Source organism: Pedobacter hartonius, assembly GCF_900107535.1.
In the GTDB taxonomy this organism is placed as follows: domain Bacteria; phylum Bacteroidota; class Bacteroidia; order Sphingobacteriales; family Sphingobacteriaceae; genus Pedobacter; species Pedobacter hartonius.
In genome coordinates this window covers 1-230,686 of the sequence record NZ_FNRA01000008.1, presented here as the reverse complement: position 1 = coordinate 230,686, position 230,686 = coordinate 1, and the positions used below count along the sequence as shown (strand labels likewise).

206 protein-coding genes are annotated in these 230,686 nt (G+C 41.7%); 155 read left to right on the top strand and 51 right to left on the bottom strand.

Annotated features, from left to right (window positions below; genetic code table 11):
- The first annotated feature begins 212 nt into the window (after positions 1–212).
- From BLW16_RS15225 to BLW16_RS15095, 27 genes are all read left to right on the top strand, one after another.
- The gene (locus BLW16_RS15225; protein ID WP_090558140.1) at positions 213–1,043 is read left to right on the top strand and encodes a MotA/TolQ/ExbB proton channel family protein; all 831 of its coding nucleotides are present in this window, start codon (positions 213–215) and stop codon (positions 1,041–1,043) included.
- Positions 1,044–1,127: 84 nt separating this feature from the next.
- On the top strand, positions 1,128–1,739 hold the full coding sequence (locus BLW16_RS15220) for an ExbD/TolR family protein (RefSeq protein ID WP_090558137.1): 612 nt from the start codon (positions 1,128–1,130) through the stop codon (positions 1,737–1,739).
- 11 nt (positions 1,740–1,750) lie between these two features.
- The gene (locus BLW16_RS15215) at positions 1,751–2,290 is read left to right on the top strand and encodes an ExbD/TolR family protein (RefSeq protein WP_090558134.1); all 540 of its coding nucleotides are present in this window, start codon (positions 1,751–1,753) and stop codon (positions 2,288–2,290) included.
- A 30-nt stretch (positions 2,291–2,320) separates the two neighbouring features.
- On the top strand, positions 2,321–3,142 hold the full coding sequence (locus BLW16_RS15210) for an energy transducer TonB (protein ID WP_090558132.1): 822 nt from the start codon (positions 2,321–2,323) through the stop codon (positions 3,140–3,142).
- 7 nt (positions 3,143–3,149) lie between these two features.
- Positions 3,150–3,374 (top strand): hypothetical protein, encoded by a 225-nt coding sequence (locus tag BLW16_RS15205; protein WP_090558130.1) that lies wholly within the window; start codon positions 3,150–3,152, stop codon positions 3,372–3,374.
- A gap of 1 nt (position 3,375) precedes the next feature.
- Positions 3,376–4,281, top strand: a complete 906-nt coding sequence (locus BLW16_RS15200; RefSeq protein WP_090558128.1) for a substrate-binding domain-containing protein — start codon at positions 3,376–3,378, stop codon at positions 4,279–4,281.
- A gap of 174 nt (positions 4,282–4,455) precedes the next feature.
- Positions 4,456–6,180 carry a tetratricopeptide repeat protein gene (locus tag BLW16_RS15195; protein ID WP_245735303.1) on the top strand — a complete coding sequence of 575 codons (1,725 nt, stop codon included), beginning with the start codon at positions 4,456–4,458 and terminating at the stop codon, positions 6,178–6,180.
- 82 nt (positions 6,181–6,262) lie between these two features.
- The gene (locus BLW16_RS15190; protein ID WP_090558127.1) at positions 6,263–6,634 is read left to right on the top strand and encodes an NADH-quinone oxidoreductase subunit A; all 372 of its coding nucleotides are present in this window, start codon (positions 6,263–6,265) and stop codon (positions 6,632–6,634) included.
- A gap of 107 nt (positions 6,635–6,741) precedes the next feature.
- Entirely contained in the window at positions 6,742–7,284 is a 543-nt protein-coding gene (locus BLW16_RS15185) for an NADH-quinone oxidoreductase subunit B (protein ID WP_090558125.1), read from the top strand.
- Positions 7,284–7,784: an NADH-quinone oxidoreductase subunit C gene (locus BLW16_RS15180; RefSeq protein ID WP_090558123.1), complete on the top strand. Its 501-nt coding sequence runs from the start codon at positions 7,284–7,286 to the stop codon at positions 7,782–7,784. Before BLW16_RS15185 ends, BLW16_RS15180 begins: the two co-directional genes overlap by 1 nt.
- Positions 7,785–7,790: 6 nt before the next feature.
- Entirely contained in the window at positions 7,791–9,005 is a 1,215-nt protein-coding gene (locus BLW16_RS15175) for an NADH-quinone oxidoreductase subunit D (RefSeq protein ID WP_090558121.1), read from the top strand.
- A complete protein-coding gene (locus BLW16_RS15170) occupies positions 8,998–9,510 on the top strand; it encodes an NADH-quinone oxidoreductase subunit NuoE family protein (RefSeq protein ID WP_090558119.1) in 513 nt (170 codons plus the stop codon). Before BLW16_RS15175 ends, BLW16_RS15170 begins: the two co-directional genes overlap by 8 nt.
- Positions 9,510–10,877 (top strand): NADH-quinone oxidoreductase subunit NuoF, encoded by a 1,368-nt coding sequence (gene nuoF / locus BLW16_RS15165; protein ID WP_090558117.1) that lies wholly within the window; start codon positions 9,510–9,512, stop codon positions 10,875–10,877. The genes BLW16_RS15170 and nuoF overlap by 1 nt, the downstream gene beginning before the upstream one ends.
- 16 nt (positions 10,878–10,893) lie before the next feature.
- Positions 10,894–11,898, top strand: a complete 1,005-nt coding sequence (locus BLW16_RS15160; RefSeq protein ID WP_090558115.1) for an NADH-quinone oxidoreductase subunit G — start codon at positions 10,894–10,896, stop codon at positions 11,896–11,898.
- On the top strand, positions 11,898–12,935 hold the full coding sequence (nuoH, locus tag BLW16_RS15155; protein ID WP_090558113.1) for an NADH-quinone oxidoreductase subunit NuoH: 1,038 nt from the start codon (positions 11,898–11,900) through the stop codon (positions 12,933–12,935). Before BLW16_RS15160 ends, nuoH begins: the two co-directional genes overlap by 1 nt.
- 33 nt (positions 12,936–12,968) lie before the next feature.
- On the top strand, positions 12,969–13,469 hold the full coding sequence (locus BLW16_RS15150) for a NuoI/complex I 23 kDa subunit family protein (RefSeq protein ID WP_090558111.1): 501 nt from the start codon (positions 12,969–12,971) through the stop codon (positions 13,467–13,469).
- A 73-nt stretch (positions 13,470–13,542) separates the two neighbouring features.
- Complete coding sequence (locus BLW16_RS15145) at positions 13,543–14,040, top strand: NADH-quinone oxidoreductase subunit J family protein (RefSeq protein WP_090558109.1); 498 nt, start codon at positions 13,543–13,545, stop codon at positions 14,038–14,040.
- Complete coding sequence (gene nuoK / locus BLW16_RS15140) at positions 14,040–14,369, top strand: NADH-quinone oxidoreductase subunit NuoK (protein WP_090558106.1); 330 nt, start codon at positions 14,040–14,042, stop codon at positions 14,367–14,369. The genes BLW16_RS15145 and nuoK overlap by 1 nt, the downstream gene beginning before the upstream one ends.
- A 21-nt stretch (positions 14,370–14,390) precedes the next feature.
- Complete coding sequence (gene nuoL / locus BLW16_RS15135) at positions 14,391–16,283, top strand: NADH-quinone oxidoreductase subunit L (RefSeq protein WP_090558104.1); 1,893 nt, start codon at positions 14,391–14,393, stop codon at positions 16,281–16,283.
- Between the two features lie 21 nt (positions 16,284–16,304).
- Positions 16,305–17,771: a complex I subunit 4 family protein gene (locus BLW16_RS15130; RefSeq protein WP_090558102.1), complete on the top strand. Its 1,467-nt coding sequence runs from the start codon at positions 16,305–16,307 to the stop codon at positions 17,769–17,771.
- 4 nt (positions 17,772–17,775) lie between these two features.
- Entirely contained in the window at positions 17,776–19,149 is a 1,374-nt protein-coding gene (locus BLW16_RS15125) for an NADH-quinone oxidoreductase subunit N (protein ID WP_090558100.1), read from the top strand.
- A 44-nt stretch (positions 19,150–19,193) separates the two neighbouring features.
- Positions 19,194–19,853 (top strand): DedA family protein, encoded by a 660-nt coding sequence (locus BLW16_RS15120; protein ID WP_090558098.1) that lies wholly within the window; start codon positions 19,194–19,196, stop codon positions 19,851–19,853.
- 3 nt (positions 19,854–19,856) lie between these two features.
- Positions 19,857–20,408: an inorganic diphosphatase gene (locus BLW16_RS15115; RefSeq protein WP_090558096.1), complete on the top strand. Its 552-nt coding sequence runs from the start codon at positions 19,857–19,859 to the stop codon at positions 20,406–20,408.
- Positions 20,408–21,733, top strand: a complete 1,326-nt coding sequence (locus tag BLW16_RS15110; protein WP_090558094.1) for a hemolysin family protein — start codon at positions 20,408–20,410, stop codon at positions 21,731–21,733. The genes BLW16_RS15115 and BLW16_RS15110 overlap by 1 nt, the downstream gene beginning before the upstream one ends.
- A 10-nt stretch (positions 21,734–21,743) precedes the next feature.
- The gene (locus BLW16_RS15105; protein WP_090558092.1) at positions 21,744–22,448 is read left to right on the top strand and encodes a 16S rRNA (uracil(1498)-N(3))-methyltransferase; all 705 of its coding nucleotides are present in this window, start codon (positions 21,744–21,746) and stop codon (positions 22,446–22,448) included.
- A complete protein-coding gene (locus tag BLW16_RS15100; RefSeq protein WP_090558090.1) occupies positions 22,445–23,104 on the top strand; it encodes a DUF4159 domain-containing protein in 660 nt (219 codons plus the stop codon). Before BLW16_RS15105 ends, BLW16_RS15100 begins: the two co-directional genes overlap by 4 nt.
- Before the next feature lie 3 nt (positions 23,105–23,107).
- Positions 23,108–23,611, top strand: a complete 504-nt coding sequence (locus BLW16_RS15095; protein WP_090558088.1) for an acyl-CoA carboxylase biotin carboxyl carrier protein subunit — start codon at positions 23,108–23,110, stop codon at positions 23,609–23,611.
- A 66-nt stretch (positions 23,612–23,677) separates the two neighbouring features.
- On the opposite strand, the gene BLW16_RS15090 is transcribed toward BLW16_RS15095, so the two are convergent.
- Positions 23,678–25,312 carry an SUMF1/EgtB/PvdO family nonheme iron enzyme gene (locus tag BLW16_RS15090; protein ID WP_090558086.1) on the bottom strand — a complete coding sequence of 545 codons (1,635 nt, stop codon included), beginning with the start codon at positions 25,310–25,312 and terminating at the stop codon, positions 23,678–23,680.
- 234 nt (positions 25,313–25,546) lie between these two features.
- Between BLW16_RS15090 and porV the strand changes: the two genes are divergently transcribed.
- The 3 genes from porV to BLW16_RS23025 are packed head-to-tail and all read left to right on the top strand — an operon-like array spanning position 25,547 to position 27,484.
- Complete coding sequence (gene porV / locus BLW16_RS15085; RefSeq protein WP_090558084.1) at positions 25,547–26,725, top strand: type IX secretion system outer membrane channel protein PorV; 1,179 nt, start codon at positions 25,547–25,549, stop codon at positions 26,723–26,725.
- A 14-nt stretch (positions 26,726–26,739) separates the two neighbouring features.
- Entirely contained in the window at positions 26,740–27,219 is a 480-nt protein-coding gene (ispF, locus tag BLW16_RS15080) for a 2-C-methyl-D-erythritol 2,4-cyclodiphosphate synthase (RefSeq protein ID WP_090558082.1), read from the top strand.
- Positions 27,220–27,262: 43 nt separating this feature from the next.
- Positions 27,263–27,484: a hypothetical protein gene (locus tag BLW16_RS23025; RefSeq protein ID WP_139298329.1), complete on the top strand. Its 222-nt coding sequence runs from the start codon at positions 27,263–27,265 to the stop codon at positions 27,482–27,484.
- 32 nt (positions 27,485–27,516) lie between these two features.
- On the opposite strand, the gene BLW16_RS15075 is transcribed toward BLW16_RS23025, so the two are convergent.
- The 7 genes from BLW16_RS15075 to BLW16_RS15050 all read right to left on the bottom strand — a co-directional run bounded on the left by BLW16_RS15075 (position 27,517) and on the right by BLW16_RS15050 (position 31,165).
- The gene (locus BLW16_RS15075) at positions 27,517–28,278 is read right to left on the bottom strand and encodes a pirin family protein (RefSeq protein ID WP_245735302.1); all 762 of its coding nucleotides are present in this window, start codon (positions 28,276–28,278) and stop codon (positions 27,517–27,519) included.
- 129 nt (positions 28,279–28,407) lie between these two features.
- A complete protein-coding gene (locus BLW16_RS15070; RefSeq protein WP_090558080.1) occupies positions 28,408–28,938 on the bottom strand; it encodes a YceI family protein in 531 nt (176 codons plus the stop codon).
- Between the two features lie 84 nt (positions 28,939–29,022).
- Complete coding sequence (locus BLW16_RS15065) at positions 29,023–29,610, bottom strand: Crp/Fnr family transcriptional regulator (protein ID WP_090558078.1); 588 nt, start codon at positions 29,608–29,610, stop codon at positions 29,023–29,025.
- A gap of 16 nt (positions 29,611–29,626) precedes the next feature.
- Positions 29,627–29,788 carry a FeoB-associated Cys-rich membrane protein gene (locus BLW16_RS15060; RefSeq protein WP_090558076.1) on the bottom strand — a complete coding sequence of 54 codons (162 nt, stop codon included), beginning with the start codon at positions 29,786–29,788 and terminating at the stop codon, positions 29,627–29,629.
- Positions 29,789–29,844: 56 nt separating this feature from the next.
- Entirely contained in the window at positions 29,845–30,003 is a 159-nt protein-coding gene (locus BLW16_RS23275) for a hypothetical protein (RefSeq protein WP_175470592.1), read from the bottom strand.
- Between the two features lie 136 nt (positions 30,004–30,139).
- On the bottom strand, positions 30,140–30,382 hold the full coding sequence (locus tag BLW16_RS23710; protein WP_245735301.1) for a hypothetical protein: 243 nt from the start codon (positions 30,380–30,382) through the stop codon (positions 30,140–30,142).
- A gap of 108 nt (positions 30,383–30,490) precedes the next feature.
- Positions 30,491–31,165 carry an NAD(P)H-binding protein gene (locus tag BLW16_RS15050; RefSeq protein WP_175470591.1) on the bottom strand — a complete coding sequence of 225 codons (675 nt, stop codon included), beginning with the start codon at positions 31,163–31,165 and terminating at the stop codon, positions 30,491–30,493.
- 264 nt (positions 31,166–31,429) lie between these two features.
- Here BLW16_RS15050 and typA point away from each other — a divergent pair, with 264 nt between their 5' ends.
- Complete coding sequence (typA, locus tag BLW16_RS15045) at positions 31,430–33,235, top strand: translational GTPase TypA (protein WP_090558072.1); 1,806 nt, start codon at positions 31,430–31,432, stop codon at positions 33,233–33,235.
- 405 nt (positions 33,236–33,640) lie between these two features.
- Here typA and BLW16_RS15040 read toward each other — a convergent pair whose 3' ends face one another.
- The 3 genes from BLW16_RS15040 to BLW16_RS15030 form a co-directional block, all read right to left on the bottom strand.
- Positions 33,641–34,204, bottom strand: coding sequence for a type 1 glutamine amidotransferase domain-containing protein (locus tag BLW16_RS15040; protein WP_090558070.1), 564 nt, complete (start codon positions 34,202–34,204; stop codon positions 33,641–33,643).
- 186 nt (positions 34,205–34,390) lie between these two features.
- Complete coding sequence (locus BLW16_RS15035; RefSeq protein WP_090558068.1) at positions 34,391–35,140, bottom strand: glycosyltransferase family 2 protein; 750 nt, start codon at positions 35,138–35,140, stop codon at positions 34,391–34,393.
- Positions 35,141–35,157: 17 nt separating this feature from the next.
- Positions 35,158–36,429 carry a glycosyltransferase gene (locus BLW16_RS15030; RefSeq protein WP_090558066.1) on the bottom strand — a complete coding sequence of 424 codons (1,272 nt, stop codon included), beginning with the start codon at positions 36,427–36,429 and terminating at the stop codon, positions 35,158–35,160.
- A gap of 214 nt (positions 36,430–36,643) precedes the next feature.
- Here BLW16_RS15030 and BLW16_RS15025 point away from each other — a divergent pair, with 214 nt between their 5' ends.
- On the top strand, positions 36,644–37,396 hold the full coding sequence (locus BLW16_RS15025; RefSeq protein WP_090558063.1) for a class I SAM-dependent methyltransferase: 753 nt from the start codon (positions 36,644–36,646) through the stop codon (positions 37,394–37,396).
- Here the strand turns inward: BLW16_RS15025 and BLW16_RS15020 are convergent, their stop codons facing one another.
- Genes BLW16_RS15020 through BLW16_RS15010 form a run of 3 tightly spaced genes read right to left on the bottom strand, consistent with a single transcriptional unit; the run spans position 37,397 to position 40,400 of the window.
- Entirely contained in the window at positions 37,397–38,296 is a 900-nt protein-coding gene (locus BLW16_RS15020; protein ID WP_090558061.1) for a glycosyltransferase, read from the bottom strand.
- A 3-nt stretch (positions 38,297–38,299) separates the two neighbouring features.
- Positions 38,300–39,064 carry a class I SAM-dependent methyltransferase gene (locus tag BLW16_RS15015; RefSeq protein ID WP_245735300.1) on the bottom strand — a complete coding sequence of 255 codons (765 nt, stop codon included), beginning with the start codon at positions 39,062–39,064 and terminating at the stop codon, positions 38,300–38,302.
- Complete coding sequence (locus tag BLW16_RS15010) at positions 39,051–40,400, bottom strand: flippase (protein ID WP_090558057.1); 1,350 nt, start codon at positions 40,398–40,400, stop codon at positions 39,051–39,053. The genes BLW16_RS15015 and BLW16_RS15010 overlap by 14 nt, the downstream gene beginning before the upstream one ends.
- A gap of 234 nt (positions 40,401–40,634) precedes the next feature.
- Here BLW16_RS15010 and BLW16_RS15005 point away from each other — a divergent pair, with 234 nt between their 5' ends.
- Complete coding sequence (locus tag BLW16_RS15005) at positions 40,635–43,289, top strand: TonB-dependent receptor (protein WP_090558055.1); 2,655 nt, start codon at positions 40,635–40,637, stop codon at positions 43,287–43,289.
- 97 nt (positions 43,290–43,386) lie between these two features.
- Here BLW16_RS15005 and BLW16_RS15000 read toward each other — a convergent pair whose 3' ends face one another.
- The 4 genes from BLW16_RS15000 to BLW16_RS14985 all read right to left on the bottom strand — a co-directional run bounded on the left by BLW16_RS15000 (position 43,387) and on the right by BLW16_RS14985 (position 47,405).
- The gene (locus BLW16_RS15000; RefSeq protein ID WP_139298328.1) at positions 43,387–44,502 is read right to left on the bottom strand and encodes a hypothetical protein; all 1,116 of its coding nucleotides are present in this window, start codon (positions 44,500–44,502) and stop codon (positions 43,387–43,389) included.
- 444 nt (positions 44,503–44,946) lie between these two features.
- The gene (locus BLW16_RS14995) at positions 44,947–45,636 is read right to left on the bottom strand and encodes a YjjG family noncanonical pyrimidine nucleotidase (protein ID WP_090558206.1); all 690 of its coding nucleotides are present in this window, start codon (positions 45,634–45,636) and stop codon (positions 44,947–44,949) included.
- Between the two features lie 16 nt (positions 45,637–45,652).
- Positions 45,653–46,297, bottom strand: a complete 645-nt coding sequence (upp, locus tag BLW16_RS14990; protein ID WP_090558051.1) for a uracil phosphoribosyltransferase — start codon at positions 46,295–46,297, stop codon at positions 45,653–45,655.
- Complete coding sequence (locus BLW16_RS14985; RefSeq protein ID WP_090558049.1) at positions 46,278–47,405, bottom strand: DUF7033 domain-containing protein; 1,128 nt, start codon at positions 47,403–47,405, stop codon at positions 46,278–46,280. Before BLW16_RS14985 ends, upp begins: the two co-directional genes overlap by 20 nt.
- Before the next feature lie 66 nt (positions 47,406–47,471).
- On the opposite strand from BLW16_RS14985, the gene uvrB reads away from it, so the two are divergent.
- From uvrB to BLW16_RS14905, 16 genes are all read left to right on the top strand, one after another.
- Complete coding sequence (gene uvrB, locus BLW16_RS14980) at positions 47,472–49,529, top strand: excinuclease ABC subunit UvrB (protein ID WP_090558047.1); 2,058 nt, start codon at positions 47,472–47,474, stop codon at positions 49,527–49,529.
- Positions 49,530–49,532: 3 nt separating this feature from the next.
- Positions 49,533–49,724 carry a YwbE family protein gene (locus BLW16_RS14975; protein WP_090558045.1) on the top strand — a complete coding sequence of 64 codons (192 nt, stop codon included), beginning with the start codon at positions 49,533–49,535 and terminating at the stop codon, positions 49,722–49,724.
- Positions 49,725–49,763: 39 nt separating this feature from the next.
- Positions 49,764–50,018: a DUF4834 family protein gene (locus tag BLW16_RS14970; protein WP_090558043.1), complete on the top strand. Its 255-nt coding sequence runs from the start codon at positions 49,764–49,766 to the stop codon at positions 50,016–50,018.
- An 87-nt stretch (positions 50,019–50,105) separates the two neighbouring features.
- Positions 50,106–52,571 (top strand): hypothetical protein, encoded by a 2,466-nt coding sequence (locus BLW16_RS14965; RefSeq protein WP_090558041.1) that lies wholly within the window; start codon positions 50,106–50,108, stop codon positions 52,569–52,571.
- A gap of 500 nt (positions 52,572–53,071) precedes the next feature.
- On the top strand, positions 53,072–53,923 hold the full coding sequence (locus BLW16_RS14960; RefSeq protein ID WP_090558039.1) for a UDP-2,3-diacylglucosamine diphosphatase: 852 nt from the start codon (positions 53,072–53,074) through the stop codon (positions 53,921–53,923).
- Between the two features lie 29 nt (positions 53,924–53,952).
- Positions 53,953–54,939 carry a glycosyltransferase family protein gene (locus BLW16_RS14955; RefSeq protein ID WP_090558037.1) on the top strand — a complete coding sequence of 329 codons (987 nt, stop codon included), beginning with the start codon at positions 53,953–53,955 and terminating at the stop codon, positions 54,937–54,939.
- A 30-nt stretch (positions 54,940–54,969) separates the two neighbouring features.
- Positions 54,970–55,950, top strand: coding sequence for a DUF6427 family protein (locus tag BLW16_RS14950; RefSeq protein WP_090558035.1), 981 nt, complete (start codon positions 54,970–54,972; stop codon positions 55,948–55,950).
- An 89-nt stretch (positions 55,951–56,039) separates the two neighbouring features.
- Positions 56,040–56,795, top strand: a complete 756-nt coding sequence (locus BLW16_RS14945; protein WP_090558033.1) for a type III pantothenate kinase — start codon at positions 56,040–56,042, stop codon at positions 56,793–56,795.
- A complete protein-coding gene (locus BLW16_RS14940; protein WP_090558030.1) occupies positions 56,779–58,116 on the top strand; it encodes a BamG family beta-barrel-assembly machinery protein in 1,338 nt (445 codons plus the stop codon). Before BLW16_RS14945 ends, BLW16_RS14940 begins: the two co-directional genes overlap by 17 nt.
- Positions 58,116–58,688: an LptA/OstA family protein gene (locus BLW16_RS14935; protein ID WP_090558028.1), complete on the top strand. Its 573-nt coding sequence runs from the start codon at positions 58,116–58,118 to the stop codon at positions 58,686–58,688. The genes BLW16_RS14940 and BLW16_RS14935 overlap by 1 nt, the downstream gene beginning before the upstream one ends.
- Before the next feature lie 127 nt (positions 58,689–58,815).
- Positions 58,816–60,912 (top strand): peptidylprolyl isomerase, encoded by a 2,097-nt coding sequence (locus BLW16_RS14930; RefSeq protein ID WP_090558026.1) that lies wholly within the window; start codon positions 58,816–58,818, stop codon positions 60,910–60,912.
- A gap of 62 nt (positions 60,913–60,974) precedes the next feature.
- Complete coding sequence (locus BLW16_RS14925; protein ID WP_090558023.1) at positions 60,975–61,490, top strand: DUF2480 family protein; 516 nt, start codon at positions 60,975–60,977, stop codon at positions 61,488–61,490.
- A 31-nt stretch (positions 61,491–61,521) separates the two neighbouring features.
- Positions 61,522–62,298, top strand: coding sequence for a DUF3108 domain-containing protein (locus BLW16_RS14920; protein WP_090558021.1), 777 nt, complete (start codon positions 61,522–61,524; stop codon positions 62,296–62,298).
- A 5-nt stretch (positions 62,299–62,303) separates the two neighbouring features.
- Positions 62,304–62,870: a DUF3109 family protein gene (locus BLW16_RS14915; protein ID WP_090558019.1), complete on the top strand. Its 567-nt coding sequence runs from the start codon at positions 62,304–62,306 to the stop codon at positions 62,868–62,870.
- A gap of 16 nt (positions 62,871–62,886) precedes the next feature.
- Complete coding sequence (gene rfbA / locus BLW16_RS14910) at positions 62,887–63,747, top strand: glucose-1-phosphate thymidylyltransferase RfbA (RefSeq protein ID WP_090558016.1); 861 nt, start codon at positions 62,887–62,889, stop codon at positions 63,745–63,747.
- A gap of 31 nt (positions 63,748–63,778) precedes the next feature.
- Entirely contained in the window at positions 63,779–64,651 is an 873-nt protein-coding gene (locus BLW16_RS14905; protein WP_090558014.1) for an ROK family protein, read from the top strand.
- Positions 64,652–64,709: 58 nt separating this feature from the next.
- Here BLW16_RS14905 and BLW16_RS14900 read toward each other — a convergent pair whose 3' ends face one another.
- On the bottom strand, positions 64,710–66,485 hold the full coding sequence (locus tag BLW16_RS14900) for an aminopeptidase P family protein (protein WP_090558012.1): 1,776 nt from the start codon (positions 66,483–66,485) through the stop codon (positions 64,710–64,712).
- A gap of 465 nt (positions 66,486–66,950) precedes the next feature.
- Here BLW16_RS14900 and BLW16_RS14895 point away from each other — a divergent pair, with 465 nt between their 5' ends.
- The 25 genes from BLW16_RS14895 to BLW16_RS14775 all read left to right on the top strand — a co-directional run bounded on the left by BLW16_RS14895 (position 66,951) and on the right by BLW16_RS14775 (position 97,521).
- Positions 66,951–67,490, top strand: a complete 540-nt coding sequence (locus tag BLW16_RS14895) for an RNA polymerase sigma-70 factor (protein ID WP_090558010.1) — start codon at positions 66,951–66,953, stop codon at positions 67,488–67,490.
- 210 nt (positions 67,491–67,700) lie between these two features.
- Complete coding sequence (locus BLW16_RS14890) at positions 67,701–68,564, top strand: helix-turn-helix domain-containing protein (RefSeq protein WP_090558008.1); 864 nt, start codon at positions 67,701–67,703, stop codon at positions 68,562–68,564.
- Positions 68,565–68,648: 84 nt separating this feature from the next.
- Complete coding sequence (locus tag BLW16_RS14885) at positions 68,649–69,887, top strand: MFS transporter (RefSeq protein ID WP_090558007.1); 1,239 nt, start codon at positions 68,649–68,651, stop codon at positions 69,885–69,887.
- Between the two features lie 4 nt (positions 69,888–69,891).
- Complete coding sequence (locus BLW16_RS14880) at positions 69,892–70,623, top strand: SDR family oxidoreductase (protein WP_090558005.1); 732 nt, start codon at positions 69,892–69,894, stop codon at positions 70,621–70,623.
- Positions 70,624–70,812: 189 nt separating this feature from the next.
- Positions 70,813–71,787, top strand: coding sequence for a FecR family protein (locus tag BLW16_RS14875; protein WP_090558003.1), 975 nt, complete (start codon positions 70,813–70,815; stop codon positions 71,785–71,787).
- A gap of 194 nt (positions 71,788–71,981) precedes the next feature.
- A complete protein-coding gene (locus tag BLW16_RS14870) occupies positions 71,982–75,590 on the top strand; it encodes a SusC/RagA family TonB-linked outer membrane protein (protein WP_090558203.1) in 3,609 nt (1,202 codons plus the stop codon).
- A 42-nt stretch (positions 75,591–75,632) separates the two neighbouring features.
- Positions 75,633–77,219, top strand: coding sequence for a SusD/RagB family nutrient-binding outer membrane lipoprotein (locus tag BLW16_RS14865; protein ID WP_245735298.1), 1,587 nt, complete (start codon positions 75,633–75,635; stop codon positions 77,217–77,219).
- A gap of 36 nt (positions 77,220–77,255) precedes the next feature.
- Positions 77,256–77,879, top strand: coding sequence for a hypothetical protein (locus tag BLW16_RS14860; protein WP_090557999.1), 624 nt, complete (start codon positions 77,256–77,258; stop codon positions 77,877–77,879).
- Between the two features lie 106 nt (positions 77,880–77,985).
- Positions 77,986–79,317, top strand: coding sequence for a M20/M25/M40 family metallo-hydrolase (locus BLW16_RS14855; RefSeq protein ID WP_090557996.1), 1,332 nt, complete (start codon positions 77,986–77,988; stop codon positions 79,315–79,317).
- A gap of 7 nt (positions 79,318–79,324) precedes the next feature.
- A complete protein-coding gene (locus BLW16_RS14850) occupies positions 79,325–80,644 on the top strand; it encodes a M20/M25/M40 family metallo-hydrolase (protein ID WP_090557993.1) in 1,320 nt (439 codons plus the stop codon).
- An 18-nt stretch (positions 80,645–80,662) separates the two neighbouring features.
- Positions 80,663–83,410 carry a M14 family metallopeptidase gene (locus BLW16_RS14845; protein WP_090558200.1) on the top strand — a complete coding sequence of 916 codons (2,748 nt, stop codon included), beginning with the start codon at positions 80,663–80,665 and terminating at the stop codon, positions 83,408–83,410.
- Positions 83,411–83,492: 82 nt separating this feature from the next.
- The gene (locus BLW16_RS14840; RefSeq protein WP_090558198.1) at positions 83,493–84,923 is read left to right on the top strand and encodes an amidohydrolase; all 1,431 of its coding nucleotides are present in this window, start codon (positions 83,493–83,495) and stop codon (positions 84,921–84,923) included.
- A 12-nt stretch (positions 84,924–84,935) separates the two neighbouring features.
- On the top strand, positions 84,936–86,375 hold the full coding sequence (locus BLW16_RS14835) for an amidohydrolase (RefSeq protein ID WP_090557991.1): 1,440 nt from the start codon (positions 84,936–84,938) through the stop codon (positions 86,373–86,375).
- 32 nt (positions 86,376–86,407) lie between these two features.
- Positions 86,408–89,269, top strand: coding sequence for a M14 family metallopeptidase (locus tag BLW16_RS14830; RefSeq protein WP_245735296.1), 2,862 nt, complete (start codon positions 86,408–86,410; stop codon positions 89,267–89,269).
- Between the two features lie 255 nt (positions 89,270–89,524).
- Positions 89,525–89,746, top strand: coding sequence for a hypothetical protein (locus BLW16_RS14825; protein WP_245735294.1), 222 nt, complete (start codon positions 89,525–89,527; stop codon positions 89,744–89,746).
- Between the two features lie 121 nt (positions 89,747–89,867).
- Positions 89,868–91,019 (top strand): XdhC family protein, encoded by a 1,152-nt coding sequence (locus BLW16_RS14820; RefSeq protein ID WP_090557986.1) that lies wholly within the window; start codon positions 89,868–89,870, stop codon positions 91,017–91,019.
- Complete coding sequence (locus BLW16_RS14815; protein ID WP_090557984.1) at positions 91,016–91,615, top strand: nucleotidyltransferase family protein; 600 nt, start codon at positions 91,016–91,018, stop codon at positions 91,613–91,615. The genes BLW16_RS14820 and BLW16_RS14815 overlap by 4 nt, the downstream gene beginning before the upstream one ends.
- 22 nt (positions 91,616–91,637) lie before the next feature.
- Positions 91,638–92,618 (top strand): GTP 3',8-cyclase MoaA, encoded by a 981-nt coding sequence (moaA, locus tag BLW16_RS14810; protein WP_090557981.1) that lies wholly within the window; start codon positions 91,638–91,640, stop codon positions 92,616–92,618.
- A gap of 15 nt (positions 92,619–92,633) precedes the next feature.
- Entirely contained in the window at positions 92,634–93,836 is a 1,203-nt protein-coding gene (locus tag BLW16_RS14805; RefSeq protein ID WP_090557979.1) for a molybdopterin molybdotransferase MoeA, read from the top strand.
- A gap of 52 nt (positions 93,837–93,888) precedes the next feature.
- Positions 93,889–94,122, top strand: a complete 234-nt coding sequence (locus tag BLW16_RS14800) for a MoaD/ThiS family protein (protein ID WP_175470590.1) — start codon at positions 93,889–93,891, stop codon at positions 94,120–94,122.
- Between the two features lies 1 nt (position 94,123).
- Positions 94,124–95,227 (top strand): HesA/MoeB/ThiF family protein, encoded by a 1,104-nt coding sequence (gene moeB / locus BLW16_RS14795; protein WP_090557975.1) that lies wholly within the window; start codon positions 94,124–94,126, stop codon positions 95,225–95,227.
- A 7-nt stretch (positions 95,228–95,234) separates the two neighbouring features.
- A complete protein-coding gene (locus BLW16_RS14790; RefSeq protein WP_090557973.1) occupies positions 95,235–95,678 on the top strand; it encodes a molybdenum cofactor biosynthesis protein MoaE in 444 nt (147 codons plus the stop codon).
- Positions 95,678–96,589: a bifunctional molybdenum cofactor biosynthesis protein MoaC/MoaB gene (gene moaCB / locus BLW16_RS14785; RefSeq protein WP_090557971.1), complete on the top strand. Its 912-nt coding sequence runs from the start codon at positions 95,678–95,680 to the stop codon at positions 96,587–96,589. Before BLW16_RS14790 ends, moaCB begins: the two co-directional genes overlap by 1 nt.
- Positions 96,590–96,708: 119 nt before the next feature.
- Complete coding sequence (gene parS / locus BLW16_RS14780; RefSeq protein WP_090557969.1) at positions 96,709–97,062, top strand: type II RES/Xre toxin-antitoxin system antitoxin; 354 nt, start codon at positions 96,709–96,711, stop codon at positions 97,060–97,062.
- Between the two features lie 3 nt (positions 97,063–97,065).
- The gene (locus BLW16_RS14775) at positions 97,066–97,521 is read left to right on the top strand and encodes an RES family NAD+ phosphorylase (protein ID WP_090557966.1); all 456 of its coding nucleotides are present in this window, start codon (positions 97,066–97,068) and stop codon (positions 97,519–97,521) included.
- Between the two features lie 68 nt (positions 97,522–97,589).
- On the opposite strand, the gene BLW16_RS14770 is transcribed toward BLW16_RS14775, so the two are convergent.
- Genes BLW16_RS14770 through BLW16_RS14755 form a run of 4 tightly spaced genes read right to left on the bottom strand, consistent with a single transcriptional unit; the run spans position 97,590 to position 102,142 of the window.
- Positions 97,590–98,810, bottom strand: a complete 1,221-nt coding sequence (locus tag BLW16_RS14770) for an ABC transporter permease (RefSeq protein WP_090557964.1) — start codon at positions 98,808–98,810, stop codon at positions 97,590–97,592.
- 12 nt (positions 98,811–98,822) lie between these two features.
- Complete coding sequence (locus tag BLW16_RS14765) at positions 98,823–99,569, bottom strand: ABC transporter ATP-binding protein (protein WP_090557962.1); 747 nt, start codon at positions 99,567–99,569, stop codon at positions 98,823–98,825.
- Complete coding sequence (locus BLW16_RS14760) at positions 99,566–100,804, bottom strand: efflux RND transporter periplasmic adaptor subunit (protein ID WP_090557960.1); 1,239 nt, start codon at positions 100,802–100,804, stop codon at positions 99,566–99,568. Before BLW16_RS14760 ends, BLW16_RS14765 begins: the two co-directional genes overlap by 4 nt.
- A gap of 3 nt (positions 100,805–100,807) precedes the next feature.
- Entirely contained in the window at positions 100,808–102,142 is a 1,335-nt protein-coding gene (locus tag BLW16_RS14755; RefSeq protein WP_090557957.1) for a TolC family protein, read from the bottom strand.
- 184 nt (positions 102,143–102,326) lie between these two features.
- Here BLW16_RS14755 and BLW16_RS14750 point away from each other — a divergent pair, with 184 nt between their 5' ends.
- The gene (locus BLW16_RS14750; RefSeq protein WP_090557955.1) at positions 102,327–103,418 is read left to right on the top strand and encodes a sensor histidine kinase; all 1,092 of its coding nucleotides are present in this window, start codon (positions 102,327–102,329) and stop codon (positions 103,416–103,418) included.
- Positions 103,393–104,136 carry a LytR/AlgR family response regulator transcription factor gene (locus BLW16_RS14745; RefSeq protein WP_090557953.1) on the top strand — a complete coding sequence of 248 codons (744 nt, stop codon included), beginning with the start codon at positions 103,393–103,395 and terminating at the stop codon, positions 104,134–104,136. Before BLW16_RS14750 ends, BLW16_RS14745 begins: the two co-directional genes overlap by 26 nt.
- Positions 104,137–104,219: 83 nt before the next feature.
- Here BLW16_RS14745 and BLW16_RS14740 read toward each other — a convergent pair whose 3' ends face one another.
- From BLW16_RS14740 to BLW16_RS14725, 4 genes are all read right to left on the bottom strand, one after another.
- Positions 104,220–105,401, bottom strand: coding sequence for a cytochrome c3 family protein (locus BLW16_RS14740; protein WP_175470589.1), 1,182 nt, complete (start codon positions 105,399–105,401; stop codon positions 104,220–104,222).
- A 7-nt stretch (positions 105,402–105,408) separates the two neighbouring features.
- Positions 105,409–107,154: a cellulase family glycosylhydrolase gene (locus BLW16_RS14735; RefSeq protein ID WP_245735293.1), complete on the bottom strand. Its 1,746-nt coding sequence runs from the start codon at positions 107,152–107,154 to the stop codon at positions 105,409–105,411.
- A gap of 108 nt (positions 107,155–107,262) precedes the next feature.
- Positions 107,263–108,810, bottom strand: a complete 1,548-nt coding sequence (locus BLW16_RS14730; protein WP_090558194.1) for a RagB/SusD family nutrient uptake outer membrane protein — start codon at positions 108,808–108,810, stop codon at positions 107,263–107,265.
- Between the two features lie 103 nt (positions 108,811–108,913).
- Positions 108,914–112,075: a SusC/RagA family TonB-linked outer membrane protein gene (locus tag BLW16_RS14725; RefSeq protein WP_090557946.1), complete on the bottom strand. Its 3,162-nt coding sequence runs from the start codon at positions 112,073–112,075 to the stop codon at positions 108,914–108,916.
- 607 nt (positions 112,076–112,682) lie between these two features.
- Between BLW16_RS14725 and BLW16_RS14720 the strand changes: the two genes are divergently transcribed.
- Complete coding sequence (locus BLW16_RS14720; protein ID WP_090557944.1) at positions 112,683–113,429, top strand: hypothetical protein; 747 nt, start codon at positions 112,683–112,685, stop codon at positions 113,427–113,429.
- Between the two features lie 34 nt (positions 113,430–113,463).
- Here the strand turns inward: BLW16_RS14720 and BLW16_RS14715 are convergent, their stop codons facing one another.
- Positions 113,464–114,339 carry an AraC family transcriptional regulator gene (locus tag BLW16_RS14715; RefSeq protein ID WP_090557942.1) on the bottom strand — a complete coding sequence of 292 codons (876 nt, stop codon included), beginning with the start codon at positions 114,337–114,339 and terminating at the stop codon, positions 113,464–113,466.
- A 145-nt stretch (positions 114,340–114,484) separates the two neighbouring features.
- Between BLW16_RS14715 and BLW16_RS14710 the strand changes: the two genes are divergently transcribed.
- Complete coding sequence (locus BLW16_RS14710; RefSeq protein ID WP_090557940.1) at positions 114,485–114,706, top strand: hypothetical protein; 222 nt, start codon at positions 114,485–114,487, stop codon at positions 114,704–114,706.
- On the opposite strand, the gene BLW16_RS14705 is transcribed toward BLW16_RS14710, so the two are convergent.
- Together BLW16_RS14705 and BLW16_RS14700 are read right to left on the bottom strand one after the other, a co-directional pair.
- Positions 114,707–114,934, bottom strand: a complete 228-nt coding sequence (locus BLW16_RS14705; protein ID WP_090557938.1) for a hypothetical protein — start codon at positions 114,932–114,934, stop codon at positions 114,707–114,709.
- A 47-nt stretch (positions 114,935–114,981) separates the two neighbouring features.
- Entirely contained in the window at positions 114,982–116,766 is a 1,785-nt protein-coding gene (locus BLW16_RS14700) for an ATP-binding protein (RefSeq protein ID WP_175470588.1), read from the bottom strand.
- Positions 116,767–117,180: 414 nt separating this feature from the next.
- Here BLW16_RS14700 and BLW16_RS14695 point away from each other — a divergent pair, with 414 nt between their 5' ends.
- Positions 117,181–118,737, top strand: a complete 1,557-nt coding sequence (locus BLW16_RS14695; protein WP_090557934.1) for a sensor histidine kinase — start codon at positions 117,181–117,183, stop codon at positions 118,735–118,737.
- 1 nt (position 118,738) lies between these two features.
- Here the strand turns inward: BLW16_RS14695 and BLW16_RS14690 are convergent, their stop codons facing one another.
- Positions 118,739–119,842, bottom strand: coding sequence for a GAF domain-containing protein (locus tag BLW16_RS14690; RefSeq protein ID WP_090557932.1), 1,104 nt, complete (start codon positions 119,840–119,842; stop codon positions 118,739–118,741).
- Positions 119,843–120,086: 244 nt separating this feature from the next.
- On the opposite strand from BLW16_RS14690, the gene BLW16_RS14685 reads away from it, so the two are divergent.
- The 30 genes from BLW16_RS14685 (at position 120,087) to BLW16_RS14540 (ending at position 154,220) form a co-directional block, all read left to right on the top strand.
- A complete protein-coding gene (locus tag BLW16_RS14685) occupies positions 120,087–120,755 on the top strand; it encodes a hypothetical protein (protein WP_090557930.1) in 669 nt (222 codons plus the stop codon).
- Positions 120,755–121,612 (top strand): dTDP-4-dehydrorhamnose reductase, encoded by an 858-nt coding sequence (gene rfbD / locus BLW16_RS14680; protein ID WP_090557927.1) that lies wholly within the window; start codon positions 120,755–120,757, stop codon positions 121,610–121,612. The genes BLW16_RS14685 and rfbD overlap by 1 nt, the downstream gene beginning before the upstream one ends.
- Positions 121,613–121,881: 269 nt before the next feature.
- Positions 121,882–122,601 carry an acylneuraminate cytidylyltransferase family protein gene (locus BLW16_RS14675; protein ID WP_090557924.1) on the top strand — a complete coding sequence of 240 codons (720 nt, stop codon included), beginning with the start codon at positions 121,882–121,884 and terminating at the stop codon, positions 122,599–122,601.
- A 168-nt stretch (positions 122,602–122,769) separates the two neighbouring features.
- On the top strand, positions 122,770–123,906 hold the full coding sequence (gene gmd / locus BLW16_RS14670; protein ID WP_090557922.1) for a GDP-mannose 4,6-dehydratase: 1,137 nt from the start codon (positions 122,770–122,772) through the stop codon (positions 123,904–123,906).
- 22 nt (positions 123,907–123,928) lie between these two features.
- Positions 123,929–126,523, top strand: coding sequence for an SLBB domain-containing protein (locus tag BLW16_RS14665; RefSeq protein ID WP_090557920.1), 2,595 nt, complete (start codon positions 123,929–123,931; stop codon positions 126,521–126,523).
- A 54-nt stretch (positions 126,524–126,577) separates the two neighbouring features.
- Positions 126,578–127,675: a Wzz/FepE/Etk N-terminal domain-containing protein gene (locus BLW16_RS14660; RefSeq protein WP_090557919.1), complete on the top strand. Its 1,098-nt coding sequence runs from the start codon at positions 126,578–126,580 to the stop codon at positions 127,673–127,675.
- A 6-nt stretch (positions 127,676–127,681) separates the two neighbouring features.
- Positions 127,682–128,869, top strand: a complete 1,188-nt coding sequence (locus tag BLW16_RS14655) for a UDP-N-acetylglucosamine 4,6-dehydratase (protein ID WP_090557917.1) — start codon at positions 127,682–127,684, stop codon at positions 128,867–128,869.
- Between the two features lie 3 nt (positions 128,870–128,872).
- Entirely contained in the window at positions 128,873–130,030 is a 1,158-nt protein-coding gene (locus tag BLW16_RS14650; RefSeq protein WP_090557915.1) for a LegC family aminotransferase, read from the top strand.
- Between the two features lie 4 nt (positions 130,031–130,034).
- Positions 130,035–130,673, top strand: a complete 639-nt coding sequence (locus BLW16_RS14645; protein ID WP_217631577.1) for an acetyltransferase — start codon at positions 130,035–130,037, stop codon at positions 130,671–130,673.
- Positions 130,673–131,695, top strand: a complete 1,023-nt coding sequence (neuB, locus tag BLW16_RS14640; protein ID WP_090557913.1) for an N-acetylneuraminate synthase — start codon at positions 130,673–130,675, stop codon at positions 131,693–131,695. The genes BLW16_RS14645 and neuB overlap by 1 nt, the downstream gene beginning before the upstream one ends.
- Positions 131,695–132,810: a UDP-N-acetylglucosamine 2-epimerase gene (neuC, locus tag BLW16_RS14635; RefSeq protein WP_090557910.1), complete on the top strand. Its 1,116-nt coding sequence runs from the start codon at positions 131,695–131,697 to the stop codon at positions 132,808–132,810. Before neuB ends, neuC begins: the two co-directional genes overlap by 1 nt.
- 6 nt (positions 132,811–132,816) lie before the next feature.
- Positions 132,817–133,869, top strand: a complete 1,053-nt coding sequence (locus BLW16_RS14630; RefSeq protein WP_090557907.1) for a nucleotidyltransferase family protein — start codon at positions 132,817–132,819, stop codon at positions 133,867–133,869.
- A 1-nt stretch (position 133,870) separates the two neighbouring features.
- Positions 133,871–134,887, top strand: a complete 1,017-nt coding sequence (locus BLW16_RS14625; RefSeq protein WP_090557905.1) for a Gfo/Idh/MocA family protein — start codon at positions 133,871–133,873, stop codon at positions 134,885–134,887.
- Positions 134,887–135,639: a cytidylyltransferase domain-containing protein gene (locus BLW16_RS14620; protein ID WP_090557903.1), complete on the top strand. Its 753-nt coding sequence runs from the start codon at positions 134,887–134,889 to the stop codon at positions 135,637–135,639. Before BLW16_RS14625 ends, BLW16_RS14620 begins: the two co-directional genes overlap by 1 nt.
- A gap of 10 nt (positions 135,640–135,649) precedes the next feature.
- Positions 135,650–136,948, top strand: coding sequence for a glutamate-1-semialdehyde 2,1-aminomutase (locus BLW16_RS14615; protein ID WP_090557901.1), 1,299 nt, complete (start codon positions 135,650–135,652; stop codon positions 136,946–136,948).
- Complete coding sequence (locus BLW16_RS14610; protein ID WP_090557899.1) at positions 136,948–137,685, top strand: SDR family oxidoreductase; 738 nt, start codon at positions 136,948–136,950, stop codon at positions 137,683–137,685. Before BLW16_RS14615 ends, BLW16_RS14610 begins: the two co-directional genes overlap by 1 nt.
- A complete protein-coding gene (locus BLW16_RS14605; protein WP_090557898.1) occupies positions 137,685–138,872 on the top strand; it encodes a hypothetical protein in 1,188 nt (395 codons plus the stop codon). The genes BLW16_RS14610 and BLW16_RS14605 overlap by 1 nt, the downstream gene beginning before the upstream one ends.
- Positions 138,873–138,934: 62 nt before the next feature.
- Positions 138,935–140,470: a lipopolysaccharide biosynthesis protein gene (locus BLW16_RS14600; RefSeq protein ID WP_090557897.1), complete on the top strand. Its 1,536-nt coding sequence runs from the start codon at positions 138,935–138,937 to the stop codon at positions 140,468–140,470.
- Between the two features lie 104 nt (positions 140,471–140,574).
- Positions 140,575–141,720 carry a glycosyltransferase family 4 protein gene (locus tag BLW16_RS14595; protein ID WP_175470586.1) on the top strand — a complete coding sequence of 382 codons (1,146 nt, stop codon included), beginning with the start codon at positions 140,575–140,577 and terminating at the stop codon, positions 141,718–141,720.
- 1 nt (position 141,721) lies between these two features.
- Positions 141,722–142,669: an NAD-dependent epimerase/dehydratase family protein gene (locus tag BLW16_RS14590; RefSeq protein WP_090557894.1), complete on the top strand. Its 948-nt coding sequence runs from the start codon at positions 141,722–141,724 to the stop codon at positions 142,667–142,669.
- A gap of 118 nt (positions 142,670–142,787) precedes the next feature.
- Positions 142,788–143,957: a hypothetical protein gene (locus tag BLW16_RS14585; protein ID WP_090557892.1), complete on the top strand. Its 1,170-nt coding sequence runs from the start codon at positions 142,788–142,790 to the stop codon at positions 143,955–143,957.
- 159 nt (positions 143,958–144,116) lie between these two features.
- On the top strand, positions 144,117–145,025 hold the full coding sequence (locus BLW16_RS14580) for a glycosyltransferase family 2 protein (RefSeq protein WP_090557890.1): 909 nt from the start codon (positions 144,117–144,119) through the stop codon (positions 145,023–145,025).
- A 1-nt stretch (position 145,026) separates the two neighbouring features.
- A complete protein-coding gene (locus tag BLW16_RS14575; protein ID WP_090557888.1) occupies positions 145,027–145,908 on the top strand; it encodes a glycosyltransferase family 2 protein in 882 nt (293 codons plus the stop codon).
- 45 nt (positions 145,909–145,953) lie between these two features.
- Positions 145,954–147,123 carry a glycosyltransferase gene (locus BLW16_RS14570; RefSeq protein ID WP_090557886.1) on the top strand — a complete coding sequence of 390 codons (1,170 nt, stop codon included), beginning with the start codon at positions 145,954–145,956 and terminating at the stop codon, positions 147,121–147,123.
- Positions 147,124–147,181: 58 nt separating this feature from the next.
- Positions 147,182–148,081: an NAD-dependent epimerase/dehydratase family protein gene (locus BLW16_RS14565; protein WP_090557884.1), complete on the top strand. Its 900-nt coding sequence runs from the start codon at positions 147,182–147,184 to the stop codon at positions 148,079–148,081.
- Positions 148,082–148,092: 11 nt separating this feature from the next.
- Positions 148,093–149,034, top strand: coding sequence for an NAD-dependent epimerase/dehydratase family protein (locus BLW16_RS14560; RefSeq protein WP_090557882.1), 942 nt, complete (start codon positions 148,093–148,095; stop codon positions 149,032–149,034).
- A gap of 95 nt (positions 149,035–149,129) precedes the next feature.
- Positions 149,130–150,095 (top strand): MraY family glycosyltransferase, encoded by a 966-nt coding sequence (locus BLW16_RS14555; RefSeq protein WP_090557880.1) that lies wholly within the window; start codon positions 149,130–149,132, stop codon positions 150,093–150,095.
- 46 nt (positions 150,096–150,141) lie between these two features.
- Positions 150,142–150,798, top strand: a complete 657-nt coding sequence (locus BLW16_RS14550; protein WP_090557878.1) for a hypothetical protein — start codon at positions 150,142–150,144, stop codon at positions 150,796–150,798.
- The gene (locus BLW16_RS14545) at positions 150,798–152,504 is read left to right on the top strand and encodes a capsule assembly Wzi family protein (protein ID WP_090557876.1); all 1,707 of its coding nucleotides are present in this window, start codon (positions 150,798–150,800) and stop codon (positions 152,502–152,504) included. Before BLW16_RS14550 ends, BLW16_RS14545 begins: the two co-directional genes overlap by 1 nt.
- Before the next feature lie 12 nt (positions 152,505–152,516).
- Positions 152,517–154,220: a capsule assembly Wzi family protein gene (locus tag BLW16_RS14540; RefSeq protein WP_090557874.1), complete on the top strand. Its 1,704-nt coding sequence runs from the start codon at positions 152,517–152,519 to the stop codon at positions 154,218–154,220.
- Here BLW16_RS14540 and BLW16_RS14535 read toward each other — a convergent pair.
- On the bottom strand, positions 154,210–154,554 hold the full coding sequence (locus BLW16_RS14535) for a helix-turn-helix domain-containing protein (protein ID WP_090557872.1): 345 nt from the start codon (positions 154,552–154,554) through the stop codon (positions 154,210–154,212). The genes BLW16_RS14540 and BLW16_RS14535 overlap by 11 nt on opposite strands.
- Positions 154,555–154,859: 305 nt before the next feature.
- On the opposite strand from BLW16_RS14535, the gene BLW16_RS14530 reads away from it, so the two are divergent.
- From BLW16_RS14530 to BLW16_RS14480, 11 genes are all read left to right on the top strand, one after another.
- Positions 154,860–155,951: a mannose-1-phosphate guanylyltransferase gene (locus tag BLW16_RS14530; protein WP_090557870.1), complete on the top strand. Its 1,092-nt coding sequence runs from the start codon at positions 154,860–154,862 to the stop codon at positions 155,949–155,951.
- Positions 155,952–156,003: 52 nt separating this feature from the next.
- Positions 156,004–157,140 carry a GDP-mannose 4,6-dehydratase gene (gmd, locus tag BLW16_RS14525; protein WP_090557868.1) on the top strand — a complete coding sequence of 379 codons (1,137 nt, stop codon included), beginning with the start codon at positions 156,004–156,006 and terminating at the stop codon, positions 157,138–157,140.
- Between the two features lie 253 nt (positions 157,141–157,393).
- Entirely contained in the window at positions 157,394–159,328 is a 1,935-nt protein-coding gene (locus BLW16_RS14520; RefSeq protein WP_090557866.1) for a polysaccharide biosynthesis protein, read from the top strand.
- Between the two features lie 17 nt (positions 159,329–159,345).
- Positions 159,346–160,788: a flippase gene (locus BLW16_RS14515; protein WP_090557864.1), complete on the top strand. Its 1,443-nt coding sequence runs from the start codon at positions 159,346–159,348 to the stop codon at positions 160,786–160,788.
- Entirely contained in the window at positions 160,785–161,690 is a 906-nt protein-coding gene (locus BLW16_RS14510) for a glycosyltransferase family 2 protein (protein WP_090557861.1), read from the top strand. The genes BLW16_RS14515 and BLW16_RS14510 overlap by 4 nt, the downstream gene beginning before the upstream one ends.
- 255 nt (positions 161,691–161,945) lie before the next feature.
- Entirely contained in the window at positions 161,946–163,676 is a 1,731-nt protein-coding gene (locus BLW16_RS14505; protein WP_217631576.1) for an HAD-IIIC family phosphatase, read from the top strand.
- A gap of 8 nt (positions 163,677–163,684) precedes the next feature.
- Complete coding sequence (locus tag BLW16_RS14500; RefSeq protein WP_090557859.1) at positions 163,685–163,927, top strand: acyl carrier protein; 243 nt, start codon at positions 163,685–163,687, stop codon at positions 163,925–163,927.
- On the top strand, positions 163,924–164,319 hold the full coding sequence (locus BLW16_RS14495; protein WP_090557857.1) for a MaoC/PaaZ C-terminal domain-containing protein: 396 nt from the start codon (positions 163,924–163,926) through the stop codon (positions 164,317–164,319). Before BLW16_RS14500 ends, BLW16_RS14495 begins: the two co-directional genes overlap by 4 nt.
- Complete coding sequence (locus tag BLW16_RS14490) at positions 164,316–165,038, top strand: SDR family NAD(P)-dependent oxidoreductase (protein WP_090557855.1); 723 nt, start codon at positions 164,316–164,318, stop codon at positions 165,036–165,038. Before BLW16_RS14495 ends, BLW16_RS14490 begins: the two co-directional genes overlap by 4 nt.
- On the top strand, positions 165,039–166,484 hold the full coding sequence (locus tag BLW16_RS14485) for an MBOAT family O-acyltransferase (protein WP_090557852.1): 1,446 nt from the start codon (positions 165,039–165,041) through the stop codon (positions 166,482–166,484).
- A 5-nt stretch (positions 166,485–166,489) separates the two neighbouring features.
- Positions 166,490–167,575, top strand: coding sequence for a hypothetical protein (locus BLW16_RS14480; protein WP_090557850.1), 1,086 nt, complete (start codon positions 166,490–166,492; stop codon positions 167,573–167,575).
- A gap of 121 nt (positions 167,576–167,696) precedes the next feature.
- On the opposite strand, the gene BLW16_RS14475 is transcribed toward BLW16_RS14480, so the two are convergent.
- From BLW16_RS14475 to BLW16_RS14460, 4 genes are read right to left on the bottom strand one after another with little or no spacing between them, the layout of a single operon-like run.
- Positions 167,697–168,785, bottom strand: a complete 1,089-nt coding sequence (locus BLW16_RS14475; RefSeq protein WP_090557848.1) for a hypothetical protein — start codon at positions 168,783–168,785, stop codon at positions 167,697–167,699.
- A complete protein-coding gene (locus tag BLW16_RS14470; RefSeq protein WP_175470585.1) occupies positions 168,785–171,124 on the bottom strand; it encodes an SLBB domain-containing protein in 2,340 nt (779 codons plus the stop codon). Before BLW16_RS14470 ends, BLW16_RS14475 begins: the two co-directional genes overlap by 1 nt.
- A 47-nt stretch (positions 171,125–171,171) precedes the next feature.
- Positions 171,172–172,818: a capsule assembly Wzi family protein gene (locus tag BLW16_RS14465; RefSeq protein ID WP_090557844.1), complete on the bottom strand. Its 1,647-nt coding sequence runs from the start codon at positions 172,816–172,818 to the stop codon at positions 171,172–171,174.
- Between the two features lie 3 nt (positions 172,819–172,821).
- Positions 172,822–174,057: a glycosyltransferase family 4 protein gene (locus BLW16_RS14460; protein WP_090557841.1), complete on the bottom strand. Its 1,236-nt coding sequence runs from the start codon at positions 174,055–174,057 to the stop codon at positions 172,822–172,824.
- A gap of 259 nt (positions 174,058–174,316) precedes the next feature.
- On the opposite strand from BLW16_RS14460, the gene BLW16_RS14455 reads away from it, so the two are divergent.
- Positions 174,317–175,288: an SDR family oxidoreductase gene (locus BLW16_RS14455; RefSeq protein ID WP_090557839.1), complete on the top strand. Its 972-nt coding sequence runs from the start codon at positions 174,317–174,319 to the stop codon at positions 175,286–175,288.
- Between the two features lie 10 nt (positions 175,289–175,298).
- Entirely contained in the window at positions 175,299–176,402 is a 1,104-nt protein-coding gene (locus BLW16_RS14450; RefSeq protein ID WP_090557837.1) for a glycosyltransferase, read from the top strand.
- 23 nt (positions 176,403–176,425) lie between these two features.
- On the opposite strand, the gene BLW16_RS14445 is transcribed toward BLW16_RS14450, so the two are convergent.
- The 4 genes from BLW16_RS14445 to BLW16_RS14430 all read right to left on the bottom strand — a co-directional run bounded on the left by BLW16_RS14445 (position 176,426) and on the right by BLW16_RS14430 (position 180,707).
- Positions 176,426–177,556, bottom strand: a complete 1,131-nt coding sequence (locus BLW16_RS14445) for a glycosyltransferase family 4 protein (RefSeq protein ID WP_139298327.1) — start codon at positions 177,554–177,556, stop codon at positions 176,426–176,428.
- Between the two features lie 133 nt (positions 177,557–177,689).
- The gene (locus tag BLW16_RS14440) at positions 177,690–178,385 is read right to left on the bottom strand and encodes an acyltransferase (protein ID WP_090557833.1); all 696 of its coding nucleotides are present in this window, start codon (positions 178,383–178,385) and stop codon (positions 177,690–177,692) included.
- Positions 178,375–179,718: a hypothetical protein gene (locus BLW16_RS14435; RefSeq protein ID WP_090557831.1), complete on the bottom strand. Its 1,344-nt coding sequence runs from the start codon at positions 179,716–179,718 to the stop codon at positions 178,375–178,377. Before BLW16_RS14435 ends, BLW16_RS14440 begins: the two co-directional genes overlap by 11 nt.
- 41 nt (positions 179,719–179,759) lie before the next feature.
- Positions 179,760–180,707: a glycosyltransferase family 2 protein gene (locus BLW16_RS14430; RefSeq protein WP_090557829.1), complete on the bottom strand. Its 948-nt coding sequence runs from the start codon at positions 180,705–180,707 to the stop codon at positions 179,760–179,762.
- A 188-nt stretch (positions 180,708–180,895) separates the two neighbouring features.
- Here BLW16_RS14430 and BLW16_RS14425 point away from each other — a divergent pair, with 188 nt between their 5' ends.
- The 4 genes from BLW16_RS14425 (at position 180,896) to BLW16_RS14410 (ending at position 185,063) form a co-directional block, all read left to right on the top strand.
- Entirely contained in the window at positions 180,896–181,624 is a 729-nt protein-coding gene (locus BLW16_RS14425; RefSeq protein WP_090557827.1) for a tyrosine-protein phosphatase, read from the top strand.
- Between the two features lie 439 nt (positions 181,625–182,063).
- Positions 182,064–182,732: a DUF6266 family protein gene (locus BLW16_RS14420; protein ID WP_090557825.1), complete on the top strand. Its 669-nt coding sequence runs from the start codon at positions 182,064–182,066 to the stop codon at positions 182,730–182,732.
- Between the two features lie 28 nt (positions 182,733–182,760).
- Complete coding sequence (locus BLW16_RS14415) at positions 182,761–183,414, top strand: DUF6266 family protein (protein ID WP_139298326.1); 654 nt, start codon at positions 182,761–182,763, stop codon at positions 183,412–183,414.
- 521 nt (positions 183,415–183,935) lie between these two features.
- Positions 183,936–185,063 carry an acyltransferase family protein gene (locus BLW16_RS14410; protein ID WP_090557821.1) on the top strand — a complete coding sequence of 376 codons (1,128 nt, stop codon included), beginning with the start codon at positions 183,936–183,938 and terminating at the stop codon, positions 185,061–185,063.
- 3 nt (positions 185,064–185,066) lie between these two features.
- On the opposite strand, the gene BLW16_RS24040 is transcribed toward BLW16_RS14410, so the two are convergent.
- Positions 185,067–186,101: an acyltransferase family protein gene (locus BLW16_RS24040; protein ID WP_090557819.1), complete on the bottom strand. Its 1,035-nt coding sequence runs from the start codon at positions 186,099–186,101 to the stop codon at positions 185,067–185,069.
- Between the two features lie 1,001 nt (positions 186,102–187,102).
- Between BLW16_RS24040 and BLW16_RS14400 the strand changes: the two genes are divergently transcribed.
- From BLW16_RS14400 to BLW16_RS14295, 22 genes are all read left to right on the top strand, one after another.
- Positions 187,103–187,906, top strand: a complete 804-nt coding sequence (locus tag BLW16_RS14400) for a polysaccharide biosynthesis/export family protein (RefSeq protein ID WP_090557817.1) — start codon at positions 187,103–187,105, stop codon at positions 187,904–187,906.
- Positions 187,907–187,922: 16 nt separating this feature from the next.
- Positions 187,923–190,265 (top strand): GumC family protein, encoded by a 2,343-nt coding sequence (locus tag BLW16_RS14395; RefSeq protein ID WP_090557815.1) that lies wholly within the window; start codon positions 187,923–187,925, stop codon positions 190,263–190,265.
- Positions 190,266–190,269: 4 nt separating this feature from the next.
- Complete coding sequence (locus tag BLW16_RS14390) at positions 190,270–191,550, top strand: lipopolysaccharide biosynthesis protein (protein WP_090557813.1); 1,281 nt, start codon at positions 190,270–190,272, stop codon at positions 191,548–191,550.
- 1 nt (position 191,551) lies between these two features.
- On the top strand, positions 191,552–192,148 hold the full coding sequence (locus tag BLW16_RS14385; RefSeq protein WP_090557811.1) for an acyltransferase: 597 nt from the start codon (positions 191,552–191,554) through the stop codon (positions 192,146–192,148).
- A gap of 145 nt (positions 192,149–192,293) precedes the next feature.
- The gene (locus BLW16_RS14380) at positions 192,294–193,220 is read left to right on the top strand and encodes a hypothetical protein (protein ID WP_090557809.1); all 927 of its coding nucleotides are present in this window, start codon (positions 192,294–192,296) and stop codon (positions 193,218–193,220) included.
- 44 nt (positions 193,221–193,264) lie between these two features.
- Positions 193,265–193,822, top strand: a complete 558-nt coding sequence (locus tag BLW16_RS14375; RefSeq protein ID WP_090557806.1) for an acyltransferase — start codon at positions 193,265–193,267, stop codon at positions 193,820–193,822.
- Between the two features lie 40 nt (positions 193,823–193,862).
- The gene (locus BLW16_RS14370) at positions 193,863–194,795 is read left to right on the top strand and encodes a hypothetical protein (protein ID WP_139298325.1); all 933 of its coding nucleotides are present in this window, start codon (positions 193,863–193,865) and stop codon (positions 194,793–194,795) included.
- Positions 194,796–194,803: 8 nt separating this feature from the next.
- Positions 194,804–195,373: an acyltransferase gene (locus BLW16_RS14365; protein ID WP_090557802.1), complete on the top strand. Its 570-nt coding sequence runs from the start codon at positions 194,804–194,806 to the stop codon at positions 195,371–195,373.
- Positions 195,370–196,515, top strand: coding sequence for a glycosyltransferase (locus BLW16_RS14360; protein ID WP_090557800.1), 1,146 nt, complete (start codon positions 195,370–195,372; stop codon positions 196,513–196,515). Before BLW16_RS14365 ends, BLW16_RS14360 begins: the two co-directional genes overlap by 4 nt.
- Entirely contained in the window at positions 196,512–197,507 is a 996-nt protein-coding gene (locus BLW16_RS14355; RefSeq protein WP_090557798.1) for a hypothetical protein, read from the top strand. Before BLW16_RS14360 ends, BLW16_RS14355 begins: the two co-directional genes overlap by 4 nt.
- Positions 197,508–197,557: 50 nt before the next feature.
- The gene (locus BLW16_RS14350; protein ID WP_139298324.1) at positions 197,558–198,580 is read left to right on the top strand and encodes a glycosyltransferase family 4 protein; all 1,023 of its coding nucleotides are present in this window, start codon (positions 197,558–197,560) and stop codon (positions 198,578–198,580) included.
- Positions 198,581–198,582: 2 nt separating this feature from the next.
- Positions 198,583–199,821 (top strand): glycosyltransferase family 4 protein, encoded by a 1,239-nt coding sequence (locus BLW16_RS14345; protein WP_090557793.1) that lies wholly within the window; start codon positions 198,583–198,585, stop codon positions 199,819–199,821.
- Positions 199,822–199,832: 11 nt separating this feature from the next.
- Positions 199,833–201,236 carry a hypothetical protein gene (locus BLW16_RS14340; protein WP_175470584.1) on the top strand — a complete coding sequence of 468 codons (1,404 nt, stop codon included), beginning with the start codon at positions 199,833–199,835 and terminating at the stop codon, positions 201,234–201,236.
- Positions 201,233–202,393 (top strand): glycosyltransferase, encoded by a 1,161-nt coding sequence (locus BLW16_RS14335; RefSeq protein WP_090557791.1) that lies wholly within the window; start codon positions 201,233–201,235, stop codon positions 202,391–202,393. Before BLW16_RS14340 ends, BLW16_RS14335 begins: the two co-directional genes overlap by 4 nt.
- Before the next feature lies 1 nt (position 202,394).
- Positions 202,395–203,543 carry an XrtY-associated glycosyltransferase XYAG1 gene (locus tag BLW16_RS14330; protein ID WP_090557789.1) on the top strand — a complete coding sequence of 383 codons (1,149 nt, stop codon included), beginning with the start codon at positions 202,395–202,397 and terminating at the stop codon, positions 203,541–203,543.
- 10 nt (positions 203,544–203,553) lie between these two features.
- On the top strand, positions 203,554–204,345 hold the full coding sequence (locus BLW16_RS14325; RefSeq protein ID WP_090557787.1) for a glycosyltransferase family 2 protein: 792 nt from the start codon (positions 203,554–203,556) through the stop codon (positions 204,343–204,345).
- 1 nt (position 204,346) lies between these two features.
- Positions 204,347–204,916 (top strand): WcaF family extracellular polysaccharide biosynthesis acetyltransferase, encoded by a 570-nt coding sequence (locus BLW16_RS14320; protein WP_090557784.1) that lies wholly within the window; start codon positions 204,347–204,349, stop codon positions 204,914–204,916.
- Positions 204,913–206,154 carry a WcaI family glycosyltransferase gene (locus BLW16_RS14315; protein ID WP_245735291.1) on the top strand — a complete coding sequence of 414 codons (1,242 nt, stop codon included), beginning with the start codon at positions 204,913–204,915 and terminating at the stop codon, positions 206,152–206,154. Before BLW16_RS14320 ends, BLW16_RS14315 begins: the two co-directional genes overlap by 4 nt.
- Before the next feature lie 17 nt (positions 206,155–206,171).
- Positions 206,172–207,623, top strand: coding sequence for a hypothetical protein (locus BLW16_RS14310; protein ID WP_090557779.1), 1,452 nt, complete (start codon positions 206,172–206,174; stop codon positions 207,621–207,623).
- A 67-nt stretch (positions 207,624–207,690) separates the two neighbouring features.
- On the top strand, positions 207,691–209,082 hold the full coding sequence (locus BLW16_RS14305; protein WP_090557776.1) for an undecaprenyl-phosphate glucose phosphotransferase: 1,392 nt from the start codon (positions 207,691–207,693) through the stop codon (positions 209,080–209,082).
- Positions 209,083–209,477: 395 nt separating this feature from the next.
- Positions 209,478–210,875 (top strand): undecaprenyl-phosphate glucose phosphotransferase, encoded by a 1,398-nt coding sequence (locus BLW16_RS14300; RefSeq protein ID WP_245735289.1) that lies wholly within the window; start codon positions 209,478–209,480, stop codon positions 210,873–210,875.
- Between the two features lie 182 nt (positions 210,876–211,057).
- The gene (locus tag BLW16_RS14295) at positions 211,058–211,966 is read left to right on the top strand and encodes a nucleotidyltransferase family protein (RefSeq protein ID WP_217631575.1); all 909 of its coding nucleotides are present in this window, start codon (positions 211,058–211,060) and stop codon (positions 211,964–211,966) included.
- A gap of 121 nt (positions 211,967–212,087) precedes the next feature.
- On the opposite strand, the gene BLW16_RS14290 is transcribed toward BLW16_RS14295, so the two are convergent.
- Positions 212,088–212,411 carry a hypothetical protein gene (locus BLW16_RS14290; RefSeq protein ID WP_139298323.1) on the bottom strand — a complete coding sequence of 108 codons (324 nt, stop codon included), beginning with the start codon at positions 212,409–212,411 and terminating at the stop codon, positions 212,088–212,090.
- 80 nt (positions 212,412–212,491) lie between these two features.
- Positions 212,492–213,088: a class I SAM-dependent methyltransferase gene (locus tag BLW16_RS14285; protein WP_090557771.1), complete on the bottom strand. Its 597-nt coding sequence runs from the start codon at positions 213,086–213,088 to the stop codon at positions 212,492–212,494.
- Positions 213,089–213,227: 139 nt separating this feature from the next.
- Here BLW16_RS14285 and BLW16_RS14280 point away from each other — a divergent pair, with 139 nt between their 5' ends.
- Complete coding sequence (locus tag BLW16_RS14280) at positions 213,228–214,454, top strand: PAS domain S-box protein (RefSeq protein ID WP_090557768.1); 1,227 nt, start codon at positions 213,228–213,230, stop codon at positions 214,452–214,454.
- Here BLW16_RS14280 and BLW16_RS14275 read toward each other — a convergent pair.
- Complete coding sequence (locus BLW16_RS14275) at positions 214,414–215,538, bottom strand: sensor histidine kinase (protein WP_090557766.1); 1,125 nt, start codon at positions 215,536–215,538, stop codon at positions 214,414–214,416. The two genes, BLW16_RS14280 and BLW16_RS14275, sit on opposite strands and share 41 nt — an antisense overlap.
- A 299-nt stretch (positions 215,539–215,837) precedes the next feature.
- On the opposite strand from BLW16_RS14275, the gene BLW16_RS14270 reads away from it, so the two are divergent.
- The 4 genes from BLW16_RS14270 to BLW16_RS14255 all read left to right on the top strand — a co-directional run bounded on the left by BLW16_RS14270 (position 215,838) and on the right by BLW16_RS14255 (position 221,395).
- Positions 215,838–217,346: a sensor histidine kinase gene (locus tag BLW16_RS14270; protein ID WP_090557763.1), complete on the top strand. Its 1,509-nt coding sequence runs from the start codon at positions 215,838–215,840 to the stop codon at positions 217,344–217,346.
- Entirely contained in the window at positions 217,346–217,735 is a 390-nt protein-coding gene (locus tag BLW16_RS14265; protein ID WP_090557761.1) for a response regulator, read from the top strand. Before BLW16_RS14270 ends, BLW16_RS14265 begins: the two co-directional genes overlap by 1 nt.
- Positions 217,736–217,826: 91 nt before the next feature.
- Positions 217,827–218,507: a LuxR C-terminal-related transcriptional regulator gene (locus BLW16_RS14260; RefSeq protein ID WP_090557758.1), complete on the top strand. Its 681-nt coding sequence runs from the start codon at positions 217,827–217,829 to the stop codon at positions 218,505–218,507.
- A 50-nt stretch (positions 218,508–218,557) separates the two neighbouring features.
- Positions 218,558–221,395 carry a hypothetical protein gene (locus tag BLW16_RS14255; protein ID WP_090557755.1) on the top strand — a complete coding sequence of 946 codons (2,838 nt, stop codon included), beginning with the start codon at positions 218,558–218,560 and terminating at the stop codon, positions 221,393–221,395.
- 12 nt (positions 221,396–221,407) lie between these two features.
- On the opposite strand, the gene BLW16_RS14250 is transcribed toward BLW16_RS14255, so the two are convergent.
- The 7 genes from BLW16_RS14250 to BLW16_RS14220 all read right to left on the bottom strand — a co-directional run bounded on the left by BLW16_RS14250 (position 221,408) and on the right by BLW16_RS14220 (position 228,659).
- A complete protein-coding gene (locus BLW16_RS14250; RefSeq protein ID WP_090557752.1) occupies positions 221,408–222,793 on the bottom strand; it encodes a hypothetical protein in 1,386 nt (461 codons plus the stop codon).
- On the bottom strand, positions 222,762–223,577 hold the full coding sequence (locus BLW16_RS14245; RefSeq protein WP_090557750.1) for a COG1470 family protein: 816 nt from the start codon (positions 223,575–223,577) through the stop codon (positions 222,762–222,764). The genes BLW16_RS14250 and BLW16_RS14245 overlap by 32 nt, the downstream gene beginning before the upstream one ends.
- Positions 223,578–223,584: 7 nt before the next feature.
- The gene (locus BLW16_RS14240; protein WP_090557748.1) at positions 223,585–224,121 is read right to left on the bottom strand and encodes a hypothetical protein; all 537 of its coding nucleotides are present in this window, start codon (positions 224,119–224,121) and stop codon (positions 223,585–223,587) included.
- 78 nt (positions 224,122–224,199) lie between these two features.
- A complete protein-coding gene (locus BLW16_RS14235; RefSeq protein ID WP_175470583.1) occupies positions 224,200–224,988 on the bottom strand; it encodes a sensor histidine kinase in 789 nt (262 codons plus the stop codon).
- A 117-nt stretch (positions 224,989–225,105) separates the two neighbouring features.
- The gene (locus BLW16_RS14230) at positions 225,106–225,804 is read right to left on the bottom strand and encodes a PRC-barrel domain-containing protein (RefSeq protein ID WP_090557743.1); all 699 of its coding nucleotides are present in this window, start codon (positions 225,802–225,804) and stop codon (positions 225,106–225,108) included.
- A 167-nt stretch (positions 225,805–225,971) separates the two neighbouring features.
- The gene (locus tag BLW16_RS14225; RefSeq protein ID WP_090557740.1) at positions 225,972–226,448 is read right to left on the bottom strand and encodes an ankyrin repeat domain-containing protein; all 477 of its coding nucleotides are present in this window, start codon (positions 226,446–226,448) and stop codon (positions 225,972–225,974) included.
- A 63-nt stretch (positions 226,449–226,511) separates the two neighbouring features.
- Positions 226,512–228,659, bottom strand: coding sequence for a catalase (locus tag BLW16_RS14220; protein ID WP_090557738.1), 2,148 nt, complete (start codon positions 228,657–228,659; stop codon positions 226,512–226,514).
- Positions 228,660–228,845: 186 nt separating this feature from the next.
- Here BLW16_RS14220 and BLW16_RS14215 point away from each other — a divergent pair, with 186 nt between their 5' ends.
- Positions 228,846–229,985, top strand: a complete 1,140-nt coding sequence (locus BLW16_RS14215; protein ID WP_090557737.1) for an alpha/beta hydrolase — start codon at positions 228,846–228,848, stop codon at positions 229,983–229,985.
- A 448-nt stretch (positions 229,986–230,433) separates the two neighbouring features.
- Positions 230,434–230,604: a hypothetical protein gene (locus tag BLW16_RS14210; protein ID WP_217631574.1), complete on the top strand. Its 171-nt coding sequence runs from the start codon at positions 230,434–230,436 to the stop codon at positions 230,602–230,604.
- The last annotated feature ends 82 nt before the right edge of the window (positions 230,605–230,686 follow it).

The following is a 230,686-nucleotide window of genomic DNA, read 5'->3' as shown; positions in this document are numbered from 1 at the left end:
CTTTTTTAATATACACTACTGCAAAGAGAATTTAGTTGCAAATAATCTATTTTGGCTGATAACAATAATTTAATTTGGAATTTAAATCAAAGTTATAAATTTGTTATTACAACATTTGATTCTGTTCGTCGTTGTGTGTATTACGGAATAATAAATCTAAATTTAAAAAATTTAAAAAAACAAAGTACTAAAAACTCAAAAACTAAAAAAAAATGGCAAACGCACCAAAACCAACAACAGTTAAACAAGAAGGCTCTTCATCAGCTTCAAATCTATTCGCTACATTAACTATCCCTATTTGTATTATTATCGGAATCCTCCTTTACAAATTTGTCCTGGGAGACGCAAACAACTTCATCGATAATAACGTTGAAAATCTTCCTAAAACTGGTAATTATGCTGGTATGGCTTACAAAGGTGGGGTTATCGTTCCAATCTTAATGGGTATGCTTTTGATGGTAATCGTATTCTCAGTGGAACGTTTTATCGTTATCGGAAAAGCAACAGGTACATCAGGTCTGGATGCTTTTGTTAAAAAAGTACAAGCACTTTTAAATTCAAATAATATCGAAGCTGCTATCGCAGAATGCGATAAACAAAAAGGTTCGGTAGCTAACGTAATCAAATCTGGTCTGAAAAAATACCGTGAAATGGAAGTTGAAGCTAACATGGACACTGACCAGAAATGTTTAGCTATCCAGAAAGATATCGAAGAAGCTACTACTTTGGAAATGCCAATGTTAGAGCAAAACTTAACTGTAATCGCAACTTTAGTATCAGTAGGTACTTTGATGGGACTATTAGGAACAGTAACAGGTATGATTAAAGCTTTCGGTGGTTTAGGTGCAGCTGGTTCTCCGGATTCAGCAGCGTTGGCAACTGGTATCTCTGAGGCCCTGATCAATACAGCAACTGGTATCGGTACTTCAACTACAGCGATTATCATGTATAACATCCTGACTTCAAAAATTGATAAATTAACTTATGCAATTGATGAAGCTGGTTTTAGCATCATCCAAACTTATGCTTCTACGCATAAATAGAAAATAATGTTATTTTTTTTACCGGCTTTATGGAAAACCGGAAGAATAAACATCATTATATAAAACATAAGTAATTTTAAAATTATGGCAAGAGCAAAAGTTGCAAGAAAAAGTACCTCGATTGATATGACTGCCATGTGCGACGTGTCTTTCCTGTTACTTACTTACTTCATTTTATCAGCAACTGCAAAACAACCGGATCCCCTGGATGTGAAAGTTCCATCCTCCACCTATAAGCTTAAAGTTCCTGAGAAGGACATCGCTATTTTGACAATAGGAAGCGGTAAAGTGTTTTTTGAGACTGCAGGTCCTGACATCAGGGCAGCAACTCTGGACAAAATGGGAGAACAGTACAAGATCAGTTTTACACCGGAAGAGAGAAAACGTTTTGCCGTAGTAGCATCTTTTGGTGTTCCAATGCAGAACCTGAAAAAGTTTATCGCTATGGATGCCGGTGAAAGAAAAAAATCCGGTATTGAAACTGGTATCCCTGCAGATTCAGTGGACAATCAGCTTTCTCTCTGGATCCTGAATGCACGTAAATCCGTTGCTGAGCTGCACTCTGAAGGAATGCGCGTAAGTATCAAAGGTGATGCTGGTGAAGATTATCCTGCGGTTAAAAAGATCGTTGATATTCTTCAGAAACAAAAAATTAATAAATTTAGTTTAATCACTACTGCTGAAGGCGGTAACTAACTAATACTAACATGGCAGAATTAGATACCTCCAGCGGGAGTGGCAAAAAAGGAGGAGGAAAGGTCAGGAGTAAGAAAGCTTCTACGAAAGTAGATTTAACCGCAATGGTTGATTTGGCCTTCCTGCTGATTACCTTCTTTATGTTGACCACCACCCTGAGTAAACCACAGGCGATGGATATTGCCAAGCCGGATAAGGACGAGAAGAATGAACAGAAGCTTGAATTAAGGGCCTCTCAGACGATGACTATTTTATTAGGTAAAAATAATAAAGTTGCATGGTACATGGGAGAAGCTGGTAAGACGGCACCTGAGATTCAGAACTTCAGTCAGATCAGGCAGACTATCCTGGACAACAAAAAGAAAGTAAAAGAATCCACTGGTAAAGACATCGTAATGGTGATCAAACCTACCTCTGGTGCGAATTATAAAAACTTTGTTGATATCATGGATGAATTATTGATCACAGGCATTAAAACTGCTCCTGCGATTGATGATGAGAATATCCTTGATAATGAAAAAACTTTCATGAAACAACAGGGAATTTTATAATACTATTATTAACATTTTAAATAACAAGCAATGTTCGGTTCTAAAATAGATTTATTTGACAAGGAATGGCTTGATGTTGTATTCGCTAAAAAGAACAAATCTTACGGAGCTTATGAGCTGCGCAAGAATAACGGAACAAATACGACCAAGGCATTATTTTTGGCATCGGCAGTATTCATATTTCTTTTTATCCTTCCTAAGATTATTGATTTGATCAAAGGACAGATGCCAGAAGAGGAAATAGTGAAACAAACTGAAGTTGTCATGGCTCCACCTCCACCCGTGGATCCTAAAACACCTCCGCCGCCACCGGTTGAGCCACCGCCACCAAAAACGGATCAGATTAAGTTCCCTCCTCCGATTGTAAAACCGGATAATGAGGTACGTGATGAAGATCCGCCACAGGTTGAACAGTTGAAAGCCGCTGACCCTGGACAAAAAACTATCGAAGGTGATCCTGGTGCGGACATCGTTGTAGTTGGTCCGGTTGGAGAAGGCCCTAAACAAGCTGCGGTTGTAGAAGATACTAAAGTTTATGACTTTGTGAGTATCGAAACCCAGCCAGGCTTCCCTGGAGGTATGGATAAATTTTATGCTTACTTAGGTAAAGCAATAAGATATCCTCCTATGGCGCAGGAAAACAATATCCAGGGTAAAGTATTCTGTTCTTTCGTAGTAGAGAAAGACGGCCGCCTGACTGATATTAAAGTAGAGCGTAAATTAGGTGGTGGTACAGATGAAGAAGCTGTCAGAGTATTAAAGGCAAGTCCGAAATGGACCCCAGGTATTCAGAATGGTAAGCCGGTTAGGGTAAAATATAACATCCCTATCAGCTTTACATTATCTAACTAGTAATATAATGTTCGACTTCAATACATTTAAACAGAAATCGCCTCAACAGCGGTTTCTGTTCATTTTAGGGCTAGTGATGTTCGCCATGTATCTGGTGCTCGGAGTGGCCCTGATATTCTGGAAAGACATTCCCTTTGATATCAAACCAACATACCGCATTTTATTTGGTGTGTTGCTGATCGTCTATGCAGGGATAAGATTTTTTCGGTTAATCAACCAAAAAGACAATTAACATGAATAAGCTATTTTTTCTGCTCCCCTTAGTTCTGTTTGTGGCATGTAAACCGAAAGCTAAAAAAGAGGCTGTTGAAGAAACGCGTACGTCCGGAACCGTGAAGCTGATCGTGGACGAAAGTTTTTCTTCAGTTCTTGCAGATCAGATAGACGTATTCAGAGTGGATTATCCTGATACAAAATTTGACCTGATCGAGGGTAATGAAAATAAAATCCTGCCGGCCTTTCTGAAGGATAGCGTAAGGGCTGCAATTTTATCCAGGACATTGACTCCTGAAGAACAGAAAGCATTTACCAAACGTGATGTGCGGATATCTACATCAAGATTTGCCATTGATGGCATCGCGCTGATTACAGGAAATGATAACCCTGACTCTACGATCACGGCTGATGAAGTGATTTCCATGATGAAAGGAAATAATCCAGGCGGGGTAAATTTAGTTTTTGATAATGCCAATTCAAGTACGCTCCGTTATTTCAAGGAGCTTGCGCAGGTAAATGTGATTCCCAAAACCGGAATTTATACGTTAAATACCAATAATGACGTTATCAAATACGTTGCAGAACATAAAAATTATATCGGAATAGTGGGTGTGAACTGGCTGCTCAACGGGCACAGGGATAGTTTCGATTTTACCTCCCAGGTTAAATTACTTGGCGTTCGTAATGTAAAAGGAAAAAAGGGGGACGATGATTTCTATAAACCTACCCAAAAGAATTTAATCAATGGTGTTTATCCTTTTCTAAGGAATATTTATATCATTAAGGCCGAAGTAAAAAATGATTTAGGCACGGGTTTTGCCAACTGGTTAGTGAGCCAGAGAGGCCAGCTTATTGTTCTTAAATCCGGGCTCGGCCCAAATACGATGAACTCAAGAGACATTAATATAAAGAGTGAAAATTAAATATTATATTGAGCCCGGATTGGCAAAGTTTATAATTTAATATTACTGCCGGCTTATGAAGGCTAATGATGAACCGGTAAAGCCTGCACAGGTAGTTCAAGGCTTTATCGTTGATAAGAATACCAAAGAGGAAAACTTGAATAAATATTGAAAACAAACAACGAACAGATGAAAATGACAAAGAAAGCAATAACCTTAAGTTTAGGTTTAGTAGTGATGGGTTCTGCCTCTTTTGCTCAAAATTTAAATGACGCAAAGAAAGCGATTGATGCAGAACAGTATGCGAAAGCTACGTCAATGCTAAAATCACTGGTAAGTTCACAAGCCGGTAAAGGAGAGAACTATTTTAGTTTAGGAGATGTATATCTGCAAAATGATTATGTTGATTCTGCAAAAGCAGTTTTCAATAAAGGAATAACTGCCGATCCTAAATATGCGTTGAACTATGTTGGTTTAGGTAAAGCTGAACTTGCAGCCAATAACCCAACAGGTGCAAAGGCAGATTTTGATAAGGCACTCGCAGCTGCATCTAAAAAAGATTACCTTCCATATATGTACATTGGAAAAGCTTACGTTGATCAGGATAAGCCTGATTTCGCTGCTGCTTTACCAATGCTGCAAAAAGCAGATGAGTTAGATGCTGCTGATAAAGACCCTGAAACATTTGTAGCTTTAGGTGATTTCTATGCTGCTCAGAAAAAGAACTCTGAAGCATTAAGTAACTACTTACGTGCATTGAATATGAACGAAGGTCTTTTAAGGGCTAAAGTTCAGATCGGAAGGATGTACAAAGAATCAAGGGCATTTCCTGAATCTGAAAGCCAGTTAAAAGAAGTGATTGCTGCTGATCCTAACTATGGCCCGGCTTACCGTGAGATCGCTGAGTTATATATGCAATGGGCTAACTTTGAACCTGCGAACTTTGCAGCCAAATCAACCGATGCAATCACCAACTACAAAAAATACCTGGATCTTACTGATAAATCTTTTGATGCAAGATTACGTTATGCACAGTTCTTATACTATGCTAAGGATTTCAAAACATTAGAGACTGAAACTGCTGACCTGGCCAAACTATACCCAAACAACCAGAAAGCTCTTGTTATTCAGCGTTTACAGGCTTATTCAGCTGCTGAAAACAAAAACCCTGAGAGTTTGAAACTGTTGACTGATTTCTTTGCTAAAAATCCCGATACATCCCGTTTAATTGCTGCCGATTACCTTTATTTAGGTAAAGCACAGTTATTGGCCAATCAGGACAGTTTAGCCTTGATCAGCATTACTAAAGCAGTGGAAAAAGATTCCACTAACGTAGAAGCTTTAGAAGATGTAGGTAAAGCGTTATATGGTAACAAAAAGTACGCTCAGGCTGCTGATGTTTACAAAAACGCGATCAAATTAAATCCAAATGGTAAAGGTTCATTGACCAACTATTACTATTTAGGTTCTGCGAACTATTATAACTATGCAATCGCTGACCAGGCAAAACAAAATCCGGACAAAAAGCTCTTAGTTGAAGCAGATTCTGCATTGGCCTTCATCAACAGAACTGCTCCTGAGTTTACACTGGCCTATATTACAAGAGGTCGTGTAGCACGTTACATGGATGATCAGGCTAACCCTAAAGGTTTAGTGATTCCGTTCTATGAGCAATACATTGACCTTGTTACGGTTAAAAAACCTGAACTGGCTACAGCGCCTGCGGAAAAAAGGAACATCCTTGAGGCTTATACCAACTTAGGTTATGCTTATGCGGCTACAGATAAAGCAAAAGCAACAGATATGTTTAACAAAGCTTTAGCTATTGATCCTGCAAATGCAAATGCAGCTGCCGGATTAAAACAACTGACTGCACCGGCACCAAAAGCTGCTCCTAAAGCAGGTGCTAAAAAGAAATAAACATTATAAATAATAGAATTTGAAAAGGCAGGGTTGATATCCTGCCTTTTTCTATTACTTTTGTATCCAAATTCAATTTTATATGGAAACCCAAAGTCTCCCTTCAGATTTTTTACCAATTATTTTTCAGGTCATTGTGGCCTTGGGATTTGTTGTCGTTACCTTGATTGCTACCCATTATTTAGGTCCTGCGCGCAAGACAAGTGACAAACTGGGTACTTTTGAAGCCGGAGTTAAAGTGGTGGGTAATGCACGCCAGCCGTTTTCCATCAAGTATTTTCTGGTGGCCATCCTTTTCGTTTTGTTTGACGTGGAGGTGATTTTTATGTATCCTTGGGCAGTAAATTTCAGAGATCTGGGATGGTCCGGCCTGATTGAGATGTTCATATTTATGGCAACACTTTTATTGGGCTTTATTTACATCCTGAAAAAGAAAGCACTGGATTGGAACTAATCTATTTAGATCGTTTCTAAATCCGACAGCGGTCATACCTTTTGCTGCTAAATATTGTAGATTTGTGGTTCATTCTGTATTAGAATGAGCCTTTTTTGTTTTATGATATGAGTGACATCAATATAGTAGACGCGCCTCCGGGCATTGAAGGATCTGGGTTTTTCGCCACATCTTTAGATAAGGTTGTCGGCCTTGCCCGTTCCCATTCATTATGGCCACTACCCTTTGCAACATCCTGCTGTGGAATTGAATTTATGGCTACCATGGGTTCACATTATGACCTGGGCCGTTTTGGATCAGAGCGACTGAGCTTTTCTCCGCGCCAGGCAGATCTGTTAATGGTAATGGGTACCATCGCTAAAAAAATGAGCCCTGTATTAAAGCAAGTATATCTCCAGATGGCTGAACCCCGCTGGGTAATGGCTGTTGGTGCCTGTGCGTCAAGCGGAGGTATATTCGATACCTACTCCGTGCTGCAGGGAATTGATGAGATCATACCGGTTGACGTATATGTTCCTGGCTGTCCTCCGAGACCTGAGGCGATCCTGGATGGTTTTGGTAAAATTCAGGAGCTTGTCAGGAATGAGTCCGGCAGAAGGAGGCATTCTGACCAATACAAACAAATGTTGGCTTCATACGGAATAGAATAATGGCTGCGATAATCAATGAAGATCTGATAAAATTACTGGGCGATAAGTTCGGTGAAAAGATAAGTGGTGTAAATGAGCCTTATGGTTTACTTACCGTTCAAACTACCAAAGATGTCATTATTGAGGTGCTTGGTTTTTTAAAGGAAAGCGTAGGAGCTGGCTTTAACTATCTTACTGATATTACGGCTGTTCATTATCCCGAGAGCAATCATATTGCAGTAGTTTATCACCTGCACAACATGGTGGATAAAATCAGAATCAGGATTAAGGTGTTTATCCATGAACATACGCCAACAATCCCTACTGCTACTGTTCTCTGGAACGGTGCAAACTGGATGGAAAGAGAAACGTACGACTTTTTCGGAGTTAAATTCGAAGGTCACCCCGATCTGAGGAGAATATTGAATATGGATCAACTGATTGTGCATCCCATGTTAAAACAATACCCTTTGGAAGATCCGAACAGAGTTGATAAAAAAGACGAATACTTTGGTAGATAAGAACATATGAATCACAATCAACCAGTATATACAGACAACGATCCTCAGAGTGAGCTGGTAACCCTGAATTTAGGGCCTACTCACCCGGCTACACATGGTGTTTTTCAAAATGTACTCCAACTGGATGGAGAACGTATAGTAAGTGGTATATCTACTATCGGATATATTCACCGTGCTTTTGAAAAAATAGCCGAGCACAGACCCTTTTACCAGATCACCCCGCTGACAGACAGGTTAAACTACTGCTCATCGCCGATCAATAACATGGGATGGCACATGACGGTAGAAAAATTATTAAATATAAAAATGCCGAAACGTGTTGACTATCTGAGGATCATCATCATGGAACTGGCACGTATCTCAGATCACATCATCTGTAATACAATCATCGCACAGGATACCGGTGCTACTACTACCTTCCTTTATCTTTTTCAGTTCAGAGAACATATCTATGAGATCTATGAAGAAGTATGCGGTGCACGTCTGACCACCAATATCGGCCGTATCGGCGGGTTTGAAAGGGATTTCAATGATATCGCCTTCGCGAAGATCAATAAGTTCCTGAAAGAGTTCCCTGTAGCATTAAGGGAATTTGAAAGTTTGCTTAACCGTAACCGTATTTTTATAGACCGTACTGCAGGTGTTGCCTGTGTTACCCCTGAAGATGCCCTGAGCTATAGCTGGAGCGGCCCTCTTTTGCGTGCTACCGGTGTAGATTATGACGTGAGGGTAAGTGAGCCGTACTGTTCCTATGAAGATTTCGAATTTGAAGTTCCTGTAGGTACCAGCGGAGATATTTACGACCGTTATCTGGTGCGTAATGAAGAGATGTGGCAGAGCGTAAGCCTGATCGAACAGGCAATGGAGAAATTGAAACATGAACCTGCAGGTGTTTTCCATGCAGATGTTCCCGATTTCTATCTTCCCGCAAAAGAAGAAGTATATAACAATATGGAAGCACTGATCTACCATTTCAAGATTGTAATGGGAGAGATCGATGCACCAAAAGCTGAAGTATATCATGCTGTTGAAGGCGGAAACGGTGAACTCGGGTTCTACCTGATCAATGACGGCGGAAGAACGCCTTACCGTTTGCATTTCAGAAGACCAAGTTTCATCAACTACTCTATGTATGCACACATGAGTGAAGGAATGCTGTTATCTGATGCCATTATCAACATGAGTAGTATGAATATTATTGCCGGAGAATTAGATGCTTAAAGTAGAAGAACAACAACCTGTAGAGTTTTCGCCAGCTTTGACCACAAAGTTTGACGAGATCTCCAATAGATACCCTGAAGGAAAACAGAAATCGGCCTTATTGCCTATACTGCATGAAGTACAGGCCGAACTGGGCTGGTTAAGTGCCCGCGCAATGGATAAAGTTGCGGAATACCTGAAAATTGAGCCTATCGAAGTATATGAAGTAGCCTCTTTTTACAGTATGTACTTCCTGAAGCCGCAGGGTAAATATATGCTGGAAGTTTGCCGTACAGGCCCCTGCTGTCTGGTAGGTGCCGAGAAGCTGATGGATCATATTGAGCAGACGCTTGGTGTGAAAGAGGGCGAAGTTACTGCAGACGGTTTATTTAGCTGGAGAGGGGTAGAATGCCTGGCAGCCTGTGGTTTCGGCCCGGTACTGCAGATTGGCCCTGAATACACATTTTATGAAAACCTTGACGAGCAAAAGGTAGATACATTGATAGCAGAATTACGCAAAAAATAATGGCACGTAAACTCTTATTAGAACATATAAACGTACCAGGCATCAATACACTTGATGTTTACCGCCAGAAAGGCGGCTATCGTGCTGTAGAAAAGGCCTTGAAAACCCTTAGCCCGGATGATGTGGTGGAGGAAGTTAAAAAGTCAGGACTACGCGGGCGTGGTGGGGCAGGATTTCCTACGGGAATGAAATGGAGCTTTTTAGCAAAACCGGAAGGCGTTGCACGCTATCTGGTCTGCAATGCTGATGAATCAGAACCCGGGACATTTAAGGACCGTTACCTGATGACACATATTCCGCATGCATTAATTGAGGGAATGGTCGTTGCAAGTTATGCCTTAGGTGCTAAAACGTCTTATATCTATGTACGCGGAGAAATGATGCCGCAGATCAGGATCCTCGAAAGAGCGATTGCTGAGGCAAAAGCGGCAGGGTTCCTGGGTAAAAATATTTTGGGCTCGGGTTACGACCTGGAATTATACGTTCAGCCGGGTGGCGGAGCATATATCTGCGGTGAAGAAACGGCCCTTTTAGAGTCGCTTGAAGGAAAAAGAGGTAATCCAAGGATTAAACCGCCTTTTCCGGCTATTGCGGGATTATATGGCTGCCCAACAGTGGTGAACAATGTAGAATCTATTGCAGCTGTAGTACCGATCATCAATGAAAGCGGTGATGAGTATGCTAAAATTGGTATCGGACGTAGTACAGGTACCAAACTGATCTCGGCTTCGGGTAACCTGGTCAGACCGGGAGTATACGAAATTGAACTGGGACTGCCGGTTGAGGAGTTCATCTACTCTGACGAATATTGCGGCGGTATTGCCAATGGAAAAAGACTGAAGGCTACTGTAGCCGGAGGATCTTCAGTACCGGTATTACCGGCAAACCTGACGCTGAAACTTGCAAACGGAGATCCCAGACTGATGAGTTACGAGTCACTTTCTGAAGGAGGATTTGCTACAGGAACCATGATGGGCTCAGGTGGTTTTATCGCTTTTGATGAAGACCAGTGTATCGTGAGGAATACCTGGAACTTTTCCCGTTTTTACCACCATGAAAGTTGCGGACAGTGTTCGCCTTGCCGTGAAGGAACCGGATGGATGGAGAAAGTATTGCACAGATTGGAACACGGTCACGGAAAAATGAGCGATATCGACCTGCTGGTTGATGTTTCAAGGAAGATAGAAGGAAATACGATTTGTCCTTTAGGGGATGCTGCTGCATGGCCTGTTGCCAGTGCGATCAGGCATTTCAGGGATGAGTTTGAATGGCATGTAAGGGAGCCCCTGAAAAGCCAGGAAACAAATTACGGTATCGCAAAATATGCTGAACCGATTGCCAAAGCAGAAGTGAATACAGAAAATTAACGAGAGATCTTTAACAATGAGTGAAAAAGTTAAGGTAACCATAGACGGGATAACTGTTGAAGTAGAGCCCGGAACAACGATCCTGAATGCTGCAAGGCAAATTGGGGGAGATATTGTGCCTCCTGCAATGTGCTATTATTCCAAGCTGGAAGGCAGCGGCGGAAAATGCCGTACCTGCATTGTGAAAGTGAGCAAAGGTTCTGAAAAGGACCCGAGACCCATGCCTAAGTTAGTAGCTTCATGCCGTACTACGGTAATGGACGGTATGGAGGTGCAGAACATCACTTCTCCTGAAGTGATGGAAGCGCGCGCAGGAGTAGTAGAGATATTGCTGATCAACCACCCGCTGGATTGCCCGGTTTGCGACCAGGCGGGAGAATGTGACCTGCAGAACCTCGGTTATGAACACGGTTTACAGAAAACAAGATATGAATTTGAACGCCGTACTTTCGAGAGAATAGATATCGGTGATAAGATCCAGCTGCATATGAACAGGTGCATTTTGTGCTACCGTTGTGTGTTCACTGCCGATCAGATTACCAATAAGCGTGTTCACGGTATCCTGAACAGGGGAGACCATTCTGAGATCTCTACCTATATACAGACAGCGGTTGACAATGATTTCTCCGGAAACGTGATTGACGTTTGCCCGGTTGGTGCATTAACAGATAAAACATTCCGTTTCAAAAACAGGGTTTGGTTTACCAAGCCGGTTGATGCGCACAGGGACTGCCCGACTTGCAGTGGTAAAGTTACTTTATGGTATAAAGGAGCCGATGTCCTACGGGTTACTGCAAGAAAAGATATTTATGGTGAAGTAGAAGAATTCATTTGTAATACCTGTCGTTTCGATAGAAAGAAAACTGATGACTGGGTGATTGAACACCCAACGCATATCAGCGATGCTTCGGTAATCTCATCAAACCACTACGAAACGATGATCCCATTACCTGTTATTCAGGAAAACCTGCGTTTACAGAAAGCTAACAAAGTTGAATTGGAAAAAACCGCTAAATTCTAATGGATATCACATTTGTAATAGAAAAATTTATACTTGTAGCTATCATTTTTGGTATAAGTTTAGTGATCGCTATGTATTCTACATATGCGGAAAGAAAAGTTGCTGCATTTTTACAGGACAGGCTTGGGCCTGACCGTGCAGGCCCGGCAGGAATGTTCCAGCCGCTGGCTGACGGGCTGAAAATGTTCATGAAAGAAGAGATCATCCCTACCCATTCTAATAAATGGTTATTCATGGTTGGCCCTGGTCTGGCTATGCTTACCGCTTGTATTGGTACTGCGGTTATTCCATGGGGAAGTGCAATTACTGTGGGCGGCAGGGTTATTCCTTTGCAGGTTACCGACATTAATGTAGGCGTATTGTACATTTTCGGTGTTGTTTCGCTGAGTGTGTATGGCGTGATGATCGGTGGATGGGCTTCTAATAACAAGTACTCGCTGTTAAGCGCTATCCGTGCGGCTTCTCAAAACATTAGTTACGAGGTGGCAATGGGGCTTTCTATCATTGCTTTACTGCTGGTAACAAATACCCTGAGCCTGAAAGAAATTGTGGAAGGACAACACGGCTGGCACTGGAACGTATTGTATCAGCCGCTGGGTTTTATCCTGTTTATTGTTTGTGCTTTCGCAGAGACAAACCGGGCGCCATTCGATTTACCGGAGTGTGAAACTGAGCTGATCGGTGGTTACCATACGGAATACTCCTCAATGAAATTAGGTTTTTACCTGTTTGCCGAGTATATCAACATGTTTGTGTCTTCGGCAGTGATGTCTACCCTGTACTTTGGGGGATATAACTATCCGGGTATGGACTGGGTGCTGCTGCATGTTGGTCCGGTAATCGGGCCGCTGATCGGTACAGCCGTATTGTTTGCCAAGATATTTGCCTTCATATTTTTCTTTATGTGGGTAAGGTGGACGATCCCCCGTTTCCGTTATGATCAGCTGATGCACCTGGGCTGGAAAGTACTGATGCCGCTGGCAATAGCAAATGTAATCATAACGGGGATCGTGATTGCAATAGTAGAAAAGTTTTAACTATCCGCTCTGCGGAATATAAAAGGAGGTTGAATGGAACCATTAACCAGTAAAAAGAAAGTATTGATACAAAAACCGCTCACATTTGCAGAGCGGATCTATTTGCCGGCACTTACCAAAGGTCTGTCTATTACCATCAGTCACTTTTTCAAAAAGGAAGCGACGATCAGATATCCGGAGGTTCAGCGTGAAATGTCGATCAACTGGAGAGGGATGCATTCCCTGAAAAGAGATGAAGACGGCAGGGAACGCTGTACTGCCTGCGGGCTTTGCGCATTGTCTTGCCCTGCTGAGGCGATCACCATGATTGCTGCTGAGCGCAAACCTGAGGAAAAGGAATTGTACAGAGAAGAGAAATATGCTTCTGTCTATGAGATCAACATGCTCCGCTGTATCTTCTGCGGGTTGTGCGAGGAAGCTTGTCCTAAAGAGGCGATCTACCTGGATGGACCTATCGTACCGTCAGATTATCTGCGTAAGGATTTCATCTATGGTAAAGACAAACTGGTAGAGCAGCCTTTAGTAAAAAAATAAAGCAATTGAGGCTTAGCTTCAGAGATAACAATTTATACATTTGCCGCTTTCGGCTTTAAAACAAAAATAATAAATGGGTACATCAGTATTCTATTTGGTCGCTTTTTTAAGTATCTTCTTTTCACTCATGGTGATCTTCGCAAAGAACCCGGTGCACAGTGTACTTTATCTGATCGTAACGTTTTTTACGTTCACCGTCCATTACATCCTGCTTAATGCCCAGTTTCTGGCAGTAGTAAACTTCATCGTTTATATGGGGGCAATCATGGTACTTTTCCTTTTTGTACTGATGCTGCTCAATCTGAATAAAGATAATGAACCTTTAAAATCCGGACTGGTCAAAGTGGTGGGAATTGTGGCCGGATGTTGCCTGGTGGTTACGCTGATCGGGTCATTAAAGGCCACAGCTGCCTCCAATCCGCTGGTATTGCAGAACGCAAACCTGGGTTTAGTAAAAAACCTGGGTAAAGAATTATTCGGCCCCTTTATGCTGCCTTTCGAATTGTCATCAATTCTATTGCTTACAGCTATGGTAGGTGCCGTATTGTTAACTAAAAAAGAAAAAGTATAGTGGGAAACATTACTCAAGACTTACAAGGGGTGCCGCTTAACCATTACATCTGGTTAAGTGCTATTATTTTTACCATTGGTGTAATAGGGGTGCTTACCCGCAGAAATGCTATCGTAATTTTTATGTCGGTAGAATTGATGCTGAATGCGGTTAATTTATTACTTACCGCTTTTTCGGTACATAGCAATGATCCATCAGGACAGGTTTTTGTATTCTTCATCATGGCGCTGGCTGCAGCAGAGGTTGCTGTTGGCCTGAGTATTATTGTGATGGTTTACAGGAATACACAGTCTACAGATATTAATGTATTGAATCGCCTTAAGTGGTAATTATTAAGAATAAATTATAAAATGATAAATTTAGTTTGGCTGGTTCCCTTAATTCCTTTGTTGGGCTTTGTGATCAACGGTCTGGGAAGAAATACATTTTCTAAAAACCTGATCGGTTTTATTGGGAGTGGCGTAATATTCATCTCTTTCGTTATAAGTATTGGTATATTTCTGGCACTCGGCAATGATCCTGTGAAATCGCATGAGATCTTCCTGTTCGACTGGATCAGCGCCGGTTCACTGAATATTCCGCTTTCCTTCCTGATAGACCCCTTAAGTTCTATCATGCTGCTGATCATTACAGGTATCGGATTTCTGATCCATATCTACTCTATCGGTTACATGCATTATGATGAGGGTTTTGGTAAGTTCTTCAGCTATCTGAATCTCTTCATCTTTTTTATGCTCCTGCTGGTTCTTGGATCTAACTATATCGTAATGTTCATCGGGTGGGAAGGGGTAGGTTTATGTTCATACCTGTTGATTGGCTTTTGGTTTACCAATTCCAGTTATGCAGCGGCAGCAAAAAAGGCATTTGTAATGAACCGTATCGGTGATTTAGGGTTTCTGATCGCAGTATTCCTGATCTTTACAACCTTTGGAAGCGTAGAATTTGCCAAGGTATTTCCTTTAGCCGGAAACATGCTTGCGGGAAATTCCACGATTGCACTGATTACCTTATTATTATTTGTGGGAGCTTGCGGTAAATCGGCACAAATTCCTTTATTTACCTGGTTACCTGATGCGATGGCTGGTCCTACGCCTGTATCTGCACTGATCCACGCCGCAACAATGGTAACTGCGGGTATTTATATGATTGCACGTTCCCATGTGCTTTTTGATCTTGCCCCTGTTATACAGCATGTAATTGCGATCATCGGTTTAGCAACGGCAGTGTTGGGTGCGGTTATAGCCATGACACAAACTGACATTAAGAAAGTACTTGCATATTCAACCGTTTCTCAGCTGGGTTATATGTTCCTCGGACTTGGCGTTGGCGCTTATAACGGTTCCTTCTTCCATGTGATCACACATGCCTTTTTCAAAGCCTTATTGTTCCTTTGCGCAGGATCGGTGATCCATGCCATGCACCATGAGCAGGATATGAGACATATGGGCGGATTGCGTAAAAAATTACCTGTTACTTTCATCACTATGCTGATCGGAACGATAGCGATTTCCGGATTGCCTCCATTCTCCGGTTTCTTCTCTAAAGACGAAATCCTGGCACATGTATATGAACAGAATAAAGTAATGTGGGCAATCGCTGTATTTACTGCGTTGCTTACAGCGTTCTATATGTTCAGAATGATCTTTCTTACTTTCTTTGGTAAATACAGGGGAACGCACCATGCGGAGGAAAAGATCCATGAGTCTCCATCAAGTATGACATTTCCTTTGATTGTCCTGGCAGTATTGTCGGCAGCAGGCGGTGCAATCGGAATTCCTGAAGCACTCGGCGGTCACCACTGGTTATCGCACTGGCTTGCTCCTGTGATTCCGCATCTTGCTGGCGCGGAAGATTTTGCCACTGAATATATGTTAATGGCAGTATCTGTTACAGGAGTTGTGATCGCTATCATTGTTGCTTACTTCAAATATGTTAAACAGCACCATGTTCCGGTTGCAGATGAAGGTAAAAGAGGAGTGCTGGCTGAGGTTTCTTATAATAAATTTTATATTGATGAGATCTACGACGTGCTGATCACGAAACCCCTTGATGCGATATCCGGATTCTTTTACAGGGTGTTTGATAAAAAGATCGTGGATGGTATTGTGAACGGATTGGGCTGGAGCACATCTGAAGCGAGTAAAGGCATCAGGCTGTTACAATCAGGTAACGTTGGGTTTTATATTTTTATGATGGTGGTTGGAATCATCTCGTTGTTATTGTATACTTATTTATCTCTATAAAAGATCGTCCAAGAAAACATAATGGAACAAGTTTTACTACTTCTTATATTTTTACCATTAGTTGCTGCGCTGATTACAGCATTTACCGGCAATGCCGCAAAACATGTGGCCATGGTCTTTGCTTTAGCCTCATTGGCAATTGCAGCTGCAATTACCTGTCAGTTCACACCGGATGCAAGTAAGCAATTCGTGGTTAACCTCCCATGGATCCAGAGCCTGGGAATTAATTTCCATGCGGGAATTGATGGTATCAGCCTGATTACTGTTTTGCTGACAAACGTGCTGGTCCCGATCATCATCCTGGCGAGCTACCGGAATGATTATAAAAAACCGGCTTCATTCTTTGCGCTGATTTTGTTTATGCAGGCAGGCCTGCTTGTAGTTTTTACCGCAATGGATGCCTTCCTTTTTTATATTGGCTGGGAAGCGGCGCTGATCCCGATCTACTTTATCTGCGCAATCTGGGGCGGAAAAGACCGGGTACGCGTAAATATGAAATTCTTTGTTTACACGATCGGGGGTTCCCTGTTTATGTTACTGGGTATTATTTACCTGTATCTGCAAAACCCCGCACATAACTTTGATATACAGGCATTTTACCAGTTGAGCCTGGATCCTGCACAGCAGGGCTGGATCTTTTGGTCGTTCTTTATTGCGTTTGCGATAAAAATGCCTGTTTTTCCGTTCCATACCTGGCAGCCTGATACCTATACGGAAGCACCTGCCGGTGGTACGATGCTGCTTTCGGGTATTATGTTAAAAATGGGTATTTACGGTGTGATCAGATGGTTACTTCCAATTGTTCCTGCCGGTGTTCAGGATTGGGGCACTACAGCCATAGTTCTATCTATCATTGGAATAGTATACGCTTCATTAATTGCTTTTACCCAGAAAGATGCGAAAAGACTGGTTGCCTATTCTTCTATTGCCCACGTTGGTCTGATCTCTGCAGGTATATTCGCATTGAATGCACAGGGAATGCAGGGAGCAATGATCCAGATGTTAAGTCATGGTATCAATGTGGTAGGCTTGTTCTTTGTACTTGATATTATCTTTTCAAGACTAAAGACCAATACGATCAGTCAGTTAGGCGGTATTGCCAAAGTAGCACCAAAGCTGGCCATTGCGTTTTTAATTATTGTACTGGGCACGGTCGCCCTGCCCGGAACAAATGGTTTTATTGGGGAGTTCTTATTGCTAATGGGTGTTTACCAGTTCAATATCTGGGCTGTTGTTTTTGCAGGTCTCACAATCATCTTTGGGGCTGTTTATATGCTGAGGATGTATCAGCATATCATGCTGGGTGAAACAAATGACCTCACGATAGGATTTGAGGATATCAGGGGGTCCGAAACATTAGTATTAGTTATCATTTGCGCACTGATCATTGTACTTGGAGTTTATCCAAAACCAATTCTGCATTTGTCAGAAGCTTCGGTACAACAATTATTAGAACAGGTAAATCAAAAATTAACATCGGTAAAATAAGGAAATGAATATCATTATAACAATTGTTGTTACAGCTCTGGTAGTGCTTTATGCGGGTTTGTTTAAAGCGACTAAGGCTTTGCTGCCGCTGACATTAGCCGGACTGCTCGTTGCACTGGGCTTCTGTATTACTTCATGGAATTCCAATACTATTTATTATGGAATGATGCAGATGAATAATTTTGCCATTGCCTTTTCATCGCTGCTGATTTTGGGTACGGCATTTATCTTTTTACTCACAGAGAATTACTTTGCAAAGGATAGTGAAAATGTAGCTGAATATTACACACTGATCTTATTTGCCCTTTCTGGAGGAGTGATGATGGTTTCGTATACGAATATGTCGATGTTATTTATCGGACTGGAAATTATGTCTGTTTCATCCTATATCCTTGCCGGTATCCGCAAAAATAATTTTGCCTCCAATGAAGCATCACTGAAATACTTTCTGATGGGTGCTTTCTCCACGGGCTTCCTGTTATTCGGAATTACTTTGATCTATGGTGCCACAGGTTCATTTAACCTGGGTGTGATCAATGAATACCTGATCGGGAATTACCTGACTATATCGCCATTGTTCTATCCGGGTCTGATCCTGATGATGATTGGGATGTGCTTTAAGGTTGGTGCGGCGCCATTTCACTTCTGGACACCTGACGTATACGAAGGATCTCCATCGCTGATCACTACCTTTATGTCTACCATCGTTAAAACTGCAGGTTTCGCAGCATTTATCCACCTTTTTGCCGGAACGTTTGCTCCGCTGCATGATTTCTGGATGCCGCCATTAATGGTGATCGTTTGTCTGACCTTGTTTATCGGTAACGTAACGGCCCTTTTCCAGAAGAACTTCAAGAGGATGCTGGCCTATTCAAGTATCTCGCATGTAGGTTACCTGTTATTCTCGTTAATTACACTGACATCATCTTCAAACAATAACGTTTTGCTATATACCGCCGCCTACACTTTTGCCAGCATCACTGCCTTTGCAGTGCTGATTCTGGTGAAGCAAAAAACCGGGGGAGATGATTTCAATAGTTTCAACGGACTGGGCAAGCGTAACCCGCTTGCGGCCCTGGCACTAACCATTGCGATGCTGTCCCTTGCAGGGATACCGCTTACCGGTGGTTTCATGGGAAAATACCTGATGTTCCTGAACGTGATGAACCAGTACCAGATCTATCTGGTAGCCTTTGCGATTTTAAATGCCCTTGTAGGATTTTACTACTATCTGCGCGTGGTGGTAGCCATGTACTTCAAAGAGGGTTCTGAAGTTGATCTGGACACGCCTGTTCAATACAAAGTTGTACTGATCTTATCTGTTGTAATCACTGTAATTCTGGGAGTTTACCCATCGGTAATTTTAAATTTGATATAGGCATTCTCAGGAAAATTATTTGTAGTTTTACGAATACTTGAACTATGCACGATTTCTGGACTTCCTTACATCAGTTTATTGATCCTGAAAAATTACTAAAAGAAGGTGGTTTTTACGTGGTAATGTTCGTCATTTTTGCTGAGACAGGCTTATTCTTCGGATTTTTTCTACCGGGTGATTACCTGCTGTTCCTGGCCGGTATGTTCGTGGCTACCGGGAAACTGGACGTCAATATTTATCTGCTGATTTTTGGGTTAATTGTTTCTGCTGTTTGCGGTAATTTTACCGGATACTGGTTTGGAATAAAAACAGGGCCGGTATTATATCATAGAAAAGATACTTTTTTTTTTAAAAAGCGCTATCTTAAAGCCGCAGAAGTATATTATAACAAGCAAGGCGCTTTCGCATTGATCATGGGCAGGTTTGTGCCGATAGTAAGGACATTTGCTCCTATCTTTGCAGGTGTCGTGAAGCTTGATTTTAAAAAGTTTGCATTATATAATATTTGCGGCGCGTTTTTATGGATAACATCTTTAACTTTGCTCGGTTATTTTCTTGGCAAGAAATTTGAAAAAGAAATTAACGACTACCTTTTATATATCATCATAGGTTTTATTACGATTACTTCTCTTCCTCTGGCAATAGCATTTTTGAGAAAGAGGGTGGAACACAATACAAAAGAAGACATTTCTAACACTGAATAATAAATGAATATAGACCCAAATCACCCCTGGCATAATGTTTCTCCAGGCGCCAATTTACCGGAATCGGTAAACGCTATCATCGAAATCCCTAAGGGATCAAAAGCAAAGTATGAAATTGACAAAGATTCCAATTTAATCAAACTGGACCGCGTTCTTTTCTCTTCTGTAATGTACCCTGCGAACTACGGCTTCATTCCTCAAACTTATTGTGATGACAATGACCCCTTAGACATCCTTGTTCTGTGTTCTGTTGACGTTTATCCTCTGACCCTTCTTGAAGCAAAAGTGATTGGTGTAATGCATATGGTTGACAATGGTGAGCAGGATGATAAGATCATTGCTGTTGCTAAAAATGATATGTCGGTAAATTATATCAATGACATATCTGAACTGCCTCCGCACCAGATGAAAGAGATTGTAAGATTCTTCCAGGATTATAAAGCTTTAGAGATGAAAAACGTAACCATTGAAAAACTGATGGGCGTTACTTATGCTTATAAAGTAATTGAAGAAAGTATTGAACTTTATAATAGTACATTTAGAAACAACTCTTAATGGGCTTTCAGATATTCCTAACCTTTTTCTTGGTCGTCTTAAACGGCTTTTTCGTTGCAGCTGAGTTTGCAATCGTAAAAGTCAGAGCGTCGCAAATAGAAATTAAAGCTAAATCTGGTAATAGAGTAGCTAATATTGCTAAATATATTACACAACATCTTGATGGTTACCTGGCTGCAACGCAGCTGGGTATCACATTGGCATCACTAGGACTTGGCTGGGTTGGAGAATCAGTAATGGAACACCTGTTACGTAATCTGTTAACTTCCTTTACCCAAAATCCTGAATTCATCGCATCCTTTTCCAAAACAGCTTCCCCGATCATTGCATTTAGTTTTATTACGATTATGCATATCGTGTTCGGAGAGCTGGCACCGAAATCAATCGCAATTCAGCGTCCGGTAGCCACAACTCTTTTCATCTCCCTGCCATTACAGATCTTTTATGTGGTATTCAGGCCTTTTATCTGGTTGTTAAACGGATTGGCCAATATCATTCTGAAGATTTTCGGTATTTCTACTGTTGGCGGTCATGAGGCGGTGCATAGTACCGAAGAATTGTATTATCTGCTGGATCAGGGAAAGGAAAGCGGTGCTTTAGATACAAATGAGCATGAGCTGATCCGCAACGTGTTCGACTTCAATGAGCGCGTTGTAAAAAATATCATGGTGCCCCGTACCAAAATCTCGGGTATAGAATTATCGACACCCAAAGAGGAAGTCATTCAGCTGATCATTGCTGAAGGATATTCCAGAATGCCCGTATATGACGATATCATCGATAAGATTATCGGTATTATTCATGCTAAGGACGTTTTGCCCCTGCTGGCGGGAAATAAGGAATGGTCATTGAAAGACATCATCAGAAAGCCTTATTTTGTTCCTGAGACCAAAAAAATCAATGATCTGTTAAGTGAACTGCAGCAGAAGCGTATTCAGATCGCAATTGTGATTGATGAATTTGGCGGTACAGCCGGGATGGTTACGCTGGAGGATATCGTGGAAGAGATTGTTGGAGAGATCCAGGATGAGTACGATGAAGAAAAACCTACGGTAGAAAAGATATCTGACACTGAATTTGTAATCAATGCCTATGCTACTGTATATGATGTAAATGAACACCTGCCGCATGATCTGCCTGAGGATCTTGATTTTGATACCGTAGGCGGACTGGTTTCTCATGCTTTTGGCAAAATACCGGATGTGGGCGATAGCGAGGAATGTTACGGATATCTGTTTACTATCCTTAAGAAAACGGAACAAAACATTGAGACCATTAAGCTGGAGCTGGTGATCGAAAAAGATGATATGGTAGACAACCACTAAAAGCCTGAAGATGCATGTTTTTTATACGCCGGACATCAGCTCGTCTGATTATAGCCTGAACGAAGAGGAAAGCAGGCATTGTATGAAAGTGCTGAGGCTGGCAATAGGTGAGATAGTCCATCTCATTGACGGTCATGGTGGGTTATATGAAGCCGAAATCGTTGCTGAATCCAAAAGAAATGTTTCACTTCAAGTATTAAAAGCTACAAAAGAATACCAAAAAAGAAATCACAATCTCCATATTGCTGTGGCGCCGACCAAAAATATCGATCGCCTGGAGTGGTTTCTGGAAAAGGCTACAGAAATTGGAATAGACCAGATTACGCCTGTGATCTGTGAGCGGTCTGAACGGAAAATCGTAAAAGAAGACAGGTTAAATAAAGTGATCACCTCTGCAGTTAAGCAATCTCTGCAGGCCTATCACCCTGTCTTAAACGAGGCATTAACACTGAAAGAACTGTTCAGCAGCCACACGGCAGATCATAAAATGATTGCACATTGTATTGATGGCGAACCGCGCCGGTTTATCAGTGAGATTATCTCTCCCGGTCAAAGCTGCCTGATCCTTATCGGGCCTGAGGGAGATTTTAGCCCAAATGAAATTCAGATTGCTTTGCAAAATGACTTTAAACCACTAACTTTAGGTAATACACGCCTCAGAACGGAAACTGCTGCACTGGCAGCTTGTTTTGAAGTGAACTACCTGAACAGATGAACATTAAATTACTGATCTTATCTTCTTTACTTGTCGTTTTATTAAGTGGCTATCAGGCACCCACCTACCAGCTGGCAAGGCTAAAGTATAATGGCGGTGGTGACTGGTATGGCGACCGTACAGCGCTGATCAACCTGATTGCATTCTGTAATCAAAACCTGCATACCAATTTTTCAGATGAGGAGGCCACAGCCGAGGTTGGCAGCCCTGAGATTTTCAATTATCCCTTCATTTATATGACCGGACATGGCAACGTGACCTTCAGCACCCAGGAGGCCCTGAACCTGCGGAAGTATTTAACCGGAGGGGGATTTCTTCATGTGGATGATAACTATGGCTTAGACCGGTTTATTCGTGTGCAGATGAGGAAGGTGTTTCCTGAATTGTCATTTGTAGAACTGCCAGCCAGTCATCCTGTATACAATCAAAAGTTTAAACTTCCGGGGGGACTGCCGAAGGTACATGAACATAACGGTAAACCTGCCCAGGGATTCGCACTGATATGGAAAGGTAGAATGGTGTGTTTTTATTCTTTTGAAAGCGATCTTGGGAACGGCTGGGAGGATTTTGGTACTTATCCCGGCGATACGGCAGATAAGAGGTTACAGGCGCTTAAAATGGGTGCTAATTTGGTAGAATACGTATTAACTCAATAAAGGATGTACAGGATAAAAGTAAATGAGAAATATGCCTTTGAATTATCACCGGAAAATGATTCTTTCAAATTTCAGGGGGAAGACCTTGAACTGGACAAACATGAGCTGAAGGACGGACATTTACATTTTCTTTACCGGAACAAGTCATATCGTGCAGAAGTAGTTTCGGAGAACAGGGAGGAGAAAACGGCTGTTGTAAAAATAAACGGCAGATTGTACCATGTTGAAATTGAAGACCAGTATGACAGGTTGCTGAAAGCTATGGGGCTTAACGGTGTAGCCGGTAAACTGGCTCTGGAAGTAAAGGCGCCAATGCCGGGAATGGTGTTAAATGTGAACGTGACAGAAGGCCAGGAAATAAAAAAGGGAGACAGTCTGCTGGTCCTGGAAGCCATGAAAATGGAAAACATGCTGAAATCGGCAACTGACGGAGTGGTGAAGAAGATATTTGTGGGTAAAGGTGATAAGGTAGAAAAGAACCAGGTGCTGATAGAGTTTTCTGCATAAAAAAGGGGAGCTATCTGTGGTTGTTGCACAACTCACAGATAGCTCCCCTTTTATTAAAAATATTTTTTACTGTTTTTTGGCATTAAATGGTTTCTGCTGTTTAGGCTTAAACTGACGTTTTCCGTTAGGATGGATCTCAGATGCACCTAACATCGTCATTGCGCAGCGGAATCCAAGGTCGGCTGTAGATTCGTCCTGTTGCAGGAACCTTCTTGTAGCGGGGTTTAACCAAAGTGCCTGGTCATCCCATGAACCACCCTTATAAACCCTTGATTTATTGTTTACCAGGGTGATCTCGCCGTAGAGCTTATTTTCTTCATCACGGTAACCCCTCTGGTCAGCGTTATAGGTAGACGTTGGCGAAGCCGCAGTCGTAGCCGCGTTTTCCTGCGGCTGTGCAGCACCTGCAACAGCGGCTTGTTTCTCTGCCCAGGTTTGTTTTCTGCCCGCTATGGCAGGAGTCATGACCGGTCTGTTGTATTTATCTTTTTCCAGTCTTCCAGTCACCTGATCGGCAATTTTTTTATCCTGAAAATAATTTCCGCGGTAGGGGTTTAATGCTTCTGCGTCATCAAATGTATTTGAGCGGTAAACGTCAGATACCCATTCATTTACATTTCCTGCCATATTATACAATCCAAAATCATTTGGAACATAGGCACGTACAGGAACAGTAATACTTCCTTTATCGTTCAGCGTACCGCCCACACCCATGTAGTCACCTTTGGTTCTTTTAAAGTTGGCAAGGATCAGGCCGCGTGTTTTAGACTGGGCAGAACTGATGCCTAATCCATCCCAGGGATAGACCTTGTTGCTGCTGATGTTTTCGTATTCTGTATTTCCAATAAGGCCCAGGGCTGCATATTCCCATTCGGCCTCGGTAGGTAAGCGATAAGGTTGTTTTAAAATACCATCTTCCAGTCTGACGTTCCTTGTGGCACCGCCTTTTTGCGCTTTGCCATTTGCTGTTGCGGCTGTAGCAGCCGGGCTCAGGTCTTTCATTGCCCTTTTGCCTTTATCGTCATATTGTCCGTTTTGGTAAAGATCGGTCGTAAATGGCCCTGTAGGTTTGGCTGTAGTTGTTGCATTGGCTTTTTTGCTATTCTGCCCGCCGTAGAGGTCTCTGTAGGTAGTCATATAACCTTGTTCCCTCAGCAGTGACTCATTCACGATATCTGTTCTCCATGAACAATATCTTTGTGCCTGCTCCCATGATACACCCACAACAGGATAATCCTGATAGGCGGGGTGCCTGAGGTAGTTGTCTACGTAAGGTTCGTTATAGGAAAGAGGCCTGCGCCAAACTAAAGTGTCCGGAAGTTCATTGTAATAATATTCGTAATTGGTTGGGTCCACCCTTCTGATCCAGTTCAGGTATTCGAGCCAGTTGGTGTTCGATACTTCCGTTTCATCCATGTAAAAAGATGATACTGTGGTTTCCCTTTTATGGTTATAATCTTTAAGTTCCTGACCTGGTATATTGATCGCACTTCCGCTCATCACAAAAACACCGCCTTCTATTTCAACCAGCCCCGGGCCCGGTCCGCGTCTGAACTTAGTGTTCACCTGAAACCCTCCGTTTTCTGCTCTGTTATAAGCCAGTCCTGTTTTTTCTGAAGTGGCATTTCTATTAGATTTACACGAAATTAATGAGGATACAGACAGCAAAAATGCAAATGAATATAAGTATGTTTTTTCCATAGGATCATGTTGGGTAATTATGAGCATAAATTTACACAAAAAAAAACCAATGCACCAAAACAATTGATCAATAAGATGTTAAAATCGCTTATAATCAGCATGTTGTCGAATTCGTGGATTCCAATTTTTTGATTGATATGATTGGATTGCTTATTTAATTATATTTGGATAATATTACTCCTGTTAAATCATGCTGCTGATCGGCTTCAAGAGGTAATCAATTAATTAAGGACAATGAATCTTAAGCGCTTTTTGCAGTTTTTATCCGGAGGTTTTCTTTTAGTGTTCATAAGCAGTCCAATTGATGCACAAACGCTGTCTGAATCGCAAACTAACGGCAGCAGGTTTAATAGCATCAGAACGGCTGTTCCATTTTTGCTGATCAGCCCTGATGCCAGGGTTGGCGGAATGGGGGAGGCAGGGGCAGCCATTGCGCCTGATGTAAATTCTGTGAGTATCAACCCCTCAAAAATTGCTTTTCTTGAACAGCGTTCCGGGTTTTCTGTTTCTTACAGCCCATGGTTGAAAAATATTGCATCTGATATCAATCTTGGTTATTTAAGCGGGTTTTACAAAATTGATGCAAACAGTACGATCGGAAGTTCCCTGCGTTATTTTTCACTGGGCAAGATTCAACTGATGGACGCCAATCAGCAGGACCTGGGTACTGTTACGCCTAATGAATTTGCTTTTGACCTGACTTATGCACGTCGGTTCGGGGAGTCATTTTCTCTGGGTACTGCTGTCAGATACATCAATTCGAATATTGCAACCAATCAATTTTCTGTCGGGCAGGATACGAGATCTGGGAAATCCCTTGCGGTGGATGTATCGGCATATTTTAGAAAACAAACTTACTGGCTTGGTCATGATGCTATTCTTTCCGCAGGAATGAATATCTCGAATATCGGAACGAAAATGAGCTACTCTGATACGGGTGAGGAGTATTTTTTACCGACGAATTTAAAAATAGGTGGTGCCGGAACCTTTATTCTGGATGAAGAGAACGAAATTACGATCGCTTTAGACTTCAATAAATTGCTGGTGCCGACACAGCCAATATATAATGCCGACGGAAGCATACAGTCTGGTAAAGATCCGGACCGTTCCGTTCCATCCGGTATCTTTGGTTCGTTTACCGATGCACCGGGAGGAGCGGCTGAGGAGTTGAAAGAGATCAACATTGCTTCAGGACTGGAGTATTGGTACAATAAGAAGTTTGCTTTAAGAGCAGGTTATTTCTATGAGAATCCTCAAAAAGGGGGCAGGAGGTATTTCACCCTGGGTACCGGCATCAGGTATGAAGCGATGGAGCTTAACTTTTCTTACCTGCTGGCCAATTCGCAGAATAGTCCGCTGGCAAATACATTAAGATTTTCCCTGCTGTTCAATTTTGGAAATGCGGATAAATAAAATAAATTATAAAAATGAAGATTAAAGTAGGGTTTGGATTTGATGTACACCAATTAAAAGATCAGCATCCATTTGTAATGGGGGGGGTGACGCTTGAACACCACAAGGGGGCATTTGGGCATTCTGACGCGGATGTGCTGCTGCATGCGATATGTGATGCCCTTCTTGGGGCGGCAAACCTCAGGGATATCGGATTTCACTTCAAGAACACTGACCCGCGGTGGAAAGGGATCAGCAGCATGATCCTGTTACAGGAAACTGTAAAACTGCTCACAGAAAAGGGTTGGACGATAGGTAATATTGATGCCATGCTCTGCCTGGAAGCGCCAAAAATAAATCCGCATATCCCACAAATGCAGGAAAATATTTCGAAGGCTATTGATTTGCCTGTTGAAGACATTTCTATCAAGGCAACCACAAATGAGATGATGGGTTTTATCGGAAGAGAAGAAGGTGTGGTGGCCTATGCGGTTTGCCTCATTCAAAAATTGTAAAACAATTGGCTTTCGGGAGGGTTTTTATTGAAAACCATTCTTTATGAAAGATTTAGCGAAATACTTTTCTATAGCAGTTGTTGGCATATTGTCTTTGTCGGCTTGCTCCATGGGCGACAAAGGAAGTGAGAAGGTGCCGGACTCGGTAAAGATTGACACGAATATTAAAAGTCAGCAATCCTCTCCTCCGGCAAAGACCTCAGACACAACGCTGATTGATAGTCTTCAGACCGATACAGCAGTCAAAACCGGCAAAAAGCCATAAGATTATATTATCGTCTGAACGGGGAAAATTGTTTATTCCAGGTATCCGAATTTTCCCTGATTATAATCATCCAGGGCCTGTTTAATCTCTTCAGGCCTGTTCATCAGGAAGGGGCCATATTGAGCGATGGGCTCGTTTATAGGTTCGCCACTGAGGATCAGCACAATACTGTTGAGCTGTGCTTTCAGGCAGATCTTCTCTCCATCCTGGCTGAAGTATACAAATTGATTTTCGGCGGCCTTATGGTTACCATTTATAATAACTTCTCCCTCAATGATCAGGAAGCCGGTATGATAATGCGTCGGAAAGTTAAATAGGGCTTCTCCTTCAGGATTTAGTTTTGCATTGTAAACCTGAAGAGGCGTAAAGGTTGAAGCAGGGCCGTCCGTACCTTCATATTCCCCCGCAATAACTTCAATGGTACCGGCATCTGCAGCTAAAACATGTTTTCCAAGATCACTTTGCCTGATGGACTGATATTTAGGCGTACTCATTTTATCTTTTGCAGGCAGGTTTACCCAAAGTTGAACCATCTGGAACGGACCGCCGGACTTGCTGTATTCCTGTTCATGATATTCTTTGTGCAGGATTCCGCGAGCGGCAGTCATCCATTGTACATCGCCGGGATAGATAACACCTTTGTTGCCGGCGCTATCCTCATGTGCTATTGCTCCGTGATAAGAAAGTGTTACGGTTTCAAAACCACGATGCGGGTGTACACCGACGCCCCGTGGTTCTGATGAGGCCGTAAACTCCATTTTTGCGTTGAAATCAAGCAGAAAAAATGGGCTCATTTTTATTTTATATCCCCCGGGGAAAAAATTACTCACCTAAAAACCATCTCCAACCATGTGTGATGAAGGAGGGTTTAAGACTGACGAAACAGATTTTAAAGGATTTCCCATAGGGCTGAATATAAATGGTTATGCTTGTTTTATAAATTGCAGTTCGCCTAATATTTTAACATCTTCACTTACCACTACACCGCCGGTTTCAAGTGCTGCATTCCATGTCAGGCCGAAATCAGTTCTGTTGAATTTTCCGCTGATGCTGAATCCAGCTTTATTCTGGCCATAAAGATCTGTTACTGTACCGCCAAATTTAACGTCTAAAGTAACTGGTTTAGTTATGTCTTTGATCGTCAGGTTTCCTGCTAACTTATAATCGCCGCCTTCTTTTTTGAAGGATGTAGATTCGAAAGTGATCGATGGAAATTCATCAGCATTAAAGAAATCACCGCTTTTTAAGTGGCCGTCCCTGTCGCCGTTTCCGGTATCAACAGAATCTACACCAGCTTTGAAAGTCACTGCTGCATGTTCGAAATCTTCTGAGTCAGTAGTTAATTCTGCTGTGAAATCGTTAAAGCTACCTGTAACAGTAGTGATCATTAAATGTTTAACTTTAAATTGAAGTTCACTGTGTGCAGGATCCAATGTCCATTTAGTAGTTGCCATAATTTTTGATTTAAGATTGGTTATTTGTTATACCCAAAATTAGAACAATTTAATCAGGCTGACATTGATGTATGATAAGAAAAATTATGCTTTTAAGTGTTTGTGCGCAAGGTCTTTACGAACGCGGCTCAGGGACTCCGGAGTGATGCCTAAATAGGAAGCTATCATCCATTGTGGTACTCTAAGGGTTAGATTTGGATATAGTTTAATGAAATCCAGATAGCGCTCTTCAGCTGTTGCGCTCAGTAGCATGTTGATCCTTTTCTGCATGAAGCGGATCGAATTGTTTAAAATATTATTGTTGAAATCGTATAGGCAGGGTACATGTGCAGCCGAATCATTAATGTAGTTTCGCGGTATCATGAGGGCTGTGGTTGATTCTATCGCATCAATGTAAAAATCCGAAGGTTCATTGAAAAAGCCATTCCTTTCAGACAGCCACCAGAGTTCGGGGGCGAACTGAATGACATTCGCTTTCCCTTTGCTGTCTATAGAATAGCAGCGCAATAAGCCCTCTGTAACAAAGTAAGTTTTAGCGCTTGTTTCTCCGGGTGAAAGGATGAGCTTGTTTTTCTCAAAGGTTTTGACCTTAATATCCTTTGAAATGAAATCAAACTGTTCGTCAGTTATGGTTATATGTTTACGTAAATAATCTTTAAACTGATCCAGCATGTTACCTGATTGATAATTATTTATTCTTGACTTCGATATTGGCGAGGTCTGCACCACATTTACCACATCCTGACGCGCAGCCGCCACCTTTGGGAGCTACAGAACGATAGATGATGCGGCCAATATAGAAAAGTGCAGCCACAAATAAGAGTCCGACTAAAATAATTTGCATATCCATAGGTACAAAAATAATTAATCCGGCCCGAAGACCAGTCTGTAAAGTGTAAATTTCTTTTAACCAATGAGGCCCACCGTTCCGCCTGCCCATTGATCATCCGCATTGTGTCTCACACCCATCATTTCACCTTTGCTTAAACGTACAAGATTAATACATAGCAGGGGGCTGTCACCATCCGGCCAGATGTAGAGCAGTCTGATCTCTGCTTTGAGCAATCCGTTGGGTGATCTGATACAGGTTCATAGTGTACCTCTTTTTGCAGGATCCAGTTTTGCGGGTCTGAAAGTGTTTCGATATCCCTGCCTGATACATTGATGACCACTCCTCTGCCACCAAAAGAAAAAAGGGGCTTCAGGACATAATTTTCAAGATCTTCAGGAATGGTCGGAGTGTATTCACAAAACGGGTTTCCGGTACAAATTCATTTTTCAGGAAAGGCATGGTGTATTTGCTGATCCTGAAAAACCAGTTGGGGTGATCGGAAATTTCCAGTCTCGCCTGCGTGGTGTCTTTACAGATGCCGGTGCCAACTTCTACTACGGCCTGATGCATTTCTGCTTTTACCTGGTCCTTATAGATTTTGGGCGGCTTCAACTATCTTTTGACCATGTACTCTTCTTCAACACCAATTGTAAATTCATTTATCATCTTGTACTGTTAAAGTACAAAATTGTATTTTTTTCCTGTGCATTAATTTGTTTTTTATCTGTAAGGGAGGTTATCTTCCTTGCTCAGCTTCAATATTTCGTCAGATTCATGAATGAATATGCCTTTCCTGTCTTCGAGGGAAAGTCTGATCATTGCTTTTGCAATGGCCTCCACCTTGATGCTTCTGTATTTTTGAAACCTGCCGATCAGGAGCGGGTTAACTGCCTGCATAAGAATGCCCCCCATACTTTCTTTGAAACGTTTGTCCTTTCTGGAAGTTTCAAAAAGCGCCGGGCGGTAGATATGAATTGCTGGAAAAGGAATGGTTTTGATTTTATCTTCCGCTTCACCTTTTATCCTGATATACAGGGAAGAAGAGCTGGCATCAGCACGGATGAAGGAAACGAGGTGGAAGCTTTCGGCGCCGTTTTTTAGGGCAATCCTGCCCAGATCGGCAGGATACTGGCAATCTATTTTCCGGTATTCTTTTTCATCAGGAGTTTTACTTTTTGTGCTCCCTATACAGCAGAAAACAGCATCTCCCTTAATCTCCTCAGCGTGGTCATCGATGCGGTCGAAGTCTATCACTAACTGCTTCAATTTGGTATGTTGAATCCTCAATTCCCTGCGTACCAGGGCTAAAACGGAGGAATAACTTTTGTTCTCTAATAACTGAAATAATAAACTGCTACCTGTTGCCCCGCTTGCACCAACTAAAATTGCTTTCATTTTCATTTATTTTTTAGATTAAACAGCATTTTCTTCGTCAGGTTTAATTAAACTTAAATAAGTTGTTTATTTATTATCAAAGGTACTGAAATGATAGTGTTTTTTTCAAATTAAACCATTTTCAAACGATTGTGAAAAACGTTAATCTGGCAGATTTTCTTTTTCTGCCGGGCTGTATTATTTTAAATATATGACATTGCCCTAGCTGATAGGCTGATATATCAAAAATTTACGTTATCTTTGCGCCAAAATTAGGCGCATTTTATGCAAAAAATAAGAAATATAGCTATTATAGCACACGTTGACCACGGTAAAACTACATTGGTTGATAAGATTTTACACACTTGTTCTATTTTTCGTGACAACGAACAAACAGGTGACTTGATACTTGATAATAACGATTTAGAAAGAGAACGTGGTATCACGATCGTTTCTAAAAACGTTTCAGTAATGTATAAAGATGTTAAAATCAATATTATTGATACACCTGGTCACGCCGATTTCGGTGGTGAGGTTGAACGTGTATTAAAAATGGCTGATGGTGTATTGTTGTTATGCGATGCGTTTGAGGGAGCTATGCCTCAAACCCGTTTCGTTACTCAAAAAGCCCTCGCTTTAGGTCTTAAACCTATTGTTGTTGTCAACAAAGTAGATAAAGAGAACTGTCGTCCTGAAGAAGTATATGAGCAAATCTTTGAGTTGTTCTTTAACCTTGAGGCTACTGAAGATCAGTTAGACTTCCCTGTAATCTACGGTTCATCGAAACAAGGATGGATGAGTACTGACTGGAAGCATCCTACTACAGATATTTTCCCTTTGCTTGATGCTGTTGTTGCAAATATCCCAGCTCCGCCAATGCTGGAAGGAACTTTGCAGATGCAGATCACTTCACTGGATTATTCATCTTTTGTTGGTCGTATTGCGGTTGGACGTGTTCACCGTGGATCAATCAAAGAAAACCAGCCGGTTACGTTAATCAAACGTGATGGTAAAATGGTTAAATCAAGAGTAAAAGAACTGTATACCTTCGAAGGTCTTGGAAAAATCCGTACCACTGAAGTAAAATCAGGTGATATCTGCGCTGTTGTAGGTATTGACGGTTTTGATATTGGTGATACGATCTCTGATTTCGATGCTCCGGAACAACTTCCGGTTATCAAAATCGATGAGCCTACAATGAACATGCTGTTCACCATCAATAACTCTCCATTCTTCGGTAAAGAAGGTAAATTTGTTACGTCTCAGCGTATCAAAGAACGTTTGTACAAAGAGATGGAGAAAAATCTTGCCCTTAAAGTGGTTGAGACTGAATCTCCTGATGCTTATTTAGTATACGGAAGGGGTATTCTCCATTTATCAGTATTGATCGAGACGATGCGTCGCGAAGGGTACGAAATCCAGGTTGGACAACCTCAGGTAATCATCAAAGAAATTGATGGTAAAAAATGTGAGCCGGTTGAAACACTGATTGTTGACGTTCCCGGAGAAGTTGCCGGTAAAGTAATTGAACTGGTTACACAACGTAAAGGTGAATTGCTGATCATGGAACCAAAAGGTGATCTTCAGCATTTGGAGTTTGAAATTCCTGCACGTGGTATCATCGGATTAAGAAACAATGTATTAACTGCAACTGGTGGTGAAGCTATCATGGCCCACCGTTTCAAAGCTTACGAGCCTTGGAAAGGAACTATCCCGGGAAGGTTAAACGGTGTTCTTGTTTCTATGGAAAAAGGCAGCACAACTGCTTATTCAATTGATAAACTACAGGATCGCGGTCGTTTCTTCGTAGATCCGGGTGTTGATGTTTACGAAGGTCAGATCATGGGTGAGCACATTCGTGATAATGATTTGGTAGTGAACATTGTTAAAGGAAAAGCATTGACTAACATGCGTGCTTCAGGTACTGATGACAGCAATCGTATTGCTCCTGCAATTAAATTTTCATTAGAAGAGGCCATGGAGTATATCCAGGCTGATGAGTATATCGAAATTACGCCTTTAAGTATGCGTTTACGTAAGATCTTCCTAACGGAAAATGAGCGTAAAATCAAAGGCAAACAATTCCAATAGGGAATCGTAACCCATTAAGTAAAGCCTGTAAGCAATCGTTTACAGGCTTTTTTTATTTCCGGATAAAATGTTATTTTCATGAAGAACCGTCTAAATTCGTCTGACCTGCTGAAATTTTAAATAAACAATGATAAGCGATTCTTTACAAGATGGGCATCTGGCGTGATTTTACGTTAATCTTTGCCGGAATCTGGTTTTAAGGTCTAAAGGGATTGTCTGAATTGCAAAAAAAGGTACTAGATCGATGCTAACTGCTGCGCTTCAGCAGCAGTTAGCATCGATCTAGTACTCCTCTTTTTTCAGCGAAGCTAGAAGACACTCATCATCTACGACCGGTTGCATGGCAAAACATCATCTATGGCCGGTTCCAAGGCCTCGCAATGCTTCACGTGACAAAGCCCGCTTTTATGCGTGCTGTCCATCATGGACGCCTTCTGCAAACTCTTCCACTATCTTGTCATTAAAAGCAGGGAGATCTTTCGGACTCCGGCTGGTTACCAGACCCTGGTCTACTACTACTTCCGAATCTTCCCAGTTTGCTCCTGCATTGACCAGGTCAACTTTAATGGTTTTGGTAGATGTCAGGTTACGGCCTTCCACAACTTCTGCAGATATTAATACTTGCGGTCCGTGGCATATTGCAGCCACCGGTTTGCCGGCATCAAAGAATTCCCTCACAAAATTTAATGCATCTTCATTTTTCCGCAATGCATCGGGATTAAGTACCCCACCAGGAATTAAGAGCCCCTGATAATCATCTGCATTCGCTTCTGCTACGGTTTTATCCACATCAATCTGTACGGTCCATTCACTGTCGTGTTTCATCCCCCGTATTTTACCTGACTCCAAAGAAATGATATGTACTGTAGCACCTTCTTCTTTCAGTCTTTCAACCGGACTTGTCAGTTCTGATTCTTCAAATCCGTTCGCTGATAAAACAGCTATGTTACGATTACTTAATTTTCCCATTGTAGTATGTATTAAATTATACAAATACTACAAATCACAAAAAGTATTGTTTTTTTAAATTTAACCAGCAGGAGCTTCCACCGCTAAAAAATTAGAAAAAGCTCATGCAAGCTTCATTACCGATGAAAGAAATATATATATACCATGAAAAACTGATATGGAGAAGACATTCGTTCCCGGCGCAGATCAGTCGTTCGTACGGCGGTTTCTTATATAATATTGGGCGAGGTTGATGGCAATCCAGAAGTGATTGATCAGATTTGGGATGAGCCCATAGTACTTAGAGAATATATGAAAACGCTCTTTGAGGCTGGCCATATGTTTCTGCTTGGAGATGCCTCCAACCAGGTATTTGGCAACATAAGCGTGGGTGTTCACAATACTGGAAGCATTTTTTGCCACTTTGATGATCCAGTCGATATCAGCACTGTATTTGTATTTTAAATCGTAGGGCAGGGCCAGGCTTCGTTTTACATAGATGGCCTGGTGGCTGATGCTCATTCCGTGTTTAAAGCTTTTCCAGTCGAAAGTATCGGGGACGCTGTGCCTGCGCTGCCCGAGGCTATGCCAGTCTTCGTCGTACATTTCCGTTTCGCCGTAATAGATATCGGCGCCGGGGTAAGATTGAAAGATCTCTTTCACGGTATTGGGACTGTAGATCTCGTCTCCGGAGTTCATGAACAGCACATAGTCGCCCGTAGCCAGCGCAAGGCCTTTATTCATTGCATCATAAATGCCCCGGTCCTTTTCAGAGATAAACTGCGCCAGCTTATCTTTATAGCGGTAAATGATATCCCTGGTGCCATCGGTTGAAGCGCCGTCTATAATAATATATTCAATATCCGGATAGGTCTGGGTTAACACAGAGCGCAGGGTACGTTCAATATCTTTTGCATTGTTATAAACGATGGTGATGACACTAAGCTTTGGCTGCATGTTTCAGAATTGATAGATTAACGGGGATGTAAATTAATGAGCGACTGGTAGAGCAACATATGTTTTTCGGCAATCACTTCCTCAGAGAAATTGGTCAGTATCGTCAGCCGCGCCTGTTTCTGTATTTCTGCCGCACTTTCTTCATGGTATAGCCATTCCATTCCGGTGGCCAGATCTTCTGAGGATTCATAGTCTGCCAGGTAGCCATTTACCAGGTGCTGCACCATGTCCGGGATTCCACCTGTTTTAAAGGCTACTACCGGCGTGGCGCAGGCCAGGCTCTCCATCACGGTGTTTGGAAGGTTATCTTCCAGTGAGGGGGTTATAAACGCGTCAGCTGCCGAATAACACTTTGCCAGGTGGGTATCATTGTTAATTGTACCCAGGAATGTTGTTTTAAACGGAAATTGGGGCATTTCTGTATTTTCTTTATTTCCGAAGATCAGTAATTTTATATTTTCTTTTACGATGCCGGGTCTGCCGGCGAGGTCATTCAGTGCTGCGATCAGGTAATCAGTACCTTTATGTTTGTCGTTTTTTGAGGGCATAAAACCACTCATCAGCACAAACTTTTCCGGGGAGATATTCAGTAATTTTTTGGCCTCTGATTTTACATAAGGCTTGAAAATTGCGGTTTCAATAGTGTTTGGGATCACTGTAACTTCCCTTACGCCCATTAAACTGCTGAACTTGACGGAATTGGCCATCCATCTGCTTGGGGCAACGATATGAAAGCCAAGGTTTGTATAGCCTTTTTTCTTGCTCATCCAGTTCTGGTGGGAGATATCATTTTTGCCGCTGATCTTCAACAGGGGGCAGAAGCCGCATTGTTTATGAAAGTTCTCGCAGGAATAGCGGACATGGCAGCCGCCGGTAAAGGCATTGCTGTCATGAAAGGTCCATACGATGGGCTTATCGAGTTCTTCCAGTTCGGCGAGGTCTTTGGGTCTTAAAAATCCGTGGTTGATCCAGTGCAGGTGGATCAGGTCGGCATCCTTTAACAGGGGGTGGCTGGCTATGGAACGCCCGAACCATTGTATAGAAAAAGGTGTCTTCAATGCTTTTATCAGGGCTTTCGACAGGTATCTCTCAGAAAGGATATTAAACACTGCCCTTGCTTTCTGAAAAGGGGTGCTGCTGATGGCTGTAGCGTTGGTACTTTCCTTAAACTGGTAATATACCACCACACGCGACTCAGCGCCATTGGCATTCAATGCGTCACTTAGCCGCAGACATGCTCTTCCGGCACCTCCGTTCCCTTCGTATGTATTTAAGTGAACTACTTTCAATGTATCAAAATTACATATTATTGTGATCGTTTACGTAATTTCATCCCGTCAAAATTAATTCCCGGTTTGAACAGCAATTTAAATACTGACGCAGAATTGGTTAGTCCCCTCTGCATCAGCTGCTCATCAACAGAATGGAGTTAATTTCGTTACATGTTTTTCTTAACGGTATATGCGGCACGGTAGTATTCGTGTTTTATTTAAACAAACAAATATGAGTAACCTTTTAACTGACAGACAATTTTGGGTGAATTACTGGGAGAGTAAGACGGGCCTGTCGGTCAATATTCCTGCGGACTATCTGTTTCATAAAGAACTGGGGTCCATTATCAGCACACAAAATGTAAAGACGGCCATTGAGCTGGGAGGATTCCCCGGGTATTACGCTGTATTTCTGAAAAAATATTTTAAGCTCGATGTGACGCTGCTGGATTATTTTGTCCATCAGCCGGTGACCAATGCCCTGCTCAAGGCCAATGGTTTGAGCGAAAGCGATATCCATATTATTGAAACGGATCTGTTCAACCACCGGGAACTGCAAAAGTATGATCTTGTATTGTCCTGTGGTTTGATCGAACATTTCAATGATACGGGGGACATTATTCAGCGGCATATCGATTTCCTGAAACCCGGGGGTACATTATTGATCACCCTGCCAAACTTTAGGGCATTGAATGGCTGGTTTCAGAAATCATTTGATAAGGACAACTATGATAAACATAATATCGGCTGTATGGATCCGGAATTGCTGGCGGGTATATGCCGTGATCAGGGCCTTCAGGTTGTGCAGGCGAAATACTTTGGTCATTTCAGCCTCTGGCTGGAAAATGAACAGCAAAAGCCGGCAGGGCTGAGGATGTTAAAGAAATCGCTGTGGTTAGCGGGGAAGGTATTGACGAAAGTATTTCCTTTCAATTCAAAACAGCTTTCACCTTATATCATCTTAGAAGCAAAGAAACCGGTATAGTTATCCGGTCCGTTCTGCGATATATCTTTTTAAACGTTGCCATAAACTGCCTTTCCTTGTGCTCAGGAACTGTTTGATGGCATGGTAGGCAGCGGGGTTTTCCTGGATGATGTCCGGAAACAGCGTGATTGGCTTAGGGTTAATGATCACATTGTAGATATCATTAATGCCGGAGTGTACACCTGTACCATCGTGGCCGATGTTATTCACCAGAGAATGGGCGGGGTTTAGCGTAAGTCCGTTTTTAAGAAAGATGGAGGCGTACCAGCGGATTGCCCAGGAATTGTTCTTTCCATTTTTGAAGTCTGTCATCTGTTTCCAGAAATTCATGGTATGGTCAATTGAAAAGGCACTTTTTTTCCTGGCGTCAAACCGGGAGATCAGCGTATCGATATTGGGCTCAAAGTGTTGCCATGCCCTTTCCCAGGTAGCCCAGCCCCAGCTTGTGGCCGCGCGGTAGAAAAAAGACTCTGGCAGGGTATTCTCTTTCAGGTGGTACATGTAGGCGCCGATGTGCATCACGCGCTCTTCATTGCGGTAGCGGTTTAATCCGTCATTAAAATAGTTCAGGGTATAGGGAGAGCTGATCAGGTCATCCTCAAAAACGATCACCTGTTTATAATCTTTAACGAGCCTGCTTACCCCTGCGATCACGGAGTTGGCCAGGCCCATATTTTCTTTTCTTTCAATGATCTGTACAGATTTAAAGCCATCGATGGTCTTTAAAAAATCCCTCACTTCTGCAACCCTATCTGCATCTTCGGCCGTTTTGGGGCCGTCAGAAAAAATAAACAGGCGGCTTTCGGCAGCAAGTTCGTTCTCTTTCAGGAATTTAACCGTACGCTCAGTATGCTGAGGCCTGTTGTACACAAATAAAGCTATAGGGGCAAAAGTTTGCATGAATTAGAATATTTGCAGTGTCTGACTGGATTTCTGAGTTAGAACGGTATAAGCGTTTGCAAATTGTTCCTCTTTTCTCGTACCCAGCAGATTTCCGATAATTTTTTTAAGGCGGTACTCCATTTCTATTTTAATGATCCGGGAAAGTGCCTTCGGGGCTTTCTTGTTGACGAACTCGTTGAATCTGGTAGTTGCAGGGGGCGTCATTGACAGGCGGTCTGCCACTACTGCCAGTCCTTCGCTTTGCAGGAGGAAACGCAGGGATGTAGGGGTATACATATTGATATGCCCGTAATCCAGGAAATGCTTCATTCTTTTATCCACTCCGAAGCGGTAGTCCAGGGGTACTTCAATCACGATGTTCTTTGCGATACGTTTCAGTTCCCTGAGCAGTATCCGTTCGTGTTCAACATGTTCCAGCACGTGTGACAGGATCACCAGGTCAAAGCTGTCATCCGCATAGGGGATCTGGTAGCCATCAAAACTTTTGGCTTCCACCAGGTGGCTCAATCCACGTCTGCTGATCAGGGATACGCCGGTTTCCGCAATTTCCAGTGCATACAGTTCCCTGCCAAAGTTCCATTCATTTAAAAAATGAAGGATACTGCCATCACCTGCACCCACTTCAAGCACTTTTACCGGCTGCAGGCTTTTGCAGACTGTGACGATGTTAGTGGCTTTTGACTGTGCGCCAAGCATCCGCCATTCCGAGTCGTCTTTGGTATAAAAGTCATTATATGCTGATTTTACGTCGTCACTTAACATCATTATTCCTATTTGAATTTATAAGTATATATATTTTTTGGATGAGCGTCAACAATAATATGGATTCCAACATCAATATACCTTGTTGACGTGTACGTGGAATTAATAATAGGTAGAACGTACTTACAAAACAAGCGATAAGTGTCGCAAAAGATGCGCCCATTCCGCCATATTTTGGAATCAGGTATAAATTTAGCAGGATATTTACAATTGCACCCATGGCAGTTCGTTGAAAAGAAATCATCGTAAAGCCCTCTGCCAACAGATATTGTGAGCTTGCACTCCCTAAAAACACGAATATACCAGACCAAATGTGAACGGATAACATAGGTCCGGCCCCTTCATACATATTTCCATATAACAACTGAATGATGAAGGTGCCACAAAAACTAACAGCCAGAGCTCCGGGAAGACTAATAAAAACCAGAAGATCATATAGGTTTCTTATACGCTTTTTATAGCGTTCCAGATCGGTTTTACGTGCCTGGATGATGGCTGGAAATACAGATGTAACAATTGCTACGGGGATAAAATACCAAGCTTCACTCAACCTGGCAGCTGCGCTATAAATACCAACTTCTACACTGCCAACATTTTTAAGCATCACCTGGTCGATTTTCATATAAATGGAAATCATAATTGCAGATAGGATTAATGGGCTGGATTTTTTTAAAAGTTGGTAAGCGCGAGACGTATTAAATGTTAAGTTAGCGAGACGGAACCCTTGTCGCTGGTACATAAAAATTAATCCAATAGCCAAAATAAAACTGTCAAACGTAAGTGAACCGGCAAAGTAGATGAGTGGCAGCTTAAATACTACCAGTAATATTTTAACGACGGCGGAAATAATGATGCAGATATTTTGAATATAAACAACGAATTTCGACTGTACCTGAGATTGAAAATATGAATCAATGACATTAAACGATTTGAAAAATGATACCAAGGATAGAATTAAAATCATCCAGGTCAGCGCGTCTACCGGCTTTTTTGCATCATGATAAAACAATACAAATATTCCTACCGTAATAGGAACCAGCAGCAAATTGGTTCCCAGGCGCATCAACAATGAAGTTCCTAAAATTTCGTCTCTTTTGTTAGGTTCATTGATGATTTCTCTGATGATGAAGCTATCAAGCCCTAAAGTCCCTATTGCGGCCAGTATTGCAGTAAATGCATCAGCAAAACTTAGATCCCCAAAAGATGCTGGTTGTAAGTATTTTGCTATAACAAAACTTACTACCATACTTAACAGCTTTCCAAACATCAGCCAGCTGGTATTTTTGAAATACTTCTCAAATGCAACTTCGTCAAAACCATTTAACAGTGGAATTTTCATTGCCCCAAAGATGGCAATTTATATACTTATTTGGCCAAAATAATCAATGGCTGTAAAAATCCTGCCTGGTGCATTAGAAACATTAATTTAACGTAATCAGCTCATATCAATGTATAGTTTATTAATTACAGGTTAACAAATCAACATATTTCCCTCCCTGCTTAAAGAACAATGAATGTCGCTGGTTTATTATTTAGAGATTGCTTATCTTTATTTCATTAAACTATAGCTTGTGTGAAGAATGAGGTTTTAAACATAAATTTTTTCTTGATCTTATTTGTTTTCTTTACTCTATTAAACAGATCTGATTCTTTCGCTCAGAACTTTTATAAGGTTAAGGGTAATATTAAAGATAGCACAAAAAATGCTATCCAAAATGCTGAAGTAAGCCTGATCACCGGAAAAGACACTCTACACTCAAAAACAGATACTGCTGGTGTTTTTAAATTTATGAATGTCAGGTCGAATGTCTTTTTGTTAAAGGTTTATGCGTCTGGCTACGATATGCTGGGAAAAGAGTATCATGATAAAACTGCCAACCCGGAGATACTTATACCCACCATACATTTACAGATTGTAGTGAAACAATTAAAAGAGGTTGAAATTAAAGGGAAGAGCCAACCAGTGCGCTTTAAGAGAGACACTGTCGAATTTGATGCCCTGGCCTATGCTATTCATGATCGGGACAGGGTTAGCGATTTGATGAGACAACTACCGGGGGTCGACATAGACCGGGACGGGAATGCATCATATATGGGGAAAACGTTGACAAAAATCAGAGTAAACGGAAAAGATTTTTTCTCGGGAAATGTGAAACAATTTATTTCTCAGCTCCCTGCAGGCATTGTTGGTAAGCTGCAGATTATAGATGATTATGGGGATGTAGCCAATTTCACTGGAATTAAAAATGGTGATGGAAGCAAGATGTTGAATTTGGTGATTAAAGACGGAATGGATAGTGGCGATTTCGGGTTATTATCAGCAAACTACGGAACAAATGACCGCTATGGCGCTGGATTAAACAGTAATCTTTGGCGGGGGAGCAGGCAGATATCTTTAAACGGCAACACCAGCAAAACATCCGGTATCGGGGGCAATCTGAAAAGTACTGACGTTAGCTTGAATTACCGGGATAATGTTGGTGCAAACACTGTGCTGAGTGGCGCTTATAATTATGGATATAGCCAAAATTCACTAAGACAACAAAGCTATTTAAAAACAGTTAGTCCGATGGGCGATCTCTTCAATATTTCTACGAACGATGTATTAAGTAAAACCCATGTTAACAATGTCAGCGCAAATCTGAATTACGGTGGGAAAGGAAATCTGCTGCAGATTGGACTCAGAGGTTTGCTTCCCAGGTCATCAAGTGAGGTTCAGTCCATGTCAAAGCAAACTGGAGTGATCAGGCAGGACCTTTCCACAGAGAGTTTGGCAAATCAAAATAGTCCAAATTTGAGTGCCGACATCCTTGTAGGACACCAATTTAAAAAGGCAGGACGGAATCTCTCCTTATCTTTATCTGCTGGAACTGCATTAGCTGATACCAGGGAAGGGCTGGATAATGATATCAACTATTACGAGGGCAATTCGCTAATTAAAGATTCTGTTCTGAACAGGTTAATAGATATACATAACCGTAATAATAACTTTGGTATCAATTTGACGTTTTCCGAACCTATCCGGATAAAAGACGACAAAAGAAGCAGTTTGGACTTTAATTATTCTTTCTCATCACTCACAACGACAAATAAGCAGGAAACAAGTGTCAAAAACCATAATACTGTTCCACTAATGGTAGATTCACTTACCAGTATTTCACGAACATCATTCAGTAATCATCTTTTTGGTTTATTTTATAGATATAGTGCTAAAAAGATTAACTATAGTACCGGATTAAATATACGGCCGAATAAGTTGAAAACCTTCACCATGGCCCCGGACAAAAATAATTCGGTGTCAGGGCTTAATGTCTCTCCTGTATTGCGCTTTGATTATACACCATCTGAAAGAAATTCCTGGAGTGCAAATTATAATGGTAGCAACACGGCACCTAATATCAACCAGCTTCAACCGGTAAGAGATATAAGGAATTTGCAGAATATTATCGTAGGCAATCCAGATTTAAAAACATCGTTTACACATTTTTTAAATCTTAATTACCGCCATAATGCGCCAGACAGTAGAAATTCAATTCAGGTTGTCTTAACTGCTTCCTTGTTCCAAAATCAAATTGTAACAAATTCTGTTTTGGTAAACGATACGCTCAACAGTTTTCGTCAGGAGACTCATTTTTTGAATACAAATGGAAACTACACAACTGGAGTTAATTACTACCTGAATATAAGGCTGGCAGACAAAAAGTATAGTCTTAATGTGAAAGGAGGTGCAAATTACGATCGCCGGGTTTCATTCAGTGAAAATCTGAGAAACATTGGTCAGGCAGTTAACCTTAATCAGGGAGTTGGGATACAACTTAATCAAAAATGGCTAACTGTAACTACAGATGCGAACTACATCTATAGAACGAATCAATATTCCATAAGTGGAGTAAATAAAGATATTGTTCAGACCTGGATATTTACAGCGGATTCAAGAATTTTTATTTCAGAAAAATTCAAAGCTGGCACTACTATATCAAAAACAGTAAATAATGGATTTGCATTGCACGCCGTCAATCCGTTAATTATAGGGGGATATGTGGAACAGCTATTTTTCAGGAGCAGGATTCTTAGCTTAAAGTTGGAGGCTTATGATATATTAAATCAAGCAAATGGGTTAAGTAGATCTGTATCAGGTAATACAACTTTAGAGACAAAGAATGAGCTGATGTCCCGGTATTTTTTAATCAGCCTGGACCTTAGATTTGAAAAGTTTGGTATTCAATAGTTAACCATATAGCAACGCCTGTGATAAGAAATTATCACAGGCGTGTGCAAGTTTTTGATCTAAGCTGAAACCTGGTCTGTTTATCTGTTTACTGCAGTTAATTAACTGGTTTCACTGCAATATATGCAGCTAAGGAATCCGAGGTGCCAACTGACAACGTATTATCATTGTACCATGCGTAAACCCATCCTGAGCTACCAGCTATACCTGTATCTACCAGGTTACCTGCACTTTTGCCAGCTGGATAATTTACAGCATACGGCTGACGTATTGCTCCCAGATCAGTTGAATTTCCGGTGGAGGCAGTACCATCGCTATACCATGTATATACTTGACTGGTGTTTTTAGCTATTGATATACCTACAATATCCGCAGGAGTTTTACCAGCTGGTAAAGCAAATGGTTTCGGCGCAACATAATCACCCAGATTTAAGGCCGAATTTCCTACAGATATCGTTCCGTCTTTGTACCATGCATAGACAAGACCAGTAGGGGCGATGGCTATATCTAACACATCAGTATATTGTTTTCCTGCAGGGAGCACATAAGTATTGGTTGGACCTGTGGTAGAAGTTGAGTTGCCTACTGTTACCTGTCCGTTAACTCCCCAAAAATATACAAGGTCAGAGCTTGTAATATCTATACCAGCCATAGTTGATACTGTACCAGCGGAACCGATTGGCCAATTTGGTGGCGTGCCTACACTACCGCCGCCTGGTGTAGGGTTTGTTCCCCCGGGATTTGGTGGAGGTGTGGTTGATGGTACGCTGATGGCATAAGAAAAACCTCCGCCCAGCGTTGTTACTTTAACACCTCTCTCATCGAGATAAGAAATTCTCATTTGAATTTGATCACCTGAAGCAACATCAGATGGAGAAAGCGATCCGGAGATCGCTCTGTTAATATAATTGCTCGTTACATCGTCAGTAATGAAATTGATAGTGTTTGATAATGATTTCTTAAAAGTATTGGCTTGATTGGTTAGCACGATATCCACAACACAAGCAACATTTTCGGGGATTGCCGTACCTGCCGCCAGCCCTCTTTGAACTGTAAAAGTAGCACTGAAATTGGTTGGACTTGAATTTGCATTCAAAGTCAGTGTCCCAGGAAGTAAAGAACCTGATGAAATTCTAAAATCAACAACTCGTGGAGTAGCATATACTCCCACAATGAGTAGTGATAGGATGAAGGTTAATAGGTTTTTTTTCATTGTTTTGAATTTAATTAGTCTTCTTCATTGTTGGTATCCTATATCTATTTATTACTTAATATTCGCATCGTGTAAATTAATAGTTTCAGCTTTACTTTACGTTAATACGATGTTTGAAAAGTTAAGTATATTCATAAATAATTCGTTAAAAGACAACAATGATTCTTTGTCTAATTTATGAAATCACTATTTAAAATCAAATGAACAATTTATTGCGTGTTTATAAATTAATATATTCTTTTTATAAAGTTAATATGTTAACTGGCAGAATGTGTATTTGCAGACTTGAAGTGGGGTTTTTTTGTGCCGGAAGTTTTTTTTGTAACTAAAATAATACCTATGGTCACTTGGCAAATGTGGACAGATGCCTTATGCAATAAGAAATCAAATTAGAATAGACTTTACATATTTAATGCTGTGGATGCATCTGCATCACACCGGGGATTAAAAATGATGCATTAATTCCTCCAGGTGAAGGATCTGCCATTCCACATCCGCCGGTTTATCTTTATTCAGCGGATTAAAGAAAATCGCTTTGATTCCGAAGCCCTGTGCCCCGCGGATATCGGCTTCAATACTGTCCCCGATCATGATGCTTTCCTCTTTTTCAGCGCCGGCTTTTTTCAGTGCATATTCAAAAATAGCCCTGTCCGGTTTATTTACGCCTACATCTTCAGAAATGATCACGTTAGAAAAATAGGGGTTTAAATTACAGAGATCCATCTTGATGAGCGTAGTCTCTTTAAAACCGTTGGAGATAATATGCAGCGTATATTTCTTCTGCAGGTATGCCAGCACCTTTTCCGATCCTTCAAACAAATTGGTTTTTGTGGGGCCGAACCTTACATAATCTTCTTCAAACTGCTGGGGTACGTGTTCGGGGGCGATGCCGAGCTCAATAAATGTTTTATGGAACCGCTCGGCCCTCAGCTTCTCTTTTGTGATCCTTCCCATGTGGTACTCTGCCCAGAGCAGCTGGTTGTTCTCCGTATATCTTTCGATGAATGATTCGCAGGAGCTTAATCCTATTGCATGCAGCTCATATTGATGGTAGAGTTCGGTTAAAGTTTCCTGTGCATTTTTATCAAAATCCCAGATGGTATGGTCCAGGTCGAAAAATATATGTTTAATCATTCTGTATTCAGAGGTTTTATAATTTTGTTCCGTAGGCGAGGTCACCTGCATCGCCCAATCCGGGCACAATGTACGATTTGCTAGTCATCTCTTCATCGATTGCCCCTAACCATAATTTTGCTGCGGGAAAATGTGCACGGACATGTTTTAGGCCTTCTGTACTGGCAATAGCTGCCACAATATGGAGTTCCTTTATTTTAAACTGTGCAATCAATTCTTTGCAGCAGGACACCATACTCAGCCCTGTGGCCAGCATAGGGTCTGTAATAATGATAACCTTGTCAGTCAGGTCTGGCGATGAAACATAGTCTACCTTTATCTCCAGCGGGCCATTGATGTGCGGTTTCCTGTAGGCGGTAATAAATGCAGCTTCGGCACGGTCAAAGATATTGAGGAATCCCTGCTGCATCGGAAGTCCGGCACGCAGGATAGTGGCCAGCACAGGTTGGGCTTGCAGTTGCCTGCTTTTTGCTATGCCCAGGGGCGTCTGTGTTTCTGTATCCACATAAGTCAGCGTTTTGCTGATCTCCCATGCAAAGAATTCGCCCAGTCTTTCCAGGTTTTTACGAAAGCGCATCGCATCCAGCTGAATATGCTCATCGCGTAATTCAGCAAGGAAGGTATTGGCTATAGAGTTGGTCTTACTTAAGTCGAATATCATGGCGTTCAGATAAAAAATTAGCTAATAACTGCTGGTAAAGTCTTCTTCCAACTTTTCCCTTTCCAAATTCGGGCAGGCTTTCTTTATGCCATAGCAGGTAAAAATGACCGTTCAGCAGTTTTACATTTTCAATGAGTGTGCCCCACCTGCTCAGTACATCGTCTATATTAAACGTTCTGTTCAGCTTTAATATTTCATCATTTATAGCTATCGGGTGTACCAGCAGGTGCGTAGTTTTCTCCAGCTGCAGGTCATACCAGAAAAAAGGGGTACAGGTGCCTGCCCTGAAACCGATGGTATTTGCATATCCCATACGGAAATCTTTCGTTGCGCCGTTTTTGATCAGATGGAGGTAGCTTTTTGGAAATGAAAACTGTTTTTCGCAGATCATATCCAGTTCCTGGGTGCGCCTGTAAAAATAAACCGGGTTTAAGTTAAATTTTTCGTGCTGCTCATTTAAGAAAAGCTGCAGCCCGCTGATCTTTGGTTCAATACTTGCTTTTTCAAGCTTTAATCGAAGTTTTTTGAACAGCCGCATCACCTGTCCGCTTAAAAATGCAGAAGCCTGCTCAGGGCTGTTATACATACAGATCAGCGGAAAAAATTCAAATTCCTTTTTACCGAAGTACAGTTTCGGATAACGTTGCAGCAGCATGTTCTTCAGCATCAGGGCCCATCCGTCAATTACCGGAAATTCCAGCAGTTTCAGTTTACTCTGCAGGCTGGCCTCTGCCGGGTAATTTCCTTCCGGACCGGGTTTAAAAGGAAGGTACTCCTCATACCTGCTTACAAAATAAAAGGCCGCTGCAAAAACATCAAAGGGTAAACTGCTGTTGTCAACAGCAAAGGGCACGATCATGTCGCCAAAAATTGTAGTTTTTAGCGTAGGTGCAGAAATAGTATGTGACAGGAGGAAATCAGATTGTTTAAAAAAGGGCTCATCCTTTTCGGGCTGGTCTCCATAGGTTATTTTAGCTACATCTGAAGCCCTGAATTCGGAAACATTGGAGCTGAATCCTACTTGTGTCTGAAGGATGTCATTGAAGATAAAGTTGAAAATGTACTTTATCCTTGGCGTAAGTAAGGGGACATATACAAGTAGCTTCATGACCAATAAATTTAGGATATAATCACGACAAATCAATACGCCATTAATTCTTATCTTTGATTATCTATGAAATTTCAACTCGTTTCAGACTATAAACCTACGGGTGATCAGCCGAATGCCATTGAGCAATTGGTTACAGGTGTCAATAATGATGAGCATTATCAGACGCTTTTAGGCGTTACAGGTTCCGGTAAAACATTTACTGTGGCCAACGTGATCCAGCAGACACAAAAGCCTACATTGATACTGAGCCACAATAAAACACTTGCGGCCCAGTTATACGGGGAATTCAAGCAATTCTTTCCTGAAAACCAGGTGAATTATTTTGTGTCTTATTACGATTATTATCAGCCCGAGGCATATATGCCGAGCAGCAATACCTATATCGAAAAGGACCTGAGCATCAATGAGGAGATTGAAAAGCTGCGGCTAAGGACAACCTCTGCACTGATGTCCGGCAGGAGGGATGTGATTGTGGTTTCATCAATCTCCTGTATCTATGGGATGGGAAATCCCGAAGATTTCTCACGTTCGGTATTCCGCTTTGCGGTAGGCACAAGGGTATCGAGAAATACGTTTTTACACAGCCTGGTAGAAATTCTGTATGCCAGGACCATAAACGACTTTAAAAGGGGAACTTTCCGTGTGAAGGGGGATACAGTAGATATCTTTCCGGCCTATCTGGACACAGCTTACCGCGTTTCATTCTTTGGCGATGATATTGAAGAACTGAGCGTAATTGACCCTGTAACAGGAAAAACACTGGAAAAACTCGAAGATATGGCCGTTTACCCGGCAAACCTTTTTGTGACACCCAAGGACAGGTTCCAGTCGTCCATATGGGGCATCCAGGAAGAACTTGAAGTACGCAAGAACCAGCTGATTGGAGACAGGCAGCTGCTCGAAGCGAAACGCCTGGAAGAAAGGGTCAACTTTGACATTGAAATGATGAAGGAACTGGGCTACTGTTCAGGAATTGAGAACTATTCGAGATTCTTTGACGGGCGGTCGCCCGGAATGCGGCCCTTCTGCCTGCTGGATTATTTCCCTGATGATTACCTGATGGTGATCGATGAGAGCCATGTGACCGTTCCCCAGATCAGGGCAATGTATGGCGGGGACAGGTCGAGGAAGATGTCGCTCGTGGAATATGGCTTCCGCCTGCCTTCCGCACTGGACAACCGGCCGTTGAATTTCGAAGAATTTGAACGTTTAGCGCCACAAACCATATACGTAAGTGCTACTCCTGCCGATTATGAACTGCAAAAATCTGATGGGGTGTATGTAGAGCAGGTGATCCGCCCTACAGGACTGCTTGACCCGCTGATTGAGGTCAGGCCGGCAGTAAACCAGGTGGATGATCTGCTGGATGAAATAGACAAGACCATTAAAATGGGCGACCGTGTGCTGGTCACCACGCTCACCAAACGTATGGCCGAGGAGCTGACCAAATACATGGACAGGCTCAATATCAAATGCCGTTATATCCACTCAGAGGTTAAAACGCTGGAGCGTGTAGAGATCCTCCGCGGATTACGTTTGGGCGAATTTGATGTGCTGATCGGGATCAACCTGCTGAGAGAGGGACTGGATTTGCCTGAAGTGTCTTTTGTAGCTATCCTGGATGCGGATAAAGAAGGTTTCTTGAGATCCGAGCGTTCCCTGATCCAGACCATCGGACGGGCTGCCCGGAATGACCGCGGAAGGGTAATCCTCTATGCCGATAAGATTACTGACTCTATGGCTAAGACTATGGATGAAACCAACCGCAGACGCGAAAGGCAGATGGCTTACAATACCGAACATGGCATTGTGCCGAAAACAGTGGGCAAAAGCAGGGAGGCCATACTGGAACAAACTTCGGTGCTTGATTTCTCTGCAAACTCGGAAAGGAAAGCTGCTTATGTGGAGATCGACCAGGTGAGTATAGCTGCCGACCCTATTGTACAGTACATGACCAAGCCCGAAATGCAGAAGTCGATCGATAAGACAAGAAAGGACATGGCCAAAGCAGCTAAGGACATGGACTTCCTGATGGCGGCCAGGCTCAGGGATGAGATGTTTGCCATGGAAAAGGTATTTGAAGAAAGGTTTGGAAAGGCCAGTTTAAAAAAGGTAGAATAAATAATGGACGGAAAAAACAGATCGGATATCTATCCGGGGCTTGAGGTAGATATCATTTTAAAAAAGGATCAGCGCAGTGGTAAACTCACACGCGGGATCGTAGCTAATCTGCTCACATCATCACCTTATCATTCCAGGGGAATCAAGGTGAGGCTCGAAGACGGGCAGGTGGGAAGGGTAGCACAGATAGTTTAAGAAATCTGTCTATATTTGTAAATTAAATGAATCATAAAAATGGGAATAATTAAATTTCTCTTCATCACTATACTGATCCTTTGGGTAATCCGGGTACTCCTGCGGCTTGTTTTTCCTGTGGTGCTGAAGAGCGTCTTTGGAAAAATGCAGGAACAGCAAGGTCGGCAAAACGGACAGCCGCAACAGTCATCTAAACCGGAAGGTTCAATATCTATCGATTATGTACCACCACAGCCCAAGCATGGAAATGCAGATAAACTGGGTGATTTTGTGGAATACGAAGAAGTAAAATAAAGTATTTTCTTCTAATCGGTCTATTTTGCTTCCTAATCTGTATCAAATTTATATTTTTGGGGTTAGTTTAAATATAAGCAAACCTTAATGAATAATTGGTTAAAAAGGAATGGCATACATCTGGCCATCAGTGCGTTTTTTGTAATTATATGTTTTGTCTACTTTAGTCCTGTCCTTCAGGGTAAAGTGCCGGAACAAGGCGATGTTTTGCAGGCAAAGGCCATGCAAAAGGAGATCATGGATTACAAGGCTAAAGATGGCAAAGGCCCTCTCTGGACGAATCAAATGTTCGGAGGAATGCCTGCCTACCAGATCTGGGTTCAATATCCGTTGAATTTAACTACTTACGGAATCTCCCTGATCAAGGATACCTTTCCGGACCCTGTAGGTACCGTACTGATGTACCTTCTGGGTTCTTACCTGTTATTCTGCGTGCTCAGGATCAATCCCTGGCTTGCCGCTGCGGGGGCAATAGCATTTGCCTTTACGTCCTATAATTTTATCATCATTGCCGCCGGACATAGCAACAAGGCCCTGTCTATCGGCTTTTTTGCACCAATACTTGCCGGTATCATCTTAACGCTGCGGGGCAGATACTGGATGGGTGCCAGCTTAACGGCACTGTTCCTGGCGCTGAATATCAGGGCCAATCATATCCAGATGACCTACTATCTGTTGTTAGCCCTGCTGATCTATATCGGTATTGAAATCTACCACGCCGTCAAAACAAAGCGGACAAAGGAATTAGGTAAAGCAATGGGATTTTTGGGTATAGCAGTGCTGCTGTCCATCATGATCAACGCGAGTAACCTGTGGACTACCTATGAATACGGAAAAGAAACCATACGTGGTCAATCCAATCTAAAAACAGATTCCGCCGAGCCGGACAATGGTTTGCCAAAAGATTATGCTTACCAGTGGAGCCAGGGTGTTGGGGAATCCCTTACATTTCTGATCCCTAATTTATATGGTGGTGGTAATGAACGCCTGGATGAAAAATCAAATGTGGCAAAAGCCATCCAGACTGTGGGCGCAACGCCAGACCAGGCTGCAGATTTTGCACAGCGCCTGCCGGTATACTGGGGGGATAAGCCTTTCACAGCAGGGCCGTACTATTTCGGATCGATCATCTGTTTCCTGTTTGTGTTCGGATTATTCATCGTTCATGACAGGATAAAGTGGTGGATCCTGTCTGCTACAATACTGTTCATGCTGTTATCTTTCGGTAAGAACTTCCCCTTCATTTCAGATATCTTCTTTGACTACGTGCCGCTTTACAATAAGTTCAGGGCTGTTGAATCTATACTGGCCGTTGTAGGCCTCTTGTTCCCTATTCTTGCTTTACTTGCCATCAAGGAAGCCCAGGAGGGAAAATATGATCAGAAATACCTGCTGAAAAAGCTGACCTGGTCGGCCGGTATCACAGGTGGTTTTGCACTGGTAGTTTCCATTATGCCTACGCTGTTTTTCAGCTTCAGGACATCAGACCATGACCAGTTTATTGAAACGCTGATGCGCGCACTGAACAATGACAGGAATATCGCAACAACCATCGGTAATGCGTTGATACAGGACAGGGTAGACCTGGCCAGGGCTGACGCCATCCGTACCGTGATCTTCATCGCTATCGGATTCGGACTGATCTGGGCCCTGATCACGAAAAAGATGAAAGCCGAAGTGGTTTTTGGCCTTCTGGCTGTAGTGATCCTGTTTGACATGTGGCAGGTTGACCGCCGTTACCTGAACAACAAGAACTTCGTGCCCAAAAGTGCGCTGAGCAATCATTATCAGCCAAGGGATGTGGATACCTTCATCATGGCCGATAAAGACCCTGATTTCAGGGTATTCGATACCTCTATCCCAACATTTACAAGTGCCGATGCTTCTTACTTCCATAAAACCGTGGGCGGAGCACACTCAGCAAGGTTAAAACGCATACAGGAACTGATCGATCATCAGTTTACGAAGAGCGTAAACCAGGATGTGCTGGATATGCTGAATACCAAATATATCATCACGCAGGACCCGCAGACGGGATCCTACAAAATGCAGCGGAATGCTACTGCGGCAGGTAATGCCTGGATAGTAGACAAAGTTCAGTTTGTTCAGAATTCTGATGAAGAGATGAAAGCCATCAGCAGCTTTGATCCTAAAACGGAAGCTATCGTTGATATGAAATATAAAAGCGCGATGGATACCACCCGCGCAGGACTTGGCGGGCCAACCTCATTTATTAAACTGGACAGCTACAATCCTGATCATATGATCTATTCATACAGTGCCCCAAGGGACGTGATTGCGGTGTTCTCCGAGATCTATTATGATAAAGGCTGGAAGATGCTGATCGACGGCGTGGAGAAACCTTATTTCCGGGCAGATTACGTTCTTCGTGCTGCGCAGCTGGAGTCGGGTAACCATAAACTGGAATTCGTATTTCACCCAACGTCTTATTATACGGGTGAAAAGATCTCCCTTGCAGGATCAATATTGTTGCTGCTTGGCTTAGGGTTTGCGTTTTACACGGATAACAAAAAAACTAAAAAGGCGGTTTAACTGACGCTAACTTTATTTTAAGGGGCTGTTACTTCATTGTAGCAGCCTTTTTTTGTATCGGTTAAAATACTCCGCCCGCTTTGCTACTGTTTGTTTTTGTTAGCGTTCTTGAGGTATTATTAATTCATAGATAGCGCTTCTAACGCTTTAAATAGGTTATAACTGCGTTGCGACTGCGCTTTTTCGCCACAAATAGCGCAGTCGCAACGCAGTTATATGCTTCACATAGCGTTGGAAGCGTTATCTGGGAGAGATCTATTCCCGCAAATGGCCACCAGGTATAAATACAATTGTGATTTTTTCTCAGGCGAATTGAGGATCGAAATATAAAGATCACTGGTAACCCGATCATAATAGTTTCTTAATACCCTGTTAACCTGCATATTGCATATTTGTATAATAAACTGGAAATGATATGCAGGAAATAGCTCTTACGATTGGTGTGGTGGTCTTGGTGGCATTCTTTTTCAGTCCCTATGAACTGACCATGGAGGAAGATGATGTATAAAAGAGAAGTAGATATCGCTGTTATTTCTGACGTTCATTTGGGTACTTATGGCTGTCATGCAAAAGAATTGCTCAAGTATCTGAAGAGCATCAAACCCAAAATGCTCATCCTGAACGGCGACATCATCGACATCTGGCAATTCAGTAAAAGATACTGGCCGGAAACGCATATGAAGGTGGTGCGGAAGCTGATGAAGTTTGTCGCTGAAGGTGTGCCTGTCTATTACCTGACGGGTAACCATGATGAACTGCTCCGGAAATTTGCCGACATGCATATGGGTGGCTTCCATCTTCAGAATAAACTGGTTTTAGAATTAGACGGCAAAAAGGCCTGGTTTTTCCATGGCGATATATTTGACGTGACCATGCAGCATTCCAAATGGCTTGCCAAACTTGGCGCCGTGGGCTACGATTCCCTGATCCTGATCAACAGCGTTGTCAACTGGGGCCTCACTTTAATCGGACAGGAAAAAATGAGTTTCTCCAAAAAAATTAAAGCCCAGTTTAAGGATGCCGTTAAGTTTATCAACGGATTCGAACAGACCGCTGCTGAACTGGCTGCAAAAAACGGGTATGGGTACGTGATCTGCGGACATATACACCAGCCTGAAAAACGGGTCATCGCAACCGAGGACGGGTCGGTGGTTTACCTCAATAGCGGCGACTGGGTAGAGAACCTTACCGCACTGGAATACGCGAATAAAGAATGGAACATCTTCAAGTATGACAACAAGGATTTCCAAACCGATGAAGTGGAAGAAGGGGCACTTTCTGATAGTGAAGATTTACACAGTAAACTGGATATCAATGCTTTACTCCAAAAGATAAAATTAGAAATTGTCTAGCGGATAAAAATTACAGATATTCGGCGAGGATGAAGATACTTTATGCCATACAGGGTACAGGAAACGGTCATATTAGTCGTGCGCGCGAGATCGTACCTTTACTGCAGCAGCATGGCGATGTAGACCTGTTAATCAGTGGTACACAGGCAGATGTGAAGTTAAGACAGGATATCGCCTTCCAGCTTCACGGCTTTAGTTTTATCTTCGGGAAAAAGGGTGGTGTGAACCACTATGAGACCTGGAAGTCTATGAACCTTCCGCGTTTTATCAATGACATGCGCAAGCTGCCGCTCAAAGATTACAATCTGATTTTAAACGACTTTGAACCCGTTACGGCCTGGGCCTGTAAGCTGAGGGGAATAGAAAGCGTGGGGCTGAGCCACCAGGCATCTTTTCAATCTGCCAGAGTACCAAAACCGCCAAGCGTAAACTGGGCGCAGCTGGTCATGAAATATTATGCCCCTGCCACCCATTATGTAGGTTTTCATTTTAAAGCATATGATGATTTTATCCATACGCCGGTGATCCGTTCCGAGATCCGGAACCTGGTGACCAGTGATGCAGGACATTACACCGTTTATCTTCCCGCCATAGATGATCAGATACTGCTTCCTATCCTGAAACAGATCCCCGACGTAAAGTGGCGGGTTTTTTCGAAACACACAAAGACCAGTTTTTCGGAGGCAAATGTAAGTGTGTCGCCGGTAAATAATGAACAGTTTAACGCCAGTCTTGCGAGTTGCAGGGGCCTGTTCACCGGGGGAGGTTTCGAGGGGCCGTCTGAAGCCCTGTTCCTCGGGAAAAAATTGCTGGTTGTGCCCATGAAATTTCAGTACGAGCAGCAGTGCAACGCGTTTGCATTACAGGAAATGGGGCTGCCTGTTATCTGGGGGCATGATAAAAACTGGGTTCCGATATTGAAAAACTGGGTTTCGAATCCGCAGGAACACCAGTTTAGTTTTCCTGATGAAACGGCCCAGGTGATTGAAAAGGTTGTAAAGCAGTTTGCCAGATAAATTTCTTTACTTTGCCCTTAACTAAACGGCATGATCAATCAATTCAAAACATTAAATCCTGTTAACCTGCTGCTGCTTTTTGCATATACGTTTTTTATGCGGATCGCTATCCTGACAAACCCGCCCGAAAGACTGAATTTTGAATTTCTGGAACCTTATACCAAGTTCCTGGTCCAGATCCCTATGGGAAACGATTTTTCCACCCTGTCAAATGTGATGATTGCTGGAATCCTGATCTATATCCAGGCGCTTATCTTCAACAGGATCGTGAATAACCATGCACTGCTGGCCAAGCCAAGTTTCCTGCCCGCACTGCTTTATATCACTTCGGCAAGCCTGTTTGAGCCATTCCTGATTCTCAGCCCCACCCTCATCTGTAATTTCCTGCTCATCATGATCATGGATAAATTATTGAAAATAGGGAAGTCGCCCAATGCGATCATGATCATGTTTGATGTGGGTATATTCATTGCACTGGGCACACTGATCTACTTTCCTTTCGTGATGATGCTGCTGCTGATCTGGCTGAGCCTGCTGTTATACCGTGCATTCAGCTGGCGCGAGTGGGTATCGGGCCTGATCGGGTTCCTCAGTATTATATTTTTCCTGGCCATTTTTTATTACTGGAATGACAATCTGGGAATGTTCTATAATATCTGGCTTCCCCTTAAAAACAAGTTCCCTTCTGTATTTAAGATCCAGTATAACGATTACCTGGTGCTGGTCCCGGTGACAGTGATGATGGTGCTGGCCATGATCCAGCTGCGCGAAAACTTTTTCAGGAGTTTTATCAGTACAAGAAAGGCTTTTCAGATGTTATTTTTTATGTTCCTGATCGCCATTTTAAGTTTTTATACCAAACCGGCTTTTAAGTTATACCATTTTTTACTGTGTGTTCCTCCCGGTTCAGTTTTACTGGCATACTACTTTTCAAATGCAACAAAACGCTGGTTTTACGAAAGTTTATTCCTTATTCTGGTATTTGCGATACAGTTCTTTTTGTTTGTTTAACTTTTTTTAACAATTTGGAGCCTTGAAACTTGGTAAAGATTAATAGCTTTGTACCATGAAGTTTGGAGTTATTACCCCGGGATTGGTAAATGCATAACCTGGTCATAGATATCGGCAATACTAACAGTAAGATTGCTGTTTTTGATGATAAAGTGCTGGTATTTTTTCAAAGTGCTGATCATATTGATCAAAATAGCCTCTCAGAATTAATTGATAAATACAAAATTGTGAATTCTACTGTTTCCAGTGTGAAACAGGATGATACAGGTATTTTAGACGTTCTGAAGTCCGGTACCAATTATATCCAGTTTTCTACCCGGCTGAACACCGGCGTAAAGAATAAGTATAAAACGCCCGCTACGCTTGGTCAGGACAGATGGGCAAAGGTGATAGCGGTGCATCATGCGTATCCACAGCAGAATTGCCTGGTAATAGATGCAGGAACCTGCATTACCTACGATCTGCTGAACGATGCAAACGTTTATTTTGGTGGCAGCATTAGTCTGGGTATCAATATGAGATTTGAGGCTTTAAACCACTATACCGGGAAGCTGCCTTTAGTGAAATGGGATAAGGAACTGCAAAATATTCCCCAGGGAACCGATACGGAAACGGCGATCACAAATGGTGTTTTACAAGGGGTGATCAATGAAGTTGAAGGGTTCATTTCCCTTGAAAATATAAAAAATAAAGGCCTGAAGGTAGTAATAACGGGGGGTGACGCTACATTTTTGCTGGAACAATTAAAAAACAGCATCTTTGCGCCTCAAATTATACACGATCCCTATTTGGTATTAAAAGGATTAAACGAAGTCATTGCATTTGAATATGTACAAAAAGATTAATTATATAACTGCAGTCCTGGTGCTGATGGCCAGCATTTCTGTTAACGCTCAGGTGACTACACAGTCGCCTTATTCCAGATACGGACTCGGAAACCTCAGGGGAAGTTTACTTCCTCAGCTAAGGGCAATGGGAGGCATCTCTACTGCAGTAAACAAGCCGACAGGTTACAACACGATCAATATGCAGAATCCTGCTTCCTATGCAGGTATTACGCTGACTACGATTGATGCGGGTATATCTGCAGGGTTTACAACGCTGACAAAAGGTGATTTAAAAGACAAAAGCTTTAATGGTACACTCAGCCATGCGGCATTTGCGTTTCCCGTAACCACTCATTCTGCGTTAAGTTTCGGTATCCTTCCTTATTCGGACCTGGGTTACAACTTTCTTCAGACAGGAACCATCAGCAGCGGTTCGGGAACAGGAAACGGTGCCACCCAAAACGTGAACAGCGCATATACCGGTGAAGGCGGCCTGACTAAATCTTATATAGGATACGGATACCGCATCGGTGACAATTTCAGGATTGGTGCGAACATCGAATATCTTTTTGGTAACCTGATCGAAAACAGGGACCTGCAGTTTTCAGATGATGGAGTGGATGACGGGGCGGTTGAGCCAAGTTATGCAACACGTCTGCAAAACAAGAACAGCGTAGGCGGAATTGCATTTTCTTATGGCGCGCAGTACGATTTTCGTCTGAGTTCAAAAATGCTGATTACCCTGGGTTATTCAGGTTCTTCTGCTTCGACGATCAATTCAACAAGAACATTCCTGGCTACGAAATATGTATATGACGGTACCCAGGAGGGCGGAACAACGATTGAGACCATAGATTCAGTGGGTGGAGGAAAATCTAATTTGAAACTTCCGCTGGTACACAATTTTGGTATCGTTCTTCAGAAGAACAACAAATGGTTGATTGGTGCCGATGTGAGAATGGGCAAATGGTCTAACCTGACCATCAACGGTGTTAACCAGGGGCTGCAAAACAGCAGGGGAGCATCCATAGGTGGACAGATCACGCCTGATATTACTTCAATCAACAGCTACTGGAGCAAGGTAGATTACCGTTTAGGCTTCAGTTATGACAAGACCTATGTCAAATTAGCTGATAATGACGTCAAACAGATGGCACTCAGCTTTGGTCTGGGCTTACCACTGGCTTCCTCAAGAAATGCATTTTACAAAATGAATTTAACCGCCGAAATCGGACGCAGGGGCACTATGGTGACAGATGATCTGCGTGAAAACTACGTCAACCTTCATTTGGGTTTTACCATCAACGACAAATGGTTTACGAGATTTAAATTTGACTAATGAACAATGGCGGTATACTTTCCCGGATTGTTATACTATGCCTTATACCGCTGTTTTTAAGCTCATGTAATGATGATGATCTGAAAACAGCGGCTGAAATATCCTCAAAAAAGTCTTTGCTCAGCAAAGACAGGTCCCTGAAGGTGGAGATTGTCTTCAGCGATTCAGCAGTGGTAAAAGCTAAAGGCTTTGCACCGGTACTGGACCAGGTTAACCCTTCTTCGGGGAGCAAGTACCAGGAAATGCCGGCTGGGGTTAAAATCACCTTCTTCGATCCTCTTCAAACCGTAACAGGCACAATCACGTCTGAGTATGCACTGAGAAAAGAAACGGAACAAATCACCATCTTTAAGAAAAACGTGGTTGTCGTAAGAAATGACCTCACTTTCAATACCGAGGAACTCACCTGGGACCAGCGTAAAAAAATGTTCTTTTCCCCGCGTGGTATTGTGACCAGGCCTGACGGTACGGTACTAAATGCGGTTAACTTTAGCGCACCCGAAGATTTCAGTTCAGTTGATTTTGAACAAGGCTCAGGGGAGACGTATGTGAAGGGTGATTTAGCACCATAAGGAAGCTGATCCGGGGGTGTTATTCCCTTAATTTTTAAATACTTATTCAAATACATATAATTGTTTTCTTTTTTTGCCAAAAGTTGTATCTTGCGCCCTCTTAAAAAAAATATAAATAATAGATATTATGGGTTTAATGACATTTTTGCGGAATCGTGCAGGCTTTATCTTGGTAGGAGCCATCGGTTTTGCAATTGTTGCATTTTTAGTTGGTGATGCAATTAACGTAGGTAAGCCTTTCTGGGCGGCATCACAAAAGGTTGTCGGAACTGTAGATGGTGAAGAGATCAGCATCGACGAGTTCGGTACTAAGGTAGATCAGAATCTGCAGCAGTTCAAACAACAGTACGGTGGCAGTGCAAATCCTCAGATGACGGCTATGGCTGTAGATAATGCATGGAACGGTGAATTGGCCTCCATTTTATTGTCTAAAGAATACAAACGCCTTGGTCTGGATATTTCAGGTGATGAATTGTTTGACCTGATCCAGGGCAAAAAACCAAGCCCGCTGATTGTACAGTATTTTGGTAACCCTCAAACAGGCCAGGTAGACCGTGCTGCGGTAATCAACTCGCTGAAACAACAGAGCACTAATCCCCAGCTGAAACAACAGTGGGACTTATTGCAGACTGAAATTGAAAAACAAGCTTTACAGCAGAAATATACGAACCTGATCAAAAACTCAGTGTATGTAACTTCACTGGAAGCAAATGATGAATACCAGAACAGGAATAAACTGGCAAACTTCAACTATGTAAGCCTTGATTATGCAAGCATTCCTGATGCTTCTGTTAAACCAACAGATGCTGATTATTCAGATTATTATAACGAAAATAAAAAGAAGTTTGAAAACCCTGCTGAAACACGTTCATTTGAATACGTGTCATTTAGTGTAAATCCTACTAAAGAGGATTCGGCTGCAATCAAAATACAGGTAGAAAAACTGGCCTCAGACTTCAAAGCTTCAAAAAGCGATTCATTGTTCTCTGCAATCAATTCTGACGTTAAAGTTCCTTATGCCTATATCACAAAAGGTAAACTTGATCCTAAAATTGATTCTGCCGTTTTCGCATTACCGGCAGGCAGTTTTTACGGACCGGTGTTCTCCGGAAACTCTTATAAACTGGTTAAGGTAATTGATACGCGTATGTCGCCTGATTCAGTTAAAGCCAGCCATATTTTATTGGATGCAACCAAAATGGGCGGTGTGGATAAAGCAGAGAAATTTGCTGATTCACTAAAAACACTTGTTCAGAATGGTGGCAGCTTCTCAGCACTGGCTAAAATGTACAGCGTTGACGGATCAAAAGATAAAGGTGGTGAACTGGGTACTTTTGCAAGGGGACAGATGGTCCCTGAGTTTGAGACTGCCGCATTCAACGGGCAGACTGGCGACCTTAAAGTAGTACGTTCACAATTCGGTGTTCACCTGATCAAAATTGAAAATCAGATCGGTTCATCTAAAGTTGCTAAACTGGCATATATAGAGAAAAACCTTGCGCCAAGCAGCAAGACCAAAGATCAGGCCTATAAAAAAGCATCAGGCTTCTTAAGCGCTGTAAAAGGAGATAATTTCAATGCAGAAGCAAAAAAATTGGGCTATACGGTTGCCGTGGCAGACAGGCTTACAGGAAGCCAGGGTTATGCGCCCGGTCTTGACAACCCGCGTCAGCTGATCCGTGATGCTTTTGGCGCCGAAAAAGGTGATATGCTTACTGAAGTATACCAGATGGATAATGCGTTTGTTGTGGCTCACCTGACTGATATTAAACCAAAGGGCATCTTACCGCTGGAAGCAGTGAAAAAAGATATTGAACCGATGGTATTAAATGCTGTTAAAGCTAAAATGCTGAGCGAGAAACTTGAAAAAGCAGCTCAGGGTGCAAGCAATTTAAACCAGGTAGCGCAGAAAGTTGGAAAAACCGTTACACCTGTACAGAATATTGTGTTTGCAAATCCTATCGTTCCGGGTGCTGCACAGGAAAACAAACTGATCGGCAGTGTATTCGGATCACCGGTTGGTAAAGTATCAAAACCTGTTGATGGCGAACGCGCGGTTTATGTGTTTACTGTAAACGGATTCACTAACCCGGCTCCGATTGGTAATACTTACAAACAGAAAGAAACTATGCTTCAGGGGATTGCTCAAAGGTCATTAGGTGCAGCTTTCCAGGCATTACAGGATAAAAGTGATATAAAAGACAATAGGGTGAAGTTCTATTAGTCTTTATTACGTAATTTTGAAACCGGAAGTAGCAACACTTCCGGTTTTTTTTATTTACAATCATGGAGATTCAGGAAAATATAGTGAATAAGGTTGCTTCCAGTGGTTTAATTACCTTAAACCTGGAGCTTTATTATCATCAGGGCGAACGTGTGGTATATGATCTGAAGGAAAATCTGTTCCAGGGATTGATACTGAGGGAAAAGGATTTCAGGGAGTTCATCAAAGGACATGACTGGGCTTCCTATGCCGGTAAGAACATCGCTATTATCTGCAGTGCGGACGCGATTGTACCCACCTGGGCATATATGCTGCTTGCCAATAAATTAAAGCCCTACGCCAACGAAGTGGTATTTGGCGGACTTGAGGTATTGGAGGCTGTGTTGTTTACAAAAGCGCTGGCTAAAATTGATCTTGCCGATTATAAGGATGAAAGGGTAGTCATCAAAGGTTGTGCTGATATCGATGTTCCGGTGTCTGCTTATGTAGAAATCACTGCTTTGTTAACCCCCGTGGTTAAGAGTATAATGTATGGCGAGCCGTGTTCAACTGTTCCGATCTATAAACGAAAGGATTAGTTTCTGGATTAATATTGTGTTTAAACAAGGTATGAGAAAATTATTTTTGCTGACTGTTTTTTTGATTACCTTAATTCATGCTAAAGCTCAGGAGCTGCCTTTAAAGAAGGAACCTGTCTTTCAGGCCGGGGAGGTATTGCAGTATAAACTGAGATATGGCATTATCACAGCAGCAGAAGGTATTATTAAAGTACTGAACTCAGACCTGAAATTTGACGGTAAACCCACCTATAGACTGGTGGTTGACGCAAAAACATCAGGAACTTTTGATATTTTTTATAAAATACGGGACCACTACGATTCTTATATCGATAAAGACAACCTGACACCATATTTTTACCAGGAGAACATCAAAGAATCAAGCTATAAAAGAGAGGATAAAGCAAGGTTTTACCAGGATACAAAAAAGGTAGTTTCCAATAAAGGAACTTTTACTACTCCGACTGATCAGACGTTTGACCTAGTTTCTGCCTATTATTTTTCCAGGAGCCTGGATATTTCCAAACTGAAGATCGGCGAGGAATTTAAGCTCAATTATTTTTTGGGAAAATCGATCCATCAGCTGCAGATCAAATATGTAGGAAAGGAAGTCATTAAAAGTAAACTTGGGAATATAAGGTGTTTAAAATTCAGCCCTTCCATTGAGCCGGGCAGAATCTTTAGAAAAGACAGCAGTTTGTATCTTTGGATTACTGACGATGGAAACAGGGTTCCCGTAAAGGCGCAGGTAGAAATAATTGTTGGTGCCGTTACGATGGAAATTAAATCTGCCGATGGGTTGAGATACCCGCTGGCAAAAGAAAATTAAATTCAATGATAGAAGTACAAAATACACTCATACACGAAGACGTCATCAGCGAGAGTTTTGTGTGTAACTTAAATAAATGTAAAGGTATTTGTTGTGTGGAGGGCGATTCTGGTGCACCGCTTGATGTAGCAGAAACGGCTATTTTAGCGGAGATCTATCCAAAGATCAAACATATGCTTGCTCCAAAAGGTATTGCTGCTATTGAACAATATGGTACTTCTGTGGTAGATGCTGATGGTGACCTCACTACCCCCTGTGTAGATGGCAACAAAGAGTGCGCATACGTAACTTTTGAAAATGGAATCACGAAATGTGCTATTGAAAAGGCTCATGAGCAGGGGATTGTCGACTGGCAAAAGCCCATTTCCTGCCATTTATACCCGATACGCATTACGCAGTATCCTGAGTTTGATGTGCTCAACTATGACCGCTGGCATATCTGTTCAGATGCCTGTACTTTTGGAAGAGAACTTAAAGTCCCGGTTTATACCTTCTTAAAAGGACCATTGATCAGAAAATATGGGGAGGAATGGTACAGGGAATTAGAAAATAGTGTATCTTCAAATCCGTAACTTTAAAACGCGTATTTTGAAAGGAATAATTTTAGCAGGAGGGAGCGGCACGAGGCTGCATCCTTTAACTTTGGTGATGAGCAAGCAGATGATGCCTGTTTATGATAAACCAATGATCTATTATCCATTGTCAACATTAATGCTGGCAGGAATTAAAGAAATACTTATTATCTCCACCCCACATGATCTTCCGAATTTCCAGAAACTTCTGGGTGACGGCAAACAGTTGGGCTGTGAGTTTTCGTATGCAGTTCAACATGAGCCCAATGGGCTGGCGCAGGCATTCGTTATTGGTGCGGACTTTATTGGAACAGATAAAGTTGCATTAGTCCTGGGAGATAACATTTTCTATGGGGATGGTATGGCCAAGCTCTTACAGGCGAGTTCTGATCCTGACGGAGGTGTTGTTTTCGCTTACCGTGTCTCAGATCCTGAAAGATATGGTGTAGTTGAATTTGATGCCGATAATGTGGCGGTCTCTATTGAGGAGAAACCCGAGGTGCCAAAATCTGATTATGCTGTTCCGGGACTTTATTTCTATGACAACAGCGTAGTAGAAATTGCCAGAAACATTAAACCTTCTCCCCGTGGCGAATATGAGATTACCGATGTGAACAGGGAATATCTTGAGCAGGGTAAATTGAAGGTAGGTGTACTGAACCGCGGTACCGCATGGCTGGATACAGGCACATTTGTATCCCTGATGCAGGCCGGACAGTTCGTTCAGGTGATTGAAGAACGTCAGGGCCTGAAAATAGGCTGTATAGAAGAAGTAGCTTACAGAATGGGCTTCATTGATAAAGAACAGCTGCGTAAAGTAGCGACTCCATTGGTGAAAAGTGGCTATGGTGCCTATTTATTAAAACTGGTCAAATAAATCTAAAACACAATATAGTTAAACCAAGCATATGAATTTTAAATCGTCCAGACTGCCTTATATAGGAGTCGATATTGGAGGTTCGCATATCACGGCTGCGCACATTGACGCAGCTGATTTCAAGATAGTAAAAGATTCTCTGGTTAGAGAACGTGTAGCCTCCATGGAAGGTGCTGACGTAATTATTAAAGCATGGGTTGATGCGCTGAAACCCCTGATCGTAAGTTCAGGTGACGAACAGGTACATATCGGTATCGCTATGCCTGGTCCTTTCGACTATGAAAAAGGTATTTCCCTGATGAAAGGGACCAAGAAATATGACTCTTTGTATGAAATGAATGTTCTGGGAATCCTGGCTCAAAAATTAGGTATTCCGGAAAGCAATATTCTTTTCAGAAATGATGCTGAATCGTTTTTGCACGGTGAATTGGCCTCTGGTGCAGTAGCGGGGGAAAAGCGTGCTTTGGGTATTACCCTGGGTACAGGTTTAGGATCTGCAAGTAATTGCCAGGGAAAAACTATTGATTCAGACCGTGCCTTTATTCCCTTCAAAGACAGCATTGCTGAAGAGTATATTTCTACCCGCTGGTTCTCTAACAGGTACAAGGAGCTGACCGGTAAGGAGATCAAAGATGTGATCACGCTGATGGCTTCTGAAGACCAGGGTATCAAAGACCAGATATTTGAAGAGTTTGGTGAAAACCTCGCTATATTTTTAAATGATTTCATCGATCAGGAACAACCGACTGTAGTGGTGATTGGCGGTAATATTGCAAAGACCTGGGATTGTTTTATGCCTGTAGTAGTGAAACACCTTAAAAACAAAGAAGTGGTGCTAAAACAAAGCACCATGTGGGAAGATGCAGCGCTTGTAGGAGCAGCATACAGCTGGTTCCAGTCGTAGTCAACCATTTATCATAATAATCCCCAGTATGAATTATGTTCATACTGGGGATTATTTGTTAGATAGCCTTTGTAGCTTCTTTCAGCCACTGGCGCTCTTCATCATTTAAAGCAGGGCTCAGTTTTTCAAATACAGAAGTATTGTAGGCATTCAGCCAGTCAACCTGTGCTTTTTCCAGCAGGTCTTTGATCACAATACTGGTGCTTATCGGTGCGATGGTCAGTGTTTCGAACCCGTAGAACTCATTGAATTCATTTTCCTGTATTGCAATTGTAGTCACCAGGTTTTCAATGCGGATACCATGCCTTCCGGGACGGTAAACGCCGGGCTCCACAGAAGTGATCATGCCCAGCTCAACAGGCACTGGTGTGTTGGTCGGGTTAAATACCTGCGGGCCTTCATGTACATTCAGGAAATAGCCTACGCCATGTCCCGTTCCGTGTCCGTAATTGATGGCGTGGTCCCATAGCGGTTTCCTCGTGATGGCGTCAATCTGGTAACCACAGGTGCCTTTAGGAAATATCGCACTACACCCTTCAATCATCCCTTTTAATACCAAAGTATAATCCTTTCTTTCCTGCGCTGTGGTTTCACCCATTGGGATTGTCCGCGTAATATCTGTAGTTCCATAAAAATACTGCCCGCCTGAGTCTACCAGGAACAGGCTTTCCGCCTTAACTTCGGTATCGCTCTCGGCCGATGGCGCATAATGAGGTAGAGCCCCATGAGCTTTATAGGCGCTGATGGTATTAAAGCTGTCGCCTATAAACCCATCCTGTTCGGCCCTGTATTTACGGAGTTCTGCGGCAGCAGAAAGCTCTGTGACCTTTGTTTTGCCGATGTTGTCTTCCAGCCACTTTAAAAAACGTGTAATGGCTACTCCGTCCTTCAGCATAGCTTCGCGGGTATTGCTTAATTCTACCTCATTTTTAACTGCCTTCAGGCTCGTGGACGGATTGAGTTCTTTGATGATCCGTACTGATGCCGGTATTAGTTTAGCATAGGCATAACAGTTACGCTTAGGATCTATCAATACTGAAACATTTGCTGGAATCTGTTTTAAGGCCCGCTCGATCTCTTCGTAAGGCAGTACTTCCGTTCCGCTTTTGAGCAGTGCCAATTTTTCTTCTTCGGTTAGTTTTCCGGGATGAATAAACAGCGTCGCGTGATCATGACTGATGAGTGCGAAACTCAATACCACCGGATTGAAACTCACATCCGTTCCCCGGATATTAAACAGCCAGGCAATATCATCCAGTGAAGATACGAAGTGATAATCTGCCTGATGGTTCAGCAGTTCAGCCCTTACGGCAGCTAGTTTACTGCTCACAGATTGCCCTGCCTGTTCCTCGTCAATCAAAAATGCCTTGTTTTCTGGCAGTTCAGGACGGTTCTCCCATATCGGGCTTAAATAGTCTTTACTCTGCAGGCTGATTCCTTTGGCGGATAGTTGTTGGGTGAGGAGATCTCCCAGTAATACAGACAGTAATTTCTCATCTGTAGCAACAACCGCTCCTTTATCCAGTTTTTGATTTAGCCACTGAATATATTCAGGGGCATGCTGTATCTTTTGTTTCACCAGCTCAAAGCCGCTGTCATTCAATTGTTCTCCTGCCTGTTCAAAATACCTGAAGTCGGTCCATAACCCGGCAAAGTCATGCGTGATGACCAGCGTACCTGCAGAGCCGGTGAAGCCGGAAGCAAATGGAATACATTTATAATGTTTTGGCAGATACTCACTGATGTGCGGATCGGCTGAGGGTATAATATAGGCATCTACCCTATCCGCCTTCATTTGTGCTCGTATTTTGCTTAATTTTTCCTTGTATGTCATATATGCAAGTGTTGAATATTGAATAATGAACAACAAATCTAAGGATTTTATTGATAGCCCCCCAGTAACACGAAGATCAGGGTTAAAAGGAATAATTTAAATTTATTTCGTAAAGTATAGCCGAAAAACTATATTACAGCTATTATCAAATTATACCATTGCTGATCCTGAGCGTTGTTTGCCCTGCTCAGGAAAAGCAAAGGTTTCCGAAAGCATCAAAACTCTATCCTTCCTGAGTTATTTGTTTGGTTAAGTTGTGGATTTTGCAAATAATGACCCTGTATTTATGTCTTTTGTCGCGTAATTGGTCATTTGAATTTTAATTATTGAAAAAAGGTTAAATATTGTCATGTTTTAATAATATTACAGGAATAATTCCATATTTTTAACCTAAGTCTTTATTAAAAACGCCTAATTATCAAAAAAGCACCTACATATAGCGAAGATAGTGTTGTTGTTCATCTGATGAATGGGGAAATTGATGCATTTGAACAGGTATATCAATTTTATTGGTCGGATCTTTATCGTTATGCGTACAATATACTAAGGAATAAGCTTATTTGTGAAGAGATTGTGCAGGAGACTTTCTTTTCCTTATGGACTAAACGTAAAGATTTGAAAATTACACATTCAATCGGGGCATATCTCTTTACTGCGGTTAAATTTCAAACCATCAATTATATACGGTCTGAAAAAGTAAAAAGAGACTATGCTTCCAACTATGCGAATTTTAAAGCTTCGTATGTTGATAATTCAAATGAAGAGCATATCCATTTATCGGATTTAAAGAGCCTGATCGAAAATGAGGTATCAAAATTACCTGAAAAATGTCAGAAAATCTTCAGAATGAGCAGAAATGAACATCAATCCATCAAAAGTATAGCTGATCTATTAAATATCTCCCATAAAACTGTGGAAAATCAGCTTACCAAAGCTCTTCGTCAGCTCAGAACCTCTCTTGGACAATTTTTCTCTCTTACAATTATGCTTTTAATCTTCTGCTAAAACTATTTACCCACTGAATTTGGTTACCAATCCCGGAGTTTTGATTTACGGGCTGACGCTTAAACCATTACTGTGCAGATGAAAAATTGGGTGGCAGGATATAAAAAATGCTCAAAAAAAGAATACAACTATTCGCTAACGTTACCTAATTTTACAGGAAGCGGTTAAAATAACTTTGGCATATACCATGACTGCCAGCAAGCAGTAGAATTGATTTCAAAAAAAGCAAAATTGGTTTCAAAACATAAAATATTAATCCATAAGGATGAATTAAAACAAAGCGGCATAGACATCATGTCTTTGCATGGGGTTAAGTTTATAGATTATGAATTACATCGTGATGACCATTATATGTTCATCATCCAAGAGAGTGGATATTTTGTTTTTGAAGTTGACTTTCATACCATAGAAATCAATGATGCAGGAATTTGTTATGTTGCCCCGGGACAGGTACATCGTTATATAAAGACAGACCAATGTGAAGGCTGGCTGCTGTTTGTAGATTCTAATTATATTTCGAAACAGTTCCGGGAAGCCTTTGATACCATGTTGAATATCACTCAAAATACTGATCTTGATAAAAAGGACCCGGTTTTTGCTTTTGCTGGTCATCTGGGAATATGGTGGTTGGGTGAAAAGGGGAATGACGATTTGATGTCATCTGTTATTAAATCTTTGCTGGATGCGATTTCAGGATTAATTGCCTCTAAACTGCTGGGGGCTTCTACAAAGTTCAAACGTATCAATAGTCCCAAGTACATATTAGCTACCCGGTTCAGGCAATTGATAAAGGAACATTTCCTAAAATTAAAACAGGTAAAAGCGTATGCCTCACTTCTTCATATCACACCATTATACCTAAATGAGGTCATGAAGGAAATAACCGGATTCCCTGCGAGCTACTGGATTCAACAGGAGATTATTCTGGAAGGCAAACGATTACTTTCTTATTCCGGTAAAGACATAAGGGAAATTGCCTGGGAACTGGGATATGAAGATCAGGCCTATTTTTCTCGCTTCTTTAAGAACAACACCGGAGTCACTGCTTCTGCTTTTAGAGAACAGAAACCATAATATGTCCAATTATTGCCATGATATGGCTACCCCTTATTGGAATTGACCTTATTAATTTTGCATCATAAAATTTAAGTGATTTATATGAATGCAACTATTGAAAAGAATGTTGAGCCGGGGTTTTACAAAACAATAATTCCAATTATTTTATCCGTATTTTCCGTTTACCTTACTATAGGGATGATGCTCGGAATTTTGCCCGGTTATATTGAAACGGGCTTAAAGTATAATAGTATTATTGTTGGCGTTGTTATTGGCACGCAGGCATTGGCTACTTTGCTGACAAGATCTTATGCGGGTAAACTTACCGATACAAAAGGTGCCAGGTTAAGCAGCCGTATAGGTGGGACGTTAGGAATAATTACCGGCATACTTTATTTGACGGCGGCTTTATTTAGCAGGAACGCTGCTACAGCATTGACAATTATTTTAACAACAAGAATCCTGCATGGAATAGCTGAAAGTTTATTGGTCACCGGGTCTTTAACCTGGGGTATCGGACTGGTAGGCGTAGAAAAATCCGGCAAAGTCATGACATGGAATGGTATAGCCATGTATGCAGGAATCGCCTTAGGGGCACCATTGGGCATTGCATTGTTCAAAACAACCGGAATAGAAAGTGCGTTTGGAGCCATCTCATTATTATCCGGTTTAAGTTTGATCATAACACATAAGCTCCCCTCATTGCCCGTGGATTTGAGTCATGTCCGTGCACCTTTTTACAAAGTTGTTGGAAAGGTTTCAGGTCAGGGATTGGGACTTGCATTCGCTTCCATTGGATTTGCCTGCATATCCTCGTTCATCGTTTTGCTCTTTACACAAAAACACTGGGGAAATGCATCGCAGGCATTTATGATGTTTGGCGGATGTTATATTCTTGTCCGGATATTTTTCTCCTCCTTCCCGGATAAATACGGAGCCTATGCAGTCGCCCTGATATCATTGATTATTGAAATTGCAGGACAGTTACTCATTGGTTTTGCAGGTTCCGGATCAATCGCCATTCTGGGGTGTTGCCTCACGGGGGCAGGATTTTCATTGATATTTCCATCGCTGGGAGTAATGGCTATAAAAAAAGTGTCTCCACAGATGCGTGGAACAGCCCTGGGTGCTTATGGCGCATTTTTCGACTTGTCTTTGGGTATCGCAGCTCCCGTTGCCGGTCTGATTGCACTGTGGTACAATTATCAGATGGTATATGTATTCGGAGCACTTAGTTGCTTAACAGCAGTGCTGGTATTATTTCTTGGGGAAAAAGAAAAGGCTGATACAAAAAAAACCGCAACAGTTTACAATTCGGAAACGATTAATAATAATAAGTAAAACAATGAAGAAAGTTCTAATAACAGGAGCCAATAAAGGAATTGGGTTTGAGACGGCAAAACAAATGGCCGCATTAGGATACTTTGTGTACCTGGGAAGCAGGGACAAAGAAAATGGAGAAAAAGCAGTAAAGACATTGAATAATTCTGGTTTTTCCAATGTTGAGTTTTTGCAGATAGATATTTCTGACAGTAATTCGATCAAAAAAGCAAGAGCAGAAATGGAGCGAAAAACGACATTGTTAGATGTACTTATCAATAATGCAGGCATTCTTGGTAATATGCCGCAAGAGCCATCGGTTACCAGTATTGAAAACTACAGAAGGGCGTTTCAAACCAATGTATTTGGAACCATAGAAGTAACGCAGCAATTCTTAGACCTTTTAAAAAAATCAGTATCTCCAAGAATAGTGAACGTTTCCAGTGAAGTGGGTTCTTTAACAGAAAACAGTGATCCCAATTGGTTTAAGTATGATTCGGTAAAACCATTTTTCGCTGTCTATGGCGCGTCGAAATCTGCTGTTAACGCTTATACTATAGCGTTAGCCTATGAACTTAGAAATTCAAAGTTTAAAGTGAACAGTGTCACACCGGGCCATACCGCTACCGACTTTAACAATTATAAAGGAACGAAAACAATAGAAGAAGGAGCTAAACCCATTGTTAGATGTGCTACACTTCCTGATGAAGGAGCTACCGGAAAATTCTTTAGCGAAGAAGGTGAAGTCAGGTGGTGAACCTGATGAGATTTAACAAGAAATGAATCCCCCCATGTTTTATCAACCACAGTATATAAACGGCCCCGGCCGTTTTTTTTGTTTTTGCTTTCTCCTGATATTTTTTTTTAAAAAATTAATATAGGATAGGTGTAATGTCTTTTTGAATTGACATACATATATAAACTGCAATAATATGCAGTACGAAGAATGCAGAATAAGGACTTTGATAAATTACTGGAAAAATATCTGAATAATCAGCTCAGCATTGACGAAAGAAACAATGTGGAATTGTGGCTTCAGCATATTACCGATCATACTGCTTCCGAGCGCTTAACGGCACCGGAGCAGGAAGAGCGGGGTGAAAGGATTTTTAAAGTGCTGGAAGAACGGATAAAACAACCTGAGGCAGTACAACGGTCTCTGTTTCAGAAACTCAGACCTGCATTTAAAATCGCCGCCTCGGTAATTTTATGCTGTTCTTTATTGCTGATCTTTCATACCAGGATTGAAGAAATTTTAAATATCCGGCAGTTTGCTTCTGCCATTAATTCCGGCAGCGGGATCACGAAGACAATTTTGTCGGACGGCAGTATTGTATGGCTTAAAGGAGAAAGTAAACTCAGCTATCCTGTAAAGTTCAAAGGAACTTTACGCAATGTAGACCTCGAAGGTGAAGCGCTCTTTGAAATCGCTAAAGATCATATCCACCCTTTTGTGATCCATTGTGCAGGCTTAAGCACCCGTGTTTTGGGTACCAGTTTTAATATTAAACATACAAGCCATAAAATAGAAGTGAAGGTGCTGACCGGGCGTGTCTTTTTAAGTTCAGCAAATTCGAAGGCAATTATTTTACATCCCTATCAGAAAGCCGTTTATCTGGAGCTTAAGAAAACAATTGTTAAACAGGCCGAGCCTGTGGTTGAAGTGGCTTCACTCACCAGGGGAACAGAATACAACATGCAGTTTAATGACGCCCGCGTTGAAGATGTATTGCAAAGGATAGAAAAGAAATTTGAAATAGATATTAAAGTAGAGAATAAGAAATTAAACAGTAACCGTATAACCGCTGATTTTACAGATCAGTCCCTGTTAAATACAGTAAGCATGATGAGCGAAGCTTTTAACGCCGACTTCCGCATCGACGGACAATCCGTAACATTAACAGATAAACAAGACAACTAAACCTAACCAGAGATCTTAACTAAATGAAAAGCCTATGATAAAATAGAAACTCTCTCTACAGATGGCAGAGGTGTTGAAGCCACCTCTGCCACAGAATTCCCCTTCAATTTTTATTAAGAATCACCCATATGATATGGGTAAGGGACTTTTTTGTCTCATTCAATCAGGAAATTAACAAAAAATCAAACAAATGTATGCAAAAATGTAAGGAAACCAGAAAGGTTCTTTTTATTCAGCTCATGCGGGTATCAGTTTTACAGATCATTTCGCTATTTATGCTCTCAGGTGTGTTATTCGCCAATTCTGTTTCCGCAGAGAGTGTTTTGAATAAAAGGCTTTCCATCAATTTAAAAAATGTGACGCTGGAAACAGCACTCCATAATATCCAGAATAAGGCAAATGTGAAATTTGTTTACAGTTCAACCATTATTCCGCTGACCACTAAGGTAAGTGTAAATGCCAGCCAGGAAAAATTAGGCGATATTTTAAATGGGATGCTTACAGCACTCGATGTTGATTATACCGTAAATGCCAGTCAATATATCGTTTTAAAAAAAAACCAGCTCGCATTCGCCGATAGCCTGATTGCAAACGGCCTGGTCCTGCCTAACGTGCAGCGCATTGTCACGGGTAAGGTCACCGGAAAAGCTGACGGCAAACCATTTCCCGGCGTGAGTGTGTCCATTAAGGGTACAAAAACAGGAACTGTCACGGGCTCCGATGGAAATTACAGGATCAGCATCCCAAACAACGAAAGTGTGCTGGTCTTTACTTATGTGAGCTTTCAAACTCAGGAAGTCCTGGTAGAAGCAAATACTGTGATCAATGTTCAGCTGAGCGAAAGTTCAAATGCACTGAGTGAGGTTGTGGTGACGGCCGCGGGTATCAAGCGGGAAAAAACTACGCTGGGCTATTCTGTTTCCACGCTGAGTTCAGACAAACTGGCCCAGAAATCTGAGCCTGATCCGCTGCGTGCCTTAACCGGTAAAGTTGCAGGGGTGAACATCGGTTCTTCCGGTGGTGTTGCCGGTGGTTCCACCAATATCAACATTCGTGGTAGTTCTTCACTGAATGGTAACAACCAACCCTTATTTGTTGTAGATGGTGTTCCGTTTGACAACTCCAGTTTCGGAAATGTAGGTGGACAGAGCAGCGGCGGTTCAAGCGTTACCAACCGTGCGTTTGACCTTGATCCCAATAACATCCAGAGCATGACGGTACTGAAAGGTGCGGCTGCTGCGGCATTATATGGTTCCAGAGCTGCCAATGGTGCGGTGATCATCACTACCAAAGCAGGTAAGAAAATGAGCAGAAAAGGAACTGAGATCACCTATAATACGTCCTATTCGGTTGAAAATGTTTCCGGCCTTCCGGAATACCAGACCAAATACGGACAGGGAACCAATAACGATTACCGCCAGGGGGTTTATGGTTCATGGGGACAGCCTTTTCCGGGTGTTCAGAGTATCCTGCCAACCAGGGCTACCATCCCTGCCCAGTTAACAAGGCAGTTCTCATCGGCAGTTTTCCCGCAGTTATACCAGGCCGATGGTGTTACACCGATACAGATCCCTTACCGATCTTATGCTGAAGAAAATGCAAAGAATTTCTTCAGAACAGGAAGTGTTTATGAAAATGCGCTTTCCATCTCTTCCGGTAGCGAAAAAGGAAACCTGAATGCAGGTTTTTCAAGAACGAACAATACAGGTGTTGTTCCGGGAAATTCGATCAACCGTACCTCGTTCAACATCAGTGGAAATATGAAGCTGGATAACAAGTTCTACGTGAGTGGTTCCATGAACTATGTGACTACAGGACAAAAAACGCCACCTATCGGAGGTGCTACCGGGTCGATCATGTCGGCTTTAATGTACACACCTACAAGTTTTGACCTTACTGGCAACCCTTACGAAAATCCTATTGACGGAAGTAACGTATATGATTATACAGGGCTTGATAACCCGTACTGGTCTACCGTACATAGTGTTTCCACAAGCAATGTAGACAGGTATTATGGTAACCTTGTGCTTGGATTTGATCCGCTGCCATGGTTAAACATCCAGAATACTGCAGGTTTCAACGCCTATACTGACAGAAGACTGAATGTACGTGGTAAAGGTTCTTCATCTTATTCAAACGGAAGTATCGCCACAGATGACATCTACCGTCAGGAGCTGGACAACACGTTTTTAGTTACTGCTACTAAAAAACTAACCAGCGACCTCTCCTTAAGGTGGATTGCGGGTAATAACATCAATCAGCGTTTAACAGACCGTAAAGCATTTTACGGCGACGGAATTATTGTGCCGGATCTGAACACAATCACGAACACCAGTTCTGTAACACCTATCCAGTTAACCAACAACAGAAACTTATTGAAACAACGTTACTATGCATTTTTTACGGATATCACCTTCGACTATAAAGACTACGCCTCTTTAAACTTAGTTGGACGTAATGATATCTCTTCTACACTGCCGGCTAACAACAGAAGTTATTTTTATGGTGGTGCAAATGGTTCCTTCATCTTCACGAAAGCCTTCAAGATGGATGACAAGATCCTTAGCTTTGGTAAAGTCAGAGGTGGTTACACCCGTGTAGGTAATGAGTCTACCGCCTACCAGACAGCAGAATTCTACCTGGTAAATTCACCGCTTGGTGCTACTACCGGTGTGGGTTCTATAGGCTCGCCGTTCACAAATTCAAATGGTACCTATAATTCTTCCACACTGGCCAACCTCTTAACCAATTCCAATCTGAAGCCTGAGTTTATCACAGAGCTTGAGGTAGGTACAGAGCTGCAGTTCTTTAAAAACCGCATCGGCCTTGATGTTACTTATTACAATAAGAAAAGTACTTCTCAGATCTTTGAGGTAACGGCAGCCCCCTCATCAGGTTTCACTACCCAGATCTTAAACCTGGGTGAGGCTACAAATAAAGGGGTGGAGATTGCCCTGAACCTGGCACCTTTCCGTAACCCGAATGGATTTAGCTGGGATATTTCAACAGTATTTACCCGTAACAGGAACTTGATCAACAACCTTGGCGGGTACCAGCAGTTCGTTTTTGGTGGTGCAGCCGGAACAAGCAGTGTACACATGGTGGGCAAGGCTTACGGTTTGATCTACGGAACTGCCTATGCACGTGATTCAGCAGGAGATATCCTGATCGATCCGAATACCGGGAAACCATTGCAGTCCGGTTCATTAAAAGCGATCGGTAATCCTAACCCTGATTACATCCTGGGTATTACCAATAACTTCACTTACAAGAATTTCTCTCTCTCTGTATTGTTCGACCTCAAAAAGGGCGGCGATCTGTATTCCAATACTGTCGGACAAATGTTATCCCGCGGTGTAACCAGGGATACGGAAAACAGGGAAGGCGTTTTGGTATCTCCTGGAGTACTGGGTAACCCGGCAACGCTGCAGCCTATCCTGGATGCAAACGGGAATACCATTCCTAATAACGTAGGTATCTCTTATGAAGATCTGTTCTTTAACGGCGGTATAGGCCCGGGTGGTGTGGATGAAGGATCAATTTTTGACGCTACTGTATTCCGTCTGCGCGAAGTATCCCTTGCCTTCCAGTTCCCTAAAAGCATGCTGAAAGGAACACCGTTCGGATCAGGCATGATTTCGGTAACCGGCCGTAACTTGTGGTATTACGCACCAAATTTCCCTAAATACACAAATTTTGACCCTGAAGTAAGTTCATTGGGTGCAGGTAACTCCCAAGGGTATGACAACCTTTCTGTGCCAACAACCAAAAGATTTGGCGTTAACCTCAGGTTCACCTTTTAATGAATTGAAATTAAAGTATTTAAATCAGGTAGAATTATGAAAATGAGAAATAAAAAATATATGTTTCTGTTAGCCGGTGTATTGCTGACAGGTAGTGCCTGCAAGAAATTTGTAGACATCAACCAGGATCCGAACAATCCTACCACAGCACAATTAACGCTGCTTTTGCCCTCCACAGAAATATCTATGGCAGGAAACATGTATCAGCTGAACAGCGGTACATCCACTATCATGCAGCAAACCATGTGGTCAACTTCGATCAGCCGTTACCAGCAGCAGGGTACAGATTATGCGAACTCCTGGGACGGCTTTTACAGTCAGACACTGAATGACCTTGAGTCCATCATCTCTACAGGAACTTCTTCACAGCAATGGGGATATGTGGCTATCGCTAAGTTTGAGAAAGCTTATCTGTATAGCCTGATGGTAGACATGTGGGGTGATATTCCTTATTCAGAGGCTGAAAACGGCGCTGTAACCACCAGTCCGCCACTGGAAAAAGGAGATGCCATCTATGAGAAGCTATTGCTGATGATTGATGACGGGATCGCAGATGCGGGTAAGGTTACCACTACTACGTTGGTACCATCTACTTCAGACGTTTTCTACGCAGGTACAAAAGCTTCATGGATTGCCATGGCAAACTCTCTGAAATTAAAGATGTATAACCAGATAAGACTGGTAGACCCTGCGAGATCGGCTACAGCAATCAAAACCCTGATTGCAGGATCGCTGATCAGTACCAATGCGCTGGATTTCACCTTTAAGTTTGGTTCCGGGCAGAACCCCAATAACCGTCATCCATGGCACCGTGTCGAATACCAATCGGCCAAAACCTTTTATCAGAACCAGTTCTTTATGGACCTGTTGTTTAACAACGATGATCCGCGTCTGAGAAATTTTATCTACAGGCAAACTGCAACTGCGGGTTTGAACAACTCAACAAACAGCAATGGTTACTATGGCCGTAACCCCGGTGACGGTACTGCTGCTCCTGCAGATTTGGCACGCAGGGCTGAGTTTGGTGTATATCCTGCGGGAGGGCTTTATGATAACAGTCCGATCAACAACCTGACTGCAGCCAATTTATACCTGACCAATACAGGCGCAACTGCTACGCCTAAGGTAGTCGCTGTTACTGATGGAACAGGCGCAGGTGTGATTCCTTTCATCACCAATGCAATGGTGAAATTCATCAGGGCTGAGGCCGCCTTAACGCTGGCAACGGGTGACGATGCAAGGGCTTATTTCAGTGATGGTGTTACAGCCAGCCTGAGCAGCGTGAGTGCATTTGCTGTTGCAAATAATGGTACGGCCATACCGGCAGCAAGCATCACAGGTCTTGTGGCCAAGCTACTGGCACAGTATGATGCAGCTACCCCTGCAGGGAAACTGAACCTGGTGATGACGCAGAAGTACATTGCCACCTATGGTAATGGTATGGAAACATATAACGATTACAGAAGAACAGGTTTACCGGTTCTGCGTGATCTTTTATCTCCGTTGAGTACATTTCCGCTGCGCCTTTATTATTCTCAGACGGAACTTTCTGCAAATACCTCTTTTGGTGCCAATGCCGGTGCAATACAGGTTGCACAGCAGGTAACACCTGTTTTTTGGGATAAATAAAAAGTTAATTAAACTATTACCAAATAAAAAGAATTTATGAAAAATTTTATACTGTCCATATCATGCATCTGTTTGCTGGGATTAGGTTCATGTAAAAAGACCCATTATGAATGGGAGGGCTATACCTACACTGCAATTCCCACTGTGAAGATAGATACTGCGATATCTGCATTACCTACCCGCCAGAATGCTAAAGTTTCATTTTTCAACCTGAAGGATGCTAACCTTGCAGATGAGCGGATGTCGTTCACCCTTAACTGGGAAGGATCTGGCTACGCAAGTATAACCTCAATAGAGGTGTACAGAAGTTTCAACAAGGCAGAAGCGAGTGTGCCTGCTTACCCTATCGTGATCTCTTCACCGGGTAACCAGTATCCCAACATCGCTCAGTTTCCTATTCCCGGGAATATCGGGACGGCGGATGTACTGTACGAAACGGTAACTACTTTTCCAAAGACTTATACCTTTACTGCGGCAGAACTTGCTGCGTTGAATAAGGTGAGTTTAAGTTCCGTTGCTGTGAACGATTACTTCCTGTTTAAGTTTGTAGTGAACCTGTCTGACGGCCGCCGCGTTGCCGCCTGGTTTGCCAACCTTGCAGATGAGTCGCGCGGAGAACCCGGGGAGACCCGTACAGGAGTACGCTTCAAAAGTCAATAACATCTCGTTACATACCGGATAGCCGATCATTCTGACCGGTTATCCGCTCTATGTATGTAAATATCCAGCAAGAGCATAGGATTCCAATACTTAAATAGAAATTAATATGGTCATAAATAAAAAAAATGCTGCAAAAGCGCTTTTCGTGCTGCTGCTGGCTGCAGGTGCTGGTACGGTAACTGCACAGGTAAGCGATCAGTCGGCCCCGGTGCCTGTAGACAAAAAGTATACGGCAGAAATTAAAAAGATCGCTGCGGCGCCGCTGGTAAAAAAAGCAATGCAGCAAATCGTTGATCTGGAAAAGGAAACCATGAGCAATCATGTGCTGCTGACCGAAATCCCTTCTCCTCCATATAAAGAGGCCAAAAGGGCAGCGAAGTTTTTAGAAATGATCACTGCCGCAGGAGTAGATTCTGTTTGGACAGATACTGCCGGCAATGTACTGGCACTGCGTAAAGGCCGTACCCGCAAAAAACGGGTAGTGCTGGAAGCCCATATGGATACTGTTTTTCCTGAAGGTACCGATGTGACGGTAAAGTACAGGGGGGATACCCTGTGTGCTCCCGGTGTTGGAGATGATACCCGGTCGCTGGCTGTTGTGCTGACGATCGCGAAGGTGATGAAACAAACGGGAATCCAGACTGATGCCGACGTTTTATTTGTGGGTGCTACCGGTGAAGAAGGACAGGGCGACCTGAGGGGTGTTAAAAATCTTTTCAGCCCTGCAGGCCCCGGAAAAATTGATTCCTTCATCGCCATTGATGGCTCGGGAACAGAAGGCATTGTACACCGCGCACTGGGTTCTCACCGTTACAGGGTCACTTTTAAAGGACCGGGCGGGCACTCTTCAGGTGCCTTCGGTATCGGCAACCCGCACAATGCCCTGGGCCGCGCCATGCACTATTGGGATGAGACCGGGAATGCTTATGCTGCAATACCCGGCGTAAGGGTAACTTTTAGTGTAGGCGTCATCGGCGGCGGTACTTCAGTCAATTCCATTCCTTTTGAATCCTGGATGGAAGTAGATATGCGTTCTGAAAACCCTGAGCGGTTAAATGCGATGGATGCCCTGTTCCAGGCTGCGGTACAGAAAGCACTTGTAGAAGAAAACGCGATGAAAAAAGCAGGTAAGGACCTGACTGTAGCTATCAAACTGATCGGCGACCGACCTGCAGGAGGCAACCCTGCAACAATTCCGTTAGTTCAGCACATGATGGCTTCAATAGTTTATCTTGGTGGAACACCGAAACTGGGTGTGGCATCTACAGATTCAAACATCCCATTTTCAAAAGGTGTACCGGCAATGACCATCGGTCAGGGCGGAAAAGCAGGCAACGCACATTCACTCAACGAGTGGTTTTTAAATGATAAAGGTTACATCGGGATTCAACAATCGCTGCTGGTTCTGCTCTCTGAAGCTGGTTTAGCTGCAAAATAACCATCACATGAAGAAATTGACCATACCTGCACTGTCTCTGCTGCTCGCCCTGGGTACCGCTATGTCCGGTTCCGCCCAGGAACTTCCTAAAACGGCCCCGATAGCGCAGCAGTATACCGCTGATATTGCAAAAATCACCAGTAAGGCGATAGTGAAAAAGGCATTGCAGACAATCATCGACCTGGAAAAAGAAACCAGGAGTAACCACATCACGCTAACCGGGATCCCTGCACCACCCTATAAAGAAACAGCCAGGGGTATCAAATTTGCCGAAATGCTCAAAGCCGCTGGTGTAGATTCTGTATGGACAGACACTGCGGGGAATGTGATTGGCCTGCGCAAGGGAAAAACCGGGAAGAAAAAGGTGGTTCTGGAAGGACATCTGGATACCGTATTTCCTGAAGGAACCGATACCAAGGTCACTTTTAAAGGAGACACCCTATACGCTCCCGGCGTGAGTGATGATACCCGGGGTTTGGCAGCACTGCTTACAGTAGTGAAATCTATGAAAGAGACCGGCATCCAAACCGATGCAGATATTTTATTTATCGGCACCACCGGTGAAGAGGGACAGGGAGACCTGAGGGGTGTAAGGAACCTGTTCAGCCCTTCCGGGCCAGGGAAAATTGATTCCTATATCGCATTTGACGGAACCGGATACGGGCATACCACCCACCGTGGTTTGGGTTCACACCGTTACAGGGTAACCTTCAGAGGTCCCGGAGGGCATTCTTCCGGAGCATTCGGTATCGGTAATCCGCACAATGCCCTGGGGCGTGCCATGCACTACTGGGATGAATCTGGAAATGCATTTGCTGCCACACCGGGCATCAGGGTAACTTTCAGCGTAGGGGTGATTGGTGGTGGTACTTCGGTAAACTCCATTCCATTCGAATCCTGGATGGAAGTAGACATGCGTTCAGAAAATCCTGAACGGTTAAATGCGATGGATGCGCTGTTGCAGGCTGCGGTAAAAAAGGAACTGGCAGAGGAAAATGCGATGAAAAAAGCAGGTAAAGATCTTACCGTAGAGGTAAAGTTGATTGGCGACCGCCCTGCGGGAGGCAGCGATCCGAAACAGCCGCTTGTGCAGCATGCAATGGCGGCAATGAAATACCTGGGGGCAAGCCCTACACTGGGCGTTGGTTCTGCAAACTCCAACATCCCGATCTCAATAGGTGTACCGGGTATTACAATTGGTTCAGGAGGGGAATCGGGAAACTACCACGCATTGAACGAATGGTTTTTGAATGATAAAAAGGGATATCTGGGTATCCAGCAATCCCTGCTGGTCTTGTTAGCAGAGGCTGGCGTAGTGAATAAATAAAACGTAAAAATGGAGAATATGTACAACAAATTTAGCAAAATGTTTACCCTGGCTTTGCTGTGTACAGCAGGCTTAGCCAGCGCGCAATCCATTCCTTCACCAAAGGAGCACTTTGGGTTTAATATCGGGGATGACTACAAGCTGACCACCTATACACAGGCGGAGGCGTATTACAAAAAATTAGCGGCTTCGCCACGGACTAAGCTGGTTGATATCGGGATGACGGAAGAAGGCCGCCATCAGTGGATGCTGATCGTTTCCTCACCGGAGAACATCAAAAAACTGGCTGAATACAAGGATATTTCTACAAAACTTGCCCATGCAGAAAGCCTTACGCCTGCAGAAGCCAAAAAGCTTGCTGCAAAAGGTAAAGCTGTAGTCTGGATTGACGGTGGGCTGCATGCCACAGAAACTGTAGGAGCCCACCAGCTGATCGAGACCATGTACCAGCTGGTCACCCGTACCGACGAGGAAACCATGACCATCCTCAACAATGACATCATCCTGCTGACGCAGGCCAACCCGGACGGGCAGGAGCTGGTGAGTAACTGGTATATGCGCAATGCGGATACCTTAAAGCGTAAACTGGATATCCCGCGTGTATATGAGAAATACGTAGGGCATGACAACAACCGCGATTTCTATATGATGAACATGAAGGAAAGCCAGAACATCAGCAACCAGCTGTTTGTGGAATGGATCCCCCAGATCATGTACAATCACCACCAGCGCGGCCCTGAAGGTTCTGTTCTTGCAGGCCCTCCGTACCGTGACCCTTTCAACTATGTGTTCGATCCGCTGATCGTTACCAGTATTGACGGCGTAGGGGCATCGATGAACAACCGCCTGAATACAGAAAATAAACCGGGTTATACCCAGCGTAACGGTTCGCAGTTCTCTACCTGGTGGAATGGTGGATTGCGTACTACCCCTTATTTCCACAATATGGTGGGATTGCTTACCGAAATCATCGGGGGGCCAACTCCTGAAAATATCGCACTGGTGCCAGACCGCCTGATTCCAAACGGAGCTACGCCTAACCCGGTTGTTCCTCAGAAATGGCATTTCCGTCAGTCGATCGACTATTCCGTATCACTGAATTACGGAGTACTGGATTATGCTTCGCGTAACCGCAGCAACTTATTATATAATATTTACCAGATGGGGATCAACTCCATTGCACGCGGGCATGAAGATCACTGGACTTTCTATCCTAAATATGTACAGGCCATTAAAGACGCCTATAACAAGGATAAAAAAGATACTGGCGGAGAAAAAAGCGAAGGTGAATTCTCTTTCGGCAGCGAAAGCGGTATCCCTGCAAAATATTTTGATGCAGTCATGAAAAACCCTGAATTGCGTGACGCAAGGGCTTATGTGATTCCTGCAAACCAGTCAGATTTCCCCACTGCAGTACGGTTCATCAATGCACTGATTCGTTCCGGTATCCGTGTGGAGAAAGCCACTTCCGCCTTTACCTCAGAAGGTAAAACCTATCCGGCAGGATCTTATGTGGTTTCCACTGCTCAGGCTTTCCGCCCGCATGTGATCGATATGTTTGAACCGCAGGATCACCCGAATGATTTCCAGTATGAAGGCGGGCCTCCGATCAAACCTTATGATGCTGCGGGATGGACACTGGCCTTCCAGATGGGCCTGAAGTTTGACCGGGCGATGAGCGAAGTTACGGGTTCTTTCAAACAGGTTCCTTACGGAGAGATCCAGTCGGCACCGAAACTGACTCTTGCTGCTGCAAAAAGCGGTTACACGATCAGTCCTAAACAAAACAATGCTTTCATTGCGGTGAACGACCTGCTGAAAGGCGGCGCCGAAGTTTATCGGCCAACCAGCGGTACCACAGGTGAATTCTATGTTCCTGCTGCTGCAAAAGCACAGGCTATCCTTACCAAATCTGCCGCAGATTACGGCTTAACGGTAACTGCGGCAACTGCAAAACCGTCAGGATTAACTAAGATCACACCTTCACGTATTGCGATCGTTGATGTGTACGGAGGTTCAATCCCGGCAGGATGGGTACGCTGGCTGATGGAGCAATACCACTATGGGTATACCATGATCTATCCGAATGAAGTAGATGCGGGCGACCTGAATAAAAAATTCGATGCAATTATCCTCGTTACGGGAATTGTTCCCGCATCAGATAAACCAGCGGCATCAAGCCGTTATTTCGACAGGATGCCGAAAGCAGAAGATGTACCCACTGAGTTCCAGCCATGGGTGGGCAAGGTGTCCGTTGCTAAATCAGTACCGATGCTGAAAAAATTCCTGGAAGCAGGCGGTAATATCGTAACGATCGGTACAAGTACCAGCCTGGCCTATCACCTGGGTTTGCCGGTTAAAAACCAACTGGTAGAACCGGGAAAAGACGGCAAGGATAAACCACTTCCGGGTACTAAATACTATATCCCGGGAAGTTTGTTAAAGGTGAGCCTGGATACAACACAGCCTTCAAACTGGGGTATGGCAGAGGAGAACGATGTTCTTTTTGACAGAAGCCCGGTATTTAAACTGGAAGCCGGATCTGCTGAAAAAGGCGTTAAACCACTGGCATGGTTCCCTACGGCTACACCGCTGCATAGCGGATGGGCATGGGGACAGGCGTACCTGAAAGATGGTGTGGCTGCGTTTGAAGCACCGGTAGGAAAAGGTAAACTGTATGCCTTCGGACCGGAAATCACGTTCAGGGGCCAGTCGCACAGTACCTTCAAAATGCTGTTTAACGAATTGTACGACCAGAAGAAATAATCCCATTGTATAGCGTTGTCTGTAATCTGCTGCCCTGTGCTTCAGTATGCAGACAGCGCTTTTTATGTTCAATACCTATCTTATGATCAAGAGAATTACTTTACTTACCATGGCTGTTGGCCTCTCCTGCGGGGTGATGGCACAGAATGCGGATAAAAAGAAGATCCTCAGTTCACTGACTGCAAAAACTGATGAATATACCAAAGTTGCCAAAGACATCTGGAGCTTTGAAGAAGTGGGCTATCAGGAAGTAAAAAGTTCCGCCCTGCTGGAAAGCGAACTGGAGAAATCAGGTTTCACCATTACCAAAGGCGTGGCAGATATCCCTACAGCCTTTGTGGCTACTTATGGTTCGGGAAAACCGGTGATCGCCATCCTGGCAGAATATGACGCCCTTCCGGGGATTTCGCAAACGGGCAATCCTGTACAGGAATCAAACGGCGGGAAGGCGGGTCATGGCTGCGGCCACAACCTGTTCGGTACAGCATCTACAGCTGCAGCTATCGCTGTCAGTGAATGGCTGAAAAGTTCGGGCAAACCGGGAACCATCAAGTTGATGGGCTGCCCGGCAGAAGAAGGCGGATCGGGCAAAGTATATATGGTACGTGCAGGCCTGTTCCATGACGTCGATGCTACCCTGCACTGGCATCCGGGAAATGTGAATTCTGCAGGAACATTTAACACACTGGCTAACATCAGTGGAAAATTCAGGTTTAAAGGCATCTCTTCGCATGCTTCAGGGGCACCGGAAAAAGGACGTTCTGCACTGGATGCGGTAGAAGCCATGGACAATATGGTGAACATGATGCGTGAGCATATCCCCTCAGATACCCGCGTTCATTATGTAATTACCCATGGTGGCGAAGCTCCAAACGTGGTTCCTGCCTTTGCAGAAGTATATTATTATGTGCGGAACCAGGACAAACAAGTGGTAAAAGATGTTTGGGCAAGAGTAGTCAAAGCTGCTGAAGGTGCCGCAATGGGTACAGGAACCAAGATGGAAGTTGAGATTACCGGGGGCGTTTACAACATGCTGCCCAACCTCGCTATGGCTAAGGTCATGGATGCCAACCTGAGGATCGTAGGCGGTTTTACCTATACGCCGGAGGAGAAAGTCTGGGCTGAAAAGATTCAGACGAGCTTTGTGGGTGGTAAAGGACCGGACCTGTCCTCAACTGCAAAGATACAGGCATTTGAGAAAGAGGATGTACATGGTTCATCAGATGTAAGTGATGTCAGCTGGACGATTCCTACTACAGGATTATCCACCGCTACGTTTGTTCCCGGCTCTGCCGGTCACAGCTGGCAGAATGTTGCCGCTGCAGGAACCAGTATTGGTGCCAAAGGCATGATGATCGCGGCAAAAACACTGGCGCTTTCGGCATACGACTTCTTTAACAGCCCTGTAGTATTAAAAGCTGCAGCAAAGGAATTCGCAGAAAGAAGAGGGACAGATTTTAAATATGAAGCGATGCTGGGCGACAGAAAGCCACCGCTGGATTACAGGAAATAATTAACGATAAAGATGAAAAAAATTACGCTGCTCAGCATGGCACTGGGAATGTCCTTTACGGTATTCGCACAGAATGCCGACAAAAAAAAGCTGATCTCTTCCCTGGATGCAAAAATTGCGGTATACAACAAGATTTCCAAAGATATCTGGGGATTTGCCGAAATGGGTTACCAGGAAGAAAAAAGTTCAGCATTGCTGGAAACACAGCTTGAACAGGCCGGTTTTAAAATGGAAAAAGGTGTAGCCGGCATTCCTACAGCATTTGTGGCTACTTATGGTTCGGGGAAACCTGTCATTGCTATCCTGGCTGAATATGACGCCTTACCCGGGATCTCCCAGACGGAGAGTCCGTTTCAGGAATCTGCAGGTGGCAAAGCCGGTCATGGCTGCGGGCATAATCTTTTCGGAACAGCATCAGTTGCGGCAGCTATAGCCGTTAAGGACTGGATGGCACAAAGCGGAGGCAAAGGCACCCTCAAAGTTATGGGCTGTCCTGCAGAAGAAGGCGGCTCAGGAAAAGTGTATATGGTGCGTGCAGGCTTGTTCAGCGATGTAGATGCTACCCTGCACTGGCACCCCGGCAATGCAAACTCTGCAAGTATTGCACCCTGGTTAGCCAACAAAAGTGCGAAGTTCAGGTTCAAAGGAATTGCTGCCCATGCTTCCGCAGCGCCGGAAAAAGGCCGCTCGGCACTGGATGCAGTAGAGGCAATGGACAATATGGTGAACATGATGCGCGAGCACATCCCTTCAGATACGAGGATCCACTATGTGATCACACGCGGAGGGGAAGCACCAAATGTGGTTCCTGCCTTTGCAGAAGTGTATTATTATGTACGGAATCCCGATATGCAGGTGGTAAAAGAGGTGTGGGAGAGAATGGTGAAAGCTGCGGAAGGTGCTGCACTGGGTACAGGCACAAAAATGGAGTATGAAGTGATCGGTGGCACCTATAATATGCTGGCAAATGTGGCGCTTTCTACCGTTATGGATAAAAATATGCGCCTGGTAGGCGGTTTTACCTATACGACTGAAGAAAAGGCTTTCGCTGAAAAGATACAATCTACCTTTCAGGGTGGAAAAGCTCCGTCTTTAGCCGGTACTTCAACTGTCGGGCCTTTTACGGTAGAACTAAAGAATTCCGCAGGCGGTGCCTCATCTGACGTAGGCGATGTGAGCTGGGCAACCCCAACTGCAGGAGTGTTTACGGCAACTTTTGTTCCCGGTTCATCAGGCCACAGCTGGCAGAATGTTGCAGCTGCAGGCAATACAATTGGGCAGAAAGGGATGATGATCGCTGCGAAAACCATCGCGCTTTCTGCCTATGACCTTTTCAAAACACCGGAAACACTCAAAGCGGCAACCAAAGAATTTAATGAACGGAAAGGGCCCGATTATAAGTATGAGGCCCTGCTTGGCGACAGAAAGCCTGCACTGGACTACAGAAAATAGAAAACTTAGAACCACCTAAAACCAACGTAAATATGAAAGCATTTTTAAATACCAGGTTTTCCTGGATGCTCAGCGCTGTACTGCTGGTGACAGCATCGCAGGGGAATGCGCAGACCGCAGCTTCTCCAAAGAAACCTCTCGTTATCAAGAGGGCGGACAGCTACAAACAGGCGAAATATCCCGGACAGAGCGTGCCCTCTCCCAAAGAGCATTTCGGTTTCAATATCGGAGACGATTATAAACTTGCCAACTACACCCAAACTGTTGCCTACTACAACAAGCTGGCAGCTTCTCCCAGGACCAAACTGGTAGATATCGGTCTTACTGAAGAAGGGCGCCACGAATATATGATGGTTGTTTCTTCACCGGAGAACATCAAAAACCTGGCGATGTACAAGGATATCGCCCAGAAACTCGCACGTGCTGAAGGCCTCAGCAACCAGCAGGCGCTTACGCTGGCAGCCAAAGGAAAAGCGGTGGTCTGGATTGACGGCGGACTGCATGCTACAGAAGTTGTGGGTGCAGCACAGCTGATCGAAACTATGTACCAGCTGATCAGTCGTAAAGACCCCGAAAATATGCGTATTCTCGACAATGTAATCGTCCTCTTCACGCATGCCAATCCTGACGGAATGGAATTGGTATCCAATTGGTATATGAAAGATGCAGATCCGCTGAAAAGAAATACTGAAATCCCTACGCTCTACGAAAAATACATTGGTCACGATAACAACCGTGATTATTATATGATGAACACGAAGGAAGCAACCAACATGAGTAAACAGCTTTTCCTGGAGTGGTTCCCTCAAATCATGTATAACCATCACCAGAGGGGCCCTGAAGGTTCAGTGCTTGCCGGCCCGCCGTACCGCGATCCGTTCAATTATGTGTTCGATCCCCTGATGATCACTGGTATTGACGCTCTCGGTGCAGCGATGTACAGTCGGCTTAACGTAGAAAACAAACCAGGATATACCCGCCTGACAGGATCGAGTTTCTCTACCTGGTATAACGGTGGATTGCGTACCACTACGCAGTTCCACAATATGATCGGGTTGCTTACTGAGATCATCGGTAATCCTACGCCTGAGAAAATCCCGCTAGTGCCTGCCCGTCTTATACCAAATGGCGCAACACCAAACCCGGTTTTGCCACAGGAGGTATGGCACTTCCGCCAGTCGATCGACTACTCGGTATCATTAAACTATTCTGTATTTGATTATGCGGCGCGTCAGCGGGACGAAGTGCTGTACAATATCTACAAGATGGGCAAAAATTCTATTGACAGAGGAAGCAAAGATAACTGGACGCTGTCGCCGAAACGTACAGATGCCATTACACAAGCCTACAAAAACGATCAGAAAAGCGGCGGCGATAATGCTGGTTCTGCATGGGACCCAATGGGATGGATGACCCGCGGTGCAGATATCCCTATGAAATATTATGATGCAGTACTCAAAAATCCGGCAAACCGCGATGCAAGGGGGTATATCATCTCTGCAGACCAGCCCGACTTTCCTACCGCAATCAAGTTCCTGAACGCCCTGATTAAATCAGGGATCAGCGTGCAGAAAGCCACTGCCAGTTTCAGCGTGGAGGGCATTAACTACCCTGCCGGTTCATATATTGTGAAAACCGACCAGGCTTTCCGTCCGCATGTGCTGGATATGTTTGAACCACAGGATCACCCGAATGATTTTCTTTACCCGGGAGGCCCTCCGATCCGGCCTTATGATGCTGCGGGATGGACACTGGCCTTCCAGATGGGCGTAAAATTTGAGCGTGTACTGAATAATTTTGGCGGGCCCTTCGTGAAGGTTCCTTACGGACAGATCCAGGTCCCTCCAAAACAGGTTGTGCCTTCTTCGGGAAAAGGATACCTGTTGAGTTCACAAGTGAACAATTCGTTTAGTGTGGCCAATGATCTGCTCAAAGCGGGAGTAGAGGTCTACCGTGTGCCAAAGGGTGCCGGGGGACTTGCTGAGACGGGTACATTCTATATTCCTGCCAGTGCAGCCGCACAAACTGTGCTTGATAAGGCTGACGCCGGTTTGGGAGTAAAGGTGATGGCAACGGATGAGATGCCTGCAGATGCCAAAAAGATTACTTCGCTTCGTATTGGCCTTTGGGACCAATATGGAGGCTCTATACCTTCAGGATGGCTTCGCTGGCTGATGGAACAAAACCATTTCGACTATAGTATAGTCTATCCGCAGGATATCGATGCCGGAAATCTGAACAGCAAATATGATGTCATCGTATTTGTCACCCGTGCCATTCCTCCTGTAGGAGGCGAACCTAAGTCGAACAGCATGTTCTACGACCGGATGCCGAAACCTGAAAACACACCTGAGGAATTCCGGAAAATGCTGGGCAAGATCACTCCGGAGAAATCTATTCCGCAGCTAAAGTCTTTCCTGGAAGCCGGTGGTGCTATCCTAACAATAGGCAGCAGTGCAAACCTGGCGTACCACCTTGGCCTTCCTGTGCATAACGCGCTGGTGGACAAAGACACCAACAAACCCCTGCCGGGCACTAAATATTATATTCCGGGAAGCATCCTGCATGTAAGTGTAGATCCGAAAGTACCTGCTGCCTGGGGGATGCCTGCTGATGTAGATGTGAACTTTGACAACAGCCCGGTATTTAAACTGGATGATGATGCTGCCAGGAAGGGTGTAGTGCCTGTACTCTGGTTCCCGACAGACAAACCCCTTCGCAGCGGATGGGCCTGGGGACAGTCCTACCTGAAAGACGGGGTGGCCGGTTTTGTGGCATCAGTTGGTGCCGGAAAACTCTATACCTTTGGTCCTGAGATCACTTTCCGCGGACAGTCACTGGGGACGTTCAAATTGCTCTTCAACCAATTTTATGGGATGCCAAATGATAAATAAATTGATAGCTTTTTAGCGCAACCGATTGAATACGTTCGGTATATAAGTCCGCTCCGGTCAATAGACCAGAGCGGATTTTTTGTGTGGCTCCTGCCGGTATCCATATCTTGTACTTTTCGGTTACCAGGTACATTCTCATTGGAAAATTTGAAAAAATCTTGGTTTAAGCTGCTTTTGAAGTAATAAAAACAAAAACTCTGAGTTATAGGAGTTTTAATTTACCTTTGGGGCAAGGAGAAGAATATGGGATTGAAGATGCGTATAACGTATAAAGACACTGACTATGTGTATGAAATTATCAACGGTGCTGAGATTAATAAGGACACTGCTGAGTTGAAAATAGTCCTGAATGGCGTGCCAATTACATTATCAAAAGATATCAGTAAAATATGGGTACAGCAGGATGGAGAAATAACAATTGAGCCGGATTTTGCCCAGGCATTAGGCAGGTCTGTCTCCCTGAGATACCGGATGTAATCAGCTGATTTATTCGTTCAATTCCATTCCGCCTGAGGCGCGCGCTGGTGACAGATCCCGGTACAATCATTGTTAGCAATTTATGTGTGCTCCGGCACCCTGAATAAAAAATACTGATTTTATGAAAGAAATTCTGGACATTATAGAGGCCTACACCATTGCGGTGCAGGAAGGAAAGAGGATGGCACTGGCTACCGTAGTACATGTAGAAGGATCATCATACCGCCGCCCCGGAGCGCGGATGCTGGTTACTGACGATGGGATGTTAACAGGTGCGATCAGCGGTGGATGTCTTGAAGGCGATGCCCTGCGGAAGGCATTGCTGGTGATCAACCAGCAGCAGAATAAGCTGGTTACTTATGATACCACTGATGAAGATGATGCAAAGTTTGGTGTACAGCTCGGCTGCAACGGCATTGTTCATATTCTGTTTGAACCTATCGATCCGGAAAAGACTATTCACCCTGTCAGCCTGCTCCAGGAGCTATCCGCAAAACGGCAGGAAGGTGTATTGGTTACCTTATTTTCTCTGTTATTGCCCCAGGAGCCTGTTCCGGGTACCTGCTTACTGTTACTGCCTGATACTGTTGTGTCTGAGCAAAATTCCATACAGTGCGATGCTGAACTCTTATCGGAGGCCAATCATGCCCTGCTCACCAAAAGGTCCTTTATCAGGGATTACCTGTCCGGAGAACATCTGCTGACCGCCTTTGTCGAATTTATCAAGCCTCCCGTTTCACTGATCATTGCCGGTGGTGGAAATGATGCTTTTCCACTGGCAGATCTCGCCGCAATGCTCGGATGGCAAACCACGATAGTGGATGGCCGTCCTTCACATGCCAATTTGCAGCGTTTTCCCAAGGTCAGCAGGATACTGGTGGCTAAGCCAGAAGAAGTTCTGCCACAGGTTCAGATTGACGATCAGACGGTGGTGGTGCTGATGACGCATAATTATAATTACGATCTGGCATTGCTGAAAGCACTGCTGCAACAGGATCAGTGCCGGTATATCGGCAGCCTGGGCCCTAAGAAAAAGCTGGAGCGGATGATCGGCGAACTGCAGGAGGAAGGCCTGAAGCCGAACCAGGCGCAGCTCAGCAGGATCTTTGGTCCTGTGGGGCTTGATCTGGGTGCAGAAACGGCGCAGGAAATTGCCTTGTCCATTGCTGCAGAGATCAAAAAGGTGCTCAGCGAACAATCCGGACTTTCATTACGGGATAAGCACGATCCCATACATCAGCATCCCATGGAAAACTCGATCATCGATCTATGAACTCAGTAACAAAATATGGCATCATCATTCTCGCTGCCGGCCCCTCTTCCCGGCTTGGGCAGCCCAAACAGCTTTTGTCATACCAGGATAAAAGTTTGCTGATGCACACTATTGATGCCTCAAAAAATGCGGTGGATGGATCAGTTCTTGTTATCTTAGGGGGAAACTATCAGCTAATTGCGGAAAGTATTGAGCATACAGGGATCAGAATAGTGTATAATCCGGATTGGGAAGAGGGAATGAGTTCTTCCATCCGCAAAGGATTGCAGGGCTTAATGGACGAGCATACCGATCTGGAAGGGGTAATCCTGACAGTTTGTGATCAGCCTTTTCTTACTGCCCGGGTGCTGACAGCATTGCAACATAAAGCAAACATAACAGGCAAAAATATTGTTGCCAGTGCATATGGAGGAACTTTAGGTACTCCAGTACTATTTACCAGGCGTCATTTTGACGATCTGATGGCGCTTAAAGGCCCGGAAGGAGCAAAAAAGCTCCTTAAAAAATATGACGAAGAGCTTGCTTCAGTTCCATTTGAAAATGGAGAAATTGATATTGATACCATGGATGATTATAACAGATTAACTGCTTTATAATCTCCTCAACGAATAGATAAAAATGATAAAGGACTCTTTTAACCGTGTACATAATTACCTGCGTGTGTCGCTTACAGACAACTGTAACCTGCGCTGTTTTTATTGTATGCCCGAAGAGGACTATGAATTTACCCAGGCTTCCAAATTAATGCAGCCTTCAGAAATTGAAGAACTGGCTAAGATCTTTGTACAGGAGGGAGTCAATAAGATCCGCCTTACCGGTGGCGAACCGCTGGTACGCAAAGATGCCGCACAGATCATTTTGTCCCTGTCCAGGCTGCCTGTGGACCTTTCCCTGACCACCAATGGCGCACGTGTACATGATTTTATAAACGTATTCCTGGAGGCGAAGATCAAAAGCATCAATATCAGTCTGGATACTCTCGATGCGGACAAGTTCCATATCATTACCAGAAGAGATATTTACCGGCAGGTGAAAGATAACATCGGGCTGCTGCTGCAGCATCATATCAAAGTGAAGATCAATGTGGTGGTCATGAAAGGTTTGAACGACATGGAAATCGTGGACTTCATCGCCTGGACGAAAGATGAACCTATAGAGATCCGTTTTATTGAGTTCATGCCTTTCGCCGGTAACCGCTGGACGAGCAACCAGGTGGTATCACTGGAAGACATCCTTCAGAAAGTATCTTCCCGGTACAACTATCACTCCCTCCCGGGCGGTACAAATGATACTGCAAAACATTACCAGGTGAGCGGACATGCAGGGTCATTCGCTGTGATCAGCACCATGAGCGCCCCTTTCTGTTCTACCTGCAACCGGATGCGCTTAACGGCAGACGGAAAATTAAAAAACTGTCTCTTTTCTGAAACGGAAACAGATTTGCTCGGCCCCCTGAGAAAGGGAGAAGAAGTACTGCCTTTGATCCATGAGTGTATTGCCGGTAAAGCGAAGGCACTGGGAGGGCAGTTTTCAGGATTATTTGAAAATATCGAAGCAAATACCATCCACAACAGGAGTATGATCACTATCGGAGGATAAAAAAAATCAAATTCTATGATCTCTGTAAAAGAAGCGAAATCACTCATACAGGAACAGGTAGTACCCCTGTCTTTACATCACGTTCCTTTAGCTATAGCTGCGGGCGCCACCCTGGGAGCAGACATCTACGCAAAGACAGATATTCCCGCCTTTGAACAATCATCAATGGACGGTTACGCGATACGCTTTGACGAACGTGACCTTCCATTAACCATTAACGGTGAAATGCAGGCCGGTGCTGATCATCCCTTTACCCTGCTGCCGGAACAGGCTGCCCGAATTTTTACGGGAGCGCCCCTGCCTCATGGAGCCGATACGGTAGTGATGCAGGAAAAAGTGGAAGTAAAGAACGGCATCCTGACCATTCTCGATGATCAGTTAGCACCGGGCTCAAGTGTACGCTGCAAAGGTGCGGAGGCTGCGGCGGGCGCATTAGCTATGCAAAAGGGATGTAAGCTCACACCCGCTGCGATAGGTTTCCTGGCGGGGATAGGGTATACTGAGGTGGAAGTATGCCAGACGCCAGCTGTGGCCATTATCGTAACCGGTAAGGAGTTACAGCGGCCGGGCGAGGAACTGGCATTCGGACAGGTCTATGAATCCAATTCCTATTCTTTAACGGCAGCTCTGGAACTGGCGCAGATCACAAAGATCAATTTTTACAATGCTGATGATAACCTGGATGAACTGACGGCTGTCCTGCAGGAAGCGCTGGCGGAAAACGATGTGATATTACTGACTGGCGGCGTAAGTGTGGGCGACTATGATTTTGTGCTCCGGGCTGCAGTGAAGGCCGGTGTTACCCAGGTTTTCCATAAGGTGAAACAGAAACCGGGCAAGCCCCTGTACTTTGGTAAAACAGAAAAGCAGCTGGTTTTTGGCCTGCCCGGCAACCCTTCCTCGGTGCTTAGCTGTTTCTATCAGTATGTGCTGCCGGCACTGGAAAAGATGACCGGTTACAAAAGTAATATCAATGACGGGGGGCCGGGAAGCATGAAAGTACAGGAGGCTACACTGACACATGACTATACAAAGGGCGCGGGGCTGACGCATTTTCTGAAAGCACATTTTAATGACGGAAATGTTACTCCCCTGAGCGCTCAGGAATCCTTTAGAATGAGTTCATTTGCACAGGCAAACTGCATGATAGAACTGGCAGAAGAGGAAACCGTAGTTGCCGCCGGAACAAAGGTTAAAATTTATATTTTTCCTGAGTAAGGCGGTTATTTTAAAATTGATAACCGGGTTGCAAGCCCTCAATATATTTAAATTGAAAGTAGAAATTTTACTATTCGGGCGATTAACAGAACTGCTTGGGCAGAGCCGTCTTCAGCTTGAAGATATGGCCGATACCAATTCGGTCAGCAAACGTCTGCTGGATCAATATCCGGCATTACAGCACATCAGGTATCAGATCGCTGTAAACCAGGAAATCATTCATGGGAACAAGCCTTTAACAGATGGTATGACTGTGGCGTTAATGCCACCTTTTTCAGGAGGATAAGATGGAGATCAAAGGTATAGCGCGTTATCAGCGACAAATTATATTGAAAAACTTCGGCCTTGCCGGTCAGCAAAAACTCTTTGATGCAAAGGTCCTGGTGATCGGGGCAGGCGGACTGGGCTGTCCTGTTTTGCAATACCTGGCCGCTGCCGGAGTAGGTACCCTGGGGATTGTGGACAATGATGTCGTGGAGCTCAGCAACCTGCACCGCCAGATTTTATATACCGTTGCCGACATTGGCCGTTTAAAGGCCGATTGTGCAGCAGAGAAACTCAGCCTTTTCAATCCCGATATTCAGGTGATCCCTTATCCGCTGGAACTCAGCAATCAGAATGCGGCACTGATCCTGAGCAAATTTGATCTGGTGATAGACGGTTCCGATAACTTTCCTACGCGGTACATGGTCAATGATGCCTGTGCCCTGTTAAACCTGCCTTTAGTTTACGGCGCGCTATCTGAGTCTGAGGGGCAGGTAGCAATATTTAACGTAAGCGATGCTTCCGGCAGGAAAGTGAATTACAGGGATATCTTTCCCAATCCCCCGCAGCCGGGCGAGGTACTGAACTGTTCAGAAGCAGGCGTACTTGGCGTATTGCCCGGTATCATTGGTACCATGCAGGCCAGCGAAGCCATCAAACTTATTTCCGGTACCGGCGAGCCCCTGATCAATCAGATGCTGATCTATAACGTAAACAATAACCAAACCTATAAAATCAATCTCACTGCTTCAAATCAGGAGGATAACAATTCTCCGGCAGACCTGGATGCCTTTCTCCGGACGGACTACAGCTGGTTCTGCGGGATCAGGACTGGTGGCCCCGAAATTCAGGAGGTAAGCCCCGGGGAGTTCAGGGAGATCATGTTTGATGAGGAATATGAGCTGATCGATGTCCGTGAGCTTGCCGAACTTCCGGAAGCTTCATTTGAACATGTCCGCGTGCCTTTATCTGAAATCAGGAAAAAGATCCCTGTTATAGATAAAGATAAGATCGTTCTTTTCTGCCATTCAGGTGTGCGGAGTGTCATTGCCGGAGAGTTGCTGCAGGAAGCCTATCCGGATAAAGAATTTTACAGCTTAAAAGGCGGTATCCTGCGCTTAAACTAACCCGGAAATGAGAGAAAAGAAATTGAAGAATATATTTGTTAACGGAGCTGTTTCTGCACAGGCCATTGCTGACAGCATTCAGAAACACCATAGCAAGACCAATATTGGTGCGCATAGTATCTTCCTTGGACAGGTACGTGCCGATCAGATCGGTGAACAGCAGGTGACAGGCATCAATTATACGGCCTATGAAGAAATGGCCCTGGAAAAGATGTATGAGATCAGGGAGGCGATATTTGAAAAATATGAGCTGACCTGTATGCACATCCATCATAGCCTTGGACTGGTAGCTGCGGGGGAGATCTGCCTTTTCGTATTTACCTCTTCCGGGCACCGCAAGGCCGCAATGCAGGCTTGTGATGAGCTGGTAGAGCGCATCAAAGCGGAACTGCCGATCTGGGGAAAGGAAATTTTAACGGATGAATCTCACCAATGGAAGGAAAATAAATAATGGTAAACATTACACACAAATCCAATTCCCTCAGAAAGGCAGTTGCGGTTGCCAGCGTAAAAGTTTCGGGTCAGCACACCATTGATGCGATCCTGCAGAAAAAGGTACCTAAAGGAGATGTCTTCGAGTTTTCCAGAGTGGCAGGTTTGTTTGCTGTCAAGAAAACAAGTGATGTGATCCCTGATTGTCATCCCCTGCCGGTAGAGTATACCGCAATATCCCACGAAATTGAAGGCTTGCACATCGTGATCCGTGTAGAAGTGCATACCGTTTATAAAACGGGAGTAGAGGTTGAAGCCATGCATGGCGCTGCGGTTACGGCATTGACGCTATATGATATGCTTAAACCCATAGATAAAGGCATAGAGATCGAAAATATCAGGCTTGAGCATAAGTCGGGCGGCAAAAGCCAGTATAAACTACCGGATGACTATACGCTGAAATGTGCGGTGGTCGTTTGTTCTGACAGCATCACCAAAGGGGAGAAACAGGATGGTTCGGGCAAAGCCATTATCGGAAAGCTGGAGCAGTTCAAACTGGAGACCAATCATTATGATATCATTCCGGATGAAGCAGCAGTTATCCGCGAAAAGGCCCTCGGGCTCTCCGAAGAGGGCTACGATCTGGTGATCTTTACCGGGGGCACAGGGCTGTCGTCAAGGGATGTGACTCCTGATGCTATTGCTCCTTTACTGGACAGGGAGATCCCCGGCATCATGGAAAACGTAAGGAAATACGGGCAGGACCGGATGCCCTATGCCATGCTTTCCAGGGGAGTGGCGGGTTTTATTAAAGATATGCTGGTGATTACACTGCCGGGTTCTGTGAAGGGGGCCGAAGAAGGGATGGATGCACTTTTCCCTGCGGTATTACATGTGTTTAAGGTGAAAGAGGGTACCCGGCATGAATAATTAATTAAATATTAATTTTTAAATAAAAAAAAGTTTTATATTTGTCTTATTAAGAAACTATTTAAGTTTTGAAGCTTATCTTGTCTGTAGCTTTATAACTTGAATCAAATTTTGATAAGATGAAACAAGTAAGAACAGGAATTTCAAAATCAACTTTAGTAGAGATGAAAAACCATATTAATATGGATGATGATCATCTTTCCGCCATTCTGGGAACAAGCAAAACAAACATTCACAAAAAGAAAGATGACGACAGATTCAGTGCATCAATCAGTAAAAAAATCCTTGCGCTGTCAGCCTTATATGAGTACGGTTATCATGTCTTCGAGGATAAAGAGAACTTCGAAAGGTGGATGTACACCCAAAACCGTGCCCTCGGATATCAGATTCCTATAGATCTGTTAAATACCAGTTCTGGTATTAATGAAGTAAAAGAGATCATAGGCCGTATTGAATATGGTATTTATTCTTAGGCGATGCAGATATACAGACTCTCAAAACAGCCCTATTCCGGTGACACAGAAGGTTTAGGTTCAAGGCTCAACGGTGGAAGGTGGAATAATGCTGGTATTCCCTGTATTTATGCTTCTGAAAGCAGGGCGCTTGCTATTTTGGAGTACGCAGCCAATATTGAACTGAACAGTATCCCGAGAAATCTGAATATCACTACTTACGAGATTCCCGAAGCAGAATTTAGGTCTTTTAAGATCAGTGAATTGCCTGGAGACTGGCAGAGTCATCCCGGTCCACAGTCTACAAAGGATTTTGGCTCGAAGTTGTTTTTGGAGAAAGAATATCTTGGAGTAAAACTACCGTCATCAATAATTGCTAAAGAATATAATTATCTGATCAATCCTTTATCTGCTAAAATGGAACTTGTAAAAGTTCTTAACGCCAGTGATTTTATTTTCGATGTCAGGATTAAGAAATGATCTGCCATGATTAAACTTTAACGGCCCGGATCATGGAAACCGGGCCGTAGGTATAGAAATGAGAATCTTTATTCGTACCGCAGTGCTTCAATAGGATCCAGTCCTGAAGCCTTTAATGCGGGATAATAGCCAAAGAATATTCCTGTAATGGCACACACGAGGAAGGAAATGATGATGGAGAATTCCGAGATCACCGTTGGCCAGTTCAACATGGCCGGGATGATAATTGCGGCTGAAATGCCCAGAATTACCCCGATCACACCGCCTGTCACACTGATCATCACGGCTTCGATCAGAAACTGCAGCAGGATATCCACACCTCTTGCCCCGATGGACATTCTTAAACCGATCTCCCTCGTTCTTTCTGTCACGGAAACGTACATGATGTTCATGATCCCAATTCCACCAATTACAAGAGAGATACTGGCTACGGCAGTAAGCAGGGCAGTCATCATACTGCTGGTGGAGTTCAGCATGGTCATCAGCTCGGCCTGTGTCCTGATCTGGAAATCGTTTTCTTCACCTTCCCTGAGCTTGTGCGTTTCCCTTAATGCGGTGTTCGCCTCATCAACCGCAGCGTCAGAATCATCTTCCTTAGTCGCAGATGCATAGATCTGGTTAAAATAGATAGAGGACAATACCCTTTTCTGAACTGTGGTATAGGGAGCAATGATGATATCATCCTGATCCTGTCCGAAATTGCTTGTTCCCTTTGGTGTAAGTACCCCGATCACCTGCAGGGGGATCTTCCCAAAGCGGATGACCTTACCCAGCGGGCTTTCGCCCCCGGGGAATAAGTTGTCTACCACTGTCTTGCCCAGCAGGCAAACCTTTGCAGAAGATTTTACATCCTGCTCAGAAAAGATAATGCCGTCCTGTACAGAAAGCTTCCGGATGTCCAGGTATTCCGGGCTTACGCCCTGTATAGTGGTAGGCCAGTTGTTGGCACCACTGATGGATTGCCCGCTGGAAGATGCCAGTGGAGATATCGATGCGATATGTGCTGCATTCTTTTTGAGTGCATCCACGTCTTTAATGGTAAGCGTTTTAAAGCTGCTCCCCATGATTCTCGCGCCTCCGGGTTCGTTACTCTGCGGCATGATCGTGATCATGTTGGAGCCCATGCTTGACAAAGAGTTGTTGATGCTCTGTTTGGAACCTTCCCCGATAGACATCATCGTGATGACAGAGGCCACCCCTATAATGATGCCCAGCATGGTGAGCAATGCGCGGAGTTTATTGCGCTGCAGTGCTTTCATGGCCAGAAGTATAAGATTAATGATCTTCATAATGGTTTCTGTTTAATAATCGTCTGACTCCGGCAGTGACGCCAGTGCCTCTTTTGCCCAGCGGCGGTTTATGTTCTCTGTATCTTTCTGCACCTTTCCGTCCCTCAGCATTACTGTTCTGGTACTAAATGCGGCAATGTCGGGCTCATGCGTTACAAAAACAATCGTCTTTCCATTTGAATTCAGGTCCTGCATCAGCGACATGATCTCATAAGAAGTACGTGTATCCAGGTTTCCTGTGGCCTCATCTGCAAGGATCATTACAGGCTCATTCACCAAAGCCCTGGCAATAGCCACACGCTGCTGCTGCCCGCCGGATAACTGGTTGGGCGTATGGTCGAACCTTCCGTCAAGCTTTACTGCCTGCAGGGCTGCAATTGCCCTGTCTTTGCGTTCCTGTGAACTGATCAAGGGGTTATACATCAAAGGCAGTTCCACGTTTTCCAGCGCGGTAGTCCGTGGAAGCAGGTTGTATGCCTGGAAAACAAAGCCGATCTTGGTGTTTCTCAGCTTGGCCAGTTCGTCTTTGGACAGTTCCTTCACGTTTACATTGTCCAATAGATACGTGCCTTCAGTAGGTTTGTCCAGGCAACCCAGCATATTCAGCAGCGTGGTCTTGCCCGAGCCGCTGCTTCCCATAATGGTCACGAACTCTCCGGCATTCACATCAAAGGATACCCCTTTCAATGCCCTCACCGTTTCGGTGCCCATGATGAACTCGCGTTTTACGTCACGGATTTCAAGGATCTTGTTGCTCATCGTCTGTTTCCTCCCGGTCTTTTCGGCATAAACGGACTTGATGCAGCTGCAGGTGCCCCTTTAACTACCGTCTCTGTGCCGGATGCTACCACATCGCCGGTGGTAAGCCCTTCCAGCACCTGGACATGGGTATTGTCATTCAACCCGGTTTTAATCTGTTTCTGCACCAGTTTTTTGCCCTGTACCAGCCATACATAACTCGGTTCGTTTTTGACTACCTCTGTTTTTTCACCACTGGGTTGGGTAATCGTCTTTTTCATTCTTGATTTTCCCTCTCTTAAACCTTTGATCGGAATGATTTCGTAGTCTTTACCGAGCGTGGAGTCCGGACGGAATTTCAATGCTTTTGCAGAGATCAGCAGGGCATCGTTTACCTCTTTGGTATAGATCACTATACTTGCCGTCATTCCCGGTTTCAGTTTCTTATCATCATTCGGCGCGTCAATGATTGTGGTATAGGTTACCACATTTGATGAAATTGCCGGCTGTAAACGTATCTCTTTAACCGTTCCGTTAAAAGTATCATCAATAAAGGCATCTACGGTGAAAGTAGAGCGCTGCCCTTTCATTACGTTACCTATATCCGCCTCATCTACCTTGGCCTCTACCTGCATTTTGGTGATATCCTTGGCAATGGTAAAAATGGTTGGTGTACTGAAACTTGCCGCTACGGTCTGGCCGATGCTTACGCTCCTGCCCAGTACCACTCCGTCAATGGGAGAGTAGATCTGCGTAAAGGAAAGGTTTCTTTCTGCCGAACGTAACTGTGCTTTTGTGGCGTTCACATTTGCCTTTGCCACCTGATAGGTGTTTAAAGCAAGGTCATATTCAGATTTACTGATGGCATCTGTATGGAACAGCTGCTGCTGGCGTTTGTAATTTGCCGCCTGATACACCTCGTTGCTTTGTGCCTGCGCAACGCTTGCCTTGGCCTGATCTACGGTTGCCTGTAACAACGTTTTGTCCAGTTCAGCCAGAAGCTGGCCTTTTTTTACGGTTGAATTGAAATCTGCATACATTGCTGATAGCGTACCGGAAACCTGTGTACCTACAGTTACCGTATCTACCGGTTGTATCGTACCGGTGGCGGTTACGCTGGTAGAGATCATTCCTGTTTCCGGTTTTTCAGTTGTCAGCACAGCAGGCTGTTCCTTGTTCCTCATGAAGAAATACCATATCAGGCCAGTAATGACCACAATAGAAACAATAATTAAGATAATTTTTTTTGGCTTCATGATTTATAATTTAATAGGTACTCCAAGGTAAAACTCATAGATTCTTGCTGCCAGTGCAGCGTTGTATTTTGCTTGTATAAAGCTTTGCAGTGCCTGTACGTACAGGTTTCTCTGCTGGTAAAAGTCGTAGACGTTTGCGGTTCCGATCCTGAGTTCTTCATTGGAGATCCGGTAAAGCTCCTGGTTGTACTTCAGCTGCTCAGTGGCCGAGGTAAACTGTGTTTTCGAATTCTGTACCGTGATATATGCTTTTTCTGTGGTCAGTGCCAGTGTCGTTTTGGTATTTTCCAGGGTATTTCTGCTCTGGTCGATGGCTATCCTGGCTTTTGCCACATTGGTTTTATTTTGTCTTTTGGTGAAGATGGGCACAGTGAGGGTTAATCCGGCCTGCTGATAAAAGTTGTTATCAAACTGCCTGAAGGTATTATAGGTAGGGTCATTGGCAAAGCTGGTTCCTATGCCTGCACCGAGACTTAGCGTAGGCAGATAGCCTGATTTGGCTTTCGTGAGATCAAGGTCAGCAATGCGTACCGCAAGTTCGGCGCCTTTTACCTCCGGGCGGTTTTCCAGTGCGTACTTCTGCACGGTCATCAGGCTGGGAATTGGCGCGTCAGACAATACGGTGTCTGGCTTCAGCACATCAAAATCCCTGGCATCACCCAATTGCAGCAATTGCCTCAGGGTAATCTTATCCTGGCGTTCTGCATTTTCTGCCGCGGTCAGGTTATAACGGTCGGTAGCCAGCTGGGCATCAAACTGGATCACTACCTTTTTGGCTACGGTACCCGCATCAAAACGACGCTGTGCCTGTGCCAGCTGGGCAGTAGAGGTTTTAACAAGGTCTTTGTTGTAGATGATGCTCTCTTTGTCCACCAGAATGTTCAGGTAGGCCTGTGTGATCTGTAAGGTAATATCATTCTCGCTCACCAGTACATTGTAGTTTGCCGATTGTACGGAGAGGTCTTTTTGTTTGATATCCGTTTTCAGATATCCACCCTGGTACAGTGTCCAGGCAGAACTCAATCCGTATGATCCTGAGGAATTGATAGCCGATGTACTGCCATTTGTATTCCGGTTATAGTGGTTATATGACAGGGATCCGGAACCATACAGGTCGGGCAATACTGCTGATTTTGCCAGCAATTTATCCTGCTCCGCACTTTTAGTATCCAGTCTCAGATTCTTAAGTGTGATGTTATTGCTCTTCGCATATTGCAGGCAGGTTTCCAGGTCCCAGATGGGAGGAACGGATTTTCCTGTCGTGTCCTGGCTGAATCCCCTGATGCAGGAGAAGCTTAAAAAAAGCAGGAGCAGACTTTTAATGGTTAGGTTTAACATATAAAGTGTTTAAAAATCCTTGTTTATCACTCAAATCAACACTTCTTTAAGGGTTAAAAAAAACACGATAGACCTGGCCTGCAAATACGCCGACCAGCAGTACAATACAGCCGATGGAAAGATTGGACATTTCTAAGAAGGTTGATTACCTTGCATGCAGTTATCAAGCCTAATTTTGGAAAAGATGAATCCAGTAAAAAGCCGTGCCTATATCACCATCCTCCTCCACTTACTCGTTTGGATGCTCTTTGCTTTTATCCTGCTTTTTTACCAGCCCTTAAGCTGGAATATCCCTTTGCCTTACCAGTTCTGGATCAAACAGAGCGGTGTGCTCATCATGCTGGTTGCGGTGTTCTATATCAATAGTAATATACTGGTTCCGCGCCTGCTGATGAAGAACGGGAATTTCGGGTTTATCGTGGTGATCCTTGCAATCTTATGCGTTGTTGGCCCGCTGATCAATATGCTGGATGAATCTTTACATCTTCCGGAGCTGATGGACAAGGCATTCAACGCTTCGGGAGTGTTCAGGCCTCACAGACGGAAGGACAGGTTAGATATTTTCCTGATCATGATGACCCTGATGATCGTTGGCATCAGCACCAGTGTTACGCTGATCCAGAAATGGCAGGCGGATAAACAACTGCGCGAAGCACTGGAAAAAGAAAAGATAGGCTCGGAGCTTTCCTTCCTGAAGGCACAGATCAACCCTCACTTTTTTTTCAATACTTTAAACAACATCTATGCTTTAACACACGTAGATGTAGAGAATTCCAGAAGGGCATTGCATAAACTGTCCAGAATGATGCGTTATCTTCTGTATGATACACAGGCAGGTATCACACCACTGAGTAAGGAAGTATCTTTTATTGTGGATTACCTTGAGCTGATGAAACTGCGCCTGAATGACACCACTAAAGTTTCATTCGAGGGGCCGCTGTTAAGCCAGGATATCCAGATTGCGCCGATGCTGTTCCTGCCTTATATTGAAAATGCATTTAAACACGGGGTAAGTGCCGTAGCACCGTCAGTTATTGCCATAGAGCTCAGTCTGCAGGACAAGGTGCTGGAAATGAAGGTCACCAATACGATCTTTAATGAAAATGCCGAAATCGTAGATAGCTACGGCGGGATCGGACTCAGCAATACCAAAAGGCGCCTGGATTTGTTATATCCCGGAAAACATACTTTTTCAGCCCGGAAAACTGAAGATAGCAATGAATTTATTGTTCATTTAACTTTAACACTTGATGATCCTGAATTGTATAGCCGTTGATGACGAGCCCCTGGCTCTTGGCCTGGTGTGCAGCTTTATAGAACAAACTCCTTTCCTGCATCTTGCAGGAAGTTTTTCCAGCGGCGTAAAAGCGCTGGAGATGATCCACGATCAGCAGATCGACCTGATCTTCCTGGATATCCAGATGCCTGACCTTACGGGGATCCAGCTGGCGAGAATCCTTGACAGGCAGCCCGGAAGTGGGGGACCGAGGGTGATCTTTACTACTGCATTTAATAATTTTGCGTTGGAAGGGTACAAAGTAGATGCACTCGATTACCTGCTGAAACCCTTTAATTATGAGGAATTCCTTACCGCGGCCAATAAGGCAATGGCCTATGCAGAACTGCTGAAACCTGCGCCGGCAGCAGCCCTGGCCAGCCAGCCTGCTGAGGATGAAGAATATATTTTTTTAAAGGTGGAATACCAGCTGGTGCGTATTGCCACGCGTGACATCCTGTATATTGAAGGCCTGAAGGACTATGCTAAAATTTATCTTGAAAGCACGCCTAAGCCTGTATTGTCACTGATTACCCTGAAGGCCCTGGAGCAGAAGCTTTCGCCTAAATCCTTCATGCGGGTACACAGGTCTTACATCGTTTCCCTGGATAAAGTGAATTCGGTTACAAAAAACAGCTTAAACATCGGCGAACTGAGCATCACTGTAGGGGAACAGTATAAGGATGCATTTAATGCCTATCTAAGTAAATGGATGTAGTGAGCTTAGTGACTAACTTAAAGGCATATAATCTTTCAATAAAACTTCAGTGTTCAGGAGAGACTACCTGATCATAGTGCAGGTTAGTAAATGGCGATTCTATGTGTTCTTAAAAAGTACTTCGAGGTTTTCGCTTTCCCGGCAAGCTGAAAAGAGATCAGATTGGAAGCCTGTTCCGGCATATGGCAGTCAATGCAGTTCGTTTTGACCATCGCATTGGCTAACGTTGCAGGGCTGTGTTTTATGGTTGCAGTAGCATGGCAGCTGATACAGCGTTGTGAGTAGGCTGTCAGATTGCCTTTAAGGTTCTCATGCGTGCGGTGACAGGAAGAGCACTCCATTGTTTTACTGTTGATAAAACATTTGCTTGCGGCAAGCATGCTGGTCTGGTTCCCATGTACATCCGGCGACTTTTTCGCAACAGCTCCGTAAGGCCTGAAATAATAGTCTTTCAGGTCATCCCCCGGTTTAAAGCCAAAAGTTGATTTTTGTACTTCCATATCGGTTCCCGAATGACAAACTGCACAGGCATCTGTTTTCTGCTGCCGGCTCAGTGTTTTGTAGACAGCGATGAATTTCGCGGTTTTCTCCTGTGGATTCTCCAGGTGAAACTCAACATGTTTACCCGCCGGGCCATGACAGCGTTCACAGTCTATACCATACACCAGCGAGCTTTGCTTCAGTTCCTCCTTCACTTTTAGCGGTCCATCGGGAACTGATTTTACATCTGCAAAGGAACTGTGGCATTCAAGGCATCGTGCGCCTATAGGGCGGTCCAGGTAAACCTTATCAGCAGGATATCCGGGACTGTTTGCCCAGCTCCGGATAGCACTGAAGTAGGACAGGGGCAATTGCTTTAGCTGGTTTCCCTTCCAGTAACCGTAGGTATGGGCTTTTTCTCCTGAACCAATCTTAATGTCAAATGGGCGGGCCAGTTGTTCCTTGCCATCAAGGTACAGTACCTGGAACATTTTGCCATCCCTCTTTTCTACGATCAGCTTTACATGCGCATCAAATGTATAAACCGCTGAATGCGCGCCGTGGCCGTTGATTATCTGGTCATCTCCCACAGCAGCTGAAGTTTGCTGATGCGGATTCTGCAGGTAACTCTCCACGATTGGAGCATGACATTGCTTACAGGCCTCCATACCGGCATAGGTCTTTTCCGTTGCCGGTGCCCTGCCGGAATTCATGCATTGCGCGAAAAGGCTGACCATCGCAATGATCAGCCCAAAGATTAAAAACAAACGCCTGTAGCCTTTCAAGTTGCTGTTATTTTTGGAATTGTATACTGTCAAAATTGAAGCCTCCGGCATCGGCGTAAACTCTCAATACCTGTTTCCCTTTGTCCAATTTAATATTTTTTACTTCCAGTTGCCTGAAATTTGTCAACCCGCCGGTAGGGAGAACGGTTATTTCTTTCGCTGCAGCTTTGCCATTCACAGACAGCGATAATTTGACTTTGGCTGTTGCCGCCAGTTTAAACGTTAAGGTATAACTGCCCTTTTCTTTTACCGTAATGGTATACTGAAGCCACTCGCCGCTTTCAAAACTGCTCACGTAATATGCTTCCCGCCTGCTGGAATCACTGCTGATATCCACTCCGTCATTTCTATATATACCGCCTTTGTTTCCCGGACTGGTTTTTCCGGTAGATACATGATAATCCGCAGTGTCTTTATCACTGTATGCGACACCACTTACACCCAGGTCATAATCCACGGCTTTGAGCAGCGTATGATTGCTCACGATATTGTTTTTGAAAGGCAGGGTCTCATTAGAAAAAGGCTGGCGGATCATCGCATCGATCACATCGCGGTGGATGATCGTGTTCTCCAGTTTGAGGTTTTCAGCCAGCTCCATCAGTCCGCTATAAGCTTTACCTGCTGCAGGTTTGTTGCCCTTTCCGTTCATATAATCAGTTATGCCGTTATAATTGGGATTCGATCTTATTTCTGAAGGGTTATTAAAACCTATCTTTTTGAGCGGCCACCATGACCAGCCGATATTGTTTTTCTCCAGCAGCCGGATCGCATCAGTGAACCACACGTTCGAATTCTCACCGGTTTCGCCCAGCCATGCCGGCACATTGTACTGGTCCCTCATTTTTACAATATGGGCTACGGAGGCCTGGTCATTGTAGTTCCAGTATTTATGAAAGCTGAGGATCATATTCTTATCCCATGCGGGCATAATTCCGTTATAGTTGTTGCCCCAGCCATTTCCTTCAATAATGATCATATGTTTCTGGTCAACTGAACGGATCGCTTCAGTAATTTCCACCATCAGCTTTCTGAGCGGGGCGTTCTTTTGTTCTTTCAGGCCATGCTGATCTTCTGCCGGGTTTTCAAATCCCCAGTTGGGCTCATTAATGATATCGTATCCGCCAATCCAGGGTTCGTTCACATAACGTCCGGCCAGTTTTTTCCACAGTGCCACCGTCTTTTGCCGGTTCGCCTCGCTATCCCATACCGAGGGTTTTGACGGGTCCCTGTCCGCAATGTTCAGGTCATTCCCCTGGCCTCCGGGCAGGGCGTGCAGATCCAGGATCAGGTAGATCCGGTTTGCTTTGCACCAGGCCAGCAGGCTGTCGGTCATGGAAAACCCTTTATCCAGCCATGTATTCTTTCCGGCCACCGGTTCCTTTTCCGCGGCCAGCGTGTATAAGTTGTAATGCATGGGAAGGCGTACTGAATTAAAGCCCCATGCTTTCAGGGAATCAATGTCGGTTTTCCGGGTATGGTTCTTTAGCCAGAGGTCATAGAATTCGGCCGTTTTTTCCGGGCCTACAAGATCTTCAATACGTTCGCGGATCCTGTATTGCTGGCTTTCCTTATTGATCTTTAACATGTAACCTTCCTGCAGCATCCATCCGCCCAGCCCCATTCCACGCAGTATTACATTCTCGCCTTTTGCGTTTACGATTTTTGTTCCTTCAGCATGTAAACCCTGCGCTGCAGCCGGAATGACATAGCTGGTTAAGGAGAGGCTGAGCAGTATGACTAAGAGTTTTTTCATTTTAACAATACGGTTAATTTCCATATACAAAGGTACTTATCTAAAAAACAGAAAGGCGGATGTAAACATCCACCTCCTGGTATTAAAAATTGCGCTGATGACGGAATATTATAGTGAACCGCCCCATTCTCTGCTTTGTTTAAGCTTGGTATTGTCCAGCTCCTGCAATGGAACAGGAAGTATCTCATGTTTTCCGGTTACAAATCCTTTTGAGCCGAGTACCTGACCGGCAATTCCCCATCTCACCAGGTCGAACCACCTGTGTCCTTCAAAAGCGAGTTCCAAACGCCTTTCTGCAATAATATTCTGCAGGGTAGGTGCCACCGGATGTTGTAGTCCGTCGGCATAAGCGCGGTTTCTTACTGCGGTGATCAGTGCCGTGGCCCTGCTGATATCGCCACCGCCTACAATGATCGCTTCAGCCTCCATGAGATAGGTATCCGCTAGGCGGATTTCATACATATCCTGCGGATAGTTTAACACAGGCTCGCCACCACCGGTAGTTTTGTCCGACTGTCTTCCGGCAAATTTCTCGATGAAATAGCCGGTATTCATATAGCCTTTCTCATAAGTCACGATACCATTTTTCTCCAGGCTGTCCAGGTTTGCAACCGAGGCTCTGAAACGGGGGTCATTATGAGAAAAGTCTACAAAGTTTTTGGTCACTGGCAGGAAACTGTAACCTGAGATATAATCAGGTGCAGTTTTACCTGCCAGGATGTTGTAGTTCCGGGGGCCAACCATAATATTCAGGATATTACCCTCACCACAGGTTAGGCAGGACCAGGTCGCATTCGATTTGCTTGTATGGGTAATTTCCAGGATCGCTTCACTGTTAAATTTATTGGCATTCTTCCAGAGCGATGCATAGCTGGCCACCAGGTTATAGCCATAGGTAGCGCTGGGCTGCCCCGGTGTAGCGCCGTTAACTTCTTTGAACTCTGCTGCGGCTTCTGTATATTTTTTCTCATAGAGATATACCTTTCCAAGCAGTGCGTGTACAATTCCTTTGTTTAACCTGCCGGCTTCTGTAGCTACGGGTACAGAAGCCGGGAAGTTTGTCTCTGCCAGTGCCGCTTTCAGGTCAGACTCAATCTGGGCATATACTGCAAGAGGAGTAGCCTGTACGATATCATAAGCATTGTCTACCGTAACCGGTTCGGTGATCAGCGGGATGTTCTTGAATAAACGAACCAGGTCGAAATAGAAATAGGCACGCAATGCTTTTGCTTCAGCAGTATATCTTGCTTTCAAACTTGCATCCATAGGAACTGCGGGTAGTTTAGCCAGCAATATATTTGCCCTGTACACACCCTGGTAACCCGCGGCCCATAAACTGTCCTGTGGTCCCAGTGCGGGAGTGAGCGTATAGTTAGACATTACCTGCATAGGCGTCACGTCATTCGGGCCACCGCCACCTGCAACATTATCATCAGATGCTGCGTCAGAAACATCAACTTTAGTCACAAAGTTATTCGCCTGGTAACCCAATATATCATACGTTGCTACCAAACCATTGAAGGCTTCTGTGGCATCGCGGTAGTATCCGGTTTCAGTAAATGCACCCCTTGGTTCTACCTCTACAAATTTCTTACAGGAATTCAGCAGCATCAGGGCTACTGCAAACAAGACCGTATATTTTATATATTTTTTCATGAGTAATATTTGTTTGTAATCGGTTATGAAGCTATCATGATCTTTCTCAATATTTCTGGTCTGTAAGATCATGATGGTTTCATGAGAAAATATTTTTATTCAATTAAAATCCAACACTTAAACCGAGCATGAACGAACGTGCCTGAGGGTAGATACCCCTGTCAATGCTGAGCACGCCACCACCGATTTCAGGATCATAACCTGTGTACTTGGTAATGGTGAACAGGTTTTCTGCCGTTGCATAAATACGGGCACGTTGCATACCTATTTTTGAAATTGTAGTTTTTGGAAGGTTATAACCCAGTTGTACTACTTTGATTCTGAAATAACCTCCGTCCTGCAGATAATAATCTGAAGGGTTGGTAAAGTTTCCGTTAGGGTCTCCGGTGATCAGGCGTGGAACAGTATTGCTTGTACCCGGTCCTGTCCAGCGGTTCAGGATATTTGTCTGGTAGTTTGCGTTCAGGATATCCAAACGGCGCAGCCCCTGGAAGATCTTGTTGCCACCAACACCGGTTCCGAATACCATCAGGTCAAATGCCTTGTACGATGCATTGAAAGTAATACCGTAGGTATATTTTGGGGTTGGGTTACCAATAAACTGACGGTCAGTTTCAGTGATGGAACCATCACCATCGGTATCCTGGTATTTAAAATCTCCCGGTTTAGCATTGGGCTGTATCTTTCCGTTCCTGCCTGTATACGCATCTACGTCGGCCTGTGTCTGGAAGATGCCCTGTGTTTTGAAACCGTAAAAAGAGCTGTATGCCTGTCCTACAGCCGTACGGGTAATAGGGTAAGCTGCAGACTGGAAAGTTTCTCCTCCGGAAAGGTAGGGTACATTGTTACCAAGACTGGTTACTTCATTTTTCAGGAAGGAGATATTACCGTTAGCACCCAGGGTCAAGTCGCCCAGTTTTTTACGATAGCCCAGTTCAAATTCGAAACCTGTGTTTTTCAGGTCCGCAACATTTGCAGGCGGATTTTGTACACCTCCAAGATAAAGCGGGATACGTGGGTTCTGTAAGATATCTTTGGTGACTTTTCTGTACCATTCAGCAGTGAATGTAAAGTCTTTCAGAATGGTTGCATCAATGCCGATGTTCGTCGATCTTGTTTCTTCCCATTTCAAATCGGGACTTGGGAAAGGAGACACCGGGCTATAGCCTACGTTGTAATTTCCGGAGTTACCGAAGGTATAGTTACGTCCGCCTCCAAGCAGGGATACATAACCAAAATCGCTGATGTTGTCATTACCTACCACACCATAACCTGCTCTCAGTTTCAGGAAGCTGAAGACCTTGTTATCCTGCAGAAAGGCTTCTTTAGAGACTACCCATCCACCGGAAACCGAGGGGAAATAACCAAATTTATTGTTGGCACCAAATCTCGAAGATCCGTCACGGCGAAGTACCGCTTCAAACAGGTATTTCTCATCGAAGTCATAGTTCACACGTCCGAAGAATGAAGCTACTTTATGCAGCTGTCCTTCTGAGCCCGAAGCCGTTCTCAGGTCATTGGAAACGTTAAAGTTCAGTGAAGCTTCTTCAAAAGTACTTGCAGGGATGTTATTGTAAGTGATGTTGGTACCTCTTGAATTGTTATCTACATAAATACCTTGTCCCAACAACAAGCTAAAGCCGTGTTTTCCAACAGTTTTACTGTACTGGGCAGTATTCTCCAGGTTATAATTCACCTGGCGGTTTTGCTGGCGGTTAAATGAAGTTTGTCCGGTTATTGATGAAGAATTCAGGAAAGATACCGGAGTAAAAGCTTCTGTACCATAGTATGAAAGTTTCGTGCCCAGTGTGGACCTGATGGTCAGACCTTCTATCGGTTTCAGTTCTCCGAAAACGTTACCTACAATATTGTCTGCCCAGGTATAGTTACCTTTTCTGGTTTCGATATAAGCCAGTGGATTGGTGATCTCCTGTCCTACATTGCTGGATATTCCGTAGGGATTTCCATTAGCATCCCTGATCACCTTATTGGTTGAATAGGGCGCACCGGCAGCTACCGCCGGGTCAGTTACCACTAAGGGAGTAAGGGGGTCCAGGTTGATTGCTGAGCTCAGCGGCCCGCCAAACTCAGAGTTTGTATTTCCCAGGCCTGTTGATTTTTCATGTGAAAAACCAAGGTTTTCGCCAATGGTTAAAAATTTCGCCAGTTTATGCGTAGAGTTCAGACGGATGTTCGTTCTCTTGTATTTCGAGATATCCGTAGTTACGATACCATCCTGCTGCAGGTAACCTACAGAAGAGTAGAAGGTTGATTTCTCGCTTCCGCCACTGATGCTGAATTCCTGCGATTGTCTTTTGGCGCTGTTGTTAAAAATAGCGTCCTGCCAGTCGGTACCTTTTCCCAGTGCTGAAGGATTGGCGAATGGAGGAACAAATGCAGGCAGGGCAGGGTTGGCTGCTCTTGCTTCGGCATCGGCATTGAAAGCTGCTTCATTCCTGATGGTTGCATACTGCGTGGCATCTAAAAGATCCAGTTTTTTTGATGGTCCCGAGAACCCGTAGTATCCGTTGTAATTGATCTTGATATTGCCGGCTTTACCTTTTTTTGTGGTCACCAGGATAACCCCTGCTGCGGCTCTTGCTCCGTAGATCGCCTGAGAGGCAGCGTCTTTCAGCACTTCGATAGATTCAATGTCAGATTGGTTGATATAACCGATACCGCCATTGTCCACTACCACTCCGTCTACCACCCATAATGGCTGATTGTTATCGCCACCGGATCTGTTAAATGTGGTGATACCCCTTACCCTTACGGATGAAGCGGCACCCGGCTGACCCGAGCTGCTGGCAATGGTTAAACCAGAAGTCCTTCCCTGCAGAGATTGTTCTATGCGTGTTACGGGCTGGTTTTCGAGGTCTGCAGCCTTTACGCTTGAGATGGCGCCTGTTACTACACTTTTCTTCTGCGTACCGTAACCCACCACTACCACCTCAGAGAGGGCTTTGGTGTCCTGGGCAAGCGTTATATTCATAGGACCGCTTCCAACAGGAACGGTTTTGGGTGCCATTCCGATCAGTTTAAATACCAGGTTGCCACCTGCAGGTGCAGATATAGCGAAGTTTCCGGAAGCGTCAGTCAAAGTAGCACGGGTTGTGCCTTCTATCGTTACTGTAACACCAGGCAGGGATCCTCCGTCAGCCTGGTCTGTTACTTTACCTGTTACTTTAACATCCTGTGCAAAAAGTGCAACAGGAAAAATGAGCAGACAGGAAATTAAGAAAATAAGAGTAAATCTTTTTTTCATACATTGAAATTTTAAATAGATTAATATTTGATTAGTTAATGATTTTTGTAGGGTAAACTAGGGTCGTTTACAATCTCTGAAACACTCATACGGTTTATATTTGGTTAGAAGGTGTTATTGTTCTTTTAACACTAACCCAAAGCTAGAAGTTATATGAATTGCCTGTATGTAAAATGTTAAAAAATGTTATAATATTTTTTAATTAGTTGATAAACAGAAAAATAAAATTAATATTTAGTTACGTATTGGATCAAAATCGCCTGTTTTTCACGTTTTTCTCCAACAATAGGAAAATATATTGCTTAGGTGTATTTAATACACTATGATAAAATAATATCAGTGCTTGTGTCTTGCTGAATTAGGCTTCATATGACAAACCTAAGCTAAATTGTTTAAGCGTAGATTTAACGTTTAATATGTAGTGAAGATAAAATCGTATTGAAACCTGATAAAACGTATTCATGCGAATTAATTATTTTTTTTGGAATTTTTGGCCTTGTTTTTAGCGGGTATTTACGTTATTTAAAAAACGAAATTGTTCTTAATCGATTTATTGCTTCATTTTGAAACGAAATGATCATCCGTTTTTCTGACCTAACCTTATCAAATGTTTAAACCTTTTAAATTAATTGCCTGCCTCATCTTATTCTGTCTTTATTCCTGCTCATCATTATATGTGCCTAATGTTCCCAATACTCCTATGTTAAGCTCACAGGGAGAATTCAGTGGCGGGGCACATATTTCCCTGAGGGGCAATGCCAATTTTAATGGTGCTTATGCGGTATCTAATCATATTGGGGTGCTGCTTGGAGGGGCTTATATGAACAGTGAACGCAAGCGCAAGGACCTTAACTATAAACTGGTGGAAATAGGGGGAGGGTACTTCACTACCTTCGGCCCCGACAAGAACAGGATCCTTGAAATTTACGCGGGGCTGGGGACGGGAAAGACCAACCGGAGTCTCAGGGAATACAATTCCGGAGACCTGATCAGCACCGAACTCCAGGTGACCGACTATAGCAAAACATTCCTGCAGGTAAATTACAGTTCAAAGAAAAACAACAATTTCCATCTCTTCGGTAATAATTATCCCTTAAACTATGGTACTGCATTACGCATCAGCCATGTGAGTATGGACAACTTTTTCATCAATGGCATTGGCACACCAAAAGAAGATAACATTTTCCTGGAGCCCATTTTCTTTACACGGATGCGTTTAAGTGATGCTGTTCAGTTACAGTACACAACCAGCAGCAATTTTGGCCTGAAAAACAGGAAATATCTGACGGCAGGCAACTCTATATTCAGTGTTGGGGCTGTGATCAATGTGGGTGGTATTAAAAAGAAGAAGTGAAATGGTAGTTAACATACCCCATAAAAAATAATGATCAGATAAAGACACTGGTACCACAGAAGTTTTCCCTGAATTCTTTTGGGGTACACAGTTTCTTTTTCTTAAAGATGCGGTTAAAGTTGGAGATGTTATTGAATCCGCAATTGACGGAAATATCAGCAATAGGGGAATTGGTTTCGATCAGCATCCTCGTGGCATGGCCTAATCTTATTTCATTCAAAGTATCTACAAAAGTGTTTCCCGTCCTTTTACTGATGAAGCGGCTAAATGATACGTCGGTCATACTTACCAGCTTTGCGATATCTTTCAGGGTAATCTGTTTCTGGAAATTGGCATTCATAAATTCATTGGCCTTATCTATGCGGCGGCTGTTCGGATTCAGGATCTGGTTATTGTTGATCGCCACTTGCGATAACACCCTTATATTATCCAGGGTAGAAAGTTCATGAAGGATGTTCATCAGCTCCATCACGCCGGTGAATCCTTTCAGGTCGTTAAGTGCCATTAATCTTTTTGCCAGCAAAATTGCCGTATCCGGCTGGAACAGGATACCACGGCCCGAACGCTCCAGCATTTCCTTGATGAGGCCCATCTGATTTTTCTTCAGGAACTTCTCATCGAAAAAATCTTTATGCCATTGAATGGTCACCTCGGTGATCGCCGTGTTTTCGCAGTGGTGGGTTACCCATGTATGTGAAAGATTGGGGCCAACCAGCACCAGTTCCATATCTGCTATCTCTTCCTGATGATCGCCTATTACTCTTTTTGCGCCGGCGCCATTGATGATCAGGTTAAGTTCATATTCTTCATGAAAATGAAGGGGGAAATCAAAGTTTTTTTTTACCCTTGAAAAGATGCTGAAACAGTCTTTATGCGTCAGCGGGGTGATCTCTTTAATGATGTTATTCATACCTGGTTATTGCCGTTTATCCTGGAAGATATGCGGCAAACGCAAGTTAACGAAATTTTTTTTGCATAATTTCTAAAACAATGCTCAATCATTTTAGTTTTTATTAAGAATTATTACTGTTTAAGCGTTTACTAGATTTATTACAATGACTGTAACACAGCCTGAAATCGAAAAATTAAAAGAAGACTTTAATCAAATTACAAAAAGTACAGCTGAAGAAAACCCAGCAGATTTTTATGCCTATCTGCATTTGCTAGGCAACAGCAGGATTGAAAAATTGATTTCCTATCTGGAATTAAACGATACCATCTCACATAAACTCACCTGGTCAGAGATCAAGAACTACCTTGATGATGAAAATGACTGATTAGTAATTTACTATGGCTTTACTAATTCTGTCGGCAGTATAAGGATTGAGCAGTTTTTCGTTGCCCACATTGTTTAGGTATACCCATTTCGAATAGTCATTCACCAATAAATGGCCAAGAATAGTATTCTCGTAAAAGACTTTAAAGATCCCGGATTGTTTTCTTTCAATGTGGAATGGGATCAGCCATCCATTGAGGTTTACCTGAATATTGAATTTTGCGATCATATGATCAATATATCAAAAGCCCTGCCAGTATCTGCGTTTGTATTCAATTAGTTACCTGATAGCTGAACTACTACGGCCTCCAGTTTTTCTTTCAGCAATAGTGGAGAGAATGGTTTCAGCAGATAATCATCCAGGTACGTAAAATTGAAAGATTCCTGTATGTCTACGTCACTTGAGGCTGTCAGTGCGATGATCTTGATTTTAGAGATATTTGCGTCGGGCAGTTCCCTGATGTGTCTTGAAGCCTCAAATCCGTCCATTACAGGCATATGGATATCCATCAGGACCACGTCAAAGGTTCCGGTCTTTACCATATCCAGTGCCTCCTGCCCGTTTTTGGAAAGAGAATAATTACAGTCCCACTGATCCAGTATTTTTTTCAGCAGCATGATATTGATAATATTATCTTCGGCAATTAAGATATTCAGATTGCTGATTTCCTGAACAGGTATAGAAACAACCGGTATTTTTTCCTCAGGTAATTCCGGTTTGGCAAGAGTATAACTAATTTCAAAGGAAAATACTGAGCCTATATTTTCTTCGCTCACCAGTTTCAGTTCACTTTCATGTAAATTGATCAGTCTTTTTACGATCGCCAATCCCAGGCCTGTGCCGCCGTAACGCTTGGTGATATTATTATTGGCCTGTAAAAAGGGCTCAAAAATAATTTCCTGTTTGTTTTTCGGAATACCTATACCTGAGTCTTTAACGGCAAACAACAAAACTACCTGCTGTCCAATTTGTGCAGTAGTGGTAACGCTTAATTCTACCCTGCCCCCGTTATCCGTAAATTTAACCGCATTTGATACCAGATTGTTGAGAATCTGTGTCAGCCGGTTCTGATCACCGTTCACATAGAGCGGGTTACTTTCAAAGTCTGTTTTCAATCTGAAGTCCAGGCCTTTCTGCTCCGCTTTGGATTTGAAAGAGGCGTGTATATTCTGCAGCAGCGTGCTGATATTAAAATCTGCTGTATTCAGCAGCACTTTCTCTGCATTCATCTTACTGAAGTCCAGGGTGTCGTTGATCAGTGCAAGGAGATTTTCTGCCGAAAAGCGTAAAATCGCCAGATTTTCCTCCTGGTCTTTCCTTGGGTTTTCTATACTCAGTACGTTGATCATTCCTATCACAGCGTGCAGCGGGGTACGCAATTCATGAGACATAGAGGAGAGAAAGTCTGATCTTAGCCGTGTGGCCTCCTGCGCCTCTTTAAGGGCCGTCTGTAACTGTGCATTTAGCTCACGTTCCTTATAGTGACTATGATAGAATGATTTGAAGAATTCATAATGCATAATGATCAAAATGCCGAAATTTACTATCAGTGCGAGCAGAAAGGAGAGGTTGCTGATCTGAAACTGCGTGATGGTTACCTGGCCATTCTGCAGGCGGGAGTTCAGCAGGTGTATGACGATAGGAACAACGTTTGCCAGGGAATATAATATTCCCCAGTTCTTTCCAAGGATATAAAAACTGGAAGAGATAATAATGAGTGACAGTTGTATGGTCACCAGGTTAATACCGGACGTGTAAAATATGAGGTTGGTCCAGATAAAGGTACATAGAGACAACAGAAAGATATGTCCTGATAGTTGCCATTTTGCTTTCTCCAGCAGCAGATACAATGCAAAGGCCATGGTGAGCAAAAGTACCAGCAGCCTGATCACAATGGTCATATGAGGGTTAACGAGGGAATTCAACAAAATGATAAACGTCAGGGAGCTCAACAGGATCAGGCCAAAGGCCAATATCTTTATCCTCGACTGCATTAGCGGAATCTGAGTTTCCTTCAGCAAAGAGGTGTATTTATCTTTATACCTGGTAATAATATTCATGGGCATATGTTGTGGCTCAATATTACAAAAAAAATATTCAGCGATACTGATCAGCCGTTGTGCCTTGATTTTACTATTATTTTATAACCGTAGCAAAAATAAATAATCAATTTCTCATTTTGCCGGCTGAATGGTTTAATCATCTTTACCCGTTGGAAATTTAAGTTATCAGTGATAACAACAAATAATTTTTATTAATAAAAACAACAACGATTGAGAATGTTTTGTATCATTTTTGTATAAAAAAGTGTATCAAAATATAAAACTAAATCCATTTATCATTGTTTAAATAGGTGGAAACTGAATTATTTAAATAATTTCCATTGTTGATAGTCCTGTTTCTTTGCAGTTTACGTATAATCTGAGTGATGAAAATCCTATATTTGAGCAGCCCAAATACGAATTAAGGTTGTAATGAATAAGAGACCGAAAATACTGTACCTCCAGCACCATGTGCGTGACACAGGACCATTGTTGGAAATATTGGAAGAGTTAGCCCCAACATATCAGTATTTAGCTGTCCAGACCCTGGAAGAATATATAAATCTTCTTCAAGATTTCAGACCGGATATTATTCTGGCTGATGAAGATTTAGATATCGTTAGTCCAAGGGAGGCATTAGGTATATTACAGGCTCAGGAAGCAGATGTTCCTTTTATTCTGATCTGTTCTGTTGCGCGGGAAGACGAAGCACTGGAGCTCCTTAAGGCAGGAGCTGTGGACTATGTATTGAAAGAAAAACCGCAGCGTTTATTTTACGTATTATATAATCAGTCGGTGAGGTTGCGTGCGGTCAGCAATATGGAACAGGCCGTAAGGGAAAAAGAACGGCTGTATAAACGAAATCTTGCTGATACCACTGCACTGAAGATCAGCGAAAAACAGATCCTCAAGTCCAAAGCGAATTTGCGTGCCCTCTTTGACCATACTGATACAGCATACATTTTGGTTAATGATGCACTGAAAGTAGTTTCTTACAATCTTCCTGCACAAAAACTCCGTGAGAAATTCGGTCAGAGTGAACTTGCAATAGGTGGCGATGCAATGGATTATTTCCCTGAAAAAAGGAAATCTGAAATCTCCCATATCATCCAGCGGGTAATGAACGGAGAGAGTGTATCTTATCATTCCACCTTTACTGATGCTGAAGGAGAAGATCACTGGTATAGTATCAAATGGATCACTGTAGCAAACGATGATGATCAGAACTGGGGGCTCATCTTATCTGTCAGGGATATTACCGCATCAAAGACTACTGCCATGGCGCTTGCCCAGGCCAATGCAGAGCTCAGTAAAAGAAATAAGAGCCTGGAACAGTTCACTTACATCGTTTCTCACAACCTGCTTGCCCCTGTGGCCAATATTATGGGCATAACTGAACTGTTAAAAGATCCGGATGAAACGCAGCACACAGAACTCGTAAATGGGCTGAGTACCTCTATCAAGACCATGGATACGATCTTGAAAGATCTGAGCCAGACTTTACAGGTGAAGGACCAGGTCAATAAGAAAAAAGAAGAGGTTTTCTTCCGGCAGCTTGTTGAAGAAATTACTTTTAGCATCAATAACCTCATGATTGCCGAGGAAGTGACCATACATTGTGATTTCGAGCCGCTGCAGTCATTATTTACTGTAAGAGGATACTTATATAGTATCTTTTATAACATTACGTTAAACAGCATCAAATACCGCAGGCCGGAGGCGGCACCGGTGATCATTATCAAAAGCGCTGTAGTTAAAGATCAGCTGTTGCTCACCTTTGAAGACAACGGAAAAGGTATCGATATGCAAAAAAATGGTGCACACCTCTTTTCATTGTATAAACGTTTTGATACCACAACAGACGGAAAGGGAATGGGCATGTTCATGGTAAAAACCCAGATTGAAGAACTGGGTGGGAATATCTACGTGGAGAGTCAGGTAGGATCAGGTACCAAGATCATGATTAGCCTGCCTTTAGTAAAGGCTTGAGTTAGCCCTTATTATCATTTTCGGTATGGTTCACAATGAGGCGGATCTTGTCATCCAGTTCCAATACAGCCCTTTCCAGCATCATCAGATCTTCTTTTGATGACTTATAGTCATCGGCCTTAAAAATATTCATTAAGCCCATAATAGAGGATACGGGACGGCGAATTTCGTGCGACTGTATAAATGCAATTGCTTTGAGCGACTCATCCTTTGCATTAGATTGCTGCTCCTTGAGTTTTAAGTCAGATATATTGATCGCATTATAAGATACGCCGATAATTTCCCCCTCTGCATCAAATGCGGGTACATAGTTGTAATTCCACCAGATCTTCCTTCCGCCGGTAATCATCGGGCTTTCGTTCTGTATATGTTTGCCGGATAGTGCCTTTTTAAAATTAGTCAGGAATTCGGAAAAAAAAACGTCATCTATATAGTCGATGACACTATTTCCGATGTGCATTTGTACCCCATGGTTAATTCTCATGATTTCGGCCAGCGTTTTATTAAATGCGAGCACTTCCAGATCTTTTCCTATTAAAAGGTGGCATGAAACTGAACTTTCAAAAAAAGAACTCAGCTTAATTTCAGATTTTTTTGCTTCTAAATATTGTTCGTTCAACAATGCCAGACTAACGTCAAAGTCAAGTATATGAATCACTTGCCGGGAAAGGACAGCTAGCATTTTTTGCTGGATCTCAGATAAATCCATAGGTTCATGGCCGCTTACACATAAGCTTCCAAGGTTATAGCCGTCTTTGGTGATCAGTGGTGCGCCGGCATAGAACTGAATATTGGCACTTTCGGGATTTGTGAGCGGGTTGTTCATCACACGTTCATCCTTACTTGTATCCGGGATCACCAAAACATCATCCTGTATAATTGTATAATTGCAGAAAGAATCTGCCCTGGTGGTTTGTTTGAAGTCTGATCCTACGCTAAACAGGATATGCTGGGTATCCTCATCCAGTAGCGTAATAAAGGCCATGGGGGTATAACAGATCTCAGCCGCATACCTGGCGATTTCTGTTAATTCATTTTCTCTGCTTATCTTTAGTTTTAAAAACTTATTAACTGCCTTTAAGCGGCCTTGCTCGTCATGCAACATTAGTTATGTCTGGAATATTGTAAAATAAACTATACGTTTGTGCTTGCTGTATGGATTTAAATATAACTAAATTAAATCCCCGTGTGTAATTTAACTGGTATTAATTTAACTGTACCGGATAAAGCATTGATTTGATCCGAACGGATTTTTTTGTCCTGTAAAGAGCTTATTGAGGCATAGTTTTTGCTTATTGCGCAGTTGTATACAAACCTATATTTGATAACGATAATGTCCTGTACCGAGCATGATTAAAAAATTACTTATTATCCCCTTATTATTAACCTGCGTATTGACATTCGCCCAGAAAAATGGAGATGCTGCGTATAGCTTTGGCGTTAGAGGATACAATTATCTTCAATTGCCGAAATTATTAAATCAGACGGATGGTCACCGTTACATCAATTCTAACTTTAGCAGTTATATTATTAAATTCAATGACAATCTTTTTAGCTACAGGCTGAACGGTAGCTATTTGAACCAATCCCTTCAATTCTCCAATGATTGTGAAAATTGCGGACTTGCCCAGGGTAAAATAAAAGATTATTCATTTAAAGCAGGTTTTGAAAAGAATTTCACTTATTCTGCCATACAGCCATATTTCGCGCTTGACCTTGGCTACAGGTCAAACGAATTCAATGGTGCTTTAACAAATGTCAATCCACAGAATTTAAATATTGACACCAGGAAACGGGGATTTACTGTTACACCGGTATTTGGTCTGAAGCTTAGCCCTATCAGGGAAGTTTCTATATTTGCGGAAAGCAATCTGGAATTCTTTTACGCCTGGGGGAAAACGCAATCAAGCGGTCAAACCGATCCGGATGTAAGTTCTGAGGTTAAATTCAGAAAAGGAGAGTATTTGTTTAACCCCGTATCAGTAGGTATACAGATCCATTTGGGACATAAGAATTGATGAAAAAGAATATAATCATAGCGGGAGGTTCGGGTCAGCTCGGACAGTGCCTTAAAGAGCTTGTTCCTTTATCGGAACAGATTTTTAACTTTGTGTTTCTTTCAAGAGCAGAGTTAGATTGTGTAAACAAGGAACAAACCGAAGCCGTTTTTGCGGAATTCCAACCGGCATATTGTATCAACTGTGCTGCTTACACTGCGGTAGATCAGGCAGAGGAAGATTTGGATAATGCTTTTGAGGTCAATGAATTTGCGGTAAAAAGACTTGCGGAAAATTGTCTGAAATATAACACAACGCTTATACATATATCTACAGATTTTGTATTCGATGGCAGTTCGAGTATCCCATTGACCGAAACCCTGCACACCAGCCCGATCAACGTTTACGGTTTGTCCAAATTAAAGGGAGAACAGGAAATTGCGGCCATTATGACGCAATATTATATTATCCGGACCAGTTGGTTGTACTCAGAGAAAGCAAATAATTTCGTGAAAACGATGTTAAAACTTTCGCAGAGCAGAAATGAACTTACTGTAATTTATGACCAGGTAGGTACGCCTACTTACGCGATGGATCTTGCAGCTGTGATTTTAAAAATCATTGAAAATGATCCTCAGCTATATGGTCTTTATCATTATAGCAATGAGGGAGTGGCTTCCTGGTATGATTTTGCCAAGGCTGTATTTGAGTTTGCAGAAATAGATATGAAGGTTTTACCTGTAGCATCAGCGGCGTTTGTTACGAAGGCAAAAAGGCCACATTACTCTGTTTTAGATAAAACAAAAATTAAGTCAAATATCGGGATTACAATTCCTTACTGGAGGGATAGTCTTAATAAATGCATACAAAACCTGTAATTTCCTTAATAAGTGAATTTTATTGTTAACATAAGTTGAGATGGGTTCTTGTAGAGTCTAGTTGGTGAATTATGATTGCCATTATTTATACTCTTTATTTTTCGCAACTTTTGTTTGCCCTTAGTCATATTCTACAGTTATATATATTATTTTAATATATTAGAGTGTGTTTATCTCATTTTTTTTACAATAAAATTATTTTATTGTCGTTATAATTGTGTCTCATTGAGTGGTTTTGATCAATTTTAATTTGAATAAATAATTTAAGTATGGATTTTTTGATTACAATTTGCGCTAGAGGTGGGTCTAAGGGAATACCTGGTAAAAATATTAAAGACTTAAATGGGAAGCCATTAATAGCGTATACAATTTCTCTTGCAGAAGAATTTATAGCCAAAATGGGGGGCGACATTGCAATTTCCACGGATTGTACAGAAATAAAAAAGATTGCTGAGAAATATGGTATTTATACTGATTACCTAAGGCCTGCTCATCTTGCAGACGACTCATCCGGCAAAGTTGACGTTATCAGGCATTTATTGGAATATCATCAAAAGTTAAATGCAAAGCAATACGATTACATTTTAGACTTGGATGTATCCTCACCCTTAAGAAATTATCAAGATCTAATTAATGCCTATAATATAATTAATAATGATCAAAGGGCTCTTAACTTGTTTTCGGTTAATGATGCAGAACGAAGCCCATATTTTTGCGTAGTTGAAAAGAAGGAAAATGGATACTACAACTTAGTAAAAACAAATGGAGTCTTCTTATCCAGACAATCGGCACCTTCTACGTTTGATTTAAATGGATCCTTTTATTTTTACAAAAAGGCCTTTTTTGAATTTCCGAATACAACAGTCATGACAGATCGTAGTTTAGTCTATGTAATGCCACATATTTGTTTCGATCTTGATGAGCCTTTAGATTTTGAATTTCTTGATTTTTTGATAAATAGGAATAAGCTTGATTTCATAATGGTGTAAGCGGCATGAGAGCCAGCTTGTTTAATTGCAAATTGAGATGTCCTATTTATAATCTTACATTCTGTTCTTTTTGGCATACCTACGTCCAATTCTTAAACTCTCATTTTTTTCAGACTAATCAAATTATTCGCCTATCTTTAGCCCTTTGAATTAATTACTGATAATCGAATGAAAATTGCCTTAATTATAGGTGTTACAGGACAGGATGGGGCATATTTGACAGGGTTTCTTTTGAAAAAGGGTTATTTCGTACATGGCTTAAGGAGGACGGTTTCATTATCAAATGCCAAAAGACTCAGCCAATTTTATACAGATGCTCACGATGATCATGTCAATTTTAAGTTGCATTTTGGTGATTTGACCGATTCTACTAATCTAATCCGGATTATTAAGGAGATTCAGCCTGATGAAATTTATAATCTTGCGGGAATGAGTCATATTCAGGTTAGTTTTGAAATGCCTGAGTACACTGCTAACACTGATGGGATAGGAACTTTAAGATTATTAGAAGCAATAAGAATTTTAGGTTTGACGAAGAAGACAAGAATTTATCAGGCATCTACTTCTGAATTATATGGTCTGGTTCAGACTGTACCTCAAAATGAGACTACTCCCTTTTACCCGAGATCACCTTACGCTGTGGCTAAAATTTATGGATATTGGATAACTATAAATTACAGGGAGGCTTATGATATCTTTGCTTCTAACGGTATTTTATTTAATCACGAGAGTCCTCTAAGGGGAGAGACCTTTATTACCCGGAAAATAACAAGAGCTACTTGTAAAATTGCTCTTGGATTGCAGAAGTGCTTGTATTTAGGTAATTTATCTGCGCAAAGAGACTGGGGGCATTCTCAAGATTATGTAGAGGCGATGTGGTTGATTCTTCAACAAGAGAAGGCCGAAGACTTTGTAATTGCTACCGGTATTACTGCTACCGTGCGCGATTTTGTGAAAATGAGTTTTGGCGAATTAGGTATAGAAGTTGAGTTTAGTGGGAAAGGTGAATATGAAAAAGGCGTAATCATTGACATTGATTATGATTTAGCAAAAAACTTAGGGTTAAATATCGGAGAATTACATTTTGGAATGGATGTTGTTCGTGTAGATCCCAAATATTATAGGCCTAAAGAAGTTGATTTATTACTAGGGGATTCAAAAAAGTCCAAAACCCAATTGGGTTGGAATCCCAGATATGATTTGCAATCATTAGTGGAAGATATGATTCAGTCTGATTTGTTATTGATGAAAAAAGACGAATATTTGCAGGAAGGCAATTTTCGAACCTTAAATTATTTCGAATAAAACTATTACTATTAAGTTATTTATGAATATAAAAAGAACGGTTACTGCATTGATATTCTTTTGTAGTATAATTATTTTTCAGCTTGCTTCTGCACAAACTAATTATTCTGACGTAAAAGTAGACGAATTAACTGACGTACAAATTCGTCAATTAATCCAGCGCGCTGAATCGGTTGGTTATACCGAAGATCAGTTGGGACAAATGGCTGCAGCAGAGGGTATGCAGCCCGCGGAGGTAGCAAAACTGAAAATACGGGTAGAGAAACTTAAAAACGATAGTTCTTTTAATAGTCAGGATAAAAAGAGTCAGGGTCAAAAGAATCTAGTTGTGCAGGACGATTCTAGTGTAAGAAGTTACGATGGGGAAATTAATGACTCGGACACCTCAAAAAGTGCAAAGATTAATCTTGCAAATAAGAATAAGAAAAAAATGCTTGATGCTTTTGGAAATTTAATTCCTAAAATATTTGGTTCCGAGTTGTTTAAAAATAATCAAATTAAATTTGAACCTAATCTGAGGATGGCTACTCCAAAGAGTTATATTATTGGCCCTGACGACCAGTTAATAATTGATCTGACAGGCGATAACGAGGCTAATTATAAACTTCAAGTCAGCCCTGATGGCAATATTAGATTGCAATATGTCGGATTAATTTCCGTGGCAGGGCTATCTATTGAACAGGCGATATCGAAAATTCGTTCAGCCATGTCGTCCACATATCCCAGTTTAAGAAGCGGCCGCACAAATGTATCTATTAACCTTGGTAATATCAGAAGTATCAAAATAACATTACTGGGCGAGGTTGTTAAACCTGGTTCCTATACTTTATCGTCTCTCTCCACGGTATTTAATGCATTAAATGCCTCGGGTGGCCCAAATGAGAATGGTTCCTTCAGAAATATACAGGTAATTCGCAATAATAAGATTGTTGCTACGGTTGATGTTTATAGTTTTCTTTTAAAGGGAATACAAGAAGGAAATATTCGCTTGCAGGACCAGGACGTTATTAATATTCCTGTGTATCAAACCCGCGTGGAAATGTCTGGTGAAGTCAAGCGACCGGCCTTGTACGAGGTTTTAAGCATGGAGACGTTAGAAGATATCATTAAGTTTTCGGGCGGGTTTTCGAATAAAGCGTATACAGCTAAAATTAAGGTTTTACAAAACACTAGTAAAGAAAGACGTATTACCGATGTTGCGGCAGACAGCTACGGTAAGTATAGGCCTTTAAATGGCGATAAATATGTAGTTGAACCGATATTAGATCGATTTGCAAATAGGGTCGAAATTATTGGTGCGGTATTTCGGCCTGGACAGTATGAATTGGAAGGAGGCCTAACCTTGAAACAACTCATTACTAAAGCTGATGGATTAAAAGAAGATGCTTTTTTAAATAGAGGTTACATTTCCCGGTTAAATCCCGATAATAGTTTGGCATTATTGTCATTTGATGTCGATAAGATTCTAAAAGGAACCGAACAGGACATCTCTTTGAACAGAGAGGATAAGGTTACAATATCGTCTATATTCGATTTACGTGACGAATACAAAGTGGATATAAAGGGTGAAGTTAGAACTCCAGGAACCTTTGAATACGCGGAAGGAATGACGCTTCAATCCTTAATTCAAATGGCTGGTGGTTTTAAAGAAGGTGCAACTCCCAATCGTATTGAAATTGCTAGAAGAGTCAGAAATAGTGATGCGAGGTCTATTTCGGCTAAGACAGCTGAAGTGTTGAACGTGAATATTTCAAGTGATCTTAGATTGCAGGATTCCTCTTTTACTTTACAGCCATTTGATATTATATCAATTCGTAATTCGGAAGGATATCAGGTACAGCAGCAAGTGAAGGTTGAAGGGGAGGTACTCTATCCAGGTATTTATACCATTATCAGAAAAGATGAACGTATTTCTGATCTGATAAAAAGAGCAGGCGGTTTAACGGCACTGTCTTTTGCGGAAGGAGCGTCTTTAAAAAGACCAGGACCCGAGCAGGTTAGTGAGCGGGATTCTACTGATCGTTTTGGTAATGTAATTAAAGCTAAAGCGGGGAGCAGTCTTTCCAAAAATGCGAAGGACAGACAAAGGGAAGAAATGCAAAAATTAGCTAATTTAAAAAGATTGCAGTCAGGAGATAATAACGTTACTGATACTGCTCAATTAGTGCAAGAAGTAAAAATACTTGGAAGCGATCTGGTAGGTATAGATCTGCTTAATATTTTGAAAAAACCTGCTTCTAAATATGACCTTTTATTGGAGGACGGAGACATCATTAATGTACCAAAACAGCTACAAACTGTTAAAGTTACCGGCGAGGTTCTTAGACCCATAAATATAGTTTATAATCGTAATAGGGGAATGAAAGACTATATTAATGGCGCTGGCGGGTTTACATATAATGCGAATAAAAAGGGAGCTTATATTCAATATGCAAATGGGTCAGTGGATGCAAATCGTAAATTTTTATTTTTCAATAATTATCCCAAGGTAAAACCTGGTGCGGAAATTTTTATTCCTAAAAGAGCGCCGAGAGAAAAATTAGGCGTCGCAGGTGTTGTAGGCATTACGTCCGCTTTGGCGACTGTAGCTGCTGTATTAATAAGTGTATTAAGATAATAGATAATATACATCGATTCAATATTCAAATTTAATAGTGGGTTTTAGAGCTATATGGGAGATAAATTAGTAAAAAATCAAAAAGAAACCGAAGAAATTTCATTAACCGAACTCGTTTCTAAATTGAGTACTGGGTACCATTACCTCCTATCAAAATGGCTAATAATTTTTATATTTGGAATTGTAGGCGGGATACTTGGGGTTGTTTATGCAGGATTTAAAAAACCTGTTTATACAGCTGCCACAACTTTTGTGCTGGAGGATGGCGATGGTGGTGGTGGTGGTTTAGGACAATATTCCGGTTTAGCTTCAATGGTTGGAATAGATGTTGGAGGTGGCGGGGGAATATTTCAGGGAGATAATATACTTGAATTGTATAAATCCAGAAAAATGATTGAAAAGACTCTGCTAACAGAGGTTGAATATAATGGTAAAAAAGAATTGTTAGTTGATCTATATATAGAATTTAACAACCTTCGAGAAAACTGGAAGGACATTCCCGAGTTGAAAACTGTTAAATTTAAAAAGACTACAGTTGAGGGATCGAAACCAGGCTTTACCCGTTTACAGGACAGCCTGCTAGGAGCGTTTGTGAAAGACATCAATAAAGGTTATCTAAGTGTTGCTAAATTAGATAAAAAACTAAGCATTATTAAGGCAGAAGTAAAAGCACAGGACGAGTTTTTTGCGAAATCTTTTAACGATGAAATTGTCAGGAACGTGAATGATTTCTATATACAAACCAAAACTAAGAAATCAATTGCTAATGTAATTATTCTTCAACAAAAGGCAGATTCTGTCAGGGCTGCATTGAATGGTGCCATCTTTAGCGGGGCTGCGGTATTTGATGCTACACCAAATTTAAATCTCACACGTCAGGTGCAACGGTCTGCGCCTATGCAGCGTTCGCAGGTTTCAGCTGAAACAAATAAGGCCGTGCTAGCCGAATTAGTTAAAAATCTGGAACTTTCAAAAATGTCTTTGCGTAAAGAGACGCCACTGATTCAAGTGGTTGATGAACCGGTTTTGCCTCTTGACATGACAAAGTTCAGTAAACTTAAAGGAATTGTTATTGGAGGGTTTTTATTTGGATTCTTTACTTGTTTAATTTTGATTGTTAGAAAAAATTTGAAACCTGATTTAGTACAATAGGAATATATGGATATCTTAAGATTAATAGGTCGCGAAAATGAATTGTTTCAGGATGATATTCGTATTCATGAACAGGAATTACAGTTAGCAGTAAGTCAGTCCAGTTTCCTTGTGATTGGTGGAGCTGGATCAATAGGTCAGGCGGTAACAAAGGAAATCTTTAAACGTAATCCCCTCAAATTGCATGTTGTCGATATAAGTGAAAATAATATGGTCGAGCTTGTAAGGGATATTCGAAGTTCATTTGGTTATATCAAAGGAGATTTTCAAACATTTGCGCTGGACATAGGATCATTGGAATATGATGCTTTTATTGAATTTGATGGGAAGTATGATTATGTTTTAAATCTTTCAGCATTAAAGCATGTACGAAGTGAAAAGGACCCTTACACCTTAATGCGAATGATTGATGTTAATATTTTTAATACTGAGAAAACTATCGATCATGCGATAGCAAAAGGAACTAAGAAATATTTTTGCGTTTCTACTGATAAAGCCGCTAATCCGGTAAATATGATGGGAGCTTCAAAGCGTATCATGGAAATGTTTTTGATGCGTAAGAGTGTAGATATTAATATTTCAACCGCCCGTTTCGCCAATGTCGCGTTCTCTGACGGTTCGTTATTGCATGGTTTTAATCAACGGATACAAAAAATACAGCCAATAGTGGCGCCAAACGATATTAAGAGATATTTTGTCATTCCTAAGGAATCTGGAGAATTGTGTTTAATGTCATGTATTTTCGGAGAGAACAGAGATATTTTCTTTCCTAAATTAAGTGAAGATCTGCATTTGATTACTTTTGCTGATATTGCAGAAAAATATTTGTCAGAATTGGGCTATGAACCTTATCTGTGTAATAATGAGAATGAGGCAAGGGAGCTTATAAAAAGCCTGCCCAGCAAAAAAAAATGGCCTTGCTTATTTACGATAAGTGATACAACCGGAGAAAAGGATTTTGAAGAATTCTTTACTGATAATGAAACTTTAGATATGGATAGATTTGAAAATCTTGGGGTAATCAAAAACCTGCTTCATTTACAGAATGATAAGCTGGAATATTTTAGTGAGAGTATTTCAAATCTGAAACTAAATAAAAAGTGGAATAAGGATGATATTATTTCCTTGTTTCATGAAATGATACCCGATTTCGGGCATAAGGAAACAGGTAAGTATTTAGATGCAAAAATGTAAGCAATGGGAGTAGATGATAAATTTCAGGAGTTTGTCGCATTTGTAAAATTGCAGTATCCTAATAAGGATTTTATTGGTCTCCATGAACCTGTTTTTATAGGCAATGAGAGAAAATATGTAATGGATGCCATTGACTCTACATTTGTGTCTTCAGTAGGTGCTTATGTGAATCGATTCGAGGAAATGATGGCCCAAATAACGGGAGCAAAATACGCAATTGCCATAGTAAATGGTACTAATGCTCTGCATATGGCACTTTTGCTAAATCATGTGACAATAGGTGACGAGGTTCTCTCGCAAGCGCTAACATTTATAGCTACCGCAAATGCTATTAGCTATATAGGAGCAAGGCCGGTTTTTATAGACGTTGACAAGGATACTCTGGGAATGTCCCCTATATCATTAAAAGATTTTTTGACGGAATATGGTGAGAGAAGAGATAATGGATTTACTTATAATAAATTAACCGGTAAAAAAATTGCCGCATGTGTTCCGATGCATACTTTTGGATTACCTTGCCGAATTGATGAGATCGCTTTAATTTGTGAAGAATGGGGTATTCCCCTGATCGAAGATGCTGCAGAATCTCTGGGGAGTTACTATAAAGACAAGCATACCGGGGTTTTTGGTAAAGTTGGGGTCTTTAGTTTCAATGGAAATAAGACTGTAACCTGCGGGGGCGGTGGAGCATTAATAACTGATGATGAAACTATCGCGAAACGAGCTAAACATTTAACAACACAAGCTAAGGTGCCCCATAAATGGGAGTTTGTGCATGATGAGATAGGATATAACTACAGGATGCCAAATCTGAATGCAGCTTTGGCTTGTGCCCAATTAGAACAGCTTGGATTATTTGTTAAAAATAAGCGAGTACTTGCAGGGAAATATAATGAACTTTCAGGTAAGTTGGGAATTTCCTTTTCGAAAGAAACTCTGTACTCGAAATCTAATTACTGGCTTAATTCATTGATATTAGATAACTTTGATGAACGGAATTATTTTTTAGAATTTACAAATTCTAGAGGAGTAATGACGAGACCTGTTTGGGAATTGATGAATAGGCTTCCTATGTTTGGCACTTGTCAGACAGATAATTTAGAGAATAGTATCTGGCTTGCCGACAGGGTCGTTAATGTTCCAAGTGGATTTAGAACATAATCTAATGATTAAAAAAAAAATTATGCTTGTTGGTGGTGGTGGACATTGCAAAGCTTGCATTGATGTTATTGAACAAGCTAATATATATCATATTGAAGGGATTTTAGATAACATTAATATGATGGGTGCAACTATTTTGGGATACAAAATAGTTGGTGACGATAGTGACATAATCAGATATATAAATGAGGAATGTTTTTTTTTCGTCACTATCGGACAGATAAAGTCCGCTGAAAACAGAATAAGAATATTCCAAAACCTTAAAATAAATAAAGCAATTACCCCTAATATTATTTCACCACGTGCCTATGTGTCTAAACATGCTGAGTTAGGAGATGGTAATATAGTGATGCACGGCGCGATTGTAAACGCAGGTGTGAAAATAGGAAACAATTGTATCTTAAACACAGGCTGTACAATAGAACATGATGCTGTTATCGGTAATCACAATCATATTTCAACTTCTGCTACGATAAATGGTGGCAGCATTATTGGTGATGAAGTTTTTATAGGTAGTAATGCAACAATATCTAACCAGATAAATATAAGTAAAGGGTCTATTATAGGATCTGGATCTGTCGTAATAAAAAATATAGAAGAGCCAGGTACCTATGTGGGGAATCCTGTAATCAAGATTAAATAATGAAACATACCGTCATCATTGCAGAAGCAGGTGTCAACCATAATGGTAGTTTAGAGAATGCATTCAAATTAGTTGATGCGGCAGCTTCAGCCGGTGTTGATTATGTGAAATTTCAAACCTTTAAATCGGATAAGCTAGTATCTAAGATAGCTCAAAAGGCTAACTATCAGGTTGAAAATACCCAAGATATTGATGAATCGCAGTTCCAAATGCTTAAAAAATTAGAACTTTCAGAAGAAGATCATGCCGCATTAATTGGATATTGTAAATCTAAAAATGTTGAATTTTTTTCTACTGCATTTGACCTTGGGTCTCTGGCCTATCTTTCAGGTATAGGAATTGGAATGGTTAAAATACCTTCCGGTGAAATCACCAATTTACCTTATTTAAGATTGGCTGCAAAACAGTTTTCTAAAGTTATATTATCTACAGGAATGGCTACTATTGAAGAGATCGAAGCCGCATTAGAAGTGTTTTTAAAAGCAGGTATCCCCAAAAAAAACATCAGTATTTTACATTGTAATACTGAATATCCGACACCAATGAAGGATGTTAATTTATTAGCCATGCTACATTTGAAAGAGACTTTTGGCATTTCTATCGGTTATTCAGACCATACCTTAGGAATTGAGGTACCAATCGCAGCTGTGGCACTCGGAGCAACGATTATAGAGAAACATTTCACTTTGGACAGATCGATGAAAGGGCCCGATCATCAGGCTTCTTTAGAACCCGGTGAATTGAAGCAAATGGTTTTGGCTATTCGGAATATAGAGATGGCCATCTCTGGTACTGGAATAAAGGAACCATCACCTTCAGAGATGAAAAACATTGTAATAGCCAGGAAAAGTATTCATCTGCTAAATTCCTTAGCGGAGAACGATTCAATTCAGGATTCTGACCTGGAAATGTTGAGGCCAGGCGACGGAATCTCTCCAATGGATGTTGAAAAGGTAATAGGCAGAAAACTTAATAAAAATTTACCTGCCGGTACCAAGTTATCATTAAACGATCTTTTGTAATGAGAATAGGTATATTAACAAGTTCACGAGCTGATTTTGGTATTTATCTGCCACTGCTTAAGGTTATGGGTAATGATGATTATTTTGAGCTGAAAATTATTGCATTTGGTACCCATTTATCTGGTTTTTATGGTGAAACTATAAAGAATATTGAAGAAAGCGGCTTTGATGTGGCATATAAAATCGAATCTATGTTACTGACAGATTCGGCTAATGCAATAGCTAGCTCTCTAGGCCTGACGTCACTTAAATTCGCTGATTTCTGGAATAACTACCAGTCGGAATTTGATTTGGTATTTTGCCTCGGTGACCGCTACGAGATGTTTGCTGCAGTAATAGCTAGTATACCATTTCAAATAAAGCTTGCCCATTTACACGGTGGGGAAACAACATTAGGTGCGATTGATAATATCTTCAGACATGGAATTACATTGGCTTCGACATATCATTTTGTGGCAACTCCTGAATATGCCGCCAGAGTTGCTGAACTTAGGGGATCCGACATAGATATTTTTCACGTAGGGGCTTTGAGTTTAGATAATCTGGATGAATTATCTTTATTAACTCCGAATCAGTTTGAAGAGAAATGGGGAATAGACCTTACCAGGAGAACTATACTTACCACTTTTCATCCGGAAACCGTGGCTGTTAATAAAAATAGACTTTACATTTCTGAATTAATAGGCGCGATCAATGAACTAAAGGACTATCAGGTTCTAATTACAATGCCGAACGCTGATACACTCGGCAATATGATTAGGCAGAAACTGATAGATAATTTTGCGAACTCTAAACATGTTTTTTTAATTGAAAATCTGGGTTCTCAAAGTTATTTTACCGCATTAAACTATTGTAGCTTTCTAATTGGAAATACGTCGAGCGGCATCATAGAGGCTGCTTCTTTTGGAAAATATGTAATTAATCTGGGTAATAGGCAAAAGGGCAGGATCAGTGGGAAAAATGTTTTAGAAACGGAAATAAGTAAGGAAAATATTGTAAGGGCAGTAAGAACTGTTGAAGAAAGTGAAACTTTAACTACAGAAAATATTTACTATAATGGTGGGGCAGCTCACAGTATCGCTGAAATAATTAAAAGATTAGAGTTCAAAAGATAGTTTAGCATGAAAAATTATGATTACCAGAAGCATTTAATTGTTACTAAAAGCCCGCTGAAAATGGCTTTGGCAAAATTAAATGAATTAGGAGTGGATTCCATCATATTTGTAGTGGATGATAATGATAAATTGCTTGGATCTCTTACCGATGGTGATGTTAGACGGGGATTATTGGCAGGACTGCATGTTGACAATGTTGTTGACGAATTCGTTCAGGCATATCCTAAATTTATTCAAAGAGGAAACTATACTATTAAGGAGGTGATTGAATATAGAGAGAATAACTATAGAATATTACCTGTATTAGATAAAGAAGGAGTGATTGTCAACATCATTAACTTCCGGTTTTTTAAGTCATATCTTCCCGTTGATGCAGTAATTATGGCGGGAGGCCGAGGGGAAAGGTTAAAGCCATTAACTGACAAGGTACCGAAACCATTGTTAAATGTTGGCACAAAACCAATTATTGAGCATAATCTCGATAGGCTGGTAAGTTTTGGAGTGGATGACTTTTGGATAACAGTAAGATATTTAGGGGACAAGATTAAAAGTCACATAGGAAACGGCAACGCAAAGGGAATCAATGTTAAGTATATCGATGAAGAGTTACCGTTAGGAACTATTGGTGCCCTTTCCCTAATCGATCAATTTGAACATGATTATATTCTAGTTGCCAATTCGGACGTATTAACAAATTTGGATTATGAACAGTTTTTTTTAGAATTTATCAATTCTGACGCAGATTTTTCAGTTGCAACTATTCCTTATAACGTTAATATTCCCTATGCTATTTTGGAAACATCAAATGGCATAATTAAAAATTTCGCAGAGAAACCAACTTATACATATTTCGCAAATGCGGGTATTTATTTAATGAAAAAATCAGTCTGCAATAATATACCAAACGGTAAATTTTATAATGCGACAGATTTGCTGGATGACCTGATTAAAGGTGATTATAAGGTTACATCTTATCCCTTAAGAGGCTACTGGTTGGATATTGGTAAACATGATGATTATAAGAAGGCACAAGAGGATATAAATTATATTAAATTTTAGAATGAAAAACTTTGTTTTAATAATTGGTCTGGGATCTATGGGGAAAAGAAGAGTTAGAAATCTTCAGGCTCTCGGAGTTAATAACATTATTGGTTTTGATAAAAGAAAAGATAGAAGAGATGAAACTGCATTGCTATACCATATAGATACTGTAGAAAGTTTTGAGATGGCATTGGAGAAATTCAAATTTGATGCTTTTATTATTTCTTTGCCGCCAGACATTCATCATATTTATATGAAAATTGCAATTGAATTGGGAATACCCGCATTTATCGAAGCAAGCGTAGTAGATACTGATTTTGAATGGATGATTGCGGAAGCCAATAGAAAGAATGTATGTTTGGCCCCGTCTTGTACATTGTGTTTTCATCCTGCAATAAAAAAGATTGCTGAAGTTATCCAAAGTAATAGTCTTGGTAAAATCTCAAATATTTTATATCATTCTGGTCAGTATTTGCCTGATTGGCATACTTATGAAGATGTTAGCGAATACTACGTATCTAATAAACTTACCGGTGGCGGAAGGGAAATCGTTCCATTTGAACTAACTTGGATTACCTTATTATTAGGATTGCCTAAAAGAGTAACTGGTTTTTACAAAAATTCGATTCAAATAGCCGGAGCTGAGGAAATCGATGACACATATAATGTTTTAATGGATTATGGTCAAATGATCTTTAACTTATCTGTTGATGTGGTTTCCAGATATGCAACGAGAAGAATGGTCATCAATGGTGATAAGAAACAATTATATTGGAATTGGGACGATAATGCAATTAAAATATTTGATCCTGAAAAAGCTGAATGGGATTCCATATCTTATGAAACGATCTCTGCTCAAAGCGGCTATAATAAAAATATTACGGAGCAAATGTATATCGATGAAATGTCAGCTTTTTTGCATGCTGTGAATGACAATTCGAAATTCCCGAATACATTAGCACATGACCATGAAGTGCTGAAAGTATTATATGCTGTCGAAAGGTCTGATTTAAATAATAGAATAGAAAGATTGTAATGGTCGGGATATTTTTTACAGCGAGACTTGGCTCAACCAGATTGTCACAAAAGCATTTGATTGAAGTGAATGGTAAAACCTTTATCGAGTGGTTGGTTGAAAGGTATATTGCTGAATTTCAGAGGGAAATTGAAAATGAGGAGATTAAAATTTTTATTACGACTTCAGTAAAAAAGGAGAATAAAAAATTTGAAGACATTTTTAAAAGCGATAGTGTAAAAGTATTTTATGGATCGGACGAGAACATCCCTTTACGTCATTTACAATGTGCTGAAAAGAATAACATAAAATATATCATCTCCATAGATGGTGATGATATTCTCTGTTCAACACAGGCCGCAAGAATTTTGCTCAATAAATTAAAGCTGGGTTCTGATATGGTATATACCACAGGATTGCCTTTAGGGATGAATGTTTCTGGATATACTGTTGACTTTTTGACTGAATCGTTGGAAAACGAGCGTCATGAAAAGCTTGAGACAGGTTGGGGTAGAATCTTTGATAAAGATAAAATTGATATCATTGATATAAGTGGGTATAAGCAGGGAACACATTTAAGGATGACCCTGGATTATGAAGAGGATGCTGAGTTTTTTGCAAAAGTTATAAATCATTTAAAGAATGATATATTATACATTTCCGATAAAATACTCATAGATTTAATCCTTGAAAAGAATTGGGCCCGTTTAAATGAAAGTCTTAACGATACATATTGGGCAAATTTTAATAAACAAAAGCAAGAAGAAGACTAAGTTATATTTCATGAAAGATTCATATTCGCAGAAATTGCATAATTTAATACCTGGCGGTGCTCATACTTATTCAAGAGGTGACGACCAATTCCCTGCCAATGCCCCATCAATTTTAGAAAGAGGCGAAGGTGCTTATGTATTTAGTCCTGATGGTAAAAAATACTTAGATTACGGAATGGGGTTACGCTCAGTTAATATTGGATATGGCAATAAGGAAATCGCTGATGCTTGCTACACTGAAATAATTAAAGGTAATAATTTAACGCGGGCCTCGCTTACAGAGTTGAGGGCCGCCGAATTATTAACCGAACTAATTCCGTCTGTTGATATGGTTAAATTTGCTAAACATGGATCTGCTGTTACATCTGCAGCTGTGAAGTTAGCACGTGCATATACAGGTAAGAAGTTTGTTGCAGTTCCTTCCGAACAGCCCTTTTTTTCATATGATGACTGGTTTATTGGATCGACCGTAATGCAGAGGGGAATACCGGCGGAAATGACCACGCTGACATTAAAGTTCAACTATAACAATATTGATTCACTAATCCATCTTTTTGATGCTCATCCGGGAGAAATTGCGGCTGTTATGCTTGAAGCCGCAACAAATATAAAACCCCAGCCCGATTTTTTATATCAGGTCAAAGCATTGTGTAAAAAAAATGGTGCTGTATTTATCCTTGATGAAATGATAACTGGTTTCCGCTGGCATTTACAAGGTGCACAGACCTATTTTAATATCGAACCGGACTTGTGTACATTTGGTAAAGCTATGGCAAATGGATTCGCTGTGGCTGCTTTAGCAGGTAAAAGAGAAATTATGGAAGTCGGCGGAATTCTAGAAGAAGGAGCTGAGCGAGTATTTTTAACTTCTACCACCCATGGTGCTGAAATGAGTGCACTTGGTGCATTCATAAAAACCATGGAAATCTTAAAAAGAGATAGTATTGTTGAACACTTCTGGGAATATGGACAAAACTTAATGGATGGTCTAAATGGTATTGCCGGAGATTTAGGGATAGAAGAACAGTTTTATGTAGAAGGTTACCCGTGTTCGCCAAATTATGTTGTAAAAGATAAAACGGGAAACGTATCTCTGGCAATGCGTACATTGTTTGCTCAGGAAATGTTGTCTAAGGATGTATTGATGCCTTATATCGCGGTCTCATATTCACACCAGAACGCAGAACTCGACCTCACTTTAGATGCGGCCCGCCACGCATTAAAAATTTGTCAGCAGGCATTAAACGATGGTTATGAATCCTATCTGAATTCACCTGTAATCAAACCAGTTTTTAGAAAGTATAATTAATGTTTTCAATTGAAGGAAAAGTCATTGTAGTGACTGGAGGCAATGGTTTGTTGGGGAAACAAATGGTTTCTACATTTCGTGCGAACGGAGCCACCGTTATAGCTGCCGATATATATTTTCAGTCACAGGGCCCGGATGATTTTATCATAGACATTACGGATGAAATTTCAGTTAAGGAGGCGGTATCTGGAATTGTCGATAAATATGAAAGGATTGATGGCTGGGTTAATAATGCTTATCCCCGGACTTTAGATTGGGGAAATAAACTTGAAGATGTTCCTTTTGAATCCTGGAGGAAGAATGTTGATATGCATCTGAATGGTTACTTTTTATGTTGTCAGGTCGCTCTGAGTCAAATGAAAAAGCAGGGCTTTGGTTCGTTTATAAATATGTCATCCATATATGGTTCTGTCGGTCCTGATTTTACAGTTTATGAAGGTACAGAAATGACTATGCCCGCTGCATATTCAGCGATAAAAGGAGGAATAAATAACCTAACGAGATATCTTGCAGCCTATTACGGGCCTTACCAAGTGAGAGTAAATACTGTTTCTCCGGGAGGGATCTTTGACAATCAGCCTAAAAACTTTGTTGACAATTATAATAAAAAGGTGCCTATGAAAAGAATGGGATTACCTAAGGACATAGTTTCAGCGGTGTATTATTTACTTGCAGAAGAATCGTCATATGTGACTGGTCACAATTTGATAGTCGATGGGGGGTGGCTTGCTATTTAATGATAAATAGAGTACTAATATTAAGTCCAATACCTTTAACAAGAAAGATATATGATAATTTTTACATAGATCAACTTATTCTTGCAGGTATCAAAGTTGAATTTATAGATTTCAGTGATATGTTTAGTATTGGGGATTTACATAAACATGAATTGAATTACGCAGGCACTATCAAAGTATCAGGTAAGAAAGCTTTTAATAATATTTTAAAACGTTACTCGGCGGAATCTGATTGCTTAATCTTTTCAACTTTTAGCTATTGTTACCAATTCTTATTCATTTATCGGATTTTAAAAAAATATAAATTTCCAGTCGCATTTATGGCCAGGGGTGCAATGCCCTCTTTTCAATTATTACAAACAAATATAAATCGAAATCTGATTTTGATTTCGAAACTTATAAATCCGATAAAATGTATTAGAATCTGTCAGACTATTATAACGCTGATATTTAAAAAAATTGGTTTGACCAAAAAAATCGAGGTGATTTTTCAAGCTGGAATTTATGGTCTGCGCGCTATTGGTACGGGCTATCAAATGGATGTAAAAAGTGCAGATAAAATAATCGGAATAAATTATTTTGATTATGATCAATATATTCAAATTCAATTGAATAGGAAGAATACTATGCCTGCAGACAAATATGTTGTTTTTTTAGACGAATATTTACCATATCATCCAGACTTTGATTTATTGTCAATGAAAAAAGTAAACGCTGAGACATACTATAAGGAACTTAATCTCTTTTTTGATTACGTTGAAAGGTCACTTAATACTAAAGTAATTATTGCTGCGCATCCAAAATCGGTTTACGACGTCAACCCTTTTGAAGGACGTTTGATTAGTATTAACCAAACTGCTGAAGTCGTAAGTAATAGCAGATTGGTCCTTGCCCATTCAAGCACATCTATTTCGTTTGCAGTTTGTTTTAATAAAAAGGTGTTATTATTGTCTTCAAAAGAAATCAGGAGTATTAATGGGGGATATCTTCACAATTCATTATTAGGATTTAGTGAGGCCCTTGAATTGGAATGGGTAGATATTACAACCTCACCAAATATAGATCTTAAAAAAATCGAAATAAACAGGCAAAAATATGAATCGTATCTGTACTCATATCTTACTAATCCGGACAGCGAAAAGAGGCAGACTCAAGAAATATTCCTGGAATATTTAATCAGTAAATAAGTTATTCTTCCCCGTTCACATCCTGAACATATTAAAAGAATCTAGATAACAACCAATACTCTATGCAAAAACTGATTAAAATATATTTTTGGCAAGTTATTTCGCTGATAAGCGGGTTCGCTACCATGTTTATGGTAACACCTTATCTGGCATCAAATCAGAATTATTTTGGGATATATACTTTTGTGGTCTCGTTGAATTTATTTCTTTCATATGCTGATTTTGGATTTCTTAGCGCAGGAATGAAATTTGCCAGTGAGGCATATGCCAGAAAGGACCGTAACGATGAAATAAATATTTTAGGGTTCGTTTTTTTTATCCTTTGTTTGGTATTTTGTCTTTTTGGAATGCTGATACTTTTTTTTTCTTATAATCCGGGGTATGTACTCAAGGGATTAACAAAACCGGAAGATTTAAAATTAGCAAAAGACTTATTTTTGGTGTTTGTACTTTCCTTACCTGTTCTGATAGCGCAAAGAGCACTTCAGATTATTTTTAACATTAGATTGTATGATTATCTTTATCAGCGGGTGTTTTCATTACTGAATTTATTTAAAATCCTGTCTGTTTTTTATTTTTTTAAGAACGGGGAATATAATATTGTTGAATTTTATCTTTTTACACAACTTATCACTTTGTTTTCAATTGTTATAGGCTGTTTTATTGCAAGAACCGAGTTTAAATATGATTTTTTAGCTCTTTTAAAAGCTGTTAAATTTAACATTGTGATTTATAAAAAGACAAAAGGGCTCGCATTCAATAGCTTGTTTGTTACTATTTCTTGGATAATATATTATGAACTGGATGCATTAATCATCGGTAAATTCGTAGGGTTAAAGGAGGTTGCCATTTTCAATATCTGTATGTCTGTTATGACACTTTCAAGATCCTTATATGGGATTTTATACAATCCTTTTACGGCTAAATTTAATCACTTCATTGGTAAAAAGGAGATCAATAAACTTGGCCTGGCTTATGAAAAAATATTGATTATCGGGCTGCCGTTATCAGTAATACCTACTACTATACTCATTTTAACGATGAAAAGCTTTATTTTTAGTTGGGTTGGAGCGGAATATTCTAATGCCGTACCTATCATAGCAATCATGTTTGCGAGTTATTATTATACTTTTTTATCTAATCCAACTGGTATCGCAATGGTAGCACTGGAGAATATCAAGAGCTTATATATTAGTAGTGCGTTATTGCCGATAATATATTGGTTGGGTATTTTACTGACCTTTAAGTACTTTGGTTTATGGTCTTTTGGCTTTTTTAAATTTATAGCATTCTCTATATCAGCAGTTTTATATTTTTATTACAGTAAAAAGATGTTTAGGGTAAATTGGCGGCTATTTTTTAACAGAAATATTGTGCCTGCAATATTAACAGTCGTGTTATTATACCTTGTCAATCTGATGTTCAACAAATACTTGCCGGAGACTAAGGGTAAGGTTGATTTGCTTAGATTTGTAGGTATTACGTTAGGGTACGGAATAGTTAGTTTGATGTTTTATTGGTCGTTCTCTAAAGATTTTCAGAGAGTGTCTAAAGAAATGTATAAAAGTTTATTTAAGTCAAGGTTATTAAAACAATGAGGAAACAAAAGATACTTATATTTACTGATTGCTATATCTACGGCGGAAGTGAAAGGCTTATGTCTTTCTCAATGAAAAATGAAATCCTTAATAATTCATTCGATATGAAACTAGCATTCAGGGGATCAAAAGTATATAAAAAAGGTATGATTTCAGACTATAGGGACATAGACAGTGATCGTCTTTTATCTTTACCGCTGTTGTCGAATGAAACATTATTCTATCAGATAAATTGTCTAAATATTTCCCCTTTATTCAAAGCAGCACTTAAAGTTCCCTTTTTCTTGCTGGAAAAGTTAAAACTTTATACAATATGGAACCTTATAATTTTTAGTTTTATGCTGAAAAAAGAATCTCCTGCTATTGTACATATTAACAATGGAGGATACCCTGCGGCGCGGAGTTGTAATGTCCTTGTTCTCGCAAATTATTTATTTGGTAATGCGAAATTGATATATCAGGTAAATAATCAGGCCTCTCTTCCGAAGAGGTTTGATTCCATTATTGATGGATTTATTGAAAGAAATGTGTGCTTATTTATCACCGCTTCAAATTTGGCTAAACAAAAGCTAGTAGAGTTAAGGAAGTTCGATGTAGGAAAAATAAAAGTTATAAATAATTGTGTGATACCAGCTTCCATAGGGTTTAGTAAAGCACAGATATGTGAAGAACTTAATCTGTCTAAAGATGCTTTTATTATCACTCAGGTTGCCTTTCTGACTAAACGTAAAGGACAGGCAAAATTGATTAATGCTATTCATCTGTTATTTACGAAGCATACCCATTTGAAAGAGTATATAACTTTGATACTAATAGGAAACGGCGAAGATGAAAAGGAGTTAAAAGAGCTTGTTCATCTGCTTGAATTAACTAATCACATCTTTTTCCTCGGCTACAGGCAAAATAGTCAGGATTATATAGCTGCCAGCGATTTATTTATTTTACCTTCAATTAGTAACGAGGACATGCCTTTAGTTTTGTTGACAGCTCTCCAACTTGGAAAACCAATTATCTCGAGTAATTTTGCCGGTATATCACAGGTAATTCAAACAGAAGAGAACGGATTGTTAATTGATCTGAATGAAGAGACCTTCGAAAATGATCTATATGAAGATATATATCGATTATATAATGACAAAGCTTTAAGAACTAAAATAGGATTATCGGCGGAGAAATCCTTCGATGCATATACTCCGGGAAAATATGGGGAAAACTTGGAGGCCATTTATTCTGGACTTTTAGAAAAATAATATGATTAAGAAAAAAATATTACTAATCGGCGGTGGCGGTTTTATTGGGACAAATCTTGTGAAGTATGTATTTGAGGAACTGGTAGAGGAACCTATAGACCTTGTTATTGTCTCCAGAACCAAAAAGAATGACCAATATACTCAAAACAATATCCGGTATGAAAACGGAGATTATATGGACATTATTTTTCTGGATAAATTGTTTAGCAGAGAACAATTTACCCATGTTTTCCATTTTGCCAGTACAACTGTTCCTGTTTCTTCAAATCAAAATATAATAGGAGATATTAAGGACAACCTGATCGCTACTGTGAATTTACTTGAAATCATGAAGCAACATGCCTGTAATTTCATTCTTTATTTGTCTTCAGGAGGAGCTGTGTATGGGGAATTTAAACAAGATAGTTTAGATGAACAACACCCTTGTGAACCAATTAGCTCCTATGGGGTAGTAAAATATACCATTGAGCAATATATAAAACTGTATCACAGACAAAATGGATTAAATTATTTGATACTCAGGATCTCCAATCCCTACGGCCCTTTTCATGTGTCAGAAAAACAGGGCGTTGTAAATATAGCTATTCGTAAAGCGATAAATAAACAGCCATTGGTTGTTTGGGGTACTGGTGAACAGTCTAAGGATTATATCTTTGTTGAGGATATTATTCAAATTATATGGCTGCTTATGAAATCTGATGTTAAGAATGAAATTTTTAATATTGGCTCTGGTAATACGATAACTCTTAATTCTATTCTCGGCAGTATTAAATCCCTTATACCTGATTTTAAGGTCTCTTATGAAAGTTCAAGACCCGCTGACGTAATGAAGTTTAGTCTTGATATCTCGAAATTGAATAAACAGATAACTTTCGATATGACGTCAATTGAAGATGGCTTGACTAAAACACTTGAATGGGAATATAGCCAAAAGGGAATTAATCAATAATATCTGAAGCCTGAAACCAGATAATTATTATCAATGCAATTTATCTTTTAAGATAATTCGTCCACACATAAAAATGCTGATAACGCATTTTCCGTTTAAGTAATTCAATTGTATAAAAATGAAATTCGATTATTTGGCATTGATTTTAACCTTCCTTTTTGGAATTCTCATTTGCATTTTCCCTCCATTTGTAGCTTCTGTTTATGTCCCTGTTTATGTCAGATTTCCATTGCTTTTTATTCTGACAGTCTTCTTCTTAACTATTACCATCAGGCGGAAGAAATTCGTATTTAGATTTGGGCCGTATATCTGCTTTTTTATTTTTGAGATAATTTACTGGGCATTTCGGGGCAATATCATAATTGGTGAGGCTAGCTATTTTATTATGTATGTAATGCTTGCGTCTGGTTTATGGGTTGGAATTTATAGGATTAATGGAGGTAAGGTCTTAATGGGAAATATGTATATTCTTATCGTGATAGCATTTTCAATTTTATCCATTCTATCCTTTATAGCCTATAATCTCGATTTATTGCCATACACGTTAGAGACGATTGGAGAGGATGGATTTTATACTAATTTTCACAATGTCATATTGGGTTATATCAGTATTAGGAAATTTGAATTTGGAACCTTAGGTCGCGTTTGTGGATATCTTCTTGAACCAAGTTATTTAGCATGGTTTTTATCCGTAAATTTTTTTATGATTGATGGATTCCTTAAAAAAAGGAAACATTTGCTCCTTGCCCGGGTTATAGTTCTACTTGGTGCATTAGCCACTTGTTCAACAATGGCCTGGGTCGTTATTCCAATTGTCCTTTTTATTAAGCTTGTATATAAAATTATGGAGTTGATGAAGATCAGCCCACGACTTTCTAATATTCTTTTTTCTATTGGGTTTGTTATTACTTTAGCAATTTTTTTCGCTTTTGTTCCAAAACAGAATCTTGTGGATAGTCTAGGTACCTCTTCCGCTGATGACAGAGAAGATCGGGCCGGTACTTCTTTTCTTATAATCGCCAATTCATCCGTTCCGGATCTGCTATTTGGATTTTCTCCCGGCTATATTGAAAAGAACGTTGGTAAAGGAGAATCTAATCAAATCGTCAAACTGATAGTTGAAACCGGATTGATATCTACAATTCTGATTTTGACTTTTGTAGTAAAATGTTCCTATAGGTCGAAGTACTTTATGATAGCGAATCTTCTTTTTTTAAATAGTGTAGTAATTTTATTAACACCTTTGTTTATCCTAAATCTCTTGGTCTGTAAATGGAATGATGAGTAATATTGAAATCGGAGCATTGAAGGTTCATTTAACAGATGATTTTTTGATTCCTGAGATTATTGGTATACTTTTGCTGATATGATCAAATGACTGATTGATTATAAATTTTAAACTCTATATTATACCTAAGATTTAATTCTTAGTATAGCATTATACTTAATGACAACTAACGACCTTAAATTTTCGATTATTATCCCTACCTATAATCGTTCTAATGCTCTTGACAGGTGCTTGCAATCTCTGGTCAATCAAACTTATAAAAATTTTGAAGTTTTAATTTGCGATGACGGTTCAACAGATAATACGTCTGTAGTTGTAGAAAAATATCGGGAACTTCTTACGTTACGGTACTTTTATCAGGAAAATTGGGGTGGACCCGCGAGGTCTAGGAACGTTGGTATTACTAATTCTGTAGCTGATTGGCTTTGTTTCCTAGATTCAGATGACTGGTATACAGAAGGACGACTAGAATTTATCTCCAATCAGGACCTGAATAAAATAGATTTTATTTATCATGATCTTGAGATTATAAGTAATGATATGAATACCGGGAGGATTAAATCCAGACAACTAAATAATCGGGATGTTTACCATGATCTTCTTTATAATTTAAATGCTATTCCAACCTCGTCGACTTGTATCCGCAAATGTATTTTGGAAGAAGCAGAAGGCTTTCGGGAATCAAAAGATATTATAGGGCTTGAAGATTTTGATCTTTGGATTCGACTAGGTAAGCTGGGTATGCAAACCAAATATTTTCCTGTTGTTATGGGTTCTTATTTTATAGGAGATAATAACATCACATTCTCTGACGATCGTCAAATTTCCAGATTTCGGGCTTTATATGCTTCATTTATCAAAGTAAGCACAAGCGATTATGAGAAAAATAAAATAGCAGCAGCTCTTGCTTATAATATTGGAAATATAAGCTTGAAAAACGGTGATATTACCAAAGGCTATATCTCACTTGTAAAATCCCTTCTTAAAGGGTCACTCAGAATAAAAACCCGGTCTATTTATCATATGATAAATGGACTAAGATATATGTCTAGAAAAAATAATTTATAAAATGAATAACCCATTGATAAGTATTGCCATACCTTTTTACAATAATGAATTAACTATCATTGACGCAGTCAAGTCAGTCTTTGCTCAAACGTATGAAAATTGGGAGTTAATACTCCTTGATGACGGATCGAAAGATAATAGTTTAGAGCTCGTTAGAAACATCTCTGATAAAAGAGTAAAAGTTATAAGCGATGGAACCAACAGGGGATTAGTTTATAGATTAAATCAGGTGCCTTCCCTGGTCAGTGGAGATTATTTAGCAAGGATGGACGCTGACGACCTTATGGATCCCACACGGTTACAAAAACAAATCGATGTTTTACTTTCCGATATCAATATAGATCTTGTGGATACGGGCACTTATTCTATTAGCGAAACAGGTGATCCAATTGGTATAAGAGGACTCGAGTCTATTGAATATGATTCAAAATATGTTTTAAGTAAAGCAATGTTGTTACATGCGAGTATAATAGGCAAGAAAGAATGGTTTGTGAAGAACCCATATGATCCTGAATATGTACGCGCAGAAGACAGGGAACTTTGGGTTCGGACTCACAAATATTCAAATTTTAAAAGAGTGAAAGAGCCTCTCTATATCGTTAGAGAAGGTAAGGTTAATATCAGAAACTACATCAGTAGTCTTAGAACTATACGCAAAATATTATATAAATATGGACCTGATATTCTTAATGAGAAGGAACTGAGAGCTGAACTCAGAAAAACATATCTTAAGGTTTTCCTCTATAAAACATTTGGATTTTTTAGTCTTCAGAATCTTCTATCTAAGAGAAGAAATGGAGATCTGACATTGACTGAAAAAAGTAAAGCAATCTCTATCTTAAATAAAATTAGAAGTGTAGATCTTCCTTTAAATTTATTATAATAAAATTAATCGTTATATTCTGTTTTCTTATTAAGAAAGTATTGAATGAAAGAAGCTAAAAGCCACAAAAAAAAAATCAAAATTCTTCGGGTTGTAACTCAGGCTGAAGTAGTTATATGGCATCTTAAGAATTTTCTTGATCGGTCTAATGACGATTTTGAAGTCTATATAGCGGGAAATGATGTGTCAAGATATGCTTTACGATATTCTAACGTAACCTTTATTGATGTAAATATCTTAAGGAAGATTTCAATATGGAATGACATTATAGCATTTTTTCATATCTTTTATCTATGCTTGAAATTAAGACCGCAAATTGTACACTCGATTATGCCGAAGGCAGGATTGATTGCGGCCTTTGCTAGTTTTCTGGCATTGGTACCTATTAGGATACATACGTTTACCGGGCAGGTATGGTCAAACCTGACCGGCAGATCAAGAGCGATCTATATTTTTATTGATAAGCTTATTGTCAGTGTATGTACGGTGTGTCTTACTGATAGTCCCTCGCAGTCTGACTTTTTAGAAAAGCAGGGCGTCAACCAAAATGGAAAGCCAATAAGATGCATTGGAAGGGGATCTTTGTCAGGTGTGGATCTTTCCAGGTTTGATATCAGCATAGTGGATAAGACAAGAAATGTTCTAAGAAAAGAGCTTGGGATAGCTGAAAATGATTTTGTATATATCTTCCTGGCCCGAAAATCAATAACAAAAGGTATAAATGAACTTCTTAAAGCATTTTCTCAAGTTGTTGATATACCAAATGCAAAGTTGCTTTTTATTGGCCCTGACGAATCTGAAGGACATCTGCAAAAGTTGTATACTCAGTATGAATATTTGTCAGACCGGATCATAAGTCTAGATAAAGTGGACGCTCATGAAAAATATCTGGCTGTGAGTGATGTATTATGTCTGCCTAGTAGCAGCGAAGGTTTTGGCTCAATTGTGATAGAAGCGGCAGCCATGGGAGTGCCTGCCATTGGTTTTGATATTGTAGGTTTGGTCGATTCAATTGCACATAACTCCACCGGTCTGCTTGTTGAAAGTTCCAATGCGGATGAGTTTTCGAAGGCTATGAGATACTTATTTGAAAATCCAGGCAAGTTAAGGGAAATGAAAATTAACGGGAGAATAAGAATTTTGGATTTCTTTTCTGCAGATGTTATTTACCGGCTTCAGCGGGATTTTTATAATGAATTATTGCTCAAACAATAATATGATGCAAGCCAGGAGATATGAATGGTAATTAAGTCTTTGAATTAAACTATTTTGTATGCATGTAATAATAACGGGGGCTTCAGGATTTGTTGGACAAAATCTGGTCAGGTATCTAAGTAATATTACCAGTTTAAATCTGGTGCCGCTAGATCTGAGAAAACACAGCAATGATATTTCATATGCAAATGTTATAGTTCATCTTGCAGGCAAGGCTCACGATCTGCGAAAATCTGCAAATCCGGACGAATATTATCAGATTAACTACGAACTTACAAAGGATCTTTATGATAAATTCTTAAAGTCTAATGCGTCGAAATTTATTTTTATAAGTTCTGTTAAGGCTGTTGCTGATTCCCTGGACGGGATTATGGACGAAGACATTATTGCATTTCCACATACGCATTATGGAAAATCCAAACTCCTGGCAGAAGAGTATATCATCCAGCAGCCTCTTCCATCTGGAAAGTCGTATTTTATTCTCCGGCCTTGTATGATTCATGGCCCTGGAAATAAGGGCAATTTAAACCTGTTATACAAGTTTGTTGCAAAAGGAATACCTTACCCTTTAGCTTCTTTTGAAAATAAACGTTCTTTTCTTAGTATCGAGAACTTGTGTTTTATTTTAAAGGAGCTAATTGAAAGAGATGATATTCTTTCTGGAATTTACAATGTTGCTGATGATCAAGTGTTGTCTACTAAAGAAGTAGTTGTATTATTATCGAAGGTATTAAATAGAAGTCCGCAATTGTTACATATTCCTGTTAAAATGGTTGTAGGATTAGCAAAAATCGGGGATTTTTTGAGATTACCTTTGAATAGTGAAAGACTGGGCAAACTGACTGAAAATTACGTTGTAAGTAACAGAAAAATTTTGGCTGCATTAGGAAAAAGCTTACCTGTCTCATCCGATGACGGTATTCTTGAAACGGCCAGGGGGTTTAACAATAGCATATAACTACAAACTGTATGAAGATAGCAATCACAGGAGCAACTGGCTTTATAGGGAAGAAATTGGTGATGAAGCATCTCGAAATGGGTGATGATGTTCAAATTATGTCAAGAAAAAAAAGAAGTGATCTTGATTTCCCTGAACTGGTAAAAGTACATCATCTTGATTTGATGGACCAACATGAAAAACTGATATCATTTGTCGAAGGAATAGATGTTCTTTATCATTGCGCAGCAGAGATAAAGGATGAATCTAAAATGTTTCAGGTGAACGTACAAGGAACTAAAAACCTACTTGATGCTGCTAAAGGGAGGTTGAAACATTGGGTGCAGTTAAGTAGTACCGGAGTTTACGGCCATATTTTATCCGGGGAAGTGTTTGAAACGCAAAAAATAGATCCTATGAATACATACGAGCGATCAAAGGTTGCAGCGGATAATTTGGTTATTTATGCCGGGCTAAATAATTTTTTTACGTATGGTATTCTTAGACCGTCAAATGTTTTTGGGCCAGAGATGAGCAACCAATCGCTTTTTCAGCTTGTAAGAGCTTTAGACAAAGGAATGTTTTTCTTTATTGGCCCAAAGGGGGCGAATGCAAATTACGTGCCTGTAGATAATGTTGTGCAGGCACTTATACTTGTAGGTAGAGATAAAAGGGCAAATGGAAGAATTTATAATATCTCTGACACTAGGACCATTGAAGAATTTATCGCTCAGGCCGCAAAATGTTTGGGTAAGGCAGTTCCAAAATTACGCGTACCTCTATTCTTGATGAAGGGCTTGGGGCTTATCGGTAATATGATACCGGGAAGCCCTTTGACGACGGGTCGTGTAGATGCCTTAAGCACCAGAGTTAGATATGATATTGGGACGATAGAAAAGGAACTGGACTATACCCCTGTAGTTACAATGGAACAAGTTATTGAAGATTTGGTTGAAGCTTACCGAAGGAGATAGCGATTATTACTTATTTGAATAACTATGATTTCTAAGGTTCATGCTTGTTTATCTATATTTGCGGAAATCACATTATTTTTCAATTGCAACTATCTATGAATATAAGTCTTTTTTTAATAATATTCGTTTTACTATTTCTTCTCGAAAGTTTTTATTTTTTCTTAGCGGATAAATATAATATTATTGACCAACCTAATCATCGAAGTTCTCATCAGGTGGTCACCCTCAGAGGGGGGGGGATTATCTTCGCCCTTAGTTTGTTATTATACCCGTTATACTTTGGATTTAATTACGGTTATTTTCTCATCGGCCTTACGGTAATTTCATTTATCAGCTTTTTGGATGACATAAAGCCGGTAAGTAACAAACTGAGAATATTTTTTCATTTGGTGGGCGTGGCATTTATGTTTTATCAATTGGGACTTTTTAATCTTCCATTTTATTGGATTATTTTGGCCTTAATTCTGGTAATTGGAAGTATCAACGCAATTAATTTTATGGATGGAATAAATGGGATCACCGGCTTTTATGCATTGATTACGCTTTGTACATTATTATTTATCAATATTTACATTTCGGCGTTTATTACTTCAAGTATCATAATAACAGCCATTATTTCAGTTTTGGTTTTCAATTTTTTCAATTTCCGAATAAAGGCAAAATGTTTTGCCGGCGATGTTGGGAGTGTAAGTATCGCTTTCATTATTATGTTCCTTTTATTGCAACTTATCATTAAAACTGAAAATTTCAGCTATCTGTTACTGCTGCTTTTATATGGTCTTGATACGGTAACGACTATAATCTTTAGAATAATACGCGGAGAACGCGTATTTGAAGCTCATAGAAGTCATTTCTATCAATATTGGGCGAATGAGAGGAAGGTGCCTCATTTGATTATTTCATCAGCTTACGGAGTGGCCCAACTGACGATCAATGCATTAATTATATTTTGGATGCCCTATTCGATTTTTCTTCTTTCACTATCATTGCTGTTTAGTGCTGTAATCTTTGTAGTTATAAGATTTTCCCTGGAAGGATCGTCAAAATTAATACAGCATTAAAATTATACTTACCTTTAACCGTTTACGGATCTGATTGAAATTATATATGAATAAACTTATATTACTCTGTTTTCTGTTATTTATTTTATTTGGCTCCTGCGCAAAAACTACTGATAGTGAAGTGGAAGTATACTACAATGATTTCGAAAGTGGAAACCTGACCGGAATAGAAAATGGCACAATTTCACCATTTAATGGATCTAATGTCTTGGGTAATTACAATAATGGTGAATTTAAAGTCGTTGTAAACGATTTACCAAAGCATGATGTGGTGGACATTAGCTTTGATCTTTATATTCATGATAGCTGGGAAGGCAGCCAAAGTTTACAGAATAATGTGAGTGGGCCTGATCTCTGGCAGATGAAAGTTAATAACAAAACATTTGTCAGTGCTACATTCGCTAATTTTGACTGTGCACCGGGCAATTTTTGTCCGGGGCAGTCTTATCCTGCCGATTATCCTACTCAGAGTAATAATCCCAAAAGCGGTGCATCGAATATAAACTTACCCGGTTTTTGCAGTGAAGCGCTTAATCCAAACGGCTCTACCTTATATAAAATTCACAAAAGTATAAGTCATTCCGAAAAGACACTTTTAATTCAGTGTCTGGATAAGCTGGTACAAAAAGATGTCGCTGACCCTAAATGTAACGAGAGCTGGTCGGTTGATAATATTAAAATTAAAGTCATTAGCCTCAATTAATGAAAAATCCATCAATGAAAATTATAAAGATTAGCCTTGCTTTTATACTACTCATATCTTTTCAACATAAATTGTCTGCACAGAGCTTACCAGTAGGAAGTGTGTCGTTAGAGGATTATTACCGCCGGGCACAGCTTTTGGGGCGGGCGGATTCATCGGTTTCGTTTTTAATACGACCACTGTTGCCCAAGTTAAGCTTTAAAGCTAAAGATGTATTTTATCAGGATAGTACTGAAAAAAAATATAACCTTATTAACTCCCCAAGTGTTTATAGTTCTAAAAATGGCAAGCTCAAAATCAGTCTTTTGCCTTTAAATCTACAAACCCAATTCAATTCTCACCATCCTTATGGCTGGAATGATGGTGCTATGCTCCCGGCGAAAGGGCTTCAGACCTTACTTAGTGCAGGAGCATATCTGGAATACGGAATGTTAAGCATACAATTCAGACCCGAAATCGATCTCGCCATAAATGGTAAATTCGATACTTTCAATCCTGCTACTTACCCTATTATAGTTGCGAGATATTACGATTTTTATAATAATATTGATTTGCCTGCAAGGTTTGGAAATAATGAAATCAGTAAAGCCTACTGGGGACAAAGTAGCATCCGCCTGAACTACAAAGATATCTCATTTGGTCTATCAACAGAGAATCTATGGTGGGGTCCCGGAATACGTAATTCCTTACTAATGAGTAATACAGCCCCTGGATTTAAACACCTGACTCTAAATACAAGAAAGCCGGTCAATACAGCGATTGGTTCATTTGAGGGACAAATCATAGCCGGAAGATTAGAAAACTCGGATTATGGCGTATTAGAGCCTGAATGGGACTATTTTGGCAGTACCCTGTTTATACCGAAACCAGATAACTGGAGATACCTTTCTGGATTAGCTGTAACATGGCAACCAAAATGGGTTCCCGGTTTGTTTGTGGGGCTAACCAGAAGTTCTCAGCTTTATCATAACGACCTTTCCAAATTTGGCGATTATTTGCCTTTCTTTTCATCAACTACAAAAGTTAATGCCGATAGGCCGGTCGAAAACCGGGATAACCGAAGTTCTGTATTTATGCGGTGGTTGTGGCCTGAAGAGCATGCGGAAATCTATTTTGAATATGGTAAGAACAATAGTACAGGGGATACCCGTAACCAGCTTTTAGAGGCATCGCGTAACAGGGCCTATATTTTTGGTATCCGGAAAATGCTTCCTTTCAACGAAAGTAGGGATGAAAACCTGCTGATTAGTGTTGAAGCTACACAGCTGCAGGAGACCAGTCCTAGCGATATTCGGAGTGCCGATAGCTGGTATATTAATAAATATGTAAGACAGGGCTATACAAATAGGGGTGAGGTTTTAGGAGCCGGTATAGGACCCGGAGCTAATTTGCAAAGCATTGATGTAAGCTGGGTAAGAGGCCTTAAACGCCTGGGCATACAATTGGAACGATATGTTCATAATAATGATTTCTATTATTATGCCTACGAGGCAGATAAGGACTCCCGCAGGCATTGGACAGATTTGAGTATTGCTTTTAATGGAGAATGGAACTATAAAAATTTTATTTTTAATGCTAAATTAATGGGTGTAAATTCCTTAAATTATCAATGGTACCTGTTTCAAGGACCAGCTGACGATGTTAACATTAGCGGGAAAGATGCTTTTAATTTACAAATGCAGGCAGGTTTGACCTACCGTTTTTAACATAGCTATAATATGAATAGGATATATTTCACTATAATCGCATTCGGTTTCTTCGCCATATTTAGCGTCAAATTGCAAGCACAGTCGCTTCCTGTAGGTATGGTAGGCCTCGAGGAATATTACAGACGTAAACAGCTGTTGGGAGAATTGGATTCAACTGTATCTTTTTCCATCCTCCCACTAAATCCCGCCCTGTCTTTCAGAGTAAGCAATGTGTTTGATCCGGATAATACTTTGGCTGCTGATGGGTACTTTAAGTCATCGGGGCCGGTCGGATTTGCGAATGGAAAGGGGCAATTTCAGATCTTACCATTCTCGTTGCTGCAACAATACAATTCAAATCATCCTTATGGCTGGAATGATGGTGCCATGATTCCGGCAAGAGGATATCAGACTATGCTCAGCGGAGGTTTTTATGCTAAATTTGGTATTCTCAGTATTCAATTCCGTCCGGAATTTGTATATGCGGAAAACAAGGCTTTTGAAGGATTTGCATCGCCTGGCAGGTCTGATGAAGAATTAAATAAATATTATGGATTTTATAATCTTTTGGATGCACCTGAACGATTTGGCAGCAGTAGCTATAACAAGGTTAACTGGGGACAGAGCAATGTCCGGCTAACATACGGGCCAGCTTCTTTAGGGCTATCAAATGAAAATATCTGGTGGGGGCCTGGCAAAAGAAACTCTCTGACGATGACCAATAATGCTCCCGGATTTAAGCACCTTACTTTGAATACGGTAAAACCTATAAAAACACCTATCGGATCGTTTGAAGCACAATTTATTGCAGGGAAATTAGAGAATTCCAATTTCACTCCCTTACCGGTAACTACCACATCAACAGGAACAAATATTTTTGATACCTATAATGATGACTGGAGGTATTTATCTGCTTTTAATATCAGTTATCAACCGAAATGGGTGCCAGGCCTATTTCTCGGGTTTATCAGGGATTTTATGTCATACGAGAAAGACGTAAAAGGGTTCAAGAATTATTTTCCATATTTTTTCCCGATTCAAAAGAAAACTACAGGGACACAGGGTGACCCTTTTGATCGTGATCAGCGTATTTCTATGTATGCCAGGTGGATATTTGAAAAGGCACATGCTGAGGTCTATTTCGAATATGGTGTAAATGATAATTCTTATAACTATCGAGATTTCATTGGATCCCCTGACCACGCCAGAGCATATATATTTGGTATATCCAAGTTAGTGCCATTTAAATATAAAAAGGGTGAATTTATTCAAATTAATGCCGAAATCAACCAATTATCGCAATCTGTGGATCGGTTGGTAAGGCCTGCGGGTGGATTCTATCAGCATTATCAGATTAGGCAAGGTTATACGAACCTGGGCCAGGTAATAGGAGCTGGTACCGGCTCCGGAGGGAATCTGCAGTCTTTGGATATTAGTTGGGTAAAAGGTTTAAAGAAATTTGGATTAGCTTTTGAACGTTATGAACATAATGCGGATTTTTATGATTTTTATCTTTCTGATCTGAATGGACAAAGCCGGAGGTGGGTAGATTTTGCTCTTGCTGCGGAAGGTGCCTGGAATTATAAAAATTTCGTAGTTAATGTAAAAGTTCAGGGGATTAAATCTTTAAATTATCAATGGAGGTTGAAAGATTATACCCCTGATGAGTATTATATTCCCCATAATGATGTTTTTAACTTCCATGGGGAATTAGGCGTATCCTTTAGATTTTAACGGCTTCGGTTCTTTGGTTTCTGATGATCTCATATAATTGTATCATCTTTTTCTGCTGTTCGTTATATTGTAAAGTTAGTTCATCAAGCTGCCTTTTAAGGTCTGGGTACTGCTCATTCTTTGAATCTTTTTCACCTATTTTTAATAAATCTATCACCGATACGCTATAAATATCAGCGATTTGCTGTACTTTAGTGAAAGAAAGGTCACTTAGGCCTGTTTCAATTTTTGAATAAGCTGGAACAGATATGCCTAATTGATCGGCGATAATTTTCTGACTGAGACAATGAGTAAGCCGCAGTGCTTTCAGTTTGTTTCCGATGTTTTGAGTCATTGTGTTTAGAGTTTGTTAATTTGCAGTCAATGTTTATATTAGAAAATCTTCTTTTCTAAGTTAATTTATGCAAAAAAACAGCCAGTTTGAACCACCAGTCTCTCGCTTATTTAAAGAATATTTAAATTTTGAAAATAATACACACAATTGTTACAATTAAACGTTATTTGTGTATAAGTGTAATAAATACACTATTAACGTAAAGCCGACTGGTTTATTAAACCCCAGTTAATGATTTCTTATTATAATATGCCATATATTAGTATTCGCTACATCTACTTATTGGAATTAAATGCTTATAAAAAATGAATAGAATTTCTATGCAGGACACTTATGTTTTAATTATGGCTGGCGGCGTCGGCAGTCGATTTTGGCCGAAAAGCAGGAATAATTTTCCTAAACAGTTTATTGATATTCTTGGGATTGGAAAATCTCTGTTACAATTAACCCACGAGCGGTTCCAAAAGATTTGTCCGCAGGAAAATATCTTTATCTTATCGAATGAACAGTATTCGGGATTGGTTGCTGAGCAATTGCCGGGTCTTCCTCGCGAAAATATTATAGCTGAGCCCAGCCGTAATAATACTGCCCCTTGTATAGCTTATGCTTCTTTTAAAATCAGCCAGCTGAATCCTTTAGCTAAGATTGTCGTTGCCCCTTCAGATCACCTGATCTTAAATGAGACGGTTTTCCTTAAGAAAATTCAGCAGGCCCTGTCATATGTTGGGGACAATGATGCATTGGTGACCCTTGGTATTACACCAACGCGTCCGGATACCGGTTATGGTTATATCAACTATAATAAAGAGGAGAATGAAGGTGTACATCAGGTACTTAAATTCCTGGAGAAACCAAACCTTGAAAGGGCAAAAGAATTCGTCGCCAGTGGGGATTACCTCTGGAACGCGGGAATTTTTGTCTGGAGCGTTGGATCTATCCTTACTGCCCTTGCTAAATATTCTCCGGCTATTTTTGGTCTTTTCGAAAAGGGTAAAACATGTTACAATACCAGTGACGAGAAGGCCTTTATTCTGGAGAACTATCCGCTTTCAGATAACATCTCAATTGATTACGCTATCATGGAGAAAGCTGAGAATGTCTACACTATCCCGGGTGAATTTGGCTGGTCTGATCTTGGAACCTGGGCCTCGCTATATGAGGTAGTGGACAAAGACGAACATAATAATGTGTTCTCCGGTCATACTATCAATTTGTCTGATACAACCAACTGTATGATTCAGATCCCGAAAGATAAAGTTGCAGTGATCAAAGGGCTGGACAATTTTATTGTAGTTGACGATGGGAAGGTCTTGCTGATCTATCCTAAAGCAAACGAACAGGAAATTAAAGAAGTGTCTAAAAAAATAGTCGCCCTCTGTGGTGATGATTTTGCATAGCATTCTTATTGTATAAAATAATCAATAATCTACTCTTAAAAAATTCAATCAAATGAAAGTCGCCCTTATTACAGGTGTTACAGGCCAGGACGGAGCCTACTTAGCAGAATTCTTATTAAAAAAAGGATATTTTGTTCATGGTCTTAAAAGAAGATCATCTATGTTCAACACTGAACGTATAGACCACCTTTATCAGGATCAGCATGAAAATGGGGTAAACTTTAAACTGCATTTTGGTGATTTAACAGATTCGACAAACCTGATACGTATCATTCAGGAAACGCAGCCTGATGAGATCTATAACCTGGCAGCAATGAGCCATGTTAAAGTGAGCTTTGATACACCGGAGTACACTGCCAATGCTGATGGTATAGGTACACTAAGATTATTAGAAGCTGTTCGTATTTTGGGATTAGAGAAAAAGACGAGAATTTATCAGGCATCTACTTCTGAATTATATGGGTTGGTGCAAGCTGTTCCTCAGAGTGAAACTACACCATTTTATCCACGTTCGCCTTACGCGGTTGCCAAGATATATGGTTATTGGATCACAGTCAATTATAGGGAGGCGTACAACATGTTTGCCTGTAACGGGATTCTGTTTAATCATGAAAGTCCATTAAGAGGGGAGACATTTGTTACCCGTAAAATTACACGCGCAGCATCTAAGATAGCATTAGGGCTTCAAAATTGTTTATACTTGGGTAACCTTTCTGCACAAAGGGATTGGGGACATGCAAAAGATTATATTGAGGCAATGTGGTTGATATTACAACAGGATGTTGCTGAAGATTATGTAATTGCAACAGGTGTAACAACTACAGTAAGAGATTTTGTTAAAATGAGTTTTGCTGAATTGGGTATTACCGTCGAGTTCAGAGGTGAAGGTGCGGATGAAAGCGGAGTCATTGCTGCTATTGATGAGAAAATTGCTTCTGACCTGGGATTAAATTTTGCTGAACTTAAAGTTGGCAATGAAGTAGTAAAAGTTGACCCTGCTTACTTCCGTCCAACAGAGGTTGATCTTTTATTGGGAGATCCTACCAAATCGAAAACTAAATTAGGCTGGGTTCCTAAATACGATTTGCCATTACTAGTAAAAGATATGATCCAGTCAGATTTACACTTGATGAAGAAAGATGAATATTTGAGGTTAGGTGGATTCAAAACACTAAATAATTTCGAATAAATAGACAATACGTTATATACCGTTCAACATTTAGGTCAGTCTGGATGTTAAACGGGTTTTTATATTTTAATTCTAATTTTATTTTAAGTGTAATGAAATACTTACATGGCTTTGTTGAGGTTTTTTAACCTGTTTTACCGATTTGGTCGTTGATTAAAGCCCCGATTTCAATATAATTTAATAATTGATATAGGGTCATTTGCACTTGGTATGGTTTTTTGATTAAATTTGCTGCATATTAAAATATAATATTTTGTTCAGTCAAATCAACATAGTACCTAGGTGGATAATTTTTTCTCTTGATCTAACGATCTGCTTTGTATCATTAACGATTGCCTATCTCATCAAGCATAACTTTGATTTATCAAATTTAGACTATGTTGAGTTCAGCCGGAATGTATTGGTGACTACTATGATCAGTACGCTGGTTTTTGTAAACGTCAGGACCTATTCAGGTATTATACGTTATACAAGCGCACAGGATACTTTCCGCATTTTGTATGCTATCATCGTTTCCAACAGTACATTCTTCCTGTTGAATATGGGTTTTGTAGCGACTGGTAATTCACAGTTGATTTCCAATGGTATACTGATTATAAATGGGTTGGCAAGTTTTCTGATGCTGATTACTTATCGTGTATTAGTCAAATACTTCTTTATTTATATTAAAAACTTAAAACTGGATACGGTCAGAGTAATGATTTATGGAGCCGGCGAAGCTGGTGTAGCCACGAAAAGAACATTTGATCATGATCCTAATGTAAATAAAAATATTATTGGTTTTGTGGATGATGATCAGCGGAAGATGGGTAAAACCATCGATGGGATCAGAATTTTTGATGCCAAGAATCTTGTGGACTATATTACCAAACATGAACTTGATGAAATCATCTTTGCATCTTATACAATTCCAAAGGAGCGAAAAAATGAGATTGCAGAGGTTTGTCTGGAGAATGGTATTAAAATATTGAATATACCTCCTCCAAACGTCTGGACAGATGGTAAGCTTCAAACTACTCAGATTAAGAAATTAAATATCGAAGATTTGCTGGACCGTAAGTCAATCCACATCGATATTGAAGGTATCGGGAATCAGTTACAAGACAAAAGAATACTCATTACAGGAGCAGCAGGTTCTATTGGAAGCGAGATTGTACGTCAGCTTGCCAAGTTTGATGTAGGCCTGATCATTCTCTGTGATCAGTCAGAATCTGCCTTGCACGAACTTTACCTCGAGCTTACTGAATCTACGAAGAATAAGAATTTCCATGCTTTTATTGGCGATGTCAGAGATGAAAGACGGATGGATCATCTGTTCCGTACGTTAAGGCCTCACTACGTGTATCATGCCGGCGCTTATAAACATGTGCCTTTGATGGAAGATAATCCTTCAGAAGCGATTAAAACTAACGTTCTTGGCACTAAAACTATTGCTGATAAATCAGTGAAGTACGGTGTGCAGAAATTTGTAATGATTTCTACCGATAAAGCCGTAAATCCAACAAATGTGATGGGGGCTTCAAAACGTATAGCAGAAATCTATGTGCAGTCCCTTAATAATTCGCTGCACCATAGAGATCATATTTTTAGCAATGGTTTGAGTTACATTAATGACCTGGAGGTTAAGCCTATTACTAAGTTTATTACAACCCGTTTCGGGAATGTTTTAGGTTCTAATGGATCAGTAATCCCAAGGTTCAAACAACAGATAGAAAAGGGAGGACCGGTAACGGTTACACACCCTGAGATCACCCGTTACTTTATGACTATTCCGGAGGCTTGCCGACTGGTACTGGAAGCAGGTTGTATGGGCGAAGGCGGGGAGATCTATGTTTTTGATATGGGTAAATCTGTAAAGATTGTTGACTTGGCAAAGAAGATGATCCAGCTGGCAGGCATGATACCTAATCAGGATATCATGATTGAATATTCCGGATTAAGGCCTGGAGAAAAGTTATTTGAGGAGCTTCTGAACGATAATGAGAATACCATGCCTACACATCATGAAAAGATAATGATTGGCAGGGTACGAGAATATGCATTTGATGAAATTCAAAAACAAATCTATGCTCTTATAGAGCATGCGAGAAGAAGTGATGACATGCAGGTTGTAACGCATATGAAAGAATTGGTAAAAGAATATAAAAGTAAAAACTCTATCTTCGAAGAATTGGACGCTAAAATCTAAGCAGCTGATTTTCAATTATGGCAAAGAACTATTTTTATAATTTACTGCTTACCCTTGCTAATTTATTATTCCCCATTCTTAGTTTTCCTTATGTATCACGGGTCTTAGGCCCTGAAGGTATTGGTAAAGTACAATTTATATTCTCCTTTTCTCAGTATTTTGCTCTCGTTGCAAGTATTGGTATTCCCGTATATGGGATGCAGCAAGTAGCGAAGCATAGGCATGACTTGGAAGCACGTTCTAAAGTCTTTTCTGAACTAATTGCTATTTACCTGTTATCTACTGTCTGTCTGTTTCTGTTATACCTAAGTGTGATTTTTGCATTCCCATACTTTCATGCAGATATGAATATCTATCTCGCAGCCTCCTTAATGGTACTACTTGGATTCTCCTATATTGATTGGTTGTTTACAGGCATGGAGGAATTTAAATCTATTGCGATACGTGCTGTATTGTTTAAGATTATTGGTCTCGGCTTGTTGTATTCTTTTGTCGGAGAACGCAGCGATTTTAGAATCTATCTCTACATTATGATGTTTTCCTTTCTTGGAAATAATATACTGAGTTTTTTCCTGATCAGGGGAAAAGTACGGCCTATATTTTCCGGTTTACAGCTAAAACAACACTTAATGCCTTTGTTTTTTATTCTGGGTACATCTCTTGCATCCAGTATGTATACTGATATGGATACAGTTCTTCTTGGTTTCTTGTCAAATGATAAAACTGTAGGGTTATACACTGCGGCGGTTAAACTCAGCAAAATTACTATACCTTTTGTAACTTCTATGACAGTGATCCTGATGCCTAAGGTATCAAACGATTTTGCAGAGAGAAACCTGGCGGAGGTACAAAAAAACATCGACCAGACTTTCAGGTTTTTAATTTTTTTCGCCGTGCCGATGGCTTTTGGATTAGCTCTTCTTGCTCCGGAGTTTCTTGCTTTATTTTCTGGCAACGAATTTCTCCCAGCAAGTAACAGCATGCGCCTACTGTCTCTATTACCATTAATTGTTGGATTCGGACATTTCTTTTTATATATGGTGCTTGTTCCTGCGGGCAGAAACAAAGAGATGTTTTTTTGTGTAGTGGGTGGAGTAATTGTGAGCTTAGTGTTAAATGTGCTTTTGATTCCTCATTTCCAGGAAGTGGGTTCTTCTATAGCAAATGTTTGTGCTGAAATTGTAGTTACCTTGCTATACGTTTATTTTATTAAACAGTATTTTTCGTTTACCTATGAGTGGTCTTTACTGGTTAAAGCTATTTTAAGCTCTCTAATTTTTATTCCGCTAATCTGGCTGACGCGCGGGATGGCGTTGTCGCTGACATGTACACTACTGATATCCATCTCCGGATGCTCAGTTACATATCTAGGCTTTCAATGGGTAGTATTTAGAAACAACTTTTTATCTGACATTTTGGAATTTATGAGGCTGAAATTTAATATAGGAGCGAAGCCATGAAAGTTTCTGTAGTAATGACCACTTATAATGGCGAAAAGTATCTAAAACAACAGATTGACTCGATCTTAACACAAACGTTCCCCGCTGAGGAATTGATTGTGTGTGATGATTGCTCATCTGATGGTACTGTGACTATATTAGAGCAATACCGGCAAAAGAAGTTATTAACTTATGTGGTTAATGCCCGGAGGTTAGGGCTTATTGGCAATTTTAAAAAAGCGGTATCCATGGCTGCGGAGAAAAATTTCGTTGCATTATGTGATCAGGATGATATATGGCTGCCTGATAAACTAGCAGTTTCCCTAACCCCATTTGAAAGAATGGATACTAAGCTACCATGCCTGGTACATACTGATTTAATACTGACTGATGAACGGGAAAACGTGTTAAACTGGTCTTTTAAGAATGAAAGGGGGCAAAGTGGATACAAACATAATTTACAGACCTTGTTATTTGCAAATTTTGTAACTGGCTGTACTGTAGTAATGAATCCGGTGTTGAGGCATTTTTTTACTGACATGCCTGACGATATAAGGTACCATGATGCCTGGATAGCACTTGTTGCCTATTCTTTTGGAATCGCAGTTGAAATACCCACACCAACCATAAGATATCGTAAGCATGACAATAATTTAAGTATAGTAGCAGGTACGAAACCGCGGAATCGTTACAGAAGTATCTTCAATGAGTTGAGAAAATCGTTCCTCGGAAAGGATGATTTTCTCTGGGCTCAATTTGAAACGGTTTTTAAATTTTACACCCAATATCAGACAAGAATAGCACCTGATGATCGTATATACTTTGAAAAATTTTTACAACTCAGACATAAATCTTACTTCATTAAAAAAATAGCTTTTGGAAGTGTAGTAAGAAAATATGCATTAAATACTAACGGGTTATGAATGAGTTCATACTCATCAGTTAAACTTTCGGGTGCGCCTTTATTTCTCGTGACATGATTTATGTTAAGATAGGTAGATCTCTTGATTTAGTATCTAATCTAGATATAGCGACTCGAGGCTGCCGTTTAAGGTCAAATATATATCAAAAAATTTTATACCTTTGAATTTTTAAAAATTATTTTGGTATGATTAATAGTAAGATTTTTAACAAGTCATAGTGAAGATAAATACTTGGGCCTTAGAATTACCGACGAAATGGAGTTAATAAAAGATTTTAAAATTCTAAAAAGAAATCTAAAGAAAGATTTTTCAGGTCTAAAAAAAATAAAAGTAGCATTAATGGGTGATACTGCTACCCAATTTCTAACGCAGGCACTGCGTGCATCTGGATTTGACCGGGAATTTGATTTGCAAATTTGGGAAGCTGATTTTAACCAGATTGAGCGCCAGGTTTTTGATCCATCAAGTGAGTTATATGATTTTAGTCCGGAAATTGTTATCATTTATCAATCTTCACACAAGTTACTTTCGAAGTATAACAAATTACCTCCCGGAAAATATGCTAGTCTCGCTGATACCGAATTAGATTTGATCGGTAATCTTTGCGCTCAAATAGATAGCAGATTGCATACGAAGATTGTCTATTATAATTATACAGAAATAGATGATTCGGTATACGGTAATTATTCCAGTAAAGTGGAAGCATCTTTTTTATTCCAGTTGCGTAAACTTAATTACAAGGTGATGGAATTCTCTATCTCTCACCCGAATTTTTATTTACTGGATTTATCTTCAATGCAGAATAAATACGGTAAATGTACTTTTTTTCAGACGTCAATTTATATCAATACCGAAATGGTATTAAGTATTGATATATTACCGGCCATTGCTTCCCTTACAACTGATCTGATTGGGGCAATGTATGGCAAGTTCAAAAAATGCATTATTCTGGATCTTGATAATACAATGTGGGGTGGTATTATCGGCGATGACGGCATGGATAATATAGAGATCGGATCTCTGGGAATAGGAAAAGCTTTTACAGAGTTTCAATATTGGCTGAAAAAGTTAAAAAACCGCGGAATTATACTTGCCGTCTGTAGTAAGAATACAGAATCAATTGCCAGGGAACCATTTGAAAAACATCCGGATATGGTGCTGAGGTTGGATGATATAGCTGTATTCGTGGCTAACTGGGAAAATAAGGTTGATAACATTCATCATATCAGAAATATCCTTAATATTGGATTTGATTCAATGGTGTTTCTGGATGATAATCCGTTTGAACGCAATATCGTTCGCGAAAGTATTCCTTTGCTCACCATTCCCGAACTTCCTGAAGATCCTGCCGAATATCTTGAATATTTATATTCCCAAAATTTGTTCGAAACGGTTTCAGTCTCTGATCTGGATGCCGAAAGAACAAAACAATATCAGGTTGAGGCGCAAAGGGCTGTAGTACAGCAAAGTTTTACCAGTGAAGCAGATTTCCTGGAAAGTCTAAATATGCTTTCAATAGTAAGACCTTTTGATAATTTTAATATTCCCAGGGCTGCACAGCTATCACAGCGCTCAAATCAATTTAATTTGAGAACGGTTCGATATAGTGAGGCTGATATCGAGTTGCTTGGGAAATCAGAAGATAGTTTCACTTTTTCATTTACACTGGAAGACAAATTTGGCGATAATGGCCTGATCTGTATTGTAATATTAAAGAGTGAAAATAATGATACATTATTTATTGATACCTGGTTAATGAGCTGCAGGGTATTAAAAAGAGGGATGGAGCATTTTGTTTTAAATTGTATTGCTGACTTTGGTCAAGGAGGAGGATTTAAATATCTAAAAGGAGAGTACATCCCTACATTAAAAAATGAAATGGTGAAAGACCATTATTCAAAGTTAGCTTTTAAGGCCCGGGACGGTTCCTGGATACTGAATTTATCCGAGTATGAAATTAGGCCGTGTTTTATCAATAAAAAATAAATACTAATATGCAAAAAGAAGAAATATTAAGAAGTGTCAATAATATTTTTATCGATACACTGGATAATGAGGAGATCATATTGACTTACGATACTACTGCCGATGATGTGGAAGACTGGGATTCTCTGAATCATATTCAATTGGTAGTTGCAGTTGAGAAAAAGTTTAAAATTCGTTTTACATCGCAGGAAATCCTTGGTTGGAATAATGTGGGAGAGATGATTGATTGTATTCTAAAAAAGGATATATGATTTTTAAGGTCGATGATAAATTTGAAAGGAGCTTTATTGTTTCTAATAAAATCTATGAAGGATTTCTTTCAATTTTTAATGATAATAACCCACTTCATACTGATCAGCAGTTTGCAATTATGAATGGTTTCAGGGAAAAGGTAATGCATGGCAATATCCTAAATGGGTTCGTTTCTTATTTTATCGGAGAGTGTTTGCCTATAAAAAATGTAATTATTCATAAGCAGGAGATTAAATTCAATAATCCTGTATATTTAAATGACAACCTGTTTTTTGAAGCAATCGTTACTGATGTATTTGAATCGGTAAATGCTGTAGAATTTAAATTCAATTTCAAAAATGAAGCCTTGAAAATGGTAGCTAAGGGCGAAATTCAAATTGGTATATTATGATAGTTCTTGTTACAGGTGGCGCTACTGGTTTAGGTGAAGCTATAAGCCGTAAAATAGCCCAACAGCCGTCTGATATTGTATATTTTACATATAATAGTTCGAATGCTAATGCGGAAATTATTGAAAGTGATTTTAAAAATGCAATTGGTATAAAATGTAATTTTAAAGATAAGCAGGATGTGGCTGAATTATGCAATAGGATATCTGGATTGAATATTGACGTTTTAATCAATAATGCTTATTCCGGTGATTTCCTTAAGTCCCATTTCCATAAAACTCCCGTTGATGATTTTGCTTCCGGCTTTAATGATAATATCTTACCTACGATAGCTATTACTCAGGCTGCAATCAATTTATTCCGAAAAAAAAAGAGCGGAAAAATAATTACAATATTGACTGCGGCTTTGGTAAACACCCCCCCTGTAGGCTCCTCTGTATATGTTGCGAATAAAGCCTATATTGAAGAATTGACTAAAGTATGGGCTACGGAAAATGCGCGGTTTAATATTACATCTAATACAATCTCTCCTGCATTTATGTTAACTGGATTCACTAAAGATATAGATGAAAGATTAGTAGAGCAAATTCAAAGTAATCATCCTCTAAAAAAATTGTTGGTTCCAGAGGAAGTAATAGGAAGTGTATTGTTTTTGATGAATTCCACGCAGCAGATAAATGGAATTAATATACTTTTAAACTCAGGATCTAATATCAAATAAATGATCTTTAACTCTCTTTCCTTTTTACTTTTCTTCACAGGCTTTTTCTTTTTATACTGGTTTGTATTTAATCGTAATCTCAAATTACAAAATATTCTACTTTTAGTCGGCTCATATATATTTTATGCTGTTGCTGACTGGCGCTTTCTTGCCTTGCTTGTCGGCATATCCGTAATAAACTTCATTCTTGGCATTGGTATAGAAAGAAGCCAGAGATACAGGAAGATATTGTTATGGGCAGGGATGGTACAAGGGATAGGGGGACTTATATTCTTTAAATATTTCAATTTCTTTATCTCTTCCTTTGACAGTTTGTTCGCAGGCTTAAATTTGAATATAGATTTACATTTACTCAATATCCTTATTCCCGTTGGAATTAGCTTTTTTACATTCAGAACGTTAAGTTATTTGCAGGATATTTATAAAGGTAAAACGAAGGCAACTGCGAACTGGATTAATTTTTTTACCTACGTTGCTTTTTTTCCATGCATATTGTCTGGCCCTATTGATAAGGCGAAAATATTCATACCTCAATTGGAAAAACCCAGGTTATTTGATTACAATTTAGCGAGCGACGGTCTTCGCCAGATACTATGCGGTCTGTTCAAGAAAATGGTAATCGCTGATAACTGTTCTATGGTGACAAATGAAATATTTGGCAATTACCAGAACTTACCTGGCAGTTCCTTATTAATTGCGGCCTTCCTATATAGTATTCAGATTTATGCTGATTTTTCGGGCTATTCAGATATAGCAATTGGAGTATCTAAGTTATTGGGATTTAAAATCACCAGAAATTTCGATTATCCATATTTTTCTCAAAATATAGCTGAATTCTGGAGAAAATGGCATATCTCACTTACTTCGTGGTTAACAGAATATGTATTTTCTCCGCTAAATATTGCATTTCGCGACTGGGGTAAAGTTGGTGTTAGTTTGGCAATAGTGATTAATTTTACGATTGTAGGTATATGGCATGGGGCTAACTGGACATATGTGCTGTTTGGATTTATACACGGTTGTTTCTTTATCCCGCTTATCATAAAAGACACGATTAATAAGAAGAAAAAAATTGCAAAGGGAAGGCCTTTTCCTTCTCTTTCAGAATTAAATAATGTTGCGCTGACCTGTGGATTTGTGATGCTTACTTTTATTATTTTCAGATCCGATAATATCTCAGACGCATTTCATTATTACAAGATAATGTTTTCCGGATCATTGTTTTCAAACCCGGTTGTACTTCATCAGGATGAATTGCTAATTAGCATTGTTTTTCTATTACTGATGTTCATAGTAGAATGGGTGCAGCGTGAAAGGGAACATGCATTGCAAATAGATGCCATTAAGTCTCCTTTACTCAGGCTTACGATATATTTCGGTATGATTGCTTGTGTTATTTTGATGAGTGCCACAACGGCAAACCAATTCATTTACTTTAAATTCTAGACTGTATGAAGAAATTTATACTAAAGCTCATACCTTTTCTCGCTATTCCTGTTATTATAATAGCTATAAATTTTAAGGTAGATCCAGCTAATCTTTTCAATGGAAATTATGAAATGGGAATCGCAAATTACCTAACTGCAGGATACAATGTAACAAATGTTGTAAACTATGATGAACGGTTATTACAAAAGCACTTTATTGAAAGTATGGTTGTACCTCCAACCGAAATAGTTTTGGGGTCAAGCAGGATAATGCAGTTGCATAAAACGAATTTTAATGAACCTAATTTTATTAACAACGGAGTGTCTGGCGCTACAATTGAGGATGAAATGGCGATTTATGATCTGTACGAAAAAAAGGGATATAAAATCAAAAAAGTCATTTTGGATTTAGACCCATGGATGCTGAATGATAACCACAACCAAACGCGATGGAGAACTTTAGAAAATGGATATAGTGATCTTTTGTCAAGAGTTGATAAAAAGAGTCCGGTGTACTCAAGACAATCATTTTTATACAAATATAAAAAGTACTCAGAGCTGATATCAGTTTCTTATTTTAAGACATCCATACATTATCTGATAAATGGAATAAATAACAATTATACTCCGACTAAACAAGGAGTAAATGACGGATTTACCCGGTTAACCGATGGATCCATTTTTTATGACCTGCGTTACAGAAACGCTTCAGCAGCAGAGATAGCTTTAAAAGCTAACGAATGTATTACAGAGGATCCTGTATATTCTCTTGGGGGATTTAAAGGGCTGTCTCTGCATTATCAGCGCCTCCTGTTCAATTTCGTTGAATATATGCAGGGGCAGGGTGTTGAGGTTGAATTTTATTTATCTCCATTTCATCCAGTTGTTTATAGTTTCTTTATGAAAAATAGAGCTTACCATAATGTATTGATGGCAGAAGAATATTTCAGGGCTCTCGCAGTTAAACAAAATATCAAGGTCTACGGATCCTATAATCCGGATGCATATAAGTTTGATAACACTTTCTTTTATGACGGCTTACATTGTAATGAAAAGGCCGTCAGGCTATTATTAAGTAAACCCTCTACTCAGAAACGGGAAAGTTATTAGATATCGGTAAGCAACTGGTTTCACTTTTTTATAAAAAGGAGGTAGCTAAAATAAAAAAGGCTCTTGCAACTATTGGACTCTTGAATCTTCCGCTCTAAAAGGATAATATTAATTATTGTATCTAACCTAGGTGTTGTTCACTGGACTCCGTTTTCCTTGTCGCAATCAGGTAAAGAGCATACAGGGCAACAAATCCTACCATGAACAACAGCATCGTGGCTGAATATTTCAGTCGGTTCTTTTTCAGTGGAAATTCCGGTTCATCTACAATTTGTACCGTTGGGGTTTCCTGGGCAAGCATTGTTTTGCTGGCTTCAAGATTTTTAACGGTTTCAGTATAGATGGAACTCAACACCAATTTATCCCGTTCCCTGATATCAGAATTCGCATTAGCGGAAGTATAAGCAGGGTTCAGGTCTAACAGGCTTTGAGATGCTGAAGATGCCGCATACGTCTTGCGGTTGAGAATTACGCCGATACTATCTGCACGGTGTTGCAAACGCTCCACATTGTTGCGCAGTCTTCCGGTTTTTGTTTGAATAAAAAAGTCTGTTCCCTGTTTGATCATTCTGGTACAAAAGAGCTGGGCAAGTTTTTCGTCTCTCATGGTTGTATTTACCTCAAAGAAACTCAGCTTTTTATCCGTTTTTGCAATTCCGAAACTTCCGTTGAGGATCATATCAGTAATTACATGCAGCAGGCTATCCTGTAAGCGCGAATAACTTTTTGCTTTCACTGGAAAGGTGGTAATCTTTCCGTCTTTACTATGCTTTAACCACAATTTATTGAGTTTATAAACTTTAGCATATTGGTCTGCCAGAGAGAGCGTCCCTTTATCATCATACGGGGATAGGAGTGTTTCTTTGATCAGCCTTTGACTTTTCAATAATTCCTGAACATTATCACCCGCTAAAACGCCGCTCGCTCCGCCAATTCCGTCCAGATTGAACCCAAACTGGCTTGCCAGGGAGGAAAGGCCGCCACCACCGCCACTGGATTTAGAATCATCAATTACAAATGTCAACCTGGCGGTATAGGTTACCGGCCATTTCCACGCAAATGCTGCTCCCAGCGCCGCTGCAATGACCAATACCAAAGCCATTGACTTCTTAAACCTGAGCAGGTACTTAAAATCACCTACACGGTCTAGTAATAGCTTTTTAAGGGAGAATTCCGGCTCGTAAGGGTATGTTGTTTGGTCGTTATTCATTATTTTGCTAAGATGGCAATTAAAGTTATTATGGCAGTTAGTGCAGAAGTGATTGCGCCGATTTCGCCAATGCCGGCTTTTAACAAACTGTTGCGTCCGTCTTTCTCAGGAACAATGATTTTGCTGCCTGGTTTAATTGAAGGATAGTTGCGGAAGAACAAGAAGTTAGTTACAGGTTTATTTAAACCGTTTGGATATTTTACATAGGCGCCTTTTAAGCGTGCGTTTTCTGTTTTTCCTGCTGCAGCATTCAGATAGTATTTAAAGCTCCGTCCGTGATAACTTACAAATTGCGGATTATTTACCGCTCCTGAAACTTCTACAAATGAAATTGTGCGCGGCACATAGATGCTGTCTCCCGGTAAAAGGATCATGCTTTTCCTGATCACAGGATTAGTACTTGTACTGGTTAAGTCCAGATTTACCCGTACTCCCTTACGAAAGGTCTGTGCGTTTTCAAGAGAGCCATATGGGGTAATTCCGCCAGCTCTTTTCAGGAAGTCCTGAGCGGTTTCATCACGTCTTTGTGTAGCATAATCCCCTGGGAACAGCACTTCACCCGTCACACTAACATTTCCTAAGGACCTGTAGTTTACCAACCTTGGTACAAAGATGTAATCCATTGGCCTCAGCTCTATATTTGAACTGGTATTATCTGCAGAATCAAGATTAACGGTAAAGGTTTCCACAACATTATTGGCCACACTATCCTGTTTGTTTTCAATGATCCTTGAAATTTCTACGTGGTGGGTCGCTGCTACTTCTGTAAAACCTCCGGACATTGTTAACACATCAGCCAGTTTGATGCCTTTACGGTAGGTGAAGGTGGAAGGCTTGCGCACATTGCCATTGATAGTAACATTCTGATTGCTTAGGAAATCGGAGCGGTCCTGGATCATCACTGAATCTTCACGGAGCAGGGGAAGGTCATTGGCACCCGAGATCACCGCTGCAGGATTAAAGGAAATATATTCTTTCTGGAGGTTAGGCTGCGTTCTTTTGATGTAACCACGCTCCATGTAGGCTTCTGGTTTCAACCCCTGTGCGTTTTTAAGCAGCGTAGAGAGACTAAATCCGGCTGTCAGCTCATATACGCCGGGACGGTTAACAGCGCCTTCCAGGATCACCCTGTTCGCAAAGCGGTTAGTGACTGCTCCGATATGAACTAAATCACCATTTCTGGGTGTAAAACTTCCGAACATGTCAGCAGATACATCCCTGACCTCCCTTTCTGTTTCATTGATCTGTTCAATTTTTGCGGTGCCCCTGTAAGCAATATCTGTAAAGCCGCCCGCATAAACCAGGAGGTCACTCAGCTGCTCATTGATTTTAAGTTCATAAAGTGCAGGTCTTTTTACCTCTCCATCAATCCCTATGCGTTTTTTATAGACAGGGATTCTGATCACATCCTGGTCTTCCAGACGGATATTCCCATCCAGCAAACCTTTTTGCAGGAAGCTGTAAAAGTCTACCGTTTTATATACTTTGTTATTTCTTATCAGCTCAATACTACGCAGGGAACCGTTCATTGTAGGGCCACCTGAATTATATAATGCATTAAATAATGTAGAAACTGAAGACAGGGTGTAGGAACCAGGTGTCTTAACTTCACCTACAAGTGTTACCTTGATGCTCCTTGTGTTTCCCAAATTAACGGCCAGCCTGGTTTGTCCGCCGTTCAGGGCAGGATATATCTTGAGCATTGCCCTGCGGATCAGTGCCGTAGCCTGCTCTATGGTAAAGCCATTGACATAAACCAGACCGGCGTAAGGAATCTGAATGTTACCATCAGGGCTCACCTTAGCGGTTACTGATGTTTCGTTTTGTCCTGTTACCAGTATGATCAGTTCATCACCCACGCCTACCACATAACTTTTAGGGGTAGCGACATTGAAATTTGGTTCAAACTTCAATGAGGTCTGGTTAAAGAATTCCATACCGTAAACCTGCAAAACAGGATCGGCTTTAACCGGAATAGCTTTTGCAGTTGGTTTAATCAATATAGTTGTTGTGTCCCTGGAAGCGCCGGTATTACCTTTTGCCGCCGTCGCTGTGGGTTTAACGCCTTTTTTGTTCAGGCCCAACAGCGTTACCCTGTTTTTAAATTCCTCTACTTCTCCCGCAGGCAAACCTCTTTGCTCCATCAACTTATAGGCATCTTTTTCAGAAACACCAGACTCCTCCAGTTTTTTCCATGCCTGGGTAATCTGATCATCTGAAAGTTCACTGACCTTGATATTTTGAATGTTGCTCAGGGAAATAGCCTGCTGAGCCTTGCTGTCTTGAAATATTAACGCAAGAATAACAAACAGGAATAAGGATAAAATTTTAATGCGCATGGAAAATTTTGATATTAAGGGACAAATATAGGGTATTAAAAACATTACTAGAAGCCATATGATACCGCCAGTCTAAATTCGTTCGGTACCGCTGAAGTTTGTATCGTAGGCTGAATCACACCGGTCTGATGCTGATAAGATGTTTTCAGATATAATTTATGTACCAGTTCGTAGTTTACCTGTATTAATAATTGTTTTTGTGTTTCTACCGGTCCTTCGCTTAAAAAAGGCGGTTGTGGCTCTGCCCAGTACTGGTCAAAAATGTCACCGTCCCGGCCTTTGCGGATATAGTCAAATTGTACAGTGGTTGTTAAACGCGGAAGAGGGTTGTAAGTTGCCCATGCTGTTACCCGGTCGGCATTCTGGCCAATCCAGTCACCCAGGGAGTAGCTCTGGTTGGTATAAGTTTGTGCAGGCACGAGATTGTTGTAAACGAATGGATTGATCCTGGTGTATTCGAGTCCTAATGTTAAATAAGGAATGACAACATCCGTTCTGGTTGCCCCAACGTTAAAACCAAGCTGATTCCTGCTTTTTGCCTTATTGAAAATGCTTCCGGTACGGATCTCATCAATGAACAGGGTACCGTATAAATGTGTTTTTGGGATAAAGTTCCTTGAGCTCACGTTAAAGAAGAACTGGCCGTTAGAACCGGTATTCACCTGGTAGCGGCTCTGGTATTGGTCATATGCTTTAAAAAACATAATCGGGATCAGGTAACCGGCATCAAAATTATCACTGGTAACCATGGATTCTCCAACGCTCAGCGTAAGGCCTTTGGCCGGAAGGAAAGTCAGGGTATGGGATACAAAGTATTTGCTGATGTACATTTCCCTGTCTTTTCCCAGAACAATGTTTCCCTTGTCATATGAACGTGCAGAATCAATAATTGCCGAATTCAGGAATGCGTACATATAATTAAAACGAAGCCATTTCAAGGGGCTATAGTCAAATCTGATCTGAGGATAGGCAGGTGCTTTATCTGATAACACTACCCTTCCGTTTTGTCCGTAGCCCCATAACATCTGATCCTGTCCGAAACTGATTGATCCATTGCTCCAGGCGTAGCTGATGGAACCTCTGAAATTGCTGTAGTTTACCGTTTTTGCATTTGGATTCACATTCGCCGTCCTCAGGATTCCCGTTTCAGGTGTAAATCTTCTATTGCTGTCTATACCGTCCCCTTTGTCGGTAATGTCCTGAAAATAGAACTGATAACCAATGTGTTTTCCGGCGTGGCCCCAAAAAGTCAGTCCGGTAGCAGTTCTGAATACACTTTTGCCACCGCCATTGAAAGTTTCAAAAGACAGTGCCGGGTCTCCGCGTAAAAAGAAGTCTTTATCTTTTACAGACAGGAACCTTCTGCGGCCATACTGGTCTTTTTTAAAGAAGGTGGTGCTGTCTTTGAAATCGTCATTAAACTCAGAGAACTCCTGCTGATAAAATGCCAGTTCCTTTTGCTCTCTGGGAGAAAGTTTATCCAGCTGCCCCTGTAAGGTATTCAGGTAGCCAACGATGTCGCGGCGGCTGATCGGCTGAATCAGATCGTTGTATTCAATATTTCCTTTTTGTGCCTGGCGGGAGAGGTATTTATATACCGGATTATTCGGGTTTTCATATACAACCTGGGCGGAACTGTTAAAGCCTGTCAGAATAAGGCCGGTAAGAATGAGGATATGGTATATATATTTCATATGTTATAGTGAAGGTATGAGTTTTTGCAAACCACTAAAGTGTTTTTCTGTATTGATGATTTGATGAATGTGTTTTTTTGCTTTTTTGCCCATGCTGAGTATAGCTTCCTGATCATTGAACAGGGCCCTGATCTTTTCTGAAAGCTCGGGCGCATTGCCCGGAGCAAATAATATGCCTGTTTCTCCATTGATGACCATTTCGGGAATGGCACCAATATCAGAGCCGATTACCGGCTTTCCCAGGGCCATTGCTTCGACCACTGTAAAGCCAAGTACTTCATACCATTCTGACGGACAAATGAGGAATTCAGCGCCGTTAATAATTTCCAGTGTCTGCTTTTTGGACTGCTTGCCCATAAAGGTAACATTGGTCATCTGATTTGTTGTTGCATAGTCCTGCAGTTCTTTTTCCTGTGTTCCGGTACCAACCACTTTGAGATGGATGTCCGGGAGGTCTGTTAAAGCCTTCAGTACGGTATGTGCGCCTTTGATTTTTTCCAGCCTCCCAACAAATACGATATACCTTTCTTCTTTTATTTCGGCACTTGTCATTTGTACTGCTTCTACTTCATTGTACTGGTATCCGTGATAGAGTTGAACTAATTTTTCCGGGAAAAAATTAAATGACCTGAATTTGTCATAAAGAAACATTGAAGGACACAAATAATGATCAACGTACTGATAATAGTTCAAAAAGTTGTGAACATAGTTTTCCGTAGCTGCTACAATGCTGGCCGGCAGGGAACCTTTTTTGCATTTATTTGTGGCGCAGTGATAAAAAGCTCCGCCGAAACATTTTTCGCAGATTTTCCCATGGCTGATGAAGGTGCTTTCGGGACAGATCGGTGTATATTCATGCAATGTCCAAAGGATAGGAATCCCGCGGTCTTTTAAAGTTTTTAAGATAACGGGGGTAATATAATGGTGTATCACATTGATATGCGCAAGATCTATTTTGATCTCATCTAACAGACGCTCAAGGTTTTGCTTCGCCTCTGTGGAGTAAATGCTTTTTTTGACCACCTGCAAACCAGCGCTTATACTTTTTTTGTCTATCTTTTTATAATCGATATTTTCTATAAAAAAGCGCGACCAGGGGCTGGGGAAATTCCTGTCATCCTTCATTGAAAAAGGGATTACAGTATGTCCCTTTTCACGGTAGAGAGTGGTGATATTATCAACATATGTCCAGTCGCCACCACTCGGATACCACGTCCAGTTCGCTACAAGAATATTCATAAAGGATAAGAATTCTATAAAAATAATAAAATGGCATAATTTTTATGCCTGTGTATCTACTTAATCAGTTCCAAAGATGCCTGTATTTAATCAATTAATTATAGAAATAATAGATATAAATACATTGCGATATAGAATCAGTAATCAAAAAACATTTTTGATTGAAGAAAAAAAAGCTATTTTTGGGGCTCATCAAGTTCAAATTGTTGGTTCATATTGAAATCTGATAATTATTGATTCGAATTGTATTAATCTCGGAATGAAGAAAAAAATTTACATCGCTGGTGCGGGCGGAATGCTTGGTGAAGCTTTCTACCGTGTTTTCAAGAATGATTATGATATTAAATGTACCGATAAGGATGTAAATGAAGACTGGTTAAGTCTTCTGGATTTCAGAGATTTCAAAAATTACAAAGAGGATGTAAAAGCTTTTAGCCCGGATTATCTTTTCCACCTGGGAGCATATACCGACCTTGAATTTTGTGAGACCAATATTGATGAAACCTATCTCACCAATACTACAGCTGTTGAAAATGCAGTAATTATTGCCAACGAATTACAGATACCCATCTTATATATCAGTACTGCAGGTATTTTTGACGGTACCAAAGATTTTTACGATGACTGGGATGAACCAAATCCCTTAGGTCACTATGCCCGTTCCAAATACATGGGCGAACGTTATGTTCGTGAAAATGCAGAAAGATCTATCATTTGCCGTGCCGGCTGGATGATGGGTGGCGGGCCTAAAAAGGATAAAAAGTTTATCAACAAGATCATCAAACAGCTTGCTTCAGGGAATCGTGACCTGCATATCGTAAATGATAAGGACGGCACACCGACTTTCACTGTAGATTTCGCTAAAAACGTAAAAGCGCTTTTTGAAAATGAGTACTGGGGTCTGTATAACCTGGTATGTAACGGTGAAACGAGCAGGAGAGAAGTAGCCGAAGAGCTGGTAAGTATCCTGGGGTTAAAAGATGAAGTTACTTTTCATGAAGTTACCTCCGACTATTTCAAGGATACGTATTTTGCTCCGCGCCCCCCTTCGGAGCGGTTGATCAACAAAAAACTTGATCTGAGAGATCTGAATATGATGCGCGACTGGAAGGTAGCCCTTAATGAGTACATCCGGGATTACTTTGGTGACTTCGTAAAAGAAAACTTTGCGGTCAGGGAAGACGTTCTTCTCCAGGAAAAAGAAGATGTTCTTCTAAAGGAAAACGTTTAAATTTTATTGAATGCGTATTGCTGCTTTTGGTTTCCGGTCTATTCCCCCTGCCAAGGGCGCGGCCGGTGCGGATAAATTTGCTATGGAGCTGTTCCCGCGCTTAGTTGCCAGAGGACACAGTGTTGTTGCCTATAACAGACGTTACCCTGATGTTTTTGTAGACGTTAAAGAATATAAAGGTGTACAGGTAAAAACTATAAAAACAATTCCCCGCAGTGGATTTGACACCTTGCTCCACTCTTTTAAAGCCACTTTCGATATTATCTTTAACAATACTGCAGATGTAGTGCATATCCAGAATGGCGGAAATAGCATATGGGCATTACCGCTGCGTTTATTTGGTAAAAAGGTATTTATTAGTCAGGATGGGGTAGACTGGAAGCGTGATAAATGGACCTGGTATGCCAAGTTATATCTCCAGATCTCTGCTTATATTACCGCTTATTGCCCAAATGAGGTCATTTTCGATAATGTAATCGCTAAAAAACTTTTTGAAGACCGCTTCAATAAAAAATTTGCATTTATTCCTTTTGGCAGCGAGATTGCCGCCTGGCCGGAGGACAACAGCGTTCTGGAGCGGCTGAATCTGCAAAAAGGTGAATATTTCCTTTTTGTTGGCAGGTTTATTCCCGATAAAGGTTTACACTACCTGATACCCGGATTTACCGGTTCCATGAGTAAAAAGAAACTGGTTTTGATTGGCGGATCTCCAAATCCTTCTCCTTATGAGCAGCAGCTGATTGATCTTTCAAATGATAATGTCCTGTTCCCGGGATTTGTATACGGGGATGAGACCAATACCCTGATAAAAAACGCTTATTGTTATATCCAGCCATCTGATGTAGAGGGGCTGTCTCCTGTTGTACTTACCGTTATGGGATTAGGAGTGCCTCTGATTGTCAGTGATATTGAAGAGAACGAATACGCGGTACTGGAGACAGCAAGAAAGTTCAAAAAAGGGAACATAACGTCTCTGACCGAAGAAATCAATTTTGCTGAGCAGAACTACCCGGAAATGCAGAGACTTGCCGTCAGTGCCCGGGAACGTGCGCTGGGTGTCTTTAACTGGGAGAGTGTAGCCGATGAGCATGTTCGCGTTTTTAAGGAATCCTGAAGGTAACATCCCAGCTGGTTGGTCTAATGCTGGTTATATACAGCTTCCCTGAACAGGGCTAAAAGTTGTAAAGAAGACTTTAGCCATGAAAAATCCTTTAGCCGTTGCTGTCCTTTAAGGATGAGCTCTTTTCTCAAATCCTGATTTTCCAGTACAGTTTTCATTTTTAAATACATATCCTCCGTATCAAAGGGGTTAAAGCAGATCACTGCATTTCCTCCGACCTCGGGTAAGGCAGTATTATCGGCTACAATGACAGGGATCTGGTATTTGAATGCCTCTAATATAGGGATACCAAATCCTTCATTTACTGAGGGGAAGACATACATCAGTGCATTCATATAGAAAGTTGCCAGTTCGCTATCCGTCAGATAACCAGTGATAACGACCTCCTGTTCAAGGCCAGTAAGTTTTATGGCATCAAGGATAGCGCTGAAATCGTTGCTGCTTTTATTTGCAGAAGACGGACCTGCAAGTACAAGTTTAACTGAACTATTAGTGTTGTCTTTTAATTGTTTGAAGGCGTGGATCAATGCAGGTATATTCTTCCTCTTAAACATAGAACCCACATGGAGAATATAATTTGAGGGCTGGAGATTGTACTTAGCTATGATCCCTTCCTGCGCAGCCAGGCCGATGCTCTTTGGCCCTTCGTAAATTACTTTAAGCTTTGCCAATGGAATCCCTGTGTATTTATGGATTTGTTGCTGGGCATAAACAGTAGGTGTAACGATGAAAGCTGCTTTTTTAGCGGCGGGGATGGCTGTCAGGTGGTATAACTTTAGCCAAAGTTTACCATAGTGCTCTGGGTTTTCAAAGAAAAAAGCATCATGAAAAACAGGAATGGTCTGATAGCCCAGTTGAATAAGCGGGACAAAATTATCGGTACAAAACAGGATATCACAGTTGTTAAAATAGGCTTTCAGCGGAAGTGAAACCTGCTTCCAAAACTGGTAACTAAAATGTTCAAAGTATTTGCCGAATTTGCCCCTTCGTGTATAAACGGGTAAAGAGGTGTCCAGGAATCGAAAACAGCAGTTTTCATCACTCAATTCCCTGAATGCTTTGCACAATTCTTCAAGATAAGTTTTTGTGCCCGTTTGGGCTACTCTCAAGTCCCGTATATCTACACCAATTGTTAATTTCTTTTTCATGTATCCATTGCGGCAGGAAACCAATTCATCTGGACCAGCAGTCACAATATCATTCTTTTTAACAAAGATATAATTAGCAGGCAAATATTAACAACAGTTGAGGCCGAAACAGGCGGATAAACTACTTTAATACTTATTCAATCCTGCTTTTGATTATTTTGGCGGGAATTCCTGCGGCGACGGAGTTTTCCGGGATAGATTTGCTGACCACGCTGCCAGCGGCGATCACACATCCGTTGCCTATAACTACCCCGTCCAGAACAGTAACCCCTGCACCTATCCAGCAGTTGTCACCGATCAGGACTCCTTCCCTGGTCACCCCCTGGGCTTTAATAGTCCTGCTCAGGTCTGCATAGTTATGATTTTCAGAAAATATCTTTACGTCGGGGCCAATGATAACTTCATTTCCAATCCGTATCCCACCCTGACCTGACAGATAGGCCCGGGCATTTATTCCTGTTCCGTTTCCTATGGTTATTCCTGTCCCTTTCTGTGCAATCACCCCCGTACAGATTAATATGGAGTCTCTGGCTATCGAGACATGATCACCCAGGGTAATGCCATTTTCTGAGAGGGCATTGATATATACATTATCTTCAAGAATAGTGTTTTTACCGGTACTCAACTGGTAGGCATGGCTGATCTTTACACGGGTTCCGATAAAAAGGATCCCTGAAGATTTTTTAAGAAAGGGTCGTAGAAAGATACCCCTGATGAGCTGAAGCATACGTCTGCTGGTGACTGTAGTCAGGTCTCTTGCTGTATAATTGCTTTCCCATTTGTAATCCGGATCACGCTTAAGTTTCCGGATGATTTTTTCAATGAGCATAACTTACCTCCTGGTTCTTTTTATATTGCATGACGATGCTGATGAACAATCCTGAGAAAAACCAGTTCATGTAAGAAATATATGATGATGATTCTACCTCTGACGTCAGCAAAGGTATGAATAAAGCTATTTTGAATAACAATAAAAACATGCAGACCTTTCGTTCCCTGCCTCTCAGCATGGGCAGCCATCGCAGGCTGGTTCTGATGAGGGAAATATATGCTGTCATGTAACAGAGCAATACCAGTACCCCTGCCTGTACACCAATGATGATATATTGATTTTCACCCCCTGTTGTGTCTCCAAGGGAACCGCCAACCCGCCCTGAGGTGCCCAATCCAAGTCCGAATGGATTGCTGACCATGGAATCAATCCCCTGAATCCATTCTACTACGTGGCCTATGCTGGAAGGGTTGCTGAAGTTTAGGGTGTTAATCACTACTTCGGCTATTCCGCTGGCCTTATCTTCAAAACTGCTGATGATCCAGATAAAATAAAGCGCAACAGCGGCGAAGCCTAAATGAATGGTATGGGTAATATATTTTTTTTTGGTAAGTAATGCATAAATATAGATCACCAGGAAATAGCTGACAAACGGCGCCCTCGAAATAGCGAAGGTAATACAGGCAAAACTGGCTGCCAGTGCAAGTATCCCGGTAAGATCAGGTTTGAATTTATTGTCATCCTTCGTATATAAGGCCCCGATAACAGCAAGGGCAATCAGCGTGGCCCCTGCATTTTCAAGTGGGTTTGCAAAGAAACTGGCAAATCTTTTAAATCCCCCTTCCGATTCAAACGTCCAGCTAAGGCCGTAACTTCCGCTGGGTTCAAAATTAAAAAAGTAATAACTGTACTCTGCGTAACCTGTGATGGTCTGTAAGTGCTGGTTGAAAAGTACTTCCAGGCAAATCACGGCACCCGCGGCAATGGTAAGCAGCATGATATAATTGAAGTACTTGGTAATATAGATTTTGGTGGGGTCTGAAAAGCGCCCGGCAAAATAAACGATCACAAAAAACGAGGTGCTTTTTAGCGCAATTAACCGGTTTACCAGGCTTTGTTCTCCTATCGGAAGAAATGCGTATACCGTAGTATAAATCAAAAAGAAAAGTATCAGGTAATCGATCAGATGAAAACGGGGCTTTTTTCTGAGGCTAAAAAGATTGATAATGAGTACGGTGAAGATAATTCCCTCCTTGAAAAACTGGAACACCGGGACAATGTCCCTCAGTCCGATCATGAAGGCTACCGACATCGCTGTCGAATACATAGAGAGCCCGAAAATGATAAACAGGAGGAAGCTATGGGTATTTCCCCTAATGATCTCTTTCATCGAAATAACGAAAGAAAATAAAAAAATCAATGGGAAGATAATCATGTGACGCTATGTTTGATCTGTCCGGATTCGGGCCAGACTACCTTTCCCGGTGTGAAAAACCCATCTTTCAATCCATTAAATAAAAATCCTGCCTTTTTTTTCCTGCCTCTGATTAAAAAATAAGAAAGGACTGCCAGGTAATACGGCAGGTAATAGATCAGCATAGCGGGGTAAAAAAGAGGATCACCAAATTTCCTTAAAAACCAGATCCTGTTTCTGCTTACGTAGTAGTGAATAACGGGACTTAACGTACCTTCTTTCTCCCCTGTAGCCAATTGGCCGGAGGCACCGGCTTCATGATATATCTTTAAATGAGGAAGGTAGTGTAACTCGTGCCCTGCAGACCTGATCCTGAAAGATAATTCCACATCTTCATCGTACAAAAAGAATTGTTTATTGAATAAACCTACTTTTTCCAATACTTCATTCCTCACAAGGACGCAGCAGCCGGTCAGCCAGCTCGCTTTTCTGAATTCAATTGTTTTGGCGTAAGTTTTTTTGCTTGAATATACTTTTCCAATCAACTTATTGTAGCCACCCTTTCCATTCCAGATCCTGGTCTTATCGTGCATCCAGTAAATTGATGGCTGTACTGCCGCCGCTATAGGGTGGTGCTGCAAATGCAGGATTAGCCCCCCGATGATGTCTTCATCTATTTCGGTGTCATTGTTCATGATCAGCGAATACGTGTAACCTTTACTGATGCTGTATCGTATCGCCCTGTTATTTCCCTCGGCAAATCCTAAATTCTCTTTGTTATCAATAAAAGTAAGCTGAGGGAACTGAGACTGCAGTTTTGCCAACGACCCATCTGTAGATCCGTTGTCAGCCACAATGATATCAAAAGTACTGGTATCACCATACCTGAGTAAGGAAGAAATGCAATTTGAAGTATGAACCGGGGTATTCCAGTTTAACAGTATTACAGCAACAGGTTTTTGCATATTTTGCTGCTAAGTTCCATAAAAACTATGAAAGGGGCAAATGGTGTTGTCGTTAATACATATATTTAGGGCAATCATCAGGTATAAGGTATCGTGTAATTTGAGTGGTTGTTTTTACGTTCTTACAGTACTCATCGTGTAATAGGAGATGATAGGAAATCAGGGTTTTTACTAAATTTAATGTATCGATGTTCTCGTTTTTTAAAAAGGAAAATAAAGTTAGTGATATAGAATGGCTGGGTGTTGATATCCATTCTCATCTTCTGCCGGGAATAGATGATGGCTCAAAAAGTATGGAGCAGTCTGTGAATTATATTCATCAGCTTCAGGAGCTGGGCTTTTCCAAACTTATCTGTACGCCTCATATTTACAGCGACGTTTATCCCAACACCCCGGAAACTATTTTGCCGGTATTGTCATCGGTTGTTGCAAGTGTCGCGGAAGCAGGATTGGAGATAGAATTAGGTGCTGCTGCGGAATATATGGCTGAGAGCGACTTCCTGGCAGTGGAGGGGTTACTCACGCTCAAGGGAAATTATATCCTGATTGAGATGTCATATCTTACAGAGACACCTAATATCGATCAGATCATTTTCGACCTGCAGATTAAAGGATACCGTGTGATACTGGCTCACCCTGAAAGATATGGGTTTTATCATAAACAAAGCGAACGTTACAGGAGGATCAAAGATTCAGGTTGTTATTTACAGTTAAACCTGCTTTCTGTGCTGGGATACTATGGTAAGGGTGTGCAGGCAATAGCTGAATCCCTGCTACAGGATAAACTTTATGATTTCGCCGGAACTGACCTGCACCATGACAAACATTTATCGATGCTGTCTTCAGCTGTTAGAAATGGTACGCTCTTTAAAAAAATAGGGAAATATGAATTCGGGAACAAAGAGATTTTCAGTTAGCTGAATGAACTTTCCGGACCAGAGACTGAATGTCACTGTTCCCTCAAATGTACCAGCCCCGGTTTGATAATCAATCTTCACACTTGACAGGATACCAATAGATCACTGTTTGTCTTTACGAAATTTATAATTGGTTTCTATAGCTATTCAGATGAGATCTATGACGATCTTAAAACGAGTTTAAATCGGGGTTCGAACGACAATTTCCCGTTAGAAACTCTTCTGAAACGCGATTCAAACCCGTTCCAAACCCCTCTTAAATTACACAGAAATATCATGTATTTCCCGGCGGACTATTGTTAGCGGAAAAATCTTGTCACAGTTTGCAGCTATAAGTGCATTATTGTGTCAGCAAAAAACTTTTATTTAACTATTGCATTGTATTTGAAATATATTTATCTTGTATTCAAAGATTAACTATGTAATAAATCCTAACCACATGGCAACCGCAAACATTAACTCATTTGATGGCTTTATAGGCAGACTGGGTGATACAGTTACTTATATAAGACTTGGTAAAGTTGTAAAACGTAAAATAGGCAAGAGTACCAAACCGGCTACTGAACTTCAGCTTAAATACAGGCAGAAGGTAAAAGTAGCAAACAAGCTGATTGAGCCGGTTCGGGAATTTATCAAAGTAGGCTTTGAAGCCGGGGCAAAGCTTGCCAGAAAAACTCCGCATGATCTGATGCTGTCATACACGCTTCTGAACGCGGTGAAAGGTGAATATCCAAACCAGGAAATAGACTTTACCAAAGTCCTGTTCAGCCAGGGTAAAATGCAGGCCACTTCAGACCTGAAAGCGGAACAGAATGATGATGGATTGAAATTTACATGGAATACCACCCTGATCCCAAATCAGTTTCGTGCAGATGACCAGGTCATGATCCTTGTTTATTTTCCGGAACTGCAAAGTGCAGATTTTGTCATCTATGCCGGAAACAGGGGCAGCGGAAAGGCGCAGTTCTCCATACTCAAAAATAACAAACCCACTGTAATGGAAACTCACATAACTTTTATATCTTCTGATCATAAAAGAGTTTCTGACAGCGCTTATACCGGGCAGTTTATTTTGCCCGCGAGTGATAGGGCACGTGTAAGTTTTTAGTCTATTATTCACCAGATAAATTTGAGCTATGGCACACTATAGGCCGGGGGCCGCCGGAGAATTTAATGGCAGGGTAGGGCAGACGGTCATGTGCAGGTGGCGGCACCTGAAGATCGGCCGGTCCAGGCCCCGTAAGACTGCTAAAAAACCTAATGTCAATCAACTTAAGCAACGGTCCCGTCTGGGGTTAATCTCAAGGTTTTTGAGTCCGTTCAGTAAAGTTGTAGCGGTTGGTTTTTACTCTCGGAGAAGTAAGATGACCGGAATGAATACCGCAGTAAAAAGTAATATTCATCTGGCGGTGGTGGGTTCGTATCCTGAGCTTACAATAGATGAATCCCAGGTTCAGTTGAGTAAAGGATCTTTAGATCATGTGTACGATCCGTATCTGTTAAAAAAAGAGGATGGTATGATTTCCGTTGAATGGATAAACCCATCCCGCCTGAAATTAGGTGTGGAGGAAAACGATAGTGTTCATCTGTGTTTCTTCAGCTCAGCGCTGCGCCGCAGACAAATGAAATATCTTGATTGCATTGCAATTCGCAGGGATGGCCGTGTCGATGTAACGCCGGACTTAAGTGTTTTCAGGGGAATTGTTCATGGATGGATGTTCCTGGTCTCTTCGGACGGGAAGAGGGTATCTGATTCGAAATATCTGGGGCATGTTGAGGTTGGTGCTTAGTTCATCCGCCTTGCCTTAGATCTTCTTCTTATATGCACTCTCGCCTGACAGTTATTACATTTGTACCGTTTGACATCCCTCCAAAAAAGCAAATATTTTACGAAGGGATCTCTCGGGACTCTCCTGTCAAGATATCCGATTTCGCAGAGGGGGCATTTCCAATACTTCTTTTCAGGATATATCCACTTAATTTCTGACTCTGAGGACATTGCTAATTGGGGTTTAATTAATCTTTCACAGTTTTTTGTAATGCATCCCTATATCCAATACGATCTGACATACCCATAATTGGCCCGGCTAGATTAAAAATATAGCAACTGCTTTTCTTATTCTTAAACTATTATACAAAAGTACAATAAGTTTTGACTCAAAGAGCTATAAAGTGTAAATACAAGTCTCTTGGAAATTAATTTTTTTATTGAAATAAATTTTATGCGGTAAAATTTGTTTAAATAATTTGAGATAATCTTTTCCAAGATATTGATTTAAAATTGTAGATTAGGGCGATTAATTGGTCTTATATGTTAGCTCAGTCCGCAAAAAGTTTAAAGGGTGTTTCCAGTATTGTCTTAGATTTGTTACGTTTGTCTTGTTCGCTCGTAGTATTATTTGCTCATAGTCAGGCGGTTTGGTTTCCGGAGCATATGAATGATCTTTTGCCAAGCCATTTGTCGCATGGCTCCGTAGTTATATTTTTTGTACTTTCGGGATACGTAATTGCTTATACAACTTCGAGCGGTCACAGGTCTGCCTATCAATATACACTCGCGCGCCTTACGCGGTTATGCTCTGTTTATTTTCCTGCGATTGCGGTTACTATCCTTTGTGCGCTTGCGGCACATTCAATAAACCCTGAAGTTTATGCGCAGCATGATAGGGGAAATAATTTGTTCCGGTACCTGATAACTTTGGTTTATTGTAATGAAATATGGTTTTTATCTTCGGCACCGCTGATCAATGGCCCGGTTTGGTCTTTAGGATATGAATTTTGGTACTATGTATTATTTGGAGTGTGTTTCTATCGGTTTAAGGGATGGAAAGGATGGATTATCCCCTTCCTGGTCGCTGCATTTATAGGGCCTAAAATCTTAGCGATGATGCTGATCTGGGTAATGGGTTGGGCTGCTTTCCATTTGAAAAAACCTTTGTTAAGAATAGATGTCTCCTGGATTCTGGTGACCCTGCTCATGTTAATCGCTATTGTGTTGATGGTAGTACTGCCGGGCATGCCTCATGAAGTTGGAACTCCGCGTTTGTTCTGGGGCGCAGCATATATCACAGACTGGATTGTCGGAGTTTTTGTTGCTGTAGGAATATGGCTGATGCCAACAGATATTGAGCCAAGGTTAAAAGATACTAAAGCGTTGAAAAACGTACGGATGATAGCGAACCTGACATTCCCGATTTATGTACTTCATTACCCACTCCTTGTATTGGCCAGATGTACTTTGCCGGTTACTTTAAGCCGGGGAATGCAGTGGACTGTAGGCGGATCGGTAACCTTACTGATTTGCATTTTGCTGGGCCTGTCATTTGAATCTTATAAAAATAGCTGGAAAGAGTTCTTCGATTGGTTATTGAGTACTGCGCTGCGTTTTATAAAATACAGTAAATACCAGTTATCTAAAGCGAATCCCGGTAATGTATAGTGTCTAATTAGCAACCAATATCCCCAGCCTGATTTTCTTTATCAAATTGATCAGCAATATACAGGCACTGCAAATAAATACCGTGGATATCAGTGGTAATACAATAGAAGCTCCCGGGAACTGCACCGAAAACCCTACTCTCTTTACCAAACTGCTTAGGATAATTATAATAAGCGGGTTTAAGCAAAAGATGCCCAGGGTATAATTTGCCAGGGCCTGAATAGATTTGCCTACGTGTGGCGGAATGTTTTCGTATGTTAATTTTGACTGCATCGAACTTAGTAAAACAAGTGAGGTAATAAAGACGCCTGGAAGCATATAGATATTTTCAAGAGGTGGATGCAGATAATAGATTTCAATGAGGATTAATAGGGGAGAAATAACTACTACTGCGACTGGTAACGAAAATCTGAAAATGTTTCTATGCGCATACAGTATGCCCAGAATTACATACGGCATCCAATAAAAAAAAGGCCTGTAACTAAGCTTTCCAATGATTCCGATTTGAAACCAGTGTGAGTAGGTAATAAAGCCATAGAATAGAATTGATAATATATATATAATTGGTACAAATCTCTCGAACCTGAGCGCAATCCGGCGGATAATGCTAAATAACAGGAGCAGTTGGAATAAAATTATAAAATAATATTGACCAGACCATCCGTAGCCCGTCAGGTGCTTGCTGATGATGGCGGCCAGACTTAATTGTTTGAAGTTGGCTATTAGCAGAAAGTAAACCGATGACCAAAACATAAAAGGAATAAGTAATTTATAGAAGCGGGCGAGCGAATTGCCTGCGCCTTTTTTTATGGTCGTTTTTTCCATAAAGTATGCCCATATAAATAGGAATACCGGTACACAGAATCTAAATGCATTCTTAAAAAAATCCAGGTTTTCTGGGTCAAAATCGAGGTTTGAAGGGCTAAACGGAAACAAATGAGATCCATGGATGAATACTACTGCTAGTATTGATATTGTTTTTAGAATGTCTGCAGATGCGCTTCGTTGACTCAAATCTTTAAGTACGGGGATGGTCATATGTGTAGTACGATATTAATTCCGGAAATTACGCTATTAAGTTACATAAATATCTTTTGGGTTTGTGGTGTATATAAAAAAGAAATCAGCCTTAAGATCAATAATTCTTCCATAATACATCTGATAAACAAATTTATAATTGTCAGTACGGCGAATTAATGCCGCATTTGACTCAAATGGGGTTTAACGCTAATTTTTTTTCTGCTTGTTTTTTTTGGAATGTTTAATGCGCGGATAGTGTCGTATATATGAATAGATATTCAGATAACCTTAAAAAAATAGAAAAAGAAAATGAATAAAAAAGGGCTTTTTATCTATTATTAACCTATTTTTAGGGGTGCTTATTTGTATAAATATGTATATTGCACTTGTCGTATTATGTACACTAAGATGTTATTTATGCAACGTATAACTGGCATTATATTTGTTTTTTAATTATAAGTTACTTTTAGATAAAATCACTCATAGAGCATAATTAAAAGAGTGAAAAATGATTTTGAATGCCGATTTTCTAAATTTTTTATAGAAAATCAAATTTTATGTAACATATTTGATGCAATAATATAGGAAACATTGCGTTTTCAATTTGTAGGCTATTAAAAAGAGAATGATAAAAACACTGTTTGATGTATTCGATGCTATTTAAGATATTTAACGTTAATATAATCAAATAATAATATGTATATGGTGCTTACGTTTGATTATACTATGTCAAAATATCTTATCTTAGTAGAATATAAAATTTTATAATAATTGTGCTGTTAAGAAGCTTGATTTCAATTTTACTTAAGAAATTATATTGATGTTCTCTTTTTTTGGAAGAAAAAATATTGTTAGTTTTCGATACCATGTTCATGCGTGGTATAACATGTCCGACCCTTCTGACCGGGTGACTCCGGATCATTCCGTAACTTTTCTGAAATCCTTTACGGCTGTCAGTTTTTCATTTTTAAAAATGGATTTCCCGGCCAACCTGAAGTATAAATCAATCCAGCTTTTCTATGTCTAAAATTTACAAAAACAATAACCTCATTTTATTAGTCCTCATCCTCGGCGCATGCCTGGTTTCATCATGTGGAAGTACACCTAATGTTGTTTATTTATCAAATCTGGATTCGCTGAATCTGAAGTATACACAGATCCCCAAAGCCGCTTTTAAACAGCCTCTTATTCAGGTCGACGATATTTTAACGATTTCTATTCAGACACAGGACGTGACAGATCCTTCTGCTTTTAACCAAACTTCTCAGGGTACCACCGGAGGCAGTAGTACCGGCGCAGACCAGGGTGCCGCAATAAGCGGGTTTTTGGTGGATGAGGAAGGAAATGTTGAAATCCCTATAATCGGCGCTGTTAAAGTGGCTGACCTGACCACCAACCAGGCGAAAAATCTGATTAAAACAAGAGCATCAAAATTTTATAAAGACCCAACTGTACAGGTTCGTTTTGCGAACTACAAAATAACTGTGCTCGGGGAAGTGGCGAAGCCCTCTTCCTATATCGTACCAAATGAGAAAGTAACAATTTTTGATGCAATCTCATTAGCTGGTGATTTAACCATCGCAGGAAAGAGAAACAATGTAATGCTGATGAGGGATAATGGCGATAAAAAGGATATCGTCAGACTGGATCTAACGAATTCTGAAATTGTAGCATCTCCTTATTATTATTTAAGGCAAAACGATGTGATATACGTCGCCCCATCAAAAGCCAAAATTGGGGCCAGTAACGCACCAAGAACTCAGTTGATTACAGTTGCGATCGCGATAGCAACACTAATCATCACTATCGTAACCAGATTTTAAGACTTTAACAAATAACATGAGTAATTCTATACCTCCTCAAGAAGACATCTTCGTAGAAAAGAACCAGGTCGATTTTAAATTGCTTGCCGCTAAAATGCTCAGGAACTGGTACTGGTTTCTGCTATCAATAGTAGTGTTTATGTCAGTATCTTATATTTACCTGAGATACACCACCCCGATCTTTAGAACTACTGCAAAAATCCTGATCAAAAGCGACCAGAATCAGTCTTCCGGTGAGGACGCAATGGCGAAGGCCCTTAACAGCCAGTTCAGTACTTCCAGCAATGTTGAAGGAGAGGTAGAGATATTTAAGACAAGGCACTTGATGGAACAAGTGGTAAGAAATACAAAGGCATATATCGGCTACTTCCATAAAGGAAAGATCCTGACGGTTGATCTTTATAAACACAGCCCGATACTCTTAACCTTATTAGATTCTCCGGATAGTATAAAACCTGTAAGCCTGGAAGTGAATTTTAGCGGCAGTAAAGTAAGACTGCATAATGAGAGATATGATAAGCTGGTAAATTTCTACGAACCCTTTATTGTTCCCGGACTCGGCCGCGTACAAATAGAGAAACAATCAGATCAGTTTGATAAGAAAGACACCTATATAGTTAATGTTGTCACGATAAAAAGTACTGTCTCTTATTTGTTGAGTAAACTGGAGGTGTCTATACCAATAAAGCAGGTTGACATGATCTACCTGAGTTTTACAGATCCGGTGTCTGATTTTTCCGAAAACGTTCTGAATAAACTTATAAAGGCATATACGGATGGAAATCTATTGGATAAAAACCAAATTGCCGACAGTACAATTTCCTTCATTGACAACAGGCTGCTCTACGTGGGCAAGGAGCTGGGCAATGTTGAGGGAAATGTTCAGACCTTTAAGCAGAGAAATAAGCTGGCTGACCTGACAGCACAGTCAAGTTTGCTTGTAAATTCTACTGCCGATTATTTGGAGCAGCGGGCAAAGGCTGAAACACAGCTGAGTATTATCGGTTCAGTTGAAAAGTACCTGGAAGATTCCGGCACAAACCAGAGACTGGTGCCAAGTGGCGGTTTACTGGATGACCCGAATTTTGCTGATCTTGTGGCAAGGTATAACGGCATTGTTCTGGAAAAGGAAAAGAGAAGCATAGGGCAAACCGAAGATAACCCTTACATGCAAAATCTCAATAATCAGATTGCACTGGCAAGAGCTGATATGCTGTCAAGTTTGAAAGGTATGAAGAGGGCATTAACGATTTCCCTGGAAAAAATTGACGCCCGCTCTAATATGCTGGCCGGAAAAGTTAATGAGGTGCCGGTTGTGGAAAGGGGCTTTTTAGACTTGTCAAGACAGCAACAGATTAAACAGGAATTATATGTTTTCTTATTGCAAAAAAGGGAAGAAACAGCGATATCAAAGACTTCGAATACGTCAAATTGTAAAATCATTGAACCGCCTGCTTCGGTTGGCCCGATCAGTCCTATCAGAACAAACATTCTGGGATATGGATTCCTTGTAGGCCTGCTGATCCCTTTTGCAAGCATCTTCGTGGCAGACAGGTTAAATAATAAAATCAATTCCAAAGAACAGGTTACGAATAATACACAAGTCTCCATAATTGGTGAAATCGGCAAGAGTGCGAATATCCTTGATACAATAGTTGTTGATCAGGGCTCCAGGACTCCGATTTCAGAACAGTTCAGGGCATTGAGAACAAATCTGGCATTTTTCCTGAATGAAAATGAGAAAACTATATTGCTGACATCAAGCATGTCAGGAGAAGGTAAATCGTTTATTGCGATCAATCTGGCAACTGTTCTCGCGATATCAGGCAAAAAAGTGGTAATAATGGAAATGGACTTGCGGAAACCGAACCTTTCCAATAAACTGAGGATGAAGAATGACTTTGGGTTCACGAATTACATCGTTTCTCCTGATGTCGCACCTGCTGATATTATTAAGCCTTCAGGAACCCACGAAAATCTCTTTATCATTAACTCAGGAAATATACCGCCAAACCCGACAGAGATCATTCTGAATAAGCGAATGGATGTGTTAATAAAGTACCTGGACGAAAATTTTGACAATATCATTATTGACGCCCCTCCAATTGGAATGGTGACTGATGCTCAGCTGCTGAGTAAATATAGTGATCTGACGCTATATGTGGTCCGCCAGGGATTCACTTTCAAAGAACAACTGGAAATTCCTCAGGAGATCTATGTGAACAAGAAAATGCATAACATCGCCATTCTGATGAATGACGTTAAAAGCGAAGGCCGTTATGGCTATGGCTATGGATACGGTTATGGCCTGGAGCAGGATGACAAAAAAGGGTTTTTCGCCAGAATATTTAAAAAATAATTAGATGAGTTTAATAAACAGGGTATATGCCAATCCGAAATATTCAAAACTTTTTGAATGGGGTAGGGTGATTTCTATAGCCGGATCTGCTCAAATTCTGGTTCAGGCGACTGGCTTATTGACCGGAATTCTGATTATTAGAATGTTGCCTACCAAAGAGTATGCCTTTTATACTTTAGCTAATACGATGCTGTCCACGATGACGGTACTGGCCGATGGCGGTATCAGTGCCGGTGTAATGGCCCAGGGTGGAAAAGTCTGGAAAGATAAAAAACAGCTTGGCCTGGTTTTATCTACAGGACTCGATCTGCGCAGAAAGTTTGCTGTTTTTAGTTTGCTTGTGGCTGTGCCGATTTTAATCTACCTTTTGCTACATCAGGGGGCAACGGTATGGGTGATTTTACTGATCATAGCTACACTGATCCCTTCTTTTTATGCTGCGCTATCGGATTCACTCCTGGAGATCGTTCCGAAGCTGCATCAGGATATTCGTCCGCTGCAGGCCAACCAGGTGATGGTAAACCTTTTCAGGATGTTCCTTTCTACACTTTCGATTTTCTTCCCCTTTACCTTTATTATCCTGCTGGCCAATGGAATTCCCCGGATGTACGGGAATATGAAGCTGCAAAAGATTGTCTCGAAATTTGCCGAAAGTAACCAGCCGCCAGACGCGGGTTACAGGAAGAACATCATCGAGATCGTTAAAAAGATGATGCCGGGCTCTATCTATTACTGTATTTCAGGGCAGATAACTATATGGCTGATTTCTTTTTTTGGTACTACGGAATCTATTGCCAAGATCGGCGCTCTGGGAAGACTGTCGATGGTATTATCAATATTTACGGTGCTTTTTGGAACATTAATTACCCCTCGTTTTGCCCGCCTTCCGGATAACAGGACAAGCCTGTTGAGTAAATTTATAACGATACAGGTGGTGATGGTTATTCTCTGTACAACGATTTGTGGAATCGTATACCTTTTCCCTCAGCCTGCATTGTGGATCCTGGGACAGAAATTTCAGGGGCTGGAAGTGGAACTTACGTTAAGTATCCTGGCAAGTTGCCTGGCCTTAATGAGCGGGGTGTTTTTTAGTCTTTCCTCCTCAAGAGGCTGGCCTACTCACCCGGCTGTACTCATTATAGGAAACATTATATTTGTCGTTACCGGTGCTTTTCTCTTCAATGTAAGTACCCTGAAAGGCGCGCTCTGGTTCAATATCTTTATTAACCTTTATCCTGTCACCATTCATAGTCTTAATTTTTATTATAAAACATTTAAAAAGTAATATGGGCTCGAGTACAGCAGAAAATAGAAGTACAATTACACGAATTTCATTCCGGATAAGGGTGATGCTCGATCAATTCTCCAAAAAGAGCAGGGTAACCTGGTTAAAAATGCAGGGTTTGCAGATCGGGAAGAATAATGAAATTGGAAAAATACTCGTGCAGATACCTGAACAGGTAATTATAGGTAATGACTGTGTGCTGGAAGATCATGTGAGACTAAGAACCGGAGGTGCATGGAAACAATCAATCATTGAAATCGGGGATAACAATTTTATAGGTCATTCTACCCAGATCAACGTTGGAAACCACTTTAAAATTGGCAGAGACTGTATGATCGCACCTTTGTGCGTTTTTAGTGACGCACATCATGAGTTCGATGATCTGAACATTCCGATGAAACAGCAGGGATGTATATATAATAAGATTGAAGTCAGGGATGACGTGTGGATCGGGTCCGGCAGTGTGATCCTGGGGGGCGTAACTATAGGTACCGGAGTGGTTATTGCTGCCGGTGCTGTGGTGAATAAAAGTATTCCTGATTATGAGATCTGGGGCGGTGTGCCGGCAAAGAAGATCAAATCAAGAGTGAAAGAATGATAATCATACCCAACATTTCTGACCATAAATAATTAGCTGAAAAAATATAAAAATTATAATGAAACCACCACGAGCATACCGCTCACAAATAGCAATCAAAATGATCGTGGTAACTTCATGACCTTTAAAAAAAAATTAATTACTGATGAAAATCTTAACTACTCTAGCTGAAAAGCATTACTTTATAGGTCTGGCCGCATTGGTAAATTCGGTAGTAAAGAACGGCCCTTATGTTGATAAAATTATTGTAGGGTACCGGGGAACTTTACCATCATGGCTTCCTGAACTTAAAAGTTCAGACCGTGGAAAATCTGCTATTCTGAACTGCGGTATTGAATTGGAATTCATTGAAATTGTTGGCGACCTTCATATGGTCCATGAAAAACCTAAATGGTTTTTGTACCTGACAGAGGTGCTGGAACCAACAGCGCAGGAGTATTTCTTTTTTGACTCAGACATTATTATTATCAACCGGATGAGCTTTTTCGGTGAGTGGGTAAGTGAAGGCATCGGACTTTGTGAAGATGTAAATTATGATATGAGTGCCACCAACCCTATCAGAAGAAAGTGGGCAAGGTTTGCCGAGGAAGATGGTTATACCGTAAATAAAAGCCTCGAACGCTATTATAACAGCGGCTTCCTGTCCTGGACGCGTGATACTGCCGAATTTATAAAAGACTGGGATAAAAGTTTTGCTACCCTGGCCAAGCACAGTGGTGATATGAAGAAAATGAGGGTTTATGACAGAACATATCCCGTATTCAGTACAAATCAGGATTCACTGAATTTAGCTGCAATGATTACCAATGTGCCTATATCCAGCATTGGTCCCGAGGCAATGGGTTTCCAATATGGACTCGCGCTGATGTTGCATCCTATGGGTGTTAAACCCTGGAAGATGAAATATTTGAGCTCTTTTATTGGCGGTGTGCCGCCAAGAACCTCTGATCTTCCTTTCTGGGAAAATGTAAATACTCCTGAACTGAAACCTTATAGTGATGGCGTAGTACGCTATAAATCGATTCTGATTAGAATACTTCGCTTATTCGGCAGGTTTTACAGAAGAAGTTAATAACAATTAGGAAGTAGGTGCTGAACTTAAACTGATCAACCCATATGAAAAAGTCTATCCCCTTACGTATTCGATTTAAGTATCATAAGATAAAAGAATCTCTGAGGATCAGCTATTATAAAAAATTAGGCCTTAAAGCCGGCTCTGGACTTAAACTGGGGAAAATTAGATGTAAATGGCCTAATAACGTTCTTTTTGGCAGCAATTGTGAGATTGAAGATGGTGTATTATTTAAAACTGTTGCTCCCTGGTCTGGCGATAACATGATTCAGCTTGGTAACGATGTCTTTGTAGGGGCTGACTGCCAGTTTAATGCCTGTGCAAAGATCATTATTGGTAATGATTGTCTCATTGCGAGTAATACAACTTTTGTGGATACCAGTCATGATAACGTAGCAGGAATACCAATTAATAAACAGGCCTGTACTTTTGAAACCATAACGCTGGAAGATGATGTTTGGATCGGTACCCGTTGTGCAGTCCTTAAAGGGGTGACCATAGGTAAAGGAAGTATTGTTGGTGCCGGCTCGATTGTTAATAAATCGATTCCTGAGGGGCAGATTTGGGCAGGAGTTCCTGCTAAGTTTATACGAAACCGTTAATGAAAGCTTTGCTGTTCATTATTTTTATTTAAAGATGATTATGCCAGGATTAAGTCTAAAAGAAGTTGTTGTAACCCTATACGAAAATCATTACCATTTCGGTGTTGCCGCACTGATCAACTCGTTAAGCAGCAACAATTTTGATGGGTTGGTACTGGTGGGTTACAGGGGCAATTTACCGTCATGGGTAGCCGGGTTAGGTAGGGCTGATGCTGAATCCTGTTACCAGGTGGGCACTTTAAAAGTAAAATTTGAACCGGTAAGTACACAGATGCATTTTGGATATTATAAGCCTGTTTATATGAATGAGGTATTTAATACTTACCCCGCTGTAGAACAGGTTTATTATTTCGATCCTGATATCGTTATCAATGCACCATGGAGGTTTTTTCGCGACTGGGCAAATACAGGAATTTCTTTATGTATGGATCTGTCTTTTCCTTTTGTACATGTTAACCATCCATGGAGAAACGACTGGAGAAAATTATCAGGAATGGAAGAACAATATTTTAATCCGGTTGAATATTATGTAAACAGCGGGTTTATAGGCATAAAAAAGGATGATCGCGTACTGCTGGAGAGGTGGATCGATCTTACAGATAAATATAAGCAGGGAGACGGGGATCTCTCGCAATTTGAAAAGGATGGTACCCGGTCATTTAAAGGGGATCAGGACCTGTTAAATGCAGCCATAACTGTGTCATCTGATCTGGTATTCAGTATCATCGGTCAGGAGGGTATGGGCTTTTCACAGCCGGCCTATTTAATGACCCACGCAATTGATTCAGTAAAGCCATGGAAAAAGAAATTTGTTAAGCAATTACTGTTAAAGGGTAAAAAGCCTAATCTGTTTGAAAAAAACTATTTCAAATACTGTAATGCACCGATCAGTGTGTATTCAAAAAATGAAATGAGCTTTAAAAAGCTTGATCTGAAGCTGTCTGCTGCTTTGGGAAGATTTATAGGTACGTAAAAAGAACAATGATGAAACAGCCACCTTTAGCATTAATCCGGTCTAAAATAAACGCAGTCAGTTCTTCGGTAAGAAGGCGGTACCTGAAAGCCCTGGGTTTGAAAATAAAAGCCGGCGGATCATTGGGAAGGATCAAATGTGAATGGCCGGCCAATGTGACCATCGGCGGTGATTGCAATATCCAGGATGACGTAGTATTTTGGGTTAAAAACCCATTTTCAAATGATAACCGAATAGTATTGGGTGACCGTGTGTTTATCGGCAGAAATTGTGAGATCAATTGTAACAGTGTAATTTCCATTGGGGATGACTGCCTGATCGGGAGCAACACAATTTTTGCAGACATCAACCATCAGATAGACAAACGTTATAAAATAAATGTACAGCCTGTAGATAAGGCAGATATTGTACTGGAAGAGGATGTATGGATTGGCGCAGGCTGCATTATCCTCAAAGGAGTGAGAATAGGTAAAGGAAGTGTTGTCGGAGCGGGGTCACTGATTAACAAATCAGTTCCCGATTATGAAATCTGGGCCGGGACACCTGCCCGTAAAATTGGCGAGAGGAAAGAAATATGAGATTAGTTTTCCTATGTGGATCTCTTGAACCAGGACGGGATGGTGTTGGTGATTATACCCGCAAATTAGCAGGCGGATTGATCGCGCAGGGACATTCAGCATCGGTAATCGCCATCAATGATAAATATATTCAGGAAACAGACGCTGCTCTTCAGCATGATCATGGTAAAGGGGTAGAAGTACTGCGGATACCGGCATCCATGGACTGGAAGGCTAAAGCATTGCTGGCAGAAACCTATATAAAAAAAAATAATCCGGACTGGATCAGCCTCCAGTACGTTTCTTACGCCTACCAGCCTAAAGGAATGCCTTTACATATGGTACAAGCCTTTGCCGGCCTGCTCGGAAAGTACAGGCTGCAGATCATGTTTCATGAACTCTGGCTCGGAGAAAAGAAGAACGCTGCGCTAAAGGCAAGGATATATGGGTTTTTACAAAAGAAAATCGTCCGGTCCATGTTAAAAAAGGGAAAACCTCAGGTAATCCAGACGAGCATTCCCCTTTACCAGAAGATACTTTCAAACCATGGGATAAAAGCAGGAGTCCTGCCTATATTCAGTAATATATCAGACCTGAAACTGCCGTATGATACGTATGCCGGAGAGATTCCTGAATGGCTTGTAAAAGACAGGGAGGATTTTGTTATTGGCTGCAATTTCGGGAGTTTTTACCAGGAAAGCTGGGATCTGACTTCGCTGCTGGTACCCTTTGCCGCAGCATGTAAAAAAATAGGTAAACGCCCGCTGATCTATTCCATTGGTAAGATCTCGGCCGGTGAAAAGGAATGGAAGGAGCTGGCCGCAGTTTATCCTGAGATCACTTTCTTAACAGTAGGTGCCTGCAGCCAGGAAATGATATCCTACTGGCTTACCTATTTTACAGATTTCGGAATTATTACCACACCTGCCTTTATAGCGGGTAAAAGTGGTTCTTTTATGGCCTTTAAGGCACACGGATTATACTGTTTCTGTAAAGAGAACGACCTGGAATTTGATTTCGGCGTGCAGGAGATCGGATTTGATAAAAGTCTGATCCTGATCAGGTCTGAAGCAGATTTTTATATTCCTAAACGTAACAGCACTACCAATCAATTAGACGATACTATGAAACTTTTTATAAATTCTTTAAACTCATCAAAATGAAGATCGCCTTTACCTTATGTTCCATCAATTATTTAGCACAGGCTAAATCGTTATCAGAAACGTTGAAAAAAACAAATCCCGACTGGCGCTTTATTTACGGAATTGCAGATAAAAATGTCAACAATGTAGATTTGTCCTTTTTAGACGGAGAAACCCTGTTTGTAGAAGATCTGGCTATAGAAGGGTTTGACGACATGGTGAAAAGATATACCATCGTTGAGCTGGTTACCTCTGTGAAGCCTTATTATTTCAGCCATTTATTTAAAAAGTATCCCGAGGCCGACAAGATCGCTTATTTTGACCCTGATATTCAGGTTTTTCAGCCGTTGACGGATCTGGAAGCTAAACTTGATCAATATGATATCGTATTAACACCACATTTTACGCAGCCGATTCCTGAAAATGATAAATCGCTCCCAACGGAGATCCACATCTTTAATACGGGTGTCTTTAACTTAGGGTTTTTAGCGGTGAAAAGATCTAAAAGCACTTTCGAGATGCTGAAATGGTGGGAAGATAAACTGCGTTACGACTGTATTGTGGATCTGACAAGGGGATATTTCGTAGACCAGTTATGGATGAACCTCGTGCCTGCATATTTTGACAACGTATATATTGATAAGTACCCGGGTTATAACATGGCACACTGGAACCTGCATGACAGGGTGCTGACTAAAGTGAACGGCAGTTATATGGTGAATGGCGTACCCCTGATATTTTATCATTTCAGTCATTATAATCCAGGCCGGCCTGAACAGATTGCAGCCTATCATGACCGCTTTAATTTCAGCAGCCGCCCGGATCTCGTAGAACTATACGATGGCTATAAGAATGACCTGCTGAAGTTTAATTATTTCGGCCTTAAAAAGAACACGTGTTTTTATATGCATGACGAGAAGCAAAAAACCAGGAAGAGAAATATCGAAAATTTCCTGCGCCAGGCACTTCCGATGAGTATGAAGTCTTCTTTGAAAAAGTTGATAGGGAAATAAGTTGAAGTTTATGTATAAGGTGCTGCCATTCATTTTTTAAAGGAGAAGTTTTGAAAATATTATTGCTATCACATTCATTTTACCCGGCTATAGGCGGAATTGAGTCTATTTCCGAGATGCTGGCTGAGGAGTTTATCGCCGCAGGCCATGAAGTGCATTTGCTTACACGGACAAAATTTGATCAGCAGGAGATTTTCTCTTACCAGATCATTCGCGACCCCGGATTTTTTACGATTGTTAAATCGATCCTGTGGTGTGACGTAATATTTGAAAATAATCTCTCCTTAAGGATGTCATGGCCGAATGTCTTTTTAAGAAAACCACTGATCACGGGTATTCAAACCTGGATCGCAGACAATAAAGGAAAGGCCAAACTGCTCAATATGATGAAAAAGTTCTGGATAAGAACCTCTACAGTACTGGTTGCCTGCAGCGAGGCCGTTAGAAAAGGTACCTATGACAGGGCCATTGTGATTGGCAACCCCTATAATGAAAAGATCTTTAAGAAAGATCCTTCGGTAACGGTTAAAAAGGATTTTGTTTTTCTGGGACGCCTGGTATCTGACAAAGGTGCCGGTCTTGCCCTGGAAGCCTTTAAATACTTTGCCGCAGAACACAAAGGAAGCAGCCTGACGATCATTGGCAGCGGGCCTGAACAGGAAGGTCTTGAAGCTAAGGTGAAATTATATGGGCTGGAACAGCTGGTCGTATTTGCCGGAGCGCTGCGCGGACAACAGATTGTTGACATCCTAAACCGCCATACGTATTTGCTTGTGCCTTCAATGTGGAGAGAGCCTTTTGGAATTGTTGCCCTGGAAGGTCTTGCCTGTGGTTGTATTCCTATCGTCTCTGATGGAGGAGGACTTCCTGAGGCCGTTGGGGAGGCCGGACTGGTGTTTAAAAGAGGAGATGCGGATGATTTATACCGCCAGATGTCTGCTGTATATGCCGATCCGAAATTACGGCTGAAACTGGAACAGGCTTCAGATGAACAACTGAGAAGGCATAGCAGCAGGTATGTGGCTCAGGATTACATAAATGTTTTTGAAAAATTTTTTAAATACAGACGCTAGGCATGGAAAAGATTTTATTAAGTCATCCAACAGGGAACCAGAATCTGAGGGCAGTAATCTCTTCTTTTAAAGAAGCAGGCATCCTTACCTCGTACAGCACTACGCTGGCATTCGATCCCGATAGCAGTCTCGTAAAATTATTTCCTGACAAGGTTAAGAAGGAATTTTTGCGCAGATCTTACCCTGTGGACTTTGATTTGATACATACCCGGCCATTGCTGGAATTATCACGCAATATTTTACCGCGCCTTGGGTTTAAAGGTGCTGTTGCGCATGAGACTGGCTTTGCTTCGGTGGATAAGGTTTACCATGACCTGGATAGCGCTACTGCAGCTTACCTGAAGAAACTGAACCGCTCAAAAAGCGTGACTTCGGTTTATGCCTATGAGGACGGTGCGCTGGAGACTTTTAAAGCGGCCAGGAAAATGGGCCTGACGAATATTTATGACCTGCCGATCGGGTACTGGAGGGCAGCGAGACGACTGCTGAAAACATCGCAGGAGCGCTGGCCGGAATGGGCCGCTACCCTAACTGGATTCAGGGACTCGGAGCAAAAGCTTGCCCGTAAGGATGAGGAACTGCGGCTGGCAGATAAGATTTTTGTGGCAAGTAGTTTTACGGCAAAGACACTGCAGGATTTTCCGGGAGCTTTGCCCAACATCCAGGTGATCCCTTATGGCTTCCCGGAGGTGATCAGAGAAAGAAGTTATGCCAATCCGGCAAATAAACCTTTAAAACTGCTCTTTGTAGGCGGACTTTCACTGCGTAAAGGAATTGCCGACTTATTTGCCGCGGTAAAGAATATTGGTGCTGCGGTAGACCTGACGGTGGTTGGCAGAAAAACAAATGCGGACTGTGCGGCGCTGGATGCTGCATTGAAAGAAAATAAATGGATTCCAAGTCTTCCCCATCATGAAATCCTGCAGCTGATGCGTGAACATGACGTGCTGATCTTCCCTTCTCTTTTTGAAGGATTTGGATTGGTGATCACTGAAGCCATGTCACAGGGCACACCTGTGATTACAACTGACAGAACTGCGGGGCCTGACCTGATCACACATGGACTGAATGGCTGGCTGATTGAAGCAGAGTCTACCAGTGCCATCCAGACGCAAATTGAAGAATTAATAAGTAAGCCTGAGCTGATTGCTGCCGCTGGCAGGGAAGCAATGGCTACCGCCAGGCTAAGGCCATGGAAAAAATACGGACAGGAACTGTCTGAAGCAATAATGAGTACCTGATGTTGAACCCTATGAATCAAAATATAGCATCTTACAGAAAAGCCAATCCACCCGGAAAGCCGGCCGGGACAGATCCTGATCGTTTGATCAAAAGGGGAATCTGGACATACTTTCTCCTGCTTATCTTTGAAGGGGCGTTAAGAAAATGGATTTTACCGGGCCTGGCAACGCCGATATTGCTGATCCGTGACCCTCTGGCACTCTGGATCATTGCGTTGGTGTGGCAAAAGGGAATTTTTCCACGGTCATTTTATCTGACATTAACAGTGATTATTGGCATTATCGGTACATTTTCTGCGATGTTCCTTGGCCATGGAAGCCTTCCTGTAGCCATCTACGGGGCCAGGATCCTGCTGATCCAGTTTCCTTTGATATTCGCCATTGGCAGGATAATGACCCGAAAGGACGTAGTGGAGATTGGAAAAGTACTGTTATATATCTCTATTCCGATGGTGGTATTGATTGGACTTCAATTTTACAGTCCGCAATCTGCATTGGTGAACAGGGGTGTAGGCGGTGATATCGAGGGCGGTGGATTTAGTGGTGCACTCGGATATTTCCGGCCACCGGGAACTTTTTCCTTTACCAATGGATGTACGCTGTTTTTCGGGTTTGTAACGTCCTTCGTGATGTATTTCTGGCTCAATCAAAAGGAAATCAACAGGGCGGTTCTGATCATGGCCTCTATGGCTTCTATCATGGCCATTCCGTTATCCATTAGCAGGACCTTACTTGTCTCGGATGGAATTGCAGTATTTTTTGCTGTACTGGCAACGGTAAGTAACGTTCAGCATGCCGGTAAAATGATCATGTTCGGTATCATCTCTTTTGTCAGTCTGATAGTTTTGAGCCAGTTTAGCTTTTTTCAAACGGCTACCGAGACGATAACTACCCGCTTTGATAATGCAAGTCAATCGGAAGGAACGCTGGTGAATTCAGTTGCCGAAAGGGGTTTAAGCGGGTTGGTCGGGGCCCTGAAACATTCCGATGAAGAACCCTTTCTGGGATATGGAATAGGAATGGGAACAAGTGTAGGTAGTAAGCTGCTGACGGGAAAAGTTACCTACCTGATTTCGGAAGGCGAATGGGGGCGGCTTGTTGGAGAGCTTGGGGTAGCATTAGGGATGACACTCATTTTTATAAGGGTAGGGCTGACCTTCAAAATCTTTTTTCTTGCTTTTAAACGTCTCGGACAGGGCGATATACTTCCCTGGATGCTGATGAGTTTTGGCTTCCTGCTGATTCCGCAGGGACAATGGTCTCAGCCTACCTCCTTGGGCTTTAGTATTTTAATTACAGGTTTGCTGTTTGCCGCGATGAGGAACGATGTTGCCATAGCTAAAAACAAGGTTACGGAAGCGGACGATGAGAAAATAAATGACAGAACGCGTACAGTACAAATGAAATTATCATGAAAATAGTGTTTTTTGCGCATCCTTCTTTTTTAGGCTCCCAGAGCATGCCCCGTTTTGTCAGTATGCTGGCAGAAGGAATGCAGCGCCGCGGGCATGAGGTAGAAATATGGAGCCCGGAAGCATTATTTTCAAATATCCCGGTAAAAAAACTGAAAAAGTGGTTTGGTTATATGGATCAGTACCTCGTCTTTCCGCAAACTGTAAAACGTAAGCTGAAGGATAAGGGAAATGATGTGCTTTATGTGGTGGCAGACCATGCTTTGGGCCCTTATGTACCGCTGATTGCAGACCGTCCGCATGTGATCCATTGCCATGACTTTCTTGCACAGCGATCGGCACTCGGGGAAATTCCTGAGAACATTACATCCGCCAGCGGGCAGAAGTACCAGGCCTTTATCAGGAAGGGCTATTCGAAAGGACAGAATTTTATCTCCGTTTCTGAAAAGACACGTGCGGATCTGGAAAAGTTTCTTCCCGGCAAACCACGGCTTTCTGAAATGGTATACAACGGGCTGAACCCTTCGTTTAAACCAGGAGTAGTAACTGATGTAAGGGCAATGCTGACTAAGAAGCTGAACCTGGATCTTGCCAATGGTTATATCCTGCATATCGGAGGGAACCAATGGTATAAAAACAGGGTAGGCGTAATTGCCATCTATGATAAATGGAGAAAGCTGTATGGCACTGCGCTTTCGCTCTTACTGATCGGACAAAAGCCATCGGCTGCACTGGCGCAAAAATATGAACTGTCGCCTTTTAAAAATGATATCCATTTCCTGTCGGGTATTGACGATCAGACTGTTTCTGCAGCTTATGCCGGGGCGACTGTTTTTCTGTTCCCCTCTATTGCTGAAGGTTTTGGATGGCCGATTGCTGAGGCGATGGCTTCGGGAGCCCTGGTGCTTACTACGGATGAAGCGCCAATGCTGGAAGTAGCTGGTGATGCCGCATTCCTGATCGGCCGCAGGCCCTCAGCGGAGACTTTACAGGAAAAGTGGACTGATGAGGCTGCAGTGGTATTAAATACCGCAGTAACGCTGGATGAAGCCGGAAGGGAAAATGCGGTGAACAAAGGACTGGCAAATGTCCGGAGATTTAAACTCGAAGATGCGTTGGACAGCATCGAAAGTATTTATAAACAAGTGTTGAAGAATTAATATGAAGATACTGCATATCGTGCCCTCTTATAAACCTGCATATATTTATGGCGGACCAATCGAGTCCGTGTCTAAATTATGTGAAGGCCTTGCCGCGGCAGGGAACCGCGTAGATGTGTTTACAACAACCGCGAACGGGGAAGATGAGCTGCCGGTAGAAGCAGGGAAAGTTATCGATGTGGATGGCGTAAACGTCATTTATTTTAACCGGGTAACAAAGGACCCTACACATATTTCACCGGCCTTGTGGCTGCACTTGTGGAAAAATGTTAAAAGTTATGATATCGTAAATGTACAGTCCTGGTGGAGCATCCTGGTGATCATTGCAACCTGTATCTGTCTGATCAGGGGCGTGAAAGTAGTGATCTCGCCAAGGGGAATGTTAAGCCCTTATGTGCTTACTTCAGGCCATTCAACGATGAAAAACATTATTCACAAGACCGTTGGAAAATGGGCGCTGTCTAAATCATGGCTGCATGCCACTGCACAGGTGGAGTATGATGAATTTATAAGTGTGCTCGGCAGCTGCAAAGGTTTTATAGCACCGAATAACGTAACCCTACCTGACCTGCCGATCGTAAAAACTGAAAATGAGATTTTTACCCTGATTTTTATGTCCAGGGTGCATCCTAAAAAAGGAATAGAAATTTTGCTGAATGCAATTAGCAAACTGTCCTTTCCGGTGGTTTTAAAAATAGCCGGTTCAGGGGATATAGAATACACAGAAAAATTAAAAGATTTGTCGGTCAAACTAAAGATCGGCGATCAGGTAGAATGGTTGGGCTGGCTTGACCGGGATGCAAAGTTCAAAGCGCTGATGAATGCCGATCTCTTTGTACTGGTCTCTCTGAATGAAAACTTTGCCAATGTAGTAGTCGAATCGCTGCATATGGGCACCCCGGTATTGATTTCGAAGGAAGTGGCACTTTCCACATTTGTAAATGATAACTATGTGGGCTGGGTCTCTTCACTGGATGTGGATAATGTGGTGGAAACGCTTACCATTGCCCATGCCGACCGTGATCGCCTGGACTGGATCAGGAAAAACGGAAGATCAGTGATCGAGGAGACTTTCTCGGAAAAGAAACTGGTCATGAACTACACTACACAATACCAAAAAATCATTGATACAAATAACAGCGGTAAATAATATAAATGTAATGGATACACTCAACTCAACTCTACTCCAGGCTTTAATCTTAACAAAGAACGAGGAACCCAATTTAAAAAGGGTGCTGGATAAGCTTACCTGGCTGGAAAAGGTAGTGATCCTGGACAGCTTTAGCACGGATGCTACCTTAGAAATTGCTGCGGCCTATCCAAATACCGTTGTGGTACAGCGCCCGTTTGATACACATGGACAACAATGGAACTTTGGCCTTTCCCTGCTGCAAAGTGAATGGATCCTGAGCCTCGATGCAGATTATGTGCTTCCGGATGATTTTATTGAGGAGACAAAAAAATATGTGGCATCGGGAAAAGATACAGCCTATGAAACGAACTTCAAATTCCTGGTTTTTGGAAAACCGCTGCTGAAAGACAATACCACTCCAAGACCGGTCTTATTTAGAAAGGCTGAATGCCATTACTATGATGACGGCCATACACAGCGCCTGAAAATTAATGGCACTACCGGGATGTATGCGGCGGTTATTCTTCATGACGACCGTAAATCCCTGAGCAGATGGCTGAGTAACCAGGACGGCTATGCGATCAAGGAATGCAATAAATTAGTGAATAGCTCCGGCGAGCCACTGCCAATGAGCTCGAAGATCAGGAAAACCAAGATTTTTGCACCTTTTATCGTATTTTTTTATTCCCTGTTTGTGAAAGGACTGATTTTTAACGGATGGCGGGGATGGCACTATACCTTACAGCGTACCATGGTGGAGATCATATTGGCATTGAGAATAATTGAAGAAGAAAAATTAAAGAAGGATACCGAAGCGTAATATGGTTGGCGAAATACATAAATCTAAAGTAAACCTGGGAGGGTTTAATTCCTCCATAGGGCTGGACAGGGGTGCAGGTAAGTTAAAGGAGATCAGCTGGTATCTGATAAAGACCGTCTTCTTTTTATCGGCTCTTCCTTATCCTAATGCGCTGAAATGTGGTTTGCTGCGTTTGTTTGGCGCAAAAGTAGGCACAGGCGTAAATATTAAACCCCGGGTGAATATCCATTTTCCATGGAAACTGATCCTCGGAAATGATGTATGGATCGGCGAAGAGGCCTTTCTGCTGAATTTCGAACCGCTGCGGGTTGGTAACGATGTATGCATCTCGCAAAGGGCATTTTTATGCGGTGGAAATCATGATTTCAGAGTACCGGAAATGCCCTATCGCAACGGGCCGATCACGCTGATGGACGGTGCCTGGGTAGGTGCTTCGGTATTTGTGTCACCAGGGGTGACGATAGGTACAGATACCGTGGTTACCGCAGGGTCTGTGGTGACCGGTAACCTGGCGTCCAACGGAATATATAAAGGTAATCCCGCAGTTTATATCAAACAAAGATGGTCATGAAAAAAAGGATATTAGTTTTAGGAATCAACTGCTTACCAGAACTGACGGGCATCGGTAAGTATACCGGGGAGATGGTTTCCTGGATGGCAGAGCAGGGCCATGAAACGACCATGATCACCGGCTTTCCCTATTATCCGAACTGGAAAGTACAGGAGCCGTATAAAGGGAACTGGTATATAAATGAAACCATGTTCGACGGAAATTTGAAGATCTATCGCTGTCCGCTCTATATCCCATCTAAACCATCCGGATTAAAGCGGCTGATACATGAATCAGTATTTTTTGTTTCCGCAGGCTTTGCAGTGCTGAAAATGTTGTTTAAACCCAAACAGGATCTGATCATTGCCATTGCGCCACCTTTCCATTTGGCTATTCTTGCCCTCTTCTACAGATTTTTCAAGGGTGGCCGTATCCTGTACCACGTACAGGACCTGCAGATTGAGGCTGCAAAAGAATTGAAGATGCTGCGGTATAAATGGATGTTCGACATGTTGTTTTCCATCGAATATTTCATTCTCAGAAAAATGGACTTTATCAGTACCATATCTGAAGGAATGATGAAACGGGTTGGAAATAAGATTCCCAAAAGAATTACGTTCTTTCCTAACTGGGTGGATACTGAAACATTTTATCCTTTACCGGACCGGAATGGGCTGAAAACCAAATGGGGCTTTAAAAGGGACGACTATGTGGTCCTGTATTCCGGAAGCATAGGGGAAAAACAAGGTCTGGATAGCTTAATCAGAATTGCTGAAAATCTGAAAGCGTATGAAAATATACAATTTGTGATCTGCGGTACAGGTCCGTATAAGCAGGAACTCATCAGGATGACAACGGAAAAGCAACTGCCTAACCTGGAATTTTTACCACTGCAGGGTTTTGATGTGTTTAATGAATTCCTGAATATGGCTGATATCCACCTCGTTTTGCAAAAGGCCAATGCCAGTGACCTGGTAATGCCTTCAAAGCTGACCACCATTCTTGCGGTGGGTGGATTAGCGCTGGTGACCGCCAACCCGGGAACAACACTCCATGATGTGATCACGGAGCATGGAATGGGTGTGATCGTTGAAGCAGAACGCGAAGACCTGTTGGGGGCAGCCATCATAAACATAGTGGAAAATGACCACGAACCTTGCAGAAAGAATGCCAGGAAGTACGCAGAAAAATATCTTGATAAGCGTAATATCCTTCCTGATATGCTAAATTTTGTAACTCAGCTCTCAAATAAGAATTGATAACTTAAAAGCTACGTATGAAGAATTTATTGATAATTGCCTTATTATTACTGTTGTTTAGGATAGAAGCAGATGCCCAGTTTTTGGATTCTTTGCAGGTACAGGCCGGAACTAATGTAAGTGTTGCCTCAAAGGATTATCAGCCCCTCTGGCTGGTCAGTAACCGTTTTGGAGTATTCACAGATCAGAAATATGATTTTTCTACTCATGTTAAGGTGACGAACTCACATCGAATAGGTGCGCCGGTTTCTATATACGATGAAAATGATAAAGGGTTGTATATCAGCTACGGCGCAGATGTTTATAACAATGACCATTTCAATAAGAACCTGATCAAGGAAGCCTATGGAAGGGTCAGGTATAAGAACCTGACATTTACAGGCGGAAGGTTTGAACAGATTATCGGCGAAGTAGACCATGACCTGTCATCCGGATCATTAGGAGTGAGTGGAAATGCATTGCCGATCACTAAGCTGAACTTAGCGATAGAATATACTAATGTGCCTTTAACAAATGGATGGTTTCAGTTTAAGGGGATGTTTAGTCATGGCTGGATGGGTGAAGACCAGTTTCTGAAACATGCCTTCCTCCATGAAAAGAACCTGTATGTGAGGCTGGGAAAGCATAAGCTGAAATTTTACGGCGGCATTCAGCACTATGCAGTATGGGGAGGTTCGAAAGAGGGCTTCGTGACTACGGACAGATCCCTGGGAGGATGGTGGAATGTGGTTACCGGTATTGAGGTGAATGACGGCAGTGTAGCAAATAACAGGGCGCCGAACAGGCCGGGCGACCAGCGTGGAATTATAGAGTACGGCGCCGAATGGGAAGACGAGAATTTCAGGTTCCAGCTGAACAACCAAACCCCCTTTGATAGCGGGCAGGGTATTGATGTCAGAAATGTTGACCGCCTGCTCAGCCTGAATATTACCAATAAGCGGGAGGGAAGCATCCTGAAGAAACTTACTTTTGAATTTCTGCACACCACGCAGAGTAATGATTTTTATGGCATTCAGTATAGAGAAAGCTATTATAATAACGGGAATTACAGGACCGGCTGGGAATATAACGACAGGATAGTGGGAACACCGCTGTTTGCAAACCGCTGGAGGGCCAATAAGTATTTTCCAGGTCAATACGTACCCTTTGACTGGAATGCTCCGGCAAACACGATTTATGCACTGAATAATATTGTAAATAATCGGGTGCTCGGTGGTCATGTGGGTGCGATATTCGCTTTAAGCGATGATATCAGTACAAAAACACTGGTCACCTATACCAAAAATTATGGTGATTTCAGGATCGGTGCTTTCAGCCCTTTCAAAGTGCAGTGGTACACCCTGCAGGAAGTAAGCTGGAATGTTCCGAAAACCCAGTTGTCGCTGAAAGGTACGGTAGCTTACGACTTCGGTGATCTTTCTACCAACATCGGTTCGATGGTTGGTGTTGAATGGCATTTAAGACAGTAAATCTCTACTTGTTGTTTGAGCGCAGGGTTTAGCGTAATTATTGTATGTTTGTGAAGATTCTAACCAGATGACTTACAAATACGGCGCATATGTTAAAATAATAAGCATATCCCTGGATATGGTGATGCTTAATGCTGCCGGACTGGCATACATTCTGATCAGCAGATCGTCTGATCACTTTGAAAAACTCCACACCGGCTTACTCCATTTTTTACTGGCTAATTTTGTGTGGTTCAATGTGACACAGTTGACAAAGTTATACCGCGATCTCTTTGTCAAAGATGCTATACCAACCATCAAAGCGGCACTGAGTTCGCTGGCATTGTTCGGGCTTATTATTGGTATATTTAAAACAATAGTGGCCGATTTTCAATGGTATAGCCCTGCGGTTGCCATTCCATTTCTATTGTTTGGTGTGCTCCTGCTGTTGGGCAAGATCGGATTTCTTTTATGGAGGAGGTCATCAGGAACCCGGTGGATAGCTCATAAACCTGTTGTGATTTTGGGGGCGGGCCTGCTGGGTACTGAACTGAAGGCATACATAGATGCGAATAGCCTGCTCGGTTATAGAGTAATTGGTTTTTTTGATGATAGGTTACTGAGGGGACAGCAGGAAGTAAATATACTTGGGAGCCTTGAAAATAGCATTGCTTATGCAAAGGAAAATAACATCAGGGAGATCTTTTGTGCACTCCCGGATAGTGCACTGGGGAAAATTAAGATCCTGATGCGGCAGGCTGAACAGGAGATGATCCGTTTTAAAATGGTGCCGGATGTGAAGGACTATTTTAGAAAAAATGTCAATGTGCAATGGTTCGGCTATCTGCCTGTTTTAAGTCCAAGAACTGAACCATTAGAGATTAAAATAAATCAAGTATTAAAGAGAGCCTTCGACATAACAATTTCTTTATTTGTAATTATATTTCTTTTTATCTGGATTTTTCCGGTGATCGCCTGCTTGATTAAATTGAGTTCAAAAGGGCCTGTCTTTTTCAGACAGTTGAGATCCGGAAAGAATAATGAACCTTTTTATTGCATTAAGTTCAGAAGCATGTTGCTAAACGATGAAGCTGATTCCAGACAGGCTACTAAAAATGATCACCGGATCACAAAAATAGGTACTTTTATGAGAAGAAACAGCATTGATGAGCTTCCCCAGTTTTTCAATGTTCTCATTGGGGAAATGTCTGTAGTCGGACCGAGACCACATATGCTGAAGCATACGGCTGCTTACGCTGAGCTGATCGACCAGTTTATGGTTCGTCATTTCGTCTTGCCGGGAGTTACCGGATGGGCCCAGATCAGGGGGCTTCGAGGGGAGACTTTCGAACATAAAGCAATGCAGGAGAGGGTCGAAGCAGATATCTGGTACCTGGAAAACTGGTCAATGTTTCTTGATTTGAAAATTCTGTTCCTTACCGCCTGGCACCTTGTTGTTGGCAGCAAAAATGCCCATTAATTTAGAGCTTTTAGGTGTTATGGTGTTTTTAAAACTAGTCACTTATTACATTATAATAGACATCAATTGGATTAAAACCGTTAAAACCCTATTTTTTTATCAAATAAATCAGTTTTCTGGTGTTAATTTTGTGTTGTGGATTGATTTTTAGCGGTTTCCGTCCTAATGTACGTTTAGATAGCTTTTTGTTTCTCATTTGGTGATTTTTCCTGGTACTATTATTAATCTAAAGTTTATTAAATAACAAATTACTCCTTTTCTTATTTAAATCTTTCAATTTTTGTATATTGGCAGTAATTAACTGAATAATTTTTTTTGGTTAAACTTTATAGACTTCAGTTGGTATAATTGTTGTTACATGAAGGTGTACTAATAGCATAATTTAAAGTTCCAGTATGTCAATTCAAACCCGTTACCTTTATTTACTGAGATACATTCTGCCGGTTACTGATATTTTAATGCTAAATTTAATTTACGTCCTTGCCTATTATTTTACGGGTTACATGGGAAAAGGCGTAAGTGATGAACTTCAAAAGCATTATCTGGTGGTATGTAACCTGCTCTGGTTTCTAAACACTGCGGTATTTAATTTATACTCAGAATACAATGCCAGGAAGATCGAAAGGATCTACAGGGGGACAATAAAAAGCCTGCTGCTGCATTTTGTCATATTTTCCATCTATCTGCTGTTTGCTAAAGATTTTGAATTTTCGAGACATTTTCTGACCTCATTTTATGTCTGTCTTTGTATTGGCTTTATGATAAACCGATTTATCGGAACCTACATTCAGCATGTATTAATCAGCAAGTTTAATTCTACACGGAAGGTTGCGGTGATGGGCGATAACGACACCGGATTAAGGGTTGCTGCCTATCTGCAAAAACAAAGGAATGTAGATTTTTACGGATTTGTAGGGGATGACGCAAGTATTTATGGTGATGGAAACGGACGGATCTCTGCTGAAGCTTCTGCCAGGCTCCAACAGGCTGCCGTGTATGGAGTACAAGACCTGTATGTTTCCGTTGCACCTTCAAGAATGCGTGAAATAGGCCCCCTGGTATTGGAGGCCGATAAACAACTGTTGCGGCTGAAGTTTATTCCGGATCTGGCGGGTGCCCTGGCTGCGCCCTATACCATCAGTTATATGGGCGGCGAATTCCCTATTATCACACTGAGGCATGAGCCTCTGGAAAGTATGGGCAACCGTTTCAAGAAGCGGGCATTTGATATGGTGTTCAGTGCATTTGTAATCATATTTGTGCTGAGCTGGCTTTATCCGCTGATCGGATTGTTGATTAAGCTGCAGAGTAAGGGACCAGTGTTGTTCAAACAGCAGCGAAGCGGAATCAACGATGAACCTTTCTGGTGTTATAAGTTCAGGAGCATGCGCATGAATACTGACAGCGATAAAAAACAGGCGACTAAAGGAGATGACCGCATCACGCCTATAGGCAGGTTCCTGCGCAAGAGCAGCCTGGACGAAATGCCACAGTTCTTTAATGTTTTTATTGGAAATATGAGTGTAGTGGGGCCGAGGCCGCATATGTTGCGTCATACGGAAGAATACAAGAAAGTTATAGGGCAATATATGGTCAGGCAGTTTGTCAAACCCGGAATTACCGGATGGGCACAGGTTAACGGTTTTCGTGGCGAAACCAAGGATGACTCTGCAATGGAAAAAAGGGTAGAATGCGATATCTGGTACCTTGAACACTGGAGCAGTATGCTGGATGTGAGAATTATATTTTTGACGGTGATCAATGTTTTCCGCGGAGAGGAAAATGCATATTAAACTCAAAAAACCTCATGGAATATTTATACAACCCTTAGGAGTGCATCAGTGTTAATATACATACGGACTTGTGGTGTGAATTAATTCCTGTTTAGTATTTTTAAGACCTGAATGTTAACATCTGATAAGGATAAACTATAACACGCTTTATCATCACTGATAAATATATACTTAATACAAATATGTCTGAAATCAAACCTTCTTTAGTAATTCTGGCGGCTGGAATGGCCAGCCGTTATGGTGGAAACAAACAAACTGAATCTTTTGGCCCTTCCGGCGAGACAATCATGGAATATTCTATCTATGATGCTATTAAAGCGGGTTTCGGTAAGGTGATTTTTATTATTCGTGAAGAATTTGCTGAATCTTTTAAATCGGTTATTGAGCCTAAACTGGCGGGAAAGATTGCTACTGATTACGTTTATCAATCTTTAGAGAGCTTTAGCGGAGGGCGTGAGATCCCCGCAGGCAGAACCAAACCGTTCGGTACCATGCATGCACTTCTTTGCTGTAAGGATGTATTGGATGCCCCTTTTGCGGTAATCAATGCTGACGATTTTTATGGTTTTGATGCCTTCAAACGGGCTTATGACTTCCTTGTGGATGGCATTGAAAAAGGAAAATATGCGTGTATCGGCTACGAGCTGAAAAATACACTGAGTGATAACGGATCTGTAACAAGGGGTGAGATCAATGTTGATCCGCTGCAAAATATAGTAAGTATCACTGAACGCAAGGAAATCTATAAAAAAGACGGTAAAGCCTTCACTCCTGAAGCTGGAACGGATATAGAACTTCCTCTGGATACCAAGGTAAGTATGAACTTCTTTTGTTTCACACCCGATTTTGTAAACTGGTCCGAAGCGGAATACTATAAGTTCCGGGATGCGAACAGCACGGAACTGAAAGCAGAGTTTCTGATTCCCGAAGTGGCAGATATCCTGATCAAATCTGGTGAAGGCGTAGTGAAAATGATCCCTACCGAGGCTGTCTGGTTTGGTGTTACCTTCAAAGAAGATGCACCAGTAGTAAAAGCTCAATTACAAAAGCTGATTGACGCCGGTACCTACCCTGAAGACCTCTGGGCATAAACTAGAATATCTTCCCGTATTAATGAGTAAAGATCTCTTGATTTTAAAAATAACAGCAGCAATTTGAATGCCTTCTGCCGCGCTTCAGCGGCATACAGCATTCAAATTGCTGCTGTTATTTTTACCCCCCGGACGATCCCCAGCGAATGACCATTGCGAGCAGCCCTGTCATAAACTGCACAAAAAACTTAAAGTTGTAAATAGGTTTAAAGCTTTTTTCTGTTAAGGGGAAATGATACTCCGCCCATTCCCCAACCTGGCTGACCAGTTCCTTATCTGTAATTTCATGAGAATACCACCGTACCAGGTCCTGGCCTTTTACGGGTTGGATGTATCCGAGAAATTCATGTTTGAGGTATACCGAAAACAGCGAGTGATCATCATAGATGGGTTCAATCTGTAACGTGCCGATATAATGCTGGCACATCACTTCAATTTCAATCATTTTCATTTCGGTTTAAATCTGGTAAAGTATATTACGTACCCGAAGTGAATATGGATGTATAGGTTTCGAAATTTATGACGTTATTGTTTTATCCAGAGGCTGAGGGGCTCTCCGGTTGTATATCCTGAACGTTTATAGGCTGGGGGTACATCCCCATCGGAACAGTGAAAAGTTGCCAGCCGCGTGCCCGCAGGTTTGTTTTCAAGCAGCTCATAAAATTGAGACAGGTACTCATCATAGATCTCTGCTGAGGTCTGGATCAGGTTGTCAATAGGTTTATAGTGTACAATGTTCTCACTGAAGGAATTGTAAAAATAAAAGTGGTCATACTGGTCCATATCCAGCTCGGTAAAATTGGCATGAATGAATTTTACATTACACATGGATGTTGCATTTTGGGCAATAATTGCCTCGTCTATTAATGCTTTCCGCTGCTCAACACCATAAAAAAAATGAGCCGGAAAATAATGTGCAGCCACAAGGCAAAATTTGCCAACTCCGCTTCCGATATCCAAAATAGCAGTCCCTGAGCCTGCTGTGAGATACTCTGCGGCCTTTTTTGCAATATTCAGCGGTGTCCAGTGCATTAATGACAGCTGCCGCGCCCTCAGGGAATAGAGGCTGTCGAACGTGGCATCGCTTGAAAACAGGTCCTTTGGTCCCGGAGATGTGCTCATGGTATAAACTTGGAGTAACTTTTGCTAAATATAAACAAATCAATATAAAACCTATGATAATGAACAAGCATGTAAAAATGGGACTTCAGGAATTGGAAATTGCAAGTGTTCACTGTTTTAATGTTGTGTTTTAATATTTATGTTTTCTTTAAAAGTTTATTGGTGGAAAGCTAAAAGCCTTATAGAAAGGGCTATCCTCAGGAAGGCAGATCCATCTGAAGAAGAACATGTTTTTTGGAGAAAAAAGATGTTCACTAATATGATAAGCTATGCTTTGGTCGTTAGTATCATAGCATTTGTTTCATCCACGAGTTTCGGTATTTTTGCTGGTAGTACTACAGTACAATGGTTTAACATCGTGTTTGGTTTTGCATTGCTTTATATTATCTTCAATAAAAAAATCATGATTCAGACCCGTAAAATACTGGCATTATTCCTTCTCTATGTGCTGGCGATCATTTATATCGCTTTGCTGGGATCAGAAGGGCCTGGGGTATTATACCTGATCATCATCACCATATTTTGCGCAATGATCTTCCCGCGCCCGGTGGCTTATTATCTTGTTGGCTTGAATGTGCTGATCTGTGCCGGTTTTGGGGCAGTGATACAGTACAAGTTATTTGACAGCCCTTTACTGGACAGTTACGACCTGCCGTTGTGGGCTTCTTACTCCGGGAACCTGATCTTCGTCAGCCTGATCAGCGTGATGCTAGTAAGTAAAGTATTAAGCGGCCTTGAGCTGACGATACAGAAGGAGGCCACATTAGTTTCGAAGCTGGATGCGTCAGAAAAATATTATCGTACAACCTTTGAGGCGAACCCGGTGCCCATGTATGTGTTTGACATGGAGAACGGTCGTTTCCTGCATGTGAATGAAGCTGCAATTGCCAAGTACGGATATAACAAGGAGGAGTTCCTGCAGATGAACATCAATGACATCCGTCCGCAAACGGAAACCAGCAAGCTGCTGGATTTAAACAGTATGATCAGAAGCCGCGACTATTCTGGCGTGCTGATCCATATCAACAAGGACCATGATGCCTTCCCCGTAGAAATTGAAACCAATGTGATCCGGTTTGAAGAACGTGAAGCCAGGCTTGTGCTGGCTACAGATGTGTCTGAACGGATTAATTATATCAAAGAAATTGAGCGCCAGAATAAGGACCTGAAAGAAATTGCCTGGATACAGAGCCATATGGTAAGGGCACCTCTGGCGAACATCATGAGCCTGACAGAGTTCCTCATCAAATATCCCGGTGAAGATACTCAGGAAACGCTGACCTTCCTGAAAGACTCTTCACAAAAACTGAATGTGGCCATTAAGGCTATTGTGGGACAGGCAGATGGTTCTGGTCTGCCCGGCTAGTGGATGATCCGAAACGGATGCTGAAGATAGTTCCCTCGTTTACCTTGCTGCTTACTTCAATTGTTCCTCCTAAGGAAGTGACCTGTGATTTGGTAATATAGAGGCCTACACCGTTACCTGTGATATGATTGTGAAAGCGTTTATGGAGCCCGAAAAGCTCATGTTCATTGGTGTCGAGATCTATCCCCGTACCGTTATCTGAAAAGGTGAGCATGCAGTGCTGCTGCTCGTCTTTATATACCGAGAGATGGATCTCCAGCGGCCGGTTATAATCCCGGTATTTAATCGAATTTGATAAGAAATTCATCAGGATGCTTTCGAGATAACTCTTGTTAAAGAATAGATGTGAACAGCTGAAACTGGTGTATAACGTAACGCCCGACCTCAGGATCTGCTCATGAAAGGAACAGCATACTTTTTCAAATACTTCCTTCACATCAACACAAGTCACTTTTACCGCCCCTTCTTTCAGACTGAGCATATGGCCGAGATCAAATACGGTTTCATTTAAACGTTCGGTAGAGCTTTTGAAGAGACCGACTATGCCTTTGTTGTATTCGTCCAGCAGATCTGACTCCAGAATGTTGATTAACCCGATCAGGTTTGACAGGGGAGTCCTCAGGTTATGAGAAATAATATAGATGAACTGGTTCAGCTCCTGGTTTTTCCTGCTGAGTTCCAGGAGTGCGGCTTTGCTTTCTTCTTCTGACAGAATGCGTGACGTGATGTCCTGAAATTTCACCACTATGGAATTAAAACCTTTCTCATTGAGCATATTGGTTGCCAGCCCCTCAATCCAATGGAATTTGCCCTGGGAACTGACACTCCTGAGCTGTACGCTGATTGCCTTTGCGGGATCTGCCAGTATGCGGCATAACCGGGCTTTCAAATGACAGAGATCATCCGGATGAACAAGGTCTCTGACGTTCATCTGCCTGAATTCAATTTCTTCAAATCCGAGTAATGTTCCGGCGGCCGGACTGGCATAATTTATACTGCCGTTTGTACTGATGAATAGCACCAGTTCCCGACTTTTTTCTACAATGGTCAGGAATTCTCTGTTGATTTCTGCATGCGCTGTCATACGTTCAGAATTGTAATGTAAATCACCCTAAAGTTTTGTCCCCTAACCTTTTAATATACTAAAATATTCAATCATTTTGACATTCACCAAATAATTTATGAGTACGTGCAAAAACAATTTAGTTTATTTACATATTTGGCAATTAATGCCTGAAAAGCATTGTTGTTAAGGATGATGAAGTTTTAAATGTGGAAAAAAAATTATACCTTAGTTGATGATAATGAAATGGTTTTCTTTTTAAAGAAAAGAACTAATCTTATAACTAGCTTTGTATCTTAGAATTGTGACTGATCCCGCTTATGATTAATGCCCCATCACTAGATAATGAAGCCGATAGAATAGACGCGCTTTATGTGTTGGAAATTTTGGATACCGGTATAGAACAAGAGTTTGATCATATCGTTAAACTTGCCTCTATCATATCGCATGCACCCGTTTCTACGCTTACTTTTGTAGATAAAGAAAGGATCTGGTACAAAGCCAGGCTGGGCGTTGAGTGTGTGCAAACTCCAAGAAATAATTCAGCAGCGGAGAAATACCCCTTTTTTATTGCCGTTCCGATAGTGGTGAATAAGACCCTGGTCATAGGGCATTTGAGCGTTGCGGGTTATAAAACCACTACCCTGACACCTGAACAGAACGAGGGGCTTGCATTGCTGGCAGAGCAGGTAGTTAGACTTCTGCAGATGAGGATGCCGGTGATCAATAAAAGTATCAAGGAATTTTACGAAAGCATTCTCAATAATATCCCTACCGACATCGTGGTTTTTGATGCCGATCACAAATATCTTTTTGTCAACCCGGGAGCGATCAAGAATGAAGAATACCGGAAGTATATTATCGGAAAAGATGATTTTGAATATGGTACTTACAGGAACCGCGACCCTAAGATCGCGGAGGGCAGGCGTGCTAAATTCCTGGAAGTAAAGAAAACAGGAAAGGCCCTTGGCTGGGAAGAAAGCCAGACCAGCCCCGATGGCAAGGTGATCACTTTCCTGCGCAGGATGTTCCCTATGCATGATGAGCAGGGAAATTTCATTATGGTCATTGGGTTTGGAGTAGATATCAGTGAACGGAAATCGCTCGAGGAGAAACAAAGCCAGATCATGGAACGGCTGGCTATCCAGAATACGCAGCTGATAGACTTTTGTAATGTGGTATCACATAACCTGAGAGGCCCCCTGATCAACATGGCCATGCTGACAGAGTTCATCAAGGAATCTGAAGACATAGCAGAACAGAAATTACTGGTCTCGAAACTGGAACCCGTAATTGAGAGCCTGAAAAGTACCTTCAATGAACTGGTGGAATCTATACAGATCAGGCAGGATAATAACGTTAAATCCGATAACCTGAACCTGGCAGCCTGTTTGCAGGAAGCGCTGGACGGATTGTTCAGAGAGATCAAAAAAACCCAGGCAAAGATCTCTGTTGATTTTGAAGAGGCACCCGCAATCCTATACCCCCATAAATACCTCGCCAGCATCTTCTATAACTTAATCAGCAACGCCATTAAATACCAGAGCCCCGACAGGCAATTGTCGGTTAACCTGTCTTCTAAAATAAAAGCGGGCAATGTTGTGCTTACAGTACGGGATAACGGATTAGGTATCGACTTGTCAAAACATAAAGACAACATTTTTAAAATCGGGAAAGTATTCCACCGCCACCCTGATGCCAAAGGATTAGGCCTGTTTATGACCAAAACGCAGGTTGAGGCCATGGGTGGGAAGATCTGGGTAGAAAGCCTGCCGGATCAGGGATGTATTTTTTCTGTAGAATTTGTGAATCAAAATATGAACTGGTAATGAAGAAAGTTTATCTCATTGATGATGACGACATTTATGTGTTTCTTACCACAAAGACGATCTTAAGGGTAAGGAAAGATGTTGATGTCGAGGTTTTCTCTGATGGCTTAAAAGCGATTACCCATTTAAAAAAGATCCAGGACCAGCCCGCACTTCTGCCTGACATTATCTTCCTGGACCTGAATATGCCGGTAATGGACGGATGGGAATTCCTGAAGGAATACGAGGAACTGGCTCCTTCTTTCGCCAAGGAAAATGAATTGTATATCGTTTCCTCCTCAATTTCTCCCCATGAGATGGAACGTTCAAAAAGTATTCCTCTGGTTGCTGAATTTATCATTAAGCCCCTGGTGAAGGAAAAATTCATGGAGATACTGGAAAAAATCTAAGCTTTCCCCTCTTAAAATAAACGCCTTTTCTGTGAATATCTTTCCTGTTCATTATTGATCCGTAAATGAACGGAATGAATAATACGGGAGAATGAGGTATTGCTTAACTTTATTTTATATCGTCAGAACTATTCAGACGGCAAAGAAGAAGAAAGGAGAGCATGGTATGATCAAAGTAGGAATTATTGACGGCAACCAACAGAGCAGGGGTATGATGCGCGTTATGCTGGATCAGCAGCAGCAGTACAATTTGAAAGTGACCCTTGAGGTGGGTTCGATGGACGAATGCAAAAAGGTACAGCCTTCACAGGAACCGAATGTAACGTTGCTGGACATCGAAAAGAACGGCGTTCAGTCCATTATGGAGATCTACCGTAAATTTCCGAATACAAATGTGGTGGTTTACAGCCATATTCAGGACCCCCACAGTGTTCTTGCCTGTGTAAAGGCGGGCGCAATGGGATACCTGACAAAAGATACCTGTGTAAATGAGGTGATCTCTACGATTGTCACTACCCATAAGGGAGGCTCCGTTTTTAGTCCCTTGATCTCCAGGAATGTTATTCAGCAAGTACAGCAGACGATGGATTATCAAAGTAACCTGAGCTTAAGGGAACGCCAGATTGTAGACGGGCTTAAAAATGGGCTGAGTTATAAGCTGATCGGTTATAAATATGGGATCTCCCTGGATACTGTACGCCAGTATATCAAGAGAACCTATAAAAAGCTGAACATAAACAGTAAGGGCGAACTGCTTGCCCAATATAAATAATTGGCCGGACACTCAACTCTTAAGCCATTTGAAGCAAATCTACCTGCATAATGTATTCTTACCGCTATTGGAAGCTTCTTTGGTTGTTTCTTTGCTTCGCGTTTACTGCGCCTAAAGCTTCCGCACAGGTTAAATACGCTTTTACACAGGATACGCTGGAGATTAAAGGAGGAACTACTTTTTCGAATTTACTGCGGGTAACTAACCCCTATAAGGAGATGGTGGTGCTGAAGCAGGATCCTGCAGGGAAACAATTGATCAGGAGTCTGATCTCTCTCCCGGACAGTCTAGTTCTGCAGCCAGGCGAAACGAAGGCTTTTCCATTGAAATATATTGCGGACAGACAGGTGATCGGCGCTAACGTCCAGGTCTTTTCCCTTCAGTTGCAGGCCTCAAAGGCTGGCATCAGCGTGCAAAAAAGCGCCCGTTTTATTACGCAGTTAAGTGATGTGGGCGGGCTGACCCTCGGTACAGATGAAGATGAGATCTACCTCAGCCAGCTGACCAACCAGGTACAGCTACTCGTACGCTGTGCAAACAATGGGTTTATACCGCTAACCTTCAGGCTGCTGCTTTCAGGAATTCCTGACGGACTGGAGTTTGCCGGGCAGACCACCACCCAGACACTGCAGCCAGGCGAACAGCGTTTACTGCCTTTTTTAGCAAGGAACAAATCTGGTATCAGGGCTACTCCCGACTTTGTAGTAACCATTAAAGCCGTAAGCGTGAATAATGAACAGCTGGCTGTAAAGATGGTCAGGATACTGAATGTGACCAGCGGAAGAAGACTGGGACAGGGTAATGATGGCTTTGGTGGCATCCCTCCCAACTCCATCGCCCTGCGTTATGGAAGTTTTAACAGCAATTCTTATTTTTATCAGCTGCAGAGTAATGGAAAAACTATGTTCGGTGATAGCAAAGTGCTGGAATATAAGCTCAATGTAAGCCAGTATAAACAACCCGGCCTGAGCGGGATCAATATCAACAATACTTTCATAGATTACCAAACGAAAAGCTGGGGACTCAAAGCAGGTAATATCTATGAGAATGTGGACTTCCAATTGGGAGGCCGCGGACTGAAAGCCAATATTAAAATGGCCGACGGCGGGGTGTTCTCCCTGGTTGGCGTACAGAGTAATTATCTTTTATTCGACCAGCTCAATAATTCTATTCCTGGTGCTAAAACCTTTGCGCTGGACTATGATCTCAAAAATGTAGCTGGCGAAAGAAGACTGACGATGATCCATAGCAGCGACCCGTTTACCGGACTTGATGCCAGCCAGCTAAGCACTAAATCCGAATTCAGGTTCGGTGACGAAAAAGTGCTGGGCCTGGAAGCAGGTTATTCACTGGAAGAGCAGCGCCTGGGTGGGACTGCCCCAAGACAGGGTTTTTCCGGAGGTATGAACTACACGGTAAATACTGAAAGATTTAATTTCAATACAAGCACATCCTACAATAGCCCCTATTATACCGGTTTGCGGCGTGGACTGCTGCTGTCCGACTTACGTATTGTCGGCAAGCTGGACAAGACGAACAACCTGTTCACAAACGTGAGGATACAGGTGCAGAATGCCAGGTACCAGGATAATTTTAACAGTGCACTGAGCCTTGGCGTAAACAAAAATGCGATCTATCAGTATGAACTGGGATACAGTCACAGGATAGGCGGTTTTTCCTTTAGTTTGAGCCCGTATTTCATGAACCAGCAGCTTACCCGCCAGGTCTTACAGGAAGGCGCATTGATTTACTCGGACTGGAAATCCGGTTCGCTCAGGTTCCTTGCCAATATGGCGTACAACAGTACGATACATAGTTTCTCTCTTTCGGCAGATTATGGTTATACATACCTGAATACCTCCGGGAAACCTCCGGCACCATTCAGTTCAATAAAATTGAATACAAATTACGTAATGCCCTTGCTGGGCTTCACTGGTCTGGTGCAGGTAAATCCTTATTATTTATCAGACGTTCTGGCGTCAACCGGAGACACCAGCTATAACCTGTATTCATTTGGGCCAAATTTGCATTTTAGCGCCTTTAAAAATAGCCTGGCTGTGCAGCTCGGCGGCATGTACACTTATTATGGTTTTAGCCACAGCAACAATTACAGCGGCACTACTGCATTGAAGTACAATATGAAAGGAAACTGGGCCCTCACCAGTGATATTGTCTATTCCATATCAAAGCAAAGGGTAATAGGCGCACAATATGATCCGGTACTGAATGCGACAGTAATCAGCTCCAATTTCACCTATAACAACAGGCAGTTACGGGTTGGCATAGAAAAACAGTTTGGGAAACAGCCCAATGCAGGTACCAAAAAACTGGAACTAACCTATTATGAAGATCGAAATGGTAACGGACTACGGGAGACTGATGAACCGGTACTGCCGGGGGTGCTGATAAAGATCAACAGTGATGCCGCACTGACAAATAGCAGGGGCAGAGTTGAGTTTAAAGACATGAACAAACAGGAGTATGCTGTTAACGTAACCAATACCAAAGGCTGGAGCCTGGAGGAACCTACTGTTGTTTTCCTGGATAAGTCTAAAAAGCTGGATATCCCGCTGGTCAAAACGCAGGCTTTGAATGGCTGTTTAAAATTGCTGCCAAGCAAATACCTGAACGGGAAGCCACTGCTGGCCGGCATCCGTGTAAATGCAATAGATGCCAATGGTCGTATCCATCACACCCTGACAGACGATGCGGGGGCTTTTTGTTTTTACCTGCCAAGGAACAAGTACACTGTTTATATTGATACGGAGGGGATGCCTTTTTCAATTCAGAACGGAAAAGAAGAAGTGCTGCTGGAAGGCAGGCAGGTACAGATGCTGACCTTTCTCTATAAGGATGAACGCAGGAAAGTTGCGGTCAGCCATTTCTAAAAGGAGCCTCCTTCAGGGAGCTACATAGCTGAAGACGATAGTGGTAGCATAGGTGCCGGTCGCTTTATTCAGCAGGGCGGTACTTGCTGGAATGCTATATTTCAGGTCATAGGTACGGCCAATCACTGGATTTGCCCCGCTAACAAGGTTCTTCGCCGTGGTAGAAAGTGTGATGGGGATAATATTGTCGCCTGCATTTACTCCCGAGATAGTGAGCAGATTTAATGGAATGGTATTCGTTCCGTTGGTAAAAGCAGCGGTATTGGCTCTAACTGTAATATTATAGGGAAGGGTGCTGCTGACCGTCAGCTGTGCAGGGACATTTTTGTTTACGCCCAGCTTATAATCTGCAGCGGTTCCAAAGTTAAGGTTGACGGCTGTAGTTGGCACAGTGAAGGCGGCGAGACTTGCCACTGTGACCCTCATACTACTGGTTTTTGTGATGCTGGCTGGTGTTGTACCTGTAAAGGGAGCTATTGTATAGGTTAAGGCTGCATCATAGGTGCCTGCGTTAACGAATGAACTTTTCAGATCCGCTGCCGATATGCTGAAAGTTGGAACCGGCAGGTTGTTGTTTGCTGTATAGGACGTAACAGAGATGCCTGCGGCAGGACTAAGGGTAACATCGCTGCTTGCAAGGGCGACAGTAGGCCCGGTTACGGTGCCGGTCAAAGCTACTGTCATCTTACCCACCGGAGTGGAAGGATCTGACATGCCGGCCGGAACTGAGGTGTAGGTAAAGTTTGCTGCAGCTGTTTTAACCTTTAGCAGGGTAGGAACGGTGGTATGATAACCCACCTGCGAGCTGATACTGATCCCGTTGGTGAAAAAAGAGAGGTTATTGACGTTGATGGTGGTATTGGGTATGACAGGGCTGGTAGTGGATATAAAAGCAGGGACAATCAGGCTCATTGCCTGTGAGGGTGGGGTAACAGAGTTTCCCAGTCCATCTGCGGTATAAAGCAGTGGTGCTTCATACGTTCCTGCCTGCCAGGTGGTTGCAGTGGTAATGATCTTGTAAGTGGAAGATATCGTACCACCTCCGGATACTCCCGCTGCAAATATTTTCTTTCTCGTTGCATCGGGAGTTACTTCGAAAGTGGAGTTCAGTAAGTTTACGGGGCCAACAGAAATTGCCTGCACGGTGAGTATGGCTAACGGTAAGGTTGGAAGGCCGCTTACCGGAGTTGCCGGATAACCGCCGGTAGCGTTGGCCACATATATAGATCCGCCCAGTAGCAGGATGCCTGTGGTGCCATTCGTAACAGTAGTTGAGTAGGGACTTTGTGCAACAATATTTGCAGCAGGTAATGTAATTGATACCTGTGCCTGCGCACTTATAGCTGCAATGATGCAGAGGGCTGCACTAAGGACGGTATATAAGTTCTTTTTCTGCAACTTTTAAATCGTAAAACGATCCGGCATCAAGCATGGCAATAGCAAGGTATTTTCCCTTTAACGTTGCCGGCAGGTTAATAGTTACCCATTGCGTGGCATCGGGCAGCATGGCAATTGTTGTGGGCTCAATTTTGACCTCTTCTCCCGTTTCTTTATTGGTCAGCTCCAGGCGTACCCATGCATCTTTGTTGACCTCTCCGTTGTTATGGATCTTGATCGCTACCCTTCGGTTTTTGACTCCCGCAGTTTCGACAATGCCGCGGTCCTCAAAAGCCTTAAATTCCAGATCGCCCGCATTTAATCCTTTCGGAGTATAATAAACCTGAATGCCCACTTCCATGATGATGTTAATGCCAATGGATGCCTTTGCCGGTTTCAGGGGCTGCTGTTCCTGTCTTTGAGTGAAGAAGATCATACTGTGGCTCAGTTTATTGGCATCCGGAGGAATTACCATAGTGAGGATCACCTGTTTTGTTTCTCCGGACTCTATTGTGATCTCATTACCCGGGATGGAGAGCCATTTAGTATTTGAACCGGGCTGTGTATTGCCATCGTAATATACCTTATTTCCAATGCTGTCCCTTTCCCAGTCCTGCATTTTGGTAACAAAGGATAACTTTTTTGAGGAGGTATTGGCAAAGATAAGGTCCTGCGTTACGGTTTCTCCAGGATTACCGGTAAAGAATACCCTCGAAGGTGAAATTGAAAAGCCTTGCCCTTTCACCGCTGACGGCAGTATGAAGGCAAGGCTAATAATGAATAGAACAATAGATAATAGTTTCATTTAAATACTACAATTGGGTTACTGTGTAAATCACATTTGTAGTATAGGTTCCCGCAGTAACGCCCAGGAGCGGTACGGATGATGGAATGGTATAATCAATGCTGTATACGGTACCCAGCGTAGCGGGTGCAGGGGTAAGGAGGTCAGCCCCTTGTGTACTCAATACCACCGTAGCAGGTGTAATTCCTGTTGCGGGTAATGAGCTTTTTACGGCTACATTTACGGCACTAAGGGGTATTGAAGGACCAGTAGTTGGCGTTTGAAAAGCGGCATCGGCCTTAACGCTTAAGGTATAGTTCCTGTTACTGAAAATCGAAAAGTGGGTTGGTTTATTTACCAGTCGCGGACCGATGTAGTCTGTAGGCAGGGAGTAGCTAAAAGACACAGCAGGTGCTGCTTCCAGGGTAATGGTGACTGCATCTGCCAGAATAATACTCAGGGGAACATTTCCTGATGTTATGGGTGCAACCTGTGCACTTGCTCTGAAGTTTGACAAGGTAAATACTGCCAGTATAGCGGCGATCATAAGTAGATTTCTTTTCATGGGTATGGATGAGTTATTTATATCCAAAACTATGAAATAGAATAAGTTAAACCGCTTTAGTCTTGACACATATTGATGTTACACAACCTGAATGTTTTTTATGGTAACGGTGAACGTTGAGCCTTTATCAACCTCACTTTTAACTGAAATTTCGCCGCCCAGTGAAGTGATCTGGGTTTTGGTAATAAACAATCCTACGCCGCTTCCATTCACGTGGTTATGGAAACGCTCATTCAATCCAAAGATGCGGTCTTTATGTTTCAGAAGGTCTATGCCCATGCCGTTATCTTTGAAGGTAAGAATGATATTTCCAGCTTCATCGAGCCTTGTGGTTGTTTCTATTCTTAGTGGACGGTTTTCTGAACAGTATTTTACAGAATTAGACATTAAATTCATTAGGATACTTTCCAGGTAACTCTTGTTAAAGGGGATCATTTCACACTGAAAGTCGGTGTGTAGGTATATCCCCATTGTGTGTATTTGTTTGGTGAAGGAATTACATACTTTTTTAAAAATACGCGAAACACTGATATTTTCGATCTTAATATCTTTGTTGGATTTCAGGCTCAGCATCTGCGTGAGGTCATAGATCGTCTCGTTTAATTTGTCTGCCGAATCCCTGAACATGTCTACAATTTTTTTATTGTATTCGTCAAGAAGATCATAATTAAGAATATCTATCAGACCAATAAGGTTCGACAAGGGTGCACGCAGGTTGTGTGAGGTAATATAAGCGAATTGGCTGAGATCCTGGTTTCTTGACGTCAGGTCCTCAATCAACTGATCTCTTTCCTCTTCAGTTTTATTGCGGGCAATATATTCCCGAAAATTAGCTGCGAGCGCACTAATGTCCGAGTTTTTTATCATATTATTATTCAGTTGATTTGACATGAAGTTTATCATTTGGTAGATTGATATATAGTGTAAGACAAACACCTTGCCACATCCTGATCAACGGATTTATTTAACATTTGTATAAGAAGATTATGCTTCGGGATCGAGCAGCTGATGGGCAAGAGCCGCCTGTTCTGCTGAATGAGCAGCGATGCTTAAGATATATTCGTCTCTCGATCCGTCCCCGATAAACTCTGTATTTGTATTGCCTGCGAGGTCTGTAACGCTGTTTAACGGGTTATAGGGAGTAACCTTAAGGTCTGCCTCGGAGAATCCGTTTTCAAGCAGCATGACAAATGCATTTTCCGCTTCATTCTCTTCCTGGTAGATCCTGGTGATGACCTGGAAAGGGATGTGGTCTTCGTAACTTCCAGCCTGCCTTCTTGCGTAGAGGTTAGACTCATCAAAATCCTTGTGCCCGTAGAGCGTTGAATCTGCAGACATGGTCGCTTTTCCTTTGGTATATTCCGGAAGGACCAGGATCTGTTGCGCGGTAATATTAGGAAGGATTACCTGATCATGGACCGCGTCAAGTTCTGCCACCCCAATAGGAATCAGTACTTCTCTTTCTGCCATATTCCAGATATTGCCTTTGAGGTTCAGTATGAGGTATCGTACTTTCTGTTCTTCTTCATCAAAAAGCAGTTCCGTCACCATTCCCAGGTCTTGTCCTGCGGAGTTCAGCACCTTCCAGTGAATAATATCAGGCTGGCCGTCTTTAATCTCAAAGTCACTGGTGCTGAGCTCCTTCAGGAGCTTTAGTTCATGCTCATTTTCTTTACGTTCCATGGAAAATTAATAAATGATTTTATCACTAAGAAAATAAAACAGGGTAAGACCAAGTGCTGCGATCGCGATCAGCCAGCTGAACCAGCCTTTATATTTTTTTGGTTGAACTTCTAATTGTGCCATGGTTTTCTATGGGTTGATGTAAAGGCTTAACACTTTGCGGCAATTTATGTTTGAGTATCAAGCAATTCTACTGCTTGTTTATTTCCCTGCTGTATAGCCAGGTCCAAAGCCGTCAGTCCCCTGAATTCGGTAATATTACGGTCAGCGCCGTAGTCGAGCATCAGCCTGACCAGCTCATTTCTGCCAAACATTGTAGCAAACATCAGGGCCGTTCCGCCATTACCGTGCTGCAGGTTGAGGTTGGCGCCGCTTTCTATCAGCAGGCGGGCAATTTCGGGATAACCTTTAAAGCAGACGCCCATTAGTGCGGTATTGCCTCCAATGTCTGCGGCATTCACATCAGCCCCTGCAGTAATCAGCAGCCTGGCAGCTTCCAGTCGGTTATTGTAACAGGCAATGATGAGCGGGGTATATCCTTTTTCGTCGTTTATATTTACATCTACCCCCTCGGTAAGAAGAGATTGGAGATAGGCGGTGTCGCCTGTTCTTGCGGCATTGATAAGCGTTGGTTGGATTTCCATAAAAAAATAAATGTAATTGGTAATCAACCCCTCATACGGTTCGTACGAGGGGTTTTGGTCATATTAAGCAGGTACGTCTGGTTTTTTCTCTCTTTCCCAGAAACGGTGCTGCGCCACGGCGGCAATAAAGTCGGCCGGCTGCCCGTCAAGAATGACCCCCGGAGGTGTTGCTCCTTTTTTGCCTGAGGGGATCAGTGATGCTTCCAGTACAGTAATACCTTCAGTGCTGGCACCGATGGCTTTACAGTGTTTGAAAGCTTCCGTTACAAAGTGCAGTGCATCGGCCTCTGCAGCTATTGCCTGTGCACTTGCTGCACCACCGGGTACATATACGGCATCAAATAATACCGATGCAGAGGTCAGGAAGGTAAAGTCAACTTTTATAACAAGTCCTTTATCATCTTTAATATGCCCATTATGCGTAGCAACGATTTTTGCCATTGCGCCAGCAGCCTGCAATTCTTTTTTTAAGGCATTAAGCTGTTTGCTGTTTACACCGTCTGTGGCAAGGATAGCAATGATCCTGCTTTTAATGGAATCCTTAGGCGTATTGGCCATACTTAAAGCGGCTGATGCCTTGAGTGATGATTTGACGATCTTAGATTCGTATTTTTTTGGGTCGGCATCTGCAGGAACGCCATGGTTAATGGGAAGCTCCGGTCCTTTGGGAACATCAAGCCCCAGGCCATCGGCAACTTTTTTTGCCAGTCCGCCATCTACCAGGGTAAGGATACCTACCATCCTTTTGCGGATGTCTTCACGGTCTACCTTTCCCAGTTCAAAGCGCAGTGCATCTACAAGGTGGTTTTTTTCGGGTTCCGACTGACTGTTGTAAAACAGGGTGGCCTGGCTGAAATGGTCAAAGAAGCTTTCACTGCGGTCCCTGATCTTCCTTGCGTCAATTCTTTCCTGATGGGAGCTGAACCCGCCTTCGGCGACAGTTGCCTGTTTAGGGTAGTTGGCAGAGATGCTGTTTGGCTCATAACTGGTGCGGCTGGTATTGATGGTTTGACGCATATGTCCGTCGCGCTGGTTGTTATGAACACCCGCAACTGGCCTGTTGATCGGGATCTCGTGGAAATTAGGACCTCCTAAACGCAGGAGCTGGGTATCTGTATAAGAGAAAAGGCGTCCCTGAAGTAAAGGGTCATTGGTAAAATCAATCCCGGGCACAATATGGCCGACGTGGAAGGCCACCTGTTCTGTTTCGGCAAAGAAATTATCAGGGTTCCTGTTCAGCGTCATCTTGCCTATTTTGCGTACGGGTACCAGCTCTTCGGGTATCAGTTTAGTAGGATCAAGAATGTCAAAATCAAATTTATGTTCATCTTCTTCGGAAACGATCTGTACGCCAAATTCCCATTCAGGAAGCGCGCCGGCATCAATGGCGTCCCAGAGGTCCCTTCTGTGGAAGTCGGGATCATTACCCGAGATCTTTTTGGCTTCGTCCCAGGCAACGGAGTGCAGGCCAAGCAGCGGCTTCCAATGGAATTTTACAAAGCTGGATTTTCCTTCTGCATTGATCAGCCTGAAGGTGTGCACGCCAAAGCCTTCCATCATGCGGTAGCTGCGTGGGATGGCCCTGTCAGACATCAGCCACATGATCATGTGTGTAGATTCTGGCATCAATGAAATGAAGTCCCAGAAGGTATCATGTGCGGAGGCAGCCTGCGGGATTTCATTGTGTGGTTCAGGTTTAACAGCATGAATCAGATCAGGAAACTTTATTGCATCCTGAATAAAGAAAACGGGCATGTTGTTACCTACAAGGTCGAAATTGCCTTCCTGCGTGTAAAACTTTACCGCAAACCCGCGCACGTCACGGGCCAGATCTGTTGATCCTCTGGAGCCTGCAACGGTGGAAAACCTAACGAAAACCGGGGTTTTAATGCTGGTATCATTTAAAAAACCCGCTTTGGTAAGTTCCGGAAGCGGCTCATATAATTCAAAAATACCGTGCGCTCCTGAACCACGTGCATGTACGATTCTTTCCGGAATCCGCTCATGGTCAAAATGAGTGATCTTTTCACGCAGGATAAAGTCTTCCAGTAAAGTTGCACCCCGCTCACCTGCTTTCAGTGAATTCTGGTTATCATTAATTTTTAGTCCCTGGTTAGTGGTCAGGAATTCGCCTCCGCCATTCTCTTTATCGGGAGATAACTGGATGAGTTTTGCGTTCTCCTGGCTTTTGCTGTTTTTTTTGTCTTTCATGGAAAAATGTATTAGGTATTGAGATAGTGCATTAACACCATTTGGCCTGCAGTGTTTTGACTCTTCAAACAAATTTGTTGTAATAAACACATCCGTATGCTTTTGATAAGCATTCCTGTAAGGGGTGTGTCTAAACTTATATGCTAATGTATTGTTGGGGGGTATATCTATAAAAAACATATACCTATGAAAAACATTTTAAATACTTCGAAACTGGCGGTTCTCGGAGGGGCCTTATTTCTGGCTTCCTGTGGTAACCAGAGCTCAACAAGCACTACTACTACAGACAGTACCACTACCACAGAAACTAACACGATGAGCGGTAAGCCGGCCGGGCTGAAGCCTGCAGGGCCTGCACCGGAATGGGGTCCGACCATTCATCCTGAAATGCAGACTGTCATTGAGAAACTGGTAAGTTATGGCGATAAGCCAACCGAAAGCCTCAGTGCGGCGGATGCAAGAAAGAACCACACCCCGACAGATGCGGTAATGGGCCTGATCAAAGAAAACAATATTGCCGTACCGGCACCGGCGGTAGATACCGCTGGAAAAGAGATTCCGGTTAAGGGTGGAAATATTCATTTGAGAATTTATACTCCAAAAGCCGGAAAAGGTCCTTTCCCGGTTATTGTATACTACCACGGCGGCGGATTTGTGATTGCAAACATTGATGTTTACAATGCGTCGGCACAAGGACTGGCGGAACAGGCCGGTGCAATAGTTGTTTCTGTTGCTTACCGTCTGGCACCTGAAAACAAATTTCCGGCGGCACATAACGATTCCTTTGCTGCTTATGAATGGACGCTTAAAAACGCGGCTGCTATCAATGGAGATCCTAAGAAAATTGCTGTCGTAGGTGAAAGTGCCGGAGGTAACCTTGCCGCGAATGTGAGCATCATGGCCAGGGACAAAAAGATCATGCTCCCGGTACATGAGGTACTGGTTTACCCGATCGCGCAGGCAGATATGAACACCAAATCCTATATTGCTTATGCAAAAGCCCATCCGCTGAATAAACCGATGATGGCATGGTTTACCGAAAAATACGTGAACGCCATGGCCGAAGCTAAAGATCCGAGGATCTCACTGGTGAATGCAAATTTAAAAGGACTTCCTCCTACAACGATCATCACGGCAGAGATAGATCCGCTGAATACTGACGGGATGATGCTGGCTGACAAGTTAAAGGCAGCAGGGGTGACGGTTGACAGTAAAAATTACGAAGGGGTAACCCACGAGTTTTTCGGAATGGCAGCCGTAGTGCCTGAAGCTAAGGATGCCCAGGCTTATGCTGCGGAACAACTGAAGAAAGCTTTTGGTAAATAAAATAAAACAATTTTTTGAGGTCGCTGTTGTTTGAACATCTACCGCATGTACCTATGAAGAAAATTGGCCGTGTCATTCATATGACGCGGCCTTTTATGTAAAGAGCTTTTTAATCTGATTAGAAAACGGGCATATAACTGCTGTTTAGCGGGTATTCTACAACATAACCGAATTTGATATTGATGCCCATATAAAATGATGCCCTGATATTGCCTGTGGAAGAATAAGATGTTGTCCTGAAGATGGAAGCCGATTTGAACAGCCCATGAAGATGTACATAAATGCAACAGCCCGTGGAATTGCTATTTTGTTATCTTTAAAAATCAGGTTGTCCCTTGTAGCAACAGCAATGTTTGCTTTAAATTAACCTGGTACAGGTACTTCGAATAATCGGACAATAGATTCAAAATATTAAAACATTTTTTGTTTAAATTGATTGATAAAGATAATGGAGAAGATCACAGTACATCCCGGCCGTCCTTACCCATTGGGTGCTACATGGGATGGTAGCGGCGTCAATTTTGCGATTTATGCCGATAATGCTACCGCAGTTGAACTTTGTTTTTTTAAAAACGAAGACGATGCCAGAGAAACCCGCAAAACAAAACTCATACTTTAGCAGAGTAATACCAAAGATGAATTGATGAGTACCGAACACAAACATGCAGCACGTTTATATGTATGCAAAGCAAGATTGTACC

Excerpts from the sequence above, each read along its gene's own strand:
- BLW16_RS15225 (WP_090558140.1), top strand. The coding sequence starts at position 213 with ATGGCAAACGCACCAAAACCAACAACAGTTAAACAAGAAGGCTCTTCA.
- BLW16_RS15220 (WP_090558137.1), top strand. The coding sequence starts at position 1,128 with ATGGCAAGAGCAAAAGTTGCAAGAAAAAGTACCTCGATTGATATGACT.
- BLW16_RS15215 (WP_090558134.1), top strand. The coding sequence starts at position 1,751 with ATGGCAGAATTAGATACCTCCAGCGGGAGTGGCAAAAAAGGAGGAGGA.
- BLW16_RS15210 (WP_090558132.1), top strand. The coding sequence starts at position 2,321 with ATGTTCGGTTCTAAAATAGATTTATTTGACAAGGAATGGCTTGATGTT.
- BLW16_RS15205 (WP_090558130.1), top strand. The coding sequence starts at position 3,150 with ATGTTCGACTTCAATACATTTAAACAGAAATCGCCTCAACAGCGGTTT.
- BLW16_RS15200 (WP_090558128.1), top strand. The coding sequence starts at position 3,376 with ATGAATAAGCTATTTTTTCTGCTCCCCTTAGTTCTGTTTGTGGCATGT.
- BLW16_RS15195 (WP_245735303.1), top strand. The coding sequence starts at position 4,456 with ATGACAAAGAAAGCAATAACCTTAAGTTTAGGTTTAGTAGTGATGGGT.
- BLW16_RS15190 (WP_090558127.1), top strand. The coding sequence starts at position 6,263 with ATGGAAACCCAAAGTCTCCCTTCAGATTTTTTACCAATTATTTTTCAG.
- BLW16_RS15185 (WP_090558125.1), top strand. The coding sequence starts at position 6,742 with ATGAGTGACATCAATATAGTAGACGCGCCTCCGGGCATTGAAGGATCT.
- BLW16_RS15180 (WP_090558123.1), top strand. The coding sequence starts at position 7,284 with ATGGCTGCGATAATCAATGAAGATCTGATAAAATTACTGGGCGATAAG.
- BLW16_RS15175 (WP_090558121.1), top strand. The coding sequence starts at position 7,791 with ATGAATCACAATCAACCAGTATATACAGACAACGATCCTCAGAGTGAG.
- BLW16_RS15170 (WP_090558119.1), top strand. The coding sequence starts at position 8,998 with ATGCTTAAAGTAGAAGAACAACAACCTGTAGAGTTTTCGCCAGCTTTG.
- nuoF (WP_090558117.1), top strand. The coding sequence starts at position 9,510 with ATGGCACGTAAACTCTTATTAGAACATATAAACGTACCAGGCATCAAT.
- BLW16_RS15160 (WP_090558115.1), top strand. The coding sequence starts at position 10,894 with ATGAGTGAAAAAGTTAAGGTAACCATAGACGGGATAACTGTTGAAGTA.
- nuoH (WP_090558113.1), top strand. The coding sequence starts at position 11,898 with ATGGATATCACATTTGTAATAGAAAAATTTATACTTGTAGCTATCATT.
- BLW16_RS15150 (WP_090558111.1), top strand. The coding sequence starts at position 12,969 with ATGGAACCATTAACCAGTAAAAAGAAAGTATTGATACAAAAACCGCTC.
- BLW16_RS15145 (WP_090558109.1), top strand. The coding sequence starts at position 13,543 with ATGGGTACATCAGTATTCTATTTGGTCGCTTTTTTAAGTATCTTCTTT.
- nuoL (WP_090558104.1), top strand. The coding sequence starts at position 14,391 with ATGATAAATTTAGTTTGGCTGGTTCCCTTAATTCCTTTGTTGGGCTTT.
- BLW16_RS15130 (WP_090558102.1), top strand. The coding sequence starts at position 16,305 with ATGGAACAAGTTTTACTACTTCTTATATTTTTACCATTAGTTGCTGCG.
- BLW16_RS15125 (WP_090558100.1), top strand. The coding sequence starts at position 17,776 with ATGAATATCATTATAACAATTGTTGTTACAGCTCTGGTAGTGCTTTAT.
- BLW16_RS15120 (WP_090558098.1), top strand. The coding sequence starts at position 19,194 with ATGCACGATTTCTGGACTTCCTTACATCAGTTTATTGATCCTGAAAAA.
- BLW16_RS15115 (WP_090558096.1), top strand. The coding sequence starts at position 19,857 with ATGAATATAGACCCAAATCACCCCTGGCATAATGTTTCTCCAGGCGCC.
- BLW16_RS15110 (WP_090558094.1), top strand. The coding sequence starts at position 20,408 with ATGGGCTTTCAGATATTCCTAACCTTTTTCTTGGTCGTCTTAAACGGC.
- BLW16_RS15105 (WP_090558092.1), top strand. The coding sequence starts at position 21,744 with ATGCATGTTTTTTATACGCCGGACATCAGCTCGTCTGATTATAGCCTG.
- BLW16_RS15100 (WP_090558090.1), top strand. The coding sequence starts at position 22,445 with ATGAACATTAAATTACTGATCTTATCTTCTTTACTTGTCGTTTTATTA.
- BLW16_RS15095 (WP_090558088.1), top strand. The coding sequence starts at position 23,108 with ATGTACAGGATAAAAGTAAATGAGAAATATGCCTTTGAATTATCACCG.
- BLW16_RS15090 (WP_090558086.1), bottom strand. The coding sequence starts at position 25,312 with ATGGAAAAAACATACTTATATTCATTTGCATTTTTGCTGTCTGTATCC.
- porV (WP_090558084.1), top strand. The coding sequence starts at position 25,547 with ATGAATCTTAAGCGCTTTTTGCAGTTTTTATCCGGAGGTTTTCTTTTA.
- ispF (WP_090558082.1), top strand. The coding sequence starts at position 26,740 with ATGAAGATTAAAGTAGGGTTTGGATTTGATGTACACCAATTAAAAGAT.
- BLW16_RS23025 (WP_139298329.1), top strand. The coding sequence starts at position 27,263 with ATGAAAGATTTAGCGAAATACTTTTCTATAGCAGTTGTTGGCATATTG.
- BLW16_RS15075 (WP_245735302.1), bottom strand. The coding sequence starts at position 28,278 with ATGAGCCCATTTTTTCTGCTTGATTTCAACGCAAAAATGGAGTTTACG.
- BLW16_RS15070 (WP_090558080.1), bottom strand. The coding sequence starts at position 28,938 with ATGGCAACTACTAAATGGACATTGGATCCTGCACACAGTGAACTTCAA.
- BLW16_RS15065 (WP_090558078.1), bottom strand. The coding sequence starts at position 29,610 with ATGCTGGATCAGTTTAAAGATTATTTACGTAAACATATAACCATAACT.
- BLW16_RS15060 (WP_090558076.1), bottom strand. The coding sequence starts at position 29,788 with ATGGATATGCAAATTATTTTAGTCGGACTCTTATTTGTGGCTGCACTT.
- BLW16_RS15050 (WP_175470591.1), bottom strand. The coding sequence starts at position 31,165 with ATGAAAGCAATTTTAGTTGGTGCAAGCGGGGCAACAGGTAGCAGTTTA.
- typA (WP_090558072.1), top strand. The coding sequence starts at position 31,430 with ATGCAAAAAATAAGAAATATAGCTATTATAGCACACGTTGACCACGGT.
- BLW16_RS15040 (WP_090558070.1), bottom strand. The coding sequence starts at position 34,204 with ATGGGAAAATTAAGTAATCGTAACATAGCTGTTTTATCAGCGAACGGA.
- BLW16_RS15035 (WP_090558068.1), bottom strand. The coding sequence starts at position 35,140 with ATGCAGCCAAAGCTTAGTGTCATCACCATCGTTTATAACAATGCAAAA.
- BLW16_RS15025 (WP_090558063.1), top strand. The coding sequence starts at position 36,644 with ATGAGTAACCTTTTAACTGACAGACAATTTTGGGTGAATTACTGGGAG.
- BLW16_RS15020 (WP_090558061.1), bottom strand. The coding sequence starts at position 38,296 with ATGCAAACTTTTGCCCCTATAGCTTTATTTGTGTACAACAGGCCTCAG.
- BLW16_RS15015 (WP_245735300.1), bottom strand. The coding sequence starts at position 39,064 with ATGATGTTAAGTGACGACGTAAAATCAGCATATAATGACTTTTATACC.
- BLW16_RS15010 (WP_090558057.1), bottom strand. The coding sequence starts at position 40,400 with ATGAAAATTCCACTGTTAAATGGTTTTGACGAAGTTGCATTTGAGAAG.
- BLW16_RS15000 (WP_139298328.1), bottom strand. The coding sequence starts at position 44,502 with ATGAAAAAAAACCTATTAACCTTCATCCTATCACTACTCATTGTGGGA.
- BLW16_RS14995 (WP_090558206.1), bottom strand. The coding sequence starts at position 45,636 with ATGATTAAACATATATTTTTCGACCTGGACCATACCATCTGGGATTTT.
- upp (WP_090558051.1), bottom strand. The coding sequence starts at position 46,297 with ATGATATTCGACTTAAGTAAGACCAACTCTATAGCCAATACCTTCCTT.
- BLW16_RS14985 (WP_090558049.1), bottom strand. The coding sequence starts at position 47,405 with ATGAAGCTACTTGTATATGTCCCCTTACTTACGCCAAGGATAAAGTAC.
- uvrB (WP_090558047.1), top strand. The coding sequence starts at position 47,472 with ATGAAATTTCAACTCGTTTCAGACTATAAACCTACGGGTGATCAGCCG.
- BLW16_RS14975 (WP_090558045.1), top strand. The coding sequence starts at position 49,533 with ATGGACGGAAAAAACAGATCGGATATCTATCCGGGGCTTGAGGTAGAT.
- BLW16_RS14970 (WP_090558043.1), top strand. The coding sequence starts at position 49,764 with ATGGGAATAATTAAATTTCTCTTCATCACTATACTGATCCTTTGGGTA.
- BLW16_RS14965 (WP_090558041.1), top strand. The coding sequence starts at position 50,106 with ATGAATAATTGGTTAAAAAGGAATGGCATACATCTGGCCATCAGTGCG.
- BLW16_RS14960 (WP_090558039.1), top strand. The coding sequence starts at position 53,072 with ATGTATAAAAGAGAAGTAGATATCGCTGTTATTTCTGACGTTCATTTG.
- BLW16_RS14955 (WP_090558037.1), top strand. The coding sequence starts at position 53,953 with ATGAAGATACTTTATGCCATACAGGGTACAGGAAACGGTCATATTAGT.
- BLW16_RS14950 (WP_090558035.1), top strand. The coding sequence starts at position 54,970 with ATGATCAATCAATTCAAAACATTAAATCCTGTTAACCTGCTGCTGCTT.
- BLW16_RS14945 (WP_090558033.1), top strand. The coding sequence starts at position 56,040 with ATGCATAACCTGGTCATAGATATCGGCAATACTAACAGTAAGATTGCT.
- BLW16_RS14940 (WP_090558030.1), top strand. The coding sequence starts at position 56,779 with ATGTACAAAAAGATTAATTATATAACTGCAGTCCTGGTGCTGATGGCC.
- BLW16_RS14935 (WP_090558028.1), top strand. The coding sequence starts at position 58,116 with ATGAACAATGGCGGTATACTTTCCCGGATTGTTATACTATGCCTTATA.
- BLW16_RS14930 (WP_090558026.1), top strand. The coding sequence starts at position 58,816 with ATGGGTTTAATGACATTTTTGCGGAATCGTGCAGGCTTTATCTTGGTA.
- BLW16_RS14925 (WP_090558023.1), top strand. The coding sequence starts at position 60,975 with ATGGAGATTCAGGAAAATATAGTGAATAAGGTTGCTTCCAGTGGTTTA.
- BLW16_RS14920 (WP_090558021.1), top strand. The coding sequence starts at position 61,522 with ATGAGAAAATTATTTTTGCTGACTGTTTTTTTGATTACCTTAATTCAT.
- BLW16_RS14915 (WP_090558019.1), top strand. The coding sequence starts at position 62,304 with ATGATAGAAGTACAAAATACACTCATACACGAAGACGTCATCAGCGAG.
- BLW16_RS14905 (WP_090558014.1), top strand. The coding sequence starts at position 63,779 with ATGAATTTTAAATCGTCCAGACTGCCTTATATAGGAGTCGATATTGGA.
- BLW16_RS14900 (WP_090558012.1), bottom strand. The coding sequence starts at position 66,485 with ATGACATACAAGGAAAAATTAAGCAAAATACGAGCACAAATGAAGGCG.
- BLW16_RS14895 (WP_090558010.1), top strand. The coding sequence starts at position 66,951 with ATGAATGGGGAAATTGATGCATTTGAACAGGTATATCAATTTTATTGG.
- BLW16_RS14885 (WP_090558007.1), top strand. The coding sequence starts at position 68,649 with ATGAATGCAACTATTGAAAAGAATGTTGAGCCGGGGTTTTACAAAACA.
- BLW16_RS14880 (WP_090558005.1), top strand. The coding sequence starts at position 69,892 with ATGAAGAAAGTTCTAATAACAGGAGCCAATAAAGGAATTGGGTTTGAG.
- BLW16_RS14875 (WP_090558003.1), top strand. The coding sequence starts at position 70,813 with ATGCAGAATAAGGACTTTGATAAATTACTGGAAAAATATCTGAATAAT.
- BLW16_RS14870 (WP_090558203.1), top strand. The coding sequence starts at position 71,982 with ATGCAAAAATGTAAGGAAACCAGAAAGGTTCTTTTTATTCAGCTCATG.
- BLW16_RS14865 (WP_245735298.1), top strand. The coding sequence starts at position 75,633 with ATGAGAAATAAAAAATATATGTTTCTGTTAGCCGGTGTATTGCTGACA.
- BLW16_RS14860 (WP_090557999.1), top strand. The coding sequence starts at position 77,256 with ATGAAAAATTTTATACTGTCCATATCATGCATCTGTTTGCTGGGATTA.
- BLW16_RS14855 (WP_090557996.1), top strand. The coding sequence starts at position 77,986 with ATGGTCATAAATAAAAAAAATGCTGCAAAAGCGCTTTTCGTGCTGCTG.
- BLW16_RS14850 (WP_090557993.1), top strand. The coding sequence starts at position 79,325 with ATGAAGAAATTGACCATACCTGCACTGTCTCTGCTGCTCGCCCTGGGT.
- BLW16_RS14845 (WP_090558200.1), top strand. The coding sequence starts at position 80,663 with ATGTACAACAAATTTAGCAAAATGTTTACCCTGGCTTTGCTGTGTACA.
- BLW16_RS14840 (WP_090558198.1), top strand. The coding sequence starts at position 83,493 with ATGATCAAGAGAATTACTTTACTTACCATGGCTGTTGGCCTCTCCTGC.
- BLW16_RS14835 (WP_090557991.1), top strand. The coding sequence starts at position 84,936 with ATGAAAAAAATTACGCTGCTCAGCATGGCACTGGGAATGTCCTTTACG.
- BLW16_RS14830 (WP_245735296.1), top strand. The coding sequence starts at position 86,408 with ATGAAAGCATTTTTAAATACCAGGTTTTCCTGGATGCTCAGCGCTGTA.
- BLW16_RS14825 (WP_245735294.1), top strand. The coding sequence starts at position 89,525 with ATGCGTATAACGTATAAAGACACTGACTATGTGTATGAAATTATCAAC.
- BLW16_RS14820 (WP_090557986.1), top strand. The coding sequence starts at position 89,868 with ATGAAAGAAATTCTGGACATTATAGAGGCCTACACCATTGCGGTGCAG.
- BLW16_RS14815 (WP_090557984.1), top strand. The coding sequence starts at position 91,016 with ATGAACTCAGTAACAAAATATGGCATCATCATTCTCGCTGCCGGCCCC.
- moaA (WP_090557981.1), top strand. The coding sequence starts at position 91,638 with ATGATAAAGGACTCTTTTAACCGTGTACATAATTACCTGCGTGTGTCG.
- BLW16_RS14805 (WP_090557979.1), top strand. The coding sequence starts at position 92,634 with ATGATCTCTGTAAAAGAAGCGAAATCACTCATACAGGAACAGGTAGTA.
- moeB (WP_090557975.1), top strand. The coding sequence starts at position 94,124 with ATGGAGATCAAAGGTATAGCGCGTTATCAGCGACAAATTATATTGAAA.
- BLW16_RS14790 (WP_090557973.1), top strand. The coding sequence starts at position 95,235 with ATGAGAGAAAAGAAATTGAAGAATATATTTGTTAACGGAGCTGTTTCT.
- moaCB (WP_090557971.1), top strand. The coding sequence starts at position 95,678 with ATGGTAAACATTACACACAAATCCAATTCCCTCAGAAAGGCAGTTGCG.
- parS (WP_090557969.1), top strand. The coding sequence starts at position 96,709 with ATGAAACAAGTAAGAACAGGAATTTCAAAATCAACTTTAGTAGAGATG.
- BLW16_RS14775 (WP_090557966.1), top strand. The coding sequence starts at position 97,066 with ATGCAGATATACAGACTCTCAAAACAGCCCTATTCCGGTGACACAGAA.
- BLW16_RS14770 (WP_090557964.1), bottom strand. The coding sequence starts at position 98,810 with ATGAAGATCATTAATCTTATACTTCTGGCCATGAAAGCACTGCAGCGC.
- BLW16_RS14765 (WP_090557962.1), bottom strand. The coding sequence starts at position 99,569 with ATGAGCAACAAGATCCTTGAAATCCGTGACGTAAAACGCGAGTTCATC.
- BLW16_RS14760 (WP_090557960.1), bottom strand. The coding sequence starts at position 100,804 with ATGAAGCCAAAAAAAATTATCTTAATTATTGTTTCTATTGTGGTCATT.
- BLW16_RS14755 (WP_090557957.1), bottom strand. The coding sequence starts at position 102,142 with ATGTTAAACCTAACCATTAAAAGTCTGCTCCTGCTTTTTTTAAGCTTC.
- BLW16_RS14750 (WP_090557955.1), top strand. The coding sequence starts at position 102,327 with ATGAATCCAGTAAAAAGCCGTGCCTATATCACCATCCTCCTCCACTTA.
- BLW16_RS14745 (WP_090557953.1), top strand. The coding sequence starts at position 103,393 with ATGATCCTGAATTGTATAGCCGTTGATGACGAGCCCCTGGCTCTTGGC.
- BLW16_RS14735 (WP_245735293.1), bottom strand. The coding sequence starts at position 107,154 with ATGAAAAAACTCTTAGTCATACTGCTCAGCCTCTCCTTAACCAGCTAT.
- BLW16_RS14730 (WP_090558194.1), bottom strand. The coding sequence starts at position 108,810 with ATGAAAAAATATATAAAATATACGGTCTTGTTTGCAGTAGCCCTGATG.
- BLW16_RS14725 (WP_090557946.1), bottom strand. The coding sequence starts at position 112,075 with ATGAAAAAAAGATTTACTCTTATTTTCTTAATTTCCTGTCTGCTCATT.
- BLW16_RS14720 (WP_090557944.1), top strand. The coding sequence starts at position 112,683 with ATGTTTAAACCTTTTAAATTAATTGCCTGCCTCATCTTATTCTGTCTT.
- BLW16_RS14715 (WP_090557942.1), bottom strand. The coding sequence starts at position 114,339 with ATGAATAACATCATTAAAGAGATCACCCCGCTGACGCATAAAGACTGT.
- BLW16_RS14710 (WP_090557940.1), top strand. The coding sequence starts at position 114,485 with ATGACTGTAACACAGCCTGAAATCGAAAAATTAAAAGAAGACTTTAAT.
- BLW16_RS14705 (WP_090557938.1), bottom strand. The coding sequence starts at position 114,934 with ATGATCGCAAAATTCAATATTCAGGTAAACCTCAATGGATGGCTGATC.
- BLW16_RS14700 (WP_175470588.1), bottom strand. The coding sequence starts at position 116,766 with ATGAATATTATTACCAGGTATAAAGATAAATACACCTCTTTGCTGAAG.
- BLW16_RS14695 (WP_090557934.1), top strand. The coding sequence starts at position 117,181 with ATGAATAAGAGACCGAAAATACTGTACCTCCAGCACCATGTGCGTGAC.
- BLW16_RS14690 (WP_090557932.1), bottom strand. The coding sequence starts at position 119,842 with ATGTTGCATGACGAGCAAGGCCGCTTAAAGGCAGTTAATAAGTTTTTA.
- BLW16_RS14685 (WP_090557930.1), top strand. The coding sequence starts at position 120,087 with ATGATTAAAAAATTACTTATTATCCCCTTATTATTAACCTGCGTATTG.
- rfbD (WP_090557927.1), top strand. The coding sequence starts at position 120,755 with ATGAAAAAGAATATAATCATAGCGGGAGGTTCGGGTCAGCTCGGACAG.
- BLW16_RS14675 (WP_090557924.1), top strand. The coding sequence starts at position 121,882 with ATGGATTTTTTGATTACAATTTGCGCTAGAGGTGGGTCTAAGGGAATA.
- gmd (WP_090557922.1), top strand. The coding sequence starts at position 122,770 with ATGAAAATTGCCTTAATTATAGGTGTTACAGGACAGGATGGGGCATAT.
- BLW16_RS14665 (WP_090557920.1), top strand. The coding sequence starts at position 123,929 with ATGAATATAAAAAGAACGGTTACTGCATTGATATTCTTTTGTAGTATA.
- BLW16_RS14660 (WP_090557919.1), top strand. The coding sequence starts at position 126,578 with ATGGGAGATAAATTAGTAAAAAATCAAAAAGAAACCGAAGAAATTTCA.
- BLW16_RS14655 (WP_090557917.1), top strand. The coding sequence starts at position 127,682 with ATGGATATCTTAAGATTAATAGGTCGCGAAAATGAATTGTTTCAGGAT.
- BLW16_RS14650 (WP_090557915.1), top strand. The coding sequence starts at position 128,873 with ATGGGAGTAGATGATAAATTTCAGGAGTTTGTCGCATTTGTAAAATTG.
- BLW16_RS14645 (WP_217631577.1), top strand. The coding sequence starts at position 130,035 with ATGATTAAAAAAAAAATTATGCTTGTTGGTGGTGGTGGACATTGCAAA.
- neuB (WP_090557913.1), top strand. The coding sequence starts at position 130,673 with ATGAAACATACCGTCATCATTGCAGAAGCAGGTGTCAACCATAATGGT.
- neuC (WP_090557910.1), top strand. The coding sequence starts at position 131,695 with ATGAGAATAGGTATATTAACAAGTTCACGAGCTGATTTTGGTATTTAT.
- BLW16_RS14630 (WP_090557907.1), top strand. The coding sequence starts at position 132,817 with ATGAAAAATTATGATTACCAGAAGCATTTAATTGTTACTAAAAGCCCG.
- BLW16_RS14625 (WP_090557905.1), top strand. The coding sequence starts at position 133,871 with ATGAAAAACTTTGTTTTAATAATTGGTCTGGGATCTATGGGGAAAAGA.
- BLW16_RS14620 (WP_090557903.1), top strand. The coding sequence starts at position 134,887 with ATGGTCGGGATATTTTTTACAGCGAGACTTGGCTCAACCAGATTGTCA.
- BLW16_RS14615 (WP_090557901.1), top strand. The coding sequence starts at position 135,650 with ATGAAAGATTCATATTCGCAGAAATTGCATAATTTAATACCTGGCGGT.
- BLW16_RS14610 (WP_090557899.1), top strand. The coding sequence starts at position 136,948 with ATGTTTTCAATTGAAGGAAAAGTCATTGTAGTGACTGGAGGCAATGGT.
- BLW16_RS14605 (WP_090557898.1), top strand. The coding sequence starts at position 137,685 with ATGATAAATAGAGTACTAATATTAAGTCCAATACCTTTAACAAGAAAG.
- BLW16_RS14600 (WP_090557897.1), top strand. The coding sequence starts at position 138,935 with ATGCAAAAACTGATTAAAATATATTTTTGGCAAGTTATTTCGCTGATA.
- BLW16_RS14595 (WP_175470586.1), top strand. The coding sequence starts at position 140,575 with ATGAAACTAGCATTCAGGGGATCAAAAGTATATAAAAAAGGTATGATT.
- BLW16_RS14590 (WP_090557894.1), top strand. The coding sequence starts at position 141,722 with ATGATTAAGAAAAAAATATTACTAATCGGCGGTGGCGGTTTTATTGGG.
- BLW16_RS14585 (WP_090557892.1), top strand. The coding sequence starts at position 142,788 with ATGAAATTCGATTATTTGGCATTGATTTTAACCTTCCTTTTTGGAATT.
- BLW16_RS14580 (WP_090557890.1), top strand. The coding sequence starts at position 144,117 with ATGACAACTAACGACCTTAAATTTTCGATTATTATCCCTACCTATAAT.
- BLW16_RS14575 (WP_090557888.1), top strand. The coding sequence starts at position 145,027 with ATGAATAACCCATTGATAAGTATTGCCATACCTTTTTACAATAATGAA.
- BLW16_RS14570 (WP_090557886.1), top strand. The coding sequence starts at position 145,954 with ATGAAAGAAGCTAAAAGCCACAAAAAAAAAATCAAAATTCTTCGGGTT.
- BLW16_RS14565 (WP_090557884.1), top strand. The coding sequence starts at position 147,182 with ATGCATGTAATAATAACGGGGGCTTCAGGATTTGTTGGACAAAATCTG.
- BLW16_RS14560 (WP_090557882.1), top strand. The coding sequence starts at position 148,093 with ATGAAGATAGCAATCACAGGAGCAACTGGCTTTATAGGGAAGAAATTG.
- BLW16_RS14555 (WP_090557880.1), top strand. The coding sequence starts at position 149,130 with ATGAATATAAGTCTTTTTTTAATAATATTCGTTTTACTATTTCTTCTC.
- BLW16_RS14550 (WP_090557878.1), top strand. The coding sequence starts at position 150,142 with ATGAATAAACTTATATTACTCTGTTTTCTGTTATTTATTTTATTTGGC.
- BLW16_RS14545 (WP_090557876.1), top strand. The coding sequence starts at position 150,798 with ATGAAAAATCCATCAATGAAAATTATAAAGATTAGCCTTGCTTTTATA.
- BLW16_RS14540 (WP_090557874.1), top strand. The coding sequence starts at position 152,517 with ATGAATAGGATATATTTCACTATAATCGCATTCGGTTTCTTCGCCATA.
- BLW16_RS14535 (WP_090557872.1), bottom strand. The coding sequence starts at position 154,554 with ATGACTCAAAACATCGGAAACAAACTGAAAGCACTGCGGCTTACTCAT.
- BLW16_RS14530 (WP_090557870.1), top strand. The coding sequence starts at position 154,860 with ATGAATAGAATTTCTATGCAGGACACTTATGTTTTAATTATGGCTGGC.
- gmd (WP_090557868.1), top strand. The coding sequence starts at position 156,004 with ATGAAAGTCGCCCTTATTACAGGTGTTACAGGCCAGGACGGAGCCTAC.
- BLW16_RS14515 (WP_090557864.1), top strand. The coding sequence starts at position 159,346 with ATGGCAAAGAACTATTTTTATAATTTACTGCTTACCCTTGCTAATTTA.
- BLW16_RS14510 (WP_090557861.1), top strand. The coding sequence starts at position 160,785 with ATGAAAGTTTCTGTAGTAATGACCACTTATAATGGCGAAAAGTATCTA.
- BLW16_RS14505 (WP_217631576.1), top strand. The coding sequence starts at position 161,946 with ATGGAGTTAATAAAAGATTTTAAAATTCTAAAAAGAAATCTAAAGAAA.
- BLW16_RS14500 (WP_090557859.1), top strand. The coding sequence starts at position 163,685 with ATGCAAAAAGAAGAAATATTAAGAAGTGTCAATAATATTTTTATCGAT.
- BLW16_RS14495 (WP_090557857.1), top strand. The coding sequence starts at position 163,924 with ATGATTTTTAAGGTCGATGATAAATTTGAAAGGAGCTTTATTGTTTCT.
- BLW16_RS14490 (WP_090557855.1), top strand. The coding sequence starts at position 164,316 with ATGATAGTTCTTGTTACAGGTGGCGCTACTGGTTTAGGTGAAGCTATA.
- BLW16_RS14485 (WP_090557852.1), top strand. The coding sequence starts at position 165,039 with ATGATCTTTAACTCTCTTTCCTTTTTACTTTTCTTCACAGGCTTTTTC.
- BLW16_RS14480 (WP_090557850.1), top strand. The coding sequence starts at position 166,490 with ATGAAGAAATTTATACTAAAGCTCATACCTTTTCTCGCTATTCCTGTT.
- BLW16_RS14475 (WP_090557848.1), bottom strand. The coding sequence starts at position 168,785 with ATGAATAACGACCAAACAACATACCCTTACGAGCCGGAATTCTCCCTT.
- BLW16_RS14470 (WP_175470585.1), bottom strand. The coding sequence starts at position 171,124 with ATGCGCATTAAAATTTTATCCTTATTCCTGTTTGTTATTCTTGCGTTA.
- BLW16_RS14465 (WP_090557844.1), bottom strand. The coding sequence starts at position 172,818 with ATGAAATATATATACCATATCCTCATTCTTACCGGCCTTATTCTGACA.
- BLW16_RS14460 (WP_090557841.1), bottom strand. The coding sequence starts at position 174,057 with ATGAATATTCTTGTAGCGAACTGGACGTGGTATCCGAGTGGTGGCGAC.
- BLW16_RS14455 (WP_090557839.1), top strand. The coding sequence starts at position 174,317 with ATGAAGAAAAAAATTTACATCGCTGGTGCGGGCGGAATGCTTGGTGAA.
- BLW16_RS14450 (WP_090557837.1), top strand. The coding sequence starts at position 175,299 with ATGCGTATTGCTGCTTTTGGTTTCCGGTCTATTCCCCCTGCCAAGGGC.
- BLW16_RS14445 (WP_139298327.1), bottom strand. The coding sequence starts at position 177,556 with ATGAAAAAGAAATTAACAATTGGTGTAGATATACGGGACTTGAGAGTA.
- BLW16_RS14440 (WP_090557833.1), bottom strand. The coding sequence starts at position 178,385 with ATGCTCATTGAAAAAATCATCCGGAAACTTAAGCGTGATCCGGATTAC.
- BLW16_RS14435 (WP_090557831.1), bottom strand. The coding sequence starts at position 179,718 with ATGAAAGAGATCATTAGGGGAAATACCCATAGCTTCCTCCTGTTTATC.
- BLW16_RS14430 (WP_090557829.1), bottom strand. The coding sequence starts at position 180,707 with ATGCAAAAACCTGTTGCTGTAATACTGTTAAACTGGAATACCCCGGTT.
- BLW16_RS14425 (WP_090557827.1), top strand. The coding sequence starts at position 180,896 with ATGTTCTCGTTTTTTAAAAAGGAAAATAAAGTTAGTGATATAGAATGG.
- BLW16_RS14420 (WP_090557825.1), top strand. The coding sequence starts at position 182,064 with ATGGCAACCGCAAACATTAACTCATTTGATGGCTTTATAGGCAGACTG.
- BLW16_RS14415 (WP_139298326.1), top strand. The coding sequence starts at position 182,761 with ATGGCACACTATAGGCCGGGGGCCGCCGGAGAATTTAATGGCAGGGTA.
- BLW16_RS14410 (WP_090557821.1), top strand. The coding sequence starts at position 183,936 with ATGTTAGCTCAGTCCGCAAAAAGTTTAAAGGGTGTTTCCAGTATTGTC.
- BLW16_RS24040 (WP_090557819.1), bottom strand. The coding sequence starts at position 186,101 with ATGACCATCCCCGTACTTAAAGATTTGAGTCAACGAAGCGCATCTGCA.
- BLW16_RS14400 (WP_090557817.1), top strand. The coding sequence starts at position 187,103 with ATGTCTAAAATTTACAAAAACAATAACCTCATTTTATTAGTCCTCATC.
- BLW16_RS14395 (WP_090557815.1), top strand. The coding sequence starts at position 187,923 with ATGAGTAATTCTATACCTCCTCAAGAAGACATCTTCGTAGAAAAGAAC.
- BLW16_RS14390 (WP_090557813.1), top strand. The coding sequence starts at position 190,270 with ATGAGTTTAATAAACAGGGTATATGCCAATCCGAAATATTCAAAACTT.
- BLW16_RS14385 (WP_090557811.1), top strand. The coding sequence starts at position 191,552 with ATGGGCTCGAGTACAGCAGAAAATAGAAGTACAATTACACGAATTTCA.
- BLW16_RS14380 (WP_090557809.1), top strand. The coding sequence starts at position 192,294 with ATGAAAATCTTAACTACTCTAGCTGAAAAGCATTACTTTATAGGTCTG.
- BLW16_RS14375 (WP_090557806.1), top strand. The coding sequence starts at position 193,265 with ATGAAAAAGTCTATCCCCTTACGTATTCGATTTAAGTATCATAAGATA.
- BLW16_RS14370 (WP_139298325.1), top strand. The coding sequence starts at position 193,863 with ATGCCAGGATTAAGTCTAAAAGAAGTTGTTGTAACCCTATACGAAAAT.
- BLW16_RS14365 (WP_090557802.1), top strand. The coding sequence starts at position 194,804 with ATGATGAAACAGCCACCTTTAGCATTAATCCGGTCTAAAATAAACGCA.
- BLW16_RS14360 (WP_090557800.1), top strand. The coding sequence starts at position 195,370 with ATGAGATTAGTTTTCCTATGTGGATCTCTTGAACCAGGACGGGATGGT.
- BLW16_RS14355 (WP_090557798.1), top strand. The coding sequence starts at position 196,512 with ATGAAGATCGCCTTTACCTTATGTTCCATCAATTATTTAGCACAGGCT.
- BLW16_RS14345 (WP_090557793.1), top strand. The coding sequence starts at position 198,583 with ATGGAAAAGATTTTATTAAGTCATCCAACAGGGAACCAGAATCTGAGG.
- BLW16_RS14340 (WP_175470584.1), top strand. The coding sequence starts at position 199,833 with ATGAATCAAAATATAGCATCTTACAGAAAAGCCAATCCACCCGGAAAG.
- BLW16_RS14335 (WP_090557791.1), top strand. The coding sequence starts at position 201,233 with ATGAAAATAGTGTTTTTTGCGCATCCTTCTTTTTTAGGCTCCCAGAGC.
- BLW16_RS14330 (WP_090557789.1), top strand. The coding sequence starts at position 202,395 with ATGAAGATACTGCATATCGTGCCCTCTTATAAACCTGCATATATTTAT.
- BLW16_RS14325 (WP_090557787.1), top strand. The coding sequence starts at position 203,554 with ATGGATACACTCAACTCAACTCTACTCCAGGCTTTAATCTTAACAAAG.
- BLW16_RS14320 (WP_090557784.1), top strand. The coding sequence starts at position 204,347 with ATGGTTGGCGAAATACATAAATCTAAAGTAAACCTGGGAGGGTTTAAT.
- BLW16_RS14315 (WP_245735291.1), top strand. The coding sequence starts at position 204,913 with ATGAAAAAAAGGATATTAGTTTTAGGAATCAACTGCTTACCAGAACTG.
- BLW16_RS14310 (WP_090557779.1), top strand. The coding sequence starts at position 206,172 with ATGAAGAATTTATTGATAATTGCCTTATTATTACTGTTGTTTAGGATA.
- BLW16_RS14305 (WP_090557776.1), top strand. The coding sequence starts at position 207,691 with ATGACTTACAAATACGGCGCATATGTTAAAATAATAAGCATATCCCTG.
- BLW16_RS14300 (WP_245735289.1), top strand. The coding sequence starts at position 209,478 with ATGTCAATTCAAACCCGTTACCTTTATTTACTGAGATACATTCTGCCG.
- BLW16_RS14295 (WP_217631575.1), top strand. The coding sequence starts at position 211,058 with ATGTCTGAAATCAAACCTTCTTTAGTAATTCTGGCGGCTGGAATGGCC.
- BLW16_RS14290 (WP_139298323.1), bottom strand. The coding sequence starts at position 212,411 with ATGATTGAAATTGAAGTGATGTGCCAGCATTATATCGGCACGTTACAG.
- BLW16_RS14285 (WP_090557771.1), bottom strand. The coding sequence starts at position 213,088 with ATGAGCACATCTCCGGGACCAAAGGACCTGTTTTCAAGCGATGCCACG.
- BLW16_RS14280 (WP_090557768.1), top strand. The coding sequence starts at position 213,228 with ATGTTTTCTTTAAAAGTTTATTGGTGGAAAGCTAAAAGCCTTATAGAA.
- BLW16_RS14275 (WP_090557766.1), bottom strand. The coding sequence starts at position 215,538 with ATGACAGCGCATGCAGAAATCAACAGAGAATTCCTGACCATTGTAGAA.
- BLW16_RS14270 (WP_090557763.1), top strand. The coding sequence starts at position 215,838 with ATGATTAATGCCCCATCACTAGATAATGAAGCCGATAGAATAGACGCG.
- BLW16_RS14265 (WP_090557761.1), top strand. The coding sequence starts at position 217,346 with ATGAAGAAAGTTTATCTCATTGATGATGACGACATTTATGTGTTTCTT.
- BLW16_RS14260 (WP_090557758.1), top strand. The coding sequence starts at position 217,827 with ATGAGGTATTGCTTAACTTTATTTTATATCGTCAGAACTATTCAGACG.
- BLW16_RS14255 (WP_090557755.1), top strand. The coding sequence starts at position 218,558 with ATGTATTCTTACCGCTATTGGAAGCTTCTTTGGTTGTTTCTTTGCTTC.
- BLW16_RS14245 (WP_090557750.1), bottom strand. The coding sequence starts at position 223,577 with ATGAAACTATTATCTATTGTTCTATTCATTATTAGCCTTGCCTTCATA.
- BLW16_RS14240 (WP_090557748.1), bottom strand. The coding sequence starts at position 224,121 with ATGAAAAGAAATCTACTTATGATCGCCGCTATACTGGCAGTATTTACC.
- BLW16_RS14235 (WP_175470583.1), bottom strand. The coding sequence starts at position 224,988 with ATGATAAAAAACTCGGACATTAGTGCGCTCGCAGCTAATTTTCGGGAA.
- BLW16_RS14230 (WP_090557743.1), bottom strand. The coding sequence starts at position 225,804 with ATGGAACGTAAAGAAAATGAGCATGAACTAAAGCTCCTGAAGGAGCTC.
- BLW16_RS14225 (WP_090557740.1), bottom strand. The coding sequence starts at position 226,448 with ATGGAAATCCAACCAACGCTTATCAATGCCGCAAGAACAGGCGACACC.
- BLW16_RS14220 (WP_090557738.1), bottom strand. The coding sequence starts at position 228,659 with ATGAAAGACAAAAAAAACAGCAAAAGCCAGGAGAACGCAAAACTCATC.
- BLW16_RS14215 (WP_090557737.1), top strand. The coding sequence starts at position 228,846 with ATGAAAAACATTTTAAATACTTCGAAACTGGCGGTTCTCGGAGGGGCC.
- BLW16_RS14210 (WP_217631574.1), top strand. The coding sequence starts at position 230,434 with ATGGAGAAGATCACAGTACATCCCGGCCGTCCTTACCCATTGGGTGCT.